At 48.8% G+C, this 230,686-nt stretch carries 204 protein-coding genes, 13 tRNA genes, 3 pseudogenes and 1 riboswitch (1 of these 221 running past the window's edge); of the genes and pseudogenes, 156 read left to right on the forward strand and 64 right to left on the reverse strand.

What is annotated here, in order from left to right; genetic code table 11:
* Positions 1 to 506 precede the first annotated feature (506 nt).
* The 6 genes from ABWV76_RS01090 (at position 507) to ABWV76_RS01115 (ending at position 6,039) form a co-directional block, all read left to right on the forward strand.
* The gene (locus ABWV76_RS01090; protein WP_353374992.1) at positions 507 to 1,793 is read left to right on the forward strand and encodes a condensation domain-containing protein; all 1,287 of its coding nucleotides are present in this window, start codon (positions 507 to 509) and stop codon (positions 1,791 to 1,793) included.
* A gap of 455 nt (positions 1,794 to 2,248) precedes the next feature.
* Entirely contained in the window at positions 2,249 to 2,404 is a 156-nt protein-coding gene (locus ABWV76_RS01095) for a hypothetical protein (RefSeq protein WP_353374993.1), read from the forward strand.
* Between the two features lie 46 nt (positions 2,405 to 2,450).
* Positions 2,451 to 2,957: a hypothetical protein gene (locus tag ABWV76_RS01100; protein WP_353374994.1), complete on the forward strand. Its 507-nt coding sequence runs from the start codon at positions 2,451 to 2,453 to the stop codon at positions 2,955 to 2,957.
* Between the two features lie 524 nt (positions 2,958 to 3,481).
* Positions 3,482 to 4,315, forward strand: coding sequence for a hypothetical protein (locus ABWV76_RS01105; RefSeq protein WP_353374995.1), 834 nt, complete (start codon positions 3,482 to 3,484; stop codon positions 4,313 to 4,315).
* A complete protein-coding gene (locus tag ABWV76_RS01110) occupies positions 4,312 to 4,707 on the forward strand; it encodes a hypothetical protein (protein ID WP_353374996.1) in 396 nt (131 codons plus the stop codon). Before ABWV76_RS01105 ends, ABWV76_RS01110 begins: the two co-directional genes overlap by 4 nt.
* An 87-nt stretch (positions 4,708 to 4,794) precedes the next feature.
* Complete coding sequence (locus ABWV76_RS01115) at positions 4,795 to 6,039, forward strand: cation:proton antiporter (protein WP_353374997.1); 1,245 nt, start codon at positions 4,795 to 4,797, stop codon at positions 6,037 to 6,039.
* A gap of 216 nt (positions 6,040 to 6,255) precedes the next feature.
* Here ABWV76_RS01115 and tdh read toward each other — a convergent pair whose 3' ends face one another.
* From tdh to ABWV76_RS01140, 5 genes are all read right to left on the reverse strand, one after another.
* Positions 6,256 to 7,281: an L-threonine 3-dehydrogenase gene (gene tdh, locus ABWV76_RS01120; RefSeq protein WP_282953608.1), complete on the reverse strand. Its 1,026-nt coding sequence runs from the start codon at positions 7,279 to 7,281 to the stop codon at positions 6,256 to 6,258.
* Positions 7,282 to 7,368: 87 nt separating this feature from the next.
* Positions 7,369 to 8,568: a glycine C-acetyltransferase gene (locus ABWV76_RS01125; protein WP_282951187.1), complete on the reverse strand. Its 1,200-nt coding sequence runs from the start codon at positions 8,566 to 8,568 to the stop codon at positions 7,369 to 7,371.
* Positions 8,569 to 8,648: 80 nt separating this feature from the next.
* On the reverse strand, positions 8,649 to 8,864 hold the full coding sequence (locus ABWV76_RS01130) for a hypothetical protein (protein WP_020411816.1): 216 nt from the start codon (positions 8,862 to 8,864) through the stop codon (positions 8,649 to 8,651).
* A gap of 57 nt (positions 8,865 to 8,921) precedes the next feature.
* A riboswitch (SAM-I-IV-variant riboswitch) is annotated at positions 8,922 to 9,050 on the reverse strand.
* A 65-nt stretch (positions 9,051 to 9,115) separates the two neighbouring features.
* Complete coding sequence (locus ABWV76_RS01135) at positions 9,116 to 10,549, reverse strand: aldehyde dehydrogenase family protein (RefSeq protein WP_353374998.1); 1,434 nt, start codon at positions 10,547 to 10,549, stop codon at positions 9,116 to 9,118.
* Between the two features lie 13 nt (positions 10,550 to 10,562).
* Positions 10,563 to 12,179 (reverse strand): 5-guanidino-2-oxopentanoate decarboxylase, encoded by a 1,617-nt coding sequence (locus ABWV76_RS01140; protein WP_353374999.1) that lies wholly within the window; start codon positions 12,177 to 12,179, stop codon positions 10,563 to 10,565.
* 278 nt (positions 12,180 to 12,457) lie between these two features.
* On the opposite strand from ABWV76_RS01140, the gene pdxH reads away from it, so the two are divergent.
* The 9 genes from pdxH (at position 12,458) to ABWV76_RS01185 (ending at position 26,001) form a co-directional block, all read left to right on the forward strand.
* Positions 12,458 to 13,096, forward strand: a complete 639-nt coding sequence (pdxH, locus tag ABWV76_RS01145; protein WP_020411819.1) for a pyridoxamine 5'-phosphate oxidase — start codon at positions 12,458 to 12,460, stop codon at positions 13,094 to 13,096.
* 262 nt (positions 13,097 to 13,358) lie between these two features.
* Positions 13,359 to 15,050, forward strand: a complete 1,692-nt coding sequence (locus ABWV76_RS01150) for an Hsp70 family protein (protein ID WP_353375000.1) — start codon at positions 13,359 to 13,361, stop codon at positions 15,048 to 15,050.
* Positions 15,050 to 16,447, forward strand: a complete 1,398-nt coding sequence (locus ABWV76_RS01155; protein WP_353375001.1) for an RDD family protein — start codon at positions 15,050 to 15,052, stop codon at positions 16,445 to 16,447. The genes ABWV76_RS01150 and ABWV76_RS01155 overlap by 1 nt, the downstream gene beginning before the upstream one ends.
* A 114-nt stretch (positions 16,448 to 16,561) precedes the next feature.
* Positions 16,562 to 16,942: a hypothetical protein gene (locus tag ABWV76_RS01160; protein WP_020411822.1), complete on the forward strand. Its 381-nt coding sequence runs from the start codon at positions 16,562 to 16,564 to the stop codon at positions 16,940 to 16,942.
* Positions 16,943 to 17,963: 1,021 nt separating this feature from the next.
* Positions 17,964 to 20,357 (forward strand): hypothetical protein, encoded by a 2,394-nt coding sequence (locus tag ABWV76_RS01165; protein ID WP_353375002.1) that lies wholly within the window; start codon positions 17,964 to 17,966, stop codon positions 20,355 to 20,357.
* 19 nt (positions 20,358 to 20,376) lie between these two features.
* Positions 20,377 to 24,342: a DUF637 domain-containing protein gene (locus tag ABWV76_RS01170; RefSeq protein WP_020411824.1), complete on the forward strand. Its 3,966-nt coding sequence runs from the start codon at positions 20,377 to 20,379 to the stop codon at positions 24,340 to 24,342.
* A 13-nt stretch (positions 24,343 to 24,355) separates the two neighbouring features.
* Entirely contained in the window at positions 24,356 to 24,955 is a 600-nt protein-coding gene (locus ABWV76_RS01175; RefSeq protein ID WP_353375003.1) for a hypothetical protein, read from the forward strand.
* 165 nt (positions 24,956 to 25,120) lie between these two features.
* A complete protein-coding gene (locus ABWV76_RS01180; protein ID WP_020411826.1) occupies positions 25,121 to 25,627 on the forward strand; it encodes a hypothetical protein in 507 nt (168 codons plus the stop codon).
* A 38-nt stretch (positions 25,628 to 25,665) separates the two neighbouring features.
* On the forward strand, positions 25,666 to 26,001 hold the full coding sequence (locus ABWV76_RS01185) for a hypothetical protein (RefSeq protein ID WP_020411827.1): 336 nt from the start codon (positions 25,666 to 25,668) through the stop codon (positions 25,999 to 26,001).
* A gap of 270 nt (positions 26,002 to 26,271) precedes the next feature.
* On the opposite strand, the gene ABWV76_RS01190 is transcribed toward ABWV76_RS01185, so the two are convergent.
* Positions 26,272 to 26,631 carry a hypothetical protein gene (locus ABWV76_RS01190; protein ID WP_353375004.1) on the reverse strand — a complete coding sequence of 120 codons (360 nt, stop codon included), beginning with the start codon at positions 26,629 to 26,631 and terminating at the stop codon, positions 26,272 to 26,274.
* A 482-nt stretch (positions 26,632 to 27,113) separates the two neighbouring features.
* On the opposite strand from ABWV76_RS01190, the gene ABWV76_RS01195 reads away from it, so the two are divergent.
* Together ABWV76_RS01195 and ABWV76_RS01200 are read left to right on the forward strand one after the other, a co-directional pair.
* Positions 27,114 to 27,455 carry a hypothetical protein gene (locus ABWV76_RS01195; RefSeq protein WP_353375005.1) on the forward strand — a complete coding sequence of 114 codons (342 nt, stop codon included), beginning with the start codon at positions 27,114 to 27,116 and terminating at the stop codon, positions 27,453 to 27,455.
* Positions 27,456 to 28,576: 1,121 nt separating this feature from the next.
* Positions 28,577 to 29,050, forward strand: coding sequence for an alpha/beta fold hydrolase (locus ABWV76_RS01200; protein ID WP_353375006.1), 474 nt, complete (start codon positions 28,577 to 28,579; stop codon positions 29,048 to 29,050).
* 73 nt (positions 29,051 to 29,123) lie between these two features.
* Here the strand turns inward: ABWV76_RS01200 and ABWV76_RS01205 are convergent, their stop codons facing one another.
* From ABWV76_RS01205 to ABWV76_RS01235, 7 genes are all read right to left on the reverse strand, one after another.
* Positions 29,124 to 30,023 (reverse strand): alpha/beta hydrolase, encoded by a 900-nt coding sequence (locus ABWV76_RS01205; RefSeq protein WP_353375007.1) that lies wholly within the window; start codon positions 30,021 to 30,023, stop codon positions 29,124 to 29,126.
* A 231-nt stretch (positions 30,024 to 30,254) separates the two neighbouring features.
* Complete coding sequence (locus ABWV76_RS01210) at positions 30,255 to 30,494, reverse strand: hypothetical protein (RefSeq protein WP_445365789.1); 240 nt, start codon at positions 30,492 to 30,494, stop codon at positions 30,255 to 30,257.
* A gap of 215 nt (positions 30,495 to 30,709) precedes the next feature.
* Positions 30,710 to 30,967, reverse strand: coding sequence for an ROK family protein (locus tag ABWV76_RS01215; protein WP_502914738.1), 258 nt, complete (start codon positions 30,965 to 30,967; stop codon positions 30,710 to 30,712).
* Positions 30,968 to 31,541: 574 nt separating this feature from the next.
* The gene (locus ABWV76_RS01220; protein ID WP_353375008.1) at positions 31,542 to 34,640 is read right to left on the reverse strand and encodes an efflux RND transporter permease subunit; all 3,099 of its coding nucleotides are present in this window, start codon (positions 34,638 to 34,640) and stop codon (positions 31,542 to 31,544) included.
* Complete coding sequence (locus ABWV76_RS01225) at positions 34,637 to 35,713, reverse strand: efflux RND transporter periplasmic adaptor subunit (protein ID WP_353375009.1); 1,077 nt, start codon at positions 35,711 to 35,713, stop codon at positions 34,637 to 34,639. The genes ABWV76_RS01220 and ABWV76_RS01225 overlap by 4 nt, the downstream gene beginning before the upstream one ends.
* 735 nt (positions 35,714 to 36,448) lie before the next feature.
* Positions 36,449 to 36,742, reverse strand: coding sequence for a hypothetical protein (locus ABWV76_RS01230; RefSeq protein WP_020411841.1), 294 nt, complete (start codon positions 36,740 to 36,742; stop codon positions 36,449 to 36,451).
* Between the two features lie 17 nt (positions 36,743 to 36,759).
* Positions 36,760 to 38,322: a VCBS domain-containing protein gene (locus ABWV76_RS01235; protein ID WP_020411842.1), complete on the reverse strand. Its 1,563-nt coding sequence runs from the start codon at positions 38,320 to 38,322 to the stop codon at positions 36,760 to 36,762.
* A 1,335-nt stretch (positions 38,323 to 39,657) separates the two neighbouring features.
* On the opposite strand from ABWV76_RS01235, the gene ABWV76_RS01240 reads away from it, so the two are divergent.
* From ABWV76_RS01240 to ABWV76_RS01255, 4 genes are read left to right on the forward strand one after another with little or no spacing between them, the layout of a single operon-like run.
* The gene (locus tag ABWV76_RS01240) at positions 39,658 to 49,152 is read left to right on the forward strand and encodes an RHS repeat-associated core domain-containing protein (protein ID WP_353375010.1); all 9,495 of its coding nucleotides are present in this window, start codon (positions 39,658 to 39,660) and stop codon (positions 49,150 to 49,152) included.
* Positions 49,149 to 49,607 (forward strand): hypothetical protein, encoded by a 459-nt coding sequence (locus ABWV76_RS01245; protein ID WP_353375011.1) that lies wholly within the window; start codon positions 49,149 to 49,151, stop codon positions 49,605 to 49,607. Before ABWV76_RS01240 ends, ABWV76_RS01245 begins: the two co-directional genes overlap by 4 nt.
* A 53-nt stretch (positions 49,608 to 49,660) precedes the next feature.
* Positions 49,661 to 50,092: a hypothetical protein gene (locus ABWV76_RS01250; protein WP_282951151.1), complete on the forward strand. Its 432-nt coding sequence runs from the start codon at positions 49,661 to 49,663 to the stop codon at positions 50,090 to 50,092.
* Position 50,093: 1 nt separating this feature from the next.
* Complete coding sequence (locus tag ABWV76_RS01255; RefSeq protein WP_353375012.1) at positions 50,094 to 50,564, forward strand: hypothetical protein; 471 nt, start codon at positions 50,094 to 50,096, stop codon at positions 50,562 to 50,564.
* A gap of 72 nt (positions 50,565 to 50,636) precedes the next feature.
* Here ABWV76_RS01255 and ABWV76_RS01260 read toward each other — a convergent pair whose 3' ends face one another.
* Complete coding sequence (locus ABWV76_RS01260; RefSeq protein ID WP_353375013.1) at positions 50,637 to 50,816, reverse strand: hypothetical protein; 180 nt, start codon at positions 50,814 to 50,816, stop codon at positions 50,637 to 50,639.
* A 42-nt stretch (positions 50,817 to 50,858) separates the two neighbouring features.
* On the opposite strand from ABWV76_RS01260, the gene ABWV76_RS01265 reads away from it, so the two are divergent.
* From ABWV76_RS01265 to ABWV76_RS01285, 5 genes are all read left to right on the forward strand, one after another.
* Positions 50,859 to 52,757 (forward strand): RHS repeat-associated core domain-containing protein, encoded by a 1,899-nt coding sequence (locus ABWV76_RS01265; RefSeq protein ID WP_353375014.1) that lies wholly within the window; start codon positions 50,859 to 50,861, stop codon positions 52,755 to 52,757.
* The gene (locus ABWV76_RS01270) at positions 52,750 to 53,091 is read left to right on the forward strand and encodes a hypothetical protein (RefSeq protein ID WP_353375015.1); all 342 of its coding nucleotides are present in this window, start codon (positions 52,750 to 52,752) and stop codon (positions 53,089 to 53,091) included. Before ABWV76_RS01265 ends, ABWV76_RS01270 begins: the two co-directional genes overlap by 8 nt.
* Positions 53,092 to 53,452: 361 nt before the next feature.
* Positions 53,453 to 54,262 carry a hypothetical protein gene (locus ABWV76_RS01275; RefSeq protein ID WP_353375016.1) on the forward strand — a complete coding sequence of 270 codons (810 nt, stop codon included), beginning with the start codon at positions 53,453 to 53,455 and terminating at the stop codon, positions 54,260 to 54,262.
* On the forward strand, positions 54,255 to 54,623 hold the full coding sequence (locus ABWV76_RS01280; RefSeq protein WP_282951167.1) for a hypothetical protein: 369 nt from the start codon (positions 54,255 to 54,257) through the stop codon (positions 54,621 to 54,623). The genes ABWV76_RS01275 and ABWV76_RS01280 overlap by 8 nt, the downstream gene beginning before the upstream one ends.
* Before the next feature lie 549 nt (positions 54,624 to 55,172).
* Positions 55,173 to 55,595: a hypothetical protein gene (locus ABWV76_RS01285; RefSeq protein ID WP_353375017.1), complete on the forward strand. Its 423-nt coding sequence runs from the start codon at positions 55,173 to 55,175 to the stop codon at positions 55,593 to 55,595.
* Positions 55,596 to 55,643: 48 nt separating this feature from the next.
* Here ABWV76_RS01285 and ABWV76_RS01290 read toward each other — a convergent pair whose 3' ends face one another.
* Positions 55,644 to 55,877 carry a hypothetical protein gene (locus tag ABWV76_RS01290; protein ID WP_353375018.1) on the reverse strand — a complete coding sequence of 78 codons (234 nt, stop codon included), beginning with the start codon at positions 55,875 to 55,877 and terminating at the stop codon, positions 55,644 to 55,646.
* Between ABWV76_RS01290 and ABWV76_RS01295 the strand changes: the two genes are divergently transcribed.
* The 9 genes from ABWV76_RS01295 to ABWV76_RS01335 all read left to right on the forward strand — a co-directional run bounded on the left by ABWV76_RS01295 (position 55,860) and on the right by ABWV76_RS01335 (position 62,840).
* The gene (locus tag ABWV76_RS01295) at positions 55,860 to 57,104 is read left to right on the forward strand and encodes an RHS repeat-associated core domain-containing protein (RefSeq protein ID WP_353375019.1); all 1,245 of its coding nucleotides are present in this window, start codon (positions 55,860 to 55,862) and stop codon (positions 57,102 to 57,104) included. The two genes, ABWV76_RS01290 and ABWV76_RS01295, sit on opposite strands and share 18 nt — an antisense overlap.
* A 9-nt stretch (positions 57,105 to 57,113) precedes the next feature.
* Complete coding sequence (locus tag ABWV76_RS01300) at positions 57,114 to 57,590, forward strand: hypothetical protein (protein ID WP_353375020.1); 477 nt, start codon at positions 57,114 to 57,116, stop codon at positions 57,588 to 57,590.
* 233 nt (positions 57,591 to 57,823) lie between these two features.
* A complete protein-coding gene (locus ABWV76_RS01305) occupies positions 57,824 to 58,003 on the forward strand; it encodes a hypothetical protein (RefSeq protein ID WP_353375021.1) in 180 nt (59 codons plus the stop codon).
* A 37-nt stretch (positions 58,004 to 58,040) separates the two neighbouring features.
* On the forward strand, positions 58,041 to 58,529 hold the full coding sequence (locus tag ABWV76_RS01310) for a hypothetical protein (RefSeq protein WP_353375022.1): 489 nt from the start codon (positions 58,041 to 58,043) through the stop codon (positions 58,527 to 58,529).
* 142 nt (positions 58,530 to 58,671) lie between these two features.
* Positions 58,672 to 59,235, forward strand: coding sequence for an RHS repeat-associated core domain-containing protein (locus ABWV76_RS01315; protein ID WP_353375023.1), 564 nt, complete (start codon positions 58,672 to 58,674; stop codon positions 59,233 to 59,235).
* A gap of 373 nt (positions 59,236 to 59,608) precedes the next feature.
* Positions 59,609 to 60,133, forward strand: a complete 525-nt coding sequence (locus ABWV76_RS01320; RefSeq protein WP_353375024.1) for a hypothetical protein — start codon at positions 59,609 to 59,611, stop codon at positions 60,131 to 60,133.
* Between the two features lie 166 nt (positions 60,134 to 60,299).
* A complete protein-coding gene (locus ABWV76_RS01325; protein WP_353375025.1) occupies positions 60,300 to 60,767 on the forward strand; it encodes a S1 RNA-binding domain-containing protein in 468 nt (155 codons plus the stop codon).
* Between the two features lie 163 nt (positions 60,768 to 60,930).
* Entirely contained in the window at positions 60,931 to 62,415 is a 1,485-nt protein-coding gene (locus ABWV76_RS01330) for an RHS repeat-associated core domain-containing protein (protein WP_353375026.1), read from the forward strand.
* Positions 62,415 to 62,840: a hypothetical protein gene (locus ABWV76_RS01335; RefSeq protein ID WP_353375027.1), complete on the forward strand. Its 426-nt coding sequence runs from the start codon at positions 62,415 to 62,417 to the stop codon at positions 62,838 to 62,840. The genes ABWV76_RS01330 and ABWV76_RS01335 overlap by 1 nt, the downstream gene beginning before the upstream one ends.
* Positions 62,841 to 62,950: 110 nt before the next feature.
* Here the strand turns inward: ABWV76_RS01335 and ABWV76_RS01340 are convergent, their stop codons facing one another.
* Positions 62,951 to 63,097, reverse strand: a complete 147-nt coding sequence (locus ABWV76_RS01340; protein ID WP_353375028.1) for a hypothetical protein — start codon at positions 63,095 to 63,097, stop codon at positions 62,951 to 62,953.
* A gap of 3 nt (positions 63,098 to 63,100) precedes the next feature.
* On the opposite strand from ABWV76_RS01340, the gene ABWV76_RS01345 reads away from it, so the two are divergent.
* Genes ABWV76_RS01345 through ABWV76_RS01355 form a run of 3 tightly spaced genes read left to right on the forward strand, consistent with a single transcriptional unit; the run spans position 63,101 to position 64,571 of the window.
* Positions 63,101 to 63,304: an RHS repeat-associated core domain-containing protein gene (locus ABWV76_RS01345; RefSeq protein ID WP_353375029.1), complete on the forward strand. Its 204-nt coding sequence runs from the start codon at positions 63,101 to 63,103 to the stop codon at positions 63,302 to 63,304.
* A complete protein-coding gene (locus ABWV76_RS01350; RefSeq protein WP_353375030.1) occupies positions 63,301 to 64,287 on the forward strand; it encodes a hypothetical protein in 987 nt (328 codons plus the stop codon). The genes ABWV76_RS01345 and ABWV76_RS01350 overlap by 4 nt, the downstream gene beginning before the upstream one ends.
* Before the next feature lie 2 nt (positions 64,288 to 64,289).
* Positions 64,290 to 64,571 (forward strand): hypothetical protein, encoded by a 282-nt coding sequence (locus ABWV76_RS01355; protein ID WP_353375031.1) that lies wholly within the window; start codon positions 64,290 to 64,292, stop codon positions 64,569 to 64,571.
* 65 nt (positions 64,572 to 64,636) lie between these two features.
* On the opposite strand, the gene ABWV76_RS01360 is transcribed toward ABWV76_RS01355, so the two are convergent.
* Entirely contained in the window at positions 64,637 to 64,759 is a 123-nt protein-coding gene (locus ABWV76_RS01360) for a SymE family type I addiction module toxin (protein WP_353375032.1), read from the reverse strand.
* A gap of 41 nt (positions 64,760 to 64,800) precedes the next feature.
* Here ABWV76_RS01360 and ABWV76_RS01365 point away from each other — a divergent pair, with 41 nt between their 5' ends.
* On the forward strand, positions 64,801 to 65,112 hold the full coding sequence (locus tag ABWV76_RS01365) for a hypothetical protein (RefSeq protein WP_353375033.1): 312 nt from the start codon (positions 64,801 to 64,803) through the stop codon (positions 65,110 to 65,112).
* Positions 65,113 to 65,168: 56 nt separating this feature from the next.
* Here the strand turns inward: ABWV76_RS01365 and ABWV76_RS01370 are convergent, their stop codons facing one another.
* A complete protein-coding gene (locus tag ABWV76_RS01370) occupies positions 65,169 to 65,489 on the reverse strand; it encodes a helix-turn-helix domain-containing protein (RefSeq protein WP_353375463.1) in 321 nt (106 codons plus the stop codon).
* Positions 65,490 to 65,528: 39 nt separating this feature from the next.
* Positions 65,529 to 66,533, reverse strand: coding sequence for a tRNA dihydrouridine synthase (locus tag ABWV76_RS01375; RefSeq protein WP_353375034.1), 1,005 nt, complete (start codon positions 66,531 to 66,533; stop codon positions 65,529 to 65,531).
* A 481-nt stretch (positions 66,534 to 67,014) separates the two neighbouring features.
* On the opposite strand from ABWV76_RS01375, the gene ABWV76_RS01380 reads away from it, so the two are divergent.
* The 4 genes from ABWV76_RS01380 (at position 67,015) to ABWV76_RS01395 (ending at position 71,210) form a co-directional block, all read left to right on the forward strand.
* Positions 67,015 to 67,248 (forward strand): OadG family protein, encoded by a 234-nt coding sequence (locus tag ABWV76_RS01380; RefSeq protein ID WP_020414687.1) that lies wholly within the window; start codon positions 67,015 to 67,017, stop codon positions 67,246 to 67,248.
* 56 nt (positions 67,249 to 67,304) lie between these two features.
* Complete coding sequence (gene oadA / locus ABWV76_RS01385) at positions 67,305 to 69,095, forward strand: sodium-extruding oxaloacetate decarboxylase subunit alpha (protein ID WP_020414688.1); 1,791 nt, start codon at positions 67,305 to 67,307, stop codon at positions 69,093 to 69,095.
* 16 nt (positions 69,096 to 69,111) lie between these two features.
* Positions 69,112 to 70,428, forward strand: a complete 1,317-nt coding sequence (locus tag ABWV76_RS01390; RefSeq protein WP_353375035.1) for a sodium ion-translocating decarboxylase subunit beta — start codon at positions 69,112 to 69,114, stop codon at positions 70,426 to 70,428.
* 320 nt (positions 70,429 to 70,748) lie between these two features.
* On the forward strand, positions 70,749 to 71,210 hold the full coding sequence (locus tag ABWV76_RS01395; RefSeq protein WP_020414690.1) for a hypothetical protein: 462 nt from the start codon (positions 70,749 to 70,751) through the stop codon (positions 71,208 to 71,210).
* A gap of 163 nt (positions 71,211 to 71,373) precedes the next feature.
* On the opposite strand, the gene ABWV76_RS01400 is transcribed toward ABWV76_RS01395, so the two are convergent.
* Positions 71,374 to 72,006, reverse strand: a complete 633-nt coding sequence (locus ABWV76_RS01400; RefSeq protein ID WP_353375036.1) for a type 1 glutamine amidotransferase — start codon at positions 72,004 to 72,006, stop codon at positions 71,374 to 71,376.
* A gap of 1 nt (position 72,007) precedes the next feature.
* Positions 72,008 to 72,661, reverse strand: a complete 654-nt coding sequence (locus ABWV76_RS01405; RefSeq protein ID WP_353375037.1) for a hypothetical protein — start codon at positions 72,659 to 72,661, stop codon at positions 72,008 to 72,010.
* A gap of 97 nt (positions 72,662 to 72,758) precedes the next feature.
* On the opposite strand from ABWV76_RS01405, the gene ABWV76_RS01410 reads away from it, so the two are divergent.
* A complete protein-coding gene (locus ABWV76_RS01410; RefSeq protein ID WP_353375038.1) occupies positions 72,759 to 73,640 on the forward strand; it encodes a LysR family transcriptional regulator in 882 nt (293 codons plus the stop codon).
* A 91-nt stretch (positions 73,641 to 73,731) separates the two neighbouring features.
* Here the strand turns inward: ABWV76_RS01410 and ABWV76_RS01415 are convergent, their stop codons facing one another.
* Positions 73,732 to 74,349, reverse strand: coding sequence for a hypothetical protein (locus tag ABWV76_RS01415; protein ID WP_353375039.1), 618 nt, complete (start codon positions 74,347 to 74,349; stop codon positions 73,732 to 73,734).
* A gap of 234 nt (positions 74,350 to 74,583) precedes the next feature.
* On the opposite strand from ABWV76_RS01415, the gene djlA reads away from it, so the two are divergent.
* The 3 genes from djlA (at position 74,584) to ABWV76_RS01430 (ending at position 77,063) form a co-directional block, all read left to right on the forward strand.
* On the forward strand, positions 74,584 to 75,366 hold the full coding sequence (gene djlA, locus ABWV76_RS01420) for a co-chaperone DjlA (RefSeq protein ID WP_020414695.1): 783 nt from the start codon (positions 74,584 to 74,586) through the stop codon (positions 75,364 to 75,366).
* 84 nt (positions 75,367 to 75,450) lie between these two features.
* The gene (locus ABWV76_RS01425; RefSeq protein ID WP_282951129.1) at positions 75,451 to 75,765 is read left to right on the forward strand and encodes a BolA family protein; all 315 of its coding nucleotides are present in this window, start codon (positions 75,451 to 75,453) and stop codon (positions 75,763 to 75,765) included.
* A gap of 455 nt (positions 75,766 to 76,220) precedes the next feature.
* Complete coding sequence (locus ABWV76_RS01430) at positions 76,221 to 77,063, forward strand: OmpW/AlkL family protein (protein ID WP_020414697.1); 843 nt, start codon at positions 76,221 to 76,223, stop codon at positions 77,061 to 77,063.
* Positions 77,064 to 77,446: 383 nt separating this feature from the next.
* On the opposite strand, the gene ABWV76_RS01435 is transcribed toward ABWV76_RS01430, so the two are convergent.
* Together ABWV76_RS01435 and recQ are read right to left on the reverse strand one after the other, a co-directional pair.
* On the reverse strand, positions 77,447 to 78,958 hold the full coding sequence (locus ABWV76_RS01435; RefSeq protein ID WP_353375040.1) for a CoA-acylating methylmalonate-semialdehyde dehydrogenase: 1,512 nt from the start codon (positions 78,956 to 78,958) through the stop codon (positions 77,447 to 77,449).
* 102 nt (positions 78,959 to 79,060) lie between these two features.
* The gene (gene recQ / locus ABWV76_RS01440; protein ID WP_353375041.1) at positions 79,061 to 80,863 is read right to left on the reverse strand and encodes a DNA helicase RecQ; all 1,803 of its coding nucleotides are present in this window, start codon (positions 80,861 to 80,863) and stop codon (positions 79,061 to 79,063) included.
* Positions 80,864 to 81,015: 152 nt separating this feature from the next.
* Between recQ and ABWV76_RS01445 the strand changes: the two genes are divergently transcribed.
* Positions 81,016 to 81,447, forward strand: coding sequence for a hypothetical protein (locus ABWV76_RS01445; RefSeq protein WP_282951126.1), 432 nt, complete (start codon positions 81,016 to 81,018; stop codon positions 81,445 to 81,447).
* Here ABWV76_RS01445 and ABWV76_RS01450 read toward each other — a convergent pair.
* The gene (locus tag ABWV76_RS01450) at positions 81,428 to 82,255 is read right to left on the reverse strand and encodes a glutaminyl-peptide cyclotransferase (RefSeq protein ID WP_020414701.1); all 828 of its coding nucleotides are present in this window, start codon (positions 82,253 to 82,255) and stop codon (positions 81,428 to 81,430) included. The two genes, ABWV76_RS01445 and ABWV76_RS01450, sit on opposite strands and share 20 nt — an antisense overlap.
* A 9-nt stretch (positions 82,256 to 82,264) precedes the next feature.
* Between ABWV76_RS01450 and ABWV76_RS01455 the strand changes: the two genes are divergently transcribed.
* A complete protein-coding gene (locus ABWV76_RS01455; RefSeq protein WP_353375042.1) occupies positions 82,265 to 82,906 on the forward strand; it encodes a DUF502 domain-containing protein in 642 nt (213 codons plus the stop codon).
* Between the two features lie 8 nt (positions 82,907 to 82,914).
* Here ABWV76_RS01455 and mnmC read toward each other — a convergent pair whose 3' ends face one another.
* From mnmC to ABWV76_RS01475, 4 genes are all read right to left on the reverse strand, one after another.
* Entirely contained in the window at positions 82,915 to 84,900 is a 1,986-nt protein-coding gene (gene mnmC / locus ABWV76_RS01460; RefSeq protein ID WP_353375043.1) for a bifunctional tRNA (5-methylaminomethyl-2-thiouridine)(34)-methyltransferase MnmC2/FAD-dependent 5-carboxymethylaminomethyl-2-thiouridine(34) oxidoreductase MnmC1, read from the reverse strand.
* Between the two features lie 13 nt (positions 84,901 to 84,913).
* On the reverse strand, positions 84,914 to 85,453 hold the full coding sequence (gene fldB / locus ABWV76_RS01465) for a flavodoxin FldB (RefSeq protein ID WP_020414704.1): 540 nt from the start codon (positions 85,451 to 85,453) through the stop codon (positions 84,914 to 84,916).
* Between the two features lie 17 nt (positions 85,454 to 85,470).
* Positions 85,471 to 85,941 (reverse strand): tRNA (uridine(34)/cytosine(34)/5-carboxymethylaminomethyluridine(34)-2'-O)-methyltransferase TrmL, encoded by a 471-nt coding sequence (gene trmL, locus ABWV76_RS01470; protein WP_020414705.1) that lies wholly within the window; start codon positions 85,939 to 85,941, stop codon positions 85,471 to 85,473.
* A 94-nt stretch (positions 85,942 to 86,035) separates the two neighbouring features.
* The gene (locus tag ABWV76_RS01475) at positions 86,036 to 86,566 is read right to left on the reverse strand and encodes a glycine cleavage system transcriptional repressor (protein WP_353375044.1); all 531 of its coding nucleotides are present in this window, start codon (positions 86,564 to 86,566) and stop codon (positions 86,036 to 86,038) included.
* 130 nt (positions 86,567 to 86,696) lie between these two features.
* Between ABWV76_RS01475 and ABWV76_RS01480 the strand changes: the two genes are divergently transcribed.
* The 4 genes from ABWV76_RS01480 to ABWV76_RS01495 all read left to right on the forward strand — a co-directional run bounded on the left by ABWV76_RS01480 (position 86,697) and on the right by ABWV76_RS01495 (position 88,766).
* Positions 86,697 to 86,996, forward strand: a complete 300-nt coding sequence (locus ABWV76_RS01480; protein ID WP_020414707.1) for an MTH1187 family thiamine-binding protein — start codon at positions 86,697 to 86,699, stop codon at positions 86,994 to 86,996.
* Between the two features lie 22 nt (positions 86,997 to 87,018).
* Positions 87,019 to 87,831, forward strand: a complete 813-nt coding sequence (locus ABWV76_RS01485) for a class I SAM-dependent methyltransferase (protein WP_020414708.1) — start codon at positions 87,019 to 87,021, stop codon at positions 87,829 to 87,831.
* 79 nt (positions 87,832 to 87,910) lie between these two features.
* A complete protein-coding gene (locus ABWV76_RS01490) occupies positions 87,911 to 88,135 on the forward strand; it encodes a YheU family protein (protein ID WP_020414709.1) in 225 nt (74 codons plus the stop codon).
* Positions 88,128 to 88,766: an alpha/beta fold hydrolase gene (locus tag ABWV76_RS01495; protein WP_353375045.1), complete on the forward strand. Its 639-nt coding sequence runs from the start codon at positions 88,128 to 88,130 to the stop codon at positions 88,764 to 88,766. Before ABWV76_RS01490 ends, ABWV76_RS01495 begins: the two co-directional genes overlap by 8 nt.
* Here the strand turns inward: ABWV76_RS01495 and ABWV76_RS01500 are convergent.
* Positions 88,741 to 89,028 (reverse strand): antibiotic biosynthesis monooxygenase family protein, encoded by a 288-nt coding sequence (locus ABWV76_RS01500; protein WP_020414711.1) that lies wholly within the window; start codon positions 89,026 to 89,028, stop codon positions 88,741 to 88,743. The genes ABWV76_RS01495 and ABWV76_RS01500 overlap by 26 nt on opposite strands.
* Positions 89,029 to 89,141: 113 nt before the next feature.
* Here ABWV76_RS01500 and tusA point away from each other — a divergent pair, with 113 nt between their 5' ends.
* On the forward strand, positions 89,142 to 89,372 hold the full coding sequence (gene tusA / locus ABWV76_RS01505) for a sulfurtransferase TusA (protein WP_282953606.1): 231 nt from the start codon (positions 89,142 to 89,144) through the stop codon (positions 89,370 to 89,372).
* Positions 89,373 to 89,472: 100 nt separating this feature from the next.
* Here the strand turns inward: tusA and ABWV76_RS01510 are convergent, their stop codons facing one another.
* Entirely contained in the window at positions 89,473 to 90,159 is a 687-nt protein-coding gene (locus ABWV76_RS01510) for a hypothetical protein (RefSeq protein WP_020414713.1), read from the reverse strand.
* Positions 90,160 to 90,452: 293 nt separating this feature from the next.
* Between ABWV76_RS01510 and ABWV76_RS01515 the strand changes: the two genes are divergently transcribed.
* Genes ABWV76_RS01515 through ABWV76_RS01535 form a run of 5 tightly spaced genes read left to right on the forward strand, consistent with a single transcriptional unit; the run spans position 90,453 to position 95,132 of the window.
* Positions 90,453 to 91,037: an elongation factor P hydroxylase gene (locus tag ABWV76_RS01515; RefSeq protein WP_353375046.1), complete on the forward strand. Its 585-nt coding sequence runs from the start codon at positions 90,453 to 90,455 to the stop codon at positions 91,035 to 91,037.
* Entirely contained in the window at positions 91,034 to 91,927 is an 894-nt protein-coding gene (locus ABWV76_RS01520; RefSeq protein WP_020414716.1) for a 5'-3' exonuclease, read from the forward strand. The genes ABWV76_RS01515 and ABWV76_RS01520 overlap by 4 nt, the downstream gene beginning before the upstream one ends.
* Complete coding sequence (locus tag ABWV76_RS01525) at positions 91,924 to 93,054, forward strand: 4-phosphoerythronate dehydrogenase (RefSeq protein ID WP_353375047.1); 1,131 nt, start codon at positions 91,924 to 91,926, stop codon at positions 93,052 to 93,054. Before ABWV76_RS01520 ends, ABWV76_RS01525 begins: the two co-directional genes overlap by 4 nt.
* Positions 93,045 to 94,193 (forward strand): ATP-NAD kinase family protein, encoded by a 1,149-nt coding sequence (locus tag ABWV76_RS01530; protein ID WP_353375048.1) that lies wholly within the window; start codon positions 93,045 to 93,047, stop codon positions 94,191 to 94,193. Before ABWV76_RS01525 ends, ABWV76_RS01530 begins: the two co-directional genes overlap by 10 nt.
* Positions 94,194 to 95,132, forward strand: a complete 939-nt coding sequence (locus ABWV76_RS01535; protein ID WP_353375049.1) for a class I SAM-dependent methyltransferase — start codon at positions 94,194 to 94,196, stop codon at positions 95,130 to 95,132.
* A gap of 179 nt (positions 95,133 to 95,311) precedes the next feature.
* Here the strand turns inward: ABWV76_RS01535 and ABWV76_RS01540 are convergent, their stop codons facing one another.
* On the reverse strand, positions 95,312 to 95,713 hold the full coding sequence (locus ABWV76_RS01540) for a hypothetical protein (protein ID WP_020414720.1): 402 nt from the start codon (positions 95,711 to 95,713) through the stop codon (positions 95,312 to 95,314).
* Positions 95,713 to 96,927: a pyridoxal phosphate-dependent aminotransferase gene (locus ABWV76_RS01545; RefSeq protein WP_282951111.1), complete on the reverse strand. Its 1,215-nt coding sequence runs from the start codon at positions 96,925 to 96,927 to the stop codon at positions 95,713 to 95,715. The genes ABWV76_RS01540 and ABWV76_RS01545 overlap by 1 nt, the downstream gene beginning before the upstream one ends.
* Before the next feature lie 128 nt (positions 96,928 to 97,055).
* On the opposite strand from ABWV76_RS01545, the gene msrB reads away from it, so the two are divergent.
* The 17 genes from msrB to cyoD all read left to right on the forward strand — a co-directional run bounded on the left by msrB (position 97,056) and on the right by cyoD (position 108,441).
* The gene (gene msrB / locus ABWV76_RS01550; protein WP_353375050.1) at positions 97,056 to 97,469 is read left to right on the forward strand and encodes a peptide-methionine (R)-S-oxide reductase MsrB; all 414 of its coding nucleotides are present in this window, start codon (positions 97,056 to 97,058) and stop codon (positions 97,467 to 97,469) included.
* Positions 97,466 to 98,272 (forward strand): DUF1499 domain-containing protein, encoded by an 807-nt coding sequence (locus tag ABWV76_RS01555; protein ID WP_353375051.1) that lies wholly within the window; start codon positions 97,466 to 97,468, stop codon positions 98,270 to 98,272. The genes msrB and ABWV76_RS01555 overlap by 4 nt, the downstream gene beginning before the upstream one ends.
* A 135-nt stretch (positions 98,273 to 98,407) precedes the next feature.
* Positions 98,408 to 98,483 (forward strand) — tRNA-Glu (locus ABWV76_RS01560).
* 1 nt (position 98,484) lies between these two features.
* A tRNA-Gly gene (locus ABWV76_RS01565) sits at positions 98,485 to 98,560 on the forward strand.
* Between the two features lie 121 nt (positions 98,561 to 98,681).
* Positions 98,682 to 98,757, forward strand: a tRNA-Glu gene (locus ABWV76_RS01570).
* Positions 98,758 to 98,791: 34 nt separating this feature from the next.
* Positions 98,792 to 98,867 (forward strand) — tRNA-Gly (locus tag ABWV76_RS01575).
* Between the two features lie 120 nt (positions 98,868 to 98,987).
* Positions 98,988 to 99,063 (forward strand) — tRNA-Glu (locus tag ABWV76_RS01580).
* 39 nt (positions 99,064 to 99,102) lie between these two features.
* Positions 99,103 to 99,178 (forward strand) — tRNA-Gly (locus tag ABWV76_RS01585).
* A gap of 211 nt (positions 99,179 to 99,389) precedes the next feature.
* Complete coding sequence (locus tag ABWV76_RS01590) at positions 99,390 to 100,325, forward strand: ABC transporter ATP-binding protein (RefSeq protein WP_020414724.1); 936 nt, start codon at positions 99,390 to 99,392, stop codon at positions 100,323 to 100,325.
* Positions 100,322 to 101,095: an ABC transporter permease gene (locus tag ABWV76_RS01595; RefSeq protein ID WP_020414725.1), complete on the forward strand. Its 774-nt coding sequence runs from the start codon at positions 100,322 to 100,324 to the stop codon at positions 101,093 to 101,095. The genes ABWV76_RS01590 and ABWV76_RS01595 overlap by 4 nt, the downstream gene beginning before the upstream one ends.
* A gap of 8 nt (positions 101,096 to 101,103) precedes the next feature.
* Positions 101,104 to 101,934 carry an NADPH-dependent 7-cyano-7-deazaguanine reductase QueF gene (gene queF, locus ABWV76_RS01600; RefSeq protein ID WP_020414726.1) on the forward strand — a complete coding sequence of 277 codons (831 nt, stop codon included), beginning with the start codon at positions 101,104 to 101,106 and terminating at the stop codon, positions 101,932 to 101,934.
* 238 nt (positions 101,935 to 102,172) lie between these two features.
* On the forward strand, positions 102,173 to 103,594 hold the full coding sequence (locus ABWV76_RS01605) for a DcaP family trimeric outer membrane transporter (protein WP_020414728.1): 1,422 nt from the start codon (positions 102,173 to 102,175) through the stop codon (positions 103,592 to 103,594).
* Between the two features lie 11 nt (positions 103,595 to 103,605).
* Complete coding sequence (locus tag ABWV76_RS01610) at positions 103,606 to 104,151, forward strand: hypothetical protein (RefSeq protein ID WP_353375053.1); 546 nt, start codon at positions 103,606 to 103,608, stop codon at positions 104,149 to 104,151.
* 238 nt (positions 104,152 to 104,389) lie between these two features.
* On the forward strand, positions 104,390 to 105,421 hold the full coding sequence (locus ABWV76_RS01615; protein WP_353375054.1) for a ubiquinol oxidase subunit II: 1,032 nt from the start codon (positions 104,390 to 104,392) through the stop codon (positions 105,419 to 105,421).
* Positions 105,418 to 107,487 (forward strand): cbb3-type cytochrome c oxidase subunit I, encoded by a 2,070-nt coding sequence (locus ABWV76_RS01620; protein WP_353375055.1) that lies wholly within the window; start codon positions 105,418 to 105,420, stop codon positions 107,485 to 107,487. Before ABWV76_RS01615 ends, ABWV76_RS01620 begins: the two co-directional genes overlap by 4 nt.
* An 8-nt stretch (positions 107,488 to 107,495) precedes the next feature.
* A complete protein-coding gene (locus tag ABWV76_RS01625; protein ID WP_020414732.1) occupies positions 107,496 to 108,128 on the forward strand; it encodes a cytochrome c oxidase subunit 3 in 633 nt (210 codons plus the stop codon).
* On the forward strand, positions 108,121 to 108,441 hold the full coding sequence (gene cyoD / locus ABWV76_RS01630) for a cytochrome o ubiquinol oxidase subunit IV (protein WP_020414733.1): 321 nt from the start codon (positions 108,121 to 108,123) through the stop codon (positions 108,439 to 108,441). Before ABWV76_RS01625 ends, cyoD begins: the two co-directional genes overlap by 8 nt.
* 25 nt (positions 108,442 to 108,466) lie before the next feature.
* Here the strand turns inward: cyoD and ABWV76_RS01635 are convergent, their stop codons facing one another.
* A complete protein-coding gene (locus ABWV76_RS01635; RefSeq protein WP_020414734.1) occupies positions 108,467 to 109,861 on the reverse strand; it encodes an adenylate/guanylate cyclase domain-containing protein in 1,395 nt (464 codons plus the stop codon).
* 239 nt (positions 109,862 to 110,100) lie between these two features.
* Between ABWV76_RS01635 and ABWV76_RS01640 the strand changes: the two genes are divergently transcribed.
* The 3 genes and pseudogenes from ABWV76_RS01640 (at position 110,101) to ABWV76_RS01650 (ending at position 112,062) form a co-directional block, all read left to right on the forward strand.
* The gene (locus tag ABWV76_RS01640; RefSeq protein ID WP_353375056.1) at positions 110,101 to 110,667 is read left to right on the forward strand and encodes a nitroreductase family protein; all 567 of its coding nucleotides are present in this window, start codon (positions 110,101 to 110,103) and stop codon (positions 110,665 to 110,667) included.
* A 140-nt stretch (positions 110,668 to 110,807) separates the two neighbouring features.
* Positions 110,808 to 110,895, forward strand: a tRNA-Ser gene (locus ABWV76_RS01645).
* Between the two features lie 1,014 nt (positions 110,896 to 111,909).
* Positions 111,910 to 112,062: pseudogene (locus tag ABWV76_RS01650) on the forward strand (DUF4113 domain-containing protein).
* Positions 112,063 to 112,153: 91 nt separating this feature from the next.
* Here the strand turns inward: ABWV76_RS01650 and ABWV76_RS01655 are convergent.
* Positions 112,154 to 112,477, reverse strand: coding sequence for a hypothetical protein (locus ABWV76_RS01655; protein ID WP_353375057.1), 324 nt, complete (start codon positions 112,475 to 112,477; stop codon positions 112,154 to 112,156).
* Between the two features lie 237 nt (positions 112,478 to 112,714).
* Here ABWV76_RS01655 and ABWV76_RS01660 point away from each other — a divergent pair.
* The 4 genes and pseudogenes from ABWV76_RS01660 to hdeA all read left to right on the forward strand — a co-directional run bounded on the left by ABWV76_RS01660 (position 112,715) and on the right by hdeA (position 116,011).
* Positions 112,715 to 112,858 (forward strand): annotated as a pseudogene (locus ABWV76_RS01660) (DUF4113 domain-containing protein).
* A gap of 587 nt (positions 112,859 to 113,445) precedes the next feature.
* Positions 113,446 to 113,946: a GmrSD restriction endonuclease domain-containing protein gene (locus tag ABWV76_RS01665; protein ID WP_020414737.1), complete on the forward strand. Its 501-nt coding sequence runs from the start codon at positions 113,446 to 113,448 to the stop codon at positions 113,944 to 113,946.
* A gap of 459 nt (positions 113,947 to 114,405) precedes the next feature.
* Positions 114,406 to 115,086, forward strand: coding sequence for a hypothetical protein (locus ABWV76_RS01670; RefSeq protein WP_353375058.1), 681 nt, complete (start codon positions 114,406 to 114,408; stop codon positions 115,084 to 115,086).
* Positions 115,087 to 115,570: 484 nt separating this feature from the next.
* The gene (gene hdeA / locus ABWV76_RS01675) at positions 115,571 to 116,011 is read left to right on the forward strand and encodes an acid-activated periplasmic chaperone HdeA (RefSeq protein WP_020414739.1); all 441 of its coding nucleotides are present in this window, start codon (positions 115,571 to 115,573) and stop codon (positions 116,009 to 116,011) included.
* Positions 116,012 to 116,339: 328 nt separating this feature from the next.
* On the opposite strand, the gene ABWV76_RS01680 is transcribed toward hdeA, so the two are convergent.
* Positions 116,340 to 116,415, reverse strand: a tRNA-Arg gene (locus tag ABWV76_RS01680).
* A 444-nt stretch (positions 116,416 to 116,859) separates the two neighbouring features.
* Between ABWV76_RS01680 and ABWV76_RS01685 the strand changes: the two genes are divergently transcribed.
* Entirely contained in the window at positions 116,860 to 117,042 is a 183-nt protein-coding gene (locus tag ABWV76_RS01685) for a PA3496 family putative envelope integrity protein (protein WP_020414742.1), read from the forward strand.
* Positions 117,043 to 117,420: 378 nt separating this feature from the next.
* On the opposite strand, the gene ABWV76_RS01690 is transcribed toward ABWV76_RS01685, so the two are convergent.
* On the reverse strand, positions 117,421 to 118,128 hold the full coding sequence (locus ABWV76_RS01690; protein WP_020414743.1) for a 2OG-Fe(II) oxygenase: 708 nt from the start codon (positions 118,126 to 118,128) through the stop codon (positions 117,421 to 117,423).
* A gap of 311 nt (positions 118,129 to 118,439) precedes the next feature.
* Here ABWV76_RS01690 and ccmA point away from each other — a divergent pair, with 311 nt between their 5' ends.
* From ccmA to ABWV76_RS01730, 8 genes are all read left to right on the forward strand, one after another.
* A complete protein-coding gene (gene ccmA, locus ABWV76_RS01695; protein ID WP_353375059.1) occupies positions 118,440 to 119,114 on the forward strand; it encodes a cytochrome c biogenesis heme-transporting ATPase CcmA in 675 nt (224 codons plus the stop codon).
* Complete coding sequence (gene ccmB / locus ABWV76_RS01700; protein ID WP_020414745.1) at positions 119,101 to 119,814, forward strand: heme exporter protein CcmB; 714 nt, start codon at positions 119,101 to 119,103, stop codon at positions 119,812 to 119,814. Before ccmA ends, ccmB begins: the two co-directional genes overlap by 14 nt.
* Positions 119,815 to 119,827: 13 nt before the next feature.
* Entirely contained in the window at positions 119,828 to 120,571 is a 744-nt protein-coding gene (locus ABWV76_RS01705; RefSeq protein ID WP_020414746.1) for a heme ABC transporter permease, read from the forward strand.
* Position 120,572: 1 nt separating this feature from the next.
* The gene (ccmD, locus tag ABWV76_RS01710) at positions 120,573 to 120,797 is read left to right on the forward strand and encodes a heme exporter protein CcmD (RefSeq protein ID WP_020414747.1); all 225 of its coding nucleotides are present in this window, start codon (positions 120,573 to 120,575) and stop codon (positions 120,795 to 120,797) included.
* 101 nt (positions 120,798 to 120,898) lie between these two features.
* The gene (ccmE, locus tag ABWV76_RS01715) at positions 120,899 to 121,348 is read left to right on the forward strand and encodes a cytochrome c maturation protein CcmE (protein WP_020414748.1); all 450 of its coding nucleotides are present in this window, start codon (positions 120,899 to 120,901) and stop codon (positions 121,346 to 121,348) included.
* Complete coding sequence (locus ABWV76_RS01720; RefSeq protein ID WP_020414749.1) at positions 121,345 to 123,330, forward strand: heme lyase CcmF/NrfE family subunit; 1,986 nt, start codon at positions 121,345 to 121,347, stop codon at positions 123,328 to 123,330. Before ccmE ends, ABWV76_RS01720 begins: the two co-directional genes overlap by 4 nt.
* A 16-nt stretch (positions 123,331 to 123,346) precedes the next feature.
* Entirely contained in the window at positions 123,347 to 123,931 is a 585-nt protein-coding gene (locus tag ABWV76_RS01725) for a DsbE family thiol:disulfide interchange protein (protein WP_353375060.1), read from the forward strand.
* Entirely contained in the window at positions 123,894 to 124,487 is a 594-nt protein-coding gene (locus tag ABWV76_RS01730) for an IMPACT family protein (RefSeq protein WP_026305260.1), read from the forward strand. The genes ABWV76_RS01725 and ABWV76_RS01730 overlap by 38 nt, the downstream gene beginning before the upstream one ends.
* Here the strand turns inward: ABWV76_RS01730 and ABWV76_RS01735 are convergent, their stop codons facing one another.
* Positions 124,488 to 125,687: a CaiB/BaiF CoA transferase family protein gene (locus ABWV76_RS01735; RefSeq protein WP_353375061.1), complete on the reverse strand. Its 1,200-nt coding sequence runs from the start codon at positions 125,685 to 125,687 to the stop codon at positions 124,488 to 124,490.
* Positions 125,688 to 125,953: 266 nt separating this feature from the next.
* On the opposite strand from ABWV76_RS01735, the gene ABWV76_RS01740 reads away from it, so the two are divergent.
* From ABWV76_RS01740 to ABWV76_RS01750, 3 genes are all read left to right on the forward strand, one after another.
* Entirely contained in the window at positions 125,954 to 126,802 is an 849-nt protein-coding gene (locus tag ABWV76_RS01740) for an HpcH/HpaI aldolase/citrate lyase family protein (RefSeq protein WP_353375062.1), read from the forward strand.
* 112 nt (positions 126,803 to 126,914) lie between these two features.
* Entirely contained in the window at positions 126,915 to 127,376 is a 462-nt protein-coding gene (locus ABWV76_RS01745; RefSeq protein WP_353375063.1) for a MaoC family dehydratase, read from the forward strand.
* Positions 127,377 to 127,410: 34 nt separating this feature from the next.
* Positions 127,411 to 127,929, forward strand: a complete 519-nt coding sequence (locus tag ABWV76_RS01750; protein WP_020414755.1) for a MaoC family dehydratase — start codon at positions 127,411 to 127,413, stop codon at positions 127,927 to 127,929.
* An 86-nt stretch (positions 127,930 to 128,015) separates the two neighbouring features.
* Here the strand turns inward: ABWV76_RS01750 and ABWV76_RS01755 are convergent, their stop codons facing one another.
* Positions 128,016 to 128,738: a 4'-phosphopantetheinyl transferase family protein gene (locus ABWV76_RS01755; RefSeq protein WP_020414756.1), complete on the reverse strand. Its 723-nt coding sequence runs from the start codon at positions 128,736 to 128,738 to the stop codon at positions 128,016 to 128,018.
* 1,314 nt (positions 128,739 to 130,052) lie between these two features.
* Here ABWV76_RS01755 and ABWV76_RS01760 point away from each other — a divergent pair.
* The 5 genes and pseudogenes from ABWV76_RS01760 (at position 130,053) to ABWV76_RS01780 (ending at position 135,597) form a co-directional block, all read left to right on the forward strand.
* The gene (locus ABWV76_RS01760; RefSeq protein ID WP_353375064.1) at positions 130,053 to 130,478 is read left to right on the forward strand and encodes a GNAT family N-acetyltransferase; all 426 of its coding nucleotides are present in this window, start codon (positions 130,053 to 130,055) and stop codon (positions 130,476 to 130,478) included.
* 480 nt (positions 130,479 to 130,958) lie between these two features.
* The gene (locus tag ABWV76_RS01765) at positions 130,959 to 131,411 is read left to right on the forward strand and encodes a hypothetical protein (protein WP_353375065.1); all 453 of its coding nucleotides are present in this window, start codon (positions 130,959 to 130,961) and stop codon (positions 131,409 to 131,411) included.
* Positions 131,412 to 131,521: 110 nt separating this feature from the next.
* Positions 131,522 to 131,827, forward strand: coding sequence for a DUF2845 domain-containing protein (locus tag ABWV76_RS01770; protein WP_353375066.1), 306 nt, complete (start codon positions 131,522 to 131,524; stop codon positions 131,825 to 131,827).
* 296 nt (positions 131,828 to 132,123) lie between these two features.
* Positions 132,124 to 132,710 (forward strand): annotated as a pseudogene (locus ABWV76_RS01775) (GNAT family N-acetyltransferase).
* 1,387 nt (positions 132,711 to 134,097) lie between these two features.
* Positions 134,098 to 135,597 carry a vanadium-dependent haloperoxidase gene (locus ABWV76_RS01780; RefSeq protein ID WP_353375067.1) on the forward strand — a complete coding sequence of 500 codons (1,500 nt, stop codon included), beginning with the start codon at positions 134,098 to 134,100 and terminating at the stop codon, positions 135,595 to 135,597.
* A 345-nt stretch (positions 135,598 to 135,942) separates the two neighbouring features.
* Here ABWV76_RS01780 and ABWV76_RS01785 read toward each other — a convergent pair whose 3' ends face one another.
* From ABWV76_RS01785 to ABWV76_RS01795, 3 genes are all read right to left on the reverse strand, one after another.
* Positions 135,943 to 136,074 carry a carbon storage regulator gene (locus ABWV76_RS01785; RefSeq protein ID WP_353375068.1) on the reverse strand — a complete coding sequence of 44 codons (132 nt, stop codon included), beginning with the start codon at positions 136,072 to 136,074 and terminating at the stop codon, positions 135,943 to 135,945.
* A gap of 670 nt (positions 136,075 to 136,744) precedes the next feature.
* The gene (locus ABWV76_RS01790; protein WP_353375069.1) at positions 136,745 to 137,212 is read right to left on the reverse strand and encodes a GNAT family N-acetyltransferase; all 468 of its coding nucleotides are present in this window, start codon (positions 137,210 to 137,212) and stop codon (positions 136,745 to 136,747) included.
* Positions 137,213 to 137,314: 102 nt separating this feature from the next.
* Positions 137,315 to 137,731, reverse strand: a complete 417-nt coding sequence (locus ABWV76_RS01795; protein ID WP_353375070.1) for a rhodanese-like domain-containing protein — start codon at positions 137,729 to 137,731, stop codon at positions 137,315 to 137,317.
* A gap of 144 nt (positions 137,732 to 137,875) precedes the next feature.
* Here ABWV76_RS01795 and ABWV76_RS01800 point away from each other — a divergent pair, with 144 nt between their 5' ends.
* From ABWV76_RS01800 to ABWV76_RS01825, 6 genes are all read left to right on the forward strand, one after another.
* On the forward strand, positions 137,876 to 138,865 hold the full coding sequence (locus ABWV76_RS01800; protein WP_353375071.1) for a helix-turn-helix domain-containing protein: 990 nt from the start codon (positions 137,876 to 137,878) through the stop codon (positions 138,863 to 138,865).
* 128 nt (positions 138,866 to 138,993) lie between these two features.
* Positions 138,994 to 140,004, forward strand: a complete 1,011-nt coding sequence (locus ABWV76_RS01805) for a tryptophan--tRNA ligase (RefSeq protein WP_353375072.1) — start codon at positions 138,994 to 138,996, stop codon at positions 140,002 to 140,004.
* Positions 140,005 to 140,099: 95 nt separating this feature from the next.
* Positions 140,100 to 141,671, forward strand: a complete 1,572-nt coding sequence (locus tag ABWV76_RS01810) for an AbgT family transporter (protein WP_353375073.1) — start codon at positions 140,100 to 140,102, stop codon at positions 141,669 to 141,671.
* A gap of 430 nt (positions 141,672 to 142,101) precedes the next feature.
* Complete coding sequence (locus ABWV76_RS01815; protein ID WP_020414769.1) at positions 142,102 to 144,321, forward strand: TonB-dependent siderophore receptor; 2,220 nt, start codon at positions 142,102 to 142,104, stop codon at positions 144,319 to 144,321.
* 105 nt (positions 144,322 to 144,426) lie between these two features.
* Entirely contained in the window at positions 144,427 to 145,014 is a 588-nt protein-coding gene (locus tag ABWV76_RS01820; RefSeq protein ID WP_353375074.1) for a hypothetical protein, read from the forward strand.
* Between the two features lie 27 nt (positions 145,015 to 145,041).
* Complete coding sequence (locus ABWV76_RS01825; RefSeq protein ID WP_353375075.1) at positions 145,042 to 146,550, forward strand: PepSY-associated TM helix domain-containing protein; 1,509 nt, start codon at positions 145,042 to 145,044, stop codon at positions 146,548 to 146,550.
* Positions 146,551 to 146,573: 23 nt separating this feature from the next.
* Here ABWV76_RS01825 and ABWV76_RS01830 read toward each other — a convergent pair whose 3' ends face one another.
* The 3 genes from ABWV76_RS01830 to ABWV76_RS01840 form a co-directional block, all read right to left on the reverse strand.
* Entirely contained in the window at positions 146,574 to 147,032 is a 459-nt protein-coding gene (locus tag ABWV76_RS01830) for a GNAT family N-acetyltransferase (protein WP_040629208.1), read from the reverse strand.
* Between the two features lie 113 nt (positions 147,033 to 147,145).
* Positions 147,146 to 147,889: an esterase/lipase family protein gene (locus ABWV76_RS01835; protein ID WP_282951078.1), complete on the reverse strand. Its 744-nt coding sequence runs from the start codon at positions 147,887 to 147,889 to the stop codon at positions 147,146 to 147,148.
* 108 nt (positions 147,890 to 147,997) lie between these two features.
* Positions 147,998 to 148,495, reverse strand: a complete 498-nt coding sequence (locus ABWV76_RS01840; RefSeq protein WP_353375076.1) for a PH domain-containing protein — start codon at positions 148,493 to 148,495, stop codon at positions 147,998 to 148,000.
* Between the two features lie 182 nt (positions 148,496 to 148,677).
* Here ABWV76_RS01840 and ABWV76_RS01845 point away from each other — a divergent pair, with 182 nt between their 5' ends.
* From ABWV76_RS01845 to ABWV76_RS01855, 3 genes are all read left to right on the forward strand, one after another.
* Positions 148,678 to 149,565 carry a patatin-like phospholipase family protein gene (locus ABWV76_RS01845; protein ID WP_020414775.1) on the forward strand — a complete coding sequence of 296 codons (888 nt, stop codon included), beginning with the start codon at positions 148,678 to 148,680 and terminating at the stop codon, positions 149,563 to 149,565.
* A gap of 73 nt (positions 149,566 to 149,638) precedes the next feature.
* Positions 149,639 to 150,154 carry a GNAT family N-acetyltransferase gene (locus ABWV76_RS01850; protein ID WP_020414776.1) on the forward strand — a complete coding sequence of 172 codons (516 nt, stop codon included), beginning with the start codon at positions 149,639 to 149,641 and terminating at the stop codon, positions 150,152 to 150,154.
* A gap of 157 nt (positions 150,155 to 150,311) precedes the next feature.
* Positions 150,312 to 150,770 carry a GFA family protein gene (locus ABWV76_RS01855; protein ID WP_353375077.1) on the forward strand — a complete coding sequence of 153 codons (459 nt, stop codon included), beginning with the start codon at positions 150,312 to 150,314 and terminating at the stop codon, positions 150,768 to 150,770.
* Between the two features lie 94 nt (positions 150,771 to 150,864).
* Here ABWV76_RS01855 and ABWV76_RS01860 read toward each other — a convergent pair.
* The 4 genes from ABWV76_RS01860 to ABWV76_RS01875 all read right to left on the reverse strand — a co-directional run bounded on the left by ABWV76_RS01860 (position 150,865) and on the right by ABWV76_RS01875 (position 151,763).
* A tRNA-Asp gene (locus ABWV76_RS01860) sits at positions 150,865 to 150,941 on the reverse strand.
* 48 nt (positions 150,942 to 150,989) lie between these two features.
* Positions 150,990 to 151,065 (reverse strand) — tRNA-Val (locus tag ABWV76_RS01865).
* Positions 151,066 to 151,562: 497 nt separating this feature from the next.
* Positions 151,563 to 151,639, reverse strand: a tRNA-Asp gene (locus ABWV76_RS01870).
* 48 nt (positions 151,640 to 151,687) lie between these two features.
* A tRNA-Val gene (locus ABWV76_RS01875) sits at positions 151,688 to 151,763 on the reverse strand.
* 176 nt (positions 151,764 to 151,939) lie between these two features.
* Here ABWV76_RS01875 and ABWV76_RS01880 point away from each other — a divergent pair.
* From ABWV76_RS01880 to ABWV76_RS01940, 13 genes are all read left to right on the forward strand, one after another.
* Complete coding sequence (locus ABWV76_RS01880; RefSeq protein WP_245556722.1) at positions 151,940 to 152,467, forward strand: cytochrome c-type biogenesis protein; 528 nt, start codon at positions 151,940 to 151,942, stop codon at positions 152,465 to 152,467.
* Positions 152,464 to 153,690, forward strand: coding sequence for a c-type cytochrome biogenesis protein CcmI (gene ccmI, locus ABWV76_RS01885; protein ID WP_020414779.1), 1,227 nt, complete (start codon positions 152,464 to 152,466; stop codon positions 153,688 to 153,690). Before ABWV76_RS01880 ends, ccmI begins: the two co-directional genes overlap by 4 nt.
* Positions 153,691 to 154,064: 374 nt before the next feature.
* Positions 154,065 to 157,568, forward strand: coding sequence for a chromosome segregation protein SMC (gene smc / locus ABWV76_RS01890; RefSeq protein WP_020414780.1), 3,504 nt, complete (start codon positions 154,065 to 154,067; stop codon positions 157,566 to 157,568).
* A 25-nt stretch (positions 157,569 to 157,593) separates the two neighbouring features.
* Positions 157,594 to 158,634 carry a cell division protein ZipA gene (zipA, locus tag ABWV76_RS01895; RefSeq protein WP_020414781.1) on the forward strand — a complete coding sequence of 347 codons (1,041 nt, stop codon included), beginning with the start codon at positions 157,594 to 157,596 and terminating at the stop codon, positions 158,632 to 158,634.
* A gap of 139 nt (positions 158,635 to 158,773) precedes the next feature.
* On the forward strand, positions 158,774 to 160,825 hold the full coding sequence (ligA, locus tag ABWV76_RS01900) for an NAD-dependent DNA ligase LigA (RefSeq protein ID WP_353375464.1): 2,052 nt from the start codon (positions 158,774 to 158,776) through the stop codon (positions 160,823 to 160,825).
* 179 nt (positions 160,826 to 161,004) lie between these two features.
* Entirely contained in the window at positions 161,005 to 161,439 is a 435-nt protein-coding gene (locus ABWV76_RS01905; protein ID WP_020414783.1) for a hypothetical protein, read from the forward strand.
* A 285-nt stretch (positions 161,440 to 161,724) separates the two neighbouring features.
* Entirely contained in the window at positions 161,725 to 162,171 is a 447-nt protein-coding gene (locus tag ABWV76_RS01910) for a DUF4399 domain-containing protein (RefSeq protein ID WP_020414784.1), read from the forward strand.
* 56 nt (positions 162,172 to 162,227) lie between these two features.
* The gene (locus ABWV76_RS01915; protein ID WP_353375078.1) at positions 162,228 to 163,616 is read left to right on the forward strand and encodes a class II fumarate hydratase; all 1,389 of its coding nucleotides are present in this window, start codon (positions 162,228 to 162,230) and stop codon (positions 163,614 to 163,616) included.
* A gap of 269 nt (positions 163,617 to 163,885) precedes the next feature.
* Positions 163,886 to 164,086, forward strand: coding sequence for a hypothetical protein (locus ABWV76_RS01920; RefSeq protein ID WP_020414787.1), 201 nt, complete (start codon positions 163,886 to 163,888; stop codon positions 164,084 to 164,086).
* A 4-nt stretch (positions 164,087 to 164,090) separates the two neighbouring features.
* Positions 164,091 to 165,158 (forward strand): AraC family transcriptional regulator, encoded by a 1,068-nt coding sequence (locus ABWV76_RS01925; RefSeq protein WP_020414788.1) that lies wholly within the window; start codon positions 164,091 to 164,093, stop codon positions 165,156 to 165,158.
* 178 nt (positions 165,159 to 165,336) lie between these two features.
* Positions 165,337 to 167,130 carry an acyl-CoA dehydrogenase C-terminal domain-containing protein gene (locus ABWV76_RS01930; protein WP_020414789.1) on the forward strand — a complete coding sequence of 598 codons (1,794 nt, stop codon included), beginning with the start codon at positions 165,337 to 165,339 and terminating at the stop codon, positions 167,128 to 167,130.
* 84 nt (positions 167,131 to 167,214) lie between these two features.
* Positions 167,215 to 167,562, forward strand: a complete 348-nt coding sequence (locus ABWV76_RS01935) for an SCP2 sterol-binding domain-containing protein (protein WP_353375079.1) — start codon at positions 167,215 to 167,217, stop codon at positions 167,560 to 167,562.
* A 140-nt stretch (positions 167,563 to 167,702) separates the two neighbouring features.
* Positions 167,703 to 169,337, forward strand: coding sequence for an AMP-binding protein (locus ABWV76_RS01940; RefSeq protein WP_020414791.1), 1,635 nt, complete (start codon positions 167,703 to 167,705; stop codon positions 169,335 to 169,337).
* Between the two features lie 203 nt (positions 169,338 to 169,540).
* Here the strand turns inward: ABWV76_RS01940 and ABWV76_RS01945 are convergent, their stop codons facing one another.
* Together ABWV76_RS01945 and ABWV76_RS01950 are read right to left on the reverse strand one after the other, a co-directional pair.
* Positions 169,541 to 171,301, reverse strand: a complete 1,761-nt coding sequence (locus ABWV76_RS01945; RefSeq protein ID WP_282951069.1) for a M28 family metallopeptidase — start codon at positions 171,299 to 171,301, stop codon at positions 169,541 to 169,543.
* A 181-nt stretch (positions 171,302 to 171,482) separates the two neighbouring features.
* A complete protein-coding gene (locus tag ABWV76_RS01950) occupies positions 171,483 to 172,685 on the reverse strand; it encodes a phosphatidylinositol-specific phospholipase C domain-containing protein (protein WP_353375080.1) in 1,203 nt (400 codons plus the stop codon).
* Between the two features lie 590 nt (positions 172,686 to 173,275).
* On the opposite strand from ABWV76_RS01950, the gene ABWV76_RS01955 reads away from it, so the two are divergent.
* On the forward strand, positions 173,276 to 174,790 hold the full coding sequence (locus ABWV76_RS01955; protein ID WP_353375081.1) for an MFS transporter: 1,515 nt from the start codon (positions 173,276 to 173,278) through the stop codon (positions 174,788 to 174,790).
* A 429-nt stretch (positions 174,791 to 175,219) separates the two neighbouring features.
* On the opposite strand, the gene ABWV76_RS01960 is transcribed toward ABWV76_RS01955, so the two are convergent.
* Positions 175,220 to 176,344, reverse strand: a complete 1,125-nt coding sequence (locus ABWV76_RS01960; protein WP_353375082.1) for a M14 family metallopeptidase — start codon at positions 176,342 to 176,344, stop codon at positions 175,220 to 175,222.
* Between the two features lie 492 nt (positions 176,345 to 176,836).
* On the opposite strand from ABWV76_RS01960, the gene ABWV76_RS01965 reads away from it, so the two are divergent.
* From ABWV76_RS01965 to ABWV76_RS01975, 3 genes are all read left to right on the forward strand, one after another.
* Positions 176,837 to 177,319 (forward strand): hypothetical protein, encoded by a 483-nt coding sequence (locus ABWV76_RS01965; RefSeq protein ID WP_020414797.1) that lies wholly within the window; start codon positions 176,837 to 176,839, stop codon positions 177,317 to 177,319.
* Between the two features lie 335 nt (positions 177,320 to 177,654).
* Positions 177,655 to 178,443, forward strand: a complete 789-nt coding sequence (locus tag ABWV76_RS01970; RefSeq protein ID WP_020414798.1) for a TatD family hydrolase — start codon at positions 177,655 to 177,657, stop codon at positions 178,441 to 178,443.
* Complete coding sequence (locus tag ABWV76_RS01975; protein WP_353375083.1) at positions 178,440 to 180,104, forward strand: aminotransferase class V-fold PLP-dependent enzyme; 1,665 nt, start codon at positions 178,440 to 178,442, stop codon at positions 180,102 to 180,104. Before ABWV76_RS01970 ends, ABWV76_RS01975 begins: the two co-directional genes overlap by 4 nt.
* A 5-nt stretch (positions 180,105 to 180,109) precedes the next feature.
* Here ABWV76_RS01975 and ABWV76_RS01980 read toward each other — a convergent pair whose 3' ends face one another.
* Positions 180,110 to 181,306 (reverse strand): acyltransferase family protein, encoded by a 1,197-nt coding sequence (locus ABWV76_RS01980; RefSeq protein ID WP_353375084.1) that lies wholly within the window; start codon positions 181,304 to 181,306, stop codon positions 180,110 to 180,112.
* A 166-nt stretch (positions 181,307 to 181,472) separates the two neighbouring features.
* Here ABWV76_RS01980 and ABWV76_RS01985 point away from each other — a divergent pair, with 166 nt between their 5' ends.
* On the forward strand, positions 181,473 to 182,330 hold the full coding sequence (locus ABWV76_RS01985) for a LytR/AlgR family response regulator transcription factor (RefSeq protein WP_353375085.1): 858 nt from the start codon (positions 181,473 to 181,475) through the stop codon (positions 182,328 to 182,330).
* On the opposite strand, the gene tcdA is transcribed toward ABWV76_RS01985, so the two are convergent.
* The 4 genes from tcdA to ABWV76_RS02005 form a co-directional block, all read right to left on the reverse strand.
* Positions 182,327 to 183,127, reverse strand: a complete 801-nt coding sequence (gene tcdA / locus ABWV76_RS01990) for a tRNA cyclic N6-threonylcarbamoyladenosine(37) synthase TcdA (RefSeq protein ID WP_353375086.1) — start codon at positions 183,125 to 183,127, stop codon at positions 182,327 to 182,329. The two genes, ABWV76_RS01985 and tcdA, sit on opposite strands and share 4 nt — an antisense overlap.
* The gene (locus tag ABWV76_RS01995) at positions 183,114 to 183,569 is read right to left on the reverse strand and encodes a thiol-disulfide oxidoreductase DCC family protein (RefSeq protein WP_353375087.1); all 456 of its coding nucleotides are present in this window, start codon (positions 183,567 to 183,569) and stop codon (positions 183,114 to 183,116) included. Before ABWV76_RS01995 ends, tcdA begins: the two co-directional genes overlap by 14 nt.
* Positions 183,570 to 183,627: 58 nt before the next feature.
* Complete coding sequence (locus ABWV76_RS02000) at positions 183,628 to 184,092, reverse strand: FKBP-type peptidyl-prolyl cis-trans isomerase (protein WP_020414804.1); 465 nt, start codon at positions 184,090 to 184,092, stop codon at positions 183,628 to 183,630.
* A 134-nt stretch (positions 184,093 to 184,226) separates the two neighbouring features.
* Positions 184,227 to 184,586, reverse strand: coding sequence for a globin family protein (locus ABWV76_RS02005; RefSeq protein ID WP_020414805.1), 360 nt, complete (start codon positions 184,584 to 184,586; stop codon positions 184,227 to 184,229).
* 334 nt (positions 184,587 to 184,920) lie between these two features.
* Between ABWV76_RS02005 and ABWV76_RS02010 the strand changes: the two genes are divergently transcribed.
* The 4 genes from ABWV76_RS02010 to ABWV76_RS02025 all read left to right on the forward strand — a co-directional run bounded on the left by ABWV76_RS02010 (position 184,921) and on the right by ABWV76_RS02025 (position 189,001).
* Positions 184,921 to 185,343, forward strand: a complete 423-nt coding sequence (locus ABWV76_RS02010; RefSeq protein ID WP_020414806.1) for an HIT family protein — start codon at positions 184,921 to 184,923, stop codon at positions 185,341 to 185,343.
* A gap of 135 nt (positions 185,344 to 185,478) precedes the next feature.
* Positions 185,479 to 186,282 (forward strand): GIN domain-containing protein, encoded by an 804-nt coding sequence (locus ABWV76_RS02015; protein ID WP_282951062.1) that lies wholly within the window; start codon positions 185,479 to 185,481, stop codon positions 186,280 to 186,282.
* A 107-nt stretch (positions 186,283 to 186,389) separates the two neighbouring features.
* Positions 186,390 to 187,859 (forward strand): YcjX family protein, encoded by a 1,470-nt coding sequence (locus tag ABWV76_RS02020; protein ID WP_353375088.1) that lies wholly within the window; start codon positions 186,390 to 186,392, stop codon positions 187,857 to 187,859.
* Positions 187,859 to 189,001, forward strand: a complete 1,143-nt coding sequence (locus tag ABWV76_RS02025) for a TIGR01620 family protein (RefSeq protein ID WP_353375089.1) — start codon at positions 187,859 to 187,861, stop codon at positions 188,999 to 189,001. Before ABWV76_RS02020 ends, ABWV76_RS02025 begins: the two co-directional genes overlap by 1 nt.
* A 100-nt stretch (positions 189,002 to 189,101) precedes the next feature.
* Here ABWV76_RS02025 and ABWV76_RS02030 read toward each other — a convergent pair whose 3' ends face one another.
* Entirely contained in the window at positions 189,102 to 189,614 is a 513-nt protein-coding gene (locus tag ABWV76_RS02030) for a hypothetical protein (RefSeq protein ID WP_020414810.1), read from the reverse strand.
* A gap of 229 nt (positions 189,615 to 189,843) precedes the next feature.
* Here ABWV76_RS02030 and gorA point away from each other — a divergent pair, with 229 nt between their 5' ends.
* Positions 189,844 to 191,202, forward strand: a complete 1,359-nt coding sequence (gene gorA, locus ABWV76_RS02035; RefSeq protein ID WP_353375090.1) for a glutathione-disulfide reductase — start codon at positions 189,844 to 189,846, stop codon at positions 191,200 to 191,202.
* A 156-nt stretch (positions 191,203 to 191,358) separates the two neighbouring features.
* On the opposite strand, the gene ABWV76_RS02040 is transcribed toward gorA, so the two are convergent.
* Complete coding sequence (locus ABWV76_RS02040; RefSeq protein ID WP_020414812.1) at positions 191,359 to 191,715, reverse strand: HPF/RaiA family ribosome-associated protein; 357 nt, start codon at positions 191,713 to 191,715, stop codon at positions 191,359 to 191,361.
* Between the two features lie 481 nt (positions 191,716 to 192,196).
* Between ABWV76_RS02040 and ABWV76_RS02045 the strand changes: the two genes are divergently transcribed.
* Positions 192,197 to 193,195 carry a hypothetical protein gene (locus ABWV76_RS02045; RefSeq protein WP_282951056.1) on the forward strand — a complete coding sequence of 333 codons (999 nt, stop codon included), beginning with the start codon at positions 192,197 to 192,199 and terminating at the stop codon, positions 193,193 to 193,195.
* 38 nt (positions 193,196 to 193,233) lie between these two features.
* On the opposite strand, the gene thpR is transcribed toward ABWV76_RS02045, so the two are convergent.
* Entirely contained in the window at positions 193,234 to 193,830 is a 597-nt protein-coding gene (thpR, locus tag ABWV76_RS02050) for an RNA 2',3'-cyclic phosphodiesterase (RefSeq protein ID WP_353375091.1), read from the reverse strand.
* A gap of 148 nt (positions 193,831 to 193,978) precedes the next feature.
* On the opposite strand from thpR, the gene ABWV76_RS02055 reads away from it, so the two are divergent.
* Entirely contained in the window at positions 193,979 to 194,455 is a 477-nt protein-coding gene (locus ABWV76_RS02055) for an Hsp20 family protein (RefSeq protein ID WP_353375092.1), read from the forward strand.
* Positions 194,421 to 195,110, forward strand: coding sequence for a class I SAM-dependent methyltransferase (locus tag ABWV76_RS02060; protein ID WP_282951054.1), 690 nt, complete (start codon positions 194,421 to 194,423; stop codon positions 195,108 to 195,110). The genes ABWV76_RS02055 and ABWV76_RS02060 overlap by 35 nt, the downstream gene beginning before the upstream one ends.
* On the opposite strand, the gene ABWV76_RS02065 is transcribed toward ABWV76_RS02060, so the two are convergent.
* Positions 195,090 to 196,076, reverse strand: coding sequence for a GlxA family transcriptional regulator (locus ABWV76_RS02065; RefSeq protein ID WP_026305271.1), 987 nt, complete (start codon positions 196,074 to 196,076; stop codon positions 195,090 to 195,092). The genes ABWV76_RS02060 and ABWV76_RS02065 overlap by 21 nt on opposite strands.
* A 138-nt stretch (positions 196,077 to 196,214) precedes the next feature.
* Here ABWV76_RS02065 and ABWV76_RS02070 point away from each other — a divergent pair, with 138 nt between their 5' ends.
* The 11 genes from ABWV76_RS02070 (at position 196,215) to ABWV76_RS02120 (ending at position 211,679) form a co-directional block, all read left to right on the forward strand.
* Complete coding sequence (locus ABWV76_RS02070) at positions 196,215 to 198,071, forward strand: beta-ketoacyl synthase (protein WP_282951053.1); 1,857 nt, start codon at positions 196,215 to 196,217, stop codon at positions 198,069 to 198,071.
* 91 nt (positions 198,072 to 198,162) lie between these two features.
* Positions 198,163 to 198,792: a helix-turn-helix domain-containing protein gene (locus ABWV76_RS02075; RefSeq protein ID WP_282951052.1), complete on the forward strand. Its 630-nt coding sequence runs from the start codon at positions 198,163 to 198,165 to the stop codon at positions 198,790 to 198,792.
* 280 nt (positions 198,793 to 199,072) lie between these two features.
* The gene (gene fadB, locus ABWV76_RS02080) at positions 199,073 to 201,229 is read left to right on the forward strand and encodes a fatty acid oxidation complex subunit alpha FadB (protein WP_353375093.1); all 2,157 of its coding nucleotides are present in this window, start codon (positions 199,073 to 199,075) and stop codon (positions 201,227 to 201,229) included.
* Between the two features lie 11 nt (positions 201,230 to 201,240).
* Positions 201,241 to 202,416 carry an acetyl-CoA C-acyltransferase FadA gene (gene fadA / locus ABWV76_RS02085; RefSeq protein ID WP_282951050.1) on the forward strand — a complete coding sequence of 392 codons (1,176 nt, stop codon included), beginning with the start codon at positions 201,241 to 201,243 and terminating at the stop codon, positions 202,414 to 202,416.
* Between the two features lie 182 nt (positions 202,417 to 202,598).
* Positions 202,599 to 202,683: transfer RNA gene (locus ABWV76_RS02090), tRNA-Leu, on the forward strand.
* Positions 202,684 to 202,873: 190 nt separating this feature from the next.
* Positions 202,874 to 204,187, forward strand: coding sequence for a trigger factor (gene tig, locus ABWV76_RS02095; RefSeq protein ID WP_020414822.1), 1,314 nt, complete (start codon positions 202,874 to 202,876; stop codon positions 204,185 to 204,187).
* A 185-nt stretch (positions 204,188 to 204,372) separates the two neighbouring features.
* Positions 204,373 to 205,014, forward strand: coding sequence for an ATP-dependent Clp endopeptidase proteolytic subunit ClpP (clpP, locus tag ABWV76_RS02100; protein WP_020414823.1), 642 nt, complete (start codon positions 204,373 to 204,375; stop codon positions 205,012 to 205,014).
* Between the two features lie 163 nt (positions 205,015 to 205,177).
* On the forward strand, positions 205,178 to 206,464 hold the full coding sequence (clpX, locus tag ABWV76_RS02105; RefSeq protein ID WP_020414824.1) for an ATP-dependent Clp protease ATP-binding subunit ClpX: 1,287 nt from the start codon (positions 205,178 to 205,180) through the stop codon (positions 206,462 to 206,464).
* A gap of 275 nt (positions 206,465 to 206,739) precedes the next feature.
* The gene (gene lon / locus ABWV76_RS02110; RefSeq protein WP_020414825.1) at positions 206,740 to 209,145 is read left to right on the forward strand and encodes an endopeptidase La; all 2,406 of its coding nucleotides are present in this window, start codon (positions 206,740 to 206,742) and stop codon (positions 209,143 to 209,145) included.
* Between the two features lie 253 nt (positions 209,146 to 209,398).
* Positions 209,399 to 209,671 carry a non-specific DNA-binding protein Hbs gene (gene hbs / locus ABWV76_RS02115; protein ID WP_010132873.1) on the forward strand — a complete coding sequence of 91 codons (273 nt, stop codon included), beginning with the start codon at positions 209,399 to 209,401 and terminating at the stop codon, positions 209,669 to 209,671.
* A gap of 124 nt (positions 209,672 to 209,795) precedes the next feature.
* Positions 209,796 to 211,679: a SurA N-terminal domain-containing protein gene (locus ABWV76_RS02120; RefSeq protein ID WP_020414826.1), complete on the forward strand. Its 1,884-nt coding sequence runs from the start codon at positions 209,796 to 209,798 to the stop codon at positions 211,677 to 211,679.
* Between the two features lie 103 nt (positions 211,680 to 211,782).
* Here the strand turns inward: ABWV76_RS02120 and ABWV76_RS02125 are convergent, their stop codons facing one another.
* Both ABWV76_RS02125 and gloB read right to left on the reverse strand, forming a co-directional pair.
* A complete protein-coding gene (locus ABWV76_RS02125; RefSeq protein WP_353375094.1) occupies positions 211,783 to 213,342 on the reverse strand; it encodes a LysM peptidoglycan-binding domain-containing protein in 1,560 nt (519 codons plus the stop codon).
* 196 nt (positions 213,343 to 213,538) lie between these two features.
* On the reverse strand, positions 213,539 to 214,393 hold the full coding sequence (gloB, locus tag ABWV76_RS02130) for a hydroxyacylglutathione hydrolase (RefSeq protein WP_245556723.1): 855 nt from the start codon (positions 214,391 to 214,393) through the stop codon (positions 213,539 to 213,541).
* A gap of 140 nt (positions 214,394 to 214,533) precedes the next feature.
* Between gloB and ABWV76_RS02135 the strand changes: the two genes are divergently transcribed.
* The 3 genes from ABWV76_RS02135 to dnaQ are packed head-to-tail and all read left to right on the forward strand — an operon-like array spanning position 214,534 to position 216,553.
* Positions 214,534 to 215,322: a class I SAM-dependent methyltransferase gene (locus tag ABWV76_RS02135; RefSeq protein ID WP_020414829.1), complete on the forward strand. Its 789-nt coding sequence runs from the start codon at positions 214,534 to 214,536 to the stop codon at positions 215,320 to 215,322.
* Between the two features lie 51 nt (positions 215,323 to 215,373).
* Positions 215,374 to 215,811 (forward strand): ribonuclease HI, encoded by a 438-nt coding sequence (gene rnhA, locus ABWV76_RS02140; RefSeq protein WP_020414830.1) that lies wholly within the window; start codon positions 215,374 to 215,376, stop codon positions 215,809 to 215,811.
* Between the two features lie 13 nt (positions 215,812 to 215,824).
* Positions 215,825 to 216,553 (forward strand): DNA polymerase III subunit epsilon, encoded by a 729-nt coding sequence (gene dnaQ / locus ABWV76_RS02145; RefSeq protein ID WP_353375095.1) that lies wholly within the window; start codon positions 215,825 to 215,827, stop codon positions 216,551 to 216,553.
* A gap of 80 nt (positions 216,554 to 216,633) precedes the next feature.
* Here dnaQ and nhaB read toward each other — a convergent pair whose 3' ends face one another.
* Positions 216,634 to 218,169 (reverse strand): sodium/proton antiporter NhaB, encoded by a 1,536-nt coding sequence (gene nhaB, locus ABWV76_RS02150; RefSeq protein WP_353375465.1) that lies wholly within the window; start codon positions 218,167 to 218,169, stop codon positions 216,634 to 216,636.
* Positions 218,170 to 218,548: 379 nt separating this feature from the next.
* Between nhaB and ABWV76_RS02155 the strand changes: the two genes are divergently transcribed.
* From ABWV76_RS02155 to ABWV76_RS02185, 7 genes are all read left to right on the forward strand, one after another.
* Positions 218,549 to 220,255 carry a FimL-related protein gene (locus ABWV76_RS02155; RefSeq protein ID WP_353375096.1) on the forward strand — a complete coding sequence of 569 codons (1,707 nt, stop codon included), beginning with the start codon at positions 218,549 to 218,551 and terminating at the stop codon, positions 220,253 to 220,255.
* A 19-nt stretch (positions 220,256 to 220,274) separates the two neighbouring features.
* Positions 220,275 to 221,084, forward strand: a complete 810-nt coding sequence (nudC, locus tag ABWV76_RS02160; RefSeq protein ID WP_282951045.1) for an NAD(+) diphosphatase — start codon at positions 220,275 to 220,277, stop codon at positions 221,082 to 221,084.
* Between the two features lie 49 nt (positions 221,085 to 221,133).
* Positions 221,134 to 221,784: a hypothetical protein gene (locus ABWV76_RS02165; RefSeq protein WP_020414835.1), complete on the forward strand. Its 651-nt coding sequence runs from the start codon at positions 221,134 to 221,136 to the stop codon at positions 221,782 to 221,784.
* Positions 221,785 to 221,831: 47 nt separating this feature from the next.
* Positions 221,832 to 222,983 carry a protease SohB gene (sohB, locus tag ABWV76_RS02170; RefSeq protein WP_353375097.1) on the forward strand — a complete coding sequence of 384 codons (1,152 nt, stop codon included), beginning with the start codon at positions 221,832 to 221,834 and terminating at the stop codon, positions 222,981 to 222,983.
* Positions 222,984 to 223,033: 50 nt separating this feature from the next.
* Positions 223,034 to 224,047, forward strand: a complete 1,014-nt coding sequence (locus ABWV76_RS02175) for a YhdH/YhfP family quinone oxidoreductase (protein ID WP_353375098.1) — start codon at positions 223,034 to 223,036, stop codon at positions 224,045 to 224,047.
* A 159-nt stretch (positions 224,048 to 224,206) separates the two neighbouring features.
* Positions 224,207 to 225,469, forward strand: coding sequence for a patatin-like phospholipase family protein (locus ABWV76_RS02180; protein ID WP_020414838.1), 1,263 nt, complete (start codon positions 224,207 to 224,209; stop codon positions 225,467 to 225,469).
* 424 nt (positions 225,470 to 225,893) lie between these two features.
* Positions 225,894 to 230,686 carry the 5' portion of an FG-GAP-like repeat-containing protein gene (locus ABWV76_RS02185; protein WP_353375099.1) on the forward strand. 2,542 nt of this gene lie beyond the right edge of the window, so the window shows 4,793 of its 7,335 coding nt (coding positions 1-4,793); its start codon is at positions 225,894 to 225,896; the stop codon falls past the right edge of the window.

The raw sequence follows: 230,686 nt of genomic DNA on the forward strand, positions 1-230,686 counted from the left end.
CTTGCGAATAATAATTTAGAGTTGGCTGTGGGGTAAATGTGTATTTGATAATGGTAATTTTTGATTGTTCTTTTATGATATCTGGTGAGTCTGATCCTGTATGTATTGTTCGTGCTACGTCATTTTTAACATGGGCAATAGTTGGCTTTAATTTAATGGCATGGCAATCAGATATGTTTTTTATAAGGTTTGGATGACTATTTCCAGAGTTTTACATATCTTGCTTTGAAGGGGCTGCTTCTGTGATCTAAAAGTAGCTATCAAAAAGCGGATTTTCCGTAAAGCAGGTCGGTTTAGTTATAGGTGCCAAGTTGGAATCAGAGCTTGTTCCTAGCATAACTAGTTGTTTATCCTTATTTATTATTACCGGTTCTGGGTGCGTTCTGAGAATCGAACTATTGGTAGCGCTTGGCAAGGCTGGAACATTGTGGATATATGGAAGGGTGCCGCGCTTTCTCTTTCCTATACTTCTTGGGCAAAGACCTCCCCACCGGGAAGAGTTCACAATGCAAAAAGCAAAGCCTTTTCGAAAGCTTGGGGCTCAAGAAGCTCTTGATGTACATTTGACCAACGAGTCAAACGGTGCGGTTCAACTGGTAACTTTCTTTCGGGTATGTAACACACTGAATATAGATAAGTTAATAAAGGGGGTAGAGTATCTACATAATTTCCATCCTATGCTCCATTCACGGATCAAGAGGATTCCATATGCCCATTGGTTCTGCGATGTGAGATTTGAAGATATTTCTATTGAAATCAAGAAGCATACACCACCTTTAAATTATGAAAAGGAGTTCAAGCGATTAGGAGGTAGCATTCTTGACTTGAATAAATTTACTTATTGCCTGACTGTTTATCTCGATAGGCAAGGAAGTGTGAAGTGGGTTGCTTTTGTTTTTAGCCATGCTGCCGTAGATGGGCGTTCAGCATTGATCTTAATTCGTGACCTAGATAGGTACTTGAGAGGGTATCAAACCGAGAAGTCTTTTCCCTCGATAATGCACAAGCCAGTGGAGGAATATGTTAGCTTAAGAAAACGTCTTAAAGGTTCAAATTTGCGAGTTAACGACAGTGTTTGTACGCCAGTAAAGTGGCCAGTGGAGGAGGCAGCTCACGCCTCGCGGCGAAGTGGGTGCTCTATTTATCGAGTCCTCCCCAAAGAATCTCTCGAACGTTTACAATCATTTCTAAAAAAAGAGAAGATATTAATTACATCTTTTTATAGTGCGATAGCCATTCTCGCTGCCCGGTCACTACCGGGTTTTTCTTCCGCAGCAGAGTTGATGCTGCCTATAGATGCACAACGCTTATGTAAATCTCTGATAAGCAAAGATGTTGTGGGGGAGTGCACAACATCTTTAACTTTATCACTCTCGCCAGAGGATACGAGTCTTGATTTGTTAAGTCTAGCAAGATTAATTCAAAAAAAAGTTTATGTGCACTTGAGAAGTGGTGCATTTTCTGATCTTGCCCTGGAGCCGGATTGCAATCCTGCAGAGATCGTAAAGATAGCTAAAGAGCTTGCCTCTGAAAAGGACTATTTCTTTTCCGGTATTTGTGTTTCCAATATGGGAGATGTACAGAAATTTGTGGGCCCTTTGATATTCTTTGATTTTGGCTTGATTATGACTGTTCAGACCCATGGGGCTCATCCGATAATGGTTCTGACTTATACAATAAATGGGCAAGGGGTATTTGTTTTCGGGTATTGTGAGCCACTGGTTAATAGAAAAAGTGCTGTAAATTATGTGAAAAAATATATGAAGTTACTTGGGGCGGTGTTTGATGGTTAAGGTTTTAATACAGATTAGCCTTTAATTAATTTTTTAAAGATCTACTGTTTGCAGAAGCAAGCCCAGCAGCATTTTCCACTCAGCGATAATTTTTGGTTGACTTCGTAGCGAGCGTTACAATTTTCTAACTGTGAGCGTATTTGTGGCAGCTAAACAATTCTCCAAGGTGCTGGGTGCTGGGTGCTGGGTGCTGGGTGCTGGGTGCTGGGTGCTGGGTGCTGGGTGCTGGGTGCTGGGTGCTGGGTGCTGGGTGCTGGGTGCTGGGTGCTGAATAGGCTATTTTTACGGAGCTGGCACGAAGAACTTGTGGTGGGACTTTAGTTGTATCTTTCATAAAGGTTTTAACTGCGCTGAGCGTTGAGCAGTTATGCTCTGGATTCGCCAAAATTGATAAAGTTTATCCGCTTTTGCAGGCAAGGGTTGAGCCATGAGAGCAGTTAATCTGGCGTTGTGATGTGCCCTTTGAGTCAATTCTAATTGAATTGGTTAAACTGGATAATCCCCTTGACTTTGAGCGAGAGTTTCATCGTAGGGGAGAAATGGGGCTGGATGTTGACAAATGTACCTATACGCTCTCCTTCTACATTGATTCTAACGAAAAGGTAGAGTGAATTATCCTTGATAAGCAGCCATGCGGCCTTAGATAGTTGTTCTGTAATGACATTATTTTGTGTCTTGGATTTCTACTTTAGGGATGAAGTGACTTTTAATTTAGATGGTCGGCCCCTGTATGGTGCGGTCGAGAATTACTTTGAACCATCAAAGTATTTTACAAGCCAGGAGCCTTCGGTAGTAAAGGATGAACTATTTAAATGGCTTGTAGAAGAATCAGCTTTTTCTCCCGAACGTCAGGGCCGGGCTGTTTATCAGAATTTTACAATGAGGGATCTTGCGATTCTAGTCGACATAGGGAAGAAATATAAAGTGAGACCTACAGCGTTATTTTGTGCAGTTGCTATTCAGTCTTCCCGCATTCTGCCGAATCGCAGGGATTGGATAAAAGTTTTATTGCCTTTAGATGTGAGAGAACTATATGGTGCTCATCTAGGATTGAGTGCTGTCGGTGCTTTCTCGGCTGTGACTAGACTCGAAGTAATGCCGGATATTGATGTGGAAGATACCTGGCAGTTGGCAAGATACTTACAAGTGGAACTTGACCGTTAAGCTGAGACAGGAGAATCCCGTAAATTTGGTATCCCCAAAGACTATGAGCTGAGGGATGTCATCGGTTGTATACGGGAATATGAAGACAAAAAACCCATTTTTCTGAGGGGCTATGTGTTTCCAATGTAGGAAGTATGAAGGCTCTCGGCACAGAAATGAATTACTTTGAGATTGTTACTGCTATTCCACTTCAAACTCATGGTGCTCATCCGATTTCACTACTAATCTATTCCACCGAAAGAAATTCGGTTTTCATGTACTCTTATTGTGAGCCACTCATAAAGAAACCAGGTGTTTTGCTATTTGTAGATAGATATATAGATACATTAAGGAAGTTATTGAAAATGGAAAAACTAACGTAGTGCCTGCGTGAATATGAAGAAAGTTAATATTCCATATGTTTATGCGGTGGGTATGCCCTTTGCAGTACTTATTGCCTCCACTTCGCCTAATTCCTCCCCTTTTCCTATACTGGTTGAGTAACTTCGCTGGACTACAAGATTCAATCAATGTAGGGCTCAAATATGCAGACAGAGCCACCTTCCCGAGAGATGGATGCCCATAAAGCGTTGTTTTTGGCGTTGACTATATGGTCAATAGTTGGCGCCCAGGTTATTGTCTTTATCCGGGTATGGGAGGCAGTGGGTATTAAACTCTTGCACCGAGGTATCGCTTATCTACACCTGTTTCCCCCGATGTTGGGAGCCCGGGTTGAGAAGGGGGTAAAGCCCTCGTGGTGTTGCAATGTTGAATTTGGGGGGATTCTTTTTGAGGTGTATCTTGGAAGGTATGCCTGCCTGGTAACCCTTTATGTAAATAAAGAAGCGGAAGTTGAATGGATCGTGGTAGCGCCCTGCCATGGAGCTATTGACGGCCGCTCCATTATGGCTCTGTTTTGTTATCTGGATGTTTTTTTGGTTGATGGCTTTTATCCAGAGCCGGCCTCTCTGTCTTTGCCAAAGCCTGTTGAAGAATTACTTAGGGCTGTGGGTTACGTTAGTAGTGATACTTTATTTTACCGGAGTAGGAAAGAGGTAATGTGGCCACCAGTAGAACAGCTGGCTGCAGTTGAAAAGCGTACTAGCCATGCCATATCCCGGGCCCCACCCACAGAAGTGAATGAGTGTCTTGCTGCATTTGGAGAAAGGCACCATATAAATCATACGGCTATCTATTGTGCAATTGCGGTAATATCTGATCACACCTTACCCAGCCACCGCCCATGGGTAGAAATTCTCTTACCAATGCGTGTTCGAAGAATGTACCAACCGATAATTGATATTCATGTTGTTGGGGGGAGGGTGCCGCCACAACCGCTTCGGAAGTTCCTTCTGAGTCTGTTTCAGGGGATATTATGAAGCTCGCAGGCTATTTTCAATCAGGTTCTAATCAAAAGTGTCGACGGCAGGGACCGAGGGCATTTACATTTGAAACGAATTATCAACAGCAAGATATCCTTCAAATAGCCAAAGTGTGTGCTTCAGAAAAACCAGTATTTCTCTCAGCAATTTGTGTTGTGAATGGAGGCAATATGCGTGGTACCGAGGAAGGATTATGTTATTTTGAGTTTGAAGCAGAAATATTAGCACAGAATCACCGTACCCAACCCGTTACGGTAATTTCCTTTACCGCCGAATGCCTGTCGGTATTCGTTGTTGGATATTGCAAATTTTTAATCAGTAAACAGAGCGCTTGTAGGTTTGTAGATCGATATATGGAATTAGTCGAGGATTTAGTGGAAAGGACTTAATACCATAGAAACCTATCGTGAATACAGTCGGAGGTTTTTAATTCTGAATAGCTGGTTGATCCTGACCATTGCTGGGAGAGTAAATTTGTGAACGATGTGGTTGTCATTGTCGGGCAGGGGCTTTATTTGGCTGCAGCAGCAGTTCTTGGCTTAGGTATTGCCCGTATCTTAAGGATCGATAACACACTCGGGTGCCTGGTGGCTGGGGTACTGGCGGGATTATTGCTACCAGTGATTGATTATGATACTGGCTTGCGCGCTACCAGTCTCCGTGAGTTGGTTTTCTTTGTGATTCTGCCTGTTTTAATTTTCGAATCGGCTTGGCAGCTTGAGCCGAAAATACTGAAGCGTTGGATTGGTCCGATTCTTCTATTTTCTACTTTGGGTCTTGTAGTCTGTGCCTTTCTTATTGCTGTAATTACTTACTATGGAATCGGGCATCCAGAAGGCTTCCCCTGGATTGCCGCCCTGCTTACCGGAGCGATACTTGCAGCTACTGATCCGGTATCAGTGGTCAATAAACTTCGCCAGGAAAAAACCGGTGAGGATTTATTAACCCTCGTAGAGGGTGAAAGCCTTTTTAATGACGCTGCCGCTGTAGTCCTGTACTCACTGGTTTTAGGGCTGGCCACTTATTCTATTGTTGGCGTAACTGGTATGGGAGCAGAAGCCCCCTCTCTGGGTGTGGGTCCCGTGACACTGTATTTTTGTATGATATTTTTTGGTGGAGTGGCAGTTGGGCTTGTTTTTGGGTTGTTTACTACTCTGGTTATTTTATTTCTCAGGTCTCCCAGTGCCTCTCTAATGACTTTGGTCGTTGCTGCTTTTGCTAGTTTTTACCTGGCTGAGAGCATATTGCATGTATCGGGTATTATCTCGGTGATGACTTGTGCAATTGTTGCCAGAGCCTGTCTGCGCAAACAGAGTAAGACGTTTCTTGCCGACGCGGAGCCCACCTGGGAGTGGTTGGGATTACTATTTACCGCGATCATTTTTGTGATTATGGGACTGGTGATTACCTTTGAGATGTTTACCCATCAATGGCTGGCTATGATGATTGCCACAGCAGCAGCTTTAGGAGCACGGGCTTTGTCAGTGGTTTTGGTGACCCCTTTGACGAGGTTCGTTGGCCCACCCATCCCAAAATCCTGGCGCCTATTAATGAGCTGGGGGGGGCTGCGTGGTGTAATCGCTGTTGCATTAGTGTTATCACTACCTGTCGAACTTCCCTACTGGTGGACGATCCAGTCTATGGTATTCGGCGTTGTCCTATTTTCACTACTGGTTCAGGGTACAACCAGCGGGCGTCTGATACATAAATTAAAGTTATAGATATGAAAGTTATAGATATGAAAGTTATAGATATGAAAGTTATGGATATGGCTTTTGTGTCTTTTGTTTACGGGATGGATCAGGCAGAAAGCCAGTAAGAATTACTGAGAAAGAAATACTGAAGATATCGAGGAAACACGACAGAATCAGGAGGGAGTGCTGTTTTGATGAAGGGCTTAGGGTTGGGCTGCGGGTTGCCCCGCAGCCTGGGCAGGGCTATTTCCAGTTAAGGATAACCTTGCCGGACTCTCCGGAGCCCATAGTATCGAAGCCTTTCTGGAAGTCATCGATATGGAACTGATGGGTAATAACCGGAGTTAAGTCCAGGCCGGACTGGATCAGGCTGGCCATTTTATACCAGGTTTCGAACATCTCGCGGCCGTAGATACCCTTAATGATCAGGCCTTTGAATATTACCTGGCTCCAGTCAATGGCCATCTCGCCAGCGGGAATTCCCAGCATGGCAATTTTGCCACCGTGGTTCATGGCAGCGAGCATATCGCGGAAGGCCGCGGGTACACCGGACATTTCCAGGCCCACATCGAAGCCTTCACTCATGCCCAGTTCAGCCATCACATCGCTGAGGCTTTCCTCCGCAACGTTCACTGCACGGGTTGCGCCCATTTTACGGGCCAGATCCAGGCGATACTCATTGATATCAGTGATTACCACATGGCGTGCGCCAACATGTTTAGCTACAGCAGCAGCCATAATGCCGATGGGGCCGGCTCCGGTAATCAACACATCCTCACCGACAAGATCGAATGACAGAGCGGTGTGTACGGCGTTACCCAATGGGTCGAAGATAGAGGCCAAATCGTCGGAAATATTATCCGGGATTTTGAAGGCATTTAATGCAGGAATAACCAGGTACTCGGCAAAGGCGCCCTGGCGGTCCACGCCTACTCCATAGGTGTTGCGGCATAGATGGCGGCGACCGGCGCGGCAGTTGCGGCAGTGCCCGCAGGTAATATGGCCTTCGCCGGAAACACGATCACCCACCTGGAAGCCCGCGACTTCCTGGCCCATACCAACTACTTCTCCTACGTACTCATGCCCCACTACCATGGGGACCGGGATGGTTTTTTGCGACCACTCATCCCAATTATAGATATGCATGTCGGTACCACAAATGGCGGTTTTGTGGATTTTGATCAGAAGGTCGTTGTGGCCGGGCTCAGGAATTTCCACGTCTGTGAGCCAGATTCCCACTTCAGACTTCAGTTTCGATAGTGCTTTCATTGTCATTAAAACTACAAATAGAAAGGCGCGGCGGAACCATGCAAAGGGTGAGTCCTGCTATGGCGCTCTGCCGCGATCAATTGGGCGTTAAATAATTTTCAGTTCACGGCCTACTTCGATAAAGGCATCGATACACTGGTCGAGTTGTTCACGAGTGTGTGCCGCCGACATCTGAGTGCGGATGCGCGCCTGGCCTTTGGGTACTACCGGGTAGAAGAAACCCACCACATAGATGCCGCGCTCCAGCATCTTGTCGGCCATCTTCTGAGCCAGTGCGGCATCGCCAATCATTACCGGGATAATTGGATGGTCGGCGCCGGCCAGGGTAAAGCCAGCTTCAGACATGCGCTTGCGGAAATAGGCGGAGTTATCGCGCAGTTTCTCACGCAACTCACCACCTTCCATCAACATATCCAGCACCTTTAGTGAGGCGGTAACAATTGCTGGGGCCACGGAATTGGAAAAAAGATAGGGGCGCGAACGCTGGCGCAGCATATCGATGATTTCCTTGCGGCCAGAGGTGAAGCCGCCGGAAGCGCCGCCCAGGGCCTTGCCCAAGGTGCCGGTAATAATATCGATACGACTGATAACATCGCAGTACTCATGAGTGCCGCGACCGTGCTCACCGAGGAAACCTACCGCGTGGGAGTCGTCCACCATCACCAGGGCGTTGTAGCGATCGGCCAGATCGCAGATGGCTTTTAAGTCGGCGATTACGCCGTCCATGGAAAAGACACCATCAGTGGCGATCAGCTTGGTCTTGGCGCCCTCGGCGTCAGCTGCCTGTAGCTGTTTTTCCAGTTCCGCCATATTGTTGTTGGCGTAGCGGTAGCGCTTGGCCTTACACAGACGTACACCATCGATAATCGAGGCGTGGTTCAGGGCATCAGAGATAATTGCATCTTCCGGGCCTAGTAATGTTTCGAACAGGCCGCCATTGGCATCAAAGCAAGAGGTGTAAAGGATAGTATCTTCAGTGTGCAGAAACTCGGATAGGCGAGACTCCAGGGCCTTGTGGATGTCCTGGGTACCGCAAATAAAACGCACAGATGCCATGCCGAAGCCGTACTGGTCGAGGCCTTCTTTCGCAGCTTCGATAAGATCTGGATGATTGGCCAGGCCCAGATAGTTATTGGCGCAGAAATTCAGTACCTGGGTGTCGTTGTTCACCTGGATCTCAGCGGCCTGTTGGGAGGTAATAATACGCTCGCGCTTGTAGAGGCCGTCGGCATCAATTTGTTTCAGTTCATCGCGCAGGTGCTCAAAGAATTGTTCTGGCTTTGACATGGTATTGTTTTTAGCTCCTGTCCGGTGCTCGTGGCACTTAGTGATTGGCGCTAAGCAGGTTGGCGCCTGTGTATTCTAGTTTATCCCGCCAGTTCACACGCCTTGTGGGCAGTGATCGGCTGCTCGCTGGCGCGGCAACTGGTGGCGAATTTTAATGCCTCTTCCGCAGTGTCGAACAGCAGTTGCCACAACAATTGCCGATCGGCCCGTCTCACTGCCCTAACCGCCGTACGGTTTCGCTGGTTGGCGATCTGAATTTCTATAACGTCTTTACTGGATAGCGGTGTTTCGGACATGGTCCCTCCAACAATAAAATTTGGAGGGCTGACGTGGAAGCGGCGAATGGGTATTCGCTAATCCGGTTGGATTGCTCTTGTAGAGCCCCATCCTCCCCGCTGGCATTGGTGTGCCGGCAGAGAGAGAACCACCTTGCCCCGGTCGGCAGGTTGGCGTTGGCGTCAGCCACTCTCGTGATGTGCGGGCAAAGATAGCTGGGAGGGGAATGGCAGTCAACTATGCCGCCCCCGTTTGGGGGCGGTGCAGAAGTTTATGCGGGCAGTTGCACGGATTTCAGTTCGATAAACTCGCCGAGCCCGGCATCGCCAAATTCGCGTCCATTGCCCGAGCGCTTGTAACCGCCGAAGGGAGCATCGTAGTTAAACTCGCCCCCATTGACGAAGCAGAGTCCCGCCTCGATACGGCGTACCAGAGGCATGGCACTCTCCGCATCCTTGGCCCAAACGCCGCTGGATAGGCCGTATTCGGTATCGTTGGCAATGGAGATGGCCTCGTCCATATCCTTGTATGGGATCAGGCAGGTTACGGGACCGAAGATCTCCTCGCGCGCGATGCTCATATCGTTGTGTACATCGGCAAATACAGTGGGTTTAACATAGAAGCCTTTTTCCAGGTTCTCCGGTGTCTCGGCACCACCAGTGACCATGCGCGCACCTTCATCAATACCCCGCTGGATATAACCACGAACGATTTCACGTTGGCGTGCAGAAGAGAGCGGCCCCATAAAGGCGTCTTCTCCGGTGCCCATGGTGATTCCTTCGGCCACTTGCTGGGCAATTTCCACCGCTTCTTCGTAGCGCTCAGCAGGTACCAGCATACGGGTCAGGGCTGTGCAGGTCTGGCCGCTGTTGATAAATACATCTTCGCAGCCCCAGCGTACAGCAGCTTCCAGGTCTGCATCGGGGGTGATAATCAGCGGTGATTTACCGCCCAGCTCCTGGGTTACACGTTTTACCGTGGGCGCCGCAGCCTTGGCTACTTCAACGCCGGCGCGGGTAGAGCCGGTGAAAGACACCATATCGATGCCAGGGTGGGATGAAAGTGCAGCACCCACTACCGAGCCAGCACCGGGCACCAGGTTGAAGACGCCGGCGGGTACTCCGGCCTCATCAATAATTTCTGCCATGATAAAGTCCTGCAGAGGGGTAATCTCGGCAGGTTTGGTGATCATGGTGCAGCCGGCGGCCAGCGCTGGTGCCACTTTGCCGACGAACTGGTGCAGCGGATAGTTCCAGGGGGTAATAAAACCACACACGCCCACAGGCTCGCGGAATAAAATTGAATGGGCCGCTTTCTCGGTTTTTTCCATCTCGGAAGTGCGCTCAGCGTAAAAGCGCATGGCGTAGATAGGGCCGTCGACGTGTAGCCAGCGAGCGATATGTTCGGGGCATCCGAGAGTTTGGGAAATTGCGAAAGTCAGTTCTTCTTTGCGTTTTTCCATTCCGTCAGCGATGGCGTTGAGCAGTTCGCGGCGTTTCTGTGCGGTACTGTTACGCCAGCTGTGAAAAGCCGTTCTGGCGGCGGTTACGGCCAGATCCACATCTTCGGCAGAGCCCTCTGAAACTTCGCAGATTAACGCTTCGGTGGCAGGGTTGATCACAGGGTGTGATCCTGCACCCAGGGGCTCACGCCACTGGCCATCAATAAACAGCTTTCCGGTTTGCAGTTTGCTGAGATCTGTCATGTCACGCTTCCATTTATTCTGCGCCTGAAGGCGCGCTGATTTCTATCAGGGTTGGAGTTTTTCGGCTAAAGGCTGCACTTACCGCTTCTGTCAGCTGGCCGGGTTGATTGATTCGGCACCCCTCTGCACCAAAGGCTTTGGCGAGGGCGACAAAGTCTGGGGTGCGCAGGTTTACACCTTCCTGGGGCACTTCAGCGGCGTCCATAAAATCACGGATTTCTCCGTAACCGGAATTGTTCCACACCAGTATCGGCAGCGGCAGTTGTTGTTCCACAGCCACTGCCAGTTCCCCCAGGGTAAACATCAGCCCTCCATCGCCAATCAGCGCTACCACGTCGCGCTCACTGGATAACTTGGCGCCAATAGCCGCGGGCAATGCAAAGCCCAGGGTGCCGTAGCCTGTGGTACAGGTAACGTGGCTGCGCGGATGATAGAGGGGCAGTGCGTGGTTAGTGTTATAGGCCAATTGGGTGGAATCTGTCACCAGGATGCCGTTATCCGGCAGGGACTCACGCAGGGCTTTTACCCAGGGGAGGCGTTCCTCAGAGCCATCCCACCACTCTTTGCGACAGTCCTGTAGTAATTGGGCAACCTCTTGTTCGGATTGCTCTTTAGCATTTCCGCTGCGTTGGACCAGAGCGGTATTTAATTGCTGTAGGCTTTCTGCTGCATCGGCGCAGATGGCCAGATCGGGGGTGGCGTTACAAACAAGTTGTGCAGCATCTATATCGATTCGGATTAACTTACCGGAAAAGGTGTAGTCTTCCCGGACCAGATTGCGGTCTGTCTCGGAAAGTTCGGTGCCCACTGCCAGTACGATATCCGCATTTTCCACCCGCTTGCGCACGCAATCGAAGCTCAGGTTGGCACCGCCGCACAATGGGTGGCGTTCGTCCACTACGCCTTTGGCAGCCAGTGACAGGAAAACTGGAGCGGCAACTTTTTCGGCAATTTGTGTAGCTGCCTCACCTGCAGACTGAGCCCCTCCGCCCAAAAGAATAACGGGGCTCTGCGCATTTTGCAGCCAATGAGTGGCAGTGGTGATAGCGGTGCTGTTGGCGCCTGGGGCCATAGCTGCTGGAGCGGCGTGATAATCCTCTATTTGGCCGGGCATGGGTGCCGGGAACAGGTCGATGGGAATTTCAATATGTACTGGCCCTGGGCGGCTGGATCGCAGTAGCTGGAAAGCCTTCGCCATTACTTCCGGCAGTTGTCCGGCCTGAGTCAGGGAATGTTGCCAGATACAAAAGCCGCGGCTGGCATCACTTTGCCGAGGCAGTTCGTGAAGGCGCCCACGGCCCATGCCCAGATCTTCGCGGCGATTAACTGCGGAGATAACCAGCATGGGGATGGAGTCGGAGTAGGCCTGTGCCATTGCGGTGGCGGCGTTGGTGAGGCCGGGGCCGGTGATCAAAAAACATACGCCGAGTTTGCCGCTTGCGCGTGCGTAACCGTCCGCCATAAAAGCAGCACCCTGTTCATGGCGCGGAGTGATATGTATCAGGTCGCTGCCTGGCAGGCCGCGATACAGTTCGATTGTGTGTACACCGGGAATGCCGAAGACTTTTTCCACCTGGTATTCGCGCAACAGGCGCATCAGCACCTGGGCACATGTGGGTGCAGAGGACATAACCACCGTTTTCCTTATTCGTGTAAAAATGCAGTGAGCCTAGCCGCCCGCCAAATGCCACGCAAGCGCCCGCAGAGTCTGCATCTGCGAGATGAAAATCGCAGGAAAATTGAGATTCCCCCTGCGTCGCGACAGGAAACTTTGTACGGCTGTCGCGCTTTCATTTACCGTTGGCGGGATGGAAGGGGAGCAGATTTGACGAGTTACTCGCGGAAAAATACCTTTGCCACAACTCGCCAGATACACTATTGAGCAATAGCAACTTAGGAAGTAACACCATGGAAATCGATCAGTGGCGCCGAGAATACCTACTCGGCGGTTTACGTCGTTCTGAGCTGAAGCCTACGCCTCTGGAGCAGTTTCGACAATGGTTGGAGGAGGTCGTTAAAGCGGGCCTTAAAGATCCTACTGCGATGTGCCTGGCCACTGCGGATGCTGCGGGCCAGCCATCTCAGCGGATCGTTCTGCTGAAAGGTTTTGATGAACGCGGTTTTGTGTTTTACACCAACCTGCAGAGCAAAAAAGCCAGGGACATGGCCGATAATCCGCAAGTATCACTTTTGTTCCCATGGCATTTATTGGAGCGTCAGATCATTGTCTATGGCCAGGTTCAGCCGGTATCCAGGGAGGATGCTATAGCTTACTTCCAGTCCCGACCACTGGACAGCCAGCTGGCCGCATGGGCTTCTCACCAAAGCCAGCCCCTGTCTTCCCGCGAAGAGCTGCAAAAGCAGTTTGAAGAAGAAAAAGCCCGCTTTGATGGCGGTGAGGTTCCTTTGCCTGAATTCTGGGGTGGCTACCGGGTTGTGCCGCATTCCGTGGAATTCTGGCAAGGGGGAGCAAATCGCCTGCACGATCGTTTTGTTTACTGTGCTGATGATAGCGGCAGCTGGTCGGTTCAGCGCCTTTCCCCCTGAATAACTCCTATCAATTTCTCGGCTGTAGTTCGTTAGCGGACTGCACCTTTCCCTTCCCTGAGTAGCAAAATAAATGAAAGCGGCTTATTACCGCTTTCATTTTCTGTGTTAAAAACTCGCTTTCGTTCGCTTGCACCAACTGGCTATTAATATGCCTGGCCGCTTAGAATATTGCGCAATAAACAAAGTAGAAAACCGGTTGCAAAAACTGTGGGTTCGATTTTTTTGCTTACTTAGCCTTTAAAAATAGGTAGAGAGTATTATGGCCATTATTGGGATTGATCTGGGAACCACTAATAGCGCTTGTGGGGTATTGACAGACGATGGAGTGAAACTGGTTCCCAATCGCCTTGGAGAGACCTTGACCCCATCAGTTGTCAGTTTAGATGAGGCTGGCAAACTGGTCGTAGGAAAAACTGCAAAAGAACGCTTGATCAATCACAGCGATACCACTGTTGCTGCCTTTAAGCGTTTAATGGGCACCGATCATAAAATTAAGCTAGGCCGTCAGCAGTTTAGTGCAACTGAACTCTCTTCATTGGTTTTACGTTCCCTGAAAGAAGATGCTGAGGCTTTCCTGAATAAAGAAATTACCGAGGCTGTGATTAGTGTGCCAGCCTATTTCAATGATAACCAACGCCAAGCAACAAAACAGGCTGGGGAATTAGCCGGCCTGAAGGTAGAACGCCTGATCAATGAGCCCACTGCGGCAGCTATAGCCTACGGTTTGCATGATAAACGTGAAGGTAATTTTCTTATTTTGGATCTGGGCGGCGGTACCTTCGATGTCTCCATCCTGGAATTCTTCGATGGCATTATGGAGGTACATGCCAGTGCCGGGGATAACTACCTTGGCGGTGAGGATTTTGTCGAAGCGATGATCGACAGTGTTCTGGAAGAATTAAAACTGAAAAAATCCTCACTGAAACCACGCGAACTGCAGAACCTGTATATGCAGATGGAAACGGCCAAGCGCCGTATCAGCCAGCAGGCGGGGCAGTTACTTAAATTAAACCTTAGTGGTCGTGAAGTTGAGTGGAAAGTGACTTCCGAATGGTTTGAGAGACTCAGCACTCCGCTGCTGCTGAGAGCCAAGCGCCCGATTGAGCGCGCCATGCGCGATGCCGATTTGCCGTCTGCTAAAATTGACGAAGTGGTACTGGTGGGTGGCTCCACCCGCCTGGCCCTGTTCCGCTCTATGGTGGGGCGTATGTTTGGCCGCTTACCCTCCTGCCACCTGGACCCGGATACCGTTGTCGCCATGGGAGCGGCTATTCAAGCCGGGCTCAAGGAAAAAAATTCCGCGTTGGATGATATTGTTCTCACCGATGTATGCCCCTACACCCTGGGTACCGGCATAGTGAACGAAGACAGCCCGCAGCTGGGCAATTACTTCCTGCCGATTATTGAGCGCAACACCGTGGTGCCGGTGAGTATCGTACGAAGCGTCTGCACTGCCCGCGATGATCAGAACGAAGTTTGTATCGATATTTACCAGGGGGAAAATCGCCTGGTAAAGAAAAATGTTTATCTGGGCGAACTCACGGTACCGGTACCCAAAAAACCCAGGGGCGAGGAAGTTGTGGAAGTCCGCTATAGCTACGATATGAACGGTTTGCTGGAAGTGGATATCACCGTCGTTTCCACCGGTAAAACATTTAATAAGTTAGTGGAATTTACGCCGGGCGCCCTGAATGAACAGGATAGAGTCCAAGCCCTGGAAAAACTGGCCAAGCTCAAATTTCACCCCCGTGAAGATGAAGAAAACCGGGCGCTGCTCGCCCGTGGTGAACGCTTGTACGAAGCGAGCCTCGGCGAGCAGCGCGACCATATTTCTAAATTACTCGCAAGCTTCGACCGGGTTTTGGATAAACAAAACCTAGTGGAGATTAGCAAGACGCGTGCCGAACTCACTGAAATATTTGATAAGCTCGACGTTGAGGACTGGATTTAATGAGCCCCTGGGAGATACTCGAGCTAGCGCCCTGTGATGATGCGCGGGCGATCAAGCGTGCCTATGCAAAAAAACTGAAGCATACCCGCCCGGATGAAAAGCCAGAAGAGTTTCAGCAGTTACACAGCGCCTATAAATGGGCGCTGAAAGCTGCCGAGCGTCAAAAAGAAGAGAATGAGAAAAGTAAGGAGTCGCAAAGTACTGAGGCTATTGCGGAAATTACCAATGCTGAGCAGGCTACACTTTCCCCTGAGGCCGCGCAATTACAGGGGCAGGCAGAGCCGCAGGAACAACAAGGTAGTGAACTGAATCATCAAGATCACTCCCCAGAAGCTATTGAACAAGCTCCATCAGAAGTCTCTCATGACCTTAACCAAGTCCAGGATCAGGAAACTGGGGGTGAGATACAGCAGGGGGCCTCTACAGAGAAACATACTGAAGAGCAGCATTCTGAAGGTAGGGATGCACAAGAAAATCCTATTGAAGAGGGTGTTACTGAGCAAGATCCACAGCGAGCACAGCGAATTACCGAGTACCATCAAGTACTGGAGCAAGTGGATAGGCTGCTGCAAGAACCCAGTGAATTCAATGAAAAAGTAAATTGGCGTTTTCTCACCGATACACCTTATATGCTCGATGAGGAATATAACTGGAATCTGGGTCTCACAATTTTCGAGCGTTTTGCCCGAATAAATTTGCAGGCAGGTGAGTGTGCCTCTAAAGATAAAAAACAAATACAGATTTCCAACAATATTATTCAGTATTGCAATAACCTGTTCGACTGGAATGGTAATGCCCCCTATTTATACGGCGCTTTGGATGAATCTCTTTGTGACTGCATTTTCAATTCACTACAAAGCGAAGAAGTTACTGTGGACCCTGCCCAAGGGCTTCGAGGTGGGCGCAAGCTGATCCGGCAGAAAGCTATCCAGCCGGAAGAAACCTACGATCAATACTATTTTGGCCACCTGCTGGCTCGAGGCGTAGCGGTCTTACTGGATTTATCGTTGTTGTACGTCGCTGTCGGTTTTATCGCCTCCATTGTAATTATGAAGGTTTACGATATGCCAGAAGGTGCCGCCACAACCATAGCGTTGGGAATCTGTTGCCTGGCCTATCTGCTGATGGCCTGGATTGCAGAGAGCTCCCACTTTCAGGCAACGCCGGGTAAATATTTGATGGGCTACAAAGTCACCAACAAAAAATTTGAGCGAATAGGCTATGGCCACGGCCTTTGGCGCCTACTGAGTTTCACCCTCACCCTACCGTTGGGTAAGATCGGTTGGTTGATTAACTGCTTCCTAGGTGGAAACCTGATGCACGACCGCCTCAGCTCAAGCCATGTCATCAATATGCGTAAATCCCGTGAGGAGCATTTGCGAAAATTAAGAGGGTAGGATTTTGAAAGATAGGAAGTCTATAGATGAACAGATGGTGTCTTTGATATATTTGCGCCTTCAGAGCTATGGTTCAAACAGCTCACAAATTTGGAGTTCTCACGAGTTTTTATAATGAGTAAGTTTTTACATTCTGCAAAGTGGTTATTAGGTAGCTTGGTTTTACTGAGTGGGCAAACTCTCTCTTACGATGTGGGGAGTAGTCCTGTTGAGTATCTTCGTACCTATAAAGGGTATGCTGTTGCTACTCTTACAAATGAGGGGCCTAACCCCAATGGATGCACTGCAACTTATAAGAATTGGGGGGCTGGCAGGTATGTCGCCATTGAGTTTGACACAGAAGAAGGGCAGGAGATGTATAGTGCCTTATTGGCTGCCTACTTAAGCGGTAACAAGGTAGCATTTGGGGCTTATGATGGTAAAGACCGTTGTAAGATGTGGAATGGAACGAATACTATTCCGGTTGCATATCGAATAGATATTCTTCGCAAATAGTTATAAATCCAAAAAATTATCGTCTACGCATAGATGATTATATTATAGCCCTAATAAAAGAGAGGCGGTGTAAAGACAGAACCGCCTCTCTTTTTAGTGCTACTTTTACAATGTAAAATATGGTAACCCCTTATTGTTTAAAGAGTGCTATGTTTATATGGGTTTTATTCTATCCAGTTTTTAATTGGGATTAATTAAGCATGATTTTCCATGCAGACTTAAGATATATATTGTAATGAATTTATTTGCCATTTGCGTAGCTAAAGTAACGGATAATATTTAATCCACCACTTGCTTGTTGGCTATAAAAGTCAATTGGGGCGAATTTAAGAAGCAGCCATTTGTTATTGCAAAGAGCGAATTTTAATTATAGGTAACTGCTTTCAGAACTCCTCTAGTATGAATTCAGATAAACAGAACTTATCTTTGGATATTGATTAGGCTGCCCACCGCATCCACTTACCCAGAAATTTACTTTTTTGCCATCTAGTTTAAGTGGGGGTTTATAAGTCCCCTAACATACTAAATAGTTATAGGATTTTTTTGCTTTTAGTAATCAATATATCTTTTTAATTGTTATTTAATGTTGAAGAGTGGTTTCAGTTGAAGAATTGGATTTCATCCAGTGATTTATTTGAAATTTTTTAAGGGCATCTTTGGTGTCCTTATTTTCCTATCGCCTATTCCAATAGCTTTAAGGCAAGTTAGGTGGGATTGAATGAAAGTACACTATGTCACTTATGACAGTTAAGTTCTTTTTTTCGTTTCTCTTGCTCTATCGCTACTCTATTTTTGTACTGAATCATAAAGTCCCGCAATATTAAATCCAATTGATTCCTTATTGCCCTTATGTTTTTTAGGGTGGAGAAATTGATGCTTGACTTTCAACAGAGTGAATATAGGATTCGCCATCCGGCAGTCTATTGGTAAGCTATGTTTCATCCCTTGGAAGATAGATTCTTTTAGTTGTAGGTGTTAGTGATTAGGTAATACAAGCATAAATCTTTGGGGTTAAGAATTTTTGCTTACTAAAAAAGGTAGTGGAGTTATGGGGTTGTGGTTAAGGCTTAGCCTTTGGTTATTTTTATGTGTCAGTGAAGTGGTAATAGCCTCGCAGATTTTACCTGCGTCTCAGCATGCTTCAGATATTAAGCTGATAACAAGCACTGAAGATGGCAGTGTTGAAAATCTTATTATCAGGCCTCCTAACGATTCGGGGATTTCTGTTAACCGGTTTTCTACTTTCTCAGTATCGAATAAATCACTAAAGATTCTTAATTTACCTGAATTCTCCGGTTCAACGAGCTTGCCAGCCACATTAATTGTTATTCAGTCTAACAATCTGTCCCTGGCTAACAATATAGAGCTGGTTGGAGAGCCAGCAGATGTACTTTTCATTACAGATAGCAGTAGCTCCACAGTATCTTGCTCTGGGTGTAGTTTTGCCAACTTTCAACGTATCTCCCTAGCCGCTGGCACCCTCAGTAAAAGTTTATCCGATAGCACCAGTAATATCGGTGATATTAAACTGTTAGGAACGATTAATATCAACCAGCTTTCGGCTCCAGGTGCGCTGTCAGTCGATGTCATGGGGCGTTATATGAGCCTCAATGGTGAAATTAATACACATCAGAACGTCTCCTTAACATCTGGTGGGGATTACATTAGTGATACGTCGGGTCGCTTAACCACAGGTGGTGGGGCGGTTAACCTGTACTTGGGTAACTATTCACTGAGGTATGAATCCCGAGAGATTACCAATATCCCCTCGCAAGCAAAGCCCTCTTCCTACACAACCTTGAATGGCACTATTCGTTCTACATCTGTTACGGCCACAATGGCTAATACTTGGTACAGAATTGCAACGAATATTGATACCAGTAGTAATCTCATCTACTCAACGAGCTATCAAGATACTCATGTGATCAATGAAGAATCGATACTGATACAGAGTTTTAGTTCGCCATTGATTATCAACAGTAAATTGGCATCTGATAACAGTGTTACACTGCAATCTTATGACAGCTTAATCATAAACGAGAATGCAGAAATCAATGCACATACACTATCGGTGCTTGCAAAAAATCAGATTATTAATGATGCGAATATATTAACTACCAAAACAGAAATTGCCGCCAATGATGTATTCAATAAAGGGGAAATCGAGGGGCTGTCTGGAGTAGATATCTCAGTTGTTGATAATCTGCTTAATTCCTTTGGTGGAATCATCCGGGGTAATCTGGTTAATTTAAAATCCGATAAAGGTTTGATTCGCAATGGTTCCAGAACGCCATTCTTGAGTGAATATAATCAATATAATAACTTGCTGAGCTGGGATATAAACAATATTAGCCCTGCTGAGTTGGGTACTTTTTTTGCGCTAGGGTTAGATGCTAATGAAGCGCAGGGTAAACAAAAAGCTGATACTCTTGCAGCCAATATCTTATCTAATAAACTAACTATTAAAGGCAAAGCCTTCGAAAATATTAACCCCTACTATGTGTATAAAGCACCAGGGGATGACTGGTCTACAGGCGTGCCATTAAATGCGGCACTAGCTAATCAGGTTTTGGTTTCTGCGGAAACTCAGTTCTTTATTAAGGCTGATAACTATGTAGTTAATTCCTCTGCTGTTATGCGCTTGAATCAACCAGGCGCTGTCTATATTGATACGAATCTATTAACTAATGAACGTTATCGCTCCCAAGTACTTATTGAACGAGAGTCTGATAAGTGGGAAGAAAATTTTTATTACTATTCTCCACCAGGTCTAATTCATACTGTTGGCGACTTTAATCTCAAAGCAAATACAGGTTTTATCAATAACACCGCCTTCTTCGAGGTTTTTGGCAATGCCACGCTGGATACTCCTAAACTAAAAGAATTGGGTATAGCAATTTCACAGGTTTCTTATACTACCTATACTACCGTTTATCACACATGTTTACAGAAGGGGCGAAATGGGGTTTGTACTGAGCCGGGTGAACCCAAAACTGTTGAGACAACCATTGTCCGTGTCAATCAGGATGAGAAAGAATCACTCTTTCATGTGGAAGGTAATTTCATTGGTCCTAAGACGACGGTGAATTTTTCTAAGCATGATCCCATTGCTTATTATCAAAATCTTGCAATTGCTGATTATAAATCACGGGAATTCTACATACCCTACGGTGACAAACAGCAATACAATAAAAATGGAGTCCCATTTTACAGTATATATACAAGCACTGCTCAAGATGAGATCAGAATTACTCAAACTAGGTGCATTGTAAATCAGCAGGATCCTGTTGATGATTCTTGTGTTTCAGGGGTAATTAAAACTGAGTCGATTACAGATGTCGTGATTGCTTACATGGAAAAGATTAAGAATGCCGTTCTAAGCTTTTTCGATCAAGAGTTTGACTGGTGGGACTAGGTTTTAGGGAAGTATGATAATGAATACAGAAAAAAAGACAGAAAGGTCTAGTTACACCAAGTGGCAGCGTCTCATAGCTTCCGTGGTGACTTTCTTTTTCTCTATGCAGCTATGTATGCCTGCTATGGCTGGTGTTGCTGGGATTATAGAATCTGCACTTATTGAAGCTGAGCTGAATGCCAATCATCTATTTCAGCGAGAAAATAACAACGAATATCAATTTAAGTCCGCTGACTATTTGGATACAAACGCCCATCAAACAGATGTAAATATAGAGAGCTTTTTTAAACGTTTAAAAGAAAGCAGCAAGGAAAATCTACCTGCGCCCTTGATGATACCCATTGGGGTAGGCGATATTACGGTTATTCTGCCTCACTACCCATTAATTAAGCGGGTGGGTACAAACTTTGTCCAGAGTCGTTATATTCGTTCACAAGTCTATGCCCAGCTCGGCAGGAATCTGATTAATACGCAGGTCTACGGCACAGAACGCGAGCAAATTAGCAAGTTATATGATAACGCATATAACTATGCACTCGTTTCCGGGAAAATATTTGGCGAACCTCTTGGGCTATCTGCCAGTCAGATTACAACCGATATGATTTGGCCAGAAGTGCGCTATATCAATGGTGAGAATGTTCTGGTTCCTATCCTCTATTTGAAGTCTTCCACCATAGATGCACAAAAAGTTACCGGTGATGAAAATGAATTTGGCGGTAGTCTTGTTGAGCTTGGCGGACTACAAATAGACAACACCGATGTTACCCTCCGCAGAGCTTCATTCCTAAAGATTGCTGAGAACTTGGTTAATAACCAGGGTAACTTAATCGCCGAAGATGATCTAAAAATAGTTGCAGGAGGTTCCCTGCAGAATATTTCCGGATTGATTTCAAGTGAAGGAGACTTGCTTATTGGTGCGCACTCTATTGAAAACCGCACTATTGTTCACCGTTACAACCTAGGACAATTTCAATCTGAACGGTTTGGTCCTGTAGCAGAAATTAATGCTGAAGGCGATATCTACTTTAAAACCAGCTCCGATATTATATTACAAGGATCTGTAGTCTCTGCAGGAGAATCCATACGATTCGAAGCGGGTGGTGATATCTATATCGGCAGTCAGCAAATCACCAACCGTCGAGAAGGGTCTTCTGGAGGGATATCTTATCGCAGTTCCTCAATTGCTCACTTGGCCTCCAAGCTTTCAGCCAGCGATACCATTGCACTGATAGCACAGGGAAATATTCTAATTGATGCTTCTGAGATTATTAGCGATAGCGGTCATATTGAGATATTGTCTGGTCTCGGTATTACCATAGAAGACAATCTGAACGTCAGGGAATCTTATAGAAAAGGGAAATATGGTAAGCGAAAGATTGAAGAATCTATTTATCAGACGGTAGCAATACGCTCACTTCTGGATGCTGGCGAAGGTATTCGACTGCATAGTGAGTATGGAGATATCACCCTCCGCGCAGCTGATATATCCAGTGAAGATGGCACGAAAATTCAGGCCAAAAACGGCGGTGTCAACCTGTTGATGACAACAGAGACAGACCAGTATAGCTACACCTCAATTAAAAAGGGTTTATTTACTGTATCGGTTAAGTCTGAAGGTCACGTTATTGAAAAAGCTGTCACCAATTCAATTGTTGGTGGTCTTGCAGTTAAAGCCTTTTCCACCGTAAACGTGGAATATGAAGGTGACCGCTCCTTATCGATGGATGAACAAATTGCTCAGCTTTCCAAAATGGAAGGACTGGAGTGGATGGGATATGTACGCTCTGAATTTCCAAATGCTGACTGGACAGCTATTGAACTTCAGTACGAAGAGTGGAATGAATCCAGCACTAGTATTTCACCAGCTTTTGCTGCTGTGATTTCAATAGCTATGGCTATTGCCTCTGGAGGATCAAGCCTTACTGCATCATCCTGGATGCAGGCCGCAGTTGCCGCAGGTACCGCTACTCTTGAGACTCAATTAGTTATTGCACTAGCAAATGGAATTGTCGATGGCGATATTGCTGGATCAATGGAGAATTTAGCATCCTCAGAGACCTTTAAAGGGCTGGCTGTTGCTATGGTGACTGCAGGTGTTTTACATCAGGTTGATACCACTTTCTTTGGAGCGGATACGAATGCCATAAATAAAGGTAAAGAAGCCTTTGATGCCGCGATAGCGATCAATCCTAGTGATATCGCTGCTGCGGATAAAGCTTTCCAGGCTGCCTTCGATGCGGCAGCAGCACAAAGTGTTTTGTCACCTTTGCAGCAGGTTGCTCAGGCTGTGACTCATGCTGCAGTTAGAGCAGGAATACAAACAGGAGTTTATGATTCTGACTTTGAGGATACTTTTACTCAGTCACTGATGCAGAATGGGATCAACCGTCTTGGTGCCCATATGGCAAAAAAAATTGGGCAAGCTTGGGATCCTAAGGATACTAATACGGAGATAAGTAACTGGGATACGGCGATGAAGTATATCGCACATGCGGGTTCCGGTTGTGTTATTGGTGTACTTACTGCAGAGAATTCTGGCCAGCAAAATGCCTCTGATGGTTGTGTAAGTGGTGGAGCTGGTGCAGTTATTGGAGAATTTACCGCCACTGTCTATAGGGAAAGAACTAAGCCTCAGGTTGATAAAGCGAATACTGCAATCAATAACCTATTTAAAAAATATGGTGACGATGTAGCAGATTATGAGAGTAGGGGTTATTCTCGTGAGCAGATTGCAGATATTTTCCGTTATGAATACGGGTTAGGTGCAATTGAGCAGCAAATTACAGAGTTAAAAGAGCAAGGAGTAGATTTAGCTCGATTCTCTGCTGGACTTTCTGTATTTCTAGCGGGTGCGGAAGCGGCGGGTGTTAATACGGCAGCGGATGTTGGCGCTATCACTGCTGAGAATAATGCACTCTTCATATTCTTAATCCCAGTTATTTTAAAAGCAATTGACCTTGCACTACTTGGTGTCGATTTATACCCGATATACGAGGCCTATCGTGATGGAGGAGTCGATGCAGGTAATCAAGCTTTAGCTGATTATATTATTGTTAATGGTACTACCAATTTAGTTCTTACTCTGTTCCCTGGAGGAAAAATTGGTAATAAGCTCATTTCTAAGATGGATGAGAATGAGCTTTTCCAAGCAATTAAAGTCTGGGGGGAGCAGCTTGGAAATGTTGCCAAAGAAACAGGAGATGCATTTTTAACCCTCCTTGGTGAGAAAAGTGAGTTAGCTCTTGAGGGGCTTAAGGGATATATTCTCAGAAGAGAGTTGCGAGATGATAAAGAGGGACTTGAATTAAATGGCGGTAAAGTAGATACAGAGAAATATTTAGATGGGCTGACAGACTTCTACGAACGGAAGGGTGATCTTTATATTAGTAAAAAGGGCGAGGGAGTTGCATATAGAGATACTGGAGTTTTAGAAGATGGCAAACCGGTTTTACAAAGTGAGAAGGGATCTTATTACTTCTATGTAGATGAAAATGGTGTTCAAGTTCCCACTAGTTCGCCATTTGCAGCCAATGTCGATAAGTACCGCATATTTCATAATAAGCAGGTTGATGCTATTTTTATTGAATATGGAAAAATACCGAATATTAAAGTTCAAAAAGAAGTGACTGTTCAGTATGACAACGAGGGGCACGAATATCATGGTATGATCGCGCGGGCAGATCTTTCAGTGACCGGTGGCGGAAGAGATGGAGCTATTGATGTACCCGATGATTTTGAGTTATATGATCTAAATGGCAATCATATACCTGGAGGAAAGATCCAGCTTGACTCAGAGGGACGTGCACTTCTCGAAGTTAAGACAGGGAATGCAACATTAACATCAAACCAAAAAGTAGTTTATGATGCATGTACCTCCGGCCAGGCAAGTGCATGTGGTGCTAATGCTGATGAAGGCGGGTTCAGAGGACAGATGGATGAGATATTTGTTTATATTCTAAGGTCAACAAAATCTCCACATGATTAAAGGCAGGTCTACCATGACTTTTAAAAAAGAAATCTTGGAGGCCGCCAAGGGAAAGGCGACCAAACTCCCAGATTGGCAGTTTGTTTCTAATAGGTTTAGATCTCGTCCAGTGAAATTTTGTGATCTATTAATAGCACCCTTTTGGAATTTTAGTGGTTCTCCTGCTTGGGTAACAATCCAGCCGGCTGCAGGTGTTTATATTAAAGAGGTGGAAGATATTTCATCTCATCTTTCAGGTCTTCCTCTGAGACGAACTGCTACCTTTTCAAGGAGAATTAGAATAGATGACCTAAAGAACCCTTTTAATCTAACAGTTTATGCTAAAGATTTCGGAAGCCAGGGAGAAGCTGTGGCGCAAGTTATGCGTGACCTGGATAATATAATCGAGTTTGGGCAGGCGTACTTAAGAAAGCAATATTGTCTAGACAGCAAAGAGTCGTTTTACCTAAGTGTACCTGAAGAAACACGTGGTATCTGGGCTACACACTATTGTATTGTGCGTGGATTGCTTGGAGATACGGATTATATAAAACGGGTGCTTCGCAAAGAAATTGATCCCGAGGGTCATCAAGAGCTAGAGCTTATTGGCAAGGTTTTGGATTATTTTTCTTGAGTTTAAAATGGGGGCAAGGTTCGTCTTGCCCTTAAACTCACTACATAAAAAGCTTTACGCATCTTTAGCCAAATTCACATATTAAAATTTGGTTTTATTTAATTGGCATTTGAGCTAATTTTATATTTAATCGAGTATCAGTCATAATTTTAAGAAGGCATTCCAATGAATATCAAACTGTTGGGCTATCATTCAGGTTTTGCTCTCTGTAATGCTTTATATATAGGTAGCGTCACTAAAGAAGAGGAATTGCTTGTTCCTTTTTGTTGTTTTTTTGATGCTGAACAAAGTGTGATTACTCCTTTCGAAGCAGAGTCACAAGCTTTAGCAGATCAGAAAGCCCGTGCGGCTATAGCGAAAGAAGAAAAAGATTGGACAGGATGGTGCTATGCACGTGAAGGAAAGGTGAACCTTCAAGGTGGAGGTAAATCTGATGCTTATGTGATCGAAGCAAAATTAAAGGAAATGAAGCAGCCTTTAAGCCTGATCCAGCTCTTTGAATACCCATTTAAGCCTGTGAGCCGACTTATTGTTAGTGCTCCTAACGATTTTCGTGAAGTATTTGCAAATAATCTTCCTGCATTTAGAGAAGCATTTATTCAAGGGGCTAGATCTCACAAGCTGGGTGGTGAGAATTGGAAAGAGTGGGAGTCCACAGTTTTTACTGGTTAAGACTGTTTAGAAGAAGATGGTTGTTGTTTAGAGAAAAAATGAAAGATTTCGGAAAAGTATTGTTCTTAATTATTTTCTTTGTACCTTTGCTAGGTCGAGCCGAATGGACTCCCTATTCAAAAATTTCCTATATGAAAGTCCACGATGCTGGAGTTGAAATTAGATTGCAAAATTTCACCAATACCAGCTCAGAAATAAACTGTAAAAGTGATGTGGATTTTCATCTTACTGTTGAGGATACAAAACTATTTGATACAAAGCTCTCATTCTTACTGTCTGCGTATATGGCAAAGGAAACCGTTAGCTTTAGCTATTATGAGTGCAATAATACGGGCTCCAAAATACTGCTGTCTTCAGTTATGTTTCCTGAGTAGAAAAAATAGTAATGGTACCGTGTCCAATAAATTTGCCTTGCCCAGGACATAATCGATCTGAATGATTCTGAGTTTGTTAACGGTCGAGGCTTTGAGTTAGTAGAATGGGACGATCTATTTTTATTTGGTTTCGTTCCCTTGCGCATATAAGCCGGCATTCAAAAAGTGAGAGGCCTAGTTGAATGCCAGTTTGTTTAGTGGGTAGATTGTATTGTTTTAAGCTCGACCTAATTTAAAAAGTTAAACGGCAAATCGATGGCTATATATTTTCTATGGCATAACAGAGAGATTCCTCAAATCTGCAACATTGTGGTAAGTTGTACAGTCATCGCTACTCTTCAAAGTAACAGTCTGCTGGGCGGCGAGGGCGCTTAAAAGCAGGCTGAGATATATTTTGCCCTCTTCATTGGTACTATCATTAGCATCTTTGTTTATACCGTCAAACGCAAAACTATAGTTTGTATTGGTTGAACAGGAAACCTCTCCTGAAGGTGCTCCCTGAACTTTAACAAAAATTTTACCCTGATACTGTGGCCCAGTGTGAATTTGACTTAACTTTCCTGTAAAAGTGAACTCAGCGAGGCATATAGTAGGTAAAAAAATAAGTAGTAAGGCTAAAAATGTTTTCATTTTAAATACTATTGAATAATTGGGTGAGGGTATTTTTCTTTACTGTAAAACATTAAGTGATTATATTCGATTTTCCTATGTTAGTAAATTTTTCGATTGTTGGTAATAATGTATGCTTTTTGGGGGTAAGGCATATTATGCTTTCACTTCACTCTTTAGACGTTTGTTTGATTAGACCTTTTGATCTTATATGCAATAATTAAATTGTACAATTATGATCCCTGAAAAGCTTAAGTGAGACTGATTTTTTCAAATTAAAAAATTGAGGGTAAATGAAAGGCTACAATATCAGGTTTTTTCAGTAGAGCACTATCGCAGTTTTTGGAATCTATCGATTACGCCTCAGGTATAATTTATAATTAGTTTTGACATTCAAGGTTAACAGATTTTAAGGCTATACCTATACGTCATTAGGTTAAAATCTTATAATTTCTAGCAGTTGATCGATTGTTGTAAATTGAGAGTTAAATTTTGAGGTGTTGATGAGATTTTTAAGTGCTTTGAGCTTTACTATGGTCCTTTTAGCTGTAGATGTGCTGGCTCTAGGGGATGCTAACGAATCGACAGTGCGCTATATCGAGGTGTTTTCGAGTGCCTCCTCTAGAGATGGCGAAGTGGTCGTGAAGTTGGACGCTGAAACTGAGAGTTGTCATCAGTATTGGATAAAGTCGGAAGAGAGTGTAGGCCAAAAAAACTCAGTGGTTTCTATCTTGGCGTCACTCCATGCCAAATCTACAGTGCGGATTGTTGGTGATACTGACAGCCTTTGGAGTGGAAGCAGCGCCTTTAAGACCTGTGAGATTATTTCATTGCGTGTTCTGTAAAGGTTTTTGTAGTTTGAAAACTGGTAATGTCTTCTAGCTAGAGCAGCCCCACTTTTGCTTGGTACAATATTGGCAACTAGCTCCTCTTAGGGGGCGCACTCTGCGGTGTGAGAAGGTTGTATTAGGTGGCCGCATTTATTATGCGGCCTTTTAAAATGATCGTATGATAGGCAGAGTGACCTTTAGTTACTTGGCTCACAACAATATTTCAGCTCTCTTGCCCTGATATTGGATTGTCTCTACTCCATAAATAGTTTTTTTGATGCTCTCTTCTGCTAATTCTTCATCAGTCTTCTGTTGAGTTGTAATATACTGATTTATCGGCATTTCTTATGGGGTGTCGCAATAAAGTGAGAAGGTTGAGCTCGGTAAAGAGAAATGGGGCCCTTCTTATATGTGAGGCGAAGAATTCCTACCTTATTGTTATTTTGCTCTGTCTTAGCCCCCCATTTCGTCTCGAAGTTCGTATTTTGTTGGTATTTTTGTAATATAAGCGTCTTCAAGTTTTAACTCTGTTAGCTTTCCATTAATTTTATTTAGTCAATGCCTTGGATATTAATACATCTGGTTGAGTTTTAGTTCCAAGTCGGTGAATATATATTTAATCCATTATGGTTATAGTTCCTCCTTGCCATTTTTATTTTTTGTCTGTTAGATATTTGGTAATCAAATCAAGTACAAAGGGCAGGTGCTAAGTGGTGATGCAAAATTACACTTTTAGGTTTCTGGTAGCGACTTATCCAAACCATTAATTCTGTTTCTACAGGGCGGCTCGGGAGATGTGGAGTTGGGGTTGGTTCTATTTCAGGTGACTGCTGAACGGGCGCTCAAAGATAAGTATTTAGTGGCTTATCTTCATGAAATAGAGGCCGGCAAGTATCTTGAGGTGAGTGACGATACATTAACGATAAAGAATAATGTTTAAGGTATACGAAATGTTATCTCTTTTCTAAGGGAGCACTATAAGACGGATAAGTTACTTTAATTGGCCACTCTTGGGGCGGGGGGCTTGCAGCTCTCTAGGCTAGTGAGCATCCTGAGACATTGGAGAGGTTGGTGTTTATCTCTTCCTCCCAGGATGCGCATAAGCAGGTAGAAATCAGCTTAGAAGCAACCCCGCAATGGGGGGAGAAGGACGGCAACCAGTTAGCAATACAGGAGTACAACAATATCATGAGTCTCCCTCTGAGTATTATCTGCTTCTTTCTAATTGGGTGAGTCGCGCGAATGGTGGTAACGCAAGTGGGACTGATATTCGAGATTTTCTAGCAGCTGAAAAGATTAGTGAGAGATTTCCTGGGTGTCAGGAACGGCGTGGAAGTCTGGCTGACAAGATGCACGATGAGCTTCAGGCCATGAGCGTAAAGGGGGGTATCGATCATTTACAGGTTCCTGCTCTATTTGTTGTCGGTGAGAATGATTCCATTACCACGCCTTCACAGGTAAAGGCAGATTATAAAAGGTATAAAGGGAGTAAATCTTTCTCGGTACTAAAAGATAGTCATCACTTGCCCCTTAAGGACGCAGCGGAAAGTCTGAAGAAGACTATGTTAGTATTTTTAGAGGCCGGGGAGTATATTAGTGAAGAGCATTAGTGACGGATAGCAAGCTAGGCGAGTAGTCAGGGCCCAGTAACGTTTTCCTGCTATAGGGCCGGCAGGTTCGCGGTTAAAAAGAATACTTCCGTGGTAGCACCTTGGTTTTAAAAACCTGCTCTATCCCCTTATCGTAGCCTGGATTCACAACAGTATCGTGGTTTTCACCCTTAATGACTCGCTTGCGTAGAGTCAAATTTTCATAGTCGCGGGACTTGAGTCGCTGGGCCAGGTCCCTAAAGTCTTGAACGCCACAAACCTCTCCTTCTTCTAAGCAGACCTCCTCCCCACCGATAAACATATACACGCTTTTCGATAAGTCAGTCTGGCGTTCAGCGTAGGCAAGCTCACTCTCTAGAATTTGCTTATTGGCCCACCAGATACTCGGGCTGCCGATCACATAGCGGTCGAAGCTATCGGTGTGATTGAAGAGGGCGTGGAGGGCTAACAGTCCGCCGAGGGAGTGGCCAGCCAGTGTTTCGTCGCTTTCATCTCCTTTGAACGAATTATTGATGAAGGGCTTAAGCTCATTCTCCAAAAATTCCAGAAACTGATTTGCACCACCACCCAGGGTATTACCCCTGATTTCTCCAGGTACCGGAGTAAAATCCGTTAAGCGCAAAGTGAAGTTGGAGCTGTCCAAGGGGTGTGAGATACCTACAAGGATCACCGGCGGAAGCTTGGTATTACCCTGCTCATCGGGAACTTGTTCATGGATCAGGTTCGGTGCCACCATGGGGAAGTTCATATAACCATCGGTCATATAAATCACTGGGTATCTGGTATTGTCTTCGGGGTTAAAGGAGAGCGGCAGTAGCACATCAATAACAAATCCACGCCCCAATAAATCGGAATGGAAGTTGTAAGAGAGAATGCCCTGGCGGGTAAATGTTGTAGGTTCAGCAGTGCCGGCTTGCACAAGCTGCGTGGCCATAACCATTAAGCCAACTGTCAATATTTTAATTATTTTCATCTTCATCCCTTATTGAGCAACGCTTAAGTGTGCTCAGCCCCGTCATAAGGCGGTCAAGACTGACAAGCCTATCAGATCGGATACAAGACTAGCTACCTTGCGCTGTGCCAACAGTCGCAAAGATGAGTATATAAGTTGGAAAGGGAGTTGTGGGGCGCAGTTTGGCGGGTGGAGTGGCGCCAGGAATATTCCCCTGGCGCTTCCACATCCCGTGAGGGAGGATTTGGTTATCTAACAGTTGGGGCAGAGTACCTGGGCCATACGCAGAGAGCCCACCTCGCCAGAGCGGCCGGCGAATTTTGGTGGGACTATAAAAGAGCGGATGTTGCCTTGGGATACCTGGGGTAAATAACCACTTGCCAGGTTGAGAAACTTGTGGTGAATGTGTGCAAATAGGCACGCTTGTTCCATGAAGCCACCACCGAGGATGATTCGCTCCGGTGAGTAGCGGCAGGTCAGGTTCACGCACATAGTGGCCAGATATCCGGTTTGAGGTCCCAGGCGGCATGGTCCCTGTCTATACTCTGGCCGCGCAGGCCCCAGCGGGATTCAATGCGGGGCCGCAGACGAGGCCTTCCAGACAATTGCCATGGAATGGGCAGTGGCCTGGATAGGGCTCTTTATCGGTCCTGTGGCGTCAACATATGGTCGATTTCCGAGAGCATGGCGCCGGTTACCATCCACTATTACCCGGCGCAGATACCGGTGCCGATGGTAATAAATAAACTCTTTACATCTATAGCGGCCCTGCACAGGTGTTCTCCTAACGCTGCGCCACTGACATCAGTGTCAAAAGCCACGGGGATAGAGAGGGCTTTCTTCAGTTGGCCAGCCATGTTGGTGTTGGTCCACCCGCTTTTAGGGATGGTAGTGATATATCTGTAGTGTTTGGATTGTGGATCCAGACCTACTGGTCCAAAACTTGCGATATCCAGTGCAGGCATTGAGCCATGACGTTGAGCGCCGGCCTGGAAAAATTTGGTTACCTTGCCCTTTCCTTTACTCTATTCGGCCCGGCGGCGATTGCACAATTTAACTTTGTACCGCCGGCTTCTATACCTCCAAGCAAGGTATTCACTGCTTTGCCTTGCACTTCCATCCGTATCTGCTCCGCAGTCTGGATAATGTATTCAATGGAATTATTAACCGGTTTGTCTTAACAGGTGACACCATTAGGGGAGTGACTGCACTGCGGTTAGTTTTTGCTAAAGAAAAAGACCGGATGCTAACAGAGAAGTTGAGCTTTCGCTGTTTGCACGAGGCTCTAAATGGACTGTAAGCGAATTCCGGGAATAGGGAGGACAACGATCAAAAAGCGAAATGAAGCTGACACTCGTGGAGCGGCTGCTAATAGTCGTATTAACAATGTGGATACAAAATGCTCGAATATGAATCCTTGCTTTTTTCTGGCGAGAAAAACTAACAAGTAGCTCTCTTTTGTGTCGCCAAGGGTTAAGGCCAGTGTTTTCAAACTGGCCAAAGGTCATTTTTAATTTTGAATAGAATAATCTTTAATGGCTATATTCCGCCCTCGGGTGTAAGTTCCCTAACTACCGAAGTTGGATTTATCCGATGTGCCGCAAACACTTTTAAAGATAGCATGGCAGACATAAAGCCCAATACAAAAAGAGCGCTGAATAACATGCCTCCGGTAATCACTGTTGCAAGACCCCGATAAATTGCGGCGCTGTCTCCTGGACTGAGTACTAACGGAAGGTTGCCAAAAATACAGGTTGTGGTCGTTAACATTATCGGACGAATGCGCAAGCTCACAGCACTTTTAATGGCATCAAATTGATGCATGCCTTTATTAATAGAACTTTGGAATTGATTCACTAAAAGTATCGCATTATTCACTACCAATCCCATCAGAATTACGAATCCGATCATCGTAATCACATCTAGATTTTGCATTACAAACAGGTTGAGTAGACGAAGACTGAGCATACCCCCGGCAAAGGAGAGTGGAATTGCAAATAAAACAGCCAAAGCTAATTTAAGGGACTTGAGAGCAAAGTACATAAGCAATGCAAGAATCAACAAAGCTACACAAAAGATCTGAAAGAACTCCTGCAGAAATAATTTCAGCTCGTTGGCACTGCCCCGAAATTGGGTATGCAGGTCTCCATACTGGCTCTTATTAAGAAAGGCCAAAACGCTTCGATCTACCTGCTCAGTAAAATCCTTCATGGCAACACCCGTTGGTGGGGTCAGATTGAGGGAGGTACTTACTTCCTGGCCGATACGAAGAATGCTGTCTGGAGCTTGCGTAATCTGTGCTGACGTTAACTGCCTCAAAGGAATCAGGCCCTGCCCAGCAATCATAATTTCTGTATTTAAGAGCTGCTCAAGGTTGGCTGGTTCTTTGGCTTTAAAGTAGAAGGGAAGGGTATTGGTGCCTGTGTAAAAATTACCGATATAAATGCCATCAGTAAGTGCCATCAAATGACGATTAAACTCCGGTAATGTCATTCCCATACGAATCAGTTGATCCTGATTGGGCTCAAATTCAATACGCAATCCGCGATTGCTTAATGCGCTCCCTTCAAGAATTTGTGCGCCAGGAAACTCTGAACGAAGATGTTCTAATAAGTCGCGCCCAGCTGCTTGAAGAACCGGTAGTTCAGCTCCTTTGATATCCAGTTGGCTTACACGGCTATTGGGCATTGCAAACCGGAGAAGGCCCCCTTGCTGCGTATGAATTCTGGTACCTATCAGTCCGGAGACAATATCCTTGTCAATCCATTTCTTAAATGCTTCGAAATCCCAGTCCCCTTGAGTATAAATGTAAAGGTGACACATGGTTGGATAACAGAGTGTGCCATAAGTAACTATTTGCTCTTCGAATCTCCCTTTTCCTTGTTCAATGCGATCCATAATTACCTGACCGACTTCGCGCTCAACAACTTCAACCGCCATAGGGCCTTCAAAGTTTATAAAGGTTGAAATCATCGCCTGTTTGGGGTCTGGAAGCACATCGACTGAGGGCGAACTGAGATAAGTCACTAATAAGGCAACAGGTAACCCAAGCACTAAAACGCAGTTACGAAAAGTGACTCGACCAATTGGTATCACTGATATAGCAGTCCAGCGTTGTAATATTCTATTAAGGGATTGAGTTCTTCCTTTTGGATTTACCTGCGGTGAGCCTTTTAGAAGGTGTCGTGCCAACGCTGGCAAGAGCAGGAGGGCAAATAACAATGATGCAATAAGTGCGCTGGAAATGGTATAAGCTAGATCTTTAAAAAGTTGCCCCGTGGCTGACTGCATCGCCAGGATAGGTAAGAAGACGATGACACTCGATATCGTAGATGCTGTCAAGGCGCCGGTAACCTCCTTAGTCCCTTGCCTGATACTGGTTAGCAAGCTAGCTCCCTGGCCGCGTAAACGCTGGATATTCTCGATAACAATAATGGCGGCATCTACCATCAAGCCAATCGAGAGTGCAATACCTGCTAGTGAGATAACATTTATGCTTCTTCCGCCCAGGTACAGACCCAAAATTACCAGTGCAATACAAGCTGGTATGCTAGTGAAAATCAATACGAGTATTCTAAAGTCTCGCAAGAACCAATACAAAATAATGCAGGCGAGAAAAACTCCCAGGATCAAGCTGCTATAGACTAATTGCAATGAGTTGCGAATGCTTTTGGAATCATCGCGGCTGATCGCCACTTCCATTCCCAATCTACCGAGTTCTCCCTCATTTAGGTCTGATATTAATGTTTTGATCATATCGATGGTATTTAAAACATTAATATCCTCAGTAGGCATTAAATAGAAATAGAAAGAGCGGTTGCCTTCTAAAGCAAAATAATTCCAGTCGGAGGCCATTCTATTTTTTACTTTTGCAACGTCACCTAGGCGAATAATATGTGGCCCCCTGGTAGCAATTGGTAGTTTCTCAATATCAGCAATAGGGATCTGGCCTTTAAAGTGAAGGGCGTATTCTCTTGATCCGATAGTTAAATTACCGCCAGAGCGGTCAACCAAGTCACTCAAGCGAGACTGCACTTCATTAATGGTGAGTGATGCCTGAGTCAGGCCCCTGGGATCGAATTCGATATCTATCCTTTGCTCAATAGGTGTGCCGGCTACAGTAACGGAGGCTACGCCTGGAATCTTACTAAATGCAGGTTGAACATGATCTCGGAATGCCTGGGAAAGCTCCTGTTCAGTGGCCTGGTTAGTGGAATAAAGAAAGAAACTGGCCAAGGTTGCTCCGGCACCATTACTAAAATTATATAGGCGGGGAGCAGATACTTGGCTAGGCCAGTTGGGTACCTGGTTAAGCCGGGATAGAACGTCAATATACATCTGTTCCATATCGGCATTTGAATGAAAGGTAATCAATGTCCAGGCAAACCCGTTGCTAATGGTGGTCTGGATTTCCTCCAGAAAGCCAAGGCTGGAGAGTTCCTGCTCCAATGGGGCGACAAGTGCCTGTTCTATTTCCATAGCTGTCTTGCCCGGCCAAGAGGTAGCAAGAGCTATTTGCGGTCTGTCTATATTTGGTAGTAGCGTATTTGGAATTTTGACCCCATAAAATACACCTAGGCAAATAAGAAGAAGGCCGAAGCTGATAATAACCGGACTATATTTTTCAATAATATTCATGAGTCGCGGTCCACCGGTACTACTTCTTGATCTGCTTGCAGGTTCCCATTACCGAGAACTACAAGCTGATCGCCGGGCTGAATCTCTGAGATAACAATAAAATGATCAGCAAGTGTATCCAGGATTTCAACTTCGACTTTACGAACTTTGTTTTCCAGTCCTAATGCCCATGTATGGTACTTTCCCCCCTCTAATAGCACTGCATCGGAAGGTAACTTGGTAATATTGCCTGCTTTTTCTCGAGGCCCTGTAGGAGAGAGCATGGCGATCTGGAAACGTTGGCCCACCAACAGAGACTCAAAGTGCTTCCCGTGGCCATCGAAGTATAGGGACAGATTCTGAGTGTCCCCGTCCATGGTTCGACCGATGTTTTTTAGGGAAAGCGGCTCTCCATCGTAACGAAATTCGTTCTTTTGAATAGCTAAATTCATTCCTATTTGATCCCTGGGTACCAAGCACTCCAGTTGTTTCTCATTCAAGGGAAGAAGCTGGAGAATCCGTTGTCCCCGAGTGAGTCTCTCACCAGGATGTGCCTCGACTTGTAAAACCTGGCTGTCTCTGGAGGCAAAGTGCTTCAGTCGCTCGAACCTATACTGATCTATTTCAAGTTGTTGCTTAAGTCTTTGCTTGCTCAGCCTGAAAGTACTGGCATTAAGTTTAAGGTCATTGAGTTGAGAGGGGGAAACCATTTGAGCCTCGCGAAGAGGCATAAGTCTGGCTAGTTCCTCCTCAGCATGAGAAAGCTGACGTTCTGCAATTTCCAGGTCTGTTTTCAGGATATCCATACCTCTGGACAGGTAAAATCCATCCTGTTCTGCGACCAGCTCCCCTGCCTTGACAATAGATCCTACAGGCTTTGCTGATTTCAGTTCGGCTTCAGCATGACTGGAAATTTGTGTTAGGGGTGGAGAGTTGACTGTGCAATAAATTATTGACCGCGTAGCTTGAAGCCATTCTTGTGCAGGTTGTATCCTGACTTTCTGCAGATCTGAAGCGTAACACTGTGATTGATATAGTACAGTTGAAAAGGATAGCGAGACCATAACGGCTGCTACTTTGATAGTCTTTTTCATCCTTGATCGCTTTCTTATTTTTTATGGCAAATAATTGACGAAAATCGATTTGCTAAGCAACTTGATGTTGTGTGAGGGGACTAAGACTGTATTTTACTAGTAGAGTCAGCAAGGCGAATGAGATCAGTTGAGAGATAGAAGAGACAAGATAATTAGTTTACTTAGTGTACTCCCTATAAATGAGGAATATCTGCAGAGAAGAGCGCCAAGGCTTTATTTATCTTCTATCTTAATAGATCTTTTCCCGGTAGCATTCTTAGTGGCTGAAGCTTACAGATGTTTTTGCCATATATGCGGACAAGAAAAGTGAGACTATCGTATCATATGCCTCGGGTTCACCTTTCACTAATATGAAAGTTTTAGTATCAGGGCATCACATTTCAGTATCGACGTTTTCGAAGCATTTCAGCTGGATATCTAATCCCCAGCTATGAATCATTAAATAGTCAATTCGTGCTTCCGGGGCCCAAAAGACTGGCTGGATACTAGCAGCCAAGGCACGAAGGAGAATAGCTGATACTATAGTTTTTATTTGCGCATCCTTGTAAAAAAGCCAGCGACAACTTGTGGCTGGCTGGTTCCTTAGTGTTTTTATAATAATAAATAGCAAATTAATTGGAGGGGTTCGAAGCCTCTATTGCTGTCGTAGTTGGCAAGGAAAAGAACTGTATGTGTGCCTAAGCATGTTTAATAGTGCACACTTGCATAGTCTTGTCCGATCCATAAATAGAGTTTCTATTTTTCCAATACTATTCTTTGCGACTCCCTAATCCTAATTCTGCGATTTTTCTGCCGCTCCCCTCTAATTCTTACGCGCTCCCCAGACTTCATTCCCTTTTCTTTTAATTCTTTTGCATCGACAAAATAATATCGACCGGTGCTCTCATCCTTGATAGAGAATCTATGGTCAATTTCTCCAGTTTCAAAGTTTTCGGAAATTTCTTCTTCCAATATACCAGTTACGGTTTCCTCAGCTTGGGAATAAGTGGTTAAGGAAATTAATATAATTATAGTTACGAAATATTTCATGGTCTTGCCCTCATTTGCTAGTTGCTGTAGTTAACAGCAATAGTGGCGCTGTTATTACTGCTGTCCTTGGATTTAAGCTCAATGGTGACCCCAGCAGATGAGTCACTAAATTGATCGCCAGTAGTGGTAAGGGTTGCCACTTGATTAGCGGTTCCGTCATTTAAATAATGAATTGTTACCGCATTTGCATGGTGAGGATAGGGGTTCAAAACATTATGGGGAATATGGTATTCCACGTAATAGTGATTTTCTCCATTTGTACTGCCGTTACTTTCAACTTTTAAAAGTTGCGGTAGAGAGCTATTGAGTTCACCTGCAGTAAGCTCTACGGCCTGCACTACATAATCGGCATTGTTGCCAGCAGACTGCCTGATGGTTGTAGTATATCCAGGGAAGCTCTCATACCAGCCCATAAATTCTCTATGGGCACTACCGAATAACCGTGACTTCCAGCTGTTACCCATAAAGGCACCATTAGCTCCGTATTCGCTTTCGCCTTGGTCATTGGTATCGCCATCGTTATTGTCATCGTTACCGGCGTGGCTAAGTCCAATATTGTGGCCCAACTCATGCCCCATCACTAGTTGATCGGTATCTGCGGTAATGATGCTCCATCCCCCCCGTACCGAAGCAACTCCTGTACCAACCAAGCCAGCATTATTTGCGGCTCGGGGAAAAATAAATACACGGTGTCTCCAGTCATTGAGATTCACAGGGCGGCTATTGGAATCTACAAAGTTATTTTGAATCCAGGTGGTAGCATTATCTCTCCAGGTATAGCCACCATCTGAATATTGACCATCCTGTGAGGAGCCAGAGCGAGCCTGGGCATTCCCAACACTTAGTACGCCCCCACTTTGACTATCGGGGATGCTATAAACAAAGCAATCAATTGAGCTACTCTCATTATTGTCTTCTCCATAACAGTATTGTGCGAGTGACTGGTCGCTAATGAGATGGCGCTTAAATTTCAGTTGGCCGAAGGAGTTTTCTTTGTAAGTATTGTCCAGAGAATCCGTATCATTGAATGTCATATTGGCGAGTTGTGAAATACTAACGTCGTCAGTGACAGCGGCATCTGAAAAATTCATCAGAATAAAAACTATGCTATTTTCGGTAGCTTCAATAGTTTGTATTGCAAAGGTAATGGAGTGTTGATCTCCGTTTGTTAATTGAATAGAGATGGTGTCTTCTACAGATTGACCATTGTTGAGACTGGATGTATTGCTATTTAGCTGGTACTCCCAGTTCCCGCTATCATATAGTTTAAAGCTACCGTATTGACCTTCGATAGTGGACGCTTGGAAACCAGGGCTTTTGCTATCAGTGCCCTCCAGCTCCAAAGTACCCTCTGCATACTCATTGGTACCTACAACCAAGGTGGCCAAGGGGTTAGCTGGATTGAATGTGTATTCACCGGTATCCGAATTCCCCCCATTTGTTCCGGTATCCGACCCTGTATTTGAGCCGCTGTCAGCTTGAGGGGTATCTGTACTTTCCCCTCCACTGGAGCCGCCGCCACAAGCGGCCAAGAGGGCGGATAAGGTGATTGCGGTAAATATCTTAAGTGAACCGTGCATTGCTCTCTCTACTTATCTGTATATGCGTGGTAGCTGATGAAAATAGATATCTGGTGGACCGTCGTTATTTGGTACGGTTCCTGTGATTTGGCTGATTGATAACTTAGTAAGGTCAATTAGTCACCTTACGCAATAAACCAGTCTTCTTGTTGAGTGTTTAGGAGCTTTGTGGGGCATTAGTAACAGGTTTCGGGTGTTACTTTTCTACATCGCATCCAATCTTGTTTTTTTATCTATTGGTGACATTGCTGGAGTGCTATTAAGTGGAATGACGCTGGGTGGAGGAAGGGGTAGCAGTGTTTCTTTTTTGGTTTGTTTGTGCTCCGTGTGACTTACTTTTTTAGCATGGTGAAAGGGTTGCCCCGTTGGCCTGATTACCCGTTATTAGTTTGTTGACAGGCAGCAGGTCATAAGTGAGAGAACTCAAGATCCGCATAGCAGCCTTATTATTGGTGTATTTGGATTTGGTGAGATGCAATTTAGCAAATGCTGATAGGGAGTAGCACTATATTATTGTGCTGCGGGTATCTCACTGTTGTTCTTAGAATCTAGAGTGCTAATGAAGTTTATCGTGTTCTTCGCCTCTACATTGGTAACTTGAGGTTGTTCTGCCGTAGCTTGAGAGGGTATTTGTTTACTTCTAATTACAAGTGGAGGCTAGGTACTTGGTGTTTTAAAGATTGGAAATCGCCTGTTAAATTTAGGGATGACGTTGTTAGGCTGGCTTCCGTTGATAATTTTTGGTCGAAATAGGTTTACTTTTTGTTGTGATCCTCAATGTTAATTGATGGTGGATGCCTACTCATAAAAGGAGGGTCCTAGACTGTAAGAATATATTTTAATGATAGGGAATCACTTTTTTCTGGAGTTGATTTTTTGCTGCCATAGGTGCTGTTTTTTCATGGTTTCTAGTATTGGGGGTTATGCAATCAACCAGTAAGTTTAGTAATTTAATGAAAGTACGTGGATGATCTGGAAAAGCGATGCTGTGGCAGTCGATGCAGTATAATAGCTGCCCCAAACACGAATTTTTGGTGTTTTGATGTATATATTTTCTTATTTATTAGTTTCTAATAAGGTCTTTTGAGGTGAAGATTTATATGAGATGGGGTTGCTTAAACAATAAACAATAAACAATATAGAGGATTTAGAGTAGAAAAATAGAGCCTGTCAATTCATTATAAACTGTCTTATTGGTTGATTTTTTCCGCGAAAAGGCGCTTGTTATTAGCTGTAATTGGAGGAGTATTGACGCTCGGCTATACTGCCGATCCCACCTAATTCTTGAAATAGGTTGGAGAGAACTATAGTTTGCATAATAAGAGTATTTTTGCTGTGTCCAAGAGTTTTAGTGCACTTTCCAGTGCCTGGTTGTCTGGATTATTTTTTCTTTGGCTACCTGCTCTGGCCCTGGCTGGCGTATCGGGTCCCTCATCCAGTTCTACAGGAAAATTTACGTTAACATTAACTGGAACCCCTGAGTATCTTACCGAGTATAAAAACGGTTCTCGGGTGAGAGATATTGCAGTCAGTGGAAGTTCTGCATCAATCACTGTTTCATCAACAGGGACTTATAGGTATGACGCCTGGAGTAGGCTTTGTTTGATTTGGGGGTTTGGGGGTCGCTGTGAGGAATGGGATATTGAGAAAATTTCCTTCGGCAGCCATACGGTTAAAGTTACTCTCGAACCCAACGCTACTCCCCCGGGATCTATTTCTCTCCCATCTACTAGTACATCAGGCAATATTAGAGTGCAGTGGGGCGCTGCTTCCGTAAAACCAAAAAGTTATGAACTTTGGCGAAAAATTGAAGGTAGTACCACTTGGAAGATGGTTTACTCGGGCTCTGCCCTTTATAAGGACTTTTCTGACCTGACAACTGGAAAGTATGAGTTTCGGGCTCGTGCTTGCATCTCTGGTTGTAGCAGCTATACATCTTCAAAGAGTATTACGGTGGTTAGAACCCCACATTCAATTGGGGTGCCAGTAACAAATCTTTACGGCAGTATTGCTGTGTCGTGGTCTTCCGTTTACGCTGCGGAAAAATATATTCTTCAGGAACAAAAAGACGGCGGAGCCTGGACTCAGGTTTACAATGGTATAGGGACGTCCAATACTTTAACTGGTCGCAGTACCGGTAGTTATCTATATCGTGTTGCCGCGATCAAGGGCGGTATTACTGGTGCATTTAAATACTCTACTACTGTTACTGTAGTCAGGTCTCCACTCTCTATTAGCGTGCCTGTTGCGAGTGCCAATGGCATTTTGGCAATATCTTGGGCGGCAGTTTCTGGAGCGGACAAATATATACTTCAGGAACAAAAAAATGGCGGCTCTTGGACTCAAGTCTACAGTGGTAGCGGAACGCAAAAAACGTTAACTGGTCGTGGTAGTGGCAGCTACAGTTACCGTGTTGCCGCAGTCAAGGGTAGTACCACTGGCCTCTATAAGCAGTCCTCCACGGTTACGGTAATTAGTATCCCTCAATCGATTACAGTACCAGCATCGAGCACTACTGGCAGTGTGACTGTATCTTGGTCGCAAGTTGCCGGTGCGGACAAATATGTTTTACAGGAGCAAAAAAACAGCGGCTCCTGGACTCAGGTCTACAGTGGTAGCGGAACGCAAACAACCTTAAGCGGGCGGGGCAGTGGCAGCTACATCTATCGGGTTGCCGCGGTCAAAGGCAGTGTCACCACGGCTTTTAAAAGTTCCTCGACGGTCATAGTATCTCGCCCCCCCGCTGTGCCAGGGAACCTCACGCTACCGGGTAGTTCAACTGGTGCCTATAGCGTCAGTTGGAGCCCGGTTGCCGGAGCGGCAAGATATATATTGGCTCAGTCCGGTAATGCTTCTGGCAGCTGGAGTTTGGCCGGAACCAGTAAACCTTTTAGCCAGAGCAGTAACGGAAATTATTCCTATCGGGTTAGAGCTTGTAAGACGTATGGTGGTGTTGAGGCCTGCAGTGGCTGGTCGAGTAGCAAGACTGTTGCTGTCAGCCTGCCAGTTTTGGCGATTCAGTCAATTAACGGCGGGTCTGTCAAATTATCTTGGAATATCGACGCGCAGGCACAAAGGATAACCCTGAAGCGAGGTTCCACTACTATTTATGACTCTGGCTGGAAAGAATCAGTAAGTAAGCAGGGTACGTTTACCGACTCCATAAGCACCAGTGGTAGTTACTCTTACTTCCTCACCACCTGGTACTGTTCCGTTGGGATTCCCGGCGGAGGCTGCCAAGAAGGCGAGCCATTAAATAATTTTGGCCCGGAGACAGCCAATATTATTTTGAAGCCAGGCCCATCAAGTTTACTTGCAAGCGTATCCAGTAGTTATGATGGTTCTGTGGGATTAACCTCCAATAGCTCTGGCCCTATCGAGTCGGTGCGTTGGCAAAAAAGAAAAGCGGAAAGCGACTGGCCGGCAGATAGTTCCTACGGCTCTGCTGGGAGCAGTACCTTTTCCGTAACCGGGCTTACCGATGGTAATTGGGAGTTCCGCAGTAAAAATTGTAATTCCTCTGGCTGTAGTAATAGTTGGAGTACATCGGTTGGACTGCTGGTACGGAATCAACCCATACCTACGGCCCCGACGCTGGATACCATTACTAACAGTTCTACCGGTACACTTAAATTGAACTGGAGTGACCGCTCTGCCCAGCAAGTTTACAGGTACAAGCTCTACGAAGGCGGCAAGCTACTTGAAGAATTAACCACGAGCTCTGCGAATCCAGTGCCTCTCTCTGGCACCACGCTTCAGCGAGATGATGGCAGTTACAGTTACTACCTGATAGCTTGTAATCTGCGTGCTTGTTCCACAGCCAGCAATGCTCAATCTGTTATCGTCGCTAAAACCCCAGGTGCACCCAAATCCCCTAATCTATCGACAACTTTCTCGCGCACCGGCGAGGTTGATCTCACTTGGGGTAGTGCTAGTGGCACGATAGTGCACTATGAGATTATTGCCGGTACCGCATCGTCGGCAGAGGGGCCAGTAAGTTGGGATGAAAACGCACCGAGTAAACATACAGACTTAACGCGTTTGAGCAAAAAGCTGTCGTTGGAGAATGGCTTCTTCGCCTATCAGGTGCGAGCCTGCAACCAGGTATCGAGTTTTAGTAGCTGCTCAAATACGGTTGCCACGGATATTGTTCAGGTTGACCAGACCCCACCACCTGTAATCGTGGCGGTGCCCCCTTACAAAGCCTCAGCACTATCTACTACCGACCCAAGTGTGTTGGCCTCCGATCGCGTCGGCATCTTGCCCGGGGAATTCCGTGTGAATGAATCCGGCGCGGCGACTTATACCATTCCGCTGCAGGTGGGCCCTTCATCCGGTGGCAGTACCCCGGCGCTCAGTGTGACTTACAGCAGCTCCGGCAGTAACGGCCCTCTCGGGGCCGGTTGGGGAATTAGTGGATTGTCCGCTATTAGCGCCTGCCGTAGAACTTTTGAAGAGGACGGTGCCAATGGCAGCGTCTTCGATCGGTTCTGTTTGGATGGCCAGCGTTTGAAACTAGTGTCGGGTCAGTACGGTAGCCTCGGCAGCGAGTACCGTACAAGCCTGGACAGCTTTGTGCAGGTGCGGCTGGTTTCCAGTCCGGTAGGTAGCGGCCAGGGTTTTGAAGTGTACCGCAAGGATGGCTCTATCTCTTATTACGGTATGCATGAGGATGCACAGCAGGAGAAAACCTGGTACCTGAATACCCAGGAGGATAGTGTTGGCAACCGTATCGAATACACCTACCTGAAAGACACCGCGCTCGGGGAGCACCTGATAGAGGCGGTCGATTACTCTGCGAATGGTCACGATGCAACGCTGAATCGGATTCAGTTCCACTACGATACCAGCCGCAGCGATAAACGCTACGGATACAGTTTCGGACAGAAAACAGCATCAACCCGCAGACTCACCGCAATTACATCCACTGCGGACTCGATGGAGTTGCGCAGCTACAACTTCAGCTACCAGAAAAGCGCTACTGGCCGTTTACTGCTCGAAGAGGTTGAGGAGTGTGTGCTGGGTAACTGTCGCAAGCCCACGATATTTACTTATGCCCAGTTTGCCGGAGCGGGCATGGTGAGTGCGGCTGCTAATCCTAATATCTTCCACTCCGGTTACGAGGGTGGCAAATATGGAGATGTCAACGGTGACGGACTCACAGATCTGGTGTTTATCCGTTACGACGGCAGTCATGGCAAACGCTATCTCCGTGTTGCCCTGGGCACTGCCGAGGGGGAGTTGGCCCTGCAATCCGAACAGATGCGTATCCGCGCCAATGAGCGCAAGGAATGGCATCTGTTGGACTACAACAACGATGGTAAGGATGATCTGCTCCACGCGCCGATAGATGACACCGGCACCCACTGGGCCGTGAATTTGTCTCATGGTAGCGGGTTTAGCAGCACTGATAACCCCACGGCAATCAGCTATCAGAAAGATCAGCTGGGTCAGATGCACGACTTTAATGCCGACGGCTTGCCGGACTTCCTGTCATTTACTCACGCTGTGGGCCTTCCTTCTGTGAGTGATACGCCCACCATGAAAATCCGTGAGCTGCAGCGCAGCAGTAGCGGAACACTCTCCTTCAAAAGCTCTGAGACGACTCGCAGCTTATCCCTGCCCACGGTCAGCGCTCCCGGAGGAGTGTCCTCAGCAAATTTCCTACGCACCACTCGAGTGAAACTGCGTAATACGGATATGGTGGCCGATTTCAATGGTGACGGTATTGCCGATCTGACTGCGATAATGCAGACAGATTGGACTTGTATCGAGGCACCGAGCGACTGCAACAATCAAAGTCATGTGACCGACAATCACTTCGTCGTACTGATGTCAGAGGGCGATAATAGCCACAGGGCGGTATTCCATCGTGCACTCAACGGAGAGATAGCACAGGTGGATGATGCCGAGCACCGGATCGCGGATCTCAATGGCGATAGTCTGCCAGACATGTTATTCCGCCCCAGCGCAGACTGGGATTGGGGCGTATATTACTTTACTGGTGAAGGGTTTATCTCCACGGGAACACTTCCAGGGGCTGTGGACGATAAAATCCAGCTATATGACTGGGATATGGATGGCCTGGTGGACATTCTCTATCCCAATGCCAACGATAAAGAAAACAACGAATACCAGTACCTCTATGTGCTGCCCAACCATTCCAATGGTTTTGGCAGCGCCATTGATACTGGCTTGCTGTTCGGCGCCGATACCAATGATCACAGCCATTTGGTGATGGATTTGACTGGTGATGGGCGACCTGAAATAGTCGAGAACTGTGCGAACCGCGATGAGCAGGAAAATCATTGCGATGATATGCGCAATCACCCAGGCTTTTTTAGTGGTCTAGGCGCTACAGATAAATATGTGCGTGTCTTTAAGCCCAAACATGCCGACAAGCCGGTGGATGTTCTTGAGTCTGTAGTGAATGGCTTTGGGGTGAAAACGGAAATCCGCTACGCGCGCCTGAATGATACCAGCACTCGTGTCTACACACGTAAACTGGGTTCTTTCAAGCTGAACTACGGGCGCAGTTCACCGGTATTCGATCTCTACTCACCGATGTACGTGGTACAGAAAGTAATCTCCGATGCACCGGCGGCCAATGACAATAACAATACGGTTGAGGCCCATTACCACTATGCCGGTGGGCGCATGCAGAGCGGTGGGCGCGGCTTTCTCGGTTTTGAATTGGTCACCACCTATGACCCGCAAAACCAAGTGAAGACCACCACTCACTACCGCCAGGATTATCCCTTTATTGGTATGCCTTCACAGACGGCCAAGGTGATTGAGTCCAATGCCAGTAATATCAAAACCCCGGCTACCTGTGAGGGTAGTGGACTCACCCTGATCAGCTGCTCTATCAACACCTTGGAATCCATAGCACCGGTATCGGGCAAAACGGTAATGCCCTATATCAGCCAAGCGGAGGACAAATCTTACAGCCTGAGCGGGAGTTACCTTGGCAAGGTGGTGACAACCACCAACTACACCGCAGCCAATGATATTCAATATGGCAATGTCAGCTCGGTAACTGTGAAGCACTATGATGCTTCTAATAACTTGGTGCAGAGCAAATCTACAAGTAACACATACGACAATGTGGTGAGCAGTGATCGCTGGCATTTGGCGCGCTTGCGTGAGAGCAGCGTCACCACCCAACGATATGGTGCTCTGGTAGCACCGCAAATCACGCGAACCGCTCATTTTGATTACGATAACCAGACTGGCCTGTTAACCGATGAGTGGGTAGCTAAAGGTAGCGCACAAGAGTTACACACCCACTATGAGCACGACCGCTTCGGCAATCGTGTTGCATCCACGGTAACCAATGCGCAGGGCAAAAGCCGTACCAGTCGCACGGGTTTTGACGGCTATGGCCGCTACGCATTAAATCGGGTTAATGAACTCAAACAGACTGCCGAGCAAGCTCTGGAGATGGACCCCTTCGGCCAACCGCAGCGCGTACTGGATATCAGCGGTGTGGAAACGCACTATGCCTATTCCCCGTTCGGCAATCGCTATTTTGAACACCACGAGACCGGCAGCCATGCTACTACCTTGAGCACACTCTGTGCTGACAGTGGTGGCTGCCCCACAATAGCCGGTGTGCCAGCTCACTTTAAAGTGACCACAGCCGGTATCGATCAGAGCCAGAGCGTGATGTACCACGATCGACTGGGTCGAGAGATCCGCAAACAGACTCAGGATTTCCATGGTAATCCAGTGTTTGTCGATACCCAATATGATGAACAGTCCCGCGTTAAAAAGGTTTCCGACCCTTATGGCAGCGGCGGCTCTCCACGCTGGACCATTTACTCCTACGATATTCTCGGTCGCACCACTAATGTGGATACCCCCAGTGGCCAGTGTGACAGCACGATCACTTATAATGGCCTCACGGAAACTGCTACGAACTGTGCCCAGCAAAGTAAAGTAACCGAGAAAAACGTCCTCGGTGAGTTGGCTCAGGTTACCGACAATATCGGCGGCAAACTGCAGTACAGCTACTATGCCGATGGCAACCTCAAACAGGTGCGTACCCTTAACAGCGGCGGCGGTGAAACTTCAGCGACCAACATTGAGTACGATAATCTCGGCCGCAAGACCCGCATGGTAGACCCGGATAAGGGCACCTGGACCTACGGTTACACCGGCTTTGGTGAACTGGCCTGGCAAAAAGATGCCAAGGGGCAGGGCACCGCCATGAGCTATGACGCCCTCGGCCGTATGGTGACTCGCGCCGATTACACCAGCTTCGATAGCAATAGCCAAACGGGCACTCTGCAGAACTTCAGCCGCTGGTACTACGACCAGGATCCCGGCTGTGATTCCAAATTCCGCTTCGAAGGCAAACTGGTGGCCGTAGCCCAGGCCCCTGTCGCTATTGCCGCCGGTTGCAATGCCAATCTGGAGGATGTCAATTACCTCAAGCTGCTGCAATACGATACCTACGGTCGTCTGGGCGAGACCACCACTGTGCTCGGCGTACTCGATGGTGAAGGGGATTTTTATGAAAAAGTCACCTACGACCAATACAGCCGCGTTAGCCGCAGTTTCGACGCCAGCAATCAGCAGGTGGGCGATAATGGGGATTATTTACGCGGTGTAGAAACTGTCTACAACAGCTATGGCTTTAAAGTGGGTGTGCGCGATGTAACCGCCCCCGCAGACAGTGGTTACTATTACCGGGTTAAGCGCATGAATCTGCGCGGCCAGGTGGAAGAAGTGCTGCTAGGCAACGGCCTCACCACTACCTATGCCTACGATCCACAACATCACCGCCTTACCAGCATCTTAACGGATATCAATCCCGGTGTGGGGCAGGTGCAGAACCTGCATTACGATTGGAATACTATCGGCAATCTGCTCTCTAAAACCGACCTCAGTGGCGATGGCAGCTACCGCAAGGACCTGCAGGAACGTTTTGAGTACGACGGCCTCAACCGCCTGCGCTATGCGCGCCTCTATCAGGCCGGCAGCCAAACTGCCACCCAGGAGGTGCGCTACGATGATGCCGGCAATATCACCTATAAAACGGGCGTCGGTAGCTATGAGTACAGTGGCCCACGCCCTCATGCCGTAACCAAAGCCGGCAATACCAGCTATCACTACGACGACAACGGCAATATGAGTAGCGACTCAGGCAGTCGTACGCTGGATTACACCGTCTTTGATAAACCCAGCCTGATTAGTAAAGGTGGCCACGATACGCGCTTCTCTTACGGCCCGGACCGCAGCCGTTTCAAGCGGGTGGATGACAACGGCAAAGGCACAGTGACCACCTTGCAGATCGGCAGCGTCGAGAAAGTGATTGAACGCAGTACCACCGGTGCTTTTATCAAGAGCTTCTATCGCCGCAATATCGCAGGGGTTGCTATCGAGCGTATCGAGCTGAATGCATCGGATGAAATTGCCGGTACCAGCACCCAGTATTTACACAAAGACTTGCAGGGTTCCCTGGATGTTATTACCGATAGCACCGGTCAGGTTGCCAAAGATGCCACTGGTAACAAACTAGTTTACAGCTTTGATGCCTGGGGCAAGCGCCGCAACGCACTGAGCTGGGAACAAATTGCCGGCGCGCCTGCAAATACGGTTAGCGCCCTCAGTGTGGGAGCCTTCAATCACCTGAGTAGCAACCGCGGTTATACCGGCCATGAAATGCTGGATGAGGTGGGCCTGATCCATATGAACGGACGGGTCTACGACCCGACCCTGGCCCGCTTTGTCTCCGCAGATCCGCTGATCGATGGGGTGACTTCGGTCCAGGGCTACAACCGCTACGCCTATGTGCACAACAACCCGCTGACTTATACGGATCCTTCGGGGTATAGTTCTTGGAATAAGTACCGGGACTCGGTGGTGAAGCCGGTGGTCGCCGTGGCCATTGTCATTTGGACCGGGGGACAGTCTCTAGTGGCCCTGCAAGGTACAAATTATGCAGCGGCGGTGGGCTGGGCCGCTGCCGGCGGCGCCGCGGCGGGAGCGGTGCAAAGCGGTACGGTGAAGGGAGCCTTTTTTGGTGCCTTCAGTGCTGTGGCATTTATGGGCATTGGCAATGCCTTTCAGGGGGCGACATGGGCAACGAAAGGGGTTGTCAGAAAAGGAGTAATGGGCACTGGTCTGAATAGCTATGGCTATGCAGCGAAAGTCTTTGCTCACTCGGTTACCGGTGGTTTACTGTCTGCGGCTCAGGGAGGGAAGTTTAAACACGGCTTTGCCGCAGCGGGAGTGACCCAGGCCTTCGCAGGAGGTATAGATTCAATAGATGCTGGCAATGTTGGCTTTAGTGCGGCGAGAGTCATTGCAGCTGCGATCGTTGGCGGTACAGCCTCTGTGGTATCGGGTGGTAAGTTTGCCAATGGGGCGATAACCGCGGCGTTTTCCAGGGCTTTTAATGATGAGGGGCACCCTCCTGCACAAAAGGATTCAATTACCCTGATATCAGAAACGCGTTTTAGGTTTATGAAAGAAACTACAAGCACGAAGATTAATGGAGAAATAGTCGATATAAATTTAATGGAATTAGCTGCGGACGGTAAAGTCAATCCAGTTGGCGGTGGTTTTAATAGTGTTTTAATTGACGGTAAAGAGGCTTTGGTCTTGACAATGGGCAAGGCGATGATTGTCTCAGATGTAAATACAAGTTCATCAGTTGGGTTCACGTTTCAGTATAGCTCAAGCATCAAGCAGGCATTAACTAGTTCTGTGACTATTAATGGAGAGGTTTTTAGTCAATCTGTTTCTCATAGTTTAACAAAATCTGAATTTGATATGCGTATCGATGATATTTATTGTGGTGGCGAAGGAGCTTGCTTATGAAGCGGCGTCTATTAATTAGGTTTACTCTATTAATGATGTTTTTTGTTCAGGGGTTGGCCGCAATGCCATCAATTGAGTGCTCGGAACTTACTGAAAGGCAAAAAAAAATCGGGGCATTATTATCAGGGGGATGGGTAGATAATCCTTTTATTGATAAGGCGGTTTTTAGTCAGCTAATGCTGACTAGCTTCAAAGGGAGTCCATTACTTAGTGATGGTTATTACTTTGACTACTTTGTAAAGTCAGAAAGTTATGAGGTTAAAAGGATCTCAGAAAATATCTACGGAAGAGACGAAAGAATAATAGTTTTGGATAGATTAGATTTTTGGAAGCGAATTTTGTACTTAGAGTTCTTGGTAGATAATAAATTGCTAGGATCTGTGTTGCCGATAGAGTTATCCGAAGTGGATCTTTGGTGGGGCTCAAGAAATGAGGTTGTGTGCATAACTGAGTAGGTTTTGTTTCATTTGCACAAAAGGGATCTAGGACCGCTTATGTTGGCGGTTTTATGGATGATAAAAATGAATTTGTTAAAAGCATGTATGAAGCTTATGGCAAAGAAGGAGATATATATTTCGAGCATCATCAGAAGAAAGAATTAGCTGCTTGGATTGATGAAAATAATTCTGAATATTCGCTAACAGTAATTGGTCATAGTTATGGTGGTAATTCTGCAGCAAGAGTAATCGCTGCTGGCCATCGTGTAGATCACCTAATTACAGTTGATCCTGTTGGTCGATTTAAACCTAATTTTACGAATGTAGCTATATACTCGGAAACATGGACAAATTACGTGGCTACCGGTGGTGGTATGAATAGGAATAACCTTGTCGCTAGAGCTGGTGGTTGGTATGGGCATAAGCCGGAATGGTATGCAGATGCTCATATTCTAATTAATAAAGATCATGTGGAAATATGCTTCCAGTATTGTAGGCCTTAGAATGAAATTAGTTATTCATTGTCTAGTGGTTTTGGTTGTAGTTTATCCTCTAGTAGGTTGTGGTGAAAAACAAATTGAACTATCAAACATTCGTATGGAGAAAATTGATCGCTTAGAAGCAAAAAAACTAATTCCTGACGATCAAAGATTACCTTTTAATGTTAGGCAGTCTGTTTCAATTTCAATTGTTGAATTCGATTTTGACAAAAAAACGCTAGAAGTCCTCCCTGAAGAGGGAGGGGTGCTTAAGGTGGAATTGCTTAGGTGTTTGAATGGTGAGCAGCGAGCAACATCATTTACTTATGCTAGAAAAATAAATGTCTCTCTGAGTACTAATAAACGGGAAGCACTTCTGCCGGTGGGTGAAGCGTACTTTTTTGTAGATAGTTCTTTGGTAGAAGATACTTGCTTTACGGTTGTATTTAAGAGTTTAAGTCGCACTACTAAGTCTACTATTTACAGGCTCCCTTAATCTGAAGCCTGTTTCTGGCCCCTCTTAAAAAGCCCCACTGGTGACCCCAGCGGGGCTTTTTGTTTAACCGATCTACCGCTTGGTATCCCAGCGCCGGGATTGATACTTAATAATCATCCCGTCCAACAACTCCTTGACGATCTCTTTCTCTTCCGTTGGCAGTTGGCTGATAGCTTCAAATTGCAGCCTTAGCTGCTCATCCGGTCCGCGCTCGTCTTCATCGAATACCAGAGAGTCAATGGTGATACTCATGGTGACAGTAATCTGGCCGACAGCCAAACTGCCACCCAGGAGGTGCGCTACGATGATGCCGGCAATATCACCTATAAAACGGGCGTCGGTAGCTATGAGTACAGTGGCCCACGCCCTCATGCCGTAACCAAAGCCGGCAATACCAGCTATCACTACGACGACAACGGCAATATGAGTAGCGACTCAGGCAGTCGTACGCTGGATTACACCGTCTTTGATAAACCCAGCCTGATTAGTAAAGGTGGCCACGATACGCGCTTCTCCTACGGCCCGGACCGCAGCCGTTTCAAGCGGGTGGATGACAACGGCAAAGGCACAGTGACCACCTTGCAGATCGGCAGCATCGAGAAAGTGATCGAGCGCAGCACCACCGGTGCCACTATCAAGAGCTTCTATCGCCGCAATATCGCAGGGGTTGCTATCGAGCGTATCGAGCTGAATGCATCGGATAATATTGCCGGTACCAGCACCCAGTATTTACACAAAGACCTCCAGGGTTCCCTGGATGTAATTACCGATAGCACCGGTCAGGTTGCCAAAGATGCTGCGGGCAACAAGCTGGTTTACAGTTTTGATGCCTGGGGCAAGCGCCGCAACGCCCTGAGCTGGGAACAAATTGCCGGCGCGCCTGCAAATACGGTTAGCACACTTAATGTAGGAATCTTTAATCACCTGAGTAGCAATCGCGGTTATACCGGCCATGAAATGCTGGATGAGGTGGGCCTGATCCATATGAACGGACGGGTCTACGACCCGACCCTGGCCCGCTTTGTCTCCGCAGATCCGCTGATTGATGGGGTGACTTCGGTCCAGGGCTACAACCGCTATGCCTATGTGCACAACAACCCGCTGACTTATACGGATCCTTCGGGGTATAGTTCTTGGAATAAGTTCAGAGATGCTTTCATAAATAATCGCGATCTATATCGCTATATGGCTGGCAAACCGCTGCTGAATGCTGTTGCCCAGATAGCACTTTGTGTCTCTACGGGGCCTAGCTGTCCTGGTGCGCTGGCAGTTTACAATGCGGCGCAAACTTATCACGTTACTGGTGAGATCGGCCGGGCCTTTGCGAATGGCGTACTCGCAGCAGCTTCAGCGGCGGCCTTCAGTGGTATGCCCGGAGGCTGGAGTACGACCAATATTACCATCCGCGGTGTGACCGGGGGGGTGCTGTCGCAGATCGGCGGGGGCAAGTTTGGCCACGGCTTTATTTCAGCGGGGGTCGGTGGTGGTTTTGCCCAGGATACCCATGCGATGGTGAAGATGGCGGTTACAGGGCTGGTATCTGAGGCTACTGGTGGGAAGTTTATTAATGGGGCTGCGACTGCTGCTTTCAGCCATTTCCTTGGTTCTGCTATGGAAGATCCCGATGCTTGTTGGTCCTCTAGTCCTGATGGTTTTTGTTTCGCAACCAATAGTGACCATCGGCGATTTATGGAAGAGGGTCCAGTAATTGCTGCACAAAAGACTAGGGATTCAATTAACAGCTACATTCTAAACTCTCTGAACCCGATAAACCTTCTTGAGTACTTAGCTAATGAAATTGTAGAGAACGGCTCAATTACTGCCTCTTACACTAGGCAGATCCCTGGACTTAGATTAGTTTCGCAACATTCAGGGATAAAGATTGATCTCGTCCTAAATAAAAACGGTCTTAGTTTGTTCGGAGGTGCAGGCTATGTTGGGGGGCATAGTTACTCCCTGACTGCAGATTTAAATCTTAAGGCTCCTTTATTTCCGGGTAATGACTCAGGACTAAACTTTCTGGGAAAAACATCTATTGCTACACCTATATATGGTTTATTTGGTGTTAAAGCAGCTGGAGCGTTAGGGTCTGATGGTCTGAGTGGAAAGGTTGGAATTGGTCTAGTTCGAGGAGGCTCTGTTGCCAGGCCGGTGATTGGATTTAAATACGAGGTGTTTAATTTTAATGAATAGCTCTCTTATTTCTGTTTTTTTTATTGTTTTCATTCTTCTAACGGCTTTAACTTCCGTGGCAGCATGGAAATATAAGACTATGATTAAAAGTAAGTTAAAGGAGTTGTATCCAGATAAGTATCACAGCTTACTTATGTCTGATTCTTTTGATTCAAATGAATTCGAAAAGCAAAAATTATTCAATAAATTTTTAAAGGATAAAGAATTTAAATTTTTTAAAGATATAGATCTAGCTAAAATTTGTGAGAGACATATTCTCTTTGGGAGGGTGTCAATATTATTCTCGATTTTAGTTCTTGTGTGTGCATTTGTTTTATTCATAAAAAGCGGTTAACTTGCACAAAAGGTGAATACTGTTGGTGGCCACTTTGAGAAATTGAAATGTAATTCTGATTTGTGCGCAATTCGCTCACATACATTCACATCTTCAGAGGAAATCGCAGACCACCAGTCACAGAACAATATGCGCACCGCAGTGAAGACGACTGTTGGTGGTACAGCACTAGCGGGTGGCGCTACAGCTAACTGGCAATTACCATTTACTCAGCTGGCACTGCATCAGGTGCGGCTTGGGGCTACTTTGGTACGGCAGTCACTAGTACTCAGGCCACGGCAGCGGTGCTAATTGGCGGCGCGGCAGCGGGAGCGGTGCAAAGCGGCACGGTGAAGGGGCCTTTTTTGGTGCCTTCAGTGCTGTGGCATTTATGGGCATTGGCAATGCCTTTCAGGGGGCGACATGGGCAACGAAAGGGGTTGCCGGCAAAGGCATCATGGGTACGGGCCTGAACGGCTATGGCTATGCAGAGAAAGTCTTTGCTCACTCGGTTACCGGTGGTTTACTGTCTGCGGCTCAGGGAGGGAAGTTTAAACACGGCTTTGCCGCAGCGGGTGTGACCCAGGCCTTCGCAGGAGGTATAGATTCAATAGATGCTGGCAATGTTGGCTTTAGTGCGACGAGAGTCATTGCAGCCGCGATCGTTGGCGGTACAGCCTCTGCAGTATCGGGTGGTAAGTTTGCCAATGGGGCGATAACCGCGGCGTTTTCCAGGGCTTTTAATGATGAGGGGCACCCTCCTGAACAAAAGAGAGAAGCAAATAATGATTTTGACTGGGAGGGCTATGACCTTGGGCCTGCTCCTACAGAAGAAATTCTAAGTTTGATGGCCATTGAAACACTATTCGGCTTTGAAGTTGATGTTGTAAATATCTCCATATTTGAGTTTGATTGGCGAACAGAAGTTACAAATACTTATGCTACTACAAGGGTTGATAGTATTTACCTGAGGAAGTCAAAAGAACATTTTTTTGATCGGCCATTTACTGTTCTTGAGGAGTATTACCATGTTATTGAACAGTGGAATACAGGAAGGATGACAAGAACGGGGTATTTAATTGAGAATGCTAGAAATGGGTATGATAATAATAAATGGGAAATTGAGGCTAAAGGCTTCGCGAAAAATAATCTCAAGCGATTTAAGCAGATAAAGGATTCATACCGTGATTAAATTCATTGTTGTAATGAGCTTGCTTTTAAGTGCGTGTGTGGGTGTTGGGGAAAATGTTATTGTTTTTCGAGGTGAGCTTTCAACTCCTGAAGCCACATTAAAGCCTATGAATTGCTTGCTGAGTTTGCAGAGAGATGGCGCCGAGCTTATTTCGTATGACATAAATGAAAAATTTTTTGTGGACTATGTTGTAGGGAGAAGGGCACGCGTATATGAAGTTGAGATTGTCTGTGATGATGGAGTTGGAAAATGGTTTTTTAATTCAGATTCAATGTCACTTGGATCTGAGTCTGACTCAGTTATAGATTTTGGAAAAATTACTCTAACAAGAAATAGCGAATCGAAGTCATCCATAGAGTAAGAGTATCAATTCTTTCTGTGTATCCCTAAAAAAGCTCCGCTGGTGACCCCGGTGGGGCTTTTCAGGCAGTCGTACGCTGGATACACCGTCTTTGATAAACCCAGCCTGATTAGTAAAGGCGGCCACGATACGCGCTTCTCCTACGGCCCGGACCGCAGCCGCTTCAAGCGGGTGGATGACAACGGTAAAGGCACAGTGACCACCTTGCGATGGCGGAAATGCAGCTATCAACGTTACCAATGCTCTTGGCAAGCAGGATATCAGTGTTTCTCATCTAGTCACTTTTGATGTACACAGTTTATTTGATAGCACAACCTTTCAATTGAAATATAATAACGTTGGTCAAGCGCATAACTTCTATCAGCGTAACCCAAGAACAGGTGGTCGTTTTGGATGGTGGGGTAGTAATCCCTATTGGGGTAGTCCTGTATCATCTTCATTTATAAATGTAAATCAAACGAATTTTACTGGCGCAAACTATAGTAGTGGCGTTCCTGTGTCTCACCTAAATATCATTCGACATTCTTTGGATTCTTTTTGAGATATATTATGGTTCGACAACTATATAGAAAATTTATTTTGTTAAAAATCGGAGTCTTTTTCTTTCTTCTTGTTGTGTGTGCTCAACTAAACGGAGAGTCATTAGAGGATGGTAAAATGTTAGAGGGCAGGATTTTATATGAGTCTTCAAAGCAACCGCTAGTTGATATAGAAGTATCCTTGTTTAAATTAAAAAAGCCCTTATTCTCAATGCGTGGTTGGGAGAAGATTGCGACAGTAAAAACGGGTAAGGATGGAAGTTTCTTTTTCAAAATCAATGAGGCTGGTCCATATGAAGTTAGGTGGAATCCTGAAGCTGATATTGTGCCCCATGAGTTTCCAGTAGAAGATTTTGAAGGGAAAAAAACTGTTGAAATTTTACACAAGGATAAGGAAAAAAAAGTATACCCATGGAGCAAGAAGAAGCCATAAAGTATGTAAAACCCAGCGCTAAAAGCTGGGTTTTGTCGTTATGGCCTATCAAGCCTGTTTCTTCAGCTTGGCATTCTCGATAAACGTATCGATCACCTGAATCACCTGCCGCTTGGTGGCGGCGTCCAGCTTCTCAATCTGCTGCATCCGTCGCAGCAATCTGGAATCTGGCTGCTTGATCTTCTTCACCGGCTTAACACCGAGTAGCTCGTCCGTGCTGACCTTGAGGGCCTGCGCCAGGTCTACCAGCAGGTTGGCCGGTGGGTGTTCGCTACCGGCCATGAAATGCTGGATGAGGTGGGCCTGATCCATATGAACGGACGGGTCTACGACCCGACCCTGGCCCGCTTTGTCTCCGCAGATCCGCTGATTGATGGAATCACCTCGGTCCAGGGCTACAACCGCTATGCCTATGTGCACAACAACCCGCTGACTTATACGGATCCTTCGGGGTATAGTTCTTGGAATAAGTACCGGGACTCGGTGGTGAAGCCGGTGGTCGCCGTGGCCATTGTCATTTGGACCGGGGGACAGTCTCTCGTGGCCCTGCAAGCTACAAATTATGCAGCGGCGGTGGGCTGGGCCGCTGCCGGCGGCGCCGCGGCGGGAGCGGTGCAAAGCGGCACGGTGAAGGGGGCCTTTTTTGGTGCCTTCAGTGCTGTGGCATTTATGGGCATTGGCAATGCCTTTCAGGGCGCGACATGGGCAACGAAAGGGGTTGTCAGAAAAGGAGTAATGGGCACTGGTCTGAATAGCTATGGCTATGCAGCGAAAGTCTTTGCTCACTCAGTGACTGGTGGCTTGCTCTCAGAAGCGCAGGGAGGGAAGTTTAAACACGGCTTTGCCGCAGCGGGTGTGACCCAGGCCTTTGCAGGAGGTATAGATTCAATAGATGCTGGCAATGTTGGCTTTAGTGCGACGAGGGTCGTTGCAGCGGCGCTTGTGGGCGGCACAGCCTCGGTGGTCTCTGGAGGCAAATTTGCCAATGGGGCGATAACCGCGGCGTTTTCCAGGGCTTTTAATGAAGAGAATCATCCTACTGCACAAAAGGTGACAGCTGAAGAGGCTGTTGGCCGAATGGAGGCCTTTTTTGAAGATAACCCAGATGGGACGTATCACGTGCCTTCAGCTGATCTAGACGCAATAATGAGAGATGATTTTAGTTTTTACGATAGGAAAAGAATACAGGCTTTATCGTTAGATGCTTTTAAAGCAGAAGCTGAATTTGCAGATGGTACCTTTTTCGACGACCCTTTCGTTTCAAAAAATTTCACTGTTGAAGGCGTTTCAGGTAATTTTTCCGGATCTGATATCAACTACTATGTAATTGGTGGGTATTTTGCTGCTAGAGGCTGGACAGCCGGTGGGCTTGAGACGGCTGTGATGTATCATAATATCCGCGATATATACCAAGGCAAACCTGTTCTTCACAATTTGGGGCAGGCTTTTGGTCGTGACGCGCATTTGTGGTCAAAGAAAGGTCATAGCTTTTACAATAAAAACTACTAGGATGTGATTATGCTTTTTAGAGTACTTTTGTTTTTTTGCGTAGTAATTTTAACTGCATCTTGCAGTAATTCAAAAATAGAATATTGCAATCAACTTAAGCGCATGGCTTCTGATAAGACCATCTCTAAATATCTAAAAGTTTGGGTTCAAGAGAATGTAGAAGATAAAGTTATTTCTCATAGTGATGTAGTTAGAGGTGGATTAAAGGTTCCGGGTAGATATTTTTACCCTGTAAATTTTAATTGGGACATGCTTAATTTCAATAGTGAGTTATCACAGGTGCGTCTTATAGGCCCAAAAACAAGCTCATTTGAAGGTGGGCATATAACCGATTTGAAATCGGTTATGTTTGTAGAGAAATCTGGTTACGGTATTTTGGTAAAGCTGAATAATGTAGATGACTACGGCCTTTCAGATGTTAGTCTTGGTTTCTTTAGCGAAATATCAGATGGTATTGGAGTGCTTTGTTTAGATCTAGATAAGTAAGGGAGTATTCTCATGCACAAAAGGGGCAGGAAGGTATATGGGGGCGCTTCAAAAGGAAGCTTACTGATTACTTCATACGGCCAGGCGAAACAACCGCGATAGGGGTAGGAGGTGATTTCGTATTCGGTAAGTGGGGCATTGCTTTTGGTGGTGGTTACTTTAAAAGTGATTTAGACGGTAATCCCTTAACAGTTGAGGAGCAGGGTTTTTATTTCTACGCCTCTGAAGAGGTATTGGGGCTTGATGCAGGAATTCAACTTGAATATATGGTTTCACCAAATCCTAACTTATTCTTTGGTAAAAGTGCTGAGATAGGAGGCAGTATATTTGGTTTGGATGGCGCTATTGCTAATGGTATTCCATCTAGTTTTCTGACGTCACCTGCTGATCATATATATGGAAAAAGCAAGTGACTTATCGCGACTAGCTAATGCATATAAGCAATAAACAATGATTAATAAAATTTTTTTTAGTGTAATCTTGGTCTTAAGTTCTGTTTTTGCTCAGAGTGACGAAGTGGTAAATCAATTTAATAAAAAAGAGTTTATTTCTCACTTAAATGAGGATATGGATAGGTTGTATAGTTTGTCTCAATCAAAGACGTACGACAAAAATTCTTCGTGTAAAGAAGCTGAAATACTGCGTAAATATCTTTTGAAAGACCCTGTTGTAGAAGCGAATAATGCAATAGATAAAGGTGAGCTAAAATACTTGGTTGTCAGTGGACCGCAGTTAGAGATAGTTGCGGATGGGATGCCAGAGACGATAAGTCGGCAGTTAATAAATAGTGGGAAATTTGAAGTTGTTGAGGGAGTTGCCGATAGTGTCTCTTGTGGTGAACAGCTTTATCTAACGAGATATGCTCATTGGTATATCTATGTATATAACTCGGTTTTGTATATTAATTCTGTGAGTGCTATTCAAGATACACGCAGATAGGGAGATATGAAACACATTCTGGATATCCGGTGCACAGAGATATACCGGAAAAAAGGGAAGACTTGGGCTTTCTTCAAATCGTAATCTTACTGAACCGAATAAAAGCCCCGGCAGAATAACCTGCCGGGGCTTTTATTCGGGTATGCGTCCAGCGCCGAGCCTCATACTTCACAATAATGCTTTCCAGCAGTTCGCGGATAATCAACTGTTCCTCGTCCGCTTTGTCTCCGCAGATCCGCTGATTGATGGAATCACCTCGGTCCAGGGCTACAACCGCTACGCCTATGTGCACAACAACCCGCTGACTTATACGGATCCTTCGGGGTATAGTTCTTGGAATAAGTTCAGAGATGCTTTCATAAATAATCGCGATCTATATCGCTATATGGCTGGCAAACCGCTGCTGAATGCTGTCGCCCAGATAGCACTTTGTGTCTCTACGGGGCCTAGCTGTCCTGGTGCGCTGGCAGCTTACAGTGCGGCGCAAACTTATCATGTTACCGGTGAGATCGGCCGGGCCTTTGCGAATGGTGTACTCGCAGCAGCTTCAGCGGCGGCCTTCAGTGGTATGCCCGGAGGCTGGAGTACGACCAATATTACCATTCGCGGTGTGATCGGGGGGGGGCGCAGATCGGCGGGGGCAAGTTTGGCCACGGCTTTATTTCAGCGGGGGTCGGTGGTGGTTTTGCCCAGGATACCCATGTGATGGTGAAGATGGCGGTTACAGGGCTGGTATCTGAGGCTACTGGTGGGAAGTTTATTAATGGGGCGGCTACGGCGGCTTTGCTTTAGGTGCGCACGATGGTGCGTTTAGGTCCGGGACAGCATTTGGCATACCCACCCATCTGGCGGGAAAGTATGGAGTGGAGATTTACAGGCAACTGTTGGGGCAGGAGGCCGCTGGGTATTTGCCTCAGGGAGGCAGCTTAGTGGGATTGACATTTATACAACAGGCTATACGAGACCTTCACAGATTGTTGCTGATTATGGCCGAGGCAACGTAACGCGGCACATATATGAAGGCGGAGAATGGTCCACGGAGCAATATAAGTTCTAAATTGTTGTAAAGGAAATTTGAAATGAAGAAATTTATTATTTCATTACTACTATTTGGATGCTCAGGTTCAATAGCGGAGATACCATTTTCTTTTTCAGCAGAGCAACTTTTTTCTTCTTCCGATGTGGTGGCAATTGTTGAACTCTCGGAAGGAAAGTTGACTAATGAAGGGTTGTATCTGCTTAAGGCATCTCTTGAAAAGAGCATAAAGGGAAAAAAGAGAAACTCTTTTTTGAGTTTTGCCCACAGGGAAGGTCATTTCTCTGACAAGCCAGATAGGTTAGGTGGTAAATATCTAGTTTTTCTAAAAACTCATAATGGGATCTATACGACTAATACAGAAGGATTTTCCGTTATCGAAGTCGCTGAAATAGCGGCTGAGCGTCCGGATATGGAGCTGGCGCTTAGGAGGCTAAATCTAGGATCAAATCGAATTGTAAATGACTTTGATAAAGAAACCGTATGGTATCCCGTAATATGCACATATGGATCAGAAAAAATATGTGAGAATGCTTTTGATATTTTAGAATATGCACTCAGGAAATAATGGGGTCAGATCAAAGCCCTGGAAGGGCAACCTGCCGGGGCTTTGTCGTCAAGGACTATCAAGCCTGCTTCTATTGAGCAATTTAATAGTAGCTCAAATATTTATCATGTTTCTCCGGGAAGCTATGAGCTTTATGATAAGTTTGGTGCTCAATAGGAGATTAAATTTGGATTTTAAAATTGGTGATATAATTAGAGTCAAGGTTGAAAATGTAAACGATTCTGGCTTAGAGGTCGTTAAGGATGGGTGTAAAGGTGTTGTTCGCATAATTGATTTAGATTGGGATACTTATGGAATTTTGGAAAAAATGTATGACGACTACAGTTGCTCTGATGAGGTTGATGTAAAAGTAGTAGCTATAGCAGATAATCGATTTAGAGGCTCAGTTAAAGATATTTACCCTGAAAAAATCCCTTGGAGTAATCCAAGCATATATCGAGCTGGAGAGGCCTTTAATGGAATTGTTAGTAGGGAAGCTGAGTTTGGTTATTTCATAAAGCTAAGTACAGGTGCAGTTTCGCTTTTGATGAAAAAAGAAAGTGAAGATTCAAAGTTAAAGGTGGGAGCGTCAATAGAGGTTATAATTGAATCAGTTGATCCTTCTTTGGAAAAATTGATTGTCTCTGCTAAATAAATTAAAAATTCCTAGTTTTTTAGCTAGGAATTTTTAATTTTTAGGGTTCGCTAGTCAACTCCAAGCCCACTTCCATAATATCGCAGGCGTTACTATCGAGCGCGTACAGCTGAATGCATCCGATGAAATTGCCGGTACCAGCACCCAGTATTTACACAAAGACTTGCAGGGCTCCCTGGATGTTATTACCGATAGCACCGGTCAGGTTACCAAAGATGCTGCGGGTAACAAGCTGGTTTACAGCTTTGATGCCTGGGGCAAGCGCCGCAATGCATTGAGCTGGGAACAAATTGCCGGCGCGCCTGCAAATACGGTTAGCACACTTAATGTAGGAATCTTTAATCACCTGAGTAGCAATCGCGGTTATACCGGCCATGAAATGCTGGATGAGGTGGGCCTGATCCATATGAACGGACGGGTCTACGACCCGACCCTGGCCCGCTTTGTCTCCGCAGATCCGCTGATCGATGGGGTGACTTCGGTCCAGGGCTACAACCGCTATGCCTATGTGCACAACAACCCGCTGACTTATACGGATCCTTCGGGGTATAGTTCTTGGAATAAGTACCGGGACTCGGTGGTGAAGCCGGTGGTCGCCGTGGCCATTGTCATTTGGACCGGGGGACAGTCTCTAGTGGCCCTGCAAGGTACAAATTATGCAGCGGCGGTGGGCTGGGCCGCTGCCGGCGGCGCCGCGGCGGGAGCGGTGCAAAGCGGTACGGTGAAGGGAGCCTTTTTTGGTGCCTTCAGTGCTGTGGCATTTATGGGCATTGGCAATGCCTTTCAGGGGGCGACATGGGCAACGAAAGGGGTTGTCGGCAAAGGCATCATGGGTACGGGCCTGAACGGCTATGGCTATGCAGCGAAAGTCTTTGCTCACTCGGTTACCGGTGGTTTACTGTCTGCGGCTCAGGGAGGGAAGTTTAAACACGGCTTTGCCGCAGCGGGTGTGACCCAGGCCTTTGCAGGAGGTATAGATTCAATAGATGCTGGCAATGTTGGCTTTAGTGCGACGAGGGTCGTTGCAGCGGCGCTTGTGGGCGGCACAGCCTCGGTGGTCTCTGGAGGCAAATTTGCCAATGGGGCGATAACCGCGGCGTTTTCCAGGGCCTTTAATCATGAGAATCATCCTACTGCACAAAAGAGGCCGACCGGTAATTTTTCTCCAGTGCCAGGAACCTATTTTGATGAAAATGGTGTTCCGGTTACCGTTGAGGTCGGACCGTTTGGTAACACAGTTAGCGCAGATGGTACGACAGCCTATAGTTTTGATTCTAATACTGGGACGTTAATTAATCCTTTAGCTACAGGTATGGCTAAGCCTAGTGCTCCTGAATTAATGTTCTTAGGTGGCGTTCGTGTGGGTATCTCTGCTGGCTATTCAATGTTTAGTCTTGCGGCAAGAGCGGGGCCAAGTACTTATACCAATTTCGCAATCAACTCTATAGGTAGGGATACCTTAAAAGTTATGAGTTTTGGTTTTCTATATCGTGTACCTAAATTTAACCCCTCATATTATTGGGCTAGGTCTGGTGGTAATTACTCTTTAGCGGTCTCAAAACTTGGCCGCTCTAATCCTGGGTATGATGCAGTTTTTGGCGGTCTTGGAGTGATTGGAACTTTGGGTACAGCTCCGGTGGGTGATTAATGTCTGACTTATATCTAATTAAAAATGCTCACTGCCCTTGTATCTCTTTTGAGGTTAGTAAGGGTGTGGAAAGTGTGAAAAGAAGATTTTTTTCTTTAAAGAAGAAGGATGGATATGGAATAAAACTGAATGGAAGGCTGTTTGCGTTAATTGTGATAAAAAATAAGCTTTTTTTATTATTTAAAAATTGCTGGTACGATGTAAGCGAGCCCTCCTTTAGTGCTAAGGTGGAACAGAAGTCTAAAGCTGAGAAGAGCTTTAGCCTGCTGGATGGGGAAAAACTTATTTTCTCCTTTGATTTTTCTGACCGAGAGTTAAACAGGAAGGACATCACACCAGAGCCGCATTTTGTTGATGATGTTGTAGATTGGTTGAAGGATGATGCGTCAAGAAAATGGTATAAGAGTCTTTTTGAGAAGGCTTGAACTCAATATATAGAAATTGTAAAACGCCCGGGCAAGCTTACTTTTTATACTTGGGAAATTGATTTTTGCCCCCCAAAAAATAAGAAACCTAGAGCGCTAACTACCAGTAGTTAGCGCTCTAATGGCCGCATGGCATGTTCCACCTGGCGCTGGGCGATAATCGCATCGATCACCCGAATCACCGTGTCCTTGTCTTGATCATCAAAAGTCTCCAGCAGCTTGAAGCGCTTAAATAGCACTTCATTTATACCGGCCATGAAATGCTGGATGAGGTGGGCCTGATCCATATGAACGGACGGGTCTACGACCCGACCCTGGCCCGCTTTGTCTCCGCAGATCCGCTGATTGATGGGGTGACTTCGGTCCAGGGCTACAACCGCTACGCCTATGTGCACAACAACCCGCTGACTTATACGGATCCTTCGGGGTATAGTTCTTGGAATAAGTACCGGGACTCTGTGTGAAGCCGGTGGTTGCTCTGGCAATTACCATTTACTCAGCTGGCACTGCATCAGGTGCGGCTTGGGGCTACTTCGGTACGGCAGTCACTAGTACTCAGGCCACGGCAGCGGTGCTAATTGGCGGCGCCGCGGCGGGAGCGGTGCAAAGTGGCACTGTGAAGGGGGCCTTTTTGGGTGCCTTCAGTGCTGTGGCATTTATGGGCATTGGCAATGCCTTTCAGGGGGCGACATGGGCAACGAAAGGGGTTGTCGGCAAAGGCATCATGGGTACGGGTCTGAACGGCTATGGCTATGCAGCGAAAGTCTTTGCTCACTCGGTTACCGGTGGTTTACTGTCTGCGGCTCAGGGAGGGAAGTTTAAACACGGCTTTGCCGCAGCGGGTGTGACCCAGGCCTTTGCAGGAGGTATAGATTCAATAGATGCTGGCAATGTTGGCTTTAGTGCGGCGAGAGTCATTGCAGCCGCGATCGTTGGCGGTACAGCCTCTGCAGTATCGGGTGGTAAGTTTGCCAATGGGGCGAAGGCTGCAGCATTCTTAACTGCATTGCAGGGATTACCCAGCCTTTACAAAAAGGTTGTGGGTTATGACTTAGATATGGGGCCTGGAGGAGACGCCGTTGGAAAGGGAGAACTTCAAAAGCCCGTTGAAGGCGCTAACAATATAGGCACCCAAAACGCAAAATTAAATCCTGACTGTGTTGCCTGTGAAGGTGGTCGTCTCTCTGAAGCGCTGAACCAAGTGCCTGGGATTAATGCTGTGGCTGGTGTGCATGATGTGATGCAGGTGTCGCTAGGTACTGGTCTTGCACGAGATGTATTAAATGTCCCGGGTATGATTCCAGCCGCAGCCTTTACCTATGCAGCAGCGTTGGGACAGCCCTTAACCTATCTCAATACTGGTCAGATTATTGGTGTTGCGACAACGTATAGTCGCAATAAAGAAAGAGACCGTGGTCGCCAATTACCCTATGTGGTGGGATACTAACTATGCGTAACGCTTATTTATTACTGGTGGTAGTGCTTTTTGTGGGATGTTCGTATTTTGTTTCTTGGGATGATAAAAGCAAAGTACTTATCGGAGAGCCGATCACATTGTACAGTGATTTAAATGGTCCACCCGACGAGATAAAAACATTATCGGATTGCCAAAAAGAATATAAATACCACCTTAAAAAATTAGACCCTTCCTGTATTCATTACTGGACAGTGAATCAGGAGGGGATTATTACAGGCTACCGTTATACGGGCTATTGTCGGCCAGTTGGTTAAAGGGGGCGTAACGAATAAAATTTAATTGAAAGTCCCAGCAGTATAATCTCCCGGGGCTTTGTTTTTTATTCGGCGGTTAATACCAATTTGCCATCATTCACTTCAATTTTGATCGGTGTGTCGATGTTAAATCCGGCCTTAGCTAGCCATTTACCTTTAAGTTGAATCCAAGGCACAGGCGGCGTCACTTAGTAACTGATTTAATTAAATAGATTGCGAAGGGGGATAAATGCTGATGACGATAGCTACATTATGTTTAATTGGATTTATTGGATTGGTATTTACAACTGCATTTTGGCTATTTGAAAGTCGTAAAGTATCTAAATTAATTTTAGAATCAAAAGATTTTGGTGTGGACTTCAGTAGTGAAATTAATAAATCATTTGTATTTTTTAAATGGCTTGTTAGCTCTGATTTAGAATCAATTGAAAGTCATTCTACTAGGAAAAGGGTTGCCAGGTTAAAAAAATTGCTTTGGGCTCAGTGCCTAATTTTTATATCAGTTGTTTTATGTCAAATCATCCTAATTTCAAATAAATAGCCTGTTTCTGGATGTCCACTAAAAGCCCCGCTGGTGACCCCAGCGGGGTTTTTTGTTTAACCGACTTGCCGCTTGGCATCCCAACGCCGGGATTGATACTTAATAATCATCCCGTCCAGCAACTCCTTGACGATCTCTTTCTCTTCCGTTGGCAGTTGGCTGATAGCTTCAAATTGCAGACTTAGCTGCTCATCCAGTCCGCGCTCGTCTTCTTCGAATACCTGTGAGTCAATGGTGATACTCATGGCGACAGCAATCTTTTTTAACGCCTCCAGGGAAGGCTGTGTTGCCCCGGCTTCATAGCGCCGAAGCCGATTGACATGAACCCCGGTGGCGTCGGCCATCTGTTGCTGGGTCAGCTCGCGCTCACCACGCAGGGTAAAGTCTCTGTATCGCTTGGCGGACGATAGCTTTACTCAAGCAGCCTCAAACTTCTCTTGCTCACCACGGCGCTCTTGAAAAAATAGATTCTCGATCGCTTCCGCTTCTCGCAAGCGCTTAATTTTGTCAAAAAATAATTGAGCTTCAGGAAAGGCGAGTTTGAGATATGCCAGCCACTGCTTGATTCGGTTGCCCAGGTATTTAGCTGGATAAACTTCCCTGGTTGTTTGGTAGTATCCCCAGAGCAGTTCCAATACTTGCTGCCAGGCCATAGGGATATAGTTCTCCCCCGAACAATAGGCTTTAATTTGTAAGCCGAGGTCCGGCCTGGCCAAAAGGCTACGCCCAAACATAAATGCGCTACAGCCTGTTACCTCACGGCACCGCTGAAACTCCTTGAGAGTCCAAATATCGCCATTGGCGATAACGGGTATTTCCAGCTGTTGGCGAATCTCCCCGATATATTCCCAATAAGCGGGTGGCTTGTAACCGTCTACCTTTGAGCGCGCGTGTACTGCCAGTTCATTGGCGCCTCCCGCGGCTGCCGCCATAGCGTTATCCATGTAAGAGGATCTGTCATTAAAACCCAGGCGGATTTTAGCGGTCACCGGGATGCTTTCCGGGACGGCTCGGCGCACAGTGCCAACAATCGCTTCCACGCGATGGGGGCTTTGCAATAAGCAGGCACCGCCATCACTGTTATTGACGGACTTTGCCGGGCAGCCAAAGTTCAGGTCGATAGCTTTTGCCCCAACAGAGACGGCCTTTATGGCATTCGCGGCCATAGCTTCTGGGTTTCCGCCCAACAGTTGCAGGCGCACCGGGGTGCCGGTGGTTGTTTCGGCATCTTGCAGCAGTTCGGGGCAGAGTCTTGTAAATACACGACGGGGCAACCGGGTGTTTATCACTCTCACAAACTCTGTGACACAGACATCGACGCCTCCGACAGTTGAGAGCAGTTCGCGCACATGGTGGTCGATAACTCCCTCCATAGGAGCCTGGTAAATCTTTGGCTGCTGGGAATCTGTCTTGTCGGTCATAAAGCTGAAAATGGAGAAATAAAGGCTAAAAGTTGGCGCATATTCTATCAGCTAGTTGGTTAGGTTTTGTAAAAACACTCATTCATACGTAGTTTTATTTAGGAGGATCAGCCTCTATGCGAAGGGGGCGTGCACTAAAATTGAGCATGTTGAACAGCGTGTCACAGTTGCCTCTGAAACCATTAAGTGTTTGATTTTAAAAGCAACTTGTATTGATAATAGATAATTGTTCAAGCTTCCATGCTGCTGAATGGGGCTCAGATAGTAGATAGTTTTGTAAATTGTGCCCAGGGAAGTTTTGGGGTGGTTGTATTTGCAAGTCTCGGGAATTAGATTGCGGGACGGATAGGCACATGCGATAGAGGGTTTGAAAAGACTCCTGCAAGGGCGAGGCTGACCTCAAGCTGGCGCAAAAATTATAGGGGCAGGCACGAGTGGGGATGGTTTTGATCGCGCCTGAAAACTTAGGGGGAATAAGATAGTGCAAGATTTACTTTTTCAACAGGGACTGGATATTACGCTGTTCGGGATGGGGATTGTTTTTACTTTCCTGTTATTGCTGGTGATTGGTACCAGTATTATGTCCCGAGTTATCACACGTTATTTTCCCGAGGCCGAGCCGGCCGTATCTTCAACAAACTCCCCATCAGGCGATAACGCGCGTCTGCATGCTGTTATCAAAGCGGCAATCGAACAACATAGAAAAAAACGCTAGCCGTATTAATTCGCATCTGAACAACATTTAATCATTTCTGCCGAGAGAGATAACCCATGACTGAGGTTAAAAAGCCATTGGGGATTACCGATGTAGTCCTGCGCGACGCCCACCAGTCACTGTTCGCAACACGTCTGCGACTGGACGATATGCTGCCCATCGCGGAAAAACTGGATAAAGTAGGATTCTGGTCACTGGAATCCTGGGGTGGTGCCACTTTTGATTCCTGTATTCGCTATCTCGGCGAAGATCCTTGGGAGCGTATTCGTGAGCTGAAAAAAGCTATGCCCAATACGCCCCAGCAAATGTTATTCCGCGGCCAGAATATTCTTGGTTACCGTCATTATGCGGATGACGTGGTGGAAAAATTTGTTGAGCGCGCTGCTGAAAATGGTGTGGACGTGTTTCGCGTGTTCGATGCCATGAATGATATGCGTAACCTGAAAACTGCACTGGCCGCAGTTAAAAAGCAGGATAAGCACGCTCAAGGCACTATCTCTTATACAGTGAGCCCAGTGCATACCATGGATCTATGGGTAGACTTGGGTCGTCAAATTGAGGATATGGGCGCGGACTCCATTGCCATTAAGGATATGGCGGGCCTCTTGCGTCCATATGAAGGTTATGAGCTGGTGACTCGCTTGAAGGCGGCAGTGGATATTCCTATCCATATGCAGTGCCACGCAACGACAGGCCTCTCTACCGCGACAGCTCTTAAGTGTATCGAGGCCGGAATCGACAATGTCGATACGGCTATCAGCTCAATGTCTATGACCTATGGTCACAGCCCTACTGAAGCCTTGGTAGCTATTTTGGAGGGCACTGAGCGCGATACCGGGCTGAATATCAACCTGCTGGAAGAGATTGCGGCTTATTTCCGCGAGGTGCGCAAGAAGTACGTGAAATTTGAGGGGTCTCTGAAAGGCGTGGACTCCCGTATCCTGGTGGCCCAGGTTCCGGGCGGTATGCTGACCAATATGGAGAACCAATTGCGTGAGCAGGGCGCGGGGGACCGCCTCGATGAAGTTCTCGAAGAAATTCCCCGAGTGCGTCAGGATTTGGGGTATATCCCACTGGTAACTCCCACCTCGCAGATTGTCGGCACCCAGGCGGTGCTGAATGTGCTGACCGGCGAGCGTTATCAATCTATCTCAAAAGAAACGGCTGCTGTTCTAAAAGGTGAGTACGGCTCAACTCCTGCCGAGGTCAATAAAGAGCTGCAAACCCGTGTGCTCGACGGAGCAGCTCCAGTCACTTGCCGACCGGCCGACCTGATCACCCCTGAATTGGATAAGCTCACTTTAGAACTGCAGGAGAAGGCCGGCGAGCAGGATATTGCACTCACCAATGGAGAGAGTGAAATCGACGATGTACTCACCTATGCACTCTTCCCGCAGATTGGTTTGAAGTTCCTGAAAAACCGCAATAACCCCGATGCTTTTGAGCCGGTTCCAACCGGAAAGGAGAATAGTGCGGTCAAGAATGATAAAGGTGAGGAGGTCTATACAGTTACTGTAGAAGGGCAGAGTTACACCGTTACAGTTGCGGATGGTGGTGACCTGACTGGTGTTGCTCCGGTAAATGGTATTGCCCCTGTTCCTGCTGCTAATACCAGCCCAATATCTGCAACTGGCGGAGAGCCAGTAAATGCGCCGCTCGCAGGTAATATCTTCAAGGTAATGGTGAAACCAGGTGATCAGGTCAATGAGGGGCAGGCCATCCTGGTTCTGGAAGCTATGAAGATGGAAACTGTGGTGAGTGCTCCCCGAAGCGGTAATGTTGCCAATGTGGCAGTCAAAGAGGGCGATTCCGTGGCGGTGGGTGATGCCCTGCTGTCTATCGCATAGCAGGTAGGAGTCGCAAGTGGATAATTTAATCAGTCTTTGGCAATCGTCCGGCGTTTCTCAAATGGCGCCTGGCCAGTTTGTCATGATTATTGTGGGGCTGGGATTGCTATTCCTTGCCGTTCGCAAAAAATTTGAGCCGCTGCTGCTGGTTCCTATCGGCTTTGGTGGAATCCTGGCAAATATTCCTGGGGCCGATCTGGCACTTTCTGCTGCAGAAACAGCACTGACTCAGGGAGATGCCAGTGTGCTGGCTCAGATGGGGCAGATTCTCGGCTTGGAGAGCGGGGCGAGCTTGGGGGCATTGAAGGAGGCCTTAGGTAGTGCGCCAGCTGCAGTGCAGGTTCAGGCTGCAGAGTTTGCAAGGGATGCCGGTTTCAATAATGGAATGTTGTACAACTTTTATTCGGTAGCTATTGCTTCCGGTGTGGCACCCCTGGTGATCTTTATGGGGGTTGGTGCCATGACGGATTTTGGCCCGCTACTTGCCAACCCTCGCACCTTGTTCCTGGGGGCAGCCGCTCAGTTTGGTATTTTTGCCACGGTGCTTGGGGCGGTAGGTCTCTCTGTGGCTGGGATTATGGATTTCTCAATTGCTGATGCAGCGGCTATCGGGATTATCGGCGGCGCGGACGGTCCTACAGCCATCTATGTCTCGAGCCTGCTAGCTCCAGATCTCCTTGGTGCAATTGCCGTGGCAGCCTATTCCTATATGGCATTGGTCCCTATGATCCAGCCGCCGATTATGCGTGCCCTGACTACAGAGCAGGAGCGTCGCATTGAGATGGTACAGTTGAGGCATGTGAGCAAGAGAGAGAAGATTACTTTCCCGCTGTTATTGTTGATCCTGGTTGCCCTGTTCCTGCCGGCGGCAGCTCCACTGTTAGGTATGTTCTGTTTTGGCAACCTGATGAGAGAGTGTGGTGTAGTGGCTCGCTTATCCGACACTGCCCAGAATGCCCTGATCAACATCACTACAATTTTCCTCGGTCTGTCTGTCGGCTCCAAGCTTGCCGCCGATAAATTCCTGGATCCAAAAACCCTCGGTATTCTCGCCTTGGGTATTGTGGCATTTGCTATTGGTACTGCTGCGGGCGTATTGATGGCCAAGTTGCTCAATGTGTTTAGTAAGCACAAAGTGAACCCTTTAATTGGCTCTGCTGGAGTATCTGCTGTACCAATGGCCGCGCGGGTATCAAATAAAGTTGGGCTTGAGTCCAACCCCCATAACTTCCTGTTGATGCATGCAATGGGGCCGAATGTGGCAGGTGTCATTGGCTCTGCGGTTGCAGCCGGAGTGATGATCAGTATGGTGCGTAGCCTTGCGGGTGGTTGATTTATCTGATTAGTAACTTCAAAAAAGGGGCGAGCTTCGGTTTGCCCCTTTTTCGTTGTCCTGCAGTAAGAGACTCGTAATCTAGTCAGAAATTGCAGCCATTTTGGCTGTTGATTTTGTTTACTTTTCGTGGCTTTTTGATAATCGAAGAATAACGAGTCCTCAAAGTACAAATTAGATTTGTGCCAATTTTAATGATGCCTTTTCGCAGGCTTTAGAGGTTCTCTCCCAAAACAAAATTCATTTTGAGTTAAGGTTAATTACGTTATATTTCTTCCAGTTAATTTCGTGCTATAAGAAACTGTATTGGAAGTACAAGTATGCGTAGTTTGCCTCTCCTTATTTCCCTGGCCTTATTCTCTGCTCCAGTCATGGCTCATGACAATCATGTAACCTCACAAGACCTTAGAGAGATTAAGAGGGAGGTTGTAAAGCTTCGCAATGAGGTTCATTCCCTTAGGGGTGAAGATCAGAGTTCAAGTGAAGTTCGCAAGTTGAAGAAAGAGGTTGTGAGGCTTCGTAAGGACATTCGTTCTATGCAAGATATGATTTTGCAGTTACAAACGATGGTTGAGGAACAATCGAATGGAGCGCAAACAGGGGTGGTGCTCCAACCCGTAGAGGAGCGTCCTAAGTGGGCATGCTATATGAAGGATATGCGAGCGGGAGGTATGCATTCTAAAGGGTTCACTCGTGTAGAGGCGAAAGGGAAGTTGCTTGAGACCTGCTCTCAACGCGGCGGAGTCTGTTTCGAAAATAAAATTACCTGTTCTAACGAATAAGTTTTTGGATGATAGGGCCTGCTATCCTGATGATGCTTACAATAAGCGTTTGTAGGCCCTCGTCCGATTTTCCCCCACGGGTTTCCATTGTTAGTCATTTAACTGCTAGAACGCCGCTTTGGCTTACTCCCTTTTTTTACTGAAAATTAAGTTATGGCTTAATCTAGAGTGCGAAGTGGGTATTAAGTAGTCTAAATAGTGCTTTTTTACTTGCTATGTGGTTGCTTTGAGGGGAACCGTAGGATTTATAAAAGCCCGGGAATAGTGCGGCAATAACTTTTTGTGGCCACTCTAGGTGAAATTGTATACCCAGTACTTTTTCCTTGAATAAAAATGCCTGGTTTGGACATTGCTCAGATTCGGCTAGGCGCTCGGCTCCAATCGGGATATCAAAATAATAGCTATGGGCTTGAAATACTTTTTCGATATTCAGGTTTAGTTTGTGGGAGCCTTTTATTGGTAGCCAGCCCATCTCTTCCTGATCTAATGGTCGGATGTTTGCCCCCAATATATAGGCAAGAATCTGTGCGCCCAGGCAAATGCCTAATATCGGCACAGCTTGCTCAATATAACCTTTCAACCATTCAATCTCATCGGCAAGCCATGGCAATTTATGGCGATCATCAACGTTCATCATCCCACCCAAGAGAATGATGCCATCAAACTGGCCTTTTGGCAGATGAGAATTTTGTGGGTTTACTGTGGTAAGTGAAACATGATGATCTCGGGCCCAGTCTGAAATATATCCTGCTCCTTCGGTTTCCTCATGTTGGATAATTAAAATATGTTTACCCACTTTATTGAAAGTCCTGTCTTTCAAAATACAGTTGCTTCTTTAAGTCAATGCCTGCCTTTGTCAACTTTTCAGGCCAGCTCTTGCTCGTTAGTGGTTTTTCACTATCAATACTAATTTCTATCGGGGAATTTGGAGTGACGTTGACTAGCAGAATTTGGTCGAAACTAGGGTTGGAAGCTATCTCATGGATCAGTAGTGCAAAATTATTATGTTGTACTAGTTGATAGGAACCATTTCCCCCTTGTCTTAAGGGGTGATCTAGTAATTTTCCTGTTACTTCAAAACGAATAGGATCCTGGCCAGCTTTACCCCCCCTCTCAAAGTGTCCTTTAAATACTCTGGCGGAAAAGGACTTTAACTCTCCACTGCGTAGTTTGTTTAATGAGAATTGTTCGGGCTCAAGCGTGATAAGTTCAGAGCCCTGAACTAAATCGTCCACTTTGACGTGGTCATTGGTTTTAAGTGTAAGAATAATCTGGTGACTGTGGCGCCCGCCATGAAGAGGCATATGAGAAGCTATCAACTGGCCATCTATAGAAAACAGTGCCATACCATGAACGCCGATTGAGTGGTCATTATGGGAGGGAGCTGATGCTAGTGCCGGGGATAAGCTTGATTGAATGAAAATCATCCAGGCCAGAACAAATTTCTTCATCGGTTACTACTGTGCTTTTCTACGTTTTTGAGACTTAGGGATTCTAGATGTACATTAGTGATGAATCGATTCATTTTACTCAATATTTGATTCCAAAATGGAAATAGAAGCATTAGAGAAATTTCTCGATATTGCCGTTACTGAGAACCTGCAACGTTCTGCTGACCGACTGGACATGACGCCTGGGGGGCTGAGTAAAATTTTGCGCCGTCTTGAGGGGGAGCTGGGTGTACGCCTCTTTGAGCGTGTGGGAAAGCAACTCAAGATCAATGATGAGGGTCGCAGACTACAAAGTCGTGCTAGTGAGATTGTTACTCTTGCCAGGAAAGCCCGGGTAGAAGTTGGCGGTCTTGGTACTCACTTGGAATGCCGGATAGCTGCGCCTGCCATGTTGCAGTTAACTTGGGCTGCACACATCCAGAAGCAAGTAACGATATACCAGCCAAACATACGCCTGTCATTTATATCTGCTTTTGAGTCTTTGGCCCTTAAGATGCTGATTCGGGGTGAGGTGGATATGGCACTAATTTCGGGAGTGGTGCTAGGGCAGGTTCCTTCTTCTATGGAGGTCCACAGTATTGGCTCAACCTGCATGTGTATAGCGGCTGGCCCTGAGCATCCATTGGCCAGTGGTGGTCATTCCGAAGTGGTGGTGACGTTGGACAATATTTTGCAATACCCTTTTGCTGCTCCACGAATATCTCCTTTCTGTGGGGAGGAGCGGGGTATAGGCAGTGATGGGTGGCCAGAAGATCTCTTCTCAAGAAAAATACACGCGGTTGTGAATGATTATGGCGTGCTTTGCCGGCTTGTAATGCAGGCTGAATTACTTGCCTTCCTTCCAGAAGCGCTAGTGGATGAGATGGGGGGAGTGAAACTTAAGGTTGAAGGGGGGCGTGTTCAGTCCCAGGAGGACCTTTTCATTGTTTGGAGGGGTGGGGACGGTAGTTGGTTGGATAAATTGATAGGCTTTTTTTAGTTGACAGTAAAGTGTTTAGTTTTAGCTGCGGATAAGCAATAAAAGCGAGCTTAAATCATGGCTCGCTTTTATTGAATAAACCTTGATTGAGTTAGTTTGAGGTGCGTTCTGGGGGACAGGGCGTGCCTGCAGCAATCCATCCTTTCATAGCTTCAATCAGCTTTTCATGTGGAATGGTCACGGGTTGCCTTTTTCCCCCTGGGTTCCAGCCCCAGAGTGCCAGTGGGTTATCACTCATAAACTTCAGTAGGCTCTCGGGAGAGCGGCCGCCATTATCTTGTGGGGTTGTAAGGAGCTTGCAGATTTGAGCTGAAGACATATGTGACCAGTTAAGTTCGATTGGTGCCATGGCCCATCCTGGGGCACCTGGTGCTCCTGTCACAGGATTGTTTTGATTGGAGTGACAATTGCGGCACTGCATGGTCCCTGATCCCATATTATTTGGGCCTCGCTCTACACGAGGGATATGTGGGGAACCTTCGTTGATCAGGGGCATCTCTAGCTGATGGCAATTTAGGCACCGGGGGTGCAGGAGAACCTCTACGATAGTTTCCCAGTCCTGATGTCCGGTTTTGTCAGCTCTGGCATCCTGCGTTTCAGCAGTCTGGCTGTGCTTGCCCGCTCGGTTCTCGCAGGCCGTGAAAACCAGAAACAGTGATGCGCAAAAGGCCATGTGTGGTAATAAACGTACTGCTTGTCGCAGTTTCATTTAATCCGTCCTCAGTTCTGGGAAGAATACTCAACCTTAATTGTGGCAGATTGCCAGGGACAGCTAGCGGACTTGATAAGGATATCCAGCCTGCATTGTACATCTAAGCCAAGCGATTTTTGACCGATAAGTCATAAATGTATCTTGGCGCAAACTTCTGCGTGGTATTATGTGCGCTCTTTCAAGTAGAAATATCTGATATTGGAGTGCTGATTGGCACTCGGAGGAGAGAGTATGTCCTGGTTAGGGGCGGGAATCGGCGCCGGGTTTGGCTTTATGTTCGGAGGGCCCATTGGAGCAGCTTTGGGTGCTTGGGTAGGTAGCTCCTTCGGCTCAGGGCTGCGGCGCTTGGGTGGTGCCAAGGCTGTGCTTAATCGAGATGGAGCACAGACAATTTTTATCGTGACGCTATTTTCCATGTTGGCGAAGATGGCCAAGGCCGATGGGCTTGTTTCCAAGGCGGAAGTGCAGCTGATTGAGGAGTTCATCCAAAATAATCTTCGCCTCGGAGGTGAAGAGCGCAAAGATGCTATTCGTATTTTTGAGAATGCGAAGACTGATAAGTACAGTATTTATGATTATGCCAGGCAGTACCGGATGCTGGTGCACGATCAAGCAATGCGTGAAATGGTTTATCGCCTTTTGTTTGCTGTTGCCTATGCGGACGGTGAATTACATGCTGCGGAAGAAGAAATTTTACGCCGAATCACTGCTGACCTGGGGCTGCATGAATCTCTTTTTACTGCCATGCAGAATGAATTTGGGCGACGGGGTGGAAACAGCGCATCCGATCTGAAGCAGCACTATGCGGTACTTGGCTGCTCTCCGGAGACCAGTGATAAAGATCTGAAGCTGGCTTATAGGCGCAAAGCTGCAGAGTATCACCCAGATAAAATAGCCGCCAAAGGCCTCCCTGAAGAGTTTATGCGCCATGCTGAAGATCAGATGAAAAGCATCACTGTCGCCTATGAAGCAGTTGTTGAGGAAAGAAAGCGTAAGGCAAAAGTTGTAAGTTGATTGTGGGGTGTTAATACCCCCATTCTTTTTATTCGTCAGAGCTAAACACGCATACTTCACCCTATTGAGTTTTTGAGAGATCTTATGAGTCTTGCCCAAAAAATAGAAGAAAAATTAAGCGCCGTATTTAACCCGCAATATATTGATGTCCAGTGTGAAAGCCATATGCACAATGTGCCAGTGGGCTCAGAGATGCATTTCCGGGTGGTTTTGGTTAGTGATGTTTTTAACTCCATTAGAAAAGTTCAGCGCCACCAAAAGGTATATGCTGCTCTTTCTGATGAAATGGCTGGCCCGATACATGCGCTTGCATTACATACTTATGCGCCAGATGAATGGCAAGGCGAGGCTCCGAGTAGCCCTGAATGCCAAGGCGGGAGTAAAAGCAAAGGCAAATAAGTGCCTTAGTTATTTTGAGAAATTAGGTTTCATCGTTTTATAGATAACTCCTCCCCTAGGTTTGGCTACATAAAGCTCAAATGAAGAGCCTTATGTAGCTCTTATACTATCTGTCGAGTCTGTTCTTTTTTTGTCATTTTTTTCTTTTTCTATCTACCCGCCTAGTTCATCTTGTATTCATTATCCGCCCAATAGAGCTGGGTAGAGAGAGGCATCTTGGGAGGGGTATGGATAAGCAGGTAAAATAGATTAAGCCATAAAAACCGTAACTAACCACTATTCTGACTAATCAATAACGCGCCAAAAGATTTTATATCTGCCATAAAAATAAAAAACTAAGTTTAGGCGCCAACAATTGAGCGTTTTTTCTACACCCGTATTTTCGTGCGACTAGACTGACCATTGATTGGGCTGATTGCTGTTTGATCTGCTGAATTTCAATGGAGTTACCACAAATGAAGATGACGCGTATTCTGATACCCGTAATGACGCCCCTCGCCTTAGCAATCTCTAGTGTCGCTTCGGCAGGACCCGCTGGCTATGCCCCTCCGCCACCGCCTACACAGGAATTTAAGGTCCGTATTGGTGGTGCTTACATTTCTCCGAATTCGGATAATGTGACTTTTGCTGATAGTTTGCTTATCTGGCCGGATCCTATTAACCCTAATTTCAATCGTCAATGGGGCGCTTTTAGAACTAATATCGACCCAAGTGACGAATGGGGTTGGTTTATTAATGCGGAATGGAAGCCTTGGGATCACTGGAGTGTTTCTTTAAGCTATACCGATGGTGATCGCCATACCGGTGGACGTCGAGATGGCTGGCATAATCGCTTTGGTTTGCGTGAGTTCGGCCGTAGAGGTGATTTTGCCCGCTGGGAACCCCAGATGACGGCTGCATACCTGAACTGGTATCCTCTGCCTCCTAGCTGCCTGATACAGCCTTACATGGGTGTTGGTATTAACTATACCGACTTCAGCAGTGAGCGCCTAAGAGATTGGGGTTGGATCAACCCATTCACTGGAAGGAGTGAATTCTGGGGTGGTCGGCTAAACCTGGGGGATAATTGGGGTTATACCTGGCAAATTGGTGTTGACTTTACTTTTGGTCATGATAGTAGCTGGCTAATAAATATTGCTGGTATATATTATGATGTTGATACTGATATTGAAGTTGATACTTTCTTCACAGATGTACCAAGGCAGGTGAACTATCGTCATAGATTTGGCGGTGATTATCTGTTTGATCCCTGGGTTTTTAATATCGGTGTAGGTTATAAGTTTGACTTCCACTGGTAATTAATCTTACCTTGCAAGGGGTGCTGTGCACCCCTTTCATTTTTTAAGATACTGTCTATCGCATCCTTTTTTAAGTCTAAAAATTTCTCCTCTGCATTCCATCGATAATTCATTTTCTGAATTTTATGGTGAGAATTTTTCTTATATATTTTAATTTCTGATCTCGCTTAACTTTTTATGTGATCTTGAGATTTTCTCTTGGTTTATGGAGATTGAAATGTAGGGTGTTGGTGGTTGTTAATAATGCAGTAGTGGTTGATTTATTGTGTAAGATAGCTTAAATAGTAAATGATCTGCTTTTAATTTTATTTCCATAGCGCCGGAAGTGGTTTTTATTTTTAGTTGATAAGGGGCTAGCTACGAGCCCCGAAGTACCTTTACAACTATCCATTACTTGGAAAGCTAAACTGGGCTCCCTCTCTAACCCCGCTTGCCGGCCAGCGTTGAGTAATGGTCTTACGTTTGGTGTAAAAGCGTACCGAATCCGGTCCGTATGCATGTAAATCGCCAAAGAGTGAACGCTTCCAGCCGCCGAAGCTGTGATGTGCGACGGGTACGGGTAGCGGAACATTGATACCTACCATGCCGACTTTGATATTGTCACTAAAATATCGAGCCGCTTCTCCATCACGAGTGAATAGACAAGTTCCGTTTCCGTACTCATGGCGATCAATAATATCCATGGCTTCCTGCATGGTTTCTACACGCATAATACAAAGAACAGGGCCAAATATTTCACTGCTATGGATTATCATTTCAGGTTTAACATGATCGAACAGGCAGGCTCCAAGGTAATTACCTTGCTCTAAGCCTGGAGTCCTTAAATTGCGACCATCGATAACCAGCTTCGCACCTTCCTCGACCCCTGTGGCTATAAGGCCTTGAACTTTTTCCAGGTGGGCAGAAGTAACTAATGGACCCATGTCATTCTGGTTGTCCATGCCATCGCCAACTTTGAGTGTGGCTATCTGTTCTTTGAGTTTCTCGACTAAGGTATCGGCTGTATCATTCCCAACTGCGACAGCTACAGAAATGGCCATACAGCGTTCGCCACAGGAGCCGTAAGCGGCTCCCATTAGGGCTGCGACAGCGTTATCCAGGTCAGCATCGGGCATCACTATGGCATGGTTTTTGGCTCCGCCAAATGCTTGAACTCGTTTTCCATGTGCGGTGCCGGTGGTATAAACATATTCCGCAATCGGAGTAGAGCCGACAAAGCTAACTGCCTGAATACGCTTATCGGTGAGTATTGTATCTACAGCTTCTTTATCACCGTTGACGACATTTAAGACTCCTGCAGGGATACCTGCCTCAATACCTAATTCTGCAATAAATAGGGCTGAGGAAGGAGTGCGCTCTGAAGGTTTCAGTATGAAAGTGTTGCCGCAGGCAATGGCCATTGGCCACATCCATAAAGGGACCATCGCCGGGAAATTAAAAGGAGTGATCCCTGCGCAGACACCTAGGGGCTGAAATTCGCTCCAGGAGTCAATTGCGGGGCCGACATTTTTGCTGTGTTCTCCTTTGAGCATTTCAGGAGCTGAGCAGACATACTCTATATTCTCAATCCCGCGCTGCAGTTCTCCCATCGCATCGTTAAGCACCTTGCCGTGCTCCAGGGTAATCAGTTCACAAATCTTGTCTGCGTTTTGTTCCAGCAGATCTCTCAGGCGGTACATGATCCGCACACGCTTGGCGGTCGGGGTGTTACGCCAGGCAGGGTAGGCGGTTTCGGCAGCTGCAATGGCCTCTTCCACGGTAGCTTTACTGGCTAGTGAAACTTTGCCGAGAACTTCATTGGTAGAGGGGTTGGTGACATCCTGTAGGCGGAAACCGGCACCACTGTCATCATTATGGGTCAGGGCGCCATTAATCAGGTGGCCTATCACTTTCATAGGATTTTCTCGCTGGGGATTAACGCATTATTTTTTTACTTCTTTCCGCCTTTTTAACACAGGTAAACCCAAGGTGGAAAAAATCCCAGGAGATAAAAGGTTCTACAGCTTGGGGAAATCCCGCAAGACGGCGAGAAAAGCATCCCCGAAGCGCTCGAGCTTACTGTCACCTACACCGGAAACTTTAAGTAACTCTGCTCGAGTGTACGGGTGAGCCTTGACCATGCCTCTTAGGGTGGCATCGTGAAATACGACATATGGAGGCACACCACGCTCCTCCGCCAGTTGCTTACGGCAGTTACGCAGGGCTTCCCACAGCGGCTGCTCCTCTGGGGCTAGCTCTTCGAGATTCGCGGTATTCCGAGTTTGTGTTTGAGTCGCATTATTTGGCAGCTTGCGCAAGAATAGAGTTTCTTCACCTCGTAATAAGGGACGACAGATTTCTGTCAGTCTTAAACATTGATATTCACCCTCAACCTCCAGGTAGCCGCGCACGATTAGCTGGCGGACCACCGCGCGCCACTCGATAGTGGAAAGACTTTTACCAATCCCATGGGTGGAGAGTTGATCGTGACCAAATTTGCGCACTTTCTCATTTTCTGAGCCCCGCAGTACGTCGATTACGTGGCTGGCACCAAAGCGCTGGCTGGTTCGATAGACGCAGGAGAGCAATTTGACAGCAGCTTCGCTGCCGTCCCAGGTCGCGGGAGGTTCAAGACAGGTGTCGCAGTTACCGCAGGGCTCTTCCAGGTCCTCTGCAAAATAATGCAGAAGAGACTGGCGGCGACAGCTGGTAATTTCGCACAAGCCAAGCATGGCATTGAGGCGAGCACGTTCCTGGCGCTTGTGCTCTTCACTGCCCTCGGATGCTTCCACCATTTGTCCAAGTTTTACTACGTCCTCAAGGCCATAAAGTAGCAATGCGATGGAGGGTTCCCCATCCCGTCCGGCTCGCCCGGTTTCCTGGTAGTAGGCTTCGATACTTTTGGGCAGGTCCAGATGGATAACAAAACGGACATCCGGTTTGTCGATTCCCATACCGAAGGCAATGGTAGCGACGACAATAACACCTTCCTCTCGCAGGAAACGCCGCTGGTGTTCAGCCCGGGTCTCTACTGGCAAGCCAGCGTGATAGGGCAGGGCCGTAAACCCCTGTTGGCACAGCCACTCAGCAGTATTCTCCACCTTGGCGCGGGACAGGCAATAGATAACCCCGGCATTACTTCCATGGTCATTTTTGAGGAACTGCAGCATTTGGCGGCGTTGGTTATCTTTTGGCTCGATGCGATACTGGATATTGGGGCGGTCAAAACTACTGACAAAATGACGTGCGCCCTCAAGATCCAGGCGCTGGGCAATTTCTGCACGAGTGCGCTTATCGGCGGTCGCTGTCAGGGCGATTCGTGGCACTCTGGGGAACTGCTCGTGCAGGCAGTTCAATTGCAGGTAATCTGCACGAAAGTCGTGCCCCCACTGGGATACACAATGGGCCTCATCAATGGCAAATAATGACAGCTGGATTCTCTGCAGGAGAGCAAGAGTACGAGGCTGTAAAAGCCGTTCCGGCGCCAAGTAGAGAAGATCCAGTTCGCCGTGCAAAAGCTGGTGTTCTATCGACTGTACTTCATCGTAGGAAAGTGAAGAATTCAGGAAAGCCGCGCGTATACCCGCTTCCTGTAGCGCCTCCACTTGATCTTGCATCAAGGCGATAAGAGGGGATATCACTATTCCACAGCCAGGTCTGGCCAGGGCTGGGATCTGATAGCACAGGGATTTCCCCCCACCGGTAGGCATTAAAACCAAGGCGTCCTCTCCGGCCATCAAAGTATTGATCACCGCTTCTTGTGGGTCGCGGAAATGGGTATAGCCGAAGACGTGTTCGAGAATATGCTGTGGAGAATTCATGGCGGCGGAGTATACCCCGCAGGGCAGGTTTGTGCGGTGAGTTTATTTATCGTTTTTTTCTTGAAATACCATGCAATGGCAGTTTTTGTTTTGTGAGATGAATCACGGGGTATAATCGCAAGCTATCACAGCGACCGGCTATGGATAGGGCTATGCGCACTTTGATCCTGTATTTTGTGTTGTGGTTTTGTACTTTGGCTGGGCCTCTGGGTTGCTCATCTATTGCTCCACGTGAGTTAGCGCAGTCTGTTGTTGCAGATACTCATTTGGGGTGGCGTTCCGCCCCGGAAAACCAGCTGGTATTTTCTCTTGCTACCGTATCAGGTGTTGCGCAAGTGGAGCTGCAGCCACTCCCCGAAGAGTTCACTTTGGTAACCCTTGAATTACCGGGAATGCGTAAAGTGGAAGGAATCCAGTGGCAGGATGAGAGCGGCCAATCCACAGTGCTTTACGATGGTGAAGATGGGTTAGATGGTGTCAGCCTCCAAAGCCGTGGCTATGGTTTCGAATTGCAATTACAGCTTTCGTCTATGGACTATCTACGCAATGGCGGTGTACTGACGGTTATCGACCAGAAGCGCTAACTTTTGATGCTTCAGGTTTTATGGTATCGGGGTTGTTGAAGCCGAGCCCTTGCGGGCGAATCAAATATAATTGTTTCCAGTATTTCCCCGTTACCCAGAGGCCGTTGCGCTCCTTGTCCCAGGCTATGCCATTGGCCACAGTATCCGGATGATTGCGTACATCTGGGGTCAGTTGCTGCAGATCTATACCGCCTATTACCTGTCCGCTTTTCGGATCTATGGCAATAATACGGTTGTCCTGCCAGATATTTGCCCAGATCATACCTTGAGCAAACTCAAGTTCGTTTAAGTGCGACCACTTTTCCCCTGCACCCTTTACTTTGAGTTTGCGTAGTATTTTGAAATTATCCGGGTCGCGAATAGCAAGTTCGTCACTGCCGTTGCTCATAATCAGGTGTGTGCCATCGCTGGTAAGTCCCCAACCTTCACCGCTGTAGTTAAGGATCTCCAGGTGATGAAGGTCACTGGCTCGGTAGATATGGGCCTCGCCGGCTTTGTAGGTAAGCAGGTAAAGTTTGCCCCCAAGAACCGTGAGGCCCTCGGCAAAAAGTTTACGCGGTAACCATTTGCGCCTTACGGGTTTTGCTGCTGGGTCGGTATACTCGGCAAGCCAGGAGCGGCGATATAATCCGCTGCTTTCCCACCAGCGCTGTCCATCATAGAAAAGCCCTTGAGTGAAGTGGTTTCCACCGCGCTGGCGCTCTTCCAGGATGGAGAATGGGGTCAATTGGAGCTGTGCCTCTGCTGCCAGTGGCAGCAAGGTAGTAAGTAGTAGCAGTATCCAGTTGCGAATTCTAAGTCGGTACATCAATAGTCTATGACCAGAGTAAAAACCTTTGTCACTTTGACCCTGTTGGGTGGCCTGGCAGTCGTGCTGCCTATAGCCATTTTTGTGCTGCTGTTTCAGTGGCTATTTGGTCAAATTAGTGAAATCGTAGCGCCAGCCGTTGTTTGGCTGGAGGCCCACACGGAGTTTAAGGATACCCTTGCACGGCTTGTGGTGATAGCGTTGATTTTGGGTAGCTGTTTCCTGATTGGTTTATTGGTAAAAACCAGTATCGGCCATTGGCTGCATCACCATGTGGATCACTGGTTGGGGCGCTTGGCGCCGGGATATAGCACCATCAAAGACGTGGTTCTCCAGTTTATAGGAGGCGGCGGTGAGGGAGTGTTGTCAGGACCAGTCGCGAGAGTGCGAATTCATGGGGCCGATAACCCGCTGGCGGTTACTGCTATTGTGACTTCACAGCACGCCAATGGGGATATGACCGTTTATGTCCCTACTGCCCCGGTTCCGACTTCCGGCTTTGTGTTCCACGTACCTGCAGAGTGTGTGGAAATATTACCGGGAGTGACGGTAGAGGCCGCGATGAAAACTATAGTGGCCTGCGGCGCCGGTAGTGCCAATTTGCTGGCACTACCGGAGAAACCTTCTGAAAAAGGAAAAGGGCGCGATTAAGTGGGGTTTTAGCTGCGGTTTTTGCCGAGGTTGCGAATGGCGAATCTTGCCGGGTGCAGGGCTTTAACCAGGTCTGCTTTGGCCGGCAGGGGCTCGCCCAAGATCCAGGCAGTAAGTATTTCTGCAGTTAATGGGGCATAAGTAAATCCGCGGGAGCCCAATCCGCCCATGACATATAAACCGGGCTGGTAACTGGCCTGCTTATCGATAAGTAGTTTACGGTTTTTACGCAGGTCACTGTAAGTATTCTCAAGTGAATCCCATTTGGGTAGCGGGCCCGCCAGGGGCAGGTAGTCTGGCGTAGCGGCACGAAGGGCGGCGCGGCCAGTAAGGGTCTGGTCTGAAAATTCTTGAGCGACTCCGGGCAACAGCCCGGCCAAGGTCTCCAGGTTTTCCCGGTGTTCGCTATCTCGCAGATCTATAGCGGTCTCCTTGAGCTTGAATGTTGCCCCAAAGCTCTGGCGGCCTTCATATGCGGGGGTGATGTAACCCTCGCCGCAAAGGGCCATTTTGAGCTTTGCAGAGCCAGCTGTAGCCAGTGCTCGGGATACCTGGCCTCGTATGGGTCTCAGTGGCAAGGCGGTAGCTGGGGCGAAACTGCGAATATCATTGGCCCCACAGAGCACCACAATGTCGGTTTCAATTTTTTCACTGCCAGCTTGCAGTAGCCAACTGCCACCTGAGTGCTCCAGCAGATCAATATTGCTGGTGTGACGCCATTCAATATTTTTGTGCTCCAGTAGGGCGCTGCAGACTTTCTGCGGTTCCAGCCAGCCTGCGTCAGGGAAATAGAGCCCCGAGAAAGGCAGGCGAACGCCAGCCAGCTCACTGGCCTCGGTTGAGGTTACAGCTCGTGCCACCATTTGCCCCGGATATAATGCCAAGGATGCGGCAATTTGAGACTGGAGCAGTTGCTCTTTTTCGGTCTGGGCTAATTGCAGCAGGCCGCTGAAATGCGCTACCTGAGGGCAGTGCTGGCGATAGTAGCGCTGGGCGAACATCAGGGCGTGCAGGTTAAAGTCGCCATTTGGTCCTGGCTTGGGGGAGAGCTTTCCGTAGAGAATGCCTTGGTTGTTGCCTGAGCCACCGCTGCCGGGGGAGTCTCCTCGTTCAAAGACCCGTACTTGAACTCCACGTTCCGCCAAGGCCCTGGCAATAGTAGCGCCGGAGATTCCACCGCCAATAATGGCAGCAGTTTGAGGGCGTTTGGGGGCCGCTGTCGGCAGGTGCCAGGGGGTCGCGCTGACCCCGCTGGAGTAGAGCTCCTCGAGCGAGCCGCTCAACATCTCCCGCTTGCGGCCAAATCCGGGCACTTTGTGCAGCTTAAAGCCAGCGTCACGGAGCCCGCGCTTAACCAACCCTGCACAGGTGAAAGTGGCAAAGGTAGCGTCGGGTTTACTCAGGGTGGCCATAGCCGTAAACAATTGCGGCGTCCACATATCCGGATTTTTGGCTGGAGCAAAGCCATCCAGGAACCATGCATCCACCACCCGGTCACGGGACTCCTGTTGCAGGCGTAAGTTACTTAAGGCTTCACTGGCTTCCCCGATAATCAGGGTCAGGTTGACCTGGCCGAACTGCAGTCGATGCACGCCCTCAGCCAGCAGGGGCGGGTAGTTGCTGATCAGTTGTTGGCAAAACGGTTGAAGTTGGGGCCAGAGCTCCAGGGCGCGGCTCAAGTCCTGCGGTCGCAGTGGAAACTTTTCCACGGATATAAAGTGCAGGTGAGCGCTTTTGGGCGCAATTTTCTGCCACAACTCCCAAGCGGCCAGGAAGTTAAGGCCGGTGCCAAAACCGGTTTCGCCGATAGTAAAGGTGCCGTTTTCTGGCAGATCTGCCCAGCGCTCCGTCAGGGAATTTTGCTGTAGGAATACGTAACGAGTCTCTTCCAGTCCAGAGGCGGTAGAGAAATAAATATCGTCGTAGGCTCGGGACAAGGGTTGACCATCTTCGCGCCAATCGATATCCGCGTGCTTATTGCTGGGTTCGCTCACAATTGTGCTTCCGTCAGGCCTCGTCTCGCAGGCCAAACTCGCGCATTACCTGATCGCACCAGCGCTGGATTCGCTCTTCACTGAGGTCGAATTCATTTTCCTCATCGAGAGCGAGGCCAACAAACTGGCTGCCATCGGAAGTAAGGCCTTTGGACTCCTCAAACTCATAGCCCTCTGCGGGCCAGTAGCCCACTATACGGGCTCCACAAGCCTGCAATTGAGCGTGCAGATAACCTAGAGCGTCTTGAAACCACTGGGGGTAGCCTTCCTGGTCGCCAAGGCCGAACAGGGCTGCAGTTTTGCCGTGTAAGTCCAGTTGCGCCAGGTCATCCCAGATATTTTCCCAATCTTCCTGTAACTCGCCATAGTCCCAGGTAGGTATACCGAGCAGCAGGAAGTCATAATCCTCAGCCTGGGCGATATCCACTTCAGCCACATTGTGTATGTCTATCCACTGGGTCCCGATACATTGGCGGATTTTCTCTGCGGCCATTTCCGTGTAGCAGGTGCTGGAGCCGTAAAAGAGCCCTATTGGGGCTTGAGAATTTTGCATAACAAGTGAAATTCTTACTACTGGGTGAGGGCGCCACTAAAGTCCAACTGCCGCCAGGCTTCGTAGATGACGATGGCGGCGGCATTGGACAGGTTGATACTTCGGCTCTCCGCACGCATCGGGATACGCAGGGTGTTTTGGTGGCCTACTTCCTGCAGAAATTCCGCCGGCAGCCCCCGGGTCTCGGGGCCGAAGACGATAGCGTCGCCGTCATGATACGCCACAGAAGTATGGCTATGACTGCCTTTGGTGGACAGGGCCAATACCCGGGCCGGTTTTTCGCTGTCGAGAAAAGTCTGCCAGTCCTGGTGGCGAACTACACGGCTGTATTCACTGTAATCGAGCCCGGCGCGGCGCAGGCGTTTATCGTCCATATCGAAGCCGAGGGGCTCAATCAGGTGCAGCTCGGCGCCGGTATTGGCGCAGAGGCGAATAATATTGCCGGTGTTGGGGGCAATTTCAGGTTGGTACAGAACAATCTTGAACATTCGCTGGGAGTCGCCTGTGGTGGCGCTATATGGCTTGGCTGAATTGAGCTGGGCGGAAGTGCCCAGCTTCGCATGGCTGCGGATTATTCCACAATTAGATGGGGGTGGCGATCTCCTCGCAGTCGATTTCCACACCCAGTTCGTTGGCAATCTGGTCGAGTTCATCGCGCAGGCCATCGAGATCTATATTCTCGTCCACACTGATGGTGCATTCGGCGGTGAATAGGGGCTCGCCACTCCAGGGTGTGCTGCTGTAGATGGTCTCCAGCTGTTCCATATTGATATGGTGGGCAGTGAGCGCACGGGAGATTTCTCGAACTATGCCCGGACGGTCATTGCCTACCAGCTTTAGGGTAAGGGTCTGCTGTGGGGAGGTTGAAACGGCCACGGCATCTTCGATTACCAGGTTGTATCCGTCGTCGGCCAGTTTGGCGAGGGCATCTTTCATGGGTTGGCTTTTGTCACCGGGTACGGCGACACGCAGAATACCGGCAAACTTTCCTGCGAAGTGCGCCATATGGCTATCTTCCCAGTTGCCGCTGTTATCAGCAATGGCTGTCGAAAGCTTCTCTACAACACCGGGCTTGTCGTCACAGATCAGAGAGATAACGAGATGCTGTTGCATGTAATATTCCTTTACTTCACTAGAGACCAATAGAAAGCATTGTAATAGGATCTCGTCGGATAACTCTATCGGTCAATCTCAAAGCCATTATCTTTCACGCCCGTACCGGGTAACTTGCGAGGGACTGTCGATGAAGGTACTTGCCGATTTATGTGTGATTCCCATGGGTGTAGGGGTGTCCGTAAGTAAGTATGTTGCAGAGTGCGAGAAAGCGTTGGCGGAAGCCGGGCTTACTCACCATTTACATGCTTACGGCACCAACATAGAGGGGGAGTGGGATGAGGTGATGGCGGCAGTGAAAGCCTGTCATGAGCGGGTGCATGCTATGGGTGCTGAGCGCATCACCACCAGCCTGAAATTGGGAACTCGTGTAGACCGTGACCAGTCATTACAGGATAAGATCGACAGTGTGCGATCGAAGCTGGATTAACGATAACAAAACAGGAACGATTATGACGATCAATATCAAGAAATCTCTGGTAGCGCTAGCTGGTGCTCTGGCCCTGGCCACTGGCGCGCAGGCTGCCGACTTGAGTTCGGTAATCAAGGGAGACCAGCGCAGCAAGGAGTACGCCGCTCGTGACCAGTACCGCAATCCCGCAGAAACCCTCAAGTTTATGGGAATTGAGCCGGATATGACCGTTGTGGAGATTACTCCCGGAGGCGGTTGGTATACGGAAATTCTCGGCCCCTACCTGAGTGAGAAGGGTAAGCTCTACGCGGCACACTTTCCTGAGGACAGTGAGTCTGCTTATTATCAGCGCTCCCTGAAGAACTTTAAGGAAAAGCTCGCAGGTAATGAAAAAGCCTACAAAAACGTAGTTATTACCGAGTTTTCACCCCAGACTGGCCGTGAAGTTGCACCTGCCGGCAGTGCTGATGCCGTAGTGACCTTCCGCAATGTACACAACTGGATGTACCGCGATTATCAGGATAAAGCGTTTGCCAGCTTTTTCGCTGCCCTAAAGCCTGGCGGCATCCTGGGTGTGGTTGAGCATCGCGCCAAACCTGGTACCAGCATGGAAGATATGATTAAGAGTGGTTATGTCACCCAGGAGTACGTAATTGAAGTCGCTAAGAAAGCGGGTTTCGAGCTGGAGGAAGCCAGTGAGGTGAATGCCAACCCGAAAGATACTGCCAAGCACCCGAAAGGGGTTTGGACCCTGCCGCCCTCGCTGCGCCTGGGGGATGAGGATAAGGATAAGTACCTGGCTATTGGTGAGAGCGACCGCATGACCCTGCGCTTCCGCAAGCCAAAGTCTTAAGCCACAATCCCACCTCGCTGATATCGTCAATATTGGGAGCGGCATTTGCCGCTCCCATCTCACCCTATCTGATAGTTGTATGATCATTCCCTATGAACAGCTGGATGCCAGCACCCTGCAGAACTTGTTGGAAGAATACGCCACCCGAGAAGGCACCGAATATGGTGAGAGCGAAGTGGAATTACCGGAGAAGGTTGCGAGCTTACGCCGACAGCTTCAGTCCGGTGAGGTAGTCATCTGGTTTGAACCGGGTGAGGAGAGCGTCAACCTGGTGCTCGCCCAGGATCTGCCCACCGATGTCTGATTACCTGATAGATAGCCCCCAGTCACCCAAAGCCCGCTTTCTGTTTGCCCACGGTGCTGGCGCGCCCATGGATAGCGAATTTATGCAGGCTCTTTCCCAGGGGCTGTGTGGACAGGGTGTAGAGGTGATTCGCTTCGAGTTTCCCTATATGGCCCAACGTCGCACCGGTGGCAGTAAGCGCCCGCCTAACACCATGCCCCAGCTCGAGGAGTGTTTTCGCGAGCAGATTGCGCATTTTTCGGGAGATTTTCCCTTATTTATTGGTGGCAAGTCCATGGGGGGGCGGGTGGCGAGCCTGCTTGCTGATGAAAGCTTTGCCGAGAGTTTGATTGCAGGAGTTGTCTGCCTGGGCTATCCGTTCCATCCTCAGGGCAAACCGGACAAGCTGCGCACTGAGCATTTACAGGCGATCTCCTGCCCGACGCTCATCGTTCAGGGGGATAGAGACCCTCTAGGCAACCGTGTAGAAGTCGACACTTACGGATTAGCAGATACTATCGAAGTTGAGTGGCTGGAGGATGGTGATCACGACTTTAAGCCCCGCCGTGCCAGTGGTTTTACTCATGCAGGGCATTGGCAGTCTGCGGTGGAAATAGCGGCGCAATTTATGCTGCGGTCTCAAGGACGATAATACGCTCTTCCTGAACCAATAAGGGGCTCAACATGGCCATTTGGGCGCGGCGCTCCTCACTAGTGTACCAGTGTTGCCAGTGCAGCTCGGATTGCCACTTCGATAAGGTGAAGCGGCGCAGGGGATTGCCCTTTTCGATATAGGTCTGCCCTTCGATAAAGCCGATGGTGCGGTAGGCACAGGTCAGTACCTTGCGTGCTGCCTCCTCATAGCTACTCTGCATTTCGGCAGCGATCTCCCGCTCAATCAATACATAAATCATTGTGTACCCAAATCGCGATAGGGCCTTTGAGGAGTTTAGTGCGTCAATCCTGGATTTAGGTGACTGCCAGTTTTCGGGTGACGAAGCCCGTTAAATTGCGCACAATTGGCTATATGAAGTTTGATCACACTCTCGACGCCCGCGGCCTCTTGTGCCCGGAGCCTGTAATGATGCTGCACTCAGCGGTGCGAAATGTCGCCGATGGGGAGGTACTGAAAATGCTTGCCACTGACCCGTCCACCCAGCGGGATGTACCTAAGTTTTGCCAATTTCTTGGCTATGAGCTGGTTCAACACGTTGAGGAGAATGACGAATTCGTTTTCTGGATTAGAAAAGCGGAATAGCCGGTCGAGATCTTTTGCTGCCGCCCCAGCCCATAATGGCAGGGACGGCAACACACTCCTGGATACAATTCTCTGCCGACTAGATGGTCGGTCGAATAGATTATGGCGCCGTTACCAGTGCGGCGATGGCGGCCAATGCCTCCGGGTCCTCTGATTTGATCTTGTTGGCGATATGGTGCTGGAAAAAGTAGCGAAAGCCCACGCTCTCCTGTGCGGGGTACAGGCAATGGTCACCCGGCAGTACCGGGGTGGTCTCAACGATATCGTGGTCGATCAGCATGCCGTGGATCAAACCATCGGCGTGCAGGCGCCAGCTGATCACCTCAATTAACGTCAGGTTCTCCCGATCCTCATCCATAAACACCGCGTGGGTGCCGATGGTATCGGGGATCTCCTGCAGCACTTCTTCAGCTTTGCTGCTCTCAAACTCAAAGTATTCCGCCGCAGTCTCCAGCTCGACGACTTTGTGAATGGGTGGGTGGTGGAAGATTTCCTCAATGCCGGGATCGTAGTAGCCCTCAAAGCGTCCATCTAAAGGGTCCTTGATGTCTGGACAGGCCACTATTGAGTTTAACCAGGGAACGAGGCCTACGACCTCGCCATTTGCTTTAAGCCCCCAGCACAGCACTTTCAGACTGTAGAAGTCTGTTCCGCTGGAGTTGTTGGAGTAGAGCATTTCCAAGCCGTCGAGTTCTGGCGACAGGCGGATAAAGCGCCGGTCCGCAGAAGTCTCGATCGGCTCGCCGGTGAAGAGGTCAACCACATTGTTAATGCTGTGGTCTGTCATGGAACACCTCCTGGCAGGGCCGGTTGTAAACCGTCTCCACTCAGACAAAGGTGCGACTACCTATGCCCTATCTCTGAAGGAAGACTGAATCAGGAGGGTATTTGACTACTTTATCCCTCCTCCGGGAATTCGCTGAAAGGGCAGGTGCCCAACGCGGCATCCCTGCCAGTAAAGGTATATGTTGATTTGCGGAAATACAACCAGCGCTGTCAATTGGCTCCACTGCGGCACAGCTTTGATCGAGGCGCCTGCGTTGATATAGTCCCCGCCTTTGCGGTACCCCGGAGAACACCTTGCCCGTTCCTAACCCAGAAATGGCTTCAGTTTCTACAATTTTGCCTATGGCGGATCGCATAATTGGCGTCTTTAATCGTTGTTTTGCGGATCCAAATGGGCTCAATACCCGACTTTGTGGCGGTTTTCCTGAACCCTACTACCGCCCCGCCGCCATGAACAAGGGGGTTCACCAGGTGGAATTTACCTTGGATTATGCCGCCAGCGCCCTGCACGAAGTGGCCCATTGGTGTGTGGCCGGGGAGGCGCGCCGCCTGCTTCCTGACTATGGCTATTGGTATGAAGCGGATGGGCGCAGCCCTGAGCAGCAGGCTGAGTTTGAGCTTGTGGAGGTCAAGCCCCAGGCGCTGGAGTGGGTCTTCGCGCGCGCCTGTGGTTTCCGGTTTCGGGTCAGTGCAGACAACCTACAAAGCGGCCTGGGCCCTAGCGACACCTTCAAGAAGGCAATCTGGGAACAGGTGCAGGAGTACTGTGCCCAGGGGCCAAACGCTCGGGCGAGAACTTTTGCCCAGGCACTGGCTGAGGAGTTTGAGTGCCCGGACCCGCTCGATAAGGATGCCTACCAATTGGTGGATTTATCGTGAGCAGCTATCTGATTGACGCCTCCGTCTATATTTTCCGCTATTACTTTGCGCTGCCGCCCAACTGGGAGAGCCGCAGCGGTTATTCCACTGAAGCTGTTTATGGCTTCACTAATTTCCTGCTGGATATGTTAGCGCGAGATCCGCGCCATATAGCCTGTGCTTTTGATGAGTCTCTGGGCAGTTGCTTCCGCAATGAGCTGTACCCGGACTATAAATGCAGTCGCGCTATGCCCGATGAGGCATTGGCCTTCCAGCTGGCGGCGTGCCGGGAGATGGCGGAGGCCCTGGGAATTGCCAGCTTCTCCAGTGAGCGTTATGAGGCAGACGACATTCTTGCCACCCTCACCCGAAAGCTGCGAAGGCACAAGCCGATTGTTGTGAGCCGCGACAAGGATCTGGGGCAATTGCTGGATAGGGGGGCCTCCTCCCTTTGGGACTTCGCTGCGGATCGGCATATGAATAGCGAAGCCTTGGAGCAAAAGTTTGGGGTGAAACCGGCACAGATTGCCGATTATCTGGCACTGGTAGGGGATAGCAGTGACGATATTCCCGGAATTCCAGGTGTTGGTCCCAAGACAGCGGCGCGGCTACTGGAGGCTTTTGAGGGCATAGAGATGCTCCTGGTGCAGCTGGAGCAGGTGGCGTCACTACCTATTCGTGGTGCCAAGGGAATTGCCCAGCGCTTGCAGGAATTTGAAGAGCAGTTACGTCTGGCCAAGCGCCTCACCAGCCTGGAAGAGAATATCCCCCTGGGTATTGCTGTGGCAGATCTGCGTCCGCAAGTAGTGGACCTGGATCTGGCCCAGGCCCTCGCGGAAGAATTTGGTATCGGGGGCCTGAAAGGGAAGATGGTGCGGACCGTGAGCCGTATGGATGGAGAGCTTGCATGAGTGAAAGTTTAACTAATGGTGCCAGCCTGAAGATTGTCGCGGATGAAAATATTCCGGCCCTAGAGCAATACTTCGGGGATCTGGGCACACTGGTACGTTACCCTGGCCGAACCCTTACCCGTGAGCAACTTGCCGACGCCGATATTCTGCTGGTGCGCTCGGTCACGCGAGTAAACCAAAGCCTGTTGGAAGGTACGCCTGTCCGCTTTGTTGGTAGCTGCACAATTGGCACTGACCACCTGGATACCGACTGGCTGGAGCGCAATGGCATTTATTGGAGCGCCGCGCCGGGCTGTAATGCCAACTCCGTTGTGGAATATGTATTCTGTGCTCTGGCGGCCCTGGGGGCCGACTGGCGTGGGCGCAGCTTTGGAATTGTCGGTTGCGGCAATGTTGGCGGCCTGCTGCAGAAGCGGCTGCACAACCTGGGCGCCACCTGCGCTATTTACGATCCCTGGTTACCAGAGAACCCAGACTATGCGCCGTTGGAGCAGGTGCTTAGCCAGGATATCGTGTGCCTGCATGCTCCTCTGGTTAAAAGTGGCCTTTACCCGAGCTTACATATGATTGGTGCGGAGCAGCTTGTACATATCCGGGATGGAGCGGTGCTGATTAGTGCCGGGCGGGGTGCGGTGGTAGATAACCGCGCACTGCTTCAACTCCTGCAAAAAGAGCGGCGTTTTAGCACAGTGCTGGATGTCTGGGAAAATGAGCCGGGTATTGATACTGAACTATTGAAATTGGTTGACCTGGGCACGCCGCATATTGCCGGCTATAGCCTGGACGGCAAGCTTGCGGGTACTCACATGATTCGAGAGGCACTGTCGAATGCGCTGGACCTGGCACTACCTGCAGTGGATAAAAGTACGGGATGTGAGGCCGCGCAAAATAGAATTGTCTCAGGAGGCATCCAGGCAGAACTGCTGTTGCAAATGTATGATCCCCGCAATGATGATTGCCGTCTGCGTGAAGCGGCGGAAGGCCCTGAGCCGATGTCTAAAGCCTTCGACCGTTTGCGCCGAGAATACCCCGAGCGCCTGGAATTTTCTCATTACAGTACGTCGGTGCAAAACCTGAGTGAAAGTGATAAAGAGCAGTTAGCGGTGTTGGGGCTTAAGTGCAATTAGACAAGCAAGTAAAAAAACTGGGGCTGATTATCAACCCCTGGGCGGGTGTCGGTGGCCCGGCGGGGCTTAAGGGCAGTGATGGGGCTGAGGCGGTGGCACAGGCGCTGGCTGCAGGGATCGAGCCTCAATCCCACAAGCGCGCCGCAATCGCCCTGGAGGCATTAGCCCCTTTTCGCGCGCAATTGGAGCTTCTGTGTTTTGCCGGTGATATGGGTACAGATACCGCTCGCGCGCTCGGTTTCTCTGTCAATGAGGTGGGGGCTGCCGATAGCAGCCCATCCACTCCCGCAGACACGGAAAAAGCAGCTAAAGCGATTCGCGATGCCGGTGCTGACCTAATTGTTTTTATCGGTGGAGATGGCACTGCACGCAATATGGTTAATGCCCTTGGGGAGCATTTCCCTGTGCTGGGTATTCCTGCCGGAGTCAAGATGCATTCCGCATGTTTTGCTATTTCCCCCAAAGCTGGCGGCGAGGTTTTACGGCGCCTCATGTCCGGTCAGTTGGTGGATTTGTGTGAGCGCGAAGTGCGGGATATCGACGAACAATCTTTTCGCCAGGGTAGAGTGAGCACCCGTTATTACGGCGAACTGTTGGTGCCCCAGGAGGGGCATTTTTTACAGGCAGTAAAAAATGCCGGGCGTGAGGTGGAAGAACTGGCTGTGGCAGACATTGCCGCTGAGATTGTTGAAGAGTTGGACCCCGGTACCCTGTACATTGTTGGCCCCGGCTCAACAACCCTGGCGATATTGAATGAGCTGGGCTGTAAAGGTACTTTGTTGGGGGTGGATCTGCTGATCGACGGTGCCTTACAACAGACGGATGTGGGTGCACCACAGATTGAGGCGGCGATCGCTGCGCACCAGGGCCCAATAAAAATCTTGCTCACTGCTATTGGTGGCCAGGGGCACTTGATTGGCCGTGGCAATCAGCAGTTTTCCGCAAGAGTTCTACGGGAAGTCGGGCGTGATAATTTAATGGTTGTCGCTACTAAAACCAAAATAACTGAACTTGGAGGCCGCCCCCTGTTGGTGGACAGCGGTGAGCCGGAATTAGATCGGGATTGGAGTGGCTTTATCCGGGTAGTTACCGGCTACCGGGATGCGATTTTATACCCATTGAGTAACGGAGAAGTTTGAGTGTCTACCAATTGGCAGCAGCTACTGGAGCTGGTTGAGTCCAAAATAGCGCAGGGTGGCAGAGACAGTCGTCGTCTGTTCCACGGCCGTGGCCGTTGCTATGAGGGGTTGGAGCAGGTTTGTGTCGACAGTTTTTTTCCAGCGCTGCTGGTGACTTTTTTCGAAGAGTATGAAGGAGAAACGGAGTTGTGCGAAACGCTCTGGCAACTGGCAGAGCCGCACGATTACCGTGGTATTGCTACTCAGCGCCGCTACCAGACTGGTGCCCCGATAGAGTGGCAGTGTGGTGAGCCTGTGGCAGCTCCGATGGCACAGCGTGACGAACTGAAGTTTCCCCTGACCTTTGAGCGACAGAACGTTGGTTTTTTCCTGGATATAGAACCAGGGCGCACTTGGTTGGAAGAACAGGTTCGTGCCCGGGCGGAACAGGGGGCTGTGAAAATGCTGAACCTGTTTGCCTTTACCTGTGCCTTTTCTGCTGTGGCTCGTGCAGCAGGGGATATTGAAATCGTCAATGTGGATGTGAATCGCGGTGTGTTAAATCGCGGGCGCGAAAACCACGAAGTGAACGGTTTGTCTCTGAACGGCATTCAATTCCTGCAATTTGACGCGCTGCGTCAATTCAAGCGTTTTGACCGCCGAGGCCCTTTCCAGTTGGGCATCGTAGATCCGCCCACACGCCAGAAAGGCCGTTTTGATGTGAGTCACAATTACGAAAAACTCGTACGACAATTGCCGGCCTGCCTTGCAGATGAGGCGGATTTGCTGATGGTCATCAATTCCCCCCGTCATAGTGAGGCGCATTTCCGCGAGCTGATCCTCGGCGCTGACAGAGGGTACGAAATTGTGACCCGCTTAGCGCAGAGTCCGGATTTTCCCGATCGGGACCCGGATGCGGCATTAAAAATGTTGCACGTAAAATACCGCCGCCAGGAATAGCGGCGCTATCTTTTTAGGGTATTTGAGCGGGCTGTTGAAATTTTTTGGCCGCTTGCCGAGCGGAACAGAAATTCTCCAGTCGTAAGTTGTGTATGTGAGTGCATGACCGGCCGAAAAGGGTTTATGGAAAGGTGTCATAAACCCTAGTTGAAGAGCAATAGATCCTTTTGGGCAGGTTGTTAAATAGCAGCAAATTCCCGCATCAGGCGTTCCATTAGGGTCTGTAATTTTGTAGATGATGCATCGCGTACTGCGCTATTGAGAAGCTGCGCGTTGCTCTGTCCTGACTCTGCATCTGCATTAATCAGCAATAGAAACCCGCGGTGGGTCAGTACAGTTTCTTCTGCCGCTTCCTGGCGAACCAGCTGGGAAAAAGTAATATAGCCACTTTGCTTTAGCCAGCTGATTGCTCCCAGGCAGGCCAAATGACGTGGCGAATGTAACCCGAATTCATCAGGGCTATCGGGCCCGGCGATGTCCTCAACATAAATTGTTGTGGGTAGGGGAAACTGGCCGAACAGTGCCAGCAGAATCCTGCCGGCATCCCGGTAGAAATCGTGAATATGTAAATCGTCCAACATCAGCGGGAATATCGCTCCAGAAAGTAGCCCAGGCGGGTCATCGCGTGGGATAGGTCATCTGCCCTTGGCAGGAATACGATGCGTAAATGATCCGGTGCATCCCAGTGGAAAGCGCTGCCCTGTATCAGCAGAATTTTCTCCTGGCGTAAGAACTCCAGCACCAGCTGCTCATCATTTTCGATCTTGTGGTGATCGAGGTTCAACTTGGGAAATAAATAGATGGCGCCGCTGGGTTTAACGCAACTTACTCCCGGAATGTCATTTAGCATCTGATGGCCCAAGTCCCTCTGCTGGCGCAAGCGTCCACCGGGTAGCACGAGATCGTTGATACTCTGGTAGCCACCAAGGGCTGTTTGTACAGCAAACATTGCCGGTACATTGCCACATAGTCGCATGGAGGCAAGTATATCCATGCCTTCAATAAACCCTTTAGCGCGATGTTTCGCGCCGCTCACTATCATCCAGCCGGATCGAAAACCGGCTAAGCGATAAGACTTGGAAAGACCGTTGAAACTCAGGCAGAGCACGTCTGGAGCCAATTTGGCCATTGGGGTGAACTCGGCATCGTCGTAAAGAATTTTGCTGTAAATTTCATCGGCGAAAACGACCAGGTTGTGGCTGCGTGCCACTTCAACGATATCCTCCAGTAGCTCCCTTGGGTAAATGGCGCCAGTAGGGTTGTTGGGATTAATTACGACAATGCCGCGGGTACGAGAGGTAATCTTTGATTTAATATCCTCGATATCCGGCAACCAACCTGATTCCTCATCGCAGCGGTAGAGTACTGGTGTGGCACCGGTGAGGTTGGTGGCCGCCATCCAAAGAGGATAATTGGGCATGGGCAGTAACAGCTCATCACCGTTATTGAGCAGTGCCTGGGTAGCCATGGAAATTAGTTCTGAAACACCGTTGCCCAGGTAAATGTCGTCAATATCAACGCCCTGGATACCCAGGGTCTGGCACTCCTGCATAATGGCTTTACGCGCAGCGAAAAGGCCCTTTGATTCGACATAGCCCTGGGCTTGGGAGAGATTATGGATAACATCCTGGATAATCTCATCAGGAGCGTCGAAACCGAAAGGGGCGGGGTTGCCGATATTCAACTTCAGGATTCGGTGGCCTTCTTCTTCCATCCGGTAGGCCTGCTCCATGACAGGGCCGCGGATCTCATAGCAGACGCCGTGCAGTTTTTCAGATTTATGGATGTCCTTCATGGTGGTTCGGCAGCCCTGTAGCTTGGCAGGAGCGGCCCTGGGCCGCGTGCGAGCTGCGCGAAAGCCGGGAAGTTCACTGGCGGCGATTGCCGCTCCTGCGGGAACTGGTAAAAATGGAACAAGAGAGTATGTCAAAACCAAAAGACGATAACTACTGGCGCGATAAGCTGACAGATGAGGAGTTTGAGGTATGTCGCAAGGGGGGGACAGAGCCACCATATACCGGCGAATATTGGGATGTTTTTGACGAAGGCGTTTATCGTTGCAAGTGTTGTGGCGAAGTTCTGTTTGATTCCGGAGCGAAATTTGAGAGTCACTGCGGCTGGCCCAGCTTTGATGCAGAGTTTGCCGAGGGGATAGTGCGAGAGCTCCCTGATAACAGTTTCGGTATGCAGCGAGTGGAGGTGCTTTGCAGCAAGTGTGACAGTCATCTCGGGCATATATTTGATGATGGCCCTACAGAAACCGGGCTGCGTTACTGTATTAATTCCTTATCGGTAAAACTGGATAAAGGCAGCGGCGAGGAAGGGGAAGAAGAGTGATTGAAAAACACTGGAGTCGCTGGCTGTTGTGGGCCCAATGGGTGCTGCTCAGTGCGATTGTTCTGGCCGGGCTCGCGCTGAGATTTGGGCTGCTGCACTTCAGTATGGCTTTCAAGGTATTTACCTACGCCGGTGCTGCGGCCCTGGCGATCGCCTTGGTCAGCTTGTTGATCTTTGTCTGGGGGGTACGTAGTAACAGCGCCGTGACCCGTAGTAATGCGTTGTGGGCAGTATTGCTCGGCCTACTGCCGGTGGCAATTCCGCTGATCACGGTGGGCAAGGACAACTTTACTGTGCCGAGAATTCACGATATCACCACTGATACCCGTAACCCACCCCAGTATCGTGTGGTGCCGGGCCTGCGTAAGCCGGGGGAGAACAGTGCGGAATACGGAGGGGAAGAGGTGGCAAGGTTGCAGCGGGAGGCCGATGTTTATGGCGATATCTATCCCTTGCATGTGCACCTGCCGGTCGAGCGCACTACTGAACTGGCCGCTGAGGTGGCTAAGGAGCTTGGCTGGAAAATTGTTTCCTACGAGCCCAGTAATGGCCACCTCGAAGCCGTGGATAGAACTCTGTTGCTGGGATTTACGGATGATATTGTTGTGCGAGTCAGGGCGGAAAGTGACGGTAGCTCACGAGTGGATGTCCGGTCCAGCTCACGGGTTGGGGTGAGTGACCTTGGTGCCAATGGAAAGCGTATCCGAGAATTTCTGGAGGAGTTGCGCCTGCATGCAGTCAGTGCGGCGAACAGTGCCGTCTCCCAGGGCCGGAAATCTGTTCCCTCGAATCCACCGGGTTAGGTAAGTGCCTGACAATAAAAGAAAAAAATTTTAACTCGGGTGTTGACAGCACCCTGAACGGTACATAGAATGCGCCCCACTTCTGACGCAGAGCTACACTTTAAAACGCAGCGATGACGACAGAGGTGATTCTGGGTCCCCATCGTCTAGAGGCCTAGGACACCGCCCTTTCACGGCGGTAACAGGGGTTCGACTCCCCTTGGGGATGCCACGCGGGAATAGCTCAGTTGGTAGAGCGCAACCTTGCCAAGGTTGAGGTCGCCGGTTCGAACCCGGTTTCCCGCTCCAAGTTTCACGCTTCACGAGTAGATCTCTAGTCCGCTCGGGAAGTATCGCCACAGAGAAATCCGTGGCCACTGCCATGGACAGCATGGCAGCACAGGGCCGAAAGGCTGCAGTGCAAGTTTCTGTCCCCATCGTCTAGAGGCCTAGGACACCGCCCTTTCACGGCGGTAACAGGGGTTCGACTCCCCTTGGGGATGCCAATACGACCTGGCAGCAATGCTGCCGGGTCAAATTGCGGGAATAGCTCAGTTGGTAGAGCGCAACCTTGCCAAGGTTGAGGTCGCCGGTTCGAACCCGGTTTCCCGCTCCAAGTTTTGCTTTACAGGGTGATGTTCAGGTCATATCTGGAGAGTGAAGTCACTGGAATACCAGTGGCAATGCCATGGACAGCATGGCAGCACGGGACCGACAGGTTGTAGTGCAAGTTTCTGTCCCCATCGTCTAGAGGCCTAGGACACCGCCCTTTCACGGCGGTAACAGGGGTTCGACTCCCCTTGGGGATGCCAATAAGGCCCGGCAGCACTGCTGCCGGGCCAACCCAAAGCGCGGGAATAGCTCAGTTGGTAGAGCGCAACCTTGCCAAGGTTGAGGTCGCCGGTTCGAACCCGGTTTCCCGCTCCAAATAAAAAGCCGCTCAATCGAGCGGCTTTTTAATTTTCCGATATATTGCTTCTTAATTTATCGCTTGTGCCAGAGCTTTTGGGACTGTAAGCGCGCGCCTGGACTTTCGGCAATTGCCAGGCTGGGCCACACTGTCAAATCCCAGTATTCCACCGGTTGAATTCCTTTGGGCAAGCGCGTTGAATGGCGCCTCCAGTAACGGGAGTGAGAGATGACCGCCGCGCTATCTATCCAGAATCTGCAAAAGACCTATGAAGGTGGCTTCCAGGCCCTGAAGGGCATCAGCTTTGAGGTGCAGCCAGGGGATTTCTTTGCCTTGCTGGGCCCCAACGGTGCGGGGAAGTCCACCACCATAGGCATTATTTGTTCCCTGGTGCGCAAGAGCGCCGGGAGCATCTCTATTTTTGGGGTTGATATCGATAGTGATTTTCCAGCCGCCAAGCGTCTATTGGGCGTGGTACCGCAGGAATTTAATTTCAGCCAGTTCGAGAAAGTATTCGATATCGTGGCCACCCAGGGCGGCTTTTATGGGATGCCGCGCAAGTTGGCGGAAGAGCGCACTGAAAAGTACCTCAAGCAACTCGGACTTTGGGATAAGCGGGCTACCCAGGCTCGTATGCTGTCCGGCGGTATGAAGCGCCGCCTGATGATCGCGCGGGCCCTGATCCATGAACCCAAATTATTGATTCTCGATGAGCCCACCGCAGGGGTGGATATCGAGCTGCGCCGTTCCATGTGGGCTTTCCTGGAGCAGATTAATGCACAGGGCACCACTATTATCCTCACTACCCACTATCTGGAGGAGGCAGAAAGCCTGTGTCGCAACATTGCGATCATCGACAAAGGTACGATTGTTGAGAACACCTCAATCAAGTCCTTATTGAAGACCCTCAATCGTGAGACATTTATTCTCGACTGCAGTGAATATCTGGAAAAGGCGCCGGGGCTTTCAGGGTTTGAATGTCATCTGTTGGATAGCCACTCCCTGGAAATCACTGTCGAGAAGGGGCAGTCGCTGACAGAGGTTTTCATTGAGCTTAAAGCCCAAGGCGTTACTGTGACCAGTATGCGTAATCGTGCCAACCGCCTCGAGGAGCTGTTTATTTCCATGTTGTCCGAGGAAAAAATGGAGGGTGTGGACGAGTGAGCAGCAGATTAACCTGGATCTCCTTCAGCACAATTTTCCGGCGGGAAGTGCGTCGCTTTATGCGTATATGGCCGCAGACACTGGTGCCGCCAGTAATCACCATGTCATTGTATTTTGTGATTTTTGGTTCTCTCATTGGGAGCCGAATCGGAGATATGGGGGGTTATCCCTATATGGAATTTGTGGTGCCGGGTCTGATAATGATGTCGGTAATTACCAATTCTTATGCCAATGTTGTGTCCTCTTTTTATAGTGCCAAATTTCAGCGCAGTATTGAGGAGCTTTTGGTATCACCCACTCCCAATTGGGCGGTAATGGCTGGATATGTACTTGGCGGCGTGGCGAGGGGCTTGATTGTCGGCTTGATTGTCACCCTGGTGGCGATGTTTTTTACATCGCTCAGTGTTGAGCATGTTGGCGTTACCATAGCTATCGTTTTCCTGACCGCAGTACTTTTCTCTTTGGCCGGGTTTATTAATGCTATCTACGCCAATAGCTTCGATGCTATTTCTATTATCCCCACCTTTGTATTGACCCCGCTCACATACTTGGGGGGTGTTTTCTACTCTATCGAATTGCTTTCGCCCTTTTGGCAAGGGCTGTCAAAGCTCAACCCGATTCTCTATATGGTGAATTCTTTCCGCTATGGGATACTGGGAGTTTCAGATATCAACGTGGCTTGGGCTTTTATTGGGGTTTTGGTATTTATTGCACTTCTCGCCAGTTGGGGGCTCTACCTGATGAGTCACGGCAAGCGATTGAGGCATTGAGGTTGATTATGAGCAGAGAAGATTGGCAGAACCTCCCGCTGGGTCGGGAAACCACTTACGAATCCACTTATAACCCGCAGTTGCTGCACCCAATTCAGCGTTCCATCTCCCGCGCGCAGCTGGGCCTGTCCGCGGGGGCCCTGCCATTTTTTGGTGAGGATGAATGGTGGGGCTTTGAGCTCTCCTGGCTGAACCCGAAGGGTAAGCCGCAGGTTGCAGTAGCGCGATTTAGCTTCCCTGCGGAAAGCCCCTGTATGGTTGAGTCCAAGTCGTTCAAGCTGTACCTCAACTCCTTTAATCAGAGTAAATTTGAGTCTTGGCGATTGGTTCAAGATACCTTGGCAAAGGACCTGGGCGAAGCTGTTGGAGCTGCGGTTGAGGTGAATCTCCTGGATGTGGAAGATGCTGCCCTGGCGGTAGAAAGACCGCAGGGCTTTTGCCTGGATGACCTGGATATTGCCGTGGAGCAATACCAGCCGGCCCAATCGCTACTCGCTTTGGAAGGAAGTGGGGAAGATGTCAGTGAAACCCTCTACAGCCACCTGTTGCGTAGTAACTGCCCGGTTACTGGCCAGCCGGACTGGGCCACGGTTATGGTGGAGTACAAGGGGCCGGCGCTGAAAAGAGAGGCGCTGCTGGCCTACATTGTTTCTTTCCGTGAGCACCAGGATTTCCATGAGCACTGCGTAGAGCGGATATTCTGCGATCTGCAGCAGTTGGCGGAATTTTCTGAGCTGACGGTATGTGCCCGCTATACACGTCGTGGTGGCCTGGATATTAACCCATTGCGTTCCACACGTATTGAGAAACCGCTGCCACCGCGTTTCGCCCGCCAATAGTAATTTCTCTAGCTCTTATAGGCCTGGCACTAGCTGGGCCAGCTAAAGGCGCTTTTCTCCTTTTTATTTCCATCAATTGGCCAGCTTTGTAAAGGCTGGTACAGGATCAATACCAGTATTTCAGAGTCTTGAACTACGCTTTCTTGAATAAAACTGTGGGAAATATGCATCAGCTGCTGAAATAGCACTTTTAATTTGAGCAGGCCGGGCCCGAGGGAGATGGAGTCAAGCCTTAGATATGGAAATCAATACACAATCCCCTGCGCTTCCTGCTGTGATTGTGTTTGCCATACAGGCTCTTTTTGCCCAGTCTTCGATTGCGCAGGTATATGTTGAGGCGGATCAGTTACTGCGTGTTATCGAGGATCAGCAGCGTCAGCTGGAAGAGCAGGAGGCACAAATCCAGCGGCAAAAAGCGGCTCTTGATGCCCTGCGCCAGCAGGTGGAGGAGCTGCGGCGCGCAATCCCCCAAGACCCTTCACCCCCTCCTCGCATAAAAAACCATCCTCCCGAAATTTCACCCTCTGAATTGGAAGCGGCGATCGCCGAAGCACCAACAGACTGGCCAGGCTCAATTCAGGTAACTGGGACTGAGCTACGGATCAAGATAGGCGGCTTCGCGGAGCTGGATGCCAACTACGACACTGGTGCAATTGTGAGTCCGGCTGAATTTACTACCAGCGCTATTGTCACCAGTGACAGAACCGCAGCCGAAGGGGAGGATGGGCAGACCAATGTCAGTGTGCAGGTTTCGAGGTTAGAACTCGAGACCAAGATGCCCTGGGGGGGGAGGCAGATCAAGACTGAAACGACAATGGATTTCCTCAGGGATACCACTATTGCCGAGCCAATTTTACAGTTGCGTAAGGCTTATGGTCAGGTCAGCGATATCCTACTTGGTGGTGATTTACTGATCGGCCAGGACTGGTCCACATTCACTAATCTTAATGCCTGGCCAAACACCCTGGATTATGAGGGGCCAAATTCAATGCTGTCCCTGCGGCATCCTATTGTGCGTTGGCATCGCAAATATCACCCAACACTTACTCTGGAAGTTGCTTTGGAGGCGCCCGATGAGCGAGTGTTTGAGGGCGCTGTAGAAGTTTCTCGTTGGCCTGATGCGGTAGTCGCTGTTATCTCCCAGACGGACCGTTTTAATTTTCAAGGCAGTTTTATAGTGCGGGATTTACGTGGCAGTGGGGAACCACAATCCGCTGTTTCAGATACCGGGTGGGGAGTGAATTTGAGCGGTGTTATAGATATGCCTGGGCGCTTAGCTCCGGATTTCATCACATACTCCTTAAGCTTTGGGGCGGGATATGGGGGGCTCCTGAACGATTTTCCTGCAGATGCCTCTTATGATTTTTATGAAAACCGGCTGGAGGCGATTCCAACACTTGCCTGGTACATCGGCTACCAACATTGGTGGAGCCCTTGCCTGTATACCGTCGCTACCTACGGATTGGTACAGCAGGATAATTTCGACTTTCAGCCTGGCTTTGCATTCCGGGAAACTCAATACAGCAGTATTAACCTGACATGGACTCCGACACCGCAATGGTTATTTGGTGTGGAGGCTCTCTACGGTACTCGGGAGGATAAGGATGGCGCCTACGGTTCGGTTTGGCGTACCCAATTCACTAGCCGAATTTCTTTTTAAGGGGATGGCCAGTGGTTATTAGAGGAGTTTTACTTCTGGCCTTCCTGTGTGTGTACAGCTGCCATTCTGCGAGAACCATAGTTATTCATAGCTGGCATTCTCCATATATAAGTGCACGCCCTCTGGGGAAAACTCTGGTATTGACCTACACAACGGTACCTCGTCCAATCGTTGGAATTCATGTTGAAGATGTTTGGATTGATGAATTGAGCCGCTACGAGATACAGGCCTACTCCTGGAGTGATTTTGCAACGGGGCACGAGGTCCCATCCATGGAAGAGGTCGCCGAAGTGCTGGCAGCTTATCAATTCGATACGCTGTTAGTAACACAGCTAAGTGAGTTCAAACATTTGAACCGGAATATCTCTAACTCCCAGGTTGCCATAGTGGAAACCCGGCTCTATGAGGGCCCGAGTGAGGAGCTGTATTGGTCATTGAAAACTGAAACCTTTCTGGTGAATTACATTGACGGAGAAATTCGTCGGCCACGGGAGGGGGATGCTCTGGAGTATGTGGAGACGGTTCTTCAGGAAATGATGAAGGATGGTGTTTTCTAGGGGGATAACTCTTCAATTGCCGATTAAATGTAATCGTCCGCCAGAAACTTAGCCCAGCAGGAGAGTACACGAGGTTAAAGAATATTTTAATCAGCTATTCTGGTGAGACAAGTCGTATAATAGTGCCCGGTGAGTACAGGGAGTACTTGGCTATAAATCGTAGGGTGTCGCGACTGTTTTAGTGTAACCGGTAGCCTGAAATGGGTGCCAGCGAGTCCTTTCGTCGGTAGGCTTTACAATGGATTGGAAAGTTGACACGCCAATGGGGTTTTCTCAGAACTTTATACAGTTTTTTAGGTGGTTTTCTCACTTTTTTCCCCGGCCAGTATTGGCTCTGCCCGTTATTCTTTTGTTTTTACTGAATGCCAATCCCGCCTTTGCATCCGAAAGCTTCCTGATGCCATTGGGTCCAGTGGCACATGAGCAGAAAACCCATTTCTTCTGGGCTACAGCCCTCACTATGGTGGCTGTGTTGCCCGTTTTTATTTTGGTGCCAATTATTTTATTTAAATACCGACGCAAAAAAGGTACCGGTATTTATACGCCCAAATGGGAGGTCTATGGCCCGCTGGAAGTCGTGATGTGGGGCGTGCCTTTCCTGGTTATTCTGGTGCTCTCGGTCATGCTTTGGCGTGCCACGATTAGCCTGGATCCTTACGAGGAAATTCAAGGAGTGGTACCGCCTGTTAAGGTGGAAGTGGTGGGGCTCGATTGGAAGTGGCTGTTTATTTATCCCCAGCTGGAAATCGCCACGGTGGGGGAGTTAGTTGTCCCGGTACACACACCGGTATCTATGACTCTCACCAGTGATACGGTGATGCAGTCTTTTCTCATTGCAGCGTTGGCGGGACAAATTTATGTCATGCCAGGAATGACGACCAAGTTGAATTTTATTGCCACCAAGCTTGGGAAAACCCAGGGGGAAAACACCCAATTTACCGGGAAAGGTTTTACTGACCAAAAATTTGATGTGTTAATTAAGAATGATGAGGATTTTCAGGCTTGGGTAGCACAAGTTCGCGCCTCAGGTATCCCGTTGAATGAGGATACTTACAATCGCCTGGCGACACGTACCACCCGTGAGGAGGCGCACAAAGAACTGGCCACGGCGCAAATGCCTGCCCAAGCCATTTATTTCACTCTCCCAGATGCCAGTCTCTTCCAGGATATAGTGATGCGCTACCACTCCGGTAAACCCCTCAGTATTGAGGAGCAGCCCGGCACCGAGAAATTTGGACGGGATAAGGAAGTGGAGGGCGCGCAACCATGAATGAATACGGTTGGTTGGGCAAACTAAACTGGGACTCCCTTGTTTTCAGTAAATTAATCACCGATCCCTCGGTGAGCGAATTTGTCGCCAGTACCGCCGGCAGTATCGTGATTATTGCCACTGTCGCAATTCTCGGCTTGCTGACCTGGTTCCGGGTATGGGGCACCCTCTGGTCCGAATGGCTTACCAGTACTGATCACAAAAGAATTGGCATCATGTACATAGTGTTTGCACTGGTAATGATGACCAGGGGGCTGCTGGAAGGAATGGTAATGCGGGCGCAGCAGGCTGCCGCGCCAGATGGTTTTCTCTACGCCGATCACTTTGCCCAGCTATTTAGTACCCACGGCACCATCATGATATTTTTTGTTGCCGTACCTTTTGTGGTTGGGTTGGTTAACTATGCGATGCCATTACAGATTGGTGCACGGGATGTTGCTTTCCCTGTTCTCAATCAAATCAGCCTGGCAGTTACGGTTGCATCTGGAATTTTATTAATGGTTTCCCTGGTGGTAGGGGAATTTTCCACTGGCGGTTGGTCTGCTTATCCACCTTATACCGGAGGGGATTTTAATCCAGGTGTCGGGCCCGATTATTGGATATGGGCCATTGTGTTCTCGGGTGCCGGTACCACCCTCACGGGTATTAATTTCACCGTTACAATCATCAAATGTCGCGCTGCCGGAATGAAATTCTTCCGTATGCCGATGTTTTGCTGGACGGTACTTTGCTCCTCTATTTTGATGATATTTGCCATGCCACCCTTAAGTGTGGCGGCGTTGATGCTGGGTTTCGATAGATACCTGGATTTCCACTTTTTCACCAATGATCTCGGTGGAAATATGATGAACTATGCCAATCTGTTTTGGCTGTTCGGGCACCCGGAAGTTTATTTGTTAGTGCTACCGGCCTACGGCATATTTTCCGAAGTTTTCTCTACCTTTTCTGCAAAGCGCTTGTATGGCTACAAGTCTCTGGTGATCGCCACTATGAGTATTGGTGTGTTGAGCTTTACTGTATGGCTGCATCACTTCTTTACCATGGGTCAGAGCCCCACAATTAATATTGTGTTTGGTATTGCCACCATGTTGATTGCAGTTCCTACCGGAGTGAAGGTCTACGATTGGATGGCGACCATGTACCGGGGACGAATCCGTTTTACCACGCCGATGATTTACTCCATCGGGTTTTTGATTTTATTTGTAATTGGTGGTCTATCCGGTGTGATCCTGGCTAATCCCACCGTGGATTTCCAGGTACACAATACCTTGTTCCTGGTGGCGCACTTCCACAATGTTTTAATTCCGGGCGTGCTGTTTGGGTTGCTCGCCGGATACAACTATTGGTTCCCCAAGGCTTTTGGTTTTCGTCTCAATGACAAGCTTGGGCGCTGGTCGGCATTCCTTTGGGTTCTCGGTTTTATGCTGACGTTTTTCCCACTATATGGTGCTGGCCTGTTGGGAATGCCAAGGCGTTCCTTCAGTTATATGGACCTAACTTTCAAACCCTACATGCTGGTTGCATTTGTTGGAGCCATGGTGGTTTTGTGCGCATTAATCAGCTTGGTGGTGCAATTGGTGGTCAGCCTGAGAGACAGGGATAAAAACCGTGTTCCAGTGGGGGACCCGTGGGATGGCCGGTCTCTGGAGTGGTCAATTCCTGCTCCAGCGCCTTCTTACAACTTTGCCGAACTGCCGAGGGTCACTGATCGGGACGAGTTTACCGAGGCCAAGGAACAGGGGCGCGCTTATCTGGCGCCAAAAGTCTACCGTGATATCGAAGTGCCAAAAAATAATCCGCTGGGTTTTCTCCTCTGTGTGTTGAGCGGCATCCTCATGTTTGCGCTGGTTTGGTATATCTGGTGGCTGGCACTGATATCCGCTGTGGCCATTATTGTTGCAGTAATAGCCTCCACTTTCCGTTGGGACAGTGAACGGGTAATCCCAGCAAGCCAGGTGCGGGAAGACACGGAAAAGTGGCTGGAGCAGGTGAAGAAGAGCAGGGCGGTTGGCAGGGATTTGGAAAATACCCCTGCCAATGTTGGGTACGCCAAGTTGGAGCACTAGGCTGACAAATGAACGGAACCCCTTCGACCAGTAACCCCAGTGTAAACCCAGGCCAGGTGCCTGGGGCGATTCACAAAGACCCGGATATGGTGATCTTTGGGTTCTGGGTTTTTATGATGAGCGACCTCATTTTCTTTGGGGTGGTCTTCGCCATCTATATCACCATGATTGGGGCTACCGCAGGTGGTCCTGGACCAAGGGAATTATTCGATTTTGGCAGTTTATTCGCGCAAACCATGTTGCTGCTTACCAGTAGCCTTACCGTGGGCATTGCAACTGTCACCATGAAGCACCAACGCAGCCAGGCGAGCTTTCTGTTCTGGGTGGTGGTAACCCTAATTTTAGGGTTGGGCTTCCTGACATTGGAGCTCTACGATTTCTCGCAAATGGCGGCACAGGGTGGTGTGCCCCAGCGCAGTGGCTATTTATCAGCTTTCTTTGGCCTGGTGCCCTTACACGGCTTACATGTCAGCTTCGGCTGTTTATGGATGCTGGTGTTGATTGTGCAGATATGCAAAGTGGGTATGCTGGATATTATCAAGTTGCGCTTCCTGCGCCTGGCCCTTTTCTGGCACTTTCTGGACTTGATCTGGATCGGGATTTTCTCGGTTGTCTATTTTGGCGGATGGGTATATGGCTAATAAATCCGGTTACGCGGCCCATTTACGTACCTACCTAACCGGTTATGTTCTGTCGGTAGTGCTTACCATTGCGGCATTCTGGGCAGTTTTGGCAGTGGGGCGGGAAAATAAAAGCGTACTTATTTTGGTTGGTTTGCTTGGGGTAGCTCAACTGGCAGTGCAACTTAAGTGCTTCTTGAATGTTACAACACAAAAAGAAGGACGGGACAACCTGGCCTTGGTCCTTTTTTCAACCCTGATTCTGCTGATCATTGTGGTAGGTACTGCATGGATTATGGGGAACCTGGCTGTGCGTATGCATACCACTATGTAAAGCTAATTGGCAGAAACCGGGCGAGCTAGATAATGACCTTGCTTTTGAGGCTTGAGGTGGCTTTCTCCAGGGATTGCAGCACCTTGCCCTTGTCATAATTACGTATCTTATCCAGATCCAGGTGCATAGAGAAACCCGGGGCGTGTTCTTCCAGGTAGCTTTGTTGACCACCGAGGTTTTTACGCAGGTCTGTCACCTGGTAAACCTTAACCGGGGTGCTGATGCCTTTAACAGTGATATGGCCTTTATCACGGCACATAACCGTGTGCTTGATCATTGCCCAGGTCTCATGGCTGATCAGGATTTCCCCTGGCTGGGCCGCACCCTCAAGGCGTGAAGCCAAGTTCACATGGGTGCCCATTACGGTATAGGACTGGTAGTTGGCTGTGCCAAAGATTCCAACAGTACAGTAACCTGTATTAATTCCCATTCGCACTTGCAAGGGGCGGGAGATCCCCTTGTTGTACCACTCCTGCTTCATCTCACGAACCCGCTTGCGCATGGCCAAGGCCATAGCGACACAGCGCAGAGCATCAGATTTGGGGCCCTTGCTTTCATCATCCCCAAATACCACCATAACCGCATCACCGATAAATTTATCGATGGTGCCGCCGTATTGGCCGGCGATACGTGCCATTTCTGAAAGGTAGTTATTGAGCAATAGAGTAAAGGTTTCAGCCTCCAGCTCCTCGGTAAGCTGGCTGAAATCCTTGATGTCTGAAAAGAAAACTGTCAACAGCTTACGCTGTGTAGTCAGGGCCTCTTCATCACCAGTAGTAATAGAACGCCATAGGCGCTGCGGCAGATATTTGGAGAGTTTATAGGAGCGTACCTTACTTACACGTTGCTCGGTGGTGAGGGCATGATTGGCCTCCTTGAGCTGGCTGATTTGTCGGTGGGTAAAAAATGCATAGGCACATAAATAGGCGAGGATGCCTATTAAACTCACGGTGCTAATAGTGAGGTCGGCATTAATCAACAGTGCCGGTCTGTGTATCAGGTAGCCAACTACAACACCGACGAGAAGGCCTGTGTTGTGTTCAAACCACTTTCTGCCACCGCCCTGAGTCAGGGCATTGAGCTGCACCACAGTGACAAACAGCAATGATGGCAACATGCTGAAATTGGCTAATGCGATAGTGATACCAACAAATATGGTATCGATAAAGGATAGACAGCGCCGGGTTTTATAGGCTTTTTTATCGCGGGACTTATAAAGCAGGAATTGGGCAAAGCCGCAGTAAGCGAGTAGTAATACTGCTATGCCAATTGTAATCAGCTTGTCCAGTTGCCATGGAGAAGACCAATCGACAGTATTTGCCAGGGTGCCCGTAGCCGCAAAACAAATTAAGGTGCGGAAATAGGTAGAGTAATGGGGGCTAATGCCCCGCTCTGTGTTCCCCTCAAGCTTGTCCTGCATCTGTGGTTATCTTTTTGTCCGTTTAGCGGAATTATACATATAGCGAGCGGCCCGTAACCGGTTTCAATATCCCTGGCTTTTACTCGCAGTGCATCGATTTACTGGGCGAAGTGTACTCCTCCAAAAGCCAGATTGCTAAAAAACCGATATTTATACTGGGTTTTAATACGGGGCGCACGTATGCGCTACGTAGGCTGGTTAGGGTACACTCCGCGCTCAGACTTCAACTGGAGAAAACGATGGATGCCCTGACCGCCTTGCATAACAGAGTCTCAACGGGAAAGCTTATTGAGCCAGCTCCCAATGAACAGCAGCGCCAGAACATCTTTCGCGCCGCCCTTCGCGCGGCGGACCACGCCTGTTTGCGCCCCTGGCGCTTCCTGCTAATAGAGGGCCAGGAGCGTAATCGATTGGGGGAGCTATTCCTGCAGGCGGCTGAACAAGCTGAAGGCGCTCCACTAGTGGAAGCCCAGCGCAAGCGTACATTGGCTATGCCGCTGCGAGCGCCTTTGATCATTGTGGCTATCACCCGTCTACAGGAGCATCCCAAGGTACCTCACATGGAGCAGCATATGTCTACTGCGGGCGCCGTACAGGCTATGCTCACCGCTGCCTTCGCAGAGGGTGTTGGCGCCTACTGGCGTACTGGCCCCCTGGCCAGTAACCCGGTGGTTGCTGAGGGGCTCGGCCTTGCGGAAAATGAGCGTATAGATGGTTTTATTTACTGTGGGACCCCGGATAAAGCTCCCCGCCAGGCACCGGATTTACAGGTGGATACATATTTTTCCCAATGGAATGCACAATAGTACTTGCACATCAGGAAACATTTGGGTAAAGTGCGCGCTCTCTCGACGACACAGCAGCTATCTTCCTGATTTTCTTGAAGATTTCGCTAAAGAGAGATCCCCGCTGAAAGGCGGATTGCCCTCCCAGAGGGTGACAATTTGGTGAGGTGTCCGAGTGGTCGAAGGAGCACGCCTGGAAAGTGTGTATGTCGAAAGGCATCGAGGGTTCGAATCCCTCCCTCACCGCCATCTACTAAAAGCCCGGTTTATGCCGGGCTTTTTTATTTCTGTTTACTGCTTAACTCTCCGTTATCTTTTCGGCAATTATTATGCTGACTGTATAGATATTCGTTTGTCAGATGGGCCTCAACTATTTAAAGCGGCACTATCTAGTTAATTCTCTATTCAAGCTTTTATTTTCTGGCTGCCCCAACCGATAGCGCCAGGACCTATTGAGTGCTGCTATGGAGAGATATCTTTTCATTGGCTACCCGGTAATGCTGCTGTGCTTATAGCCGGTGAATCGTTCGATCTAAGGTGAGCGTAAATACAACTTGGTATGTTCATTCGGTTTAAACGCTTCTATGGGTTTCCCCCTTATTGTGGCTCTTCTTGTCTGTTGGCATTTCCTCTACGGACAAAGTTGCGCGGGTTTGGTTAGCTCAATTGAATGGATTGCAGTTGCGAATTTAACTTGCTGCCTTTGCTTTGAGTCACAGCGGCGCCTTTTATCTTTTCAGTGTTTATCTCGCTCGTATCTGCATCATGTATTTTTACTGACTTGGTTTGCTTTTTAGAAAATTATTACCTGGTGAGTAAAGGCGTCATGTTCATAAATATTTCCTACTTCTTGTTTTTATCTTCTTTAGTATGGAATTACCCCTTATCTGTTAGCTGTTCTAGTGCAACTGCCCGGACAAGATTGGCTTAACTAAAGCGGCCTCGTCAGAGTCGATTTAGTTAAGTTGCACGGCCAACGCGACCTGTCGATAATTCAATCCAATACCGCCCGCCACATACTTTTTCTTGACGGTAGGCAGAGTAATATCGAGTCCAGCACCACCGTTTGTGGGCTGTCTTGGGCTGTCTCAGGCAAGCTGATAACCACGCTGGGCAAGCATAAGCCGGAAATCTCCGATAACCGCAACGGTATAAAAGTGCCGCTATATGAAAGCAGGAGTGAGGCTCGTTGAGATTATCCCGAGCGCGCTAGGGTAGGGTGATCTGTTCACTCCGGGTCAATTGGCAAGGGCCAGGGAGACTATGCAAGCCAGTGATAGCATCAACTGCAAGTTTGGTCGGGGCACTCCTTTCCTGGGGGCTGAAGGCATCCAGAAGAAATGAAAGATGCGGCAGGCTTATACATCGCCTGCCTATACCACTTGGTGGTGGGACTTGCTTAAGGTGATGGCTTGAGTTGTTACCGGAAGCAGCGCTTTAGGAGTTTTATGCCAAGAGCAGTGGCAGTTATTTGGGGAGGGCTGCCATTGCTGCTAAGGTTTTTTAACTAGATGTTTACGTAGACTGCGTTGATTTTTATCCAGGAGCTTTGACAACCTTCAACATTCAGCCTTACTTCTTTCTCCGCTATAGCGGCGGATAGCAGTGTAGATTTCAAGATTGGGTCATCGTCGCTACTTATGCCTGCGTAGCCATTATTTGTTGGGCATTCAGCTTTTGCTTCGTCGCTAAACCCTTCTTTCAATTTAAGTGCAACGGCTCCATTAGCGGTTGAATAGTAGTAGCTGATGGTTCCAATTGTTTGTGCGGAATGTGCTGGGATTGATGCCAGCATTATAAGCAGTGAGGTTAGCAGCGTAGGCTTTTTCATAGGTTTCCTAATTAATTAAGTGTCCAAATCTTATGCTTGCGTAATAGTAATCACTATCCACTTCAAGGCAATCTGGCAGCGCACTTTGCCGTATGAACTGCATTATTTCAATTAGAGTTTGAATGAGCAGAACTCCATTCTCAATTGGTGATCTGGAGGTAACTGTGAAGCTGTTGAGAAAGGCTAGGTCGGGATGATCTAGTCACGCCAGATCAATCTGCAAAGCCAAGTGAGACTATTGATAGTATCAACCACAAGTTTGGCCGGGGGACTCTGTTTCTCGGGGCTGAAGGTATCTAGAAGAAATGGAAGATGCGGTAGGCTTATACGTCGCCTGCCTACACCACTAAATGGGGTGATTTGCCTAAAGTGACAACTTAATCTGATTGTACTAATTAGATTCCGATAGATTTCATACTTTGCAAAGCCCTTAGTATGTTAAAATGAGTGCATTTGTATAAATATACAGCAGGGATTGGCGCCCCAAAAAATGTCTAAGATTTGCTCTAAATTATTGATCTATATAGAGCAAAAATGAGTAATAAAGGGTAGTTTTCTTAGACAGAGATTCCCCGGAAAGCTAGCAATCACAAGAGTTAGAGGGCTGTTTTAGTCAATACTGCTGCAGTATATGAGTGCCTTTATGAAACCCTCTTACTACCAGGCTGAGGTTACTTAAGTTGCCTAGTCGACCATAAGTAATTATCGTTTTCAAAGAGGACGCCGCTCCGACCGGCGGCTTCTATAAAATTCTCAAGTACTATCCAGTATTTGTTCCTTATTGCGAAATGCCTTCTTCTCTCCTGTCGCGGGAAATTGATCGGAACCCATAAGCAGTAAGCTCCCCTCGCTTTGTGCGGTGTAATACTATTGGCATTTCCATCTTGGATAATTGAATGCTTTATTGACTCAACTCCAGGGGGCAACCAAAATACTTACCTAGTAGTAATTTGCCGCAGTTTAGTTTTATGCGACTTAAGTCTTTGTTATTGATTTCCTTGCTCTCAGTAAGCGGATGTTATGAGGTTGCGCCTCAGTCTTACAATCGTAGTGAGTGGTTGCCTGGTTGGGCTGATGTGGATGGAGATTGCCAGAATACTCGCCAAGAGCTTTTGATAAGGCTTTCATTGGCTCCGGTAGTTTTTAGCAATGAAAAAGGTTGTACAGTGGTGTCCGGTTTATGGATAGACCCATATACAGGGCAGTTTTTTGAAAAGGCATCGGACTTGGATGTAGAGCATATAGTACCGCTTTCCTGGGCCCATAAACATGGTGGCTCCACTTGGAGTCGAGAGCAGCGTAGGGCATTTGCCGAAGATCCAGCTAATCTTTGGCTGGTGGATGATGGCCACAATCAACGTAAGGGTGGTAAGGGGCCGACTGAGTGGTTACCTCCATATCAGCCAGCCCGAAGCGTATATAGGCGGCAGTTCATGGCTATCGCCAGGAAGTATGGGCTCGATCAGTGAAGTAAATAGTGAGATGTCCCTTCACTTGGCAATTTATATTGACTTTTGAAGGGGAAATTTTTGATTGAGTTCTGCTTATTCTAAATTATTGCTTACCCTTTTATAGGCAATCTCTCTTTTTGAATTTTTTTGTTTTATATTCTCTCGTCTGATTAATATGTCTAGGTATTCTGTGCCTCGCAGCCAGATTGATTAATTAAAAGCGCACTGGTCATAGTTGTTTAAGATCTTGGGACCGTGATTCTAAATATCTTGGCATAACTATCTACTTGTACCGCAATACTACTGCGCTTCGTTGCCTTGGGTGATAAGTTCTGCGACTACTTGACCTTGTGGTAAGTTGGGGTGTTGTCGAGAACGTGTCTATAGGTTGCATAATTAAAGTGCTTCTTATGGGGTGAGAGCCTTTTAGGTAGGGAAGTAATTTCCTGGTTTAGTGGAAGAATAAAGGATAACAGTATGGACAGGGTTGCCGGAGTTTCATCAATATGTATGGGGCTAATCTATATTGCCGCTTTTTTATTTTTTGGATTTTTTTGGGCCTTTCCATCGGGTGGAAGTCCTACAGAAAAGATGGCATTTCTAGCAGAAAATCAACTGCTATTTAGTAGTGTTTATATATTAATGTACCTGGTGTTTGCTGTCTTTTTGGGGTGTTTGGTGGTTTGCCTTTATGAAAAGCTCAGGAATAGAGGCAGGAGGATCACAGCTCTAGCTTCCTTATTTGGGGCAATCTGGGTTGGTCTTTTGATTGCTAGCGGTATGATTGCGAATATTGGGCTTGCTTATGCCTTGGGGCTCTCCGAAGTCAATGTAGAAAAAGCTTTTGAAGCTTGGGGTGTTATATACCTGTTGGTTGAGAGCCTTGGTGGAGGGAATGAGTTGGTTGGTGGGCTTTGGGTCTTGCTGATTAGCGTGGTTGCGTTGCAAGCAAGGGTTTTCTCCCGCCCATTAAGTTACCTTGGAGTGATAGTAGGAGTCGCTGGAATTGCGACCGTTTACCCTGCTGATATTCTCACGGAAATTTTTGGTGTCACTCAAATAGGCTGGTTTATCTGGATGGGTATTTCTTTATTAGGGAAGAGCAGTAATAGGCAGACTTGGGAAGCTGCTAACGCTGTTAATGGTGCTACGGAATAGTTTCGTGCTGACTAATTATTCTTCAGTGTAGAGAAGGCAAGTATTTTGTTGTGGTTATTATCGCCTCCACTTCCTAATGTTTGCCTTCATTGGCCCCCTCTTGGCATTATCAGTGGGGTGACTTTGTCTGTTCCACTGGTCTTGCTTACTTTACTTTCTGCTGGAGGGTTAAAACTGGAGCTTCTGGCTTCACAAGAAGTGATATCAACGGCTGCTTAGCATTTTTTTGGATCTCGCGCCAAAAAATGAAAAATGCGTCTATTCTTTCAATGGGCCAGACAGTCTTTAAAGAGGTGTCCTGGCTAGAGTTTCCGCTGTAAAAGGTGTGGTGTAGAGACGGGCTTTACCAGTTGCCCATTGCTTTCAGTGTTTTTAGGCATGAATAGCTAGTCTCAACCTGCCAGCTCCTGGGAAGCGAGCGGATAGCACATTACCTGCAATTGATTTACAGGGTGATAGCCCTGGAAACTTTGGAGATCTTATTGTGAAAAGCAAGCAGTACATCCTTCCTTTGGTAATTGCCAGTCTTGCTGCTTCTGCTGCCCTTGCGGATTCTCATCCCAAGAAGCCGGCGAAGGACTGGACTTGTGCAGATTTCCTGGCCATTGATGATGAGTTTAAGCCTAAAGCAGTCTATTGGGCTGCGGCTTATTCAAAGCGCGGTAAGGAAGAGGGCGATATGTTGGATATCGAGGGCACCGAAAAGGTGACACCAATGATTATCACCGCCTGTGCCAACGCGCCAAAAGAGTCCTTCTGGGCCAAGTTTAAGGATGAGTGGCACAAGATGGGGCGCCACCACGGTAAGGACAAGGCGAAGCAAATGATGAACATGCAGGGTGGCGGCAATAACATGGGTACCGATGGCAATAACAGTGGTACCAACGGCAGCAACAATATGCAGAAGCAAAAACAGAAGCAGTAGCCCACTGCGTTGGATGATACCCGGCTTCGGCCGGGTTTCGTCTATTCTGGTCTTGAAGCTTACCTTTGGCGGGGTATAGGCTATTGGTAAGTTTTCAAACCGGCTAGAGTTGGAGTTGCGATCATCGCCGGGTAATCAAGTAGTCAAATGGAGTTGTGCTGTGGGGAAGTCTGTTAGGGATGGTGTGAAGCGTGGACGGAACATTAATCGTTCTGCCAGGCTGTTTTGGGGTGCGGTGCTACTGGCGGGCCTCTTCATGGCGCTGTTTATGCACTCAGCCAAGGCGTTCCCTCTGTAGCGTTTTTCTATAGCATAAGGGGGATAGAGATGGCGCCCCCGGGTGGACTCGAACCACCAGTCCGGACTTAGGAGGTCCGTGGTTTATCCTGTTAACCGACGGGGGCAGGCACTTTAACCGAACTTTGTATCTGGCTATGGGTGCGAAGGGCGGCCATTCTATCCGGTATGCCGGCAAATGTCATGTCATCCTGCACCCTTAACGTCTATCTGCTTAGTTTCATTATTCGCCGATACTCGCGAGTAGACCTGTCACTCTAGGTAACAGGCAGAAGCTCTAGTTACCGCATTACCCGCTGTTTCCTATCTGTGCGGTTTTCGAAATTTTTTCATAATTATTTGCTGTGCCATCGTTGGTTTTGTGTTTGAAAAACGCAATTTGGCGGACATTTTTGCGTGCTGAAAAGCGGAATCTGATTGAAGTCAATTTGTCATTGTTTAGGTGTAAATTTTTGCTTGACCATGATTGTTTAGCATCGCTAATCTGCAGTGGCACCCAAGGTGCAATAAGGATATTTCTGCTTTCGCGAATCAAGATTATGGAGTTTCGTATGAGCGGTAACGTTAACGAAAAGTACATGGATTTTGACAGTGTGGATATTCCACAAATTGCTAATGAAGTACTAAAGCAGGCTACTTCCCAGCCGCCGCGTGACGCGCGCAGGATGGTGGAGGATAAACTGGAGGAGATACGCTTGAGGCGGGAGTTAATGGATTATGATTTTGAAAACTAAATACTCAAAAGGGATTTAAGTTACCAATTATTTTAGGGTTGTACGGGGTTGCCACTAGAGCCCCGTACAATTTGAGAACTAATTACATCCATTTATTTACTGCTTTATTCATTGCTAATAAATTTCCCACGGATTAATTTCCATTGAAATTAGCTGATAACTAGTTGATGGGAAAATCTATCAATAACGCCCCAATTATCGCTGATGCAATTAAATGCTGACGTCCAGCGCTCAGAATTTCTCTATTACTACGTAGAGTTTTGCCGCTAATGACTTTGTAACTAAGTAGTGGTTCTCTATGCGCTTTTAAGCAGGAATGAGCGCTCTATAAGGAATTGCAAGCAAAGGCGGCCCAGGAGCCGCACCTTTGGCATTTAACTACATTTGTGTAGCTGTTCCTTCATCCCCTTTACTTTGCTTGCCGCCAAACCAGCCCAACAGTTGCTTTAGCTTATGGGATAACTTGCCGCGCTTGGCTTTACGCTCTTTGTCAGCAGCACTTACCAGCCAGGCTACCTGGATAACCATTCGCTGCCCCTCAAAAGGCAAATGGCCGTGGAACGAATTATCCGCGCGCTTAAAGGCAGCAAGGGTGCCGTAGACAGGAGAGACTTCAGGCGCAACAGTATCTTCGAAGTCATCTATGCGCTTAAGGAAACGTAGGCAGCCGTTGCCATCCACTGTCCACTCAGGGTTGAGGTAGAGCAGGGCGGTAGCGATTTTGGATTTACCGTCGGTATGAATCCTGCCGTGTCGCTTTTTCAAGGTGCGGCTGATGGAGACATAAGTTGGGTATTGGGAGAGCTGTTCAATGCCCAGGTTGTCACCGATGGCATTGGCAAATTCCGGATCGGTAAACTGGGTGATCAAGGTATTAATGGAAGTCCCGCATTCCTCCTTTTCATGGGGGAGGTAGCCAGCGCCTTTAAGGCGCGGAAAGTCTTCAATAAATGAAGACATCATGTTTTCGTTCAAAACTTTCTGGGCTACAAAGAATGGGAAGGGCTGGCGGTTAATCAGGATATCTTCGCCGGTCAAGTCACTGGCATTGAGCCAGCGGCTGGCTTCAGCAGCAGGGCTAGTCATTATTGTGCATCCTTACAAACTGGTCCGGTGTAGCCACCGGGTCACATCGAAGTTTTTGTTGATGTCGACCACAGAGTTTCAGCCCTGGTTCACCTGGGCATACGGCACTTGGCGCCGCCTCACGACAGTGCGAAAAGTATCAGAGCCAGGCTCTCGGGCCAATACCAGCGTACAAATACTGCCCCGATTTCTGGCTTTGCCTTGCTTGAAATCAAGGGCATGTGAGATAGGTTGCGTTGAATACCATGCATTTGGCGCAAGTGCCGGTATAATGCCGTTCAGATTTTCGTCAGAGCGGTTTTATCCAAGCAATGTCTGTGACTTCCAAGTCCCCAGTTGTATTGCAAGTACGCGACCTCGCCTGTGAAAGGGATGGTCGTCGCTTGTTTGAGGGCCTTGATTTCTCACTCCCAAGCGGGGCTGCGATCCAGGTTAAAGGTGCCAATGGGGCGGGTAAAACCACACTGTTGCGCACCTTAATTGGCAGTTCCAGTGATTTTAGCGGAGAGATCCTCTGGCGCGGCAATCCTTTCCCTGAGGCTTTGCGGGGAATGCGTGAGTCCCTACTATATATCGGCCATCGGGGTGGGGTACGGGCTGGATTAACTCCCCTGGAAAACCTCACCTGGTATGGGTCAGATAATGAGTCTGCTCTGCAGGCTCTTGATAGGGTGGATTTGTTCGGTTTTGAGCACAGTTTGTGCCATAGCCTGTCTGCTGGGCAAAACCGCCGAGTAGCCCTGGCCCGGATGTTCTTGCCGCAGGCGCCACGTTTGTGGGTCCTTGATGAGCCCTTGACTGCCCTGGATGTTGCCGGGGTGGCTGCGCTGGAAAAGCAGATGTCTGCGCATATGGATAAGGGTGGTTCCATACTCCTGACCTCTCATCAACCACTGGCCTTACCTGGGCTCGATTTTATCGATCTGTCTGACTTTGTAGTCGATGAGTCTTTTACAGATATCGGGGGAGAGCATGTCTTCAGTTGATGTCCAACCCCCGGTGAGTGAAGCCCGTACAAGCCCCGGTTTTGTTGCACTCTTCCGGATTGAAATGCTACTGGCCCTGCGTAAGCGGGCAGATATTGCTAACCCCTTGCTGTTTTTTGTCACAGTGCTCGCGCTTCTACCCCTTGGAGTAGGACCGGAGCCCGATCTATTGGCAAAAATGGCCCCCGGAATGATCTGGGTGATGGCTCTACTCGCCACCATGCTCTCCCAGGAGAGCCTGTTCCGCGGAGACTTTGAGGACGGAACCCTGGAGCAGTTAACCCTGTTGCCGCAACCTCTATATTTTGCCGTATTGGCAAAGTCATTGGTGCACTGGGTTGCTACCGGGTTGCCACTAGCGCTTTTATCGCCGTTGTTGGCATTGATGCTGAATCTCCCCGTCGAGGGATATCTCTGCTTATTTATTTCGCTGTTCCTAGGGACGGCAAGCCTCAGTTTGATAGGCGCAATAGGCGCGGCGCTCACAGTAGCTCTGCGTCGCCCCGGTCTGCTGCTGGCGCTAATTGTTATGCCCTTGTATGTGCCCGTGCTAATCTTCGGCACCGGCGCGGTGCAGGCGGCTATTGATGGCTATGCCTACAGCGCACAGCTGGCGATTTTGGCCGCTCTGCTGGCCGCCGCTGCAGCCCTTGCTCCGCTCGCTGCTGCCGGGGCGATACGTATCAGCCTGGATAATTGATTCGGAGGTCTTCTTGGCTTGGCAATGGTTTCACCGTTTAGGTTCGCCGCGTTGGTTTTATCAGAAGACCAATGTGTGGCTTCCCTGGCTGGCACTGGCAAGTGTTGTATTGTTGTCAGTGGGTACTGTTTGGGGACTTGGTTTTGCGCCGGAAGATGCCAAGCAGGGCAATAGCTATCGCATTATTTTTATTCATGTGCCAGCTGCTTTCCTGGCCCTGGCCGGCTACTACATTATGGCGATCAGTGGGGCTATCGGCCTTATCTGGAAGATGAAGCTTTCCTTTGCGGTGATGCGGGCCGCAGCGCCTATCGGTGCGGTGCTAACTTTTATTTCCCTTTTCACCGGTGCTGTTTGGGGCAAGCCTACCTGGGGCACTTACTGGGTATGGGATGCTCGTATAACCTCCATGTTGATTCTGTTATTCCTGTATATCGGTGTGATGGCCTTGTCGCAAGCTGTCAGCCGTGAGCAAGTGGCCGATAAAGCCAGCGCACTCCTTGCCCTGGTAGGCACGGTGAATATTCCGATTATCTACAAATCGGTAGACTGGTGGTTTACTCTGCACCAGCCTGCCACCATCCGCCTTACAGAATCCAGCAGCATCGATCCGAGTATGTTCTACCCATTGCTGACCATGATCATCGGCTTTTACTGTATGTACGCCTGGACCCTGCTGACCCATACTCGCGCTCTGTTATTGCGCCGGGAGGTTCGCACCCAGTGGGCACAACAGGAATTAGCGGGAGGAAAATAACGTGGAGTTCCAGTTTTCCAGTTTTGCAGATTTCCTGGCGATGGACGGTCACGGTATCTTCGTGTGGATCTCTTACGCCGTTACTTTTGCAGCACTGGCTGCCATGGCTCTTTATCCCCGACTTGCCCGCCGCCGTCTGCAGCGGGAACTGCAACATCAGCAACGGATTAGCCAGCGGCGCCAAAAGGTGAAAGCAGCGAGGCAAGCTGTAAAGGAGCCCGCATAGGCTGTGCCGGCTCACAGGTTTAGATTTAGATGTTTGCCCGGTTGTGACCGCTGCCCAGCTAACAAGATCAAAACTTAAATATATGGAGTTTAACTAAGACAATGCATCCTGTACGCAAGCAACGTCTGATCCTGGTACTTGTCCTGGTCACCTTGTCTAGTGTCGCCGTGGGTTTTGTGACCTATGCGATGCGTGAAAATATGGATTATTTCTACGCGCCCAGTGCTTTTGCGGCTGGAGAGGTCCCTTTTGAAAAGCGTATTCGCGCAGGCGGTTGCGTAGTGCCAGGCAGTGTGCAGCGCGCTGAAGATAGCCTGGATGTGCGGTTTGTTATCACTGACGGTGAAGCCGAACTGGCCGTGGTATTCGACAAGATACTGCCGGATTTGTTTGCTGAGGGTGAAGCTGCAGTAATTTCCGGGCGCCTGATGCAGGACGGCACCATGCGTGCAGACCAGGTCCTGGCCAAGCACGATGAAACCTATACGCCACCAGAGGTGGCTGAGTCTATGGTTTCTCACGAAAGCTGTGCTGATGGAGCAAAAATATGATCCCTGAGTTGGGCCATTTTGCACTGGTAGCGGGATTGCTGCTTGCTATTGCCTTATCTGTCCTGCCTATTGCCGGCAGCTATACCGCTCGGCCCTTATGGATGGAGGCCGGTAAACCCCTCGCCATGGGCGTATTCGTCTTTGTATTGATCTCTTTTGCTTGCTTGACGATTGCCTTTGTACAGAGTGATTTCACAGTTAATTACGTCGCAAAGAACTCCAATAGTATTCTGCCTGTTTACTACAAAGTGACGGCAGTTTGGGGAGGGCATGAGGGCTCCATACTTCTGTGGCTTTTGATTCAGGCTGGTTGGGCAGCTGCGGTTGCCATGTTCGGCCGGCAGTTGCCACCGGAGCTGTCGGCACGGGTGCTGTCTGTAATGGGCATGGTGCTGATCGGTTTCTTCCTCTTTATCCTTTTAACTTCGAATCCATTCGATAGAACCCTGCCTTTCCCGCCGATGGAAGGTTCAGATCTGAATCCACTGTTGCAAGACCCGGGAATGATTTTCCATCCGCCTCTACTGTATATGGGTTATGTGGGGTTCTCTGTGGCTTTTGCATTCGCTATTGCAGCCCTGCTCGGTGGCCAACTGGATGCAGTGTGGGCGCGCTGGGCCAGGCCCTGGACGGTCGTGGCCTGGGCTTTCCTCACCCTGGGTATCGCCCTGGGTAGTTGGTGGGCTTATTATGAACTCGGCTGGGGTGGCTGGTGGTTCTGGGACCCGGTGGAAAATGCTTCCTTGATGCCATGGCTTGTTGGCACTGCACTGATGCACTCACTGGCGGTAACAGAGAAACGTGGTCTGTTTAAGAGCTGGACTATTTTGTTGGCGATATTCGCCTTCAGCCTGAGCTTACTAGGTACCTTCCTGGTACGTTCCGGAGTGATTACCTCAGTACATGCTTTTGCTACCGATCCCCTGCGGGGCAGTTTTATCCTTGGCTTCCTGGCGCTGGTTGTCGGGTTTTCCCTGTTGCTGTTTGCTTTGCGCGCGCCTTCAGTCAGTGCTCGCAGTGTATTCTCCTTCCGCTCCCTGGAGACTTTCCTGCTCGGCAATAATATTTTGCTGATCCTCATTATGGCGGTGGTGCTGACTGGTACTTTGTATCCATTGGTTGCAGATGCCTTGAACCTCGGCAAGATCAGTGTGGGACCGCCGTTCTTCAATCTGTTCTTTGTGCCGATAATGGTTGTGTTGTGCCTGCTGCTGGGTATGGGAGTGCACGCCAACTGGAAAGACAGCCGTTGGGACAAGTTATTGAATATTTGGCGTTTGCCGTTTTTGGCAGCATTGGTTATCGCTCTGGTTTGGCCGTTGGCTTTCGACCATTACCACTGGGGGGCAGTGCTGGGTATCTTTATCGGTGCCTGGGTATTCTGTGCGAGCCTTGCCGATATCGTAACCAAGACCCGCAACGCCAAGTCTTTCTTTGCTGGATTAAAGCGCCAGCGTGCCAGCTATTATGGTATGCATCTCGCGCATATTGGCCTGGCTGTTGCAGTACTCGGGGTTGTATTAACTACGGTATACAGCGTGGAAGATGACCTGCGCATGGGGGCTGGGGACAGCCATCAAGTGGCTGGCTACGATTTCAAATTTGATGGGGTGCGCCTCGCTCAGGGTCCAAACTACCGTGCCTTTGAAGGGGTGTTGCACGTTAGTAAAAATGGTGAACCTGTAGCAGAGCTGCTTCCGCAGAAGCGGAATTATTTCTCTGGCGGAAATACCATGACCGAGGCGGCGATCGACACTGGTCTGTTCCGCGATATATACGTAGCCCTGGGCGAACCCTTGGACCGCAGCAATCCCAGCGGCGATTGGGCGGTAAGGCTGCAATATAAGGCATTTGTAGTATGGATCTGGCTCGGTGCTTTATTAATGGCGATTGGCGGTGGTATTGCGGTTGCGGATAAACGTTATCGTAAAGCCAAAGTGGCACGTCAGGTGCCGATTGCTGGCAATGTAGCTACTGCGTAGATTTGGGGAAGATAGTATGTCCAGATTAAAACTTTTCTTGCCTCTGATTATTTTTATTGGATTGGCCGCACTTTTTTGGCGCGGCCTGTCCCTGAATCCGCAAGAAATGCCCTCCGCATTGCTTAACAAGCCGGTGCCGGAATTTTCCCTGGAGAATGTTGCCGATAGTAATCAACTGTTGCAGAAGAGTGACTTGCCAAAAGGGCCGCACTTGCTCAATGTGTGGGCGACCTGGTGTGTTGCTTGCCGGGTGGAACACCCCTACCTGAATGCCTTGGCGGAGCAGGGTGTCCCTATTGTTGGGGTCAACATGAAGGATGAGGACGAAGCTGCAATCAAGTGGCTGGAGAAATTCCACAACCCTTACATTTACAGCCTTGCAGACAGGGAAGGGCGCCTGGCCCTCGACTTGGGGGTTTTTGGAGCCCCGGAAACTTTCCTGGTGGATGCCGAGGGTACCATTCGCTGTAAGCATGTAGGCGTAGTGGATAACAAGGTGTGGCAAACCAAGCTACAGCCCCTTTACGAAAAGCTGAAAACCCAGCATTGGGACGAGTTTGCCGGTGACCTATCAGATTCCCTCGTCTCCCGTTGTCAGTGAGACCGAAGAAAAGAAAAGCCGCTTTATCTGTTGGTTGGGCCCGGTCGAAGATAAGGTGGAATTTCAGCAGCAACTTGACCTGGTTCGTGCAACATATCCGGATGCCAGTCACCACTGTACAGCATTGGTGATTGGCAACCCTTCCAATCCTGAAGTGATGCAAGCGGATGATGATGGTGAGCCTGGCGGCAGCGCCGGTCGTCCTATGCTGGAATTGCTGCTCAAACAGGGTATCGGTAATGTCGGAGCTATAGTTACCCGTTATTTTGGTGGTACCAAGCTGGGGGTTGGGGGTCTGATGCGGGCCTATAGAGGCTCAGTTGGCAGCGCCCTGCAAGAGGTCAGGCTCGACACTTTTGTACCTCTGGAAAGTATTGTCGTTGGCTGTAATTTTGCCCAGGAATCCCGCTTGCGTTTCCTGGTAGGGCGTCATCAGGGAAGCTGTGGGCCGGCAGAATATGCGAGCAAGGTTGTTATTCCCATCTCCCTGCCAAGTAGTGAATGGCCGTCTTTACGATTACAGCTTCTGGCTGAAAATTTTGAAGTACAGGATTAACTAAATAATCCCATTGTTCTTCAACTGCTTAATTTCTGTTTCTGAATATCCCAATTGGGAGAGAATGTCGAAGTTGTCCTGCCCCATTGTTGGGGCTTGCTTGAACTCTGGCATTTCTTTGTCACAGCGAATCGGTGGTGCGAGAATTTTAATTTGCTTTCCATTGTCATCATACATTGATTGTATTTTGCCATTCTCTGTGACAAATGGGTTGGTCAATGCTTGCTCCACGTCATAAATAGGAGCTGCAGGAACGCGACTCGAAAATAGTTTAAGCCACTGGTTAGTCGTCTTCTTACTGAGAATCATATCCAGTATTTCTGTGAGTTGATCTCGATTTTTTAGGCGTGTTTTGAAATCCAAAAATCTGGAGTCAGTGGTTAACTCAGGGTGCTCTATAGCCTTACATAGTTCTGTCCAGAATTTTTCCTTATTACACATTAGGTAAATCCAGTCGTCTTTGGTCCTATACAGTTGGCAAGGGGTAAGGGAAAAATGAGCCGAGCGGGGCTGTCGATGCTGGTTGTGCCCGGCATTCAACTGCCACATAGCTACATAGTTTAAATTATATAGTGCGTTATCAAATAAGCTGATATCGATATCTCTTCCCTTTTCCGTTTCCCTGGCACTGAAAATACCTGATACCAATCCAAGTGCCATAGCTACCCCGGTAGATAGGTCCACTAGTGAGAGGCCGCAACGTGTGGGTGGTCCGTCGGGTTCTCCTGTCAACTTGAAGTAACCGGCCTCCGCTTGCATGGGATAATCGTAGCCTGGCCAAGATGCTCTTTCTCCACTCCTGCCAAAAGCGGTTAGGTGGGCGCAGACAATTTTAGGGTTGACCTTTTTAAGGGCATCAAAAGTGATTCCCAATTTTTCAGGTACGTCACCACGTAGATTACCGGTTACCCCATCAGCAGTTGCAACGAGCCTATGGAGTATTTCCTGCCCTTCTCTCGATGTGAGGTTAAGGGACAAGCTCCGTTTATTGTGGTTGAGTCCCTGGAAAAACAAGCTGCTGTTATCTGATTTTTCACCTTTTATAAAATAGGGTCCAACGGTGCGGGCCACATCCCCACCATGGGAAATATCCTCGATTTTTATGATTTCAGCGCCTAAATTGGCGAGAAATAATGTGCCAAAGGGACCTGCGCCATATTGTTCTACGGCGATTACCCGCAAGCCGGAAAGAGGGAGCATTGAGAAGTTCACCAATCTTTGTTTATCGTCAATTACGATTTTAGGACAGATAAATCTGGGAGTGCTTCCCAGCAGTGTTGATTAAGGAATGGGAGGCTGGCGCAAAAAAGAGTTTCAGTCCGATAAGCCATTTTAATTGACAGCGCTTAATGAGTTCATGATTTTTAGGGCTGCTAATATGCTGGGATAGATCTAAGTATGAAGATGTCATTAAGAGTTAAATTTTAAAGATTTGGGCGAAGAAACCTGGTAAGGCGAAAGTGCAAATGATGGACCGTGAGACAGTTTGTTTTTTTCGCAGTATTTTGTTTGTTCCCGCTACACGTCCCGACAGATATATAAAAGCGTTAATGAGCGAAGCCGATGTGGCATGTGTTGATCTGGAAGACGCTGTGGCACCAGGTGAGAAAGAAGCTGCCAGAGAGAAAGTCGTCGATTTCTTTAAAGCCGAAACCTCAAATTCTATTCAACGGGCATTGCGAATTAATCACCTGGCAAGTGAGCAGGGATTGAGAGACATGTTGTTGATATTGAAGATGGAGCCGTTGCCAGACATCGTTATGATACCGAAGGTGGAATCCTCCGAGGAGATCGCTTGGTTTAACGAAGTCATGACCTCTCTTGATCACCCTGTCAGATTAATACCCTTGGTTGAAACGACAAAAGGATTGGAAAATGCCATCAAAATTGCAATGGCGCCAAATGTAGTGGCTATCGGTTTTGGTTCAGCAGATTACTCATCCGAAGTAAGGGGAGATATGAGCTGGGATTCCCTGCTGTATGCTAGAGGGCGTATTGCGCAGGCAGCTGGACATGCCAATATAGCGGCAATTGATGGGCCCTGGTTGGATCTAGGCGATGACCGCGGCCTGCTTGAGGACACACAAAAAATAACGGCATTGGGTTTTACTGGAAAAATTGCACTACATCCGGGTCAACTGCGGGGAATACATCGGGGAGTCTCTCCGTCGGAAGAAAGTCTACGTCAAGCGCAAAAAATTGTAGATGCTTACAGGGCAAACAGGGGAGGGGTCTTGGTGGTCGATGGCCGGATGGTGGATATACCTGTGGTTGAGCGGGCGCAGCGGCTGATCAACCTGGCAAATAGGAAATAGCCTTTCAGTTATGGCCAGGTAATTTACTTTTCAGGAATATATTTATATGGAACATCTTTGTTATCCCGGATATATAAGGGTAGGCGATAACCGATATAGGGAGAGATACGGTTTGGATTTTGAAGATTTTCAGGTGGGCCAGGTTTTTAAACACCGCCCCGGAGTCACTATAAGCCAGCAGGATAATGTCGAGGAGTGTATTACTACATTCAACCAGGCAATGATACATTTTGATTCAAATTATGCAGCACAGACAGAGTTCAAGCAGCCACTAATTGTGACCACCTTGATTGTATCGCGCCTGATGGGAATGACCTGGAAAACGTTCAATCGGCGAAAAAGCATACTGGAGTGGAAAAGTATTGACATGCTCGCACCAGTATTTGGTGGGGATACTCTCTATGCCGAAAGTGAAATCTTATTTGTTGGTGCAACTTCCAAAGACTCAGACGCAGGCCTGATAGAAGTCGCTGTTCACGGCATTAACCAGGATAAAGTAAAGACGAATGAAATGCGTTGTAGTATGTTGATTTTCAAGCGGGATCATCTACCGTTTTCCGCAAATAATTACTAATGATTAAATCAATAGATTACGTTGGAGAGCCATTGTGAAGGATTCATTCAGTTTTCTCCGTGAGGTTGAGCCCAATGTATTTATTGAAACTTATGGGGTAGATTTTGAGGATTTTGAAGTAGGCCAGGTTTTTGAGCACCGGCCGGGGCACACCTTCTCAGAAGCCAGCTCACTGAGCTATGCAGGCAATGTATTTGATCTCAGCCCCGGTTATGCTGATCAACGCTATGCCCGAAGGGTCTATGGTGACCGGATAAAGGTATCTGAGACTTTTGTTTTAAGTGCGATGGCTCTTACAACCAAAACATTTGGTAAAGTCGTGGCAAACTTGAGTGTGACGGATTGTAAGGTTGAACCAGTATATGTTGGTGATACTTTATATTTTGAATCAGCAATTCTCGGAAAACGCAAATCCAAATCACGCCCCGATCAGGGACTGCTACATGTTAGTTCACGTGCGCATAATCAAGATGGCGCTTACGTATTAAGTTTCGAACGGAAACTGCTAGTTTACAGACGCAATGTTGGTCCTTATACAGCTGCCGGCTACTAACTAATAGGATCAAAGTGTTCTGGGGGTCGATTATATAATGTGGTTCTTTTACCAAAAGCTCATTAATTCTAATATTATCAAGGGTATCAATATTCAATAAGTGTGAGAATACCACCTTGATGGAAACAGTATTTTCCATCATATATTTGACCCGATCTCACCTCAGGGGTTAGATTCCTTAGTAGTTTCAAAGATATTGTTTGCTGTACATGGTCAATGCTGAAAACTTCAGCGTCGAGGAAATCAAAATATTGTTTTACTTTTGGGTAGAGGGCTTTGAACAGGCTTTCCTTGATAGAAAATATCAAAGTTAACCAGTTGGCGTAAGGTAAGCCGGAATTGGAGAGTAATAGCTTTTCCTTTTCACTCACTATCAGGTTACTAATTTCATTGGCGGTCTTATCTGTCACGGGTAATTCATAATCAATACCAAGCCCAACAGATTGTCTGCTGATTGCACAAACAGCTCTATTACCCGCATGTGTGATAGATCCAATCACACCTTTTGGCCATTGCGGGGACCGGTCCTGCCCAATCGGAATATCAATATTTTGATAACCATAATGATTTAAAGCTTGTTGGGCACAATACCTCCCTGCAAGAAACTCAGATTTACGTTTGTCTCGAGCTAAACGAACATCTTCAGATAAAGTAACATCCAGGGCCTTAAATAAAAGGTCGCTATACTCCTTGGGATTGAATTCACACTCGAATAGCTGACCCTGTAAAGGAAGCTTGGTAATTGGCCTTACTTCCGAAATAAATTCTTTAGTTCCCTGATTTTGAGGTGGAGTGCTTGTATGTATCATGGTGACATGAAGGTTGGTGTCTATATTCTTTGCTTCAATCTCGCTTCCCCCCTTGTTATCCGAGGATAGAAGTAAGGATGTAAAATAGGATTTGCGAAGGTAGTAATTTCAGTATCATTGTCACAGATAGCTGGAGAACTGCAAGAGAAAAATAGGGATCTTTGAAAAAAATACTATCTCTATTTACCCCTTCGCTATAATTCCCTAAATACCAGGTTAATTTCTGTGCAGCCCAGCGATTGATTGTAGTTGTTAGTATGGTTCTATGAGGTATCTCAGAGTAAATCAAGCCCTTAAAAGCTACTTCTACTACAGGTTAGGGCACTAACGTGGAAAGTTAATTTGCATACTTATCCCTGGGAATTGAGAATATCCATAGCAGTTGTGTTTCGAGAATCGGTAGAGAAGCAGTACAAATCTATTTTTTTAGGATAGTTTCTCAGTTACTTTGAGTAGCTCAGCAATTTTTTTGCTAATTGATGACAGGATATTTGATGTCAAGAAATCCGACGTGATGATCAAATCTCACCAGGTCGGTATTCCTTTTAATCTCTCCCTAAAATAATCACTCAACTTAACGATGCTCTGCTCTAAACAAACTGATTTGCTCGATAATTAACCAGCGGGCTCCGGAAGTGTATGTGCATAAATTTGTGCCGTGACGAAAAGTGACGAGGCCTGGACTGTAAGTTCAATTACCGTGACTGCTATTTCTGAATAGTAACTTGATTAGCTTAAAATAAAATCATAGGGTTGTGTACTGATGGATATTTCGGGATAGTTGTCATGATCACTTTATAAATGTTAATTTATCTATGAATTGGATAAGCGGCGTTTCAGTGGCGAAGTTATCCAAATGATCAATTAAAAAGGGTAAATTTGAGGTAATTGAATATAGTGGCAATATTTCAGTAAAAGCTTCTGATATTGTTTCAAATTGATTCGAAATCTTTCAGAGCTTGATAGAAAGTTACCGTAGCTTAGCATACGTTGTGGTGGGAGCCTTATTCGTACTACCGTTTTAACTATTCCAGTAGCATTGGTTTAAGATTATCGAGGAAACTGGAACCAAGGCCTGTGAGCTACTAGGAGAACCGGCCTGATGGTATGGCAATGTATATGATCCGCAAAATAATTCATTTAATTAGTGGATGTAGCTGGCTTTACGATGCAAAGCCCTGTGGCCGAATAATTTTCATTGCACGAACTATTTATGACTTTACCTTTGTGTTATTGCTACCAAGATGACTAATCTATCACTTTTCAGTGAATTATAACCCCCTCAGAATTTACCAAATACTTAAGGAGGTATGAATGAACATCGAAGTAACATCAACCCCACAAAAAGAAGATTTAAAATTTATTAGCGAGGGGATAAAAAAATATAATCAGAAGTATATTCCGGATGATGTTGTATTTGAAGAAGATACTAAATTTGCAGTGTTTGCTAAAAGTGAAAATGGAGAAATTCAAGGTGGCATCCGGGCAACAGGGTTCTGGAACTATTGCATTATCGAGTTACTTTGGTTGTCGGAGGATACCCGCGGTCTAGGTGTTGGTAGTGAATTGGTGGCTGCTGCTGAAAAATATGCTCTTGAAAAGGGGTTTCAATATATTCGCACGGAAACATTAAGCTTCCAGGCTCGTCCTTTTTATGAAAAACTTGGCTTTAAAGTTTATGGTGAGTTGCCAGATTACCCCAAAGGACATACAACATACTGCCTAGTAAAAAAGTTATAACAATGTGTTCTAGGGGCGCCCTATCAAGTAGCACCAAAAGTCAATGCTAGGTGGTTGTTCAGCTAAGGTTCATAGTTTAATAGAGAGAATATTAAACTTTGAATCGGAGGTTCAGCATGTACGAAGATTTAGCATTAAGAGCAACCATGACGGAGTTTCCTCAATCATTACGTACGAAGATCGATATTAATTCCGGTTTGACGGAAAGAGCTTAGCTTGACGAAGAGTGTTCTTAAGATTCCCTCATAGCACTCAACTATGTTGCTAAGCATTAGTTGTGAAGCTTAGTAGGTTATGAATCAGGGTTTTGGCACTTATGTAATGGCAGTAATTATCTAATTTTAAGTAATAGTGATGCTGTGGGGTGTATAGCATGGATTCCGTAAGAGCTTCTATCCTAGAAAGCCACTTGACAAATGGTTAAAGCTGGTTAAGGGTGCAAAACTCAGCCTGCTATTTTAGGTGTATTAGACAAAAAATATGAAACAGTTTTCAGAATTGACGATTAAGATTTTGGCGGCATATCTGGTTCTAAGTAATTTAGGAAATGCCCTACCGTTTATCATTGCACCTGCATCTTGGGGTATCAGTGAGCCAATACCCATTGCTCCCGTTCTTGGATCGATAGTAGTGCCAGCTGTTATTGGCATAATTCTTTGGGTATTGGCTCCAAAAATAGCGCCTAAAATCATCAGATCTAGCGATGGGGTTGCCTCTGTTTCTGAGAAGGGACTGGTGGCGGCTGGCACTTTTCTTATAGGGGTCTACTGGGCTTTAAAGTCTGTGGGAGTTATTGTTGGCCAGCTTTTTACTCAGGGAACTATCAATTACGGTTATGTCACTGTTTTGGTAATTTCACTCGCAATGATTTTTGGTGGTAGGTTTGTTACTACCATGTACCATCGATTACGCACAGCAGGTACCGGTGTATAACCAGGTATAGTACTTGGTTATCCACCTTTTTACTGGTTGCTTTATGCATATTTCTGGACTAGATATATAGCATTGTTCTCCGATGAGAACGGCAATAAAAGAGAGTTGATATGAAGAAGATTGTTTGTTTTATTTCTTTGTTAATATTTGCTAACAACGCCTTTGCATTGAGATGCGGCAACGAGTTGATATCGGTAGGAGACATTAAGTATAAGGTGTTGAGCGCTTGTGGCCAGCCCGTAAGTGAAGAGGTTATTGGGTATATTGATCGGGAAGATACTGCGGGGAACAGGGTTCGAGTAATGAAGATTGAGGAGTGGATCATTCAAGTTACTAATTATGGAAAAACCAATTACTACAGTTTGGTTTTTGAAGGGAATAAGCTTTTTAAGATAAATGCTGTTGACCAAAATTAATTGTGTCGTGTTTTGAACTTCCTATGCTTCACAAGCTGTTGGTCAAGGGCTGGCACTACATGTTAGCCTCATCGCTATCTTATATGATTTTCAGGTAAGCAAGTACTTGTTTGGTGTGACTGGTATGTACATACCTTTAGTCTATAGATATGGAATTAGCATTTTATAATAGACTGTTTGGTGAAATCAAAAACTCTGAGTTAACAGTTTTTTTATCTACCTGGAAACATGATTGTTGCCCAAAACTTAGTGTATATCTGAAATATACCGTCAAATATATTGGTTTAGGATAAGATATGAATGTGAACTACAGGCTTGGAAAAAAGGATGATTGTCGCCGTATTGCAGAGCTAGACTATATTGCATCTGACGGAGCTGTAGAGTATCTATTTCATGATTTGATACCTAATGTGTCAGCTATTGAAGTGCTTTCCAATGGTTTGGAGCAAGATATTTATCCACATACTTTCCGTAGTTGTATTGTTGCTGAGTCTAATCAGGAAATTGTTGGGGTAGCTTTGTCTTATCCTGCAAAGTTCCACTGTATAACAAAAGAGTTGGTGAATTTTCTCCCCTCGGATCGTTTAAATAGGTTTCGAGAATTTTATTCCAGCAGGATTGAAGGGAGTTATTTTCTAGATGCTATGTGTGTTGATGAGGCATATCAGCAGAGAGGGATTGGAAAATCATTGCTGGAGCAGACGAAAGAAAAGCAAGAAATGAAGGCTACAGTGAGCTAAGTCTTATCGTATTTTCTGACAATACCATAGCCATTAAGCTATACGAAGAGCAAGGATTCAAAAGCATTAAGAATGTTAAATTGGAATCACATCCACTTATTCCACATGTTGGTGGGTGTAAACTGATGAAATGCTCGTTGTAAGGAGTTTATGTTGTAAACAGATTAAACAATGGTTTATTTTAGTATATTGCCTAATGAGGCAGCAGGTTAAGTTTTCAGTAATCCTGATGTTTAGTGATATGCGCTTGCGATAGCGGAAAAATCATAAGATGCATATAAATGATTTCATTCCAATATGGCGCCTTCTAACTTACTGATATTCACAAAATGTAAGCCCGTCAAGAGCTGGCGCAATCTGGGGCAGCCTTGAGTGCTAACCGGGCTAAACAGGATCTCTCTAGTACTAGTCCGCACAGATTACCTAAGACTTTCTTGGGTTATTCTTGTTGGTGACATTGCTTGCCGTGGGTGTTTGGCTGAACGCTTATTTCTCTATTTAAAAGTGTATCAAAATTCAGTAGGAAAGACTGATAACTTCTTATTAAATCTAGATTTACAGCTATGACAAATTACAAGAAAAATTTGCAAGTTCGAGCTGTCAATTGGAAGTCATTTGATTAGTGGTTTGAGTTATCTGCATGAATTATAACTTCATGATGTCATCACGAAAAATCTTAATTTTTCTTTTTTTAATTTTTATGCGAGATTACTCCTGGCTGTAAGTTGATGTATTTTTGCGTGCTTGGCTAAAATGTGTTGATCGGTTAGGCTTTCTCGAAATTGTTAGGCTCACTTCGGTGGTTTCTTAGGCGAGATACCTGGGCTAACTCTTAGTGGCAACCAGTTAGTAAAAATGTAACAAATGATTGCATCACAATATGGCCGCTGCATAGTTTTCACTTGATTCTCATCAAGTTACGTTACTAGTGGGGAGTGTCAGGCGGTAGGATGTAAGATTAATAATATATTTTTAAAGGCTTCGTGATTCTAGTTAATAAGTTAACACTATTCTTTCTTATATTTCGGTTTGCAACTTGGTTACAGAAATAGGCTGTATTTCAGTAGAATTTATTTGGCTGGAGTTCCTGAGGTGAATTTTCCAGTCACAACAGTTTTATAGTTGTAAGGTTTGACCATTATATACCAAGTGTCAGAGCCAATATGGCTCTTCTCTATACAGGAGGGGATTCACTGACCCCACAGCGTAGAGTAGGTTAACCAAAAAATTATTGAAATCAAATAGATGATTTTTAAGTTTTTGGAGCATAGGTGGCGGAGACTAAATTTTTTTGGTGCAAGTTGATGTGTTGATTGTAAAGCTTCAGCAAATGAACATTTCAACAATATTAATCTTCAATTTGGGTTTTCCGAGTGTGAACGTTGTGGTTACTTCTGGTTTAAAAAAGGGGGCAAGAGTATAGGGAGTTTAATGAATCTTTAAAGTGTGTATGTCTGATTTTAATAATACGTGTTTGGTTGCCTAAAGGGGTCTTTCAAACACGCTAATCAAGTAAAAATGGATAGATCGATGCTTAAAAATAAGATTTATAAAAAGGCTTTAAAAGGGATTGTCGGGGTATTATTTATTTCTGTGAGCTGGCAGGCACAGGCGTTAACCTGCCCGCAACTGGAAGACGTTCAATTGCCACCCAAGTGTAACTCTACAGATCTGGAAAGCTGCAACGTCGCAGTGCAGAATATTATTCCTGCAGCGGCGTGTGCAATTTTTGAAGTGTCTCCCGCTGCTAATGACGCTACTTTAGTGCTCCGTTTTACGACGCTAATTACCAACTCTTGGTTTGATGCCACAGCCCCTTATCATCCGACTGCCAAAGGAGTTTACTCAGATATTGCTCGGATGGCTGAGCCGACAGATAACAGTGAGTTAAATATTGCACTTTCCTATGCGTCTCATAAGGTATTGAGTGGGTTGTTCCCACACTTGGTATCTGAATGGGATAATCTGTTACTTGAGTTAGGGTTGGATCCTGATAACTTTTCAGAAGATACTACTACCCCGATTGGTATAGGGAACTATGCCGGTAGAAAAGTATTGGAAGGGCGTGTTAATGACGGTATGAATCAGCTGGGTAATGAGGGTAATCAGTTGTATCACCGCTTACCTTATGCCGATTATACCAATTTCAAACCAGCTAACACTGCCTATAAATTACGTTTTCCTTCGAAGTGGCAGCCAGCAGTTTTAATGGAGCGCCCTGGCGTATATCGGGTTCAACAATTTGTCACGCCCCAGATAGCGCTGACGACGCCATACAGTTATGAGTCTCCGGATGAATTCACTTCGCCGGTACCTCTAAAATCGAAAATATGGAACTATCCAAGTTACGTGGCGCAAGTAAATGATGTTTTGACTACGTCAGCTAACTTAACTGATGAGCAGAAAATGAAGGCAGAGCTGTTTGATATGAAGATCTTCAGCTTAGGCTTTGCTGCTGTGTTTGCATCGGAGGCTCAGGGTTTATCGCTGATGGATTTCATTCATTACGATTTCCTGACTAATATGGCTGCCTTTGATACTGCTATTGCGATTTGGAAGGAGAAGCGTCGACACAATTCCGTACGCCCCTTCTCTGCAGTTCGGTATATTTATAAAGACGAGCCTGTTACTGCCTGGGGAGGAGTGGGAAAAGGAACGGTAAATGATTTGCCTGCTAGTCAGTGGACCAGCTATTTGCCTGTTGCTGATCACCCAGAGTATCCGTCTGCTTCTGCCAGCTTTTGTGCCGCGCATGCTGAAACAAGCCGCCTCTTTTTACCCCAAGGTGATACATTGGGCTATACCGTGCTAGCGTTTGCAGGAAGCTCGCAGATTGAGCCAGGCATAACACCACAAACCGATTTGTCTTTGCACTTCCCAACCTGGACTTCATTTGAAGAAGACTGTGGTAATAGTCGTGTTTGGGGAGGTGTGCACTTTGAGCCCTCAGTTCCGGCGGGCCAGGCGATAGGTCACCAGGTTGCAAACCGTGCTTATCAATTTTATCTTTCTAAAGTGGCGGGTGAATAACAGGTAGAAGTTGGGATGGAGGATATATTTATCAATCAATATGATAAATGTTTACACCCTCCATTCCATTTTAGTTGTAAGGGTAGCGTAAAAAAAATCTGGCTTGTTATTCTATTAGGTACATGAAACATTACATTTGGAAAATGAACAATTGCTCTGTTGGGGTAAGCAGCATGGATACTTCGGCTGATTTCTATAGCTATCTTTTCAAATGAGATTCTCGTTACGAATAGAGCTGCTTCAAGACTGGCAATTTGCCGCAGAGTACAACCGGTGAGGGCCATATTCTCAACGGTTTCTATTGCTTGCCTCCTGTTTCTTTTGGATACGGATATAAACTTCTTCTCAGTGAACAGATAAGGATTTAGGGGCATGTATTCCTATCTTTACCTGATTACCGTTAACCTCCAATACGGTGAGAGAGACATTCGCCCCAATTCTTAGGTTTTCGCCAGTCCGGCGTTTCAAGATCAACATTTTTATTTCCTGTTAATACTTAATTCATGGGTGGGCGCTTTTGGGTGAAAAGCTTAGAAGTCGACATCTGGAGGGCTCGAGGGGTGGGGCGCGGGAGCGGTGGGCACAAAATAGGAAAAGGCGAACGCTAGGCTCCCGGAGCTTGGAAAGTCGCTCCAAGCTGCTGAATATTCTCGACTTTATTGAATGCGAGCGGGTTTCTAGCGTACTATGCATATAGCCAACTTGATAGGATCGATATCAATTTGGTTAGCTGGCCCCTGGTGTTGGTAGCACCTTGGGTCAGCGCCTTTTCTCTATTCTTAGGTCACGCTACCGCTCTCCTATTGAAGGGTGGATCATTGTGAAAGTTTTAGGCTCCTTTAAGGTATGAGCCTTACACAGCTTGCTTGATAACCAGCCGCAATACTGATAAATATCTATTGATTTTACGCGGCTTTGACACAGATAAAAACCAAATAAAATCCGATAAGATTATTCGTGCGCCTAAATTTTTACAGGCACTATTATTTTTTCGGATTTTTAGGTGGTTAAAGGAATCTCATGTTTTTACAAGTTAAGCATATTTGTAGTATCTGACTTAACCGGTTCCGCGGCTCATCCTGCTGATTTCGGGGCTCTTTTTTGTGTGGGATTTTGGGTGGCGGTTGATAGGGCTTCTTTGTAGGTGTTAGTTGATTTTGGCTTCCTTTGTACTAAGGGACCAGGTTTGCCATTGCTGTTCTACAGATGCGCCCAGCTGCTTATAGAAATCTTGCGCATTGATATTCGAGCAAAGTACTTCCCACTTTATTTTTGTACTACCCTGCTTGCGGGCTTCATAGATCAGTTGTTGCATTAAAGATTTGCCTATTCCTTTTCGACGGTATTTCATACTGTCATTTACATATAGTTCCTTAATCCAGAACCAGGGAGTTAAGTCATAAGTAAATGGCAGGGGGTAAAAGGCCAAGTAGCCAACAATTACTCCATTATCTTCAGCAACCAGACACTTGAAATCTGCTTGCTCGAATAGCCGGCTTTTCAGTTCACGCTCGTTGACTTTGAACTCACTTAGATAACCTTCAAATTTGGCGAGGACACGCATCATTTTTAATAATTGGGCACCATCGCAAGGCATTGCGTAACGTATTTGCATTGGTCTCTATTTTCTTTATTGGAATTCAGGTTGGGGAGACGATTTTGGGCGCAGTCCTGCGCCCTCTTGATTTCTGAATTGGTGAGACAAGATCCAATTTGCTTACTCGGCGTTGGTAGTTTCGCTATCTTTAACAAGATGAAATCCTTCATCTATCCAACCAGTAACACCACCAATCATCTTTTTTACCGGGCGACCCAACTTGGCAAGCTTGATAGCGGCTTTCTCTGTGGCATTGCAGTGGGGGCCCGCACAGTAGACAACAAACAGTGTGCTGGCTGGATAGTTGGATAAAGATTTTTCATTGATACGTTGGTGGGGCAGGGAGTGAGCGTCCTGGATGTGGCCTTGCCGGAATGATTCTTCGCCACGGACATCCAGCAGAACAAAATCCCGTCGCCCATTGGTAATGGCATGGTGGACATCCCAGCAGTCGGTCTCGTAGGCCAGCAATTCCTGAAAATGAAGCAGGGCTTGTTGGCTGCTGGCTGGGGCGAAGCGGCTTACAGCTGAGCTCATAAGTATCTCCTTGGTTCTTACTCTCATAAAAGCTTGCGCATAGTTTGTTCCTTGGCTGACAATTAGGCGATTGGCTTGAACGCCAAATAGCGTTAAGTTTGAGCCAAGCGTTGAATGGTGGTGACTGATAAAGGGGCTGGGCCAATGGGGTGTAGTGATCCAAAGCGAGTAGCGATTCTGGTGCACCGGCAAGTTGCCTTGTTTGAACTTGGCTGCGCGACTGAGCTGTTCTGTTTGTCTCGCCCGGGTATGGATGAGCTCTATCAGGGTGAGGTGGTCTCCTTTGCCCCAGAAGCCCCGGTAGGCGTGGGCGGAGTGTCTCTGCAATGTAAGCAGATCAGCAGTTTGTTGGATTACGATCTGCTAGTGGTTCCCTGCTGGTCTACTACACCACTGGCCAAAGATCGTTATTTGGACTCTTTGTACGGTGCTCTGGAGGGGTTCGTTGCGGAGGGTCGGCAAATCCTGACTTTCTGCTCGGGTTCATTTCTGCCTGCTGAAGTTGGCTTGCTCGATGGGAAGCAAGCTACTACCCACTGGCGCTATGGGGATGTCTTCAAACAGCGTTTTGCCAATGTGGAGTACGTGGGGGATGTGCTTTATGTCTGGCAGGGTGCGCTGGCCTGTTCGGCTGGCAGCTCGGCGGCAATAGATCTGGGGATAGAGTATTTGCGTCGCAACCATGGCCATGAGTTTGCCAACTCTGTGGCTAAGCGCTTGGTGATGGCTCCCCACCGACAGGGAGGGCAGGCCCAGTTTGTGGAGACTCCAGTTTCCAAGCGGCCAGACCATTTCGCGGGGGCGCTGGATTGGGCCCTTGTCAACCTGCATAAACCCATCATGGTGGGGGATCTGGCAGAGCAGGCCCATCTTTCACGCCGCAGTTTTGATAGGAAATTCCGCCAGTCTATGGGAGTCGCTCCGAAGGCGTGGTTGATTCAGCAGCGTTTAATGGTGGCGCAGCAGGCGCTGGAGTCCGGCAAGGAGAGTGTCGATCTTGTAGCGCAAATTGCAGGCTTTGAGTGTAGCGCAACCCTTCGCCACCATTTTCGCAAAGCCTTCGGTATATCCCCCGGGCAATACCAAAGGCAATTTGCCTGTCCGGAAAGGCTTGGGGCTATAAAAGAGGAGTGAGTCTTTGGCGATGAGAGCAGGGGGCTTACTGGCTGGAAGCCGATTCCTTCCGTTGATACAACCCTAGCCGCGAACAGGTTATGATTCGCCCTTTATTGCCTGAATTCAGTACAGGAAACAAAGGATTTATGACCAAGCAGCGCGTATTGACCGGTATTACAACTACCGGCACTCCTCACCTGGGTAACTATGTTGGCGCCATTCGCCCGGCTATCGCCGCCAGCCAGGACGAGAATAACCAATCTTTTTACTTCCTGGCCGATTATCACGCGCTGATCAAGTGTCAGGACCCGGAACAGGTACATCAATCCACCCTGGAGATTGCCGCCACTTGGCTGGCTTTGGGCCTCAATACAGACAATGTCGTATTCTATCGGCAGTCCGATATTCATGAAATCCCGGAGTTGACCTGGCTGCTGACCTGTATGACTGGCAAGGGCCTGATGAACCGCGCCCACGCATACAAGGCTGCCGTGGATGCTAACCGTGTGGATGGCGAAGATTCTGACTTCGGTGTGACCATGGGATTGTATAGCTATCCGATCCTGATGGCTGCAGACATCCTGATGTTCAATGCCAATAAAGTGCCGGTGGGCAAGGACCAGGTCCAGCATATAGAAATGGCTCGCGATATTGCCCAACGCTTTAATCACCATTATGGCGAACACTTCGCGCTGCCAGAGGCGGTAGTGGACGACCATGTTGCCGTATTGCAAGGGCTTGATGGTCGAAAAATGAGCAAGAGTTACGGCAATACTATTCCGTTATTCCTGTCTGAGAAGAAACTGAAGAAGCACATCAATAAGATCAAGACGAATCTTCTGGAGCCAGGAGAACCTAAAGATCCTGATACTTCAACGGTCTTCCAGATCTGGCAGGCATTCGCTACTGAAGAGCAAACCGCAGAAATGCGTAAGGCGTTTGAAGAGGGTATTGCCTGGGGGGAGGCCAAGAAGCAGCTATTCGAGCTGGTTAATGGTCAGATCGGTGAAGCCCGTGAACGGTATAACACGCTGCTTGAAAACCCATCTCAGATTGAAGCAGAGCTTGAAAAAGGGGCGGCTAAGGCGAGCGCTTACTCTGCTCCGTTTATTGAGAAATTGCGCCATGCGGTAGGTATCCGCAAGATCGGTAAGTAATGTTTTGAATTAAAGTTGGGAGGCTATGGCTTCCGTAGCCGTCCTATAGATAAAAGAGTATTAATAAAAATATAACGATACAACAGGGATTCATTATGGAAAATGTTCAAGCTAACCCTGCAGAGGATGGCGACGCGAACAAGAACGGCTGGATCAACCGGGCGCTCAACTTTATTGAAGTGGTGGGGAACAAGCTTCCCGACCCGGCAGTACTCTTCCTCATATTAATGGTTGCTATCTGGGTGCTGTCCTGGATGTTGTCTGGAGTAAGTTTCGATACCTTGCATCCAGCCACCGGTGAGGCAATCCAGGTGACCAACCTGCTCTCCAGTGGGGAGCTGGCTCGCTTCCTCTCCAGTATGGTGACCACCTTTACGAGCTTTGCTCCACTTGGTGTGGTGCTGGTGGCCATGCTGGGCGTTGGCGTTGCGGAGCAGAGTGGCTTTATTAATGCCGTTCTGAAAAAGCTACTGGCGGTGACCCCGCAGATGCTGCTCACCCCGATGCTGATTCTGGTGGCGATTGTCAGCCATACCGCTGTAGATGCCGGTTATGTATTGGTGATCCCCTTGGGCGGTGTAATCTTCTATGCGGCTGGCCGTCATCCTTTGGCAGGTATCGCTGCGGCGTTTGCCGGAGTATCCGGTGGCTTCTCAGCAAACTTTGTTCCTTCGGCCATTGATCCCTTGCTGCAGGGCTTTACCCAAACCGCGGCACAGATTGTTGATCCCGAGATTCAAGTAAACCCTCTCAATAACTGGTTCTTCACTTCGGCTTCCTGTCTCGTAGTAACTATGTTGGGCTGGTGGCTCACCGATAAGGTGATTGAGCCCCGCCTGAAGAATGTCGCCATTGATGGGGACAAAGAAGATATGCCAGTAATGCAGGAGCTGGGGGCTCGCGAGAAAAAGGCGATGTACCTGGCAGTGACTGTCATGGTGGCTGGAGTTGTGGGCCTTATCGCCTGGATGTTGCCAGAGACTTCTGCATTGCGCGACTCCCAGGGGCAATTGGCCTCCTTTGGCGCGCCGGTTATGAAGTCTATTGTGCCGCTGATCTTCTTACTGTTTGTTATCCCTGGAGTTGTATTTGGATATGCCGCTGGGACCTTCCGTAAAAGTAAGGATGTGATCGATGCGATGTCCAAGACCATGGGCTCCATGGCTTACTACATCGTGATGGCATTTTTCTGTGCCCTGTTTATTTCTGAATTTGCCCGCTCCGGTTTAGGCACCCTGTTGTCAGTAGAGGGAGGCAGCCTGCTGGCTGCCATGAATCTGCCGGGCCCAATTACCCTGATGGGTATTATTATGCTGGTGGCATTTATTAACCTGTTTGTGGGCTCGGCCTCTGCTAAATGGGCGCTGCTCTCGCCCATTTTTGTACCCATGTTGATGCAGATTGGTTTCTCTCCGGACCTGACCCAGGCGGCATACCGTGTAGGTGATTCTTCCACCAACATTATTACGCCGTTAATGCCTTACTTCCCACTAGTAGTTGTCTATTGCCAGCGCTACGTGAAGGGAACAGGCATTGGTACACTGGTATCTATCATGTTGCCCTACTCGGTGGTGTTCCTGATCTGCTGGTCCATATTCCTGGTGATTTACTGGAATCTGGGTATGCCTTTGGGGCTGCAAGCCAGCTATACCTATCCAACGCCATAATGAGTAGCACCGGTGTGGTTTTACCCACCCCGGGATGCATCATTTCAGTTTCCACTCAGAGGTGCCCGGGTTCCTGGGCGCCTCTTTCCCAAGCTCTCCCCAACTAAAAATCAACCTGATATTTGCCAGGTAGTCCCTTCTATTCATCTTTTTAAATATAAAAATATTGATTAATTCATGGCTTGTGCTGGGTATGAGCGAGGCTGAATTTCGATGGTCCCATGTGCCTACACCTCGCTCCTCCAGAGTATCTATTTCAGGCGAGGTTTGCTCCCTTGCCTGCAATAAGGACACGGGCCAGACCGCATTAGTAAAAAAATGTTCTAATAATGTTGTAAGTGATAACGATTCCTATTAAGATCCGCGTCAACTTATTTCGGTAGCAGCTGCTGCGGCAGATAATATTTCCACTGAATTTTGAGGGATATCCATGGGCACCGCTCGAATCCAAGGTTTACGCCAAAACTCTTCTCCCATTCTTTCTGGGCTGAGCCACTCCCTGTTGGCATTGGCTATTGCAGCAGGCGGCTCTACTGCAGCTTTTGCAGCAGAGGATAAGAATGAGGGTATTGAAGAAGTTCATGTAACCGGCGAGCTGAACCTGTCCCGCCAGACTTCTATTGGCAAGCAAGATATTCCGGTTGATGAGACGCCGTTCTCTATTTCTCTGCGCGATAAAGATTTCTTCGATGTAACTGGCTCTAAAACTGTGCAGGATATCCTGCAGTACTCTGCCGGTGTGAATGGTGGCTTGTTTGGCGTTGATGCTCGCGGTGACTGGTCTACCGTTCGTGCTGTTGAGCCAATCATGTTTGTCGACGGACTAAAAACTACTTTCGGCAGTTATACCGGTTCACGTGCAAACCTGTATGCCTTTGAGCGTGTAGAAATCCTCAAGGGGCCTTCTTCTGTACTTTATGGACAGGGTTCTACAGGCGGTATAGTTAACTTGGTATCCAAACGCCCCAAAGAGGAGTTTGGCGGTGAGCTGATGGTACAGGGCGGTGACTATGATCGAAAAGTTATAGCTGGTGACGTAACAGGTGCTTTCGATAGCGATGGTGAGTGGCTCTATAGGGTAGTGGGTTACGCTCGCGATGCCGATGCTCAAGTTGATCATGTTGATGATGACAGCACCCTGTTAATGCCTTCCGTTTCCTGGCGCCCCAGTGCGGATACTGAGATTACTTTCCTGGTGAATCACCAGGAAGAAAAGACCGGTACCACTGCAGCTTTCCTACCTTGGGGCGGTACCATTGTCGATAACGTAAACGGTGAAATCCCGACTGACACATTTATTAGTGAGCCGGGTTGGGATAAATACAATACTGAGCAAACCGCTTATAGTTTGTGGGTTGATCATCGCTTGAATGATAGCTGGGGTATCAATGCGGGCCTCCGTTATTCAAAAGGGGATGTCGACTACAACTCGATGTATGCTGACTACACACTTGCATTGCGCCTGCAAAAAGACCTCCGTGAAGTATCGCGGACTGTCTATATGAAAGATGCGAAAAGCGACCTTTTGATTTTTGACCTGCGCTTGTCAGGCGAGCTGACTACAGGCTCTCTTGAACATCAGATTTCAGCGGGTGTTGATAGCCAGAATGCAGAAATCGATAACAGTATTTTAAGAGCCCGTGGCTACGGTGGTGATATCGATATTTTTGACCCGGTTTATGGTTATGTGCCAGAGGGACTGGAAGGGCTGGATAGAGAAATTACCGATGTCAATGCTGAGCAAGTAGGTATTTACTTCCAGGACCAAGTTAGCCTTGGGAACTTTATTTTTAATTTGGGCTTGCGTGAAGATAGGTTGTCTTCTAGGACCCATAGCAATGTTTCTACGAAGGCTAGCGACAAGCAGAGAGAGACGGAACTCACAAAAAGATTTGGCGTGATGTATGCCTTCGACAGCGGTGTATCTCCCTATGTTAGTTATTCAGAATCTTTTGAGGCTGTTTTAGCAGATCCGAATAGCCAGGGCGGTACCTACGAGCCTGTGAAAGGGGAGCAGATTGAAGCCGGTATTAAATACCAGCCAGAAGGCACTAATATCCTGATGACTGCCTCTGCCTTCGAGATTAAGCAGAAAAATCGCTTAACTTTCGGTCCTGACAGGTCCTATCGACAAATCGGTGAGGCGCAGATCGATGGATTTGAGCTTGAGGCCAGTGGGCAGTGGGGTAATCTGACACTGGTGGCTAATTACAGCCAGATGGATACTGAAATAGTAGAGAGTAGCGATCCATTTGAGGTTGGCACTGAAATTGAGACTGTGCCTGAGGAGCAATTCTCTCTTTGGGGAAACTATGACTTTAGTGAGTGGGTACCTGGTCTAAGCGTTGGAGTAGGGGCTCGTCATGTTGGTGACAGTTACACCGGTATTGATAAAGTTCATGCGCAGTTGGTAACTGCTTATGCCGAGCAGGCTGCTTATTACGATTATGTTTTTGCAGATTTCCCTACCGAAAATCCTTCTTACACCCTGTATGACGCTACTATCGGCTATACCCTGGAAAGCTGGAAGTTCCAACTGAATGTGAAGAACCTGACTGATGAAATTCACACGACTTCTTGCCTGAGCCGCGGTGATTGCTTTTACGGTGAGCGCCGTTATGTAACTGCTGAGGCTCGTTACACTTTCTAAGTTAGAGTAGGCTGGGAGTTTGTCCACAGGGGGAGTCTGTGGGCAGACTCCCTTTTTTACGTTTTAACAATCAGCCGGGAAGCGAAATTTCCCAGTGTGGTGGTTATGCAAGATTCCTTTTACTTCGTTGCTGGGCTAGCCAGTGTTTTTGCCTTTGCAGGTATTTTTTCCTTGTACTCGGCTTGGTCCAGTAAGGGGGCTCAGCCATTACGTAGTTGGCTTGGTTGGGCAATGCTGGTTTTGTCGGCCGTTGGCTGGAGCCTGGCAGTCGGTACAGAATTTGGGATCAGTATTGCCGCCTTAATAGTAATGCTCGGTGTATTTGCATTACTTGCCGTTAGGGGTGAATGGCCCAGCGGCCCCCGGCCTATTGAAAAGCAACGATCGGGTGGTGTTTCAGAGCCCGGAGCCCTGCGCCAATTGTGGTTGCGGGGCATTTTGCGTTTTTTAAGTGCCACATTTTTACCCTTGGTGAGCGGGATCGTTGCTGGGTTGCTTTTCTTTGGTTTTACCGGCCTCTCTGATAGTTGGCGACTAGTTGGTGGTGCTTTTGTTTCGGTGACCATTTGGACCCTGGCGATGGTGTGGGTTTGTGCCGACAAAAAATTGTTGCGTCCTTCGGCAGGCCTGCTGGCATTTTCAGTGCTCAGTGGCCTGATGTTGAAACTTGCCATTCCCGCTGTGGCAGCTTAGTAAAACGGACCTGAGTAGGGATCTAACGTGAAATTATCCTTTAAGCCGACGCCTGCTTTTGTAAGAAATATGACCGATGGGCATTCGGTTCTCGGACTGGCGGTATCGACACTTTTATACATTGTCTGTGTCAGTGGAACACTCGCAGTTTTTTACAATGAATTTGAACGCTGGGAGCAGGCCTCCGAACTGGAAAATCTCAGTGTGGCTGCGTCTGTGTATCAGACTGCTGCTGAGCAGGCGATTGCGCTGGCAAAAGAGCAAAATGAAGAGTTTGACTCAGTAAAATTCACTATTCCAAATACAGATATGCCCCGGCTGGTTGTCGAGGTTGGTGATATTGAGCGCTATGTTGCCGAGGACGGCGCTCTTCTGGGGGAGGTAAAACATGAGTGGACACACTTTCTAGCCTATTTGCATTTCGCCCTGAACCTGCCTTTGGGTTTGGGGGTGCCGCTAGTGGGGCTGATAGGTGTTTTAATGGCGGCCCTGATAGTCTCTGGATTGCTCGCGCACCCCAAAATTATCAAAGATGCATTCTCTTTCCGGCTATCCGGGTCTAAGCGCTTGCAGCAGGTGGATCTGCATAACCGCCTTGGTGTCTGGGCTTCTCCTTTCCATCTGGCCATCGCGATTACCGGTGCCTTTATCGGTCTTTCCCAGGTTGCAGCCTTTGCAATTGCGGGCCTTTTCTACGATGGGGATACAGAGAAAGTTGAGCACATCCTGTATCGTGAGCATCCGGTTATGCAAGAAAATGCTCCCGAAACCTCACTGCCAGACTTTGCCGCTGTACTCGCAGAAATGGAGCGTATTGCCCCCGAAGAGGAGCGAACCAGGTTGGAGGTGGCTTTCCCTGGTCGCGAGGGGCAGGTGGTAGAAATATGGACTCGTGTTCCCGAGCGACTGGTTTGGGGAGAGCGCTATCACTTTAATCCAGACGGAAGCCTGATTGAGAAGGAGGGGTGGTCTGAAGGGGACAGCGCTAAGCAGGTCTATCTTTCCACCTTCCGTTTGCACTTTGGCCATTTCTCCGGATTCCCTGTGAAAATTGCCTACTTCCTGTTGGGTATTGGCATGTGTGTGCTTGTGGTTTCGGGTATCAATATTTGGTTGGTGCGCAAGCGCCAGAGAGGTGCTCCGGCTGTGCGGCTTGAGCGTGTATGGATGGCCCAGGTTTGGGGGATACCCTTTGCTATAGCTTTGAGCGCGGTGACTTATTTGGCCTTTACTGCGTCGGCAGTAAAAGTGTTCTGGTTAACCACGTTAAGTTTAAGCGTGGTCGCCGCTTTTGCGGGCACTGTAGCAGGCTGGTCTATATTATTGAGAGTGGCGACCATCATCGCATGTCTAATGGCGGTCATTGTGCATGCTTCTATTTTCGGTGCAGACTCTTTTGTGCGTGCCTCATTGGTGGCCAATGCAGTATGGTTGCTAACTGCTGCCGGTATCGCTGCTTCTTGTCTGTATACCTGGGTGCGTCGCCGCGATAGCAATTTTGCTACTGCGGTGAACGGCGCTGTGGGCAGTAACTAACGAGGAGAATTGCCCGGTATTCGTCACGATGCCGGGCGCAGCATTTCTATATGGGGTATGCCGTCTTCGTCGTAGGGGTCGGATACCCTCTCGAAACCATATTCCCCATAGAACCGGGCCAGGTGTTCCTGTGCAGAAATACGAATTCCTCTATTGGGGTATTCATTCTGCGTCTGTTTTACAGCGCGATAAATAAGTTCTTTGCCTAGTCCTGTTCCGCGGCTGGACTCCGCGGTAAGTACTCGTCCAATGGAGGGTTCACTATATTTTTCACCGGGAAATACAACGCGTAGGTAAGCCTTTATTTGTGGGTTTTCATTGTTCCCGTCCCAGCAGATCAGGTGCCAGGCATGCTGGTCTTTGCCATCGGCATCTTGATAGGGGCAGTCCTGCTCTACGGTGAAAACCTCCTGGCGCACTCGCAGAATTTCATAGAGCTGGTTGATGGAAAGTTCATTAAAGCTGCACCATTGCCATTGCATCTTGGTTATTCCCTCATAAATAGAGCTTTTATTTTTCGCGCTCATAGTCTGGGTTGTTAACGATAACCTTTGGCAAAAAAAATATTGCCAATTTTTAAGTTTTGCCGAGTCGGTTAGTTCCCGGTTGTATTGCCTGGACTGGCAGGGGTTGGGTTTTGTTTGCTTTTGGCAAAAGCACCATGCTCCAGATAGTGGAGGACCTGGGAGATTACCTTTTTATCTTTCATCATAAATACATGGGTAACAGGCATTTCCAAGTGATCATTCATGCCCTCTAGCTTGGTGCTGGAGACAGAAACTTTGCCATCGTCGGTTTCGGGTATCATTTGCGATAGTAGGAGGTTAATGCTGCGTGTCCCGGCGATAATACCAACATCAAAATCTGCCTTTCCCAGTTTGTTGGGAACACTCATTGCGCCGGTGCCCAGCTGTAATCCGGCATCACCAAAAGCAAACTGAAAGCCCGGAAAATTACCGAGCTTATCTACCACTTCGCTGCCTTTGTTGGGAGGCCCCAGCATAACCACGCGGTTCAAATTTTCAATTTTCACTTTGCTCAAATACTGGCGAACCAGAATGCCGCCCATAGAGTGGGTGACGAAGTTAATTTCATTTTCACCGGTGCAAGCATCCAATGCTGGTGCGATTGCTTTGCCGGCCAGCTTCTCTATGGGAAACTTTGTGGAAGGATAGTCCACATTTACCGTTTTATATCCTGCATTGCTGATTGCACGCTCCATCTTGGCCATAGAGCTATCAGATTTGGCGAGGCCGTGAAGTAAAATAACGCAGGCGGAGTGGGCATTTACCGACAGGGCGCCGAAGGCGAGTGCCAGCGCAACAACAACTTTTCTCATTTACTTCCTTACCAGTATTACGTTTTGCAGGAGTATGCTGCTCGTCCTGAAAAAAGCCAAGTATGCCGCAGGAGTTGAGCTTTCCCGCTGGCCGGATGTGTGGCAGGGCTAGGAAGTATGCCGGTTAAGTATTTCAGCCATACGTTCTGGCCTGTCTGGGGTGATAACCAGTGTTTTGGTAGGGAAGTTTAGTACTACGGCCTGGTCGTGATCGGTCGCAAAAGCGCGGTAGCGCCCCAGCTTCTTGTTCTGGAAGAGGCCTGTGTAGCCAAATAGTCCAGAGTTTCCAAATATACGGATCGATCCTTGCATAGCTGAAGGGTCGGCTGAGGCTTTTCTGAGGTCCTGCAAGGGGATTCGTGTCCTCCAGCCCAGGCGGAGAACAAACAGGTTGTTATTCTGAATGACATAGCCTCTGACCATGAACAGGGCGCCTAACAGCAGTATGGCTGGCGGTAGTGCAAGAGCGATACTAAAGAGTAGGGACGGCGTGGGTGGGGCCTTAGTCATCAGGAATAGTGGAATGGCCAGTAAGAGAGCGGCACTTATAGTACTGATTATTTTTAACTGACGGCTCCACGGGGCTTGAAAAACGGCAGATGGCATAAATTACTCAATTAAGGACAAATAGCCTGAATTCTCCAATCATAGTGCTGGTGGAATCAAGTTGGCAAAGACCTTGTCCTAAGTCAGCGGTGATATTGAGGCGGGCCTGGAGAATTTTATGACCCATAAGCCATATTTTCGGGTGTGGAATTGAGATTTTGTGTTTTTATGGCGGTTTACCTATGGCAAGTGAACTAACAAAGAAAGAATCTTTATCTGCCCTTGTAGTGGAGGGTGGCGCTATGCGCGGCATATTCGCCGCGGGCGTGTTGGATGCTTTTATCGAAGCGAATTACTGTCCCTTCGACTTCGCAATTGGAGTCTCTGCAGGCTCGACAAACCTGATTGGATACCTGGCGGGGGATTACGGGCGAAGTCGCCGGATATTGCTTGATCATGCGCGCCGTACGGACTTTATAGATTGGCGGCGTTATTTAAAAGGAGGGCATTTTTGCGATATTAGTTGGCTTTGGCATGCCTCTTACAAGGACGTGCCATTAAATATTCAAAGCTATATCGATAATGCAGTGCCTCTCTACGCGGTAACTACCAGCATCAATAGCGGTGAAGCTCATTATGTTCGAGTGACGGAAGAGAACATGCATGAAGTGTTCCCTGCGTCCTGCGCTATTCCGATGGCGTATCGTGAATTTCCCATTGTTGACGGCGAGCCAATGACAGACGGAGGGCTTGCCGACTCCATTCCGGTTATTCGTGCTTATGAGCAGGGCGCAAGGGATATTACTGTTGTGCTGTCACGCCCGTTGGGGTACCGCAAACCGGTTGGGGCGGCGCCAAAGTTTATTAAGCAGTTCTTCCACGATCACGCGCGGCTATTTGAAGCTGTCCTGGAGAGGGGAGAGCGCTACAACCGCGCTTTGGACTTTATTCAATCTCCCCCAAAAGATTGCCGCGTTTCGGTCATTGCGCCGCCGGAAGACTTCCCGGTAAAGCGCTTTACACAAGAGGCTGAGTTGCTTGAGCAAGGCTATCAAGATGGGAGGTCGCTAGGGTGGCATTTTTTGCGGGGTGAAGCGAGCGCCGCCTTTTCTGCGTCGGCAGCAGACTGAGGTCGATTTGTTTTCGCAGTTTTTTAAGGTTCAGTGATGAAGCCTTGTCGTTGCTTTTTTTATTGGGGAAGAAATGGAAATTAGGCCGGTGAGGATAGAGGATGCTGAGGGACTCTCCGATTTTTATTCTAGTAACGCGGATCATTTGCGCCAGTGGGAGCCAGCCAGGGGGAGTGGTTACCATAGTCTTGGAGCGTGGCAGCAGAGATTACAGGGTTGGCATATAGAGCAACAGGAGGGGAGAGGAGCATACTTCCTGATCACTTTTCCGGAATCCTCCCGGGTTGTGGCTACTTGTTCTCTTACCAACATTGTTCGCGGGCCTTTTCAGGCATGTAATATGGGGTACGCGGTGGACAAAAGTTTTGAAGGGAAGGGGGTAATGTACTTATTGTGCGAATATGTAATTGCTTTCGCCTTCAAGGAGTTGGGGCTAAATCGGGTGATGGCAAATTACATGCCTGAAAATTATCGATCGGCAGCTCTTTTACGTCGGCTTGGTTTTGTGGTTGAAGGCAATGCTAAGCGTTATTTGTTGATTAATGGGCGCTGGGAGGACCATGTACTGACGGCGCTAGTTAAAGAATAAGAAGCCCTTTTAGTTTCCATAAGGTCGGATGGAGTACCAATTGGCATTTACTTCCTCGTGCCGTTATAGGAGTCTAAGGTAGGGATGGGATATTGTTGCTACCCTATTTCGATTTCAGATAAGACTCTGAATTTCAGCTTATGGTAAGGAGGAAGGAATGAATGGAAAGTGCCTCTGTGGCGCAGTCGAGTTTCAGCTGGATGAGCCACTACCAAGCCTTTATCAGTGTCATTGTTCGCTCTGCCGCAAACTGAGTGGCTCCGCATCAGATACTGCAATGTTTGTGGCGCGTGATCAGTTTCGCTGGGTGCGAGGGTTGGACAAGGTTTCTTCTTACCGCACTCCAACAGGATATCGCTCAGACTTTTGTAGCGGCTGCGGTAGTACAGTCCCCCACCTGATGAGCAACACCACGCACTTCTGGGTTCCCGCAGGATTGATAGAGGGGAGCTTGGAGAGTCAGGTAGTTGCCCATTTGCACGTGGATTCCAAGGCAGCCTGGGATCTTATCGCCGGAAATGGCGAGCACTTTGCGGAGATGCCAGATCTGGAAGAGTTAACCCGCCTGTTACATGCCGATTTCGAAAAGGCAGAAACTGAATTGGCCGAAAGTTAATATTTGAAATACTGGATAAGCTAATTATTGTTCGGTGTTTTCACAAAACACAAACAAAAAAGCCCCGCTCTTTCGAGCAGGGCTTTTTTGTATATGGCGGACCGGACGGGACTCGAACCCGCGACCTCCGGCGTGACAGGCCGGCATTCTAACCAACTGAACTACCGGTCCGCATTCCTGTTTCTCTTTATTGCTCCTGCCTGGCAAGAGTAAGAGAAGTGGTGGGTGGTACAGGGGTCGAACCTGTGACCTACGGCTTGTAAGGCCGTCGCTCTCCCAACTGAGCTAACCACCCCGTGTCAGGAGCTGCGTATCTTAATGATATTTTTTTCACGGTCAACAGGTTTTTACGAAAAAGGTTTAAAAATAATTAATGGAATAAAAAAGCACCAACTTCTGCTTAAAGAATATTTGCTGTGAAATTATTTGGTTATTTTTTGGCAGAAAGTAAATGATTGCTGTCTTTTTGTTGGGGGGTCGCCCTGGTACTAATGGGTGGAATTAAATTGGTGTTGGCGGGGAGAATAATTTTTTTTGTAGCGGCCGGTTTATCTGTGCGCGGCAAGTTTTTTAAGTGCGGAAAATGATCGTAAAAATTTGCCGGTCCTTTTTTTGGTTGGGTTGTGCTTTGTTCAGGGGAAGCTTCCATTAACTTGGAGTTAGGTTTGCTCGATCTGCCGGGGTCTGTTTTTAGTGGGTGTGGTTCTAATAATGGAAGATGAAAATTAAAGGAAAGAAAAAATAATCACAAACAAAAAAGCCCCGCTCTTTCGAGCAGGGCTTTTTTGTATATGGCGGACCGGACGGGACTCGAACCCGCGACCTCCGGCGTGACAGGCCGGCATTCTAACCAACTGAACTACCGGTCCGCATTCCTGTTTCTCTTTATTGCTCCTGCCTGGCAAGAGTCGGAGAAGTGGTGGGTGGTACAGGGGTCGAACCTGTGACCTACGGCTTGTAAGGCCGTCGCTCTCCCAACTGAGCTAACCACCCCGTGTCAGGAGCTGCGTATCTTAATGATATTCTCCGCGGCGTCAACGCCTTTCTTGAATTTTTTTTTGACTTTCAATGAGTTAAGGCAGTTAAGTGTGAAGTCGCGGGCGTGTCCGATGGCAGGTGTCGCTGTTATAATCAGCCAAATTTCCCATGGATAAAGCGTGAGAGAAGCTGTGAGACAAAAGAATTGGCTGGGCCAAATCCTTTTAGCGATGGCCGCTCTGAGTCTGTCCGTTATGGTGCAGGCGGTGGTAGAGACCGAAAAGTTATCCTCCCCGGAACTGGAAGCACGCTATCGGGTGCTGATTGAAGAGATGCGCTGTCCAAAGTGCCAGAACCAAAACCTGGCAGATTCTGATGCATCGATATCAACAGACTTGCGCCGTGAGATTCGCCGGCTGTTGGAAGAGGGTTTCACAGATAGAGAAATTATTGACTACATGGTAGCGCGATATGGGGATTTCGTTCTATACCGGCCACCGGTACAGAAAAACACTCTGGCCCTGTGGTTGGCTCCGGGTGTATTCGCCTTGATAGGCCTGTTAGCGCTGATCATTATTGTGACGCGCTCCCGAAGTGGAACCGGTGCGAGCCAGGATGATAACAGCGGGGCCTTGAGCGAAGACGAGCGGCGCAAATTGAAGAAACTGCTGGGTGAAGATCCCAGTGATTTGACTGATGGTGGGAAGAAGAGCAAATGACTGATATCTGGTTTGGTTTGGCGATCCTTTTGCTGGCGTTGGCCTTTGTCTTCTTATTGCCAGGGTTGCGCGCTGCAGGGACAAAACGCTCGGGCAGCAACAAGCAAGAGGCTTTAGCGGAGCTTTACCGCGAGCGCTCCCGTGAGTTACGTGCAGCTGTGCAGAGCGGGGCTATGGATGAAAAGCAGTTTGCCCAACTTGAGGCGGAAATGGCCCGTGAGCTTCTCAGTGCTCAGGAAGAGGTTCAGGCCTCCGCACCTACTAGGCGTGGTGCGGGCGCTTTGCTCGGCCTGGCGGTGGTAGTGCCGGTGGTGACAGTTGGAGCTTATATGATATCCGATCGGCCCGGTGAGGTGGCGCTCTATCGGGAGATTCTGGCTAGCCAGCAGGGGCAGACAGACGCAGAAGCTGAGAAGAGAATCACCAGTCAGCTCAAGGCGCGTATTGAAAGCCACCCTGAAGACTTGAGCACTCGTTATGTGTTGGCGCAAAGGTTGCTGGTAAGCGGAGATATTGTCGGTGCCGTTGAGGCCTATCGATATGTGGTGGAGCGGGAGCCTGAGGCGGCCTCTGTAAAAGCGGAGTTAGCCCAGGCGCTATTTTTCGCTGGCGGTTCAAAAATAACCGAGGAAATCCGCCTGTTGGTCGGGCAGGTCCTTGAATCCCAGCCCGGCAATGGCACGGCGTTGGGGTTGGCCGGGATAGCCGCGTACGAGGATAAGGAATACCGTAAAGCACAGGAGTACTGGCAGGCAGCCCTGCAACAGTTGGCACCAGGGTCGGCCGCTGCTGAAGCCCTTGCTGCGGGTGTTGCCCGGGCGGAAAAGGCGTTGGTGGATGCTGGTGAGCCGGTGGTTGTTGCCCGGGACCCTGGTGAAAAGGCAGGCCCCGAGATTCGCGTCCAGGTTAGTTTGGACAGCAGTGTCGAGGCCGAGGCTTCAACGCCTGTGTTTATCTATGCCCGCAGTGCTGAAAGCCCAATGCCGCTGGCGATAGTGCGGCTGACCGCGGGCCAGCTGCCTGCGGAGGTGGTTCTGGATGAATCTCGTGCGATGATGCCGGGCCGCTCTATTTCTACGGTCGAGTCGGTTCAGTTGGTTGCACGCCTGGCACTGCACGGCGACGCGCGTCCGGCAGCTGGGGATTGGCAGGGCACTATTAAAACCCTGCCAAAGGCCAGTTGGGATAAAGCGCAGTCCATTACCATCGACCAAAAATTGTAAGAGGTGGCGATGCGGGGCTTAATGGCCCCATCTTCTCCGTCGCTTAGAGCCGGCGCGGGGACTGTAATTTCTCGCCTTGTATTAAAGTGTATTGCGGCCAGAGAACTTGTTCGCGTCTAAATGGTCACAGGCGCACGAGGCAACGTCGTGAGTGGTTTGAGGTTGTTAATGCAAACTTACCGGGCTATAGAGTTGGCCTTGGGTACCAGTTGCAGCTTTAGAGCGATCTTGACTTGACCACAGGCCATTCCGGCCGATAATCCGCTTGAAAAGTAACTGTGAAGAATTGCGCTGAAAGCCCAGGCAGCGCCATGTACAATTGAGTGTTTGGTGATCGGGCCGGCAAAGATAAAAAATACCGAGTTTAAGAATACATGCGTCTGAAGTGCATCAAACTTGCGGGCTTCAAGTCCTTTGTTGACCCCACCACTGTCTACTTTCCTACAAACCTTAACTCGGTGGTAGGTCCCAATGGGTGTGGCAAATCAAATACCATTGATGCCGTGCGCTGGGTAATGGGGGAGTCGTCAGCGAAGAACCTGCGCGGTGATTCCATGACGGACGTCATCTTCAACGGTTCCAGTGGGCGTAAACCCGTGGGCCAGGCTTCTATCGAACTGGTTTTTGATAACTCTGCCGGCAAGCTCTCCGGTGCCTATGCCTCTTTTACAGAGATTTCCGTAAAACGAAAAGTGACGCGTGAAGGGCAGAATAACTATTACCTCAACGGTGAGAAATGTCGCCGCCGGGATGTGACAGACCTGTTCCTGGGAACCGGTCTTGGCCCACGCAGTTATGCGATTATCGAACAGGGCATGATCTCCAAGCTGATCGAGGCCAAGCCGGAAGAGCTGCGCGTTTATATTGAAGAAGCCGCCGGCATTTCCAAGTACAAGGAGCGGCGCCGAGATACTGAAAATCGTATGCGCCGCACCAATGAGAATCTGGAGCGTCTTACCGATATTCGAGACGAACTGGATCGACAACTGTCCCGGCTGGAACGGCAGTCCGCAGCAGCGGAAAAATATAGTCGCTTTAAAGAGGAAGAGCGTAGCTACAAAGCGAATTTACAAGCCCTTAAATACCGCGAACTCAACGATCAAAATACCGCTAAGCAGCAACAAATCGGTGAGCTGGAGCTGACGGTTGAGGAGTTGGTTACCCGACAGGTGAGCTGTGACACCGGCATTGAACAAAAGCGTGTTGGCTACCATGAGTTGTCCGACAGCTTCAATGAGGTGCAGGGCCGCTTTTATGCGGTTGGAGGTGATATCGCGCGCCTCGAGCAGAGTATTGCCCATGCCCGTGAACGTTCCACTCGCCTGCACTCCGACTTGGCGCAGACTGAACAGGAGTTCCGCGAAGCGGAGACCAACCTGGAAGTGGATCGAGAAAAGGCTGCCCAGTTCGAGGAGGAGCTCGAAGTAATTGTGCCGGATCTTGAAATGGTTCTCGCCGCCGAAGAGGAGTCCGCTAGTGGCTTACTTGAGGCCGAGGAGCAAATGCGCAACTGGCAAAATGAGTGGGACCAATTTAATCAGGGGGCTTCAGGTTCCCGCCAAAAGGCCGAGGTGCAACAGTCGCGCATCCAACACCTGGAGACTTCCGGGCAGCGATTGCTTGAGCGCATTAACAAGCTGATCGCAGAGCAATCCGGTCTTCAGGTCTCTGAGGATGACGAAGAGACCCTGCAGCTGAATGAAGAGCTCGCCGAGATGGAAATGCAGGCTCAGGAGCGCCGTGAAGAGACGGCTGAGCGACGCGAATCCCTGGACGGATTGCGTTCCCGCGAACAGGAGATGGCAGCTGACCTTGACCAATTGCGCTTACAACTACAGACCAGCCGCGGTCGCCAAGCCTCCTTGGAAGCGCTGCAGCAGGCGGCACTGGGGCAGGGTAAAGCTGTTGAGAGCTGGTTGCAGCAACAATCCCTTTGTGAAAGGCCGCGTCTTGCCGACCAGATCCAGGCTCAAGCCGGTTGGGAAACCGCAGTAGAAACGATAATGGGTTCACAGCTGCAGGCGGTCTGCGTGGATCAGCTAGAGAGCCTTGTTGAGGGGCTGGGTCAACTGCAGAGCGGCCAGGCAATCTTTATTGATGGGGCCAGTGTAGCGGCCCCCCCCGATTCTTCATTACCCACGCTGGCCAATGTAGTACAGGGGCCGGCCTCTCTCACCGGGCTGCTTTCAGGCATTTACACTGCTGAAAACCTTACTGACGCACTGGCGAAGCGTTCTGAGCTGCGGGCTCATGAATCGATCGTAACCCGGGATGGTCTCTGGTTGGGGCCAAACTGGTTGCGTGTAAGCCGGGCCAGCGATGCGGAGGCCGGGGTGTTAGCCCGCAAGCAGGAACTGGAGGCATTGGCACAGGAGATTGCCCTGTGTGAAGAGCAGATAGAAAGTCTCAGTGAGCAGCGTGAATCCATGCGAGGTGATGCCGTAGACTTGGAGCGCGCAATTGAGCAGTCCCGACTGGATTCCGAACAACTCGGTCGCCGTGAGGCGGAGCTTCGCAGCCAGTTGTCTGCCCGTCGTGCTCGTGCAGAGCAGATGAGCGAGCGCCGCACTCGCATTGAGCAGGAAATTGCTGAAGTGCGTGAGCAGCAGGAGCTTGAAGGTGAATCCCTGTCTGAAGCGCGGTTGTTGCTGCAGGAAGCCGTGGAGGCGATGAGCGATGATACCGATCGTCGTGAAACGCTAATGGCGCGTCGCGAGGAATTGCGCGAAGCTTTGGATGCTGCGCGCCAGCGCGCCCGAGAGGACAAGGATCGCGCTCACGAACTGGCTATGCGCGAACAATCTGTGCGTACACAGATGGTCTCTTTGGAGCGCACCCTGCAGGTGATGAATGAACAGCTCGAGCGCCTGCGATTACGTCGCAACCAGTTGCAGGAGCAAATGGCTGAAACCGAAGACCCTTCCCAGGATTTCCAGGCTGAGCTGGAGGAGAAGCTGGGCGAGCGTATTGAGGTGGAAACCGAGCTGGCAGAAGCGCGTAAAAAGCTTGAGGAAGTGGAAAGCGGCCTGCGTGAGCAGGAGCAGGAGCGCCACAAGATTGAAGCGGCCTTACAAGGGGTACGTGCACAGCTTGAGCAAGAGCGTCTCGCCGCGCAAACCCTGGAGGTGCAGCGCAATGGTCTGGTTGAGCAGCTGCAAGAGAGTGATCACGATGTAGAGCAGCTTTTAGAGCAGTTGCCCGGTGATCTCACCATCGCCCAGGTGCAGGAAGATTTGGAACTCGTGGCCGCGCGTATTTCGCGCCTGGGGCCGATTAACCTCGCGGCCATTGATGAATATAAGCAGGAGTCTGAGCGCAAGCATTACCTGGATCGCCAGTATGGCGACCTGATGGATGCGCTGGAGACTCTGGAAAATGCAATTAAGAAAATCGACAAGGAGACGAGAACCCGCTTCAAGGAGACCTTTGACCAGGTCAATGCGGGGCTGCAGGAACTCTTTCCGAAAGTATTCGGGGGCGGTAATGCCTATCTGGAGCTTACAGGTGAGGATCTGCTCGATACTGGAATCGCAATTATGGCGCGCCCACCGGGCAAGCGTAACAGTACCATTCACCTGCTATCTGGCGGGGAGAAGGCACTTACTGCGATCGCTCTGGTGTTCTCTATTTTCCGTCTGAATCCAGCACCTTTCTGTATGTTGGACGAGGTGGATGCTCCTCTCGATGACGCTAACGTAGGTCGCTACGCTCGAATGGTTAAAGAAATGTCAGAACATGTTCAGTTCATCTATATTACCCACAACAAGATCGCAATGGAGATGGCAGATCAGCTGCTGGGGGTAACCATGCATGAGCCGGGTGTATCTCGCCTGGTATCGGTGAATGTGGAAGAAGCCGCTGAGCTGGCTTCCGCATAAGAGCGTAAAAGGAGAGACGCTTAAAATGGATAACTGGCTGGTTACAATCCTGGTAGTAGTGCTGCTTATCGCGGTATTGGATGGTGTGCGCCGCGCAATCATGCGGCAGCGGGCGGCTGTAAAAGTCTCCCGAAATTTATCCAAGGCGATGCAATCTGAGGTGGACAGTGAAGCTGACCCCGTCTCAAAATCGGCCCCCAAACCTACCGCTGATGATACACCGAGCAAACCCCGTGATGAACGTGCTGAGGAGAGGCAGGCGAACAGTGAACTGCCTGGCCAGGTGCGCGTAGTTCAGCGCCGCGCAATGGAAGATGCCCTGCACGTCAACCGCCAGGTGCAAGAGAGTTTTATTTCCTCGCGTAAGCCCCTCGCAGGGAGTACACCCCAGCGCAAACTGGAAGAGCAGGGTGTGCTTGATCTGGAAGAGCAGGTACCTACCTTAATGGAGTCCATTAGTGAAGAGCAGCGTTTTGAGCCGGAACTGAATGAATCCGAGAGCCTGCATGCGATCAGTGAGGACAGGGCAGGAACCACAACTTCTCCCGAAAATGAGCCACCTGCACACCGGGATCCAGGCCCGCAAATGCCTTTGGCTGATGAGTACCCCCAGGAAAAAGTACCGGTGCGCGACGAAGTTCTTGTCATTAATGTGATGGCTCCGGAAGGGGATTACTTTGAGGGCAATGATCTCCTGCGGGTGATGGTGGCTTCGGGTATGCGTTTTGGCGAAATGAATATTTTCCATTACCACGAGGGTGGTGGAGCCGATGGAGCGGTTATTTTCAGCCTGGCAAATATCGTTGTGCCGGGCGTTTTTGATCTCGCCCAGATGGAGGAGTTTGCCACTCCCGGGGTTAGCCTGTTCCTGGCGTTGCCGGTAGAGGGGGAGGCGATCAAGGCATTTGATCAGCTGTTGTCCACCGCTTACACCATCGCCAAGTTGCTCGGTGGGGAGCTGAAAGATGAAAATCGCAGTGTTTTCACTGCCCAGACCGCTGAGCACTATCGCCAGCGTGTCATGGAATACCAGCGCCGCCGCGCATTGGCTATGGCACAGAACTGATAGCGAAAACTTTTATTTGTCAGTAACAGCGGCCCCAGGCCGCGGTGGAATCCCCTGGGGTTTTGGCCGCGGCCTGGGGCCGCTGCTGTATACCAAATTCAAATTTCTTTTTTTAACCTGTTTTTCAATTGAATTGTTGATGACCATACAAACTATTCCCAAGCAGACCCGCGATCGGGTGCAGGAGCTGCACGAACTGCTCCAGCGAGCGAATTACCAGTATTACGTATTGGATGATCCGGAGCTGCCGGATGCGGAATATGATCGACGTTTGCGGGAATTGCAGGATATTGAACTGCAGTTTCCTGAACTGCAGACTGCAGATTCGCCTACCCAGCGGGTTGGTGCTGAGCCCCTGTCCTCCTTTGCCGAGGTACGCCATGAAGTGCCGATGCTTTCGCTCGACAATGCATTTAATGATGAAGAGTTGGTGGAATTTGATCGCCGGGTATGCGAGCGATTGAATAGCCGGGGGCCAATTGAATATGCCTGTGAGCCAAAGCTCGATGGTATTGCTATCAGCCTTTTGTACCGAGATGGTGTTCTCCAGCGCGCGGCTACCCGTGGTGATGGCACCACCGGCGAGGATATTACACAAAATGTGCGAACGGTGGGTTCGGTGCCATTGCGCTTGCGTCAGGCAAAAGGGGTTGCCAGGTTTCCCGCTGTTCTGGAAGTGCGCGGTGAGATTTATATGCCCAAGGCGGGATTTGCCGAGCTGAATCGCAAGGCTGCCGCAGCGGGTGAAAAGTTGTTCGTCAATCCGCGCAATGCCGCAGCCGGTAGTTTGCGTCAACTTGACTCCCGTATCACCGCCCTGCGCCCATTAGAACTTTGCGCCTATGGTACCGGGCTGGTAGAGGGGGCGAGCCTGCCGGAGGAGCATATAGCAACTCTGGAATTGTTGGGGCAATGGGGGTTTCGCATTAATAGCGAGATGCGTGTGGCAGAAGATATCCAGGCTTGTATCGATTATCACAAAGAGCTGGGGGAGAAGCGCGAGAGCCTGCCTTACGATATCGACGGTATTGTATTTAAGGTTAATAGCATACCCCTTCAACGGCGATTGGGCTTCGTGGCTCGGGCACCTCGCTGGGCTATGGCTTATAAATTTCCTGCCCAGGAAGAAATGACCGAGCTTCTCGATGTGGAATTCCAGGTGGGGCGCACAGGTGCGGTAACACCGGTAGCTCGGTTAAAACCGATATTTGTCGGTGGGGTTACCGTCTCCAACGCAACTCTGCATAACCGCGATGAAATTCAGCGCCTCGGAGTTATGATTGGCGATACTGTCGTTATTCGCCGTGCTGGTGATGTAATTCCGCAGGTAGTTTCGGTGGTGGAGACGAAGCGGCCGAAGGATGCCAAGGCAATTGAATTTCCCACGCACTGTCCGGTATGTGATTCGCCTGTTGAGTCGACACCCGGTGAAGCCGTAGCCCGCTGTAGCGGTGGTTTGATTTGCAGCGCCCAGCGCAAGCAGGCCATCAGACATTTCGCCTCGCGCAAGGCCATGGATATTGACGGTCTCGGAGACAAATTGGTGGAGCAACTGGTGGATGAGGGGCTGCTGCATTCTGTTTCCGGGCTCTATCACCTTGAACTCGAACAGTTGGCGGGTCTTGAGCGTATGGGGCAAAAGTCCGCGCAAAATCTGTTGGATGCGCTGGAGCGCAGTAAAGATACCACTCTGCCGAAGTTCCTCTATGCATTGGGGATACGCGAAGTCGGTGAGGCGACTGCGCGAAATCTGGCGCGGTATTTTGGCACCCTGGAAGCATTGATGGCTGCTGATGAAGAGGCTTTACAGGAAGTAGATGATGTCGGCCCGACAGTAGCTCACTTCGTTGCTGAGTTTTTCCAGCAGACCCATGCTCAAGAGGAAATCGAAGCTCTACGCCAGGCTGGAGTACATTGGCCAGCGGAGGAAACGGGTGGTGAGGAGCAACCTCTATCAGGGCAGACCTGGGTGCTCACCGGAAAACTCGAAACCCTTTCCCGAAGTGAAGCCAAAGACTACTTGCAGCGTCTTGGAGCCAAGGTGGCTGGTAGTGTGTCAGCAAAAACTCATCATGTTGTGGCGGGCCCGGGAGCGGGCTCAAAGCTGAACAAAGCGCGGGAGCTTAACATTCCGGTAATGGATGAGGAGGGTTTAATGGAAATGCTGCGCCAGAGGGGCTTTGAAATATAACTTCCGCCTCGTGGGTGCTGTGAAACAGTACCCGCGGTTTCCGTTAATTCCCGCTCAACATAAATGATCGCCCGCAGAGTTATGGCTTTCTTGCCGCTTCGCCGTTAAAGTGCATCTCCAAGATCTTTTTTGCCCTGGGTACCTGATGTCCGGAGGCGCTGTGGTAAGGAATGGAATTAATGCTTCAGGGCGATCAGGAATCCATAGTTTACGGTTGTATCAAAGACAGCAATAGTCTTAGCGGCGGCAGTGAACGTCGCCGGGTTAACCGCAATGCGGTCCTGGCCTTACCTAGTGCCGATGAGTGGCCTTTTCTCTGTCGCGATATGTTTTCCATCCCTACCATCAAGGTAAAGCAGTCCCAGTACCAAACTGACGTAATTCATTTCGGTGCCTCATACCGGGCCGTGGAGTATGAGTGGGATATGTGGATTCAGAAGTTTGAAGAGCTGCTGAAGAGCATGTACTGGGTGTCGGCAACTGTACATTTGGAAACTGAGTTGTCGGGAGTCCACTCTTTTAGCTGGGAGGCAGCCGGCCTCTATCATGAGCCGGGTAGTGGCGATATGCAGGTGCGCTGCGAGTGGACACAGGAAGGGCGTGTCAGTGTCTAAGAATTTACAGCCGAGGCTCTCAGGCTAATCCTTTTAATAATCCCGTCAGCTAATATTTTCTCTATCGCCAGCTATCCAGCTGGCACAGTCGCTGTTGCACTACTAGAGTCACAGATTTTGATGTACTGGTTCGATTCGGCAACTATATTCCCAGTGAATGCCTTTCAGTGAAACGATGGTCTGGTAAAGTGCCTCTGTCATTTGGCAAAAACAAAGCCAATGATTGGCAATAAAGCCGGATTATAAGAAATGGCGCCTGGGGCGCCTTATCAGGAAGGAATGATCATGATCAAAGCAAGCTCTCTACTCTTTGCCAGCGCCCTGATGCTGTCGCCGTTGTTACACGCGGCGGAGCATGAATCCAAAACCGATATGGCCAGCAAGGCGCCGGAGAATGCCAAACTCTATATTATTTCCCCCAAGGATGGCGAGAAGGTTCCTCGGACATTCACTGTGAAGTTTGGTTTGTCCGGTATGGGGGTGGCTCCGGCTGGAGTGGATAGTGAAAATACCGGGCACCACCACCTGCTGATCGACGTGGATGAAATGCCGGATATGAGTAAGCCGCTACCTGCGAGTGAGAACATTATCCACTTCGGAGGTGGCCAGACAGAGACCCAGGTCACTTTGCCGCCAGGTAAACATACTTTGCAGCTGGTACTGGGTAATTACATGCATGTACCCCATGAAAAGCCGGTGATGTCCAAGAAGATCACTATCGAAGTAGAGTGATCCACGGCATAAAACGATAGTCACCGGTGTGCCTTGGTACACCTTGAGGAAGAGCAATGAGCGACAAATTCCGCACTGAAAAGGACAGCCTCGGTGAAATCCAGGTGCCGCAGGCAGCGCTCTACGGGGCCCAAACGCAGCGTGCGGTGGAAAATTTCCCAGTCAGTGGCAAGGGTCTACCGACAGAGTTTATTCAGGCTGTAGTGCTGATTAAGAAGTCGGCGGCCGAGGCAAATCGAGACTTGGGGCTGCTGGATAAAGCGCGAGCAGCGGCGATAATCGCTGCCTGCGACAGTCTTGGCGATCCGGAGTTTGCCGCTCACTTCCCAGTGGATATTTACCAGACTGGCTCGGGCACCAGCTCGAATATGAACGTTAACGAGGTGTTGGCACACCTGGCCGGTAAGGGTAATGGGCTCGCTATCAGTCCTAATGATCACGTCAATATGAGCCAGAGCAGTAATGACGTAATCCCCACGGCAATACATGTCTCTGCGCTGCTTGCGGTGCGCGATAAATTGTTGCCCGCCTTGCGCCACTTACATACCCGCTTGTGTGATAAGGCGGAGGAAGTGCAAAGTGTGGTCAAAACCGGCCGCACTCACCTGATGGATGCGGTGCCTATGACCATGGCACAGGAAGTGGGAGCCTGGGCAGCGCAGGTAGAGGACTGCCGTGAGCGGATCCGTGGGACCATGCCGCGCCTGGCGCAGCTGGCCCAGGGGGGGACTGCAATCGGCACAGGGCTAAATGCCCACCCGGATTTTTCCGAGCTGTTTGCACAAAAGCTCAGCGCTCACACCTCACAACAGTTTCGCCCCGCAGACAACCTGTTTGCCGCTATCTCAAGTCAGGATACGTCAGTAGAGCTGTCTGGACAGCTCAAGGTACTGGCGGTGGCGATGATGAAGATCGCCAACGATCTACGCTGGATGAATAGTGGTCCCCTGGCCGGAGTAACTGAGATAGCACTTAAGGCCCTGCAACCGGGTAGCAGTATTATGCCGGGTAAGGTTAATCCGGTAATTGCCGAGTCGGCGGCCATGGTAGCTGCGCGGGTGATGGGTAATGACACCACGATTACCGTGGCCGGGCAGAGCGGTAACTTCCAGTTAAATGTTATGTTGCCACTAGTGGCCAGTACCTTGCTCGAAAGCATTCATCTGCTTGCCAATGCATCACTTCTGCTGGCGGACCGTGCTATCGCTGGCTTTACGATAAACCGGGCGCACATAGAGGAGACGTTGGGACGCAACCCTATATTGGTGACGGCGCTAAATCCTGTAATTGGTTATCTTAAGGCAGCGGAGATTGCCAAGGCCGCCTACAGCAGCGGCAGGCCAGTATTGGATGTAGCTTTGGAAATGACTGATCTTGACCGCAAGACCCTTGAAGATCTTTTGGATCCTGCGCACCTGGCGAAGGGCGGTTTGGTCGGTGAGTAACTGGGTTTCAGGCAAATATGGCGATGCCCAGCATGATTAGGGTGATAATCGCTGTCATGCACATCATCCAGCGAAATAGGCGCAACAGGGTGGCCTGATCCTCGGGTTCCAGCATTCTTCTGGGCATCCTCGCCTCCTGCGGCGTTGACAGATACCTGCCAATCCCTCACGATTCGACGCCGCGTCGGTACCTGAGACCGACAATACAATGGTAGCGCCACAGAAAGTGGTAATCTCACCGGTTTTACAATCAATTTATTCAGATCACCATGGCCAATAAAAGTCGCCGCTCCTTTATTACCAGCGTACTTGCCTGTGTCGCATTTGTCGTGGCTGCGATTTATAGCTGGGACCTGCCTGTCAGAGACGTTGTGTACTACTTCCTACTTCTTCTGGTAGTGCTGTTTGTCATTATTGTAGTTGCGATGGGGTTTGGGGCTTTGTTGAACTGGCTGCGCAGGCGAAAGTAGATAGATGGCGTCAGAAGAGGATATCCGCATACCGATTGCCTACCTGGAGCGTTTGCTGGAGGAGGCGATTCGCCATGGTTGCGATCGCAAAGAGTTACTCAACTCAGTCGGCATTGATGAAGCCGAGCTTGAGGGCGTTGCCGCTTTCTCCGCGATCAGGTACGGCCGGCTGTACCAGAGGGTAATGTGGCTGGCCCAAAATGAGTGGTTTGGCATGCTCAGTGGCGGGCGTGTGCGCTCAGGCTCTTTCCGCTTACTGTGTCTGGCAGTGGTAAATTGCGCGACTTTGCGTCAAGCGATCACACTGTGTGCCGAGTTTATGGAGATCTGTAGGGGCTTTAAGGTGAAGCCCGTGCTTGAGGGAGACCCCTCCGGGCGTGTGAGGGTAGAGATTCATGGCATTTCTTCTTTGGAGGAAGGCGAGTTTGATCAGCTGTTAGCCTCCACCAGTCCCAGTGTGGTGCGCACAACTTTGGCGGTTTGGCACCGCTTCTATTGCTGGCTTGCCGGGCGCGAGGTGCCCTTAGCGCGTCTGCACTTTTCATTCCCGTGCCCGGAAGAATTCCGCAGCCTGGCCCAGAGCGAGGCTGATGAGTTACTGTTCGAGCAGCCATTTAATGCCCTCGAATACGATACGCGCTATCTCGAGTATCCTGTGGTGCAGAGCCCGCAGATGGTCGAGGATTTTATCCGTACCGCGCCCTACCACCTGGTGATCAGCGACGGCAGCGCGAACAGTATCAAAACAAAAGTGAAAACCATCCTGAATCGGGATGTGAGTGAATCCATGCCTGCAGCGGAGGCGGTGGCAGATCGCCTCAATATGTCTGTGACAACCCTGCGCCGTCGATTGCAGCAGGAGGGGACTTCCTATCAGAAACTGAAAGATGAGTGTCGCATGGAGGCTGCTTTTCACTATTTAAGCTGCCCAGACCTGTCTAATGGACAGATTGCCGAGATGCTTGGCTTCGACGAATCCAGTGCATTTTTTCGCGCGTTTAAGAAGTGGACAGGTATCACGCCAGGTGAGTATCGGCGGGGCGGTCGCGCCGCTGCCGGCCTGGATATTTGACCGGGTTGGTCACATTTTTTCGAATTCCCGCCTCGATTTGTCACCGCTTTGGACGGATTTAGCCATAGAGAGGGCTGCCGGCTTACTACTATGATGAACAAATCCTAGTAATTAGTCACAACTATGACCGGCCAGTTTTGCGCTTGGTCCTAAACATAAACAAATTGAGGGTATCAGGATGACCGATATCAAAGTGCCACTGCGTGATATGCGTTTCGTCATGCGCGAGATGCTGGACTCAGACAAGCATTACGAGTCACTTGGATTTGAGGAGGCGACTCCTGATGTCGTGGATGCCATCCTGGAAGAGGGTGCGAAGTTCTGTGAAAACGTACTGGCACCGCTGAATCAGGTTGGCGACCAGCAGGGTTGTACCTGGAAAGACGGTGAGGTCACCACCCCGGAAGGTTTTAAAGAAGCCTATCAACAGTTCGTAGAAGCTGGCTGGCCGGCATTGCCCCACGATCCCGAGTATGGCGGTCAGGGCCTGCCGCCCTCTCTGGGCACCATCATGAGCGAAATGGTGGGTATCGCTAACTGGTCTTGGGGCATGTACCCGGGCCTGTCCCACGGCGCCATGAATACCCTGGAAGAGCATGGTACCGATCAGCAGAAGGCCGTTTACCTGACCAAGCTGGTTGAGGGTAGCTGGACTGGCACCATGTGCCTGACCGAGCCTCACTGCGGTACTGATCTGGGTATCTTGCGTACCAAAGCTGAGCCCACCGGAGACGGCTCCTACGCAATTACCGGTACCAAGATCTTTATTTCTGCCGGTGAGCACGACATGACTGAAAACATCGTGCATATCGTACTGGCGCGCCTTCCGGATGCACCGGCTGGCACCAAGGGTATCTCCCTGTTTATCGTGCCCAAGTTTGTACCTAATGCTGATGGTTCTGTCGGTGAGCGCAACGGCGTTGTGTGTGGTTCCCTGGAACACAAAATGGGTATTCACGGTAATGCCACTGCAGTTTTGAACTTTGACGGTGCAAAAGGCTTTTTGATTGGCGAGCCCAACAAAGGCCTGAACTATATGTTCACCTTTATGAATACCGCGCGCCTGGGTACGGCTCTGCAGGGTCTTGCTCACTCAGAAATCGGCTTCCAGAAGTCCCTGGCTTACGCCAAGGACCGTCTGCAAATGCGCTCCCTGTCCGGCGCCAAGAACCCTGAAGGCCCGGCTGATCCGATCATCGTACACCCCGATGTTCGCCGTATGCTGTTGACCCAAAAGGCTATCGCTGAAGGCAGCCGCATGCTGGTTGCCAACTGTGCGCTGCTGGTAGACATTACCCACAAGGGTGATGAGGCTGCTAAGAAAGAAGCTGAAGACCAGCTGGCTTTCCTGACGCCGATTGCCAAAGCATTTATCACTGAAGCCGGCCTTGAGTCTGCCAACCTGGGCCTGCAGTGCTTTGGTGGCCACGGTTACATTGCCGAGTGGGGTATGGAGCAAAATGTACGTGATGCACGTATCTCTACTATCTATGAGGGCACTACCGGTGTTCAGGCTCTCGACCTGCTGGGCCGCAAGGTGCTGATGACTCAGGGCGAACTGCTGCGCGGTTTCACCAAGAAGGTACACAAGTTCTGCCAGGCGGAAATTGATAATGAAGCGCTTGCACCTTTCGTGACCAAGCTGCAGGAGCTGAACAAGCAGTGGGGCGATTTGACCCTGCATGTTGGTGGTAAAGCAATGGAAAACCCGGATGAAGTTGGTGCGGCTTCTGTCGACTACCTGATGTTCTCCGGTTATACCGTACTCGGTTACTTGTGGGCCCGTGCCGCCAAACTGGCCAATGAGAAACTTGCAGAAGGTACCGCTGAAGCAGATTTCTACCAGGCCAAGCTGAAGACTGCGCGTTTCTACTTCGAGCGTATTCTGCCACGTACCGCCAGCCACGCAGCGACCATGCTTAGTGGTGCGGCCAACCTAATGGATCTGGACGCTGAGCATTTTGCGTTCTAATTCCACTCCCAGTAAAAAAACCGCCGGTTCTTACCGGCGGTTTTTTTTACCGGCGCCGTAGTGGTTAATAACGGAGAGATTCCGATGCAATTGCCGGATTCAGTGCAGCAGCGCCTTCGGCGTCTAGCTTGTTTGCACCCACTTGCTCGGGTACAGTTTCGGCTGCCGGACGCCTGTGATTTTTTTGTTTATATCACTGGTCGTGCCAATGACCTTGAGGTGGTATCCGAATTCGGACAAGCAGAACAGCCGGCACTAATATTAGAAATGGCTAACCAAACGCTCAAAGCAATATTGGATGGTCATTTAAACGCGCGCCATGCCTTTCTCTTGGGGGACGTTCAGTACACGGGGGATAGAGAGCTGGCGGCGGCCTTGGCAGGTTTATTTCCTGCGCGGAGTAAAAAGGGAGATATGTTTGGAGAGGCATGAAAGCACCTCTTTTTCACTATCTCGCAAGATACTACAAACAATAAATAAATTCTCGCTGGCGCCTTTAGATGGCAGGTTTCGTCTATAAGGACGGAAGATGAGAGCAAGCGACAACAACAATCAGGAATGGGAGAAGAGAGTTGGACATTGAACGCAGCATACTCGATGTTTTTAAGGGCGCTTGCGCCAAATTTGGTGACCGACCGGCTTTTACCTGCCTGGGACGAACTCTGACGATTGGCGATATTGACACTCTGAGCGCGAAGTTTGCGTCCTATCTGCAAAATCATACAAATTTAAAGCCGGGTGATCGCATCGCCGTCCAGCTGCCCAATGTACTGCAGTATCCTGTAGTGGTTTTTGGTGCCCTGCGTGCGGGCCTCGTGGTGGTTAATACTAACCCGTTGTATACCCAGCGTGAGTTAAAGCACCAGCTAAATGATTCCGGAGCCAAGGCGTTAATCGTCCTGGCCAATATTGCCGATACTGCTTCTGCAGTAGTTGCGGAAACCGGCGTGGAAGAAGTAATTGTTACTGAGATTGCGGACCTGCACAGTCCGCTCAAGCGCACGTTGATAAATAGCGTTGCCAAGTACATTAAGAAAATGGTGCCGGAGTTTTCCTTCGCCAACCAGGTGTCCTTCCGTGAGGTTATGACTCTCGGTGCCCAGCAACCGCAGCAGGATGCTGAGCGCACACCGGATGATATTGCCGTGTTGCAATACACAGGCGGTACTACTGGCGTGGCTAAGGGCGCTATGCTCACCAACCGCAACCTGGTTGCGAATATGGAGCAGGTGCGCGAAGCGTTTGGCAGTGGCATGAAAGAGGGTGAGGAATACTATATCGCGCCTTTGCCCCTTTACCATATTTACGCTTTTACCATTCACTGCATGTGTCTCTTCTCGACTGGCAATCACTCGCTGCTGATTCCGAACCCGCGCGATATTCCCGGTTTTGTAAAAATGCTAAAAGGTCAGCGTTTCACTGGTTTTGTCGGCCTCAATACCCTGTTTAATGGTTTGATGCGTAACAAGGAGTTTGCTGAGCTGGACTTCAGTAAACTGCATTCCACAGCTTCCGGCGGTATGGCTCTGACCCGAGATACGGCCAAGCGTTGGGAAGAGATGACCGGCTGTGTGGTAATGGAAGGCTATGGTATGACCGAGACTTCCCCTGTTGTGTCCTTCAACCCTACCGATGGTGTTCAGTTAGGTACTGTTGGTATCCCGGTGCCGGGTACCGAAGTCAAAGTGGTTGATGAAAATGGTAATGACCTGCCGAATAATTCTCCCGGTGAGCTTTGCGTGCGCGGTCCTCAGGTAATGAAAGGTTACTGGCAGCGTCCGGAGGCAACTGCGGATACTATCGATAGTGAGGGCTGGTTGAATACCGGGGATATGGCGGTTATACAGGATGATGGTTACATCAAAATTGTAGATCGCAAAAAGGACATGATTATTGTGTCCGGCTTTAATGTGTACCCCAACGAAATTGAAGATGTAGTGAGTGCCCACCCGAAAGTCACTGAAGCTGCAGCGATTGGTGTGCCCGATGAAAAGAGCGGTGAGCAGGTAAAACTGTTTGTGGTGAAAGCCGACTCGTCTCTGACTGAAGATGAAGTTATTGCTTTCTGTCGTGAAAATATGACTGCCTACAAGGTGCCCAAGCAAGTGGAATTCCGCGAAGACTTGCCCAAAACGAATGTGGGTAAAATCCTGCGCCGTGAACTGCGCGATGAGGAATTGAAAAAGCTGGAAGCCGTTAGCGCATAGTGCTTAGCCGGGTGAAGTCCCGGTTAGCTATTTTCTTTAAGCCTCACTGGAAACGGTGGGGCTTTTTTATTTTTAACTGTGCCGGGTTAGTAGATGGTTTTGCAGGAGGAGACCAAGACTGCGAGAGAGGGTTGTGTAAGTAAAAGGGGAGAGAAGGTCGCGGCAGCCCTGGGGTGCCGCCGCGAATAAAGGGAGGTTACCAGTTATTTGCGTGACTCTGCACTTGCATCGCGAATCGCGCGGAACTCGTTACCCTCATACCAGTTGGGCCAGTCTCGGCTGTTGGCCAGTTCTAAGCCGAGTTTCAGACCCAGCTGCAGATCCATAGCAGAACCTTTTAGGTTCCAGGAGGGGTCGTACTCGTCGCCAGGCTTGTGATAGTGCTGGCTAACGTACTCATTGCCTTTCGCCTGGGCCCATTCGCGGCCATGCTCAAAGTTGTCTGTTCCGGAATCGAAATACAGCATGGGCACGCCTTTCTTCGCCAGGCTGAAGTGATCTGAGCGATAGAAGTAGCCGCGCTCTGGGTGCTCTTCCGGAGCCAGGTAGCGACCTTGGCCTTTGGCAGAAACTTCCAGCAGCTGTTCAAGCTCGCTGCTACCGTAACCAATCACGGTGATGTCACGGGCTGGGCCCAGAACATTCATTGCATCAAAATTGATACCGGCAACCGTTTTCTCCAGGGGGGCTACAGGCTTTTCAGCGTAGTATTTGGAGCCGAGCAGGCCGGACTCTTCAGCAGTTACAGCTACGAACAGTAGTGAGCGTTCCGGGCGATCCAGTTTTACGGCTTCGGCTGCCATAGCGAGCAGGCCGGCAGTACCTGTTGCATTATCCACGGCACCGTTAAAGATCCGGTCCTCACCTTCCGCGTTCTTGTTGACACCCAGGTGATCCCAGTGTGCGGTGTAAACAACCACTTCGTCCGGGTGCTTTGTGCCGGGTAGTTTGGCCACTACGTTGCGGGAGTTGGATTTCTGCAGGCGGTTTTTCAACTGAACACTGGCAGTTACCCCAAGGGCCTTAGGTTTGAAGCCCTGGGCTTTGGCTGCATCCATTTCCTTTTGTAAATCCAGACCAGCGGCGCTGAATAGCTCGTTAGCGGCTTGGTTAGTCATCCAGGCCTCTACAGCGACACGGTCAGCATTCTTGTTTTCAGCTTCGAGGCTGACTTGCGCACCGGACCAGGAGCCGCTAACCACTTCCCATGGGTAACCCGCAGCCCCGGTCTCGTGGATGATGATTGCACCGTCAGCACCCTGGCGGGCCGCTTCCTCGAATTTGTAGCTCCAGCGACCGTAGTAGGTCATAGCATTGCCATTGAACAGAGCTTTGTCCTTGGTCGCGTAACCAGGATCGTTGACCAGAATGACTGCTGTCTTGCCCTTCATATCCAGGCCGGCGTAATCGTTCCAGTTGTTTTCAGGAGCGACAATGCCGTAGCCGACAAATACCAGCTCGCTGTTATCCAGGGCGGAGGCTGCAGTTTGCCTTTGGGTGAAGGTCACCATGTCTTCAATAGGTTGCAGCTGCTGCTCGAAACCATTTCCTGAGAATTTAAGGGGAGAGGCTTCTATCTCCATCTCCACGATGGGCACCTGCTGGAACCAGCTTGGCTTGCCGGCGGCATCTACGGCGCCGGGTACCAGGCCCAGGGCCTTGAACTGTTCTGCCAGGTAAGTAACGGTCAGCTCCTCACCCTTGGTGGCAGGAGCGCGCCCTTCGAACTCGTCGGAAGCTAGGATTGCAATATGCTTGTGCAGATCAGCAGCTATGGCATCAACTTGCGCCTGCTCAGCTTTGCTGAGGGACAGCTTGGATTCAGCGGCCTGATGCTCAGCATGGGCTGCACTGTGATCTGCTTCCGGTTTGGTGGCTTCGGGGTTGCCTTTACCACAGGCGGTAAGTGCACTGCCAACGGCTATGGTTAAGCCAAGGCGGCGCCAGAGGGTAGGGATTCGCATAATTATGTCCTGAGAGTCTTGCTCAGGCATAGATTATGCCCCATTTCAACTAAACTAACGACAGCTCTGAGTGGGCGGTACAAATGGGGTCCGCATAAAAAGAGCCCGCTGCATAGGCAAGCGGGCCCAGAATAGGGATATGAACTCAGTTTTTTTTACCAAATATCTATTTACCTAAGGCTCACTCGCTGCGGAGCCATTGTCCCTCATTGGCTTGGTCCTGGTAGTTGACCCAAACTTTGTCGTAACCAGTAGCTTCTTTAGCTGCTTTTAAAGCCTGGTTGTCCTGGCTGTTAGTGGGAACCTCAAATACATACTCGCTACCAAGTGACTGGCAAATATTGGCTCCGTGGGACCAGGGGCCGATGGAGGCGCTGACCAGCCAGCTGCCATTATTCATATTCTTACAGGCAAAGCTGTACTGGCTGCTGCAATTGGCATCATTCCAGCGGCCATTACCCCACTGCATCGCGCAATCTTCATTATTAAGATTGTTGGGTTCGCTTTGGTCCCATGACCAGATGGCAGCTGCGATGCGTCCATCGGTAGTATTCATATTGTCTAGATTGATGATGTTGCGGCCAAGGGCAAAGCCTTCGCGAACATCATTGGCAGTAATTCTCTTGATACCGCCGTTAAAAATTTCCCCAATGGTGCCAATGGTGGTGCTGTCTTCCCATACTCGACCAATTTCACCGAGACCAGTGAATGCCATATTTTGCATATCACTGTTTCCAGAGCAGCCGCCATCTTTCCACAAAATTACCTGTTTGCCCTCTGCCAGTACTTGATTTTTAGTTAGGGTGTTTGGAATGCTTTTGCAGCCGCCACTGTAATAAATTCTATCGCCGAAACGGCTGTTAATCTGATTGTAAAGATCCTGATGGCGACCGTCGGAGTGATCTTCGATGTACAGAATAATGACTTCATCCTGATTTGCGCTGTCTTCGAGCCAGGCTCTTACCTCATTGAAGCCTTCGGTCGCATACTTGTCATTGAGGCTGCATAGTCCATGACAGAGCAGCAGGCGTTTGGGGTAGGAGAAAAGGCTCTCCATCTTCGCTGTCCAATGAACATCGAGTTCTATAAAGCGGGCACCCATCCGCAGTTGATCCTTGATGGAATATTCCTGCTGGGGGTCAAGGTAGCGGCAACCAACAGAGAAGTTACAAGCCCGGTACACTTCCGAATTGTAGGTATTGTGCGTACCGAGAATATTGTTCTCGCTCATAGGCGTGTGGTTGTCAATTTTCCGTTGTAGATCCAGAGCTTTACCAGTCCAGCTATTTTGAAAATCAGTAACGGTATCTGCCCAAAGGGGGGAGCAAACAAACAGCGAGATAATAGCTGTTGCCTGGATTAGCTGCATGATAGTGCGTTTCATTATTATTCTCCGGGGGAGTTGGGGGTTGAGTAGCAGTTTCATTTACTTCGTATTTTGAATAAATGAACAGCCTTGTTGATTTTTATTGGTTTATTTTTTTGAGAGTGTGAAGTAGAGATTTATTTATTATTTTTGGGGTTTTTACTATGGATAAATTTCCCTGTCTAGAAAAAGTGAAATGCACTATTGGCTTTTGGGATGTTGGTTTGGTTGCCGGGCGGTTGCGTGAATAGAAAGTTCCAATATTGAGTTGATAATGTTTTGTGGTGACTGGTTATTCTATTTTTGGTTTTTTCGGTTAACTCAAATTTCTCTTGTTGATTGGTCAGTATTTGTATTGACTAAGCGTTCACTTTTTAGTGTATGAGAAGGGATTGTCTGGGGACTTTTATTGCTATTTGTGAAGGCTCCCGTGTCGTGATATGCCCTTTATGCTTATTGGTAGAAAGTCCACTGTGTGGGGAAAGTGGGATGAGTCTTATCTCAATAAATACCCCCTACAATTATTATTGGCTTAGAAGATGCTTGATTCTTTGGTGGTTGTTATCGCCAGTCATGTATTTGGGAATAACGAAGTGGAGCATTGAGCGGTGCAGCGACTCAACAAATGGACTATTTTACTGGGTTCCTTTCCCGCTACTTTTATCTTGGGCCTGGACTACACCATAGTCAGTATTGCCCTCCCTACTATTCAGCAAAGCCTCGGCGCTACATTTATCCAGACCCAATGGATAATCAATATCTTTATGTTAATGCTCTGTATCCTGATGGCGAGCATGGGGCGTCTCGGGGATATTGTTGGTTCGTTAAAAATGCTAAATGTTGGATGGATACTGCTAGCAGTTGCTTCTCTATTGGCTGGGTTGGCAAATGATCCACTGTGGTTGATTGTCTGGCGTGGTTTACAAGGTGTTGCTATCGCCATCATTGTGCCAAATAACATAGCGTTACTGTCCCATAGCTTTGTGGAGAAAGAAGCGGGTTTTGCGATGGGCTGGTGGATGTCAATTTTGGCGATAGGTTTTGCACTTGGGCCTGTATTGGGCGGAATAATGTGCCATCTTTTTTCTTGGCGCTCTATTTTCTTTATTAATATTCCCTTTGTCTTGGTCAGTGTTGTTGTAGGGCTCTTTATGATGAAGAGCCCACAGTGTCTGGATGCAGAAAAAAGCTATATAGATTGGCGCGGTATGATTTTGCTCGCGCTAAGTGTTGGATCGTTGGTATTGCTGGTGGTGGAGGGGCCTCAAATCGGGTGGATGAGTTGGCCTGCTCTGGTTCTATTGGGGGTTTCTATTATTGGTTTTTGGCTTCTGTATAGGGTTGAGAACAAATTAGAGCAACCGCTAATTCATTTTTCCTACTTTAAAAACGCTCTATTTTCTGCCTGTGTGCTGACTAATTTTAGTTTGTTGGTGTTTTTGATTTCTGCATTTTTCCTGTTGCCGTTTTACTTGCACGTTGTTCGCCAGGACACAACAGTGATGTCCGGATTGATACTGCTACCAATTACTTTGGTGATGGCATTAGTCTCCCCGCTTGCAGGGCGAATGGCTACAAACTCACGTCCCGCTGCGCCGATACTAATCGGTGTAATATGTATTTTGATTGCGGCCATAGTAATGACGCAATTTTCTACCCAAACAAACTTTACTACTTTATTGTTGGCTTTTGTTCCTTTTGGTATTGCCTGGGGCTTTGTCTTTAGTGCTACCGCGCCTATCGCAATAGGTGCCCTGCCTGCGAATAGTGCCGGTATTGCCACAGGTATGCTGTGGGGTATTCAGAATATTGGTGCTGCACTTGGTCTGGCTGTTACTGGTACTGTTTTCCGGTTGTTGGAAAAGCACAACTTGTTACAGTTGATAAAGGAAGATGGGATTGCCATGTCACATAGCTTTGAAAAGTATATTCAAACTCTATTAATGAATCCTGAGCGAGTTGACCACAGTGCCGCAGGAGTTTCCAGTCAGCTTCATAGCCAAGTTGTTACAATGTTTGACCAGTCTTTCGCGAGTGCTTTTCAATCTGTAATGTGGGGGTTGGTGGCATTTACCTTTTTACTTTTGTTGATGGTTATATTTCTACTGAAAAAATCGCAGTAAGTTTTCAATATTTTTTCTGTTTTCGATTTGGGGTGATTTAAAAATTTTATGTTGCAGTCAGTCAACGAAAAGGGTTGATAAATCTTCTCATTGGAGATTACTGTACAAAAGTTTGTGCATCGTAGTGAATGCTATTGAAGTTAATTGTAAATGTGTTTTGATATTTGTTCTAAGTGAATAATCGTAGAGGTTGCCTTCACTATTAGGCCAACATGAGTAAGCTGGATCCAGTACGTAAAGCCTACCTGGAGCGAGTAGATTTGTTTGTATTCATTGAATAATTAATATAATAAGAAATGTCTTTTATTAAGCCGAAAACTATAGCGCCCACTCTTCTCCATGTCTCTAAACTAATATCCAGGCAGTGAGTTTTGCTTCCTTGAAAGTGGGTTCCCGGCCGTATCGGCCGGGGCCATTTGTGACCTGGTTTTACTTCAGGGTTTTTAGTACTTCACGTATCGGGTACAGGATATCGCGGGCCAGCTGTTGGCTGCGGGCTGGTGACCAGCCTTCTATGGGATCGGGAAGGTTGTCGTTGTCTTTAAAGGGCATTTCCAGAGTTAGTGCCAGGGTGCGGAATTGGTGGCCGGCCCAGGCGGTGCCAATAGTGAGGTTGGCTTCGCCAGGCTTGTCCAGCTCATAACCATGCTCAGTTTGGAAGTCAGGGCTTAGGGCCTCATAGGCCTGTTTGAAGGTCTCCTCCAGTTTCGCATGGCGTTCATCGTAGCCGGGAATACCCTCACAAGCTGCAACAAAATTGTAGGGAAGCGCTTCATCGCCATGAATATCTAAGAAAATATCCCCACCAATTTCCAGCATTTTTTCTCGCACCAGGAATACTTCAGGACTCCGTTCCATCGTTGGGTTAAGCCACTCGCGATTCAGGTTGGCACCAGCGGCATTGGTGCGCAAATGTCCTCGGACACTGCCATCGGGGTTCATATTGGGGACCACATAGAAAACGGTGTCAGTGAGCAGCTTGTGGGCCTGTGGGTTGGCATCATCCAGCAATGCTTCAAGGAAGCCCTCTACAAACCACTCGGCCATAGTTTCTCCGGGGTGCTGACGAGCAATCATCCATACCCGGTGCTTGGCAGTATCAGCATCTCCGATAGTGAGCATGGTCATGTCGCGCTCGTCGAGGGTCTTACCGAGGGTTTGCACTTTCACCCGATCGTTGCTCTGCGCCCACGCCAGCAAGTCCAGATGCCGCTCCCAGGAGTAGGGGGCGAAATAGGCGATATAAATGCTTGGTTCATCCAGGGTAACTGTAAAATCGAGGGTGTTACCGTCATAGTTGGCGCCGACTCGGAACCAGCTTTGTCTATCGTATGAGGCACATACTCGATAGTTCTCCCAGCCTTCCGGATATGCTGATTTGCCCGCATTGACGATGCGCAAGGGGTAGCTGGCCCCAACTTCGCCTTCGAGGCGAAAGTGGAACCACTGGTAAAAATCAGAATTATTGTCCTGGCGGATGGCCAGTTCTATTGGGCTGCTATCAGTATTGATGACTTCGATATTGCCGCTGTCAAAAGCACTGGTTATATACATTTAGAGAGCTCCACGCTTGTTGTTGGGCGCAGGATACAGCGGTATGGGGAATATTTCAGGAATAGGAAAGGGAATATCGCCACTTTATGGTGCGATTTCGCGCTGCCAATAATAAAAAAGCACGGTATCGAATTCGATACCGTGCTTTAGCCAATCCCTGGCGGCACCTGCTACGACTACTGCTCCCTGAAATTTCCGGTGTCGGACCCCTGGCGACTGCTCACTGCCCGGCCTGATCACAAGTGCGTCACTCCACACTGTCAGAAATCGTTTACTTCTCCATGACATACCGCAGCTAGTGCTGGTTAAAGTTTAGGCAGTCTCGGTGATCAAATGTTGTACCTTGGTGCAGATCGGCGTAAATTTGGTTATCTTCTGTCCATGCTGAATGGGGCGATAGCCCCGTGTAAGAGCGTGCTGGGTTGGCAAACTTCAATTTGAGGGCCCATGACCTTACAGAAATATTATTCAATTAGATAAATGAGGTAAGCCATGAATAGAAATATCAAACGTGGCATTGTGTTCAGCGGCTTGTTGACAATGTTAATGAACCTCAGCGCATGTGGTTACTTTCTGTATCCGGAGCGCAAGGGGCAGGCCGGTGGGCGTGTTGATCCGGCTGTAGTAATACTGGATGGTGCAGCGCTGCTTTTTGGTATTATTCCAGGGGTTGTGGCCTTTGCAGTGGATTTTACCAACGGTACCATTTACCTGCCGCCAGGTAGGAGTTCAGTCGTTGATCGGCACGTCAGTAGTGTTGAGCAAGGTGAGGTGCGTCAGGTTGTCGATGAAAAGGGACAGGCTTGGCTGGAGGTACCGGTTGAAACCTCCGCTTTAGAGCATGAGAACCTGCAGCGATTGAGTGAAACCTTGTCGGATGTCACTGGAAGCCAAGTTGATAGTGGTGAAATTCTCTGGCTGGAGGATTCGGCAGCCTTACGGGCAGCGACGTCAACCCAGACTGCGTCACGCTAACTCCCACTGCTGTCATATCATATTTTTGATATTGATGAGCTGCCAGCTGTGTAATGGTAGCTCTCAATGTCGCCTCTGCTCTTTCTCCAGATACTTAGCCGAGCCCGGACTGAGAGTAAAGGGGTTCCAGCAAGCCGCAGACGACAGTCCCCAAGCAACCAAACTTTAATAAACAGTATTTGGTTCATGCTAGATGCCAGGGTGGCATTCACAGGGCTTTTTCCGGTTTTTTCTCTTTCCTAACTCGCAGTTATCGAAGGCTTTCCTCTGGAAAGGGCATTCGAGGCGAGTGGAGGGCTCCATGCTAAGATGCAGACAAAGCCGGGAATACACTCGTGAAATTTATCGATAGCCACTGCCACTTTGATTTTGATGCCTTTCAACCAGATCGCGCTCAAGTCTGGCAGCGATGTATTAATTCAGGAGTAACTCGCCTGATTATTCCGGGAGTTTGCAGAGCACAGTGGCATCCACTTACAGCTTTGACCGGTAGCCAGTCGGGATGGTACGGGGCTGCGGGTATTCATCCATGGTGGGTAGCAAAAGAATCAAACCCCGATGGGAGCCTGATTCAACCTGAAGCGCTTGGTTGGGCACTTTCTGATTACCTTAATTCGAATCATTGTGTTGCCGTTGGGGAGTGTGGCCTTGATGCAGCTATTGAGACGCCTATTGAAATTCAGGAAGCAGTATTTAGAGTACAGCTGGAAGTCGCCAGTGAATTCGAATTACCGCTGATATTGCACGTGCATCGGACACACAATGAGGTGCTGAAGCTTTTGAAACAGTTCCGCCTGCCCCGAGGAGGTGTGATCCATGCATTTAGTGGCAGTGAGCAGATGGCTATGGATTACTGGAAAATGGGTTTTTATTTGGGCATCGGTGGCACTATTACTTATGCGCGCGCGGCGAAAACCCGCCGAACTGTGTCGCAGCTGCCCATTGAGAGCCTGGTACTTGAATCCGATGCGCCAGACATGCCTATTTCGGGCAGGCAGGGGTTGCGCAACAGTCCGGAAAACCTGCCGTTAATAGCCGCAGAGCTGGCTAAGTTACGCGGTGTCTCCCTGCAGGACATTGCGGATAAGACACAAAACAATACTGAGATTTTATTTTCCTTATGAATTTTTCTGCAGAACACTTTAAGCAGCAGTTCCCGCTTTTTGCCCAGGAAGAAAATGCTGGGCTGGTTTATCTGGATAATGCGGCCACAACCCAAAAGCCGATGCCCGTAATTAATGCCGTGCGTGATTACTATATCCATAGCAGTGCTAATACTCATAGGTCTAGCCACCGTCTAGCTCGGAAGTCCACTGAAATGGTGGAGCAGGTTCGTAAGAAGGCTGCGCAGTTTGTGAATGCCGCCAGCGAGAGAGAAATTGTATTTTGTCGCGGCGCCACTGAAGCCTTGAACCTTCTTGCCCACTGTCTTTGTAGTGACATGGAGCCTGGAGATGAAATTGTTATTTCCACTGCTGAGCACCATGCCAACATTGTTCCCTGGCAAATGGCAGCGGAACGGTATCATCTGACTTTGCGCTTTGTCCCCCATACTGCTGGTATCCCACAATTTGACCGTTTGGGTGAAGTGCTGAGCGAACGCACCCGGGTGGTTTCCCTGACCGGTGGCTCGAACTCTATTGGCCTGCGACCCGACTTGGAAGTGATCCGCCAATTGTTGCGGCGTAGACACATTATGTGGATCGTTGACGGTGCACAGTTGGCGGCCCACGAACAAATAGATGTGCAGAAAATTGGCTGTGATTTTTTTGTTTGTTCAGCCCATAAATTTTATGGGCCGAGCGGAGTGGGTTTCCTTTATGGAAGGGAGGCTGTCTTGGAGTCTATGCCCCCATGGCTGGGGGGGGGTGAAATGATCTCAGAAGTGGAACTGCATACCAGTCGCTATGCTGGCTTGCCGCATAAGTTTGAAGCGGGGACATCGCCACTGGCTGCGCTTGCCGGTCTTGGTGCTGCGATCGACTTTCTCGCCCAACAGGATCGCCGGGCGATGGAGGAGCATGAGCAGAAGCTTGTACGCTGGCTTCATCGCGAGTTGAGGGCTTCGCCAAACTTCCGTCTGATTAGCCAGGTGCACCACAACCTGGGAATTGTTGCTTTTGTGCCAGTGTATGGCAGTGCAGCTGATTTAATGCATTGGCTGGATGAGCGGGATATTGCCGTGCGTGTGGGGCATCATTGTGCGCAATTGCTCGGGCGAGCTAGTGGTAACCTGGTGACAGTGCGTGCTTCCGTTGCGGCGTATAACACAGATAGTGATATTAGGGATTTTTTACAAGCACTTGAGGATTACTGTGAAGTGCAGCAAGTGTCCGCCTCGGGGCTGGAAGATGAGAGTAACAGTTGGGACCTGGATGACTTTTCCACGTTATTGTTGGAGCGCTTGACATCCCAGCGTAATTGGCAGGGGCGCTACCGCGAACTTTTACTATGGAGCAAAGTCGTGAGTGCGAAACCTGAGATCCGCAACCCGGAAAATCTGGTACGCGGCTGTGAGTCAGAGGCTTGGCTGGTACACAAGGAGAGGGAGGGGCGCCATTATTTTGGTCTTGATAGTGATAGCCGTGTGGTGAAAGGACTTGGGGCCCTACTTCTTTCCCAAATTGATGGTCGTACCCTGGAGGAAATTAGGGCGCTTGATCTGCCCCAGCTCTTTAAGGAGTTGGGGCTTAGTAAACACCTCAGTCAATCGCGCACTAATGGCTTCTACGCCTTGTTGCGCCGTGCTTTGCACCAGATAGAAGACGGTACTGCTGAGGTTTAATGGGTTTAGCTACCCTGAGGCACAGGATTTTTGCCCGCTGCCCCTTTCGATACCAGGGGCTTAAGGCCAAACAATAAGCGCAGCAGAGGTATCCGCCTAATGAGCAACTCGTGGATAGCCAGGCATCCGACAATTGTGATTGCCAATACAAGTAGGGGCTCAACTATTGGCCCTAAAGACAAACTCCTCAATTTAAAGATCGCCGTTACGGTTATTGTCTGGTGCAATATGTACCAGGGGTAGACTGCTTCTGTTGCATAGGGTAACCAGGAGAAAGGTCGATTGAGGTAGTGATTCCCCCAAGCCAGTACTAGCAGCAGCCAAAGCCAGCGGTTGGTATAGATAATTATCAGGTTGATAAGTGACTGACCTGGAAATGAATTTTCCTCTATTGTCCGAGTAAAAAGCAGGAACAGGCCGAAGCAAGCCGGCGCAGCAAACAGAAGGAAAATACGCAGACGTGTCAACAGTTGCCAGGGTGCCTGGCTACTCACAAGCAGGTAGCCAATAAAGAAGAATGTAAAGAACTGGGCATGGGTGTACCAGTCGCCTACTACTGCGTAGTTAATACCGCCGAAGTGTGGGAAGAGAAAGAGGCCATACAGGGTCAGTGGAAGGAGCGGCAACAATACTAGGTGCCAGGATTTGATACCAGATATCCAATGTTTCAACAGTGACTGCTTGTTTCGCAGGTAATGGGCAACAGGGATAATGACTAAGGTGTAGCAGAGCAGGTAGGGCAGGTACCAAAGGTGATTCCAGGTGAAACCAACATGGCTGCCAGCAAAGCTATTGGCAGGCCAAGGTTGAAAGGAGAAGTAGCGCCAAAGGAAACTCAGGTAGCCGGGCTCTATCACGCCATTGCTGAGCGCTTCATAATAGGCTTGTGGTGGCACTATAACGAGAATGCCAAACAGTAGGGGAATCAATAGCTGCTTCAATCTGCGCAGCAGGAAGCCGGTACTCCCCAACTTGTTAAACAGAAAGTGAGTCGCCGCACCGGAGATCAGGAATAGTAGCGGCATGCGCCACTGATTCACCGCCAGCATGATGAGCTGTAGAGTCTCACTTTGATTGGCACTTTTTACATGCCAGCTCCACTCGGCGACATAAGCCATTCCCAGGTGATATAAGATCAGCAGGCCAAATGCTATTACGCGTAGGGCATCGATATCGTAGCGACGACGAGAATTGTTTTCCATTTTTTCCTTCTTATGGGCATGGTTCGAGTAGTCACTATGCTTCCCTCTTCAACACGTCGCACGCCACTACAAAGGGTCGATTGGTCCCTGTTTGGGTACCAGTGGTGGCTTTTAGGGATAAATAGCGGATAGACTGCCGCTGAAAATTCATACAGGGCTGAATTAAATGACGGTGCAGATGTACCTGGCGCGCAGACGGTTACATGAAGTGGGATTCTGGGCACTGTTTTTTCTCGTGCTGTGGCTGGTGCAGTTTGCGGTGGAATATCTCGAACATCATGGTGGAGAGTCAGGCTTCAAGCCCTGGGAGTTCCTGGTTTGGGAGGGCACCAGTATCCTGGTGATAGCCATGTTGCTTCCCTTGTTATTGGCATGGGATCGCCGATTCCCCCTGCAGAAGGGAAAGATCCGGCGCAACCTGTTGATCCATTTGCTGTTTACCCTGCCGTGGTCATTGCTACATGTTGTCGGTATGGTGGTATTGCGCACCGGGATCTATCGCCTGGAGGGTGGCTCTTATGACTTTGGCAATTGGCCTGTAGAGTTTTTCTATGAATACCTCAAAGATTTCCGTACATACGGCTTTCTACTAGGTTCAGTTTATTTGTATCGCTTCCTGCTACTTCGTTTGCAGGGAGAGGTATGCATGTTAGAGCAGCCGGATGATGGGGAGTCAGTAGATCTGATTGAGCGCCCCGAGCGGCTTCTTGTGAAAAAGCTGGGCAAGGAATTTTTAGTCAATGTGCGGGATATCGAGTGGGTAGAAGCCGCTGGAAACTACGTTAATCTGCATCTGGAAAACAGGATTTACCCTTTACGGGGCACCATGGCAAAGTTGCAAGAGCGCCTGGATCCAGATTCATTTGTGCGCGTACATCGCTCTTATATTGTGCGTCTGGACTCTATCGCTGAAATTGAGACCCTGGACAGTGGCGATGCGCGCATTCGATTGTCAAATGGACAACAGGTGCCTGTGAGTCGACGTTATCGCGATCGCCTTAGAGCCCAATTGGTGACGGCTTAACTTTTCGATTGAAGGAGTCGCTCAATCGCTTTACTGGCAGCGATAAAACCAAAGGTACCCGTGACCATAGTGGCGGCGCCAAAGCCGCCACTGCAATCCAGCTTAACCCCATCCTGCATAGCGCTCTTCTGCTGGCAAACCTGGCCATCAGGCTTTGGGTAGACCATTGCTTCACTTGAATAGATAGCATCAATGCCAAACAGGCGCTTGCGGCTTTTCTGGAAGTTATGGAATCGATACAGGTGCTGGCGTACCTTGGCCAACATAGGGTCATTGATTGTTCGCCCGAGATCAGTGCATTCAATAGCCTGGGGTGAGCATTTGCCTCCGGCGGAGCCTACGGTGATCAGGCGCAGTTTTCGCGCTTTGCAGTAGGCTATCAGAGCGGCTTTTACCCGGGCGTTATCGATTGCATCGACAACAATATCGATGGGCATTTTACCTGGATCGATTAACTCGGCCAGGTTATCTGTGGCGATAAAGTCCTCAATGGAATTGACCTGAATTTCGGGGTTGATCTGCCGCAGGCGTTCCGCCATTACTTCAATTTTCATGTTGCCAATGGTGGTAGCCAGCGCGTGGCTTTGGCGGTTAGTGTTAGCAATACAGATATCGTCCAGGTCGATAAGGGTTAGGGATCCGACTCCACTGCGGGCCAGAGCTTCTGCAGTCCAACTGCCTACGCCGCCAATGCCGATGACCAACATATGAGCGCTGCTCAATGCTTCCAAAGCGCGATTGCCGTATAAGCGGCCGATACCGCCAAAGCGTTGAAGGTATTGTTCAGACTGGCTCATTGGGGTTCTCTTCCGATACTTCTTCCAGAAAGCGATGCTCGTCTGCAGCTCTTGGCAGCAGGCAACTGTTACGTCGGCCAAACCAGCGATACCGGTTACGGGCGATCAGGTCATACAGGAGATCGCGTGCGGGACGTGGAATGTATCGCAAAAGGGCAATTAAACGCCAGTAGCCGGTAAGGGAGGCTGCGATACGCAGGGCAGCATCACTCTTATGATATTGGCGGAATGAGCCATTTTCGCGCTCCAGCAAAACCATTGTTTCAAAGTCCTGCAGAGGCATTCCCAGTTTCTGGAGAAGATACTGTCCTGCGGCTGACTGCGCTCGACAGAGGGTGAAATAGTGTTCGTTGTCATACTTCAGCAGCAGGCGGCTCCAGCCGTTACAGAGGTTGCAGATGCTGTCGAAGATAACGATCTTTTTGGGAGTGGGGGGGAGCATAACTAAGGAAGGGCGGCCCAAAGGATAAAGCTGGCTCCAGTACCGCCCGGCAGATAGATTAATGCACGTGGCCGTGGTCAATTTCTTCTGCAGAGGCTTCGCGCACGGAAACCACTTCGATGTCGAAGTGCAGTTCAACGCCAGCCAGTGGGTGGTTGCCGTTAATTGTCACCTCGTCTCCGTCGATATCAATGATTTCCACTTCGATGGGGTGGCCGTCAGTGCTCTCAGCGCGGAATGCCATACCCACTTCCAGGTCTTCAACTCCACCGAATGCACTGCGTGGCATTGTTTGGATCAGCTCAGGGTTTTGCTGGCCGTATCCATCCTCAGGGGCAATAACGGCTGTGAACTTGTCTCCAGGTGCTTTTTCCAGCATTTCCCGCTCGAGACCTGGAATAATATTGCCGACTCCCTGCAGGTACTTTAGCGGCTCGCCATTGGCAGAAGAGTCAATGACTGTACCGTCTGCATCTTTCAGGGTGTAGTGAATTTCCACAACTGTGTGGTTGGCAATCTTCATGGATAATCTCTGATTTAGAAGCGTAAGTGAAGTAGCGCTTACCGCTGCGCTGGAAAACGGAAGGTAAAGGCTGTGAGGCATCAATTGTATTGAGAGGTTGGGCGCGCCGCAACATACGCGGAGCGCTCAAAAAATCAACAGGCGATGGAAAGGTCTTGTTCGCAGCCACCGTAGAGGCTGCTCGCGGTCCGAACGAGATTTTCACTTAATTGCCAAGGGAACCCCAGTTCAACCAGGCGTTCCGCAAGGTACTCAAGTAGGGCATCGAACAAAGCTGGATTCAGGCCCCGAGCAAGGAAGCTGGCCCGACTACTGCGGTCCGGTTCGGGCTGCTCTGAAAGTGCGTGGTTGAGGAATTGAGCCTGGCGGCTCTGTTGCTTACGGTGATCGCAGGTTTCGTAATTTGATAGGTGGCGGCCTATGGCCTCGTAGAATTCACTGACTGTGCGATTTACAAATTTAGCACCACCGACCTGATCTAACAGGCTGTCCATATCTCTCCCCCCGGTGAGCAGTAGGTATTTAAATAAAAAATTCCGCAGAGCCGAAAATATTGTGATGGCGATAGTGCACAAAGTGCGTTGGCTCAATGACGGTACAACATTAATTGGTGAGCAGCCTAAGACATATCCGCCTGTACTGCCAACTTGCTTTAAGAAAATTGTCATTCTGTTCGACAGGTTGTTGTACGCTTGCTTTTATGAACGCCAAATAAAAAATCGCAATTTGTGTTAGTGTTTTTTTACGCGCGACGCTGTGTTTTTATCTCTCGGTGTTAGACTGCACGATTGACCCAAGTACAAAAAAAGCAACTGAAAAGGATGATTTATGGCAAGTATTTTTACTCAAATTATAAATGGGGATTTACCTGGGCATTTTATCTGGCGCGATGATAAAGCGATTGCGATTATGACAATTGCCCCAATTAACCCGGGACACTGTTTGGTAATTCCGGTAGAGGAAATTAATCACTGGGATGATATTCCTGCTGATCTTGCGGCGCATTTAATGCTTGTTGCACAAAAAGTCGCCAAAGGCCTAAAGGCGACTTATTCGCCAAAGCGTGTAGGTGTGATGATTGCTGGGCTGGAAGTTCCCCACACCCATTTACATTTAATTCCTGTGAATGAATTAACGGACTTTGATTTTTCCTTGCAAAAATCTGCTACGCCTGAACAGTTGGCAATTGAAGCTGAAAAAATCCGTACGGCTCTGAAAGAAATGGGTTGCAATGAGGCTGATTGCGCTTGATGGGAAGTCGATAAACAACTACTGACTGAATGGTCTGCTTTCTTCCTGGTGAAAGTTATTTGAAGGCGGTGCATCCAAACCAGCTTCTCAGGTAGTCTAGTAGAACGTAACGGTGATAATTACGAGAAACCTGCAATGGCAACTTTGAAAAAAGCTTTTTTGGCCCCAATACTCGCTCTGCTGGCTGTGTGCTCTGTCTACAGCACCTCCGTTCAGGCTGAGAAAATGGAAAGCAAGACCTTCGACGTCAGTGACTTTACCCGGGTGTCCCTAAAGGGGAGCTCCCATGTTGAGGTGATTCAGGCAGACCAATTTGCAGTGAGTGCAACGGGGCCGGCTGAAGCGATGCCCTACACCAAGGTGGTGGTAAAAGGCGATACGCTTGAGCTGTCGGTGGAAGACAACACCCAGCGTTGGTTTGGTGTGGTTACTATCACTCGCGATCAGGAAGTGCACTTTACCGTGAAGATGCCGAAGATCGAGGGACTTTTGGTCACAGGGTCTGGAGATGCTAATGCCGACAGCATTGAAAGTGAAAACCTGGATCTCGGAGTCAGTGGATCTGGTGCGATTTATGTTAAAAAGGCTGCCGCAGAGACCCTAAATGCATACGTAACGGGTTCTGGTGATCTGCTGGTAGACAAGGCGCTGGCAGTGAATGGAGAGGTGGCTATCACCGGTTCCGGTGACCTACATTTTCGCAGTATTACCGGTGAAAGCCTCTCCGCAGCTATCAAGGGCTCTGGGGACATGAAGGTTGGTGGTCGAGTCGCCAGCGTCAATATCAACATTATGGGTTCTGGGGACTTTGCTGGACGCGGTCTGCGCGCTGATAGTGCCTCTGGTTCGGTGATGGGGTCCGGAGATATTGTCTTAAAGCGTCCACAACGGGATTCTTTCTCGGTGATGGGCTCTGGAGATGTCGCCCTGGTCGACTGATCCCGGTTGCTTATAGCCATATGCGTATTGCCTATTCAGCATTGCGCCTCCCATACGAGACCGGCTTTGTGCCGGTTTCGCTCGTTATTTAGGAAGTCACTTCCCATATGGAACCCCAGGTAGTAGAGCCTCGGCAGCAAGGCCCGGACAGCGACATAGATCAAAACAGCAGTCGTGCTAAACGCTTTAAGGAAAAGTTGCGCAACTGGGGGCGAGGAGCCCAGGAGAAGTCCCACTGGGCAGCAGAGCGGCTGTTGGATCGCCGTGTATGTATTGGGGTGACAGGGCTCAGCGGCGCAGGTAAGTCGACACTCCTTACCAGTTTGATCTATCAACTGAGTCATCCGCAGAAAGCCCAGTTACCCGGATTTGCCCCGGCGTTAAACGGTGATCTGCTCGGTGCCGAATTGAAGCCAGCCCTCGATTCGGGCCTTCCGGTATTTGACTATCAAAGTTGCCTCGATGCACTGATGTCAGAGCCACCTCGCTGGCCGCAGAGCACGCACGATGTTTCGGCTATGGAGCTCCATATTCACTTGCGTAGCCACCGGCGCTTTCGGGGCAGGGGTTATAAAACCCTGGTTCTGGAATTGCGCGACTACCCGGGGGAGTGGTTAATGGACCTGCCCCTGCTGCGGATGGATTATCGTGAATGGTGTCGTCATCAGGCGCATATCATCGGCTCTGACACCAGGGCTGGTCTGGCTCCCGAACTCGTAACACGCTTAGCTGCTCTGTCACCTCGATCTCAGGCCAAAGAAAGTGAGCTTGCGTCACTCTGGGAGGATTACAGGCGATTCCTTCAGGATTGTAGGAAAGAACGGAAGCTCAGTTACCTGCAACCTGGGCGAGCCCTTCTCGATAGTGAGGATTATGGGGTACTGCCGTTACTCGATTTACGTGAGTTAAGTGCCGATGAGTTGGCGGCGATGCCGGATGACAGTAACTACCAGGTATTGCGACGCCGCTATGAGGCCTATGTTCAGGGACAGGTAACCCCCTTTGTTGAGAGCCATTTTCGCCATCTGGATAGGCAGTTGGTGTTAGTGGATATGATTGGCACATTGTTTGCCGGAGAGCAGGCCCTCGATGATATGCGCCTGGCTTTCACTCATATCGCAGATACTTTCCGCTACGGTGAGTCCGGCTTACTGAGTAAACTTTGGCGCCCAAAAGTTAACCGGCTTCTATTTGCTGCGACCAAAGTGGACCAGGTTCTGGCGGCAGATCATGATGCGCTCCGCCAGTTACTCGGGCAGCAATTGCAGCAGACATTTACCGGTGCTAGACATCGTGGTCTTCCCATTTTTAGTGAGGCAATTGCAGCGGTGCGCTGTTCTCGGGAAGATCAGCGCAATGGTCGGCGCATGCTCGTGGGCCACGATCTCAAGGGGCGTTATTTGGGGTTTGAGAATGCAGAGATTTTCTCACGTCTTCCAAGCGAGGAGGACGGCTGGAGCCACTACACCGGTGCAGCACCTCCACAGCTGCGCCCTCCCCAGGGAATGGATTCCGGTACTATTCCCCATATCCGTGTCGATGCGCTACTGAATTTGCTGCTTGGAGATAAAGTTTGATGCAAGGTGACAATAATGAGACACAGCGGCGAACCACGCGTATAGAGTCATTACAGGAACCTGAAAGAGAGGTGCCACACAGGGATACGACGCGGGTTGAAGCCTTACAAGAGGAACGGGGGGATATTCCCAGATCCATCACAACTGGAGAGTCTCTACCGGATCGTATTGCATTTTCAGAGTTGCGCCTGCCAGTTTTCCGGCTCAAGTGGTTGAAACCCGCACTTCTTTCGGCACTGGCGCTTACGGTGGGAGTGCTGGCGTGGGAGTTGCGGCAATTATATACCTGGGCGGCGGATAAACACTGGAGCCTGGGAGCCCTTGCAGGCGTGGTTATTGCGATATTTGCAGCCGTCATTGTCAACTCTGTGTGGGAGTTCTTTCGCGCTGGTCGTCCTCTGCGAAAGCTTGAAAAAACCCAGTCGATGGCTGCGGAGATGCGTGATTGTCGCAGTCACAAAGAGGCGGAGCCATTTCGTAAGCAGTTGCAGGAGCACTTTGCCAACAAGCCCCAAGGGGTCCTGCTCAATCGTGTGCTTGATGAGGCGCCGGACTACTTTGATAGCAGTGAGCTGCTCCAGCATCTCGAAGTGACCTTTCTAGACGCCCTTGACCAGGAAGCGTTGCGACGTGTAGTGCGCCACTCAACAACAACCGGTGCACTGGTGGGGTTGAGTCCGTTTGCTAGTATTGACATCCTGGTCGCGCTGCGCCAGTCACTTCGTATGATTGATGATGTGGCACAAATTTATGGAGTGCGTCCATCGCTCGTCGTGCGTTGGCGTCTCTTCAAGAAGGTACTCGCCCTTGTGGCCTACAGTGGTGCCAGTGAATATGCCATAACAGAAATTTGGCCAGAGCTGGTTGGGGATAGCGTGCTCAGCACGTTTTCGGCGCGCCTGGGACAGGGGGTTGGAGCCAGTCTGTTTGTTGCACGTATTGGTCTGGCAACCATGCAGAGCTGTCGGCCTATCCCATTTGCGGACAAGCGTCGTCCACGCCTGGGCTCCGTAATGGCGCGCATTGGGCTGGGACTGAAGGAGAGGATGCCCCAGCTCTTCTCTGCTGTAGGATTTGGCCGTAAGGAAGCGGGGCCTACGCGCAAAGAGCATACAGGGTTTTCCCGTTCTAGCGGTGATTAGCTCCTCCATTTTCTCTAAAAATCGCCCAGCCCAAATATGGGGAAGGGCCTGAGCTGGGTAATCAGGCCCCTCTGTAAGAGGCAGAGCTTTCTTGGATTTTTTACTGGAACTGCTTCTTCATCAGCATGCGGGTATGGTGCCGGTCTACCAGTTGGGCCAGGGCTTCAAAACGACGCTTAACATAAGGGGCAGGGTTGTTATTTCCCGCATCGTCCCGATATTCAACTCCAGAGCGAACGTGTTGCAATTCACGGGTTAATTCAGTGATCGCGCTAAAGATGCTTTGTGTGTCATCTTCGCTGTGAAAAACATAGGTTTGTGCAGTGTCTTTGAGGTAATTATTGCACTCATTCAACCACTCGAGGCGTTGTTCCAGAAAGCGTATGGTATTGCGGATGCCCCCTTTGTATTCGGGGTTGAAGTGCTCATTGATATACTTGTCGAGACTGCGCATGCCTGAATCGACGAACTGTTCCACCAAGCTGCTGCAGTACTTTTCGGTGAGGTAGGATGGATGGGTATTTGCGATGCTCTGAGTGCTGGTAAATAGCAGGCATAGGAGCCCGGTGGCCCGTAGAAATACTGAGATAGGAGAGTTCATATTCTTGCCCATGCGTTGCTCTTTTTTTGTGACGGTTATTCTATCCGCCTAACACGCATTATTGGTTTATGACTTTGTCCGGCGGAGTATTTTTTGTGACAGTCTTCACATGAATATCTAAAGCGCCAAAAAGTGTCAACGATTATTAAGTGAGGAGTGACAGCTTTGTTCCAAATGGTTTGTCAGATGGTAAATTTCCTTCGGCTCTTTGTTGAAAAATTAAGTGAAGTAGAGGTTTGTTTTGGCTGAATATGAGTTTGATCTTTTTGTTATCGGGGCGGGCTCTGGCGGTGTGCGTGCTGCACGCATGGCTGCAAGTCAGGGCATGAAAGTTGCTGTGGCTGAAGACCGCTACATGGGTGGCACCTGTGTCAATGTAGGGTGTGTTCCCAAAAAGTTGTTTGTCTATGCCAGTGGCTACAGTGAAAACTTTGATGATGCGCGGGCCTATGGCTGGAAAAATTCAGGAGCGAACTTTGATTGGCCTACGCTTCGAGACAATAACGCAAAAGAAATTAGTCGGCTTAACGGAATCTATCGCAACCTGCTAAACAATTCCGGTGTTACTGTAATTGATGGTCGAGCCAGCATCGCCGACCCGCATCGTGTTGTCGTTGATGGGCGTGATTATACGGCGGAGCGTATCTTGGTGGCCACTGGCGGCTGGCCATTTATCCCAGAAATTCCCGGTAGGGAATTTGTGCTGACTTCCAACGAAGTGTTTTCTATGGAGGCGTTTCCGAAACGCGTGCTCGTAGTTGGCGGTGGCTACATCGCTGTAGAGTTTGCTGGAATTTTCGCCGGCCTGGGGGCCGATACCCATCTTTCTTATCGCCGGGACCTGTTTCTTCGTGGGTTTGATCGGGATATTCGCAATTTTGTACGTGACGAAGTAGTTAAAAAAGGCATTGATTTGAAATTCAATCATCAGGTCAAGGCAATTGAAAAGCTGCAGGATGGCAGCCTGCTTGTGCATGATGAAGATGGCTCCAGCCTGAATGTAGATACGGTTTTATATGCTACTGGGCGAAAAGCTAATACGGTAGGGCTTGGCCTGGAGCAGCAAGGAGTAGTGCTTCATAAGGATGGCACCATTTCAGTGGATGATAATTTCCGCACAAATGTGCACTCTATTTATGCGCTGGGAGATGTTACCGGTGAGCCTCAGCTAACGCCTGTCGCATTGGCGGAGGCTATGGCACTAGTTAAACACTGGCGTACAGGAAACACGGCAGAAATTGATTACAATAATATCCCCACGGCGGTTTTTTGCCAGCCAAATATTGGTACTGTAGGTTTATCTGAGGAAGAGGCGCGGGATTCAGGCATCTCAGTAACTGTTTTCAAATCCGAATTTCGGCCAATGCGCCATACGGTAAGTGGTAATACCGAGCGTACATTGATGAAATTAGTTGTTGACTCTAGTACCGACAAGGTAATTGGTGTGCATATGGTAGGAGATGATGCTGGGGAAATTATTCAGGGTATGGCGATAGCCTTGAAAGCAGGCGCGACCAAGAAAACCTTTGATGAAACTATTGGTATCCATCCAACGGCTGCTGAAGAGTTTGTCACAATGAGAGCGCCGGTTGGAAGCTAGGGTTTACTTGCTGGATGATGATTTCCATTAGCGACTAGGGAGCTTGTGGAGGGCAGCAGGATTTATCAGTGTTTCCCGGAAGCTTGCATCAGTTCCAACAACAAAAAGGCGGCGCGATTGCGCCGCCCTGTCTTTTTATCTCCTCGAAAACTTTCCTTACTCTTCTAGTTCGGCTTCTTCGTAAAGTGCCTGGTGGCGCATGGCCTTTCTGCGTTCACTGCGCTCTTTCAGGCAGCGCTCTGCAGAGGCAAACGTATCATTAACCGCCCGGTGAATAGATTCGTTTTCACTGCTGATGGTGACTGGGTTACCACTAATGGCAAGCTCCAGAGAGGCTCGAAATTGTCGGCCTTTACTCTTGTGTTGATGGGGGGCTTCCAGGACTACACGACTGCGAATGATGTCGCCACAATAACGTTCCAGTTTATGTAACTTTTTGGATACCGTAGTAGCCAGGGCAGCTGATTTGTCGATATCGCGGAACACAATGTTATCGTTAGGCGCAGATTTCATGGGCAAATACCTCCGGTTAAAGGAAACCATGCAGGCCGCTTATGCGGTTTGCTAAAAGAAGGTAGGGCGCCCTAGTGGGAGGGGTCGTGTCTGCAGTTGGAGCACCGAGCCGCCGGGATCGCAACGAGAGTTTGCTGATAGCACAGCTAAGGGTGTTTTACGTCCGGGTCGGGTTTCCGCTGAGTCCAGCGATCATCTCCCTGCTATCCATAATGCTTCCGCTAAAAAAAAAATCAAGCGCTATTGCAGGAAAATGTCACATAAAATTCGACGAATTATCTTTAGAGTGACTTTGTCCATGTATTTTGCGGGATTATTGAGCAGTTAAGTACGAGATGTGGACGAGAGGTCATTGCCCACGAGCTTGAGCCTGCGTAAAATTAGCTCTGGCGCACAGTAAATTTTGGAATGGTTGAGCAAAAATTAGGCTCTGCGCTTTTATCTCACGTGTGACAAAAAATCGAGAAATGGGTTCTGTACAATGGCGGTAAAGCAGTACTGCTCGCTCTTTCTAGCGGGCTTGGTAGTTTTTGGCGGGGCTGTGGCACAGGCGCAATCATCCCTGACGGTGGAAAAAAACCGGCTGGCGCGTCTTGAGCAGTCTCTCGAGAACAAGCAGGTCGAGTTAGAAGACATTGAGAATGAGCTGCTCTCCTATGAGTACAAGCTTGAGCGTGCGCAAGAGTCCCTGAGTGAGCTGCGCAAGGAGTTTGAGGAAAGTCGCCTCGAGCTGGAAGAGGCGCGTCGCATCCACGACTCCAATGGGAATTCGGATACTGAGCGCCGTTTAACCAAGGCAAAACATGGTTTCGCTATGGCGGAGCGCGGTGTGGATAGCCGTAGCCGCCGTCTCGAGTTTATTCAAGAAAATCAAAATGAGTTGCAGACCAGGCTGGCTCAGGAGCAGCAGTCGATAACTCAGACTAAGGCCAAGATTTCCGCCCAGCAGGACAAGATCAGCCAAATGGTGGACACTATGCTCGCCAAGGCTGAAGAGTCGGAGAGAAGAGCTGCTCTGGCTAGGAGTGCCAGACTTGAGCAGCCCAAGCCACCCAAGCTTAAGACTGCATCCATAGAGAAACCCAAGAAGCGTGAAGTTGCGCCCGAGCCGGAGCCGGTACCGGAATTGAAGCAGGATATAGACCCTGAGTTGCTTGCCTATGTTAAGCGTGAACAGGAGCGTCTGTCGTCTTTGTTGGGCGAGCAGGATGGAGATAATAAGCAAACTTTCCGCAATCTGGAATTGCGCCCCTCAGGAAGCGAGAGAGTGCCTTTTGAGTTCCTGGGTAAGAATCAGTACCGGTTGGTGACTACAGTAGAATCGGGTAGGCAAACCTATAAAATCAATACCTGGAAATTCCGTCGCACGATTCCAGCTGAAGATGATGGTACACGCTATGTATTTGTATTTGATGCGCGACGCCTTTCAAGGCCTCGCTTAGTGATGTATCCCGAATACGTTTTGGACTCTCTGAAATAATATCCCCAGGAAGGCCCGCATTTGCGGGCTTTTTTGATTTACCTTATATCTTCTGTGCCTGACAAGCTTGTTTCGAAAAGTGGTTGATAGTGACTGCTTTCCGGGGCAGGGTTGCTTTGATAGAGAATGATATTGTCGAGCCAAAGGGGATGATCCAAGGCAGCAGTCAATAAATTGGAAAAACCACTCCGACAGCGAGCTAAGGTTATATGGGGGCGGTAGTCGAGCTCTTCAGGTTTCATGCCCAGGCTCTCGATCAGCCTTTTGCAATCCTCATACGCTTTCAGTAATTCCGGGCTGTGCGTCAGCTCAGTAGCGAGTAATTTTGAATTGCTTTGTGGGAAGGGGGTTATTGAGCTGATACACCCCTTGAATTTCATGGTGTTTTTCGCAATTTCCTCTAACCCTTTTTGGATTGGCAGTACTTTTTCACTTGGGGTCTGGCCGAGAAACGCCAGTGTCAGGTGCCTGTTCTGTCTGCTTGTCCAGCGTATTCTGTTGAGTGTCTCCGGGTGCATTTTCGTCTTGTAGCGCGCACATAGATTATCGAGAAAAACTTGGGTGTCGTTTGGTGGGCGGATACCGATAAATAGGCGTGAAGAAGTTTTTGAGGCCAATTTTGAATCTTTTGACATGTTTTTTCTCTTTAAGCCCTTGAATAACTATTTGTTACCCTTATCTCTTTAGTGCGGAAGGCAGCTTTTTTTAAAGTGTTTTTTGCAAAAAATGCTCGGGCTTTGTGGCGAGCGAATTCTAATATTGCTCTGAATTGAGGATATAACAATGCGTAATTTTGATTTTTCCCCCCTGTACCGCTCTGCGATTGGTTTTGACCGTATGGCCAGCCTACTAGATGCCATGACTACCAGTGAACAGAAGCAACCTTCCTATCCTCCCTACGATATAGAGTTGACTGGTGAGGACAGTTATAGAATTTCGATGGCAGTTGCAGGTTTTGAGCAGTCTGAACTGGATATCCAGGTTGAGCAAAACCGCCTGACAGTATCGGGTAAAAAGCCGGATGAGTCTCCCCGAGGAAATTTCCTGCATCGGGGTATTGCTGCCAGGAGTTTTGAGCGACGTTTCCAGCTCGCGGATCACGTTAAAGTTACGGATGCGAAACTTGCCAATGGATTGCTGCATATAGAGTTGGTGCGAGAAATTCCTGAGGCAATGAAACCTCGCAAAATTGAAATCAGTGAAGGCAATTTATTACAGCATACTGATGGTGAGAAAAAGTCAGATACAGTTGCAGCCTGATTTGTCATATGTATGCCCACTGTGCCGCCACAAGGCGGTACAGTTTTATTACCGCGATAAATTTCGTAGTTATCACCAGTGTGATCGCTGCGCCTTAGTGTTTGTGCCCACCGAATATCATCTTACCCCAGATGAAGAGCATGCTTACTACGACCTGCATGAGAATTCCATGGAGGATGAGGGTTACCACCGTTTTCTCAGTCGTTGTGCTGCACCATTGCTGGATGAGTTATTACCGGCAAGTGATGGTCTGGATTTTGGTTGTGGTCCTGCACCGCTACTAGCCAGAATTTTGGCTGATAATGGCCACAGGGTTGATTTATACGATCGCTATTATGCTCCCACCACCGGCGCGCTGAAAAAGTCTTATGACTTTATCGTTGCGACGGAAGTGGTGGAGCACCTTGTGTCGCCTGGAGATGAATTGACCTGCCTTTGGCAGAGGTTGCGGGATGGTGGAGTGATGGCACTGATGACGAAGTTGGTGATTTCACCAGAGCGCTTTGCCAGTTGGCACTATATCCGTGACCCTACACATATCAGCTTTTTCAGTGTGCAAACCTTTCAATGGCTGGCTAAAAAATTAAAAGCCGAGCTTCAGTTTGCCGATAGCGATGTCATTTTCCTGCGCAAATCAGGTATTTACCCTGAATAGTTTTGCCCGCACAGTGGTGCGATATTCACTGGGCGTTGTGGCCAGGAATTTTTTGAATAGTGCGGTAAAGTGCCCCATATCCTGGTAGCCAACTTTTTCTGCGATTTCGTTAACCGATAAGTTGCTGGACTGTAAAAGTTCCCTAGCCATATCTACCCGCACATTCTGCAGATATTGCAGCGGTGTTTGCCCGGTAGCCAGCTTAAATCGCCGGTTAAATGAACGTACACTCATGTCAAACATTTGCGCTACTTCACTCAAGCGCACTTCTGTATTGCAATGTTCCTTAAGCCAGGCCTGGGCCTGGACGATATCTTCATCCGGGTGCAAGTGCACTGCGCCCTCTGAATAAGCGATTTCTTCAAAAGGCCTGCGGATTTCGTGGGAGAAGTTCCTTTCCACATGGCTTGCGACTGCAGGTCCGTAAAGTTGACGGATCATATGCACGGTGACATCAGCGAGGGCGTTGACGCTTGCGGCACAAAAAAGCTTATCTGCCTGGGTAATAAAATACTGTTGTTTTAGCTTAACTTTGGGGTAATCGGAGCTGAAGCGATCAAAGTAATGCCAGTGTGTGGTGGCGGGCTTGCCGTCTAGTAGGCCGGCTTCCGCTAAGAAGCACACACCAGTACCCACTGCATTGATGGCGGCTCCGGCTGCTGCCTGGCTTTTGAGCCAGTCCAGGATCGGTCCGCTACGCTTAAGTGCAGGGCGTGGATTGCGCCATAGAGCGGGAATATAGATGAGATCGCTATCTGGGGCTTCGCTCAAGGCGACATCGGGCTGGAAAGTAAAGCCACAACGGGTGTTGACTGGACGTCCATCCATGCTGGCAGTTATCAGGCGCAGGGATTCTTTTTTTCCCTCCACCCGGGCACGGCTCTCGGCTCCACGCAGCATTTCAAGTGGAAGCACCGTGCCGGTCGCCAGCATTTGATCAATTAGGAGAAAGGTTACCGTTCGCATTGCATACTCAAGCGCACTTGCGCCATTGGCCAAAACACTCAATTTTGCTGGCCAGTATGCCCATAACTGGGCGGAATCGCCACCCCCTACACTCCCCAACTCGAAAATTAAGTGTTTAGTGCTTGGCTGGAGGTCAGGATGCAGCGCCTTCCCGTAATCACCGCATTTGGTGGTTTTAACCCCGCAGGACGTAGTTCCTTTCATCGGGGCTATTCCCGTTTGGTGTTGGATAAGCTGGATCAGCGAGAGCGGGCTGATATCCTGTCTGACCTTGCTGCGCTAATGGGGCTTCGCAGGGGAGCTGAAGCCGGAACTCCCCTGGATCCAGGGCTTGAGCAGCAAGTACTGCAAGGGACTCTGGTGCGAGAGCTGGAAGCGCGTTTTTATGACTACCACCGGTGTCATTTCCACCAGGCAGCAAACTTGAATAGCGCCAATGGCATCACCTTTGAGATGTCGGCGCGTCAGTTACCTCATCCCCAACCAGATGGGTGGCAGGTTGAGCCCATCGGGGGTGGCAAGGTGCGTGTGATGGCACCGAGCTTGTCGGTGATGTTGGACAGTTACCGAGAAATTCCTGTTGGCGCTGGGGGACAGTTGCCTACTGGGTTTGAGCCTGGCGATCACTACAATTCCCGCTTCCACCCCCGCGGCCTGCAACTTGCTGTGTTGGGAGCCTCTGACGCAGTGCGCTCCATGGGTATTGACTGGGAGACAGTTGTAAGGGCTGTGGGACCAGGAAATATTTCTGTGTATGCCTCCTCGGCCATGAGTCAATTGGATCACTTTGGCAATGGGGGCTTGATGCAGTCCCGTTTGCGTGGTTCTAGAGTCAGTTCCAAGCAACTGGCGCTCGGTCTGAACAGTATGCCTGCCGACTTTGTAAATGCTTATGTGCTGGATAATGTGGGATCGACAGGAGCAGTGACAGGGGCCTGTGCCAGTTATTTGTATAATCTGCGAGCGGGAGTGGAGGATATCCGCACTGGCCGTGCCAGGGTCGCCATTGTGGGGGCTGCAGAGGCCCCGCTAGTGCCGGAAGTGGTAGATGGTTATTCCACCATGGGAGCCCTGGCTACCATCGAAAATTTGCGCAAACTCTACCCGGGTGAAGTGGACTTCAGGCGAACAAGCCGCCCCTTTGGGGATAACTGTGGGTTTACCTTGGGAGAGGGCACTCAGTGGGCAATCCTGATGGATGATGCCCTGGCGTTGGAGCTGGGGGCGAATATTCATGGCTCTGTTGCGGGTGTGTACATCAATGCCGATGGCAATAAGAAGTCAATCTCCGCACCGGGTCCGGGTAATTACCTCACTATGGCCAGGGCTATGGCAGAGGCTCGATCGATAATTGGTGACGAGGCCTTGCGCCAACGCAGCTTTGTACAGGCTCATGGCTCCAGTACTCCGCAAAACCGGGTAACCGAATCGGCGATACTCGACCGCCTGGCTGGAACTTTTGGAATAGAAAAATGGCCAGTGTGTGCTGTTAAAGCTTTTGTAGGGCATACCGTAGCTGCGGCCAGTGGCGACCAGCTGATTACAGCGCTAGGCATTTTTGATAAAGGAATACTTCCGGGTATCCTGACCACTGACAGGATTGCTGACGATGTTCATCAAGAGAACCTGGATTTCTCCCTTGAGCACGTCGAAAGAGACCCTCGCTCTCTGGATCTTGCGTTGCTGAACTCGAAAGGGTTTGGTGGCAATAATGCCACTGCTGCAGTGCTTTCTCCGCATCTTACTCGCAACATGATTGAGAAACGGCACGGGAAGAAGTCCGTATCTCATTACCGCAAGAGTAACGAAGCCGTTATTGAGCGGGCGCAGGCTTACGATGCCGAGGCTAGCCGGGGAGAGCTAAATACCATCTACCGCTTTGGGGAGGGTTTGTTTGATGAAGGTGAGATTGCATTGTCTACTGAAGAAGTTGTTCTTCCGGGGCTTTCGCCGGTCTCCCTTCCTCAAGAAAATCCCTATGACGATATGGTGTAGAGTAAAGGGACGATTAATCACTAGCGCCAATTGCTGTTATTGAAGGTGTGGTGACCGGAGGGTTAAACACTCAAATTTGATAGGAAATGCAATGGCAGACATGGATGTGTCCAGTGAATCCGGCGATAGCAGTGATGTCGGTATTCGATTGAAAATGGTGCGCAATATCTACGGTATCTCCCAGCGTGAGCTGGCACGACGGGCAGGCGTCACTAATGCCACCATCTCTTTTATCGAGCAGGGGCGGGTGAGTCCGTCGGTGGGGTCATTGAATAAGATCCTGGGTAGTGTCCCAATGTCCCTAGCGGAGTTTTTCTCCCTGGAGCTTGGTAAGCCAGGCCAGATTTTCTTTCGCGCTAACGAAATGCCTGATATTGGCCAGGGAGGTGTACGCTCCCAGCTATTGGGTGGTTTTCGGGAGCATCGCAGTATGTCTATTCTGCGAAAAGTTTTTCCTGTTGGGCGGGACTCGGGACCTGACTTTGCTGCCGCCGGCGGTGAGGTAGGGGGAATAGTGGTTGCCGGTGAGCTGGAGGTTGCGGTTGGGTCAGATCTCGCCCTGCTAAGAACTGGGGATGGTTTTTACTTTAGCAGCAGGCGCCCCCATCGCTTTCGAAACCCCGGTAGCTGTGACTGTATAGTTGTCTATGCTGCGACCCCAGCTCAAGCCCTTCCTGAACCACAATCCGCTGATCTACATACTGTGTTGAATAAAGAGTAATTTGCGCCAGACGGCTGAAAAGTCAAATCAATCCGGGATAGACTAGCTCCGCTTAAAAGCTTGGCCACCGTTTCTTAGGTTGGCCATTTTCTGTACTTCGGTGCTGGTAGCGCCATTCTATTTGTAAGAAATAGTATTCAAACAATCGTTTGAATCTGGCTATACTACGGCTGACCATATTGGGCCAAAGTGTCACCGCACCCTGCGGGACGGCCTGTGGTTGCACAAAAATTCCGACCCCGGGCCCAGGATCGCGGCCCAGAATAAAAGAGGTCAATCAATGTTATTTAGTGGCAAAGCGCTCACGGTACAGATGCTGGACAACGGCATTGCCGAGCTCAAATTCGACCTTCAAGGCGAATCCGTCAATAAATTTAACCGCCAGACGGTTTCTGAATTCTCTCAAGCGCTGGATGCTATCGAAGCAGCGGATGGTATAAAAGGCGTACTGCTGACAAGCGGCAAAGGCGTCTTCATTGTTGGTGCTGATATCACTGAGTTTGGCGATGCCTTCTCTGCGGGTGCAGAGGGTGTTGCTGATCTGATGAATCAGAACAACGAAAATATCAACCGCCTGGAAGACCTGCCGGTTCCGACTGCAGTGGCAATCAATGGCTACGCGCTCGGCGGTGGCTTTGAGGTGTGCCTGGGCTGTGACTTCCGCCTGATGGGCGAGGAAGCCAAAGTTGGTCTTCCCGAAGTTAAGCTGGGCCTGATCCCGGGTTGGGGTGGCACTGTTCGTCTGCCGCGCGTGGTGGGTGTTGATGTTGCTGCTGAGTGGATTGCAGCGGGTAAAGAACAGAAGCCGGCTGCAGCGCTTGAGGCTCACGCGGTTGATGCAGTGGTGCCTACTGACAAGCTCAAAGATGCTGCGATCAAACTGCTCCAGCGAGCCATTAATGGCTCGCTGGACTACAAGGCTAGCCGCGAGATCAAGAAATCTCCGATCCCCCTAAACGATACTGAAGCTTTGATGGCCTTCTTTACTACCAAGGCATTCGTCGGTCAGCAAGCGGGTAAAAACTATCCGTCCCCAGTAGCTGCAGTCGAGTCTATTGAGCAGGGTTACAAGTTAACCCGTGAAGAAGCGCTGAAAGTTGAGCAGGAGAAGTTTATCTTCTGTGCCCAGACTGGCACTGCCAAATCCCTGGTGGGTTTGTTCCTGGCAGACCAGGCGATCAGCAAGGTCGCCAAGGGCTGGGAAAAGAAAGCCGACAAGCCGATTGAGCGTGCGGCAGTATTGGGTGCTGGCATTATGGGTGGTGGTATTGCTTACCAGTCCGCCTACAAAGGCACTCCAATCAAAATGAAGGATATCGACCAGAAAGGTATTGACCTCGGTCTGAATGAGGCCAATAAGCTGCTGTCCAAGCTGGTTGATCGCAAGCGCCTGACCCCTGTGAAAATGGGTGAAGTGCTCAATCGCATTGAGCCAACCCTAAGCTACGATGGCTTCAACGATATCGATGTTGTTGTCGAAGCCGTGGTTGAAAATCCCAAGGTGAAGCATGCTGTATTGAAAGAGGTGGAAACCAAGGTAAGTGAAGACACTGTAATCGCTTCTAATACTTCTACCATCTCCATTAACCATCTGGCCGAGCCGCTTTCCCGCCCGGAAAACTTCCTCGGTATGCACTTCTTCAACCCGGTGCACAAAATGCCGCTGGTTGAGGTGATCCGCGGCGAGAAAACTTCCGACACCGCCGTAGCTCGCGTTGTTGCCTACGCTAACAAGATGGGTAAGAAAGCTATTGTTGTGCGCGACTGCCCTGGGTTCCTGGTTAACCGTGTTCTCTTCCCCTATTTTGCTGGTTTCTCCATGCTGGTACGTGATGGCGCTGACTTCCAGGCCGTTGATAAGGTGATGGAGCGCTGGGGTTGGCCGATGGGCCCCGCTTACCTGATGGATGTTGTTGGTATTGATACCGGTGTCCACGCAGAAAGCGTAATGGCTGAAGGCTTCCCTGATCGTATGGGTAAAAACTTCACCGCCGCTTCTGATGTGATGTATGAAGCGGGTCGCTATGGTCAGAAGAACAACAAAGGTTTCTACAATTACGAGCAGGACAAGAAAGGTCGCCCGAAGAAAGTGGCTACCGAAGAGTCCTACGAGCTGCTGAAGCCGCATGTTGCTGATCGACGCGAGTTCGAGAAAGACGAAATTATCGAGCGCATGATGGTGCCCATGGCAACAGAGCTGGCTCGCTGCCTGGAAGAGGGTATCGTCGATTCCCCGGCTGAAGCCGATATGGCACTGATCTACGGCATCGGATTCCCTCCATTCCGCGGTGGAATCTTCGCATGGCTGGACAGTATTGGCCTGGATGAATTCGTGAAGATTGCCGATAAGTACGCCGAACTGGGCGAGCTGTACCAGCCGACCGATCGTATGCGTGAAATGGCCGCAAGTGGCAAAACCTACTACGGCAACAAGTAAGGAGAATAGCGATGAGTTTAAATCCTAGAGATGCCGTAATCGTCGACTACGCGCGTACGGCCATGGGTCGCTCGAAGAATGGTGTATATCGCCATGTTCGCGCCGATGATATGTCCGCTGAGCTGCTGAAAAAATTCCTGCAGCGCAACGACAAGCTCGATCCCGCTGAGATTGATGACCTGATCTGGGGCTGCGTTATGCAGCGCGATGAGCAGGGCTTTAACGTAGCTCGCTTTATTCTGTTGCGTGCCGGTCTGCCACACACCATTCCGGCGCAAACCGTCAACCGTCTGTGTGGCTCCTCAATGTCTTCCCTGCACACTGCCGCTGCCAACATTCAGGCTGGCGTTGGCGATGTGTACGTTGTGGGCGGTGTTGAGCACATGGGCCACTTGAATATGATGGAGCATGTCAGTCCCAACCCAATGCTGGGCCGATATATGGCAAAAGCTGCAGGCTCTATGGGTATGACTGCTGAGTACCTGGCGATGATGCATGGTATCCAGCGTCAGCAGATGGATGAGTTCGGTGCTCGTTCCCACCACCGCGCTGCTGAAGCTACTAGGGCCGGGAAATTCAATCGCGAGATTATTGCCATTGAAGGCCACGACGACGACGGCGTACCTTTCCTGGTTGAAACGGATCAAACCATCCGCCCCGATACTACCGTGGAAGGCCTGTCTCAGCTGAAGCCGGCATTCGACCCGAAGCATGGCCAAGTAACCGCCGGAACCTCCTCCCAGATCACCGATGGAGCTTCTGTGATGCTGGTAATGTCTGCTGAGCGTGCTCAGGCTCTGGGTATGACCCCTATAGCTCGCGTGAAGGAAATGGCTCTGGCTGGTGTCGATCCATCCATCATGGGTTATGGCCCCGTGCCTTCCACCAAGAAGGCGCTCAAGAAGGCTGGCTTGACAATCGGCGATATCGACAAGGTCGAGCTGAATGAAGCGTTTGCGGCCCAGGCACTGCCGGTGCTGAAAGACCTGGATCTGCTTGAGCAGATGGATGAGAAGGTCAACCTGTATGGTGGCGCTATCGCTTTGGGGCATCCCTTCGGCTGCTCAGGTGTGCGGATCACCGGTACCCTGTTGAGCGTTATGCAAAACGAAGGCGGTAACCTGGGCGTGTCTACCATGTGTATCGGCCTGGGGCAGGGTATTACCACTGTCGTGGAGCGAGTCTGATCTAATTGGATCCCGAAAAAAGGCGCCTTTGAGGCGCCTTTTTTTATTTTGTGAGGAAAGTGTTCAGTAAAGTGTTGAAGCCCTCAAAATGCTGTGGCACAATCTGCACCCCTTGTCGCGATGGGCTCTTGTTTTGAGCTGAAACTCTTTACTTTTCAAAGAGTTAGCGGCGGAAAAGTTCTGGGGACGTGGTGAAATTGGTAGACACGCCAGATTTAGGTTCTGGTGCCGAAAGGTGTGGGAGTTCGAGTCTCCCCGTCCCCACCAAATTAAGAACTCTGGAGTCCGCATGACTTGCCCTGGAGGGGTGAGTGCGGGCTCCTTGTATTTGGTGTTGGCCGGAAATTGCTGTGCAATTTTGACGGCTATGCCCTAAGAGGCGGTTGGCTAAGTCCCGGCGGCCCGGTATTCGTTGGCGCTGCGGCGCGATAAAAGAGATAGTCTCACGAGGATAAACATGCAGGTTTCCATCGAAACTACTTCCGGTCTGGAGCGTCGTTTAACGGTTAATTTGCCGGCGGAAATCGTCGATAAAGAAGTGGACAAGCGTCTCCAGCAGGCCGCCAAGACTGTTCGCGTAAATGGTTTCCGTAAAGGCAAGGTACCTTTGAAGGTGGTGCGTCAGCGTTTTGGTGCTGGTGTTCGACAGGAAGTGCTTGGCGAGGTGATGAGTCGTTCCTTCTATGATGCTGTTCAAAAAGAAGAGCTGAAGCCGGCCGGCCAGCCCAGTATTGAAGCCAAGCAGACTGCAGCTGGTGAAAATCTGGAATATGTTGCCACTTTTGAAGTATATCCTGAAGTTGAGCTCTCTAACCTGGCGGAAATCAGCGTTGAACGCCCAATTGCCGACGTAACTGATGCCGATGTAAACAACATGATTGATGTGCTGCGTAAGCAGCAGTCTTCCTGGAAGGACACTAAGCGCAAAGCACAAAAAGGTGATCGTGTTGTTATCAACTTCCTCGGTCGTAAAGACGGAGAAGAGTTTGAAGGTGGTAAAGCGGAAGGTCATCAGCTGGTTCTCGGTTCAGGCCAGATGATCCCTGGCTTTGAAGAGGGTATTCTCGGCATGAAGCCAGGTGAGGAAACAGACCTGGACCTGACTTTCCCTGAGGACTATCAGGCTGAAGATCTGCGCGGTGCTGCAGTAACCTTCAATATCAAAGTAACTTCCTCCGAAAAGCCTGAATTGCCCGAGTTGAATGAAGAATTCTTCAAAGCCTATGGTGTTCAAGAGGGCGGTGAAGAAAAATTCCGTGAGGAAGTGCGCAACAATATGCAGCGCGAACTCAAAAATGCGGCGTTAAATAAAGTTAAAACCCAAGTGATGGATCAGTTGTGTGAAAAGCACCAGGTCGAGCTGCCATCAACATTGGTTGCGAATGAGGTTCGCACTCTGCGCGGTCAAATGGTTCAGCAATTCGGAGGTCAGATCAAAGCCGAAGACGCTGAGCGCATGCTGCCGGACACAATGTTTGAAGAGCAGGCAAAGCGTCGTGTAGTACTGGGTTTGGTTGTTGGCGAGATTGTTAAGCAGAACAGCCTGTCTGTAGATGCAGATCGTGTAAAAGCGAAGGTTGAAGAGTTGGCGTCCACTTACCAGCAGCCAGAAGAGGTAGTTGAATACTACTATAACAATCGCGAGTTGCTGTCTGGTGTTGAGTCAGTAGTTCTAGAAGATCAAGTTGTAGACTTTGTACTGGATGCTGCGAAGGTTGAAGAGGTACAAAGCTCCTACGACGACGTAATCAAGCCGCAGAAGCAGGGTTAATAATCTGCTTTCTCAAGGATGCAATGGCTCTCGGCTTTGCCGGGCGTCATTGCATCTCCTTCCTTTTTACCGGCTGGCTTTATCCGCCCTGACCGGTTAAGCTCTGAAGACGAATTTCTCAGCACAGGCAAATCTGCCTATCTGCTGGCCTGCCGAAAACGCCACAAAAGGAAGCAATGGTACCTATGGCACGAATTGATTTTCCCCAAGCCTCGATCGAACCTTCAGCAAGCGGACTGGTGCCGATGGTGGTGGAGCAAACTGCCCGGGGTGAGCGTTCATTTGATATTTATTCCCGTCTGCTTAAGGAGCGGGTTATTTTCCTGGTTGGACCGGTTGAAGACCATATGGCCAATCTGGTGGTTGCTCAGTTGCTATTTCTTGAAGCTGAGAACCCCGATAAAGATATCCACCTATATATCAACTCCCCTGGAGGGTCTGTTACTGCAGGGATGTCTATCTACGACACCATGCAGTTCATCAAGCCTGATGTAAGCACCATGTGTATTGGCCAGGCTTGCAGTATGGGCGCTTTCCTGCTTACTGCGGGTGCTCCGGGTAAGCGTTTTGCTACGCCCAATTCCCGGGTGATGATTCATCAGCCCAGTGGCGGGGCTCAGGGGCAGGCTAGTGATATACATATCCACGCCCAGGAAATCCTGAAGATTCGCCATCGCCTCAATGAATTGATGGCGCATCATTCCGGCCGCCCGGTCAGTGATATTGAGCGCGATACTGAGCGAGATCACTTCTTGAGCGCTGATGAGGCCAAGGAATATGGCTTAGTGGATGATGTCCTATCCCGTCGCCAAGCACTGGAAAAATAGTATTTCAACAAAAAAAATTTGCTAGTGGCGTTTTCCTATATTTGTTAATAATTTTGAGCAGACTTCCTAGTTGAGGGGCTTGAAAAATACGCCAAAAAACAGCATCTTGCTGTAATAGCTAAATTTGAAGGCCCTGGCCGGCCAGTGACCACGGAGTATTTTGATGACCGACAAAAGCAGCGGAGAAGACAGCGGCAAATTGCTGTACTGCTCTTTCTGTGGCAAAAGCCAGCAGGAAGTGCGGAAGTTAATCGCTGGGCCGTCAGTCTTTATCTGCGATGAATGTGTCGAACTGTGTACAGACATTATTCGCGAAGAGGTCCAAGAGAGTGCGGAGGGCCCGGAGGGACGCTTGCCCACGCCGCGCGAGATCACTGAGATCCTTGATCAGTACGTTATTGGCCAGGAGCGGGCCAAGCGTGTACTGGCAGTGGCTGTATATAACCACTACAAACGCCTACGCAGCAAAGCTGGTGTAAAGAGCAAGGATGAAGTTGAGCTAAGTAAGTCCAACATCTTGTTGGTTGGGCCGACTGGTAGCGGTAAGACATTGCTTGCGGAAACCCTTGCTCGCCTGCTCAACGTACCTTTCACGATTGCAGATGCTACTACTCTCACTGAAGCTGGTTATGTTGGTGAGGATGTAGAAAACATTATTCAGAAGCTGTTACAGAAATGTGACTACGATGTGGAGAAGGCTCAGCAGGGCATTGTTTACATCGATGAGATCGACAAGATTTCTCGCAAGTCAGATAATCCCTCTATCACCCGTGATGTTTCTGGTGAGGGTGTTCAGCAAGCACTTCTGAAACTGATTGAAGGAACTGTGGCCTCAGTGCCCCCTCAGGGAGGCCGTAAGCACCCTCAGCAAGAATTCTTGCAAGTGGACACCTCTAATATCCTGTTTATTTGCGGTGGAGCATTTGCCGGCCTTGATAAAGTAATTCGCGATCGCTCCGAAAAGGGTGGAATTGGCTTCAGTGCTGAAGTGAAGTCCAAGGACGGAACCAGTAATTTCGGTGAGATTCTCAGAGATCTCGAACCCGAGGATCTGGTGCGTTACGGTCTCATTCCCGAATTTGTTGGGCGGCTTCCGGTAACCGCGACTCTTGAGGAATTGGATCGTGAGGCCCTGGTCCAGATCCTGACAGAGCCTCGCAATGCACTGACCAAGCAGTACGGCAAACTGTTTGAGATGGAGGATGTGGAACTGGATTTCCGCCCAGATGCCCTGGATGCTGTAGCTACCAAGGCAATGGAGCGTAAAACCGGTGCTCGTGGACTGCGTTCTATTATGGAATCTGTCCTTTTGGAGACCATGTACGATATCCCCTCCACTGACAACGTAGCTAAAGTAGTTATCGATGAGGCTGTAATCAAGGGTGAGTCGGCCCCGCTACTCGTCTATGAAAGTGAGACCCAGCCCCAGAAAGCAGCTCCTGAAGAGTGACGCCTCGTACTTAAAAAAGCCCCAATTCGGGGCTTTTTTTATAACCTCAACTTCTTAAAAAGAAGCTCCTTTTACCATTTGAGGCCCCAATACCGAGGCGGCTTATTGGTATTCAGTTGAGTTCGGCACAAATTGGTCGCCAGATTAGACTTGTATTCCGGGCTCTCCCCCCCCATCTCTAGCAACTGAAGGGCGGTGGCCCAAATTGAGCTGTCATTTACTACAGCAGCATGATGCCGCGCCAAATACCCAGTGATAGGGCCGAGAGGAGTTCTATGGATCAGTCATCCGACACCAAACTTGAATATCCGTTGTTGCCATTGCGCGATGTTGTTGTTTACCCCCATATGGTTATCCCGCTATTTGTTGGCAGGGAAAAGTCCATAGAGGCTCTGGAAGAGGCCATGCGCAGGGATAAGCAAGTGTTACTCGTAGCCCAGAAAAAAGCATCGGAAGATGACCCTGGCGCTGAGGACATCTATCGCGTGGGCACCATAGCTAGCGTTTTACAGCTGCTCAAACTTCCCGACGGTACGGTCAAAGTGCTAGTGGAAGGGGGGGAGAGAGTAAATATTCTCGATGTAATGGAGAGGGATAACCACTTCGAGGCGACAGTAGAGCCTATGGAGACGTTTGAGTTGCCTGAGGCCGAGGCTGATGCTCTGGTGCGCTCGGTGATGACTCAATTTGAACAGTATGTCTCTGTGAGCAAGAAGGTACCCAACGAGGTCATCACCTCTCTGTCTGGGATCGATGAGCCAGGGCGCCTTGCAGATACCATTTCTGCCCATATGTCCCTTGAGCTAGCACAGAAGCAAGAGCTTCTTGAAACCTCCAGCGTTAAAGAGCGCTTGGAGCATCTGCTTGGCCTGATGGATTCAGAGATCGACCTGATCCAGGTAGAGAAGCGCATTCGTGGCCGCGTGAAAAAGCAGATGGAGAAAAGCCAGCGTGAGTACTATCTGAATGAGCAGATGAAGGCGATTCAAAAGGAGCTGGGCGAAATTACTGAAGAGCCCAATGAAATTGAAGAGCTAGAAAACAAAATTGCCGATTCCGGTATGAGTGCAGAGGCTGAGAAGAAAACCCGCGCTGAACTTGCCAAGTTGAAGATGATGTCTCCGATGTCGGCAGAAGCGTCGGTCCTGCGCAGCTATATCGATTGGATGTTAAGTCTGCCCTGGAAAAAAGCGAGCAGGGTAAGGCATGACCTTAAGAAGGCTGAAGAGATACTCGAAAAAGAGCATTACGGTCTGGAGGAGGTCAAGGAACGTATACTTGAATACTTGGCGGTACAGAAGCGCGTAAAAAAAGTGAAGGGTCCGATCCTCTGCTTGGTTGGGCCTCCAGGGGTTGGTAAGACCTCACTTGGGCAATCTATAGCTCGCGCTACCAATCGACAGTATGTGCGAATGGCCCTTGGCGGCGTGCGCGATGAAGCGGAAATTCGTGGGCATCGCCGAACCTACATTGGCTCACTGCCAGGGAAGTTGATTCAAAAAATTTCCAAAGTCGGTGTAAAGAACCCGCTGTTTCTGCTCGATGAGGTCGACAAAATGGGCATGGATCAGCGCGGAGATCCGGCCTCAGCACTGCTCGAGGTTCTGGATCCGGAGCAGAACAAGACCTTTAACGACCATTACCTCGAGGTAGATTATGACCTGTCAGATGTAATGTTCGTATGTACTTCCAACTCCATGAATATTCCCGGTCCATTACTGGATCGCATGGAGGTTATCCGTATTCCCGGTTATACCGAGGATGAAAAACTCAATATTGCCCAGCGCTACCTTGTACCAAAGCAGCGTAAGGCTAACGGCTTGAAAGACGATGAGTTGGATCTGTCCGATGAGGCAATACGGGATATCGTTCGCTATTACACTCGTGAAGCTGGTGTACGTGGGTTGGATCGCGAAATTGCCAAAATCTGCCGGAAGGTCGTGACCGAGCATGTACGCAACCCATCGGAGAAAACGGCTGTGGTCAAATCTGACCAGCTGGAAGAGTTGCTGGGTGTGCGTAAATTTGACTTCGGCCGTGCCGAAGAGGAGAACAAAATCGGTATCGTTACCGGCCTTGCCTGGACGGAGGTCGGCGGTGAGTTGTTAAATATCGAAGCTTCTGCGGTTCCAGGTAAGGGTCGTATGATCAAGACCGGATCTCTCGGTGATGTAATGCAGGAGTCTATCCAGGCTGCCCTGACAGTGGTGCGCTCGCGATCGCAAGCCCTCGGAATAGGGCCCGACTTCCACGAGACACGGGATATTCACATTCATGTGCCAGAGGGTGCTACACCGAAAGATGGCCCCTCTGCGGGTATTGCGATGTGCACGGCTTTGGTTTCAGTACTCACCAATATTCCTGTGCGCTCGGATGTGGCGATGACTGGTGAAATCACTTTGCGTGGAGAAGTTTTACGAATTGGTGGTCTCAAGGAAAAGTTATTGGCAGCACATCGAGGCGGTATAAAAACTGTACTGATACCTGCGGATAATGAGCGTGACCTGAAAGATATTCCCGACAATATCCTTCAGGACCTGGTGGTGAAACCGGTCAAGTGGATCGACCAGGTGTTGGAGTTGGCACTTGAGCACAAACCCGAGTCCCTTTCGGATGAGGAATATTCTGCCTTGCAAAAGCAGGCGGAAGAGCGCTCGCAAAGATCGATCCAAACTCATTAACCTGTTACGGGGTGACTGTTGTCACCCCGTAACAATTGCAAGACCAAAACATAACCACTCTGTTGATTTTTGATGCTCGGGTTTCGTTCAACTGTCCGGAAACCCGCATGGTTCCTTGACCCGTTACCGGGCAGTTGGTATAAAACGAGGCTTATTGCCCGGCGCCAAAATTGCCGGTGGTTAAAAAGTTACTAATAGTGATACCTGGCCTGAGGGTGTCCTGAACATATTTAAAAGAACAGAGGGATTAAGCGTGAATAAGTCCGAACTGATTGAAGCAATTGCCGCGTCTGCAGATATTCCAAAAGCAGCAGCTGGCCGTGCTTTGGACGCAATGGTTGATAGCATTACTGATGCGCTTAAAAAAGGCGATCAGGTTGCCTTGGTAGGCTTTGGTACTTTTGCAGTGAAAGAGCGCGCAGCCCGTACTGGCCGCAATCCTCGCACTGGCGACCCCATCGAAATCGCCGCAGCGAAAATCCCTAACTTCAAGGCCGGTAAAGCCCTGAAAGACGCCGTAAACTAAGTTTTTCGGTGAACTTCGAGACCTTGTAAAAGATTCGAAGCTATAAAGAGGCGTGTCAGGTTGGATACGCCTTTTTTGTATCTGGTAACAGTTAAATAATTAGAGTCAAAATTCGGAGCTGAGCATGCTTCAGTCCATGCGCGATAACCTGAAAGGGACGGCAGCGATTATTGTCGCAGCTTTCTTTGGGTTCATTATGGTCATTGGGGGAATCGACTTTTTCTCAGGGGCCAGTGGTGGTGCCGCCGATGCGGTTGCCGAGGTAAATGGTGAAAAAATCACCAATCTGGATTTGCAGCGAGCGATTCAAAATCGTCGCAGTATGATCATGAGTCAATATGGGGAAAATGTCCCAGCAGACCTGATCAGCGACGAGCAGTTACGTGAACCTGTATTGCGCCAATTAATTTCAAGCTCAGTCATGCGCCAAGCTGCTTTGGAGAGCGGTATGGTTATGAGTACTGCGGCTGTTAATAAAGCCATTACCGATATTCCAGCTTTTCAGGTAAACGGCACCTTTGATCCTCAATTATATCGCGATGCTTTGCGTCGTATGGGCTATAGCACAGCCAATTTCCCTCAAATTGTCGAAAGTGATCTGGCGCTGCAGCAATATGCAGACAGCGTTACCGAAAGCGCTTTTACTACGCAAGCTGATGCCGAGCAGGTAGTGGCGGCATCAATGGAAGAGCGTGATTTCAACTATGTAGTAATGCCGGTACAGGAGCTTCTGGCCACCACTGAAGTTGGTGATGCAGAAGTCGAGCAGTTCTACCAGGAAAATCAGAGTCAATACCAGCGACCTGAGCAAGTGGCAGTTGAGTATATAGAGCTTACTCCCGCGTTGTTTGCAGCCAATATCGATATTTCAGAAGAGGATGTTCGCTCGCAGTACGACCAAGAGATTGCCAGTTTTGGCGCTGACCTTCGTCGTCGCGCAGCTCATATCCTTTTGGAGGACGCAGACCAAGCGAAGCTGGAGGAGATCCAGACCAAGCTGGATGCAGGTGAAGACTTCGCCGAACTGGCCAAAGCTTATTCAGAAGATATTGGTTCACGGGAAGAGGGTGGAGACCTCGGCTTTACCGCCGGTGATGTTTTCCCTCAGGCTTTTGAGGAGGCACTGGCAAGCTTGGAGGTTGGTCAGGTGTCTGCTCCGGTTACCACTGATAGCGGAACACACTTTATTAAGTTGCTGGAAGTTGAGGAGAGTGAGCCTCCAACTTTTGAGGAGCGTAAGGGCGCTATCGAGACCCAGTTACGCGCAGCCGCAGCAGAGAGTGAATTCGTTGATGCCCTGAGCCGTTTGGCAGACCTTGCTTATAATGCCGATAACCTGGCAGGCCCCGCCGAAGAGCTGGGAGTGCCTCTAAAAACCAGTGGCCTCTTCTCCCGAGAAAGTGGCGCTGGGGTCTTGGCTAATGGGCAGGTAGTGGAAGCTGCTTTCTCCCCTGAAGTGATGGAAGATGGTAACACTTCAGATGTGCTCAATCTTAATAACGAGCACTCCGTGGTGTTACGCGTAACGGAGTCCAAGCAGGCTGGAACCTATCCGCTAGAGGAAGTCCGCGAGCAAATTGTTGAGCGTCTCAAGCGTGACAAAGCGAGCGAGCAGCTTGCTGTTCGTGCCGAAGCCCTGAAAGAAAAGCTCGCTGCTGGTGAAGATTTTGCCAAATTGGCAGAGGAGCAAGGCTTAACCTTAGAGGTCAGCGACAAAACACGTCGCGGTGGCTTTGGGGAGCGCGGAGAAATCAATACCAAGGCATTCTCCTTGGCCGCCCCGGCCACCGGCTCTGAGGAATTGTCAGTGTTTGCTACGAGCAGCGGTGATCAAGTTGTTTTGGCATTACGCGGTGTGCGGGAAGGCAATTTATCCCAGCAAAGTAAAGAGCAGCGCCAGGCGCTAATGCAGCAATTAGCCTCAGTAAATGGAGGTGCGGAACTGGCAGCTATTCAGCGTTACTTATCTGATCAGGCAAAAGTCGAGCTGGCGCCAGAGAGCCAGTAACTTTGCTCAATTAGAAAAATAAAAAACCCGGCAGATGCCGGGTTTTTTATTTACAGCTTCTTTTATTTAGTTGCGATAGCAGGCGGGCGAAAGGTCAGAAAACTCAACTGTTGCTTGCGCTGTCCACAAACAGAGTGAGGCGCTGGCCTGGCTGTAAGTACTTGGATTTGGTGATTTTATTCCAGCGTAAAATATCGTCGATCTCAATACTGAACTTGTTAGCGATTCGGTAAAGAGAGTCACCGCTACGGACTTTATAGGAAACCTTGCGTGTCGTACGGCTGTTGCTAGCAGGTGTACTCCCATCATAGGCAACCAATGTCCGGCCAGGGCGTAGGGTGTCACCGGGCGCCATGCTATTCCAGCTGGCCAATTGTTTGACGCTTACGTTCATTTTCCGAGCTATAGCCCAAAGACTGTCGCCAGGTCTTACTGTATAGCTGCTCTTCTGCCCTTGGCCGGAGAATTGACGGCGTTTTACACGCTGGTCCAGAGCATACGCATACTGTCCGGCAGGGCCAGAGGCACTGGGAATCAGCAGGGTTTTACCAGCCCGGATATTGTTATTGCGCAGTTTGTTAGTCTCGCGAATGGCACTGACCGTTGTCTGGTAGCGCCTCGCAATCGTCGAAAGTGTATCCCCGCGATTAATGGTATAGCGTTGCCAGGTTACTCGCTGGTCTTCAGGCAGCTCTTTGAGTGCGGCTTCGAACACTTCCTGGTTTTCAATGGGTATCAATAATTGATGGTTTCCGTTGGGGTCTGTAGCCCAGCGGTTATAGCCTGGGTTAAGTAGGTAGAGCTCATCAACTTCAATTTCAGCCAGCTCAGCGGCCTGCGCCATATCTATCTGGCTGCCGACATCAACCCGGGCGTAGTAAGGCTCATTAGCGATATCATGGAGAGGCACTTTGTAATAGTCTGGACGTGAAACCACCTCTGCCAGTGCTAGCAGTTGTGGTACATATCGCTTCGTTTCCCTAGGCAATTTCAGGTCCCAGAAGCTGGTACCAAGCCCTTTGCGACGATTGCGCTCTACTGCTCTACGAACGGTGCCCTCGCCAGCATTGTAGGCTGCCAGGGCCAGTTCCCAGTCGCCGTCAAACCGCTCCATCAGGTAATTGAAGTACTTAACCGCTGCGCGGGTTGATTCATGGACGTCACGACGGCCGTCGTACCACCAGTTTTGTTGCAAACCAAAGGAGCGGCCAGTGGAAGGGATAAACTGCCACATGCCGGAGGCGCGTGCATGAGAGTAAGCGAAGGGATCGTATGCGCTCTCAACAATTGGCAACAGGGCCAGTTCGAGAGGCAAGTTGGCCTCTTCGAGTTCTTCGACTACATGGAAGATATAACGGCGCGAGCGCTCGCTAACGCGCGACATATAGCCTTCATTGCGGGAAAAATAGGCGATGTAATCCTGGACTTTTGTATTATCAACGCGATGATTGAGGCGGAAGCCTCTACGCAAACGTTCCCAGATGTCTGTAGGGGGCAGGGCTTCCTCTTCAGGTTCAGGGGTGGAGATAGTGGCGCTGCTCGCAATTTTTCTTTCAGGAGCTTCTGCAGCTTCACGCTCAGGTGATGAGCCCTTATTTGGCATCTGCGAGCATGCCCCAACCGTGGCTGCTAACAGCGCCACGGCAAAATTCTTATGAACCATGATTGGTATCCGCGAATATTTCTTTTAATTCCTCGCTCAGCTTACGCCTAGGCGTTTATTTTTTGCTAACACTGAGCATTAGATCATAGTCATATGATTCTAAATAGCAGGAATAGTTTCGGTCAACGCGACTGAATAAAATATAGACAGTTTATTCAAGTTTGATTGCTACAGGATTTTAGCTGAGGGCACTTTGTCAAAAGTGGTCTTTTAAGTCTCTCAGGCTCGAAAATACCTCAACTTCACTCAGGCTTTGAGGGTTATTGCGGCCTAAGTGTCGCGCGCCACTTTGCTTAACCTCTGGAATATCACAGCGTAGAAATGGATTGGTTTCCCTCTCCCGAATGATATTGGATGGCAGCGTAGGTTTGCCTGAAGTTCTGAGTAGCTGGCATTCTTGCAAGCGCTGGGTTACTGCTGGGTTGTCTGGTTCAACAGATTTGGCAAAGTTCAGGTTACCCAAGGTGTACTCGTGAGCGCAGTAGATTTGTGTTGCCGGCGGTAGGGTGCAAAGCCGCTGTAGGGATTGATACATCTGTTCAGGGCTGCCCTCAAACAATCGCCCGCAGCCCGCGGCAAAAAGGGTGTCGCCGCAGAAGAGATGAGTTTGCAGAGTTCCGTTTTTGCCTTGCCCCTCAAGGATCAGAGCGAGATGGTCGAGGGTGTGGCCCGGAATGCTCCAAACCCGCAGGGAAGTGCCAAGTATCTGAAGGCTGTCTCCCTCAGTAATCGTATTTGTCACACCTTTTACTGCTTTGGGTCCGTAAACAGGGCAGTGATAGTGCTTTCTCAGTTCAGCTATTCCTCCAGTGTGATCGAAATGGTGGTGGGTGATCAAAATGCCATCCAGAGAGTCGCCTTTAAGTGCCTGGATAACTGGAGCAGCTTCCCCTGGATCGACAACCCAGTGCTCGTCGCCTTTGTTGAGGTGCCAGATATAGTTGTCTCTAAGTGCGGGAATAGGTGTTATTGAGAGCATATTGATCCTGCCTGCCATCTGGGGCTGGAAACGATACCATGTAATCAGAGTGGTAGTGTGCTGAAAGCACATTTAGTGGCCTGATTTACCTTTTTAATCCATAGCAAATAACGCTACCTTATCTTGTTAAACTGCTGTTGGGTTTCGGGGTGAACCTCTGTATCGGGTGGTTTTGAGGCCAGGATATTGCTGGCTTTTAATTAGGAGATTGAATGACTGATAAGTTCAGGTCGCGGAACGACTCGGAGCTGCCGTCACTGGTAAAAGCCTGCCCGGCTCTGTCACACTGGTTTTCCAGTAGTTTGGGTCAGGAAATACTGTCCCAGCAGCTGGCGCTATCGCAACCCTTGATTGAGGGCTTCTTTGGTTACCATCTGATGCAGGTCGGAGTAACAGACGCTGTGGATTTTGCGGACTCCAGTCGTATTAATCATCGATTCCGCCTCGCTGCCTGTCCGGAGCAGAAGGGAGCTGCGCTGGTAGAGTTGGAGCATCTGCCTCTACCATCTGAATCTATAGATGTTGTTCTATTGCACCATCTGCTGGACTTCTCAGCGCACCCCCACCAGATACTTAGAGAAGCTGCGCGAGTGTTGATACCAGGTGGTCATATGTTGTTGATAGGGTTTAATCCTTTCTCTCTTCTCGGTTTGTCACGGATGCTTTTTTCTCGCGGTGCATACCAAAAGGGCAACCAAATGCGCGCTGCCCGTGTGGCAGACTGGATGAATCTCCTGGATTTACAGGCAGATAAAGTGCACCGGGGGTTCTTTCGGTTGCCATTACAGCAGCGGGAGTTGCTAGCTAAAACGGCTTGGATGGAGCGCCTGGGATCCCGCTGGTGCTTGCCTTGGGGGGGCTTTTACATCATAGTCGCGCGCAAAGAGGTGGCGCGAGTACGCACCATAAAAATTAACTGGCGTACCCAGCGAAAACCCGCCTTGGTGGCCACACCTACGAGCCCCCGTGTTGCGGCGCGGGGTAAGCATCAGAAGCGCTGATCCTGCGGAGCGGTTTCGCACATCGGCTACTTTCCTAATTTGGCGTCAATTTTGAAACAAATAACTATTTATACCGATGGTGCCTGCCGTGGTAATCCAGGCCCTGGTGGCTGGGGAGCCTTGCTGGTTTATGGCGATTTGGAAAAAGAGCTATGTGGTGGCGAGTCTCACACCACCAACAATCGCATGGAGCTAATGGCGGCAATTCAGGCCCTGGAAGCGCTTAAACAGCCATGCCTGGTTGACTTGCATACGGACTCTCAGTACTTGCGCCAGGGTATTACCGGCTGGATCAATAATTGGAAGAAAAATGGATGGAAAACCGCCAACAAAAAGCCAGTTAAGAATGCTGATCTTTGGCGTCAGCTGGATGAGAGTGTTGCTCGTCACCAAGTGCAGTGGCATTGGGTAAAAGGGCATGCTGGCCACCCGGGCAATGAACGGGCGGATCAGTTAGCTAACCGTGGTATTGATGAGCTGGAGTCCTGAGGGAGAGTAGAAAATGCGTCAAGTTGTCCTCGATACGGAAACTACCGGCCTGGATCCCAAAAGTGGCCACCGGATCATTGAAATTGGCTGCGTGGAACTGATTAACCGCAAGCTGACCGGGCGCCATTACCATCAGTACATTAATCCGCAGCGGCAAGTGGAAGATGGCGCTATAGAAGTTCATGGTATTACCAATGAATTCCTTGCCGATAAACCGGTCTTTGCGCAAATCGCGGATGAGTTTATGCACTTTTGTGAGGGGGCTGAGTTGGTTATTCACAACGCTCCCTTTGATGTTGGCTTTATTAATGCTGAGTTGAGGCTGCTCGGCAATCCCCGCTGGAAAAATGTGGCAGCCCACAGCACTGTCCTGGATACTCTGGCTTTGGCGCGGGAAAAGCACCCTGGCCAGAAGAACAACCTGGACGCTCTGTGCAAGCGCTATTTTGTCGATAATTCCCAGCGAGACCTGCATGGCGCTTTGCTGGATGCGGAGATTCTCGCTGACGTCTACTTGATGATGACCGGCGGCCAGACTGACTTAATACTGGCTCAGGGTGGCGATGGGCACAATCAAGAGGATGGGGATAAAGGGCAGAATGAAGACACTTCATCAGTAATCCGTAGGCTCTCAACTGATCGTGAGCCCCTGCTTGTAGTTCAGGCAGATAGAGGGGAATTAGAAGCTCACCAATCCATGTTGGCATTACTGGAGAAATCCTCAGGCAAGCATTTTTGGTAATAAAAAAGCCCGCATAGCGGGCTTTTTTATTGTGCGATAGAAGTGAAGTAGCTGTTAGGATTAAGTGTTTTTGAATCTCATTAAATTGCGTAAACAACGCAAACCAGCGCAACAGCAGTGAGCACGATAGTGTATGGCAAAGCCATGATTACCATACGCCCGTAGGATAAACGGATTAACGGAGCCAGGGCTGAGGTGAGCAGGAATAAGAAGGCTGCCTGTCCATTCGGTGTGGCAACACTCGGAAGGTTGGTTCCTGTATTAATTGCAATGGCCAACTTGTCAAAGTGTTCACGGGTGATGTCGCCCGCAGTTAGGGCAGTCTTAACTTCATTAATATACACCGTGGCTACGAAAACATTATCACTGATCATGGACAGTATGCCGTTGGCCAAAAACAGTAAACCCGGTTGTTGTTCAGGCTTTTGTGATAGTACGAAGTGGGTAACCGGTTCAAACAGATGCTGTTGGTGAATCACCGCAACAATGGCAAAAAATACCACCAATAGAGCCGTAAAAGGCAGGGCTTCTTCAAAGGCGTGTCCAATTCGGGCCTCCTGAACAATACCATTGAAGGACGTCAAAAGCACAATGATCATCAAGCCGATAATACCCACTTCGGCAACATGAAAGGCCAATGCGAATACAAGCAGCAGAGCAACAATGCCCTGTACCCAGAGTTCAGCCACCTGTGCAGAGGTACGCTTCTTTTCTTCTTCTCTCGAATAGTTCAACAATACTTCACGCACTGCTATAGGAAGCTGGGCACCGTAGCCTAAGATTTTAGTTTTTTCCAAGAATACACAGGTGATAAGCCCAGCAAATAGGGTGGGGACAGTGACCGGCGCCATTTGCAGGAAGAATTGAAGAAACTCCCAGCCGGCTTTTTCGGCAATCAGTAGGTTTTGTGGCTCACCCACTAAAGTACAGACGCCTCCCAATGCAGTACCTACGGCACCATGCATGATAAGGCTGCGCAGGTAGGCCCGGAATTGGTCCAGGTCCTCCCGGTGGTACTCCACTACGTGTTCGTCATTTGAGTGATCATGGTCATGGTGGTGGTGGGGTTGCTGGGAGGCGACCCGGTGATAAACAGAGTAAAAGCCTACAGCTACCGCGATTAGTACAGCAGTAACTGTAAGTGCGTCTAGGAATGCTGAAAGTACTGCAGCTACTGCACAAAACAGTAGCGAGAGCATACTCTTTGAGTTCACGTGAATTAGGATCTTGGTAAACACAAAGAGTAAGAGACTCTTCATAAAGTAGATCCCTGCGACCATAAACATCAGCAGCAGGATAACTTCAATATTCTCGACTACTTCATGATAGACCGCATCTGTGCTGGTCATTCCCATAAGGACGGCCTCAATAGCGAGCAATCCTCCGGGTTGAAGTGGGTAGCACTTTAGTGCCATTGCCAGGGTAAAAATGAATTCAGCAATCAGTACCCACCCGGTAATAAAAGGGCCGCTGACATAAAGTATTACTGGGTTTAATAGAAGAAAGGCAGCTATTGTCAGTTTGTACCAATCCGGGGCTTCGCCGAGAAAATTATCCGCAAAAGCCCGGCCAAAACCGCTACCGGAAGCCGTCAGTGCATTGTTGTAAGTGTTCATCATTTACTTCCCTGGGTAACCCAGTGTTTGGGTCAAATTGAAGTGTCGGGTTGTCCCTGCCCTTTGCGGCATTTCGGGAAAGCCCTTAGCCGCGATCTCTCTTTCCCTTGTGTTCAGCTGGTGAAGCTGATTGTTTTTTGGGCGTAAGCGCAAAAAAAGTGCACATCTGCACACTTGAAAGTAGCAAACGCTACTGGGTTTTCCGGAAAATTCAAGTAATTTAGGGGCTCAGAGGAGGTAGCAGAGGATTTGTCGAATATTCGGTGGAATTTATTGGCGGAAAGGTGGACTCTTTTCTCTATTGGTATAAATTGCCCTTTACTAGGCCAGAACCTTTTGTTTTGGTTATTTTTTGTTCGGTTACAGGAAGAGTGCAGCGGTGCAGTCAAAGAGTGAATTGCGCAAGATCAACATCACTTCTGTCAATGTGGTCAAGGATGAGCTGGTAGTAGCAGTAGATAACGCTACCTCTCACTTGGACAAATTTGCAGCAGATACCACCCAGAAGCAGTCATTGGAGCAATGCTTGGCAGCTCTTAGGCAAGTGAGTGGCGTATTGCAGATGGTGCAGCTCCATGCTGGAGAATTGCTTGCCCAGGAGAAAATAACTGCACTCACCGAAGTGTTGGAAGGGCGACAGCAAGCCACAGAGGAGCTAATGGAAGCTCTGGGTAGTGGGTTTTATGTATTGGGCCGGTACCTCGATTTTGTGCAGAGTCGGGCCATAGCCAGGCCAGAATTACTGATCCCCTTTATTAATAACCTTAGGGCTGCGCGGTCCCAGCCGCCGGTACCTGAAAGCCATTTTTTTCGTTGTAACCTGGATGCCTCAATACCTGGCATGGGCGCCTCGGCAGTAATGTCCGAAGACTTGCGTAGTTTTGTCCGTAGGTTCCGGCATATGTACCAAGTTGGTCTCTTGGCATTATTGCGTGGCAAACCCCGCGGCCCGGCCTTCACCATGATGGCCCGAGCATTGGAGCGGATTGCGAGTATCACTTCTGGGCGTCCAAATGGGCGCCTGTGGGTCGTGGCTGGTGCCGCCCTGACAGGTATGGCTGCCTGTGAAATGCGTATTAGCCGTTCCAGGGTTATGGTATTCAGTATGTTTGATCGTTGGTTGCGTGCCCTGCAAAAGGAGTGTGACGCTGCTCTAGACCAGCCTGCACCCCCGATATTGCTGAAAGAATGCATCTATTGGCTTGCTCTGTCGAAGCCTGCTGAGGCTGGGAGTAAGCTTCTCGATATCTTTTCGGCAGAATCCCTTGAATATACTGAGGAAGAACTGGAAAGGGAGCGCGCGAGCCTGGGTGGGCCTGGTGCCACTGCAATTTCTGCTGTAGCTGGTGCACTGGATGAAGAGTTATCCAGTGTGCGCCGGATGCTGGATGATATTGAGCTGATCGGTATCTCCGATATCGATGAGAATGATGGACTAGCCAGCACCCTGAGACGCGTTGCTGGTACCTTGCAAATGTTGAACTTCAAGCGAGTGGGCGAGAGTCTGCGCAATGCCGTAGCTGAATACCAAAGTGCTGCAGGTGCAGGAGGTTCTGTCGCAGATTCAGCTTTACAGAAGCTCACCGGTCAAGTGTTGATGGTGGATAGTACTGTGCGGGCATTAAAGCAGAGTACCAATATTGATCTCGATGAGTACGGCCATGCGGATATTGCTTTTGAGCATAGCCAGCTGGCAGAGGCAGAGGTAGCAGTGCTTAAGGAGGCGGAAGCTGGCCTTGCGTTGATAAAGCGCGCTCTAGCTGCATATGCAGATTCCGGCTATGACCATGGCCATATCCGCAACGTCTCGACCACTCTTAACTCTGTGCGTGGGGGGTTGATCGTCTTAAACCTACAGCGCGCTGCTTCGGTGGTTGAAGGCTTATTTAAATTTGTTGAAACAGTGGTAGATCGCCACGATGCAGGTCCTGATGTTGAGCAGTCACTGGATATTTTCGCCGATGCTATTATCAGCCTTGAGTACTACCTTGGCGAGGTAAAGCTGCACCGTCAGGCCGATGTGCAATCCCTTAACCTCGCTGTGGAGAGCTTGGCTGCACTTGGTTATCCCGTAGAGACGGTTTAACCTGAATTAGGAGGCTCTTTTGGTCGAACGCTTTGAGCCCGCTGCAAATGTGTGGGCTACCCCAGATTTTTCCCAGCAAATTATTGTGGCTGAGGGGTTGGTGCTCTGTCGAGGAGACCAGTTTATCCATGAGATGGATATATTTTTGGCCGAGGCTGTAATTTCAAACCACTACCTTGGGGAGTTGGGAGGACAAAGTTGCGGTGTTCGTGTGTTATCCAGCCTGCTGGATATTCGCGGGCATGACTGGCGTAACCTGCGCAGTTTATTAACCTCCACAGACGAGCATTTATTTGCATTGGCCGGCCGCGCTCTACAGATCGCGCATTGGGACCGCGACCATCGCTTTTGTGGGCGCTGTGGGACCGCAACTCACTACCATTCCATCGACAGGGCCAGAACCTGCCCGAACTGCCAATTGACGGTTTATCCTCGAATTTCTCCCTGTGTCATTATGCTGGTCACTCGAGGAGAAGAGTGCCTGCTTGCCCGTCATGCGAATCGTAGAAATATCACCTATACCGCGCTTGCGGGTTTTATAGAGCCGGGTGAAAGCGCTGAGATAGCGCTCAAGCGTGAAGTTCGTGAGGAAGTAGGCTTAGAGGTGGGTAGCTTGCAGTATATCGGTAGCCAGCCCTGGCCATTTCCCGGCCAATTGATGTTGGGATATCTTGCGGCGTGGCAGGGCGGTGAGTTGTGTCCCGATCCGAATGAAATTGAAGAAGCACAATGGTTTCACTATAGATCGCTGCCGGAAATTCCACCTGTGCAGACTCTCTCGGGACAGCTGATTCACACTTTCGTGGAGCAGGTCGCGGCGGGAAAGTAGCCGTGGTTGTTCTAACGGCTCAGCTAAGAAGTATGGAGAACAATAATTTATGTACATCTTGATCACCTTTCTGATTGCCATATTGGCATTGCTGCTTGTTTTTTGGGGGGCGCGAGTACTGTTAAGTGGAAGCTGGGTGATGGGCTTTCTGCGAGGCTCGGCGGGCTTGATCTTTTTCGGTTTGGCCCTATGGATAGTCCTGGTGGCGGCTGATGTCTTCAGTTATCGCAATCTGGCTCAAGAGCACAGCGTCGGTATTGTCTCTTTCCGAAAGGTGGCCGAGCAGCAGTTCGAAGTTAAATTCGCTGATGCCGATGGAATTTCTCAGAAATTTGAGCTGTATGGCGATCAGTGGCAGTTGGATGCGCGAATGCTGAAATGGCAGGGCCATTTGGCCCGTTGGGGCATTGAACCGGCATACAGACTGGACCGGCTGAGCGGGCGTTACCTAACCTTGAGGGATGAACGAGCCCGGGAGCGTTCGGTCCACCAGATCGACGGCACCAATTACGGAGTGGATGTTTGGCGGTTTGTTAAAGGTTTTGATAAAAGCCTGCCTTTCGTTGATGCCGTTTATGGTAGCGCAACCTTTCTTCCTATGGAGGATGGAGCTGTTTACGATGTTCGAATCAGTCACAGTGGGTTATTGGCAAGGCCGCTGAACAAGCAGGCAACTTCCGCCCTGGATGGCTGGAAGTGATATGAGTAATAAATTTTAATGTTGAAAGGTAGCAATCTGGAGTTTAAGTGGAATTTTTAATTGAGTACGGCCTATTCCTGGCAAAAATTGTCACAGTGATTGTGGCCCTAATGATATTGATAGGCTTTATTTTTGCCAATCGCGAACAGCTAAAGGAGCGTGTTCAGGGGCATATTAGTGTTACACGTTTGAATGACCGCTATGAGCAGTTCAAAGACACCCTGCTGGAAGCGGTCATGGAAAAGCACGAGTTTGCCCATCGCAAGAAGCAACTTGCGAAGGAAAAAAAAGCTGAAGAAAAGGCATTAGTGAAGAGACATAAGGCTGAAGCAAAGAAGAAAGCAGCAAAAGAAAGTGATAGCCAGAAGCAAGAAATAGGCACTTCAGAAGCTCAGGCAGAAAAATCTGAAAAAAGCATTGCAGTGTCCTCTGAGGATCGCAGACGTATTTTCGTAATGCATTTTAATGGCGATATTAAAGCAAGTGCGCTCTCCCACCTACGAGAAGAAATTACTGCGATCCTGCAGGTGGCAAAAACGGGAGATGAGGTGCTTCTTTGCCTGGAAAGTCCAGGCGGTATGGTTGCGAACTATGGCCTTGCGGCTAGTCAGCTGGCGCGTATACGCAGCGCGGGTATACACCTCACTATTGCAGTAGATAAAGTTGCGGCTAGTGGCGGCTATATGATGGCCTGTGTGGCTGATCGAATTCTGGCTGCCCCATTTGCGATGTTGGGGTCTATTGGTGTGCTCGCACAGCTCCCCAATTTTAATCGCTTACTTAAGCGTCATGATGTGGACTATGAGTTGTTTACTGCAGGAGAGTACAAGCGCACAGTAACAATGTTTGGTGAAAATACTGAAGAAGGCCGTGAGAAATTCCAGAGTGATCTGGAAGAGATCCACGTGTTGTTCCAGCATTTTGTCAGTGAATACCGACCCAGCCTGGATATTGCCAAAGTCGCTACCGGTGAAGTCTGGTTTGGGCAAAAGGCTTTGTCCCTTGGGCTTGTTGATGAACTCAAGACTTCCGATGAGTATCTGACTCATAGTGCAGAAGGTGCTGACCTTTATCAGGTGGAGTACAAAGAAAAGAAGAATATTGCCAAGAAAATGGGGCTGGCTGCTGAGGCAGGAGTAGAGTCCGCGATGACTCGTCTATTCTCAAAGTTAGCTGCTTGGCGGCATCACGCGCAATAAATAAGCACCTCAAGCAGGGTTGAAATCTTTGATAGACAGGAAATTTTCACATGAACAATTTCAGGGATGAAAGTTTCCGGGCAATAAGGGTAGAAGAGGTTGCCGTAGGTAAGTTCGACCAGCTTTTGGTTGAAAGGCAGGTCTGTGACCTGCCAGACAATCCCTTGTTGCTTGCAGTTTCCCATTCCTCTCTGAATTTCAAAGACGCGATGTCCGCATTTGGTAACCGTAGTATTACCCGGGAGTATCCCCATACGCCGGGTATCGATGCGGTAGGCAAGGTGTTGGAGGATCATAGTGGCACTTATAAACCCGGTACGGAATTGTTGGTCACTGGCTATGATTTGGGCATGAATACGCCGGGGGGCTTGGCAGAAATGATTGCCATTCCCCCCAAGTGGGCGTTGCCTCTTCCGCAGGGGCTTACTGCCAGGGAGTCAATGACTCTGGGTACGGCTGGCCTGACAGCGGCATTGTGTGTGGAGAAGCTCCTTGAGTCTGGTGCGGTCCCTGAGGATGGGGAGGTTCTGGTGACCGGTGCTACGGGTGGGGTCGGATCGATTGCAGTGGCACTGTTAGCTAAGCTGGGTTTCCGTGTGGCGGCGGTGACAGGTAAATTGGAAGCTGCGGATTTCCTGACTAATTTAGGTGCCTGGAAAGTTCTCGATAGGGATACCTTGGCTCCATTTGCCAGTAAATCTATGGCAAAGCCTCTTTGGGCCTGGGCAATAGATACTGTAGGCGGTGAAACACTTTTCAATGTGATTAAGTCATTGGCCTATGGTGGCGGTGTTGCTGCTTGTGGAATGGCCTCCGGGGCACAATTCCATGCCAACGTATTCCCCTTTATTTTGCGCGGCATCAGCCTTTTAGGTGTCGATAGTGTTGAGCTACCAATTGAAAAAAAGAGCGCGGTTTGGCAGCGGCTTTCGAGGGATTGGTATATCGGTAATCAGCTCCGCGGGATCGCTGAAGATATTTCTTTGGAGCAGGCGCCGGAGTTTCTTGCTCGTATTCATAGGGGGCATGGAATTGGCCGTTACGTGGTAAATATGTCCCTGTAAGCAGCTTAACTTTTCGGAATAATAATTACAAAATCCAGATTTTTAACTGAGTTGATTTATAGGCTGCATATAAGCATTGGTATTTGTTTGTCCGCTTTATTTTCAATAGCATTTTGGTAAATGCTGTTATTGGCGGTCTATTTCTGTTGGAAGAGCACATTGTCTAAAGGTAACAACGAGTCTTCATTTCTCGATGAAAACAGCGCGCTGGTTCTCTCCGGTGGTGGTGCCCGTGCGGCATATCAAGCAGGTGTACTAAAGGCCTTGGCGGAGGTGGTACCAGAGGATAATCCTCGGCCTTTTAAAATTATCTGCGGCACCTCTGCTGGTGCGATGAATGCAATGATGCTGGCTTCCCATCCCGGCACCTTCAAAGAAGCCGTTGATAGCATGTGCTCTGTGTGGATGAGTCTCAGTGTTGAGCGCGTTTATCGTACTAGTTGGTGGAGCCTTATAGGCAATCTATTTTCAATTAGCCGATCATTACTTAACCAGGGGGTGGGGCGACAAAAACCTCTGGCACTTCTCGATAATTCACCTCTGAGAAAATTGCTTAAGGAAGTTATCGACTTTCGCAATATTCAGAAAAATATCGATGCTGGGCATTTACATGCCACTTGCATTAACGCACTTTCCTACAGTGAAGGTGAGTCAGTCAGCTTTTATCAAGCTGCCGATGGCGTGAAGAGTTGGCAGCGCTTTAGGCGATTTGGTGTGCCTACCGAGCTAACTGTGGATCATTTACTCGCATCAGCAGCTATTCCAGCAATCTTTCCCGCTGTCAGAATTGAAGATATTTATTTCTGTGATGGTGCCATACGTCAAATGGCCCCGATCAGTCCCGCTTTGCACCTTGGTGCAAAGCGGGTGTTTATTGTAGGTGTATCGGATAACCGCTCCCCCATACACTGGGGTAGCCGGCGCACTGACAGGCAAATGCATTCTCCTTCAATGGCCCAGATAGCTGCCCAGTGGTTCAACGCTGCCTTCATTGACAGCCTTGAGGGGGATTTGGAGCATATGGATAGGGTCAACAGCCTGTTGGAATCTGTAGAAAAAGAGAAATATTCCGATTTGGCGCCTTTGCGCCCGGTAGAGTCTGTGGTGATTGAACCCTCGCAAAGCCTTGCCTGGCTGGGAGGGAAAAAGCTGCAGTTTCTTCCCCCTGCGCTGCGCTGGCTATTTCGCTCCACAGGTGCCACCAGTGCCGGAGGCGGTGTATCAGCTGCCAGCTATCTGCTCTTTGAAAGACCTTATATAGAGGAATTGATTGAGCTCGGATATCAGGATGCAATGTGGGAAAAGGATAAGCTAAGTCATTTTTTGCGGCCTGTAACAGAAGTTATCGAAGGTCGTAAGGGCTTGTTTGGAGTTCGAGGGAAAGATTCGGAAGGTACCCCAAATGATAACGCTCGGGAATAGCTCCAATAGCCAGTAGTTAATATCGCAAGAGAACGTTGAGAAGTATTCGGTCGATAAAAGTGGTTTGTTTCGCTATGCGTGAATTTACTGTTTGTAACAAATTCCTATCTGACCGTTTTGTTGGTTAACGGTTGCGCTTATTGGTTTATCTCTCTTGCACCTCTTGAAGTGTTCACTTGTTATGTTGGAAGTCTACATGCTTTTGTTAGTGCGCCTTCTGTGGTTTTGGCTTCTCAAGGTGGTGTTTTTAACTTTTGATGACGCGGTTGTGGGGGTTAATCTTGCCCGGATATTGTAAGACTAGGGCTTTTGATGAACATCCCATTAAGTAAGTTAATGAGGAATTGACTGCGCCTATTCAGGTATGCAGAATTGCTGCCTTTGTACATTTGTACCATAAAATTGGGGTCATTGGGGAAGCCAGATGTTTCATTTGAGCAATAGTAATGCAGTTCAGTACGTATTTAGATGGCTTATTTTGTTGGTCTGTATACTGCCTTTATCGCTCAAGGCTTCAAGTTTTGATTCCCAAGGCCAAGCTATTTATTTAAAGGATATAGATGGTGACGGTGACCTGGATTATTATGTCATCAGCAATAGTCGATACTTAATTTTACATGGAGATATTGCCACCCCGATTGCCTTGCCCCCCAGGCCTTCATACGTGATTTTTGCTGACGGAACTATTGCTCCGTATAGCGTGCCAGAAGATGAGCTGACGGGATTTACAAGGCTTGAGGAAAATATTGACTTCTACTACGGTGATTTTGATGGTGATTCTGTAGTAGATATCCTGTTCAGGAGCCAAAATACTAACGAGCCACCTTTTGTAGTGGTAGGTGTTTCTGGTGATGAGGTTCCGACTTCTGTTGTTTCATATTCGCGCTCTAGTGACCTCTCTGAATTACTAGCTGATTCTAATAATACGTTCTATGTTGATGACATTGATGGGAACGGACAGGACGATCTGGTTCTTAAAGGCAGAAAAGAATATCTCGTAGATACTGCTTTCCTTTCTAACGGAAGTCTTCCATCGATTGAGCAGGATATTGTTTCTTCGGGCGTAAAGACCCCTACAATGGCCGGTAGCTCTGCTGGTCAGTTCAGGGTTAATGAGTCAGGTAGTGCGACTTATTCACTTGCTATAGCAGCAGGGGTGGGTACTGCCGGTGTTGTCCCTCAATTATCTTTAAATTACCAAGGTAATACAGGTAATGGGTTACTGGGCAAGGGGTGGTCTATTGGGGGGCTTTCCGGAATTACCCGTTGCCGACAAACATTGGCCACGGACGGAAAAGCTTTACCTATCAGCTGGAGTCCTTCGGACAGGTTTTGTCTGGATGGCCAAAGGCTAATTAATGTTTCCAGTAAATCTTATGGTGCGGACGGCGCACAATACCGTACTGAGATCGAATCTTTTGTAAAAGTCACATCTCACGGCAGTATAGGAACGGGTCCTGCCTACTTTACCGTTGAAAGAAAAGATGGCTCAACCAGTTGGTACGGTAATACAGCCAACTCAAAGTCTTATGCCAATGTGTCAGAAGGTAAGGTTCTCTCATGGATGCAGAACGAATTTCAGGATAGCGTTGGAAATAGAATTGAATTCGAATATGAAGGTGATTCTGATAGTGGGAAGCGAATCCACGAAGTAAGATATGCATATGGAGCAGGAGCTAATGCGGCTTCAGTCCAGTTTACTTATTCGGATAGGCCTGATTACTTACAAGCTTACACTGCCGGGTACCTTTTTAATACAACGAAACGGCTTTCCAAAATTACGTCTGCCGCTGATGGCAATACCCTGCGTGAATATAATATTAATTACCAGCTGGTAGCTGATAATATATCCAAGAATCAGACCTCCCTTATAGATAGTATTCAAGAGTGTGTAGGCAGCAATTGCTTGCCGGCACTCTCATTTGAGTGGTCTCAGTACTCCTTAAATTACGGAACTTCCAGTGGATCTGTTGATTTTACGGCAAACAAGAGCCGCTCTTTAAGAGATTTCCAATTTGGCGACTTCAATGGTGATGGATACCAAGATGTTGTTTGGTTGGAGATGGATACTGATAGTGCGAGTGATCAGGATCATCAAATTAAGTATGCATTATCAAATGGCGCATACTTAGCTCCTGCCACTTATTCAAATGGCCAAAAATATTTATTCTCCGGGGCAAATGCAAACGAGGATATCAGTATTGCGGTTTTAGATTACAATGCTGATGGCCGCTCAGATATTGCTGTATACGATGACCGCTACACCAGTAAAACTTGGCATGTCTACCTTTCTACTTATGTGGATTCCCAGTGGAAGCTTTCATCCGATCCTATTGATACCGGAGTAGGAGAGAGGGATGGCGTCTTTGTCGATGTCAACTCAGATGGTCTGTCCGATCTGGTTGTGGTGGGTGGATCAACTTTACTAGTCTATCCTCTGCAAGTTGGTTCAGATCCAATTAGTTCCAAGACTTATTATCGGTTTGGCTCAGCTAAAAGCTACTCCTTAGCGCTCCCTTCCGGCAAATACATAAGCCGTTTGACCAACTCTCCATTGAAAGCAGCTACTGCGGATTTCAATGGGGATGGTAATACTGATATTCTGATTGCTTTGGAGAGACCTTATGTTAGCGGTTGTAAGGACCCTGGCAATAAAGTGGTGGACTTGGATTTTTGCCTTGATGAAAATGGGGATTTGAAAAGCGGTTTTAAATATATTTATTCGGCAGGACCCTCTGGGCATGCGGCTTTTGTATATAACGCTGAAACAGATAGCTACGACCTTTTTGCAAGCCTGGGAGGTAATACTGCAAAGTCTCATGTCGCAGCGGACTTTAATGGTGATGGTTTAACTGACCTGCTATTGCAGGAATCTTCTTCGTCAAATCTTTATCTCAGTACTGGGAAACAACTGGTAAAAGTAACCCCTAGCAGGTTTGCTTCAGAGCAAGCCGGAGCTCTGGACTATAACCAGGATGGGATGCTGGATGTCTACTGGCCTGATCATGATTCGGGATTGTTGCGGGTAGAACTTTGGGATCCCCAGACTTCCAGCTTTGGAAAGTCTATCTTTATTCAGACTGTACCCAATAATGACGATTACCTACACATCTTTGCTGATATCAATGGGGATAATCAGCCGGATTATCACAAGATAAGCGATGAAGGCTTTTTAACATCCTATGTATCCAACTATGGGAACTCTGCAAATAGGGATATTCCCAACAAGGTATTAACCAAAATTGACAATGGGCTGGGTAATACCACTGATATCTCCTATACCAGCACCATTAGGAGTTGGTTCTATAGTCGCCTTGAAATGTCGAAAACCCTTGAAGGTAAGGAGTGTACTACTACTCCTTCTGAGAGAGATGAGAATGGCGTAGAGATCCCCGGAAGTACATATTGTTATCTAAAGCAGGCCGCTAACACGGCGGACTTTTATACTGCACTGAATGGTCCATGGGTACTTCCAGAGGATAGTGTCACCCTAGGAAAAGATGCACCGGTTCTCGATGTGTTGATACCGAAGTACTTAGTTTCTAAAGTGGAGAGTACTTCTCCAGCTGCCGGCTCCTCTCCCGGTGCTGTTGATTACACGGCGAAAAGTGCTGTTTCGTATGAATACGCACAGATGAAACTGCAGGCTGCTGGGCGAGGGGTGCTGGGCTTCCAGAAGATCTCCACAACTGATGAGCAAACGGGTGTAGAGACATCCACTTACTACCGCCAGGACTACCCGTTCACTGGTATGCCCTTGCAGACTGAGGTTCGATCTGCCTCAAAGGCATTGATACGAAAGGCTGCCAATACCTGGAGCTTGAAGGGTTGGAATGGTTCTGACACCTCTGTGTATCCTTATCAGCCATTTCTAGAAAAGGTAGTAGAGGAAACCTATTCTCTTGAAAATAACGGAAGTTCACATGGTGAGCACCTGCAAACCGTTATTACAGAGAATAGTTATGATAATGATGGAAACGTTACCTCAATAAAACTGAGAACTATTGATGAGGCCACTGGTGAGCAGTTTATTAAAAATACACTCAACTGCTTCGGCGGTTCTATGGCTGCCCATCCGAGCTCACTTTGTTCCGGTGGTACTGATTGGGAGTCAGAAAAGGGGCGCTTGAGCTTTACCAGGGTAATCAACAGCCGCCCGGGCCAGGCAGATCATGTTCGTGAATCTGCCTTTACTTATCATACCGTTGGAAGTTTAAAGGGCCTGCTCCTTACTGAGGTTGTTGAGCCAAATAATGCTGAGTTTACGCAAACTACTACTTATGAATATGATGGCTTCGGTAACATTCAGAAGAAGACTTTGAGCGCAGAGGGTGAACAGAGTCGCTATACACGGACTGTTTATGATATTTCTGGGCGTTTTGCGAATAAGAATTACAATAGTCTTGAGCATTTAACAGAAGAAGTAATCAGTCGAAATGAATATGGAGCGCCCCTGGAAGTTCATGGGCTGAATGGCTTTAAGAGTTACTTTAGCTATGACGTGTTGGGCCGTGAGACTTATCGCTACGATAACTCTGGAGCGGATGCACGAACTCAATATTCACTCTGTGGTTCAGGTTGTATTACCGGTGCAAAATATAAGGTTGTAAAAAGTAACAGCACTGGATCTACCTCTGTCGAGTATATGGATGCGCTTGGAAGAGCAATTCGTACAGAAACTCAGGGTTTTGATAAAACTATTTATATTGACCAGGAATATGACAGTCTTGGCAGGGTGAAATATGTCAGCGAGCCTTACTTTTCTGGTAATGGCCGGGTTTGGAGTAAGACTGAATATGACCTGTTAGGGCGAGCAGTAAAAGTTACTGCACCTGATAGTTCGCAGTCCTCAGTCATTTATGATGGTCTCACGACTGTTACAGTAAATGATAAGGTTCAAAAGAAAACAGAGAAGAAAAATGTTCTCGGGGAGTTGGTAGAAGTTATTGATGCGCTTGATGGTCGTATCAGCTATGAATACGATAATCAGGGCAATCTTCATAAAGCCCACTCTTGGGGACTAACAAATTCGGCAGGAACACATGTTGAAGAGAATGATGGCCTCACCTATCCAATTTCTGTTGTAATTTACTACGATGATTTGGGCCGCAAGACCAGGATGGATGATCCAGATAAGGGTGAGTGGTCCTATACCTATACCAAGTATGGCGAAATCGAAACCCAGACCGATGCCAATGATCATAAGGTCGAGTTCAC

It is taken from the genome of Microbulbifer sp. NBRC 101763 (assembly GCF_040371615.1).
Classification (GTDB): domain Bacteria; phylum Pseudomonadota; class Gammaproteobacteria; order Pseudomonadales; family Cellvibrionaceae; genus Microbulbifer; species Microbulbifer variabilis.

Excerpts from the sequence above, each read along its gene's own strand:
- ABWV76_RS01090 (WP_353374992.1), top strand. The coding sequence starts at position 507 with ATGCAAAAAGCAAAGCCTTTTCGAAAGCTTGGGGCTCAAGAAGCTCTT.
- ABWV76_RS01100 (WP_353374994.1), top strand. The coding sequence starts at position 2,451 with ATGACATTATTTTGTGTCTTGGATTTCTACTTTAGGGATGAAGTGACT.
- ABWV76_RS01105 (WP_353374995.1), top strand. The coding sequence starts at position 3,482 with ATGCAGACAGAGCCACCTTCCCGAGAGATGGATGCCCATAAAGCGTTG.
- ABWV76_RS01110 (WP_353374996.1), top strand. The coding sequence starts at position 4,312 with ATGAAGCTCGCAGGCTATTTTCAATCAGGTTCTAATCAAAAGTGTCGA.
- tdh (WP_282953608.1), bottom strand. The coding sequence starts at position 7,281 with ATGAAAGCACTATCGAAACTGAAGTCTGAAGTGGGAATCTGGCTCACA.
- ABWV76_RS01125 (WP_282951187.1), bottom strand. The coding sequence starts at position 8,568 with ATGTCAAAGCCAGAACAATTCTTTGAGCACCTGCGCGATGAACTGAAA.
- ABWV76_RS01130 (WP_020411816.1), bottom strand. The coding sequence starts at position 8,864 with ATGTCCGAAACACCGCTATCCAGTAAAGACGTTATAGAAATTCAGATC.
- ABWV76_RS01135 (WP_353374998.1), bottom strand. The coding sequence starts at position 10,549 with ATGACAGATCTCAGCAAACTGCAAACCGGAAAGCTGTTTATTGATGGC.
- ABWV76_RS01140 (WP_353374999.1), bottom strand. The coding sequence starts at position 12,179 with ATGTCCTCTGCACCCACATGTGCCCAGGTGCTGATGCGCCTGTTGCGC.
- pdxH (WP_020411819.1), top strand. The coding sequence starts at position 12,458 with ATGGAAATCGATCAGTGGCGCCGAGAATACCTACTCGGCGGTTTACGT.
- ABWV76_RS01150 (WP_353375000.1), top strand. The coding sequence starts at position 13,359 with ATGGCCATTATTGGGATTGATCTGGGAACCACTAATAGCGCTTGTGGG.
- ABWV76_RS01155 (WP_353375001.1), top strand. The coding sequence starts at position 15,050 with ATGAGCCCCTGGGAGATACTCGAGCTAGCGCCCTGTGATGATGCGCGG.
- ABWV76_RS01160 (WP_020411822.1), top strand. The coding sequence starts at position 16,562 with ATGAGTAAGTTTTTACATTCTGCAAAGTGGTTATTAGGTAGCTTGGTT.
- ABWV76_RS01170 (WP_020411824.1), top strand. The coding sequence starts at position 20,377 with ATGAATACAGAAAAAAAGACAGAAAGGTCTAGTTACACCAAGTGGCAG.
- ABWV76_RS01175 (WP_353375003.1), top strand. The coding sequence starts at position 24,356 with ATGACTTTTAAAAAAGAAATCTTGGAGGCCGCCAAGGGAAAGGCGACC.
- ABWV76_RS01180 (WP_020411826.1), top strand. The coding sequence starts at position 25,121 with ATGAATATCAAACTGTTGGGCTATCATTCAGGTTTTGCTCTCTGTAAT.
- ABWV76_RS01185 (WP_020411827.1), top strand. The coding sequence starts at position 25,666 with ATGAAAGATTTCGGAAAAGTATTGTTCTTAATTATTTTCTTTGTACCT.
- ABWV76_RS01190 (WP_353375004.1), bottom strand. The coding sequence starts at position 26,631 with ATGAAAACATTTTTAGCCTTACTACTTATTTTTTTACCTACTATATGC.
- ABWV76_RS01195 (WP_353375005.1), top strand. The coding sequence starts at position 27,114 with ATGAGATTTTTAAGTGCTTTGAGCTTTACTATGGTCCTTTTAGCTGTA.
- ABWV76_RS01200 (WP_353375006.1), top strand. The coding sequence starts at position 28,577 with ATGGGGGGAGAAGGACGGCAACCAGTTAGCAATACAGGAGTACAACAA.
- ABWV76_RS01205 (WP_353375007.1), bottom strand. The coding sequence starts at position 30,023 with ATGAAAATAATTAAAATATTGACAGTTGGCTTAATGGTTATGGCCACG.
- ABWV76_RS01210 (WP_445365789.1), bottom strand. The coding sequence starts at position 30,494 with ATGTGCGTGAACCTGACCTGCCGCTACTCACCGGAGCGAATCATCCTC.
- ABWV76_RS01215 (WP_502914738.1), bottom strand. The coding sequence starts at position 30,967 with ATGCCTGCACTGGATATCGCAAGTTTTGGACCAGTAGGTCTGGATCCA.
- ABWV76_RS01220 (WP_353375008.1), bottom strand. The coding sequence starts at position 34,640 with ATGAATATTATTGAAAAATATAGTCCGGTTATTATCAGCTTCGGCCTT.
- ABWV76_RS01225 (WP_353375009.1), bottom strand. The coding sequence starts at position 35,713 with ATGAAAAAGACTATCAAAGTAGCAGCCGTTATGGTCTCGCTATCCTTT.
- ABWV76_RS01230 (WP_020411841.1), bottom strand. The coding sequence starts at position 36,742 with ATGAAATATTTCGTAACTATAATTATATTAATTTCCTTAACCACTTAT.
- ABWV76_RS01235 (WP_020411842.1), bottom strand. The coding sequence starts at position 38,322 with ATGCACGGTTCACTTAAGATATTTACCGCAATCACCTTATCCGCCCTC.
- ABWV76_RS01245 (WP_353375011.1), top strand. The coding sequence starts at position 49,149 with ATGAAGCGGCGTCTATTAATTAGGTTTACTCTATTAATGATGTTTTTT.
- ABWV76_RS01250 (WP_282951151.1), top strand. The coding sequence starts at position 49,661 with ATGGATGATAAAAATGAATTTGTTAAAAGCATGTATGAAGCTTATGGC.
- ABWV76_RS01255 (WP_353375012.1), top strand. The coding sequence starts at position 50,094 with ATGAAATTAGTTATTCATTGTCTAGTGGTTTTGGTTGTAGTTTATCCT.
- ABWV76_RS01260 (WP_353375013.1), bottom strand. The coding sequence starts at position 50,816 with ATGAGTATCACCATTGACTCTCTGGTATTCGATGAAGACGAGCGCGGA.
- ABWV76_RS01270 (WP_353375015.1), top strand. The coding sequence starts at position 52,750 with ATGAATAGCTCTCTTATTTCTGTTTTTTTTATTGTTTTCATTCTTCTA.
- ABWV76_RS01285 (WP_353375017.1), top strand. The coding sequence starts at position 55,173 with ATGGTTCGACAACTATATAGAAAATTTATTTTGTTAAAAATCGGAGTC.
- ABWV76_RS01290 (WP_353375018.1), bottom strand. The coding sequence starts at position 55,877 with ATGGCCGGTAGCGAACACCCACCGGCCAACCTGCTGGTAGACCTGGCG.
- ABWV76_RS01300 (WP_353375020.1), top strand. The coding sequence starts at position 57,114 with ATGCTTTTTAGAGTACTTTTGTTTTTTTGCGTAGTAATTTTAACTGCA.
- ABWV76_RS01310 (WP_353375022.1), top strand. The coding sequence starts at position 58,041 with ATGATTAATAAAATTTTTTTTAGTGTAATCTTGGTCTTAAGTTCTGTT.
- ABWV76_RS01315 (WP_353375023.1), top strand. The coding sequence starts at position 58,672 with ATGCGTCCAGCGCCGAGCCTCATACTTCACAATAATGCTTTCCAGCAG.
- ABWV76_RS01320 (WP_353375024.1), top strand. The coding sequence starts at position 59,609 with ATGAAGAAATTTATTATTTCATTACTACTATTTGGATGCTCAGGTTCA.
- ABWV76_RS01335 (WP_353375027.1), top strand. The coding sequence starts at position 62,415 with ATGTCTGACTTATATCTAATTAAAAATGCTCACTGCCCTTGTATCTCT.
- ABWV76_RS01340 (WP_353375028.1), bottom strand. The coding sequence starts at position 63,097 with ATGGCCGGTATAAATGAAGTGCTATTTAAGCGCTTCAAGCTGCTGGAG.
- ABWV76_RS01345 (WP_353375029.1), top strand. The coding sequence starts at position 63,101 with ATGCTGGATGAGGTGGGCCTGATCCATATGAACGGACGGGTCTACGAC.
- ABWV76_RS01355 (WP_353375031.1), top strand. The coding sequence starts at position 64,290 with ATGCGTAACGCTTATTTATTACTGGTGGTAGTGCTTTTTGTGGGATGT.
- ABWV76_RS01365 (WP_353375033.1), top strand. The coding sequence starts at position 64,801 with ATGCTGATGACGATAGCTACATTATGTTTAATTGGATTTATTGGATTG.
- ABWV76_RS01375 (WP_353375034.1), bottom strand. The coding sequence starts at position 66,533 with ATGACCGACAAGACAGATTCCCAGCAGCCAAAGATTTACCAGGCTCCT.
- oadA (WP_020414688.1), top strand. The coding sequence starts at position 67,305 with ATGACTGAGGTTAAAAAGCCATTGGGGATTACCGATGTAGTCCTGCGC.
- ABWV76_RS01395 (WP_020414690.1), top strand. The coding sequence starts at position 70,749 with ATGCGTAGTTTGCCTCTCCTTATTTCCCTGGCCTTATTCTCTGCTCCA.
- ABWV76_RS01405 (WP_353375037.1), bottom strand. The coding sequence starts at position 72,661 with ATGAAGAAATTTGTTCTGGCCTGGATGATTTTCATTCAATCAAGCTTA.
- ABWV76_RS01410 (WP_353375038.1), top strand. The coding sequence starts at position 72,759 with ATGGAAATAGAAGCATTAGAGAAATTTCTCGATATTGCCGTTACTGAG.
- ABWV76_RS01415 (WP_353375039.1), bottom strand. The coding sequence starts at position 74,349 with ATGAAACTGCGACAAGCAGTACGTTTATTACCACACATGGCCTTTTGC.
- djlA (WP_020414695.1), top strand. The coding sequence starts at position 74,584 with ATGTCCTGGTTAGGGGCGGGAATCGGCGCCGGGTTTGGCTTTATGTTC.
- ABWV76_RS01425 (WP_282951129.1), top strand. The coding sequence starts at position 75,451 with ATGAGTCTTGCCCAAAAAATAGAAGAAAAATTAAGCGCCGTATTTAAC.
- ABWV76_RS01430 (WP_020414697.1), top strand. The coding sequence starts at position 76,221 with ATGAAGATGACGCGTATTCTGATACCCGTAATGACGCCCCTCGCCTTA.
- ABWV76_RS01435 (WP_353375040.1), bottom strand. The coding sequence starts at position 78,958 with ATGAAAGTGATAGGCCACCTGATTAATGGCGCCCTGACCCATAATGAT.
- recQ (WP_353375041.1), bottom strand. The coding sequence starts at position 80,863 with ATGAATTCTCCACAGCATATTCTCGAACACGTCTTCGGCTATACCCAT.
- ABWV76_RS01445 (WP_282951126.1), top strand. The coding sequence starts at position 81,016 with ATGCGCACTTTGATCCTGTATTTTGTGTTGTGGTTTTGTACTTTGGCT.
- ABWV76_RS01450 (WP_020414701.1), bottom strand. The coding sequence starts at position 82,255 with ATGTACCGACTTAGAATTCGCAACTGGATACTGCTACTACTTACTACC.
- ABWV76_RS01455 (WP_353375042.1), top strand. The coding sequence starts at position 82,265 with ATGACCAGAGTAAAAACCTTTGTCACTTTGACCCTGTTGGGTGGCCTG.
- fldB (WP_020414704.1), bottom strand. The coding sequence starts at position 85,453 with ATGCAAAATTCTCAAGCCCCAATAGGGCTCTTTTACGGCTCCAGCACC.
- trmL (WP_020414705.1), bottom strand. The coding sequence starts at position 85,941 with ATGTTCAAGATTGTTCTGTACCAACCTGAAATTGCCCCCAACACCGGC.
- ABWV76_RS01475 (WP_353375044.1), bottom strand. The coding sequence starts at position 86,566 with ATGCAACAGCATCTCGTTATCTCTCTGATCTGTGACGACAAGCCCGGT.
- ABWV76_RS01480 (WP_020414707.1), top strand. The coding sequence starts at position 86,697 with ATGAAGGTACTTGCCGATTTATGTGTGATTCCCATGGGTGTAGGGGTG.
- ABWV76_RS01485 (WP_020414708.1), top strand. The coding sequence starts at position 87,019 with ATGACGATCAATATCAAGAAATCTCTGGTAGCGCTAGCTGGTGCTCTG.
- ABWV76_RS01490 (WP_020414709.1), top strand. The coding sequence starts at position 87,911 with ATGATCATTCCCTATGAACAGCTGGATGCCAGCACCCTGCAGAACTTG.
- ABWV76_RS01495 (WP_353375045.1), top strand. The coding sequence starts at position 88,128 with ATGTCTGATTACCTGATAGATAGCCCCCAGTCACCCAAAGCCCGCTTT.
- ABWV76_RS01500 (WP_020414711.1), bottom strand. The coding sequence starts at position 89,028 with ATGATTTATGTATTGATTGAGCGGGAGATCGCTGCCGAAATGCAGAGT.
- tusA (WP_282953606.1), top strand. The coding sequence starts at position 89,142 with ATGAAGTTTGATCACACTCTCGACGCCCGCGGCCTCTTGTGCCCGGAG.
- ABWV76_RS01510 (WP_020414713.1), bottom strand. The coding sequence starts at position 90,159 with ATGACAGACCACAGCATTAACAATGTGGTTGACCTCTTCACCGGCGAG.
- ABWV76_RS01525 (WP_353375047.1), top strand. The coding sequence starts at position 91,924 with ATGAGTGAAAGTTTAACTAATGGTGCCAGCCTGAAGATTGTCGCGGAT.
- ABWV76_RS01540 (WP_020414720.1), bottom strand. The coding sequence starts at position 95,713 with ATGTTGGACGATTTACATATTCACGATTTCTACCGGGATGCCGGCAGG.
- ABWV76_RS01545 (WP_282951111.1), bottom strand. The coding sequence starts at position 96,927 with ATGAAGGACATCCATAAATCTGAAAAACTGCACGGCGTCTGCTATGAG.
- msrB (WP_353375050.1), top strand. The coding sequence starts at position 97,056 with ATGTCAAAACCAAAAGACGATAACTACTGGCGCGATAAGCTGACAGAT.
- ABWV76_RS01590 (WP_020414724.1), top strand. The coding sequence starts at position 99,390 with ATGACCGCCGCGCTATCTATCCAGAATCTGCAAAAGACCTATGAAGGT.
- queF (WP_020414726.1), top strand. The coding sequence starts at position 101,104 with ATGAGCAGAGAAGATTGGCAGAACCTCCCGCTGGGTCGGGAAACCACT.
- ABWV76_RS01605 (WP_020414728.1), top strand. The coding sequence starts at position 102,173 with ATGGAAATCAATACACAATCCCCTGCGCTTCCTGCTGTGATTGTGTTT.
- ABWV76_RS01615 (WP_353375054.1), top strand. The coding sequence starts at position 104,390 with ATGGATTGGAAAGTTGACACGCCAATGGGGTTTTCTCAGAACTTTATA.
- ABWV76_RS01620 (WP_353375055.1), top strand. The coding sequence starts at position 105,418 with ATGAATGAATACGGTTGGTTGGGCAAACTAAACTGGGACTCCCTTGTT.
- ABWV76_RS01625 (WP_020414732.1), top strand. The coding sequence starts at position 107,496 with ATGAACGGAACCCCTTCGACCAGTAACCCCAGTGTAAACCCAGGCCAG.
- cyoD (WP_020414733.1), top strand. The coding sequence starts at position 108,121 with ATGGCTAATAAATCCGGTTACGCGGCCCATTTACGTACCTACCTAACC.
- ABWV76_RS01635 (WP_020414734.1), bottom strand. The coding sequence starts at position 109,861 with ATGCAGGACAAGCTTGAGGGGAACACAGAGCGGGGCATTAGCCCCCAT.
- ABWV76_RS01640 (WP_353375056.1), top strand. The coding sequence starts at position 110,101 with ATGGATGCCCTGACCGCCTTGCATAACAGAGTCTCAACGGGAAAGCTT.
- ABWV76_RS01655 (WP_353375057.1), bottom strand. The coding sequence starts at position 112,477 with ATGAAAAAGCCTACGCTGCTAACCTCACTGCTTATAATGCTGGCATCA.
- ABWV76_RS01665 (WP_020414737.1), top strand. The coding sequence starts at position 113,446 with ATGCGACTTAAGTCTTTGTTATTGATTTCCTTGCTCTCAGTAAGCGGA.
- ABWV76_RS01670 (WP_353375058.1), top strand. The coding sequence starts at position 114,406 with ATGGACAGGGTTGCCGGAGTTTCATCAATATGTATGGGGCTAATCTAT.
- ABWV76_RS01685 (WP_020414742.1), top strand. The coding sequence starts at position 116,860 with ATGAGCGGTAACGTTAACGAAAAGTACATGGATTTTGACAGTGTGGAT.
- ABWV76_RS01690 (WP_020414743.1), bottom strand. The coding sequence starts at position 118,128 with ATGACTAGCCCTGCTGCTGAAGCCAGCCGCTGGCTCAATGCCAGTGAC.
- ccmA (WP_353375059.1), top strand. The coding sequence starts at position 118,440 with ATGTCTGTGACTTCCAAGTCCCCAGTTGTATTGCAAGTACGCGACCTC.
- ccmB (WP_020414745.1), top strand. The coding sequence starts at position 119,101 with ATGTCTTCAGTTGATGTCCAACCCCCGGTGAGTGAAGCCCGTACAAGC.
- ccmE (WP_020414748.1), top strand. The coding sequence starts at position 120,899 with ATGCATCCTGTACGCAAGCAACGTCTGATCCTGGTACTTGTCCTGGTC.
- ABWV76_RS01720 (WP_020414749.1), top strand. The coding sequence starts at position 121,345 with ATGATCCCTGAGTTGGGCCATTTTGCACTGGTAGCGGGATTGCTGCTT.
- ABWV76_RS01725 (WP_353375060.1), top strand. The coding sequence starts at position 123,347 with ATGTCCAGATTAAAACTTTTCTTGCCTCTGATTATTTTTATTGGATTG.
- ABWV76_RS01735 (WP_353375061.1), bottom strand. The coding sequence starts at position 125,687 with ATGCTCCCTCTTTCCGGCTTGCGGGTAATCGCCGTAGAACAATATGGC.
- ABWV76_RS01740 (WP_353375062.1), top strand. The coding sequence starts at position 125,954 with ATGATGGACCGTGAGACAGTTTGTTTTTTTCGCAGTATTTTGTTTGTT.
- ABWV76_RS01755 (WP_020414756.1), bottom strand. The coding sequence starts at position 128,738 with ATGATACATACAAGCACTCCACCTCAAAATCAGGGAACTAAAGAATTT.
- ABWV76_RS01760 (WP_353375064.1), top strand. The coding sequence starts at position 130,053 with ATGAACATCGAAGTAACATCAACCCCACAAAAAGAAGATTTAAAATTT.
- ABWV76_RS01765 (WP_353375065.1), top strand. The coding sequence starts at position 130,959 with ATGAAACAGTTTTCAGAATTGACGATTAAGATTTTGGCGGCATATCTG.
- ABWV76_RS01770 (WP_353375066.1), top strand. The coding sequence starts at position 131,522 with ATGAAGAAGATTGTTTGTTTTATTTCTTTGTTAATATTTGCTAACAAC.
- ABWV76_RS01780 (WP_353375067.1), top strand. The coding sequence starts at position 134,098 with ATGCTTAAAAATAAGATTTATAAAAAGGCTTTAAAAGGGATTGTCGGG.
- ABWV76_RS01785 (WP_353375068.1), bottom strand. The coding sequence starts at position 136,074 with ATGTTGATCTTGAAACGCCGGACTGGCGAAAACCTAAGAATTGGGGCG.
- ABWV76_RS01790 (WP_353375069.1), bottom strand. The coding sequence starts at position 137,212 with ATGCAAATACGTTACGCAATGCCTTGCGATGGTGCCCAATTATTAAAA.
- ABWV76_RS01795 (WP_353375070.1), bottom strand. The coding sequence starts at position 137,731 with ATGAGCTCAGCTGTAAGCCGCTTCGCCCCAGCCAGCAGCCAACAAGCC.
- ABWV76_RS01800 (WP_353375071.1), top strand. The coding sequence starts at position 137,876 with ATGGGGTGTAGTGATCCAAAGCGAGTAGCGATTCTGGTGCACCGGCAA.
- ABWV76_RS01805 (WP_353375072.1), top strand. The coding sequence starts at position 138,994 with ATGACCAAGCAGCGCGTATTGACCGGTATTACAACTACCGGCACTCCT.
- ABWV76_RS01810 (WP_353375073.1), top strand. The coding sequence starts at position 140,100 with ATGGAAAATGTTCAAGCTAACCCTGCAGAGGATGGCGACGCGAACAAG.
- ABWV76_RS01815 (WP_020414769.1), top strand. The coding sequence starts at position 142,102 with ATGGGCACCGCTCGAATCCAAGGTTTACGCCAAAACTCTTCTCCCATT.
- ABWV76_RS01820 (WP_353375074.1), top strand. The coding sequence starts at position 144,427 with ATGCAAGATTCCTTTTACTTCGTTGCTGGGCTAGCCAGTGTTTTTGCC.
- ABWV76_RS01830 (WP_040629208.1), bottom strand. The coding sequence starts at position 147,032 with ATGCAATGGCAATGGTGCAGCTTTAATGAACTTTCCATCAACCAGCTC.
- ABWV76_RS01835 (WP_282951078.1), bottom strand. The coding sequence starts at position 147,889 with ATGAGAAAAGTTGTTGTTGCGCTGGCACTCGCCTTCGGCGCCCTGTCG.
- ABWV76_RS01840 (WP_353375076.1), bottom strand. The coding sequence starts at position 148,495 with ATGCCATCTGCCGTTTTTCAAGCCCCGTGGAGCCGTCAGTTAAAAATA.
- ABWV76_RS01845 (WP_020414775.1), top strand. The coding sequence starts at position 148,678 with ATGGCAAGTGAACTAACAAAGAAAGAATCTTTATCTGCCCTTGTAGTG.
- ABWV76_RS01850 (WP_020414776.1), top strand. The coding sequence starts at position 149,639 with ATGGAAATTAGGCCGGTGAGGATAGAGGATGCTGAGGGACTCTCCGAT.
- ABWV76_RS01855 (WP_353375077.1), top strand. The coding sequence starts at position 150,312 with ATGAATGGAAAGTGCCTCTGTGGCGCAGTCGAGTTTCAGCTGGATGAG.
- ccmI (WP_020414779.1), top strand. The coding sequence starts at position 152,464 with ATGACTGATATCTGGTTTGGTTTGGCGATCCTTTTGCTGGCGTTGGCC.
- smc (WP_020414780.1), top strand. The coding sequence starts at position 154,065 with ATGCGTCTGAAGTGCATCAAACTTGCGGGCTTCAAGTCCTTTGTTGAC.
- zipA (WP_020414781.1), top strand. The coding sequence starts at position 157,594 with ATGGATAACTGGCTGGTTACAATCCTGGTAGTAGTGCTGCTTATCGCG.
- ligA (WP_353375464.1), top strand. The coding sequence starts at position 158,774 with ATGACCATACAAACTATTCCCAAGCAGACCCGCGATCGGGTGCAGGAG.
- ABWV76_RS01905 (WP_020414783.1), top strand. The coding sequence starts at position 161,005 with ATGCTTCAGGGCGATCAGGAATCCATAGTTTACGGTTGTATCAAAGAC.
- ABWV76_RS01910 (WP_020414784.1), top strand. The coding sequence starts at position 161,725 with ATGATCAAAGCAAGCTCTCTACTCTTTGCCAGCGCCCTGATGCTGTCG.
- ABWV76_RS01915 (WP_353375078.1), top strand. The coding sequence starts at position 162,228 with ATGAGCGACAAATTCCGCACTGAAAAGGACAGCCTCGGTGAAATCCAG.
- ABWV76_RS01920 (WP_020414787.1), top strand. The coding sequence starts at position 163,886 with ATGGCCAATAAAAGTCGCCGCTCCTTTATTACCAGCGTACTTGCCTGT.
- ABWV76_RS01925 (WP_020414788.1), top strand. The coding sequence starts at position 164,091 with ATGGCGTCAGAAGAGGATATCCGCATACCGATTGCCTACCTGGAGCGT.
- ABWV76_RS01930 (WP_020414789.1), top strand. The coding sequence starts at position 165,337 with ATGACCGATATCAAAGTGCCACTGCGTGATATGCGTTTCGTCATGCGC.
- ABWV76_RS01935 (WP_353375079.1), top strand. The coding sequence starts at position 167,215 with ATGCAATTGCCGGATTCAGTGCAGCAGCGCCTTCGGCGTCTAGCTTGT.
- ABWV76_RS01945 (WP_282951069.1), bottom strand. The coding sequence starts at position 171,301 with ATGCGAATCCCTACCCTCTGGCGCCGCCTTGGCTTAACCATAGCCGTT.
- ABWV76_RS01950 (WP_353375080.1), bottom strand. The coding sequence starts at position 172,685 with ATGAAACGCACTATCATGCAGCTAATCCAGGCAACAGCTATTATCTCG.
- ABWV76_RS01960 (WP_353375082.1), bottom strand. The coding sequence starts at position 176,344 with ATGTATATAACCAGTGCTTTTGACAGCGGCAATATCGAAGTCATCAAT.
- ABWV76_RS01965 (WP_020414797.1), top strand. The coding sequence starts at position 176,837 with ATGAATAGAAATATCAAACGTGGCATTGTGTTCAGCGGCTTGTTGACA.
- ABWV76_RS01975 (WP_353375083.1), top strand. The coding sequence starts at position 178,440 with ATGAATTTTTCTGCAGAACACTTTAAGCAGCAGTTCCCGCTTTTTGCC.
- ABWV76_RS01980 (WP_353375084.1), bottom strand. The coding sequence starts at position 181,306 with ATGGAAAACAATTCTCGTCGTCGCTACGATATCGATGCCCTACGCGTA.
- ABWV76_RS01985 (WP_353375085.1), top strand. The coding sequence starts at position 181,473 with ATGACGGTGCAGATGTACCTGGCGCGCAGACGGTTACATGAAGTGGGA.
- tcdA (WP_353375086.1), bottom strand. The coding sequence starts at position 183,127 with ATGAGCCAGTCTGAACAATACCTTCAACGCTTTGGCGGTATCGGCCGC.
- ABWV76_RS01995 (WP_353375087.1), bottom strand. The coding sequence starts at position 183,569 with ATGCTCCCCCCCACTCCCAAAAAGATCGTTATCTTCGACAGCATCTGC.
- ABWV76_RS02000 (WP_020414804.1), bottom strand. The coding sequence starts at position 184,092 with ATGAAGATTGCCAACCACACAGTTGTGGAAATTCACTACACCCTGAAA.
- ABWV76_RS02005 (WP_020414805.1), bottom strand. The coding sequence starts at position 184,586 with ATGGACAGCCTGTTAGATCAGGTCGGTGGTGCTAAATTTGTAAATCGC.
- ABWV76_RS02010 (WP_020414806.1), top strand. The coding sequence starts at position 184,921 with ATGGCAAGTATTTTTACTCAAATTATAAATGGGGATTTACCTGGGCAT.
- ABWV76_RS02015 (WP_282951062.1), top strand. The coding sequence starts at position 185,479 with ATGGCAACTTTGAAAAAAGCTTTTTTGGCCCCAATACTCGCTCTGCTG.
- ABWV76_RS02020 (WP_353375088.1), top strand. The coding sequence starts at position 186,390 with ATGGAACCCCAGGTAGTAGAGCCTCGGCAGCAAGGCCCGGACAGCGAC.
- ABWV76_RS02025 (WP_353375089.1), top strand. The coding sequence starts at position 187,859 with ATGCAAGGTGACAATAATGAGACACAGCGGCGAACCACGCGTATAGAG.
- ABWV76_RS02030 (WP_020414810.1), bottom strand. The coding sequence starts at position 189,614 with ATGGGCAAGAATATGAACTCTCCTATCTCAGTATTTCTACGGGCCACC.
- ABWV76_RS02040 (WP_020414812.1), bottom strand. The coding sequence starts at position 191,715 with ATGAAATCTGCGCCTAACGATAACATTGTGTTCCGCGATATCGACAAA.
- ABWV76_RS02045 (WP_282951056.1), top strand. The coding sequence starts at position 192,197 with ATGGCGGTAAAGCAGTACTGCTCGCTCTTTCTAGCGGGCTTGGTAGTT.
- thpR (WP_353375091.1), bottom strand. The coding sequence starts at position 193,830 with ATGTCAAAAGATTCAAAATTGGCCTCAAAAACTTCTTCACGCCTATTT.
- ABWV76_RS02055 (WP_353375092.1), top strand. The coding sequence starts at position 193,979 with ATGCGTAATTTTGATTTTTCCCCCCTGTACCGCTCTGCGATTGGTTTT.
- ABWV76_RS02060 (WP_282951054.1), top strand. The coding sequence starts at position 194,421 with ATGGTGAGAAAAAGTCAGATACAGTTGCAGCCTGATTTGTCATATGTA.
- ABWV76_RS02065 (WP_026305271.1), bottom strand. The coding sequence starts at position 196,076 with ATGCGAACGGTAACCTTTCTCCTAATTGATCAAATGCTGGCGACCGGC.
- ABWV76_RS02070 (WP_282951053.1), top strand. The coding sequence starts at position 196,215 with ATGCAGCGCCTTCCCGTAATCACCGCATTTGGTGGTTTTAACCCCGCA.
- ABWV76_RS02075 (WP_282951052.1), top strand. The coding sequence starts at position 198,163 with ATGGCAGACATGGATGTGTCCAGTGAATCCGGCGATAGCAGTGATGTC.
- fadB (WP_353375093.1), top strand. The coding sequence starts at position 199,073 with ATGTTATTTAGTGGCAAAGCGCTCACGGTACAGATGCTGGACAACGGC.
- fadA (WP_282951050.1), top strand. The coding sequence starts at position 201,241 with ATGAGTTTAAATCCTAGAGATGCCGTAATCGTCGACTACGCGCGTACG.
- tig (WP_020414822.1), top strand. The coding sequence starts at position 202,874 with ATGCAGGTTTCCATCGAAACTACTTCCGGTCTGGAGCGTCGTTTAACG.
- clpP (WP_020414823.1), top strand. The coding sequence starts at position 204,373 with ATGGCACGAATTGATTTTCCCCAAGCCTCGATCGAACCTTCAGCAAGC.
- clpX (WP_020414824.1), top strand. The coding sequence starts at position 205,178 with ATGACCGACAAAAGCAGCGGAGAAGACAGCGGCAAATTGCTGTACTGC.
- lon (WP_020414825.1), top strand. The coding sequence starts at position 206,740 with ATGGATCAGTCATCCGACACCAAACTTGAATATCCGTTGTTGCCATTG.
- ABWV76_RS02120 (WP_020414826.1), top strand. The coding sequence starts at position 209,796 with ATGCTTCAGTCCATGCGCGATAACCTGAAAGGGACGGCAGCGATTATT.
- ABWV76_RS02125 (WP_353375094.1), bottom strand. The coding sequence starts at position 213,342 with ATGGTTCATAAGAATTTTGCCGTGGCGCTGTTAGCAGCCACGGTTGGG.
- gloB (WP_245556723.1), bottom strand. The coding sequence starts at position 214,393 with ATGTGCTTTCAGCACACTACCACTCTGATTACATGGTATCGTTTCCAG.
- ABWV76_RS02135 (WP_020414829.1), top strand. The coding sequence starts at position 214,534 with ATGACTGATAAGTTCAGGTCGCGGAACGACTCGGAGCTGCCGTCACTG.
- dnaQ (WP_353375095.1), top strand. The coding sequence starts at position 215,825 with ATGCGTCAAGTTGTCCTCGATACGGAAACTACCGGCCTGGATCCCAAA.
- nhaB (WP_353375465.1), bottom strand. The coding sequence starts at position 218,169 with ATGAACACTTACAACAATGCACTGACGGCTTCCGGTAGCGGTTTTGGC.
- ABWV76_RS02165 (WP_020414835.1), top strand. The coding sequence starts at position 221,134 with ATGTACATCTTGATCACCTTTCTGATTGCCATATTGGCATTGCTGCTT.
- ABWV76_RS02175 (WP_353375098.1), top strand. The coding sequence starts at position 223,034 with ATGAACAATTTCAGGGATGAAAGTTTCCGGGCAATAAGGGTAGAAGAG.